At 53.2% G+C, this 230,686-nt stretch carries 195 protein-coding genes, 5 tRNA genes, 3 rRNA genes and 7 pseudogenes (2 of these 210 only partly in view); 110 read left to right on the forward strand and 100 right to left on the reverse strand.

Annotated elements, in window-relative coordinates:
• From JM656_RS19010 to JM656_RS19020, 3 genes are all read right to left on the reverse strand, one after another.
• Positions 1-2,589, reverse strand: the 5' portion of a protein-coding gene (locus JM656_RS19010; protein WP_203359108.1) for a type I restriction endonuclease subunit R. The gene continues 693 nt to the left of window position 1, outside the view; 2,589 of the gene's 3,282 nt are visible here — the first part of the coding sequence; it begins with the start codon at positions 2,587-2,589; the stop codon falls past the left edge of the window.
• 89 nt (positions 2,590-2,678) lie between these two features.
• Entirely contained in the window at positions 2,679-4,037 is a 1,359-nt protein-coding gene (locus tag JM656_RS19015) for a restriction endonuclease subunit S (protein ID WP_203359109.1), read from the reverse strand.
• Complete coding sequence (locus tag JM656_RS19020; protein ID WP_203359110.1) at positions 4,027-5,631, reverse strand: class I SAM-dependent DNA methyltransferase; 1,605 nt, start codon at positions 5,629-5,631, stop codon at positions 4,027-4,029. Before JM656_RS19020 ends, JM656_RS19015 begins: the two co-directional genes overlap by 11 nt.
• 631 nt (positions 5,632-6,262) lie before the next feature.
• Between JM656_RS19020 and JM656_RS19025 the strand changes: the two genes are divergently transcribed.
• Both JM656_RS19025 and JM656_RS19030 read left to right on the forward strand, forming a co-directional pair.
• Positions 6,263-8,764, forward strand: coding sequence for a hypothetical protein (locus JM656_RS19025; RefSeq protein WP_203359111.1), 2,502 nt, complete (start codon positions 6,263-6,265; stop codon positions 8,762-8,764).
• A gap of 150 nt (positions 8,765-8,914) precedes the next feature.
• Entirely contained in the window at positions 8,915-11,035 is a 2,121-nt protein-coding gene (locus JM656_RS19030; RefSeq protein ID WP_203359112.1) for a hypothetical protein, read from the forward strand.
• A gap of 279 nt (positions 11,036-11,314) precedes the next feature.
• Here the strand turns inward: JM656_RS19030 and JM656_RS19035 are convergent, their stop codons facing one another.
• Together JM656_RS19035 and JM656_RS19040 are read right to left on the reverse strand one after the other, a co-directional pair.
• Positions 11,315-12,577, reverse strand: a complete 1,263-nt coding sequence (locus tag JM656_RS19035; protein ID WP_203359113.1) for an integrase arm-type DNA-binding domain-containing protein — start codon at positions 12,575-12,577, stop codon at positions 11,315-11,317.
• A gap of 199 nt (positions 12,578-12,776) precedes the next feature.
• Positions 12,777-12,861, reverse strand: a tRNA-Leu gene (locus JM656_RS19040).
• Between the two features lie 230 nt (positions 12,862-13,091).
• Here JM656_RS19040 and JM656_RS19045 point away from each other — a divergent pair.
• Together JM656_RS19045 and JM656_RS19050 are read left to right on the forward strand one after the other, a co-directional pair.
• Entirely contained in the window at positions 13,092-14,111 is a 1,020-nt protein-coding gene (locus JM656_RS19045) for an NAD(P)-dependent alcohol dehydrogenase (protein WP_203359114.1), read from the forward strand.
• 135 nt (positions 14,112-14,246) lie between these two features.
• On the forward strand, positions 14,247-15,749 hold the full coding sequence (locus tag JM656_RS19050) for a helicase HerA-like C-terminal domain-containing protein (protein ID WP_203359115.1): 1,503 nt from the start codon (positions 14,247-14,249) through the stop codon (positions 15,747-15,749).
• Between the two features lie 42 nt (positions 15,750-15,791).
• On the opposite strand, the gene lptG is transcribed toward JM656_RS19050, so the two are convergent.
• From lptG to JM656_RS22370, 3 genes are all read right to left on the reverse strand, one after another.
• A complete protein-coding gene (gene lptG / locus JM656_RS19055) occupies positions 15,792-16,874 on the reverse strand; it encodes an LPS export ABC transporter permease LptG (protein ID WP_203359116.1) in 1,083 nt (360 codons plus the stop codon).
• Positions 16,874-17,974 carry an LPS export ABC transporter permease LptF gene (lptF, locus tag JM656_RS19060; protein WP_203359117.1) on the reverse strand — a complete coding sequence of 367 codons (1,101 nt, stop codon included), beginning with the start codon at positions 17,972-17,974 and terminating at the stop codon, positions 16,874-16,876. Before lptF ends, lptG begins: the two co-directional genes overlap by 1 nt.
• 62 nt (positions 17,975-18,036) lie before the next feature.
• A complete protein-coding gene (locus JM656_RS22370) occupies positions 18,037-18,087 on the reverse strand; it encodes a hypothetical protein (RefSeq protein ID WP_223307023.1) in 51 nt (16 codons plus the stop codon).
• Positions 18,088-18,241: 154 nt separating this feature from the next.
• On the opposite strand from JM656_RS22370, the gene pepA reads away from it, so the two are divergent.
• The 4 genes from pepA to JM656_RS19080 all read left to right on the forward strand — a co-directional run bounded on the left by pepA (position 18,242) and on the right by JM656_RS19080 (position 23,849).
• Complete coding sequence (pepA, locus tag JM656_RS19065) at positions 18,242-19,753, forward strand: leucyl aminopeptidase (RefSeq protein ID WP_203359118.1); 1,512 nt, start codon at positions 18,242-18,244, stop codon at positions 19,751-19,753.
• 118 nt (positions 19,754-19,871) lie between these two features.
• The gene (holC, locus tag JM656_RS19070; protein ID WP_203359119.1) at positions 19,872-20,315 is read left to right on the forward strand and encodes a DNA polymerase III subunit chi; all 444 of its coding nucleotides are present in this window, start codon (positions 19,872-19,874) and stop codon (positions 20,313-20,315) included.
• A complete protein-coding gene (locus JM656_RS19075) occupies positions 20,315-23,170 on the forward strand; it encodes a valine--tRNA ligase (protein WP_203359120.1) in 2,856 nt (951 codons plus the stop codon). Before holC ends, JM656_RS19075 begins: the two co-directional genes overlap by 1 nt.
• A gap of 175 nt (positions 23,171-23,345) precedes the next feature.
• Complete coding sequence (locus JM656_RS19080; protein WP_203359121.1) at positions 23,346-23,849, forward strand: GNAT family N-acetyltransferase; 504 nt, start codon at positions 23,346-23,348, stop codon at positions 23,847-23,849.
• Positions 23,850-23,884: 35 nt separating this feature from the next.
• Here JM656_RS19080 and miaE read toward each other — a convergent pair whose 3' ends face one another.
• Positions 23,885-24,643 (reverse strand): tRNA isopentenyl-2-thiomethyl-A-37 hydroxylase MiaE, encoded by a 759-nt coding sequence (gene miaE / locus JM656_RS19085; RefSeq protein WP_203359122.1) that lies wholly within the window; start codon positions 24,641-24,643, stop codon positions 23,885-23,887.
• A 59-nt stretch (positions 24,644-24,702) separates the two neighbouring features.
• Positions 24,703-25,119, reverse strand: coding sequence for a ribonuclease E inhibitor RraB (gene rraB, locus JM656_RS19090; protein ID WP_192610893.1), 417 nt, complete (start codon positions 25,117-25,119; stop codon positions 24,703-24,705).
• A gap of 163 nt (positions 25,120-25,282) precedes the next feature.
• Here rraB and argF point away from each other — a divergent pair, with 163 nt between their 5' ends.
• Together argF and JM656_RS19100 are read left to right on the forward strand one after the other, a co-directional pair.
• Positions 25,283-26,287 carry an ornithine carbamoyltransferase gene (gene argF, locus JM656_RS19095; RefSeq protein ID WP_203359123.1) on the forward strand — a complete coding sequence of 335 codons (1,005 nt, stop codon included), beginning with the start codon at positions 25,283-25,285 and terminating at the stop codon, positions 26,285-26,287.
• A 109-nt stretch (positions 26,288-26,396) separates the two neighbouring features.
• Positions 26,397-27,158, forward strand: a complete 762-nt coding sequence (locus tag JM656_RS19100) for an IclR family transcriptional regulator (RefSeq protein ID WP_203359124.1) — start codon at positions 26,397-26,399, stop codon at positions 27,156-27,158.
• A 12-nt stretch (positions 27,159-27,170) separates the two neighbouring features.
• On the opposite strand, the gene JM656_RS19105 is transcribed toward JM656_RS19100, so the two are convergent.
• The 6 genes and pseudogenes from JM656_RS19105 to JM656_RS22375 form a co-directional block, all read right to left on the reverse strand.
• The gene (locus JM656_RS19105; protein WP_203359125.1) at positions 27,171-28,787 is read right to left on the reverse strand and encodes a glycoside hydrolase family 43 protein; all 1,617 of its coding nucleotides are present in this window, start codon (positions 28,785-28,787) and stop codon (positions 27,171-27,173) included.
• Between the two features lie 10 nt (positions 28,788-28,797).
• Positions 28,798-30,177: a glycoside-pentoside-hexuronide (GPH):cation symporter gene (locus JM656_RS19110; protein WP_203359126.1), complete on the reverse strand. Its 1,380-nt coding sequence runs from the start codon at positions 30,175-30,177 to the stop codon at positions 28,798-28,800.
• A 318-nt stretch (positions 30,178-30,495) separates the two neighbouring features.
• Complete coding sequence (locus JM656_RS19115; protein WP_203359127.1) at positions 30,496-32,463, reverse strand: YjhG/YagF family D-xylonate dehydratase; 1,968 nt, start codon at positions 32,461-32,463, stop codon at positions 30,496-30,498.
• 17 nt (positions 32,464-32,480) lie between these two features.
• Positions 32,481-33,389, reverse strand: coding sequence for a dihydrodipicolinate synthase family protein (locus JM656_RS19120; protein ID WP_203359128.1), 909 nt, complete (start codon positions 33,387-33,389; stop codon positions 32,481-32,483).
• Between the two features lie 234 nt (positions 33,390-33,623).
• Positions 33,624-34,076, reverse strand: a complete 453-nt coding sequence (locus tag JM656_RS19125) for a YhcH/YjgK/YiaL family protein (protein ID WP_203359129.1) — start codon at positions 34,074-34,076, stop codon at positions 33,624-33,626.
• 193 nt (positions 34,077-34,269) lie between these two features.
• Positions 34,270-34,356 (reverse strand): annotated as a pseudogene (locus JM656_RS22375) (hypothetical protein); the annotation flags it as partial.
• Between JM656_RS22375 and pyrL the strand changes: the two are divergent.
• From pyrL to ridA, 4 genes are all read left to right on the forward strand, one after another.
• The gene (pyrL, locus tag JM656_RS19130; protein WP_192610890.1) at positions 34,336-34,437 is read left to right on the forward strand and encodes a pyr operon leader peptide; all 102 of its coding nucleotides are present in this window, start codon (positions 34,336-34,338) and stop codon (positions 34,435-34,437) included. The pseudogene JM656_RS22375 and the gene pyrL overlap by 21 nt on opposite strands.
• A 36-nt stretch (positions 34,438-34,473) precedes the next feature.
• Positions 34,474-35,409, forward strand: a complete 936-nt coding sequence (pyrB, locus tag JM656_RS19135) for an aspartate carbamoyltransferase (RefSeq protein ID WP_192610889.1) — start codon at positions 34,474-34,476, stop codon at positions 35,407-35,409.
• Positions 35,410-35,420: 11 nt separating this feature from the next.
• On the forward strand, positions 35,421-35,882 hold the full coding sequence (gene pyrI, locus JM656_RS19140; protein ID WP_192610888.1) for an aspartate carbamoyltransferase regulatory subunit: 462 nt from the start codon (positions 35,421-35,423) through the stop codon (positions 35,880-35,882).
• Between the two features lie 108 nt (positions 35,883-35,990).
• Positions 35,991-36,377 carry a 2-iminobutanoate/2-iminopropanoate deaminase gene (ridA, locus tag JM656_RS19145; protein WP_000047540.1) on the forward strand — a complete coding sequence of 129 codons (387 nt, stop codon included), beginning with the start codon at positions 35,991-35,993 and terminating at the stop codon, positions 36,375-36,377.
• A gap of 69 nt (positions 36,378-36,446) precedes the next feature.
• Here ridA and mgtA read toward each other — a convergent pair whose 3' ends face one another.
• Positions 36,447-39,155 (reverse strand): magnesium-translocating P-type ATPase, encoded by a 2,709-nt coding sequence (gene mgtA / locus JM656_RS19150; protein WP_203359130.1) that lies wholly within the window; start codon positions 39,153-39,155, stop codon positions 36,447-36,449.
• Between the two features lie 143 nt (positions 39,156-39,298).
• Entirely contained in the window at positions 39,299-39,352 is a 54-nt protein-coding gene (mgtL, locus tag JM656_RS22535) for a mgtA regulatory leader peptide MgtL (RefSeq protein ID WP_370552338.1), read from the reverse strand.
• Positions 39,353-39,529: 177 nt separating this feature from the next.
• Between mgtL and treR the strand changes: the two genes are divergently transcribed.
• The 3 genes from treR (at position 39,530) to treC (ending at position 43,745) form a co-directional block, all read left to right on the forward strand.
• Complete coding sequence (gene treR / locus JM656_RS19155; protein WP_203359131.1) at positions 39,530-40,477, forward strand: trehalose operon repressor TreR; 948 nt, start codon at positions 39,530-39,532, stop codon at positions 40,475-40,477.
• Positions 40,478-40,619: 142 nt separating this feature from the next.
• Positions 40,620-42,038, forward strand: a complete 1,419-nt coding sequence (gene treB / locus JM656_RS19160; protein WP_203361332.1) for a PTS trehalose transporter subunit IIBC — start codon at positions 40,620-40,622, stop codon at positions 42,036-42,038.
• A gap of 51 nt (positions 42,039-42,089) precedes the next feature.
• Entirely contained in the window at positions 42,090-43,745 is a 1,656-nt protein-coding gene (treC, locus tag JM656_RS19165) for an alpha,alpha-phosphotrehalase (RefSeq protein WP_203359132.1), read from the forward strand.
• 463 nt (positions 43,746-44,208) lie between these two features.
• Here treC and JM656_RS19170 read toward each other — a convergent pair whose 3' ends face one another.
• From JM656_RS19170 to JM656_RS19190, 5 genes are read right to left on the reverse strand one after another with little or no spacing between them, the layout of a single operon-like run.
• Positions 44,209-44,634 (reverse strand): ion channel, encoded by a 426-nt coding sequence (locus JM656_RS19170; protein ID WP_203359133.1) that lies wholly within the window; start codon positions 44,632-44,634, stop codon positions 44,209-44,211.
• A 1-nt stretch (position 44,635) separates the two neighbouring features.
• Positions 44,636-45,658: a DUF2955 domain-containing protein gene (locus JM656_RS19175; RefSeq protein ID WP_203359134.1), complete on the reverse strand. Its 1,023-nt coding sequence runs from the start codon at positions 45,656-45,658 to the stop codon at positions 44,636-44,638.
• Between the two features lie 11 nt (positions 45,659-45,669).
• On the reverse strand, positions 45,670-46,764 hold the full coding sequence (locus tag JM656_RS19180) for an HlyD family secretion protein (protein WP_203359135.1): 1,095 nt from the start codon (positions 46,762-46,764) through the stop codon (positions 45,670-45,672).
• Positions 46,761-48,284 carry an efflux transporter outer membrane subunit gene (locus tag JM656_RS19185; protein ID WP_203359136.1) on the reverse strand — a complete coding sequence of 508 codons (1,524 nt, stop codon included), beginning with the start codon at positions 48,282-48,284 and terminating at the stop codon, positions 46,761-46,763. The genes JM656_RS19180 and JM656_RS19185 overlap by 4 nt, the downstream gene beginning before the upstream one ends.
• Positions 48,274-49,389, reverse strand: a complete 1,116-nt coding sequence (locus tag JM656_RS19190; protein ID WP_203361333.1) for an AI-2E family transporter — start codon at positions 49,387-49,389, stop codon at positions 48,274-48,276. The genes JM656_RS19185 and JM656_RS19190 overlap by 11 nt, the downstream gene beginning before the upstream one ends.
• Positions 49,390-50,462: 1,073 nt before the next feature.
• Between JM656_RS19190 and nrdD the strand changes: the two genes are divergently transcribed.
• Together nrdD and nrdG are read left to right on the forward strand one after the other, a co-directional pair.
• Positions 50,463-52,601 carry an anaerobic ribonucleoside-triphosphate reductase gene (gene nrdD / locus JM656_RS19195; RefSeq protein WP_203359137.1) on the forward strand — a complete coding sequence of 713 codons (2,139 nt, stop codon included), beginning with the start codon at positions 50,463-50,465 and terminating at the stop codon, positions 52,599-52,601.
• A 220-nt stretch (positions 52,602-52,821) separates the two neighbouring features.
• Positions 52,822-53,286, forward strand: a complete 465-nt coding sequence (gene nrdG, locus JM656_RS19200) for an anaerobic ribonucleoside-triphosphate reductase-activating protein (protein WP_203359138.1) — start codon at positions 52,822-52,824, stop codon at positions 53,284-53,286.
• 144 nt (positions 53,287-53,430) lie between these two features.
• On the opposite strand, the gene cybC is transcribed toward nrdG, so the two are convergent.
• Positions 53,431-53,820: a cytochrome b562 gene (gene cybC, locus JM656_RS19205; protein WP_203359139.1), complete on the reverse strand. Its 390-nt coding sequence runs from the start codon at positions 53,818-53,820 to the stop codon at positions 53,431-53,433.
• Positions 53,821-53,877: 57 nt separating this feature from the next.
• Complete coding sequence (gene pmbA, locus JM656_RS19210) at positions 53,878-55,230, reverse strand: metalloprotease PmbA (protein WP_203359140.1); 1,353 nt, start codon at positions 55,228-55,230, stop codon at positions 53,878-53,880.
• Between the two features lie 96 nt (positions 55,231-55,326).
• Here pmbA and yjgA point away from each other — a divergent pair, with 96 nt between their 5' ends.
• Entirely contained in the window at positions 55,327-55,878 is a 552-nt protein-coding gene (gene yjgA / locus JM656_RS19215) for a ribosome biogenesis factor YjgA (protein ID WP_203359141.1), read from the forward strand.
• A gap of 40 nt (positions 55,879-55,918) precedes the next feature.
• Here the strand turns inward: yjgA and JM656_RS19220 are convergent, their stop codons facing one another.
• From JM656_RS19220 to mpl, 4 genes are all read right to left on the reverse strand, one after another.
• Positions 55,919-56,443, reverse strand: coding sequence for a GNAT family N-acetyltransferase (locus JM656_RS19220; RefSeq protein ID WP_203361334.1), 525 nt, complete (start codon positions 56,441-56,443; stop codon positions 55,919-55,921).
• 57 nt (positions 56,444-56,500) lie between these two features.
• Positions 56,501-57,844: an APC family permease gene (locus JM656_RS19225; protein WP_203359142.1), complete on the reverse strand. Its 1,344-nt coding sequence runs from the start codon at positions 57,842-57,844 to the stop codon at positions 56,501-56,503.
• A 282-nt stretch (positions 57,845-58,126) separates the two neighbouring features.
• Entirely contained in the window at positions 58,127-59,857 is a 1,731-nt protein-coding gene (locus tag JM656_RS19230; protein WP_203359143.1) for an amidohydrolase, read from the reverse strand.
• Between the two features lie 123 nt (positions 59,858-59,980).
• Positions 59,981-61,348 (reverse strand): UDP-N-acetylmuramate:L-alanyl-gamma-D-glutamyl-meso-diaminopimelate ligase, encoded by a 1,368-nt coding sequence (mpl, locus tag JM656_RS19235; RefSeq protein ID WP_203359144.1) that lies wholly within the window; start codon positions 61,346-61,348, stop codon positions 59,981-59,983.
• 175 nt (positions 61,349-61,523) lie between these two features.
• Here mpl and fbp point away from each other — a divergent pair, with 175 nt between their 5' ends.
• Positions 61,524-62,522: a class 1 fructose-bisphosphatase gene (gene fbp / locus JM656_RS19240; RefSeq protein ID WP_192610863.1), complete on the forward strand. Its 999-nt coding sequence runs from the start codon at positions 61,524-61,526 to the stop codon at positions 62,520-62,522.
• Between the two features lie 96 nt (positions 62,523-62,618).
• Here the strand turns inward: fbp and yjfF are convergent, their stop codons facing one another.
• The 4 genes from yjfF to ytfQ form a co-directional block, all read right to left on the reverse strand.
• Positions 62,619-63,611, reverse strand: coding sequence for a galactofuranose ABC transporter, permease protein YjfF (gene yjfF / locus JM656_RS19245; RefSeq protein WP_203359145.1), 993 nt, complete (start codon positions 63,609-63,611; stop codon positions 62,619-62,621).
• Positions 63,598-64,620 (reverse strand): galactofuranose ABC transporter, ATP-binding protein YtfT, encoded by a 1,023-nt coding sequence (ytfT, locus tag JM656_RS19250; protein WP_203361335.1) that lies wholly within the window; start codon positions 64,618-64,620, stop codon positions 63,598-63,600. Before ytfT ends, yjfF begins: the two co-directional genes overlap by 14 nt.
• Before the next feature lie 13 nt (positions 64,621-64,633).
• Positions 64,634-66,136 (reverse strand): galactofuranose ABC transporter, ATP-binding protein YtfR, encoded by a 1,503-nt coding sequence (gene ytfR / locus JM656_RS19255; RefSeq protein WP_203359146.1) that lies wholly within the window; start codon positions 66,134-66,136, stop codon positions 64,634-64,636.
• A 105-nt stretch (positions 66,137-66,241) separates the two neighbouring features.
• A complete protein-coding gene (gene ytfQ, locus JM656_RS19260; protein ID WP_203359147.1) occupies positions 66,242-67,198 on the reverse strand; it encodes a galactofuranose ABC transporter substrate-binding protein YtfQ in 957 nt (318 codons plus the stop codon).
• 308 nt (positions 67,199-67,506) lie between these two features.
• On the opposite strand from ytfQ, the gene ppa reads away from it, so the two are divergent.
• Positions 67,507-68,037, forward strand: a complete 531-nt coding sequence (ppa, locus tag JM656_RS19265; RefSeq protein ID WP_203359148.1) for an inorganic diphosphatase — start codon at positions 67,507-67,509, stop codon at positions 68,035-68,037.
• Positions 68,038-68,139: 102 nt separating this feature from the next.
• Here ppa and JM656_RS19270 read toward each other — a convergent pair whose 3' ends face one another.
• The 3 genes from JM656_RS19270 to tamA are packed head-to-tail and all read right to left on the reverse strand — an operon-like array spanning position 68,140 to position 73,996.
• A complete protein-coding gene (locus JM656_RS19270; RefSeq protein WP_203359149.1) occupies positions 68,140-68,484 on the reverse strand; it encodes a gamma-glutamylcyclotransferase in 345 nt (114 codons plus the stop codon).
• Between the two features lie 2 nt (positions 68,485-68,486).
• A complete protein-coding gene (tamB, locus tag JM656_RS19275; protein WP_203359150.1) occupies positions 68,487-72,266 on the reverse strand; it encodes an autotransporter assembly complex protein TamB in 3,780 nt (1,259 codons plus the stop codon).
• Complete coding sequence (gene tamA / locus JM656_RS19280) at positions 72,263-73,996, reverse strand: autotransporter assembly complex protein TamA (RefSeq protein WP_203359151.1); 1,734 nt, start codon at positions 73,994-73,996, stop codon at positions 72,263-72,265. Before tamA ends, tamB begins: the two co-directional genes overlap by 4 nt.
• A 215-nt stretch (positions 73,997-74,211) precedes the next feature.
• Here tamA and msrA point away from each other — a divergent pair, with 215 nt between their 5' ends.
• Both msrA and JM656_RS19290 read left to right on the forward strand, forming a co-directional pair.
• Positions 74,212-74,850, forward strand: coding sequence for a peptide-methionine (S)-S-oxide reductase MsrA (gene msrA / locus JM656_RS19285; protein ID WP_203359152.1), 639 nt, complete (start codon positions 74,212-74,214; stop codon positions 74,848-74,850).
• A gap of 231 nt (positions 74,851-75,081) precedes the next feature.
• Complete coding sequence (locus JM656_RS19290; RefSeq protein WP_192610852.1) at positions 75,082-76,419, forward strand: hemolysin family protein; 1,338 nt, start codon at positions 75,082-75,084, stop codon at positions 76,417-76,419.
• An 82-nt stretch (positions 76,420-76,501) separates the two neighbouring features.
• Here JM656_RS19290 and JM656_RS19295 read toward each other — a convergent pair whose 3' ends face one another.
• Positions 76,502-76,708 (reverse strand): DUF1107 domain-containing protein, encoded by a 207-nt coding sequence (locus JM656_RS19295; protein ID WP_192610851.1) that lies wholly within the window; start codon positions 76,706-76,708, stop codon positions 76,502-76,504.
• A 321-nt stretch (positions 76,709-77,029) separates the two neighbouring features.
• On the opposite strand from JM656_RS19295, the gene JM656_RS19300 reads away from it, so the two are divergent.
• Complete coding sequence (locus tag JM656_RS19300; protein WP_203359153.1) at positions 77,030-77,587, forward strand: YtfJ family protein; 558 nt, start codon at positions 77,030-77,032, stop codon at positions 77,585-77,587.
• Here the strand turns inward: JM656_RS19300 and cysQ are convergent.
• On the reverse strand, positions 77,577-78,317 hold the full coding sequence (cysQ, locus tag JM656_RS19305; protein ID WP_192610849.1) for a 3'(2'),5'-bisphosphate nucleotidase CysQ: 741 nt from the start codon (positions 78,315-78,317) through the stop codon (positions 77,577-77,579). The two genes, JM656_RS19300 and cysQ, sit on opposite strands and share 11 nt — an antisense overlap.
• A gap of 188 nt (positions 78,318-78,505) precedes the next feature.
• On the opposite strand from cysQ, the gene JM656_RS19310 reads away from it, so the two are divergent.
• Positions 78,506-80,449, forward strand: coding sequence for a bifunctional 2',3'-cyclic-nucleotide 2'-phosphodiesterase/3'-nucleotidase (locus tag JM656_RS19310; protein WP_203359154.1), 1,944 nt, complete (start codon positions 78,506-78,508; stop codon positions 80,447-80,449).
• 103 nt (positions 80,450-80,552) lie between these two features.
• Here JM656_RS19310 and JM656_RS19315 read toward each other — a convergent pair whose 3' ends face one another.
• Positions 80,553-80,933, reverse strand: coding sequence for a helix-turn-helix domain-containing protein (locus tag JM656_RS19315; protein ID WP_192610847.1), 381 nt, complete (start codon positions 80,931-80,933; stop codon positions 80,553-80,555).
• Between the two features lie 89 nt (positions 80,934-81,022).
• Between JM656_RS19315 and JM656_RS19320 the strand changes: the two genes are divergently transcribed.
• The 3 genes from JM656_RS19320 to JM656_RS19330 all read left to right on the forward strand — a co-directional run bounded on the left by JM656_RS19320 (position 81,023) and on the right by JM656_RS19330 (position 83,818).
• Positions 81,023-81,871 carry an SDR family oxidoreductase gene (locus JM656_RS19320; protein WP_203359155.1) on the forward strand — a complete coding sequence of 283 codons (849 nt, stop codon included), beginning with the start codon at positions 81,023-81,025 and terminating at the stop codon, positions 81,869-81,871.
• An 81-nt stretch (positions 81,872-81,952) separates the two neighbouring features.
• On the forward strand, positions 81,953-82,777 hold the full coding sequence (locus tag JM656_RS19325; RefSeq protein WP_203359156.1) for an AraC family transcriptional regulator: 825 nt from the start codon (positions 81,953-81,955) through the stop codon (positions 82,775-82,777).
• A gap of 75 nt (positions 82,778-82,852) precedes the next feature.
• Positions 82,853-83,818 carry a DMT family transporter gene (locus JM656_RS19330; RefSeq protein ID WP_203359157.1) on the forward strand — a complete coding sequence of 322 codons (966 nt, stop codon included), beginning with the start codon at positions 82,853-82,855 and terminating at the stop codon, positions 83,816-83,818.
• A 67-nt stretch (positions 83,819-83,885) separates the two neighbouring features.
• Here JM656_RS19330 and JM656_RS19335 read toward each other — a convergent pair whose 3' ends face one another.
• A complete protein-coding gene (locus JM656_RS19335) occupies positions 83,886-85,457 on the reverse strand; it encodes a methyl-accepting chemotaxis protein (protein WP_203359158.1) in 1,572 nt (523 codons plus the stop codon).
• Between the two features lie 245 nt (positions 85,458-85,702).
• Between JM656_RS19335 and ytfE the strand changes: the two genes are divergently transcribed.
• Positions 85,703-86,365 carry an iron-sulfur cluster repair protein YtfE gene (gene ytfE, locus JM656_RS19340; protein ID WP_203359159.1) on the forward strand — a complete coding sequence of 221 codons (663 nt, stop codon included), beginning with the start codon at positions 85,703-85,705 and terminating at the stop codon, positions 86,363-86,365.
• A gap of 89 nt (positions 86,366-86,454) precedes the next feature.
• Here the strand turns inward: ytfE and cycA are convergent, their stop codons facing one another.
• Both cycA and fklB read right to left on the reverse strand, forming a co-directional pair.
• On the reverse strand, positions 86,455-87,864 hold the full coding sequence (gene cycA / locus JM656_RS19345; RefSeq protein WP_203359160.1) for a D-serine/D-alanine/glycine transporter: 1,410 nt from the start codon (positions 87,862-87,864) through the stop codon (positions 86,455-86,457).
• Between the two features lie 319 nt (positions 87,865-88,183).
• Positions 88,184-88,804, reverse strand: a complete 621-nt coding sequence (gene fklB, locus JM656_RS19350; RefSeq protein ID WP_203359161.1) for an FKBP-type peptidyl-prolyl cis-trans isomerase — start codon at positions 88,802-88,804, stop codon at positions 88,184-88,186.
• Between the two features lie 219 nt (positions 88,805-89,023).
• On the opposite strand from fklB, the gene JM656_RS19355 reads away from it, so the two are divergent.
• The gene (locus JM656_RS19355; protein WP_192610840.1) at positions 89,024-89,677 is read left to right on the forward strand and encodes an OapA family protein; all 654 of its coding nucleotides are present in this window, start codon (positions 89,024-89,026) and stop codon (positions 89,675-89,677) included.
• A 42-nt stretch (positions 89,678-89,719) separates the two neighbouring features.
• On the opposite strand, the gene JM656_RS19360 is transcribed toward JM656_RS19355, so the two are convergent.
• The 6 genes from JM656_RS19360 to JM656_RS19385 form a co-directional block, all read right to left on the reverse strand.
• Complete coding sequence (locus JM656_RS19360) at positions 89,720-90,652, reverse strand: DMT family transporter (protein ID WP_203359162.1); 933 nt, start codon at positions 90,650-90,652, stop codon at positions 89,720-89,722.
• Between the two features lie 141 nt (positions 90,653-90,793).
• Complete coding sequence (gene rplI / locus JM656_RS19365; protein WP_192610838.1) at positions 90,794-91,243, reverse strand: 50S ribosomal protein L9; 450 nt, start codon at positions 91,241-91,243, stop codon at positions 90,794-90,796.
• A 39-nt stretch (positions 91,244-91,282) separates the two neighbouring features.
• A complete protein-coding gene (rpsR, locus tag JM656_RS19370; RefSeq protein WP_002210155.1) occupies positions 91,283-91,510 on the reverse strand; it encodes a 30S ribosomal protein S18 in 228 nt (75 codons plus the stop codon).
• A gap of 4 nt (positions 91,511-91,514) precedes the next feature.
• On the reverse strand, positions 91,515-91,829 hold the full coding sequence (priB, locus tag JM656_RS19375; protein WP_042321531.1) for a primosomal replication protein N: 315 nt from the start codon (positions 91,827-91,829) through the stop codon (positions 91,515-91,517).
• Between the two features lie 6 nt (positions 91,830-91,835).
• Positions 91,836-92,231, reverse strand: a complete 396-nt coding sequence (rpsF, locus tag JM656_RS19380) for a 30S ribosomal protein S6 (protein WP_096758559.1) — start codon at positions 92,229-92,231, stop codon at positions 91,836-91,838.
• A gap of 169 nt (positions 92,232-92,400) precedes the next feature.
• Complete coding sequence (locus JM656_RS19385) at positions 92,401-93,165, reverse strand: TSUP family transporter (RefSeq protein WP_203359163.1); 765 nt, start codon at positions 93,163-93,165, stop codon at positions 92,401-92,403.
• Between the two features lie 303 nt (positions 93,166-93,468).
• Here JM656_RS19385 and yjfY point away from each other — a divergent pair, with 303 nt between their 5' ends.
• Both yjfY and JM656_RS22385 read left to right on the forward strand, forming a co-directional pair.
• Positions 93,469-93,744 (forward strand): DUF1471 family protein YjfY, encoded by a 276-nt coding sequence (yjfY, locus tag JM656_RS19390; RefSeq protein ID WP_192610836.1) that lies wholly within the window; start codon positions 93,469-93,471, stop codon positions 93,742-93,744.
• Between the two features lie 101 nt (positions 93,745-93,845).
• Positions 93,846-93,987, forward strand: a pseudogene (locus JM656_RS22385) (HTH-type transcriptional regulator UlaR); the annotation flags it as partial.
• On the opposite strand, the gene yjfP reads toward JM656_RS22385, so the two are convergent.
• Complete coding sequence (gene yjfP / locus JM656_RS19395) at positions 93,984-94,733, reverse strand: esterase (protein ID WP_203359164.1); 750 nt, start codon at positions 94,731-94,733, stop codon at positions 93,984-93,986. The pseudogene JM656_RS22385 and the gene yjfP sit on opposite strands and share 4 nt — an antisense overlap.
• Before the next feature lie 183 nt (positions 94,734-94,916).
• Between yjfP and bsmA the strand changes: the two genes are divergently transcribed.
• Both bsmA and yjfN read left to right on the forward strand, forming a co-directional pair.
• Complete coding sequence (bsmA, locus tag JM656_RS19400; RefSeq protein ID WP_192610834.1) at positions 94,917-95,246, forward strand: biofilm peroxide resistance protein BsmA; 330 nt, start codon at positions 94,917-94,919, stop codon at positions 95,244-95,246.
• 146 nt (positions 95,247-95,392) lie between these two features.
• Positions 95,393-95,668: a DUF1471 family protease activator YjfN gene (yjfN, locus tag JM656_RS19405; protein ID WP_203359165.1), complete on the forward strand. Its 276-nt coding sequence runs from the start codon at positions 95,393-95,395 to the stop codon at positions 95,666-95,668.
• A 58-nt stretch (positions 95,669-95,726) separates the two neighbouring features.
• Here the strand turns inward: yjfN and JM656_RS19410 are convergent, their stop codons facing one another.
• The 18 genes from JM656_RS19410 to nnr form a co-directional block, all read right to left on the reverse strand.
• Positions 95,727-97,349, reverse strand: coding sequence for an isovaleryl-CoA dehydrogenase (locus tag JM656_RS19410; protein WP_203359166.1), 1,623 nt, complete (start codon positions 97,347-97,349; stop codon positions 95,727-95,729).
• Positions 97,350-97,433: 84 nt separating this feature from the next.
• The gene (locus JM656_RS19415; RefSeq protein ID WP_203359167.1) at positions 97,434-98,600 is read right to left on the reverse strand and encodes a glutathionylspermidine synthase family protein; all 1,167 of its coding nucleotides are present in this window, start codon (positions 98,598-98,600) and stop codon (positions 97,434-97,436) included.
• A 2-nt stretch (positions 98,601-98,602) separates the two neighbouring features.
• Positions 98,603-99,247 (reverse strand): DUF1190 domain-containing protein, encoded by a 645-nt coding sequence (locus JM656_RS19420; protein ID WP_203359168.1) that lies wholly within the window; start codon positions 99,245-99,247, stop codon positions 98,603-98,605.
• A gap of 9 nt (positions 99,248-99,256) precedes the next feature.
• Positions 99,257-99,655, reverse strand: a complete 399-nt coding sequence (locus JM656_RS19425; protein ID WP_203359169.1) for a DUF350 domain-containing protein — start codon at positions 99,653-99,655, stop codon at positions 99,257-99,259.
• A 359-nt stretch (positions 99,656-100,014) separates the two neighbouring features.
• Positions 100,015-100,746: a 23S rRNA (guanosine(2251)-2'-O)-methyltransferase RlmB gene (gene rlmB, locus JM656_RS19430; RefSeq protein WP_203359170.1), complete on the reverse strand. Its 732-nt coding sequence runs from the start codon at positions 100,744-100,746 to the stop codon at positions 100,015-100,017.
• Positions 100,747-100,833: 87 nt separating this feature from the next.
• On the reverse strand, positions 100,834-103,284 hold the full coding sequence (rnr, locus tag JM656_RS19435; protein WP_203359171.1) for a ribonuclease R: 2,451 nt from the start codon (positions 103,282-103,284) through the stop codon (positions 100,834-100,836).
• 38 nt (positions 103,285-103,322) lie between these two features.
• The gene (gene nsrR, locus JM656_RS19440) at positions 103,323-103,748 is read right to left on the reverse strand and encodes a nitric oxide-sensing transcriptional repressor NsrR (protein ID WP_203359172.1); all 426 of its coding nucleotides are present in this window, start codon (positions 103,746-103,748) and stop codon (positions 103,323-103,325) included.
• Between the two features lie 227 nt (positions 103,749-103,975).
• Positions 103,976-105,274 carry an adenylosuccinate synthase gene (gene purA, locus JM656_RS19445; RefSeq protein WP_162383032.1) on the reverse strand — a complete coding sequence of 433 codons (1,299 nt, stop codon included), beginning with the start codon at positions 105,272-105,274 and terminating at the stop codon, positions 103,976-103,978.
• A gap of 102 nt (positions 105,275-105,376) precedes the next feature.
• The gene (locus tag JM656_RS19450) at positions 105,377-105,574 is read right to left on the reverse strand and encodes a DUF2065 domain-containing protein (protein ID WP_192610825.1); all 198 of its coding nucleotides are present in this window, start codon (positions 105,572-105,574) and stop codon (positions 105,377-105,379) included.
• Positions 105,575-105,652: 78 nt separating this feature from the next.
• The gene (gene hflC, locus JM656_RS19455) at positions 105,653-106,657 is read right to left on the reverse strand and encodes a protease modulator HflC (RefSeq protein ID WP_192610824.1); all 1,005 of its coding nucleotides are present in this window, start codon (positions 106,655-106,657) and stop codon (positions 105,653-105,655) included.
• 2 nt (positions 106,658-106,659) lie between these two features.
• Entirely contained in the window at positions 106,660-107,922 is a 1,263-nt protein-coding gene (gene hflK / locus JM656_RS19460; RefSeq protein ID WP_203359173.1) for an FtsH protease activity modulator HflK, read from the reverse strand.
• A gap of 125 nt (positions 107,923-108,047) precedes the next feature.
• Positions 108,048-109,328, reverse strand: a complete 1,281-nt coding sequence (gene hflX / locus JM656_RS19465; protein WP_203359174.1) for a ribosome rescue GTPase HflX — start codon at positions 109,326-109,328, stop codon at positions 108,048-108,050.
• 73 nt (positions 109,329-109,401) lie between these two features.
• Positions 109,402-109,710, reverse strand: coding sequence for an RNA chaperone Hfq (gene hfq, locus JM656_RS19470; protein WP_162383027.1), 309 nt, complete (start codon positions 109,708-109,710; stop codon positions 109,402-109,404).
• 83 nt (positions 109,711-109,793) lie between these two features.
• Entirely contained in the window at positions 109,794-110,744 is a 951-nt protein-coding gene (gene miaA / locus JM656_RS19475) for a tRNA (adenosine(37)-N6)-dimethylallyltransferase MiaA (protein WP_203359175.1), read from the reverse strand.
• A complete protein-coding gene (gene mutL / locus JM656_RS19480; RefSeq protein WP_203359176.1) occupies positions 110,737-112,596 on the reverse strand; it encodes a DNA mismatch repair endonuclease MutL in 1,860 nt (619 codons plus the stop codon). The genes miaA and mutL overlap by 8 nt, the downstream gene beginning before the upstream one ends.
• 9 nt (positions 112,597-112,605) lie before the next feature.
• Positions 112,606-113,934, reverse strand: coding sequence for an N-acetylmuramoyl-L-alanine amidase AmiB (gene amiB, locus JM656_RS19485; protein WP_203359177.1), 1,329 nt, complete (start codon positions 113,932-113,934; stop codon positions 112,606-112,608).
• A 16-nt stretch (positions 113,935-113,950) separates the two neighbouring features.
• Positions 113,951-114,412, reverse strand: a complete 462-nt coding sequence (gene tsaE, locus JM656_RS19490; RefSeq protein ID WP_203359178.1) for a tRNA (adenosine(37)-N6)-threonylcarbamoyltransferase complex ATPase subunit type 1 TsaE — start codon at positions 114,410-114,412, stop codon at positions 113,951-113,953.
• The gene (gene nnr, locus JM656_RS19495; protein WP_203359179.1) at positions 114,384-115,931 is read right to left on the reverse strand and encodes a bifunctional ADP-dependent NAD(P)H-hydrate dehydratase/NAD(P)H-hydrate epimerase; all 1,548 of its coding nucleotides are present in this window, start codon (positions 115,929-115,931) and stop codon (positions 114,384-114,386) included. The genes tsaE and nnr overlap by 29 nt, the downstream gene beginning before the upstream one ends.
• Between nnr and queG the strand changes: the two genes are divergently transcribed.
• Positions 115,930-117,069 (forward strand): tRNA epoxyqueuosine(34) reductase QueG, encoded by a 1,140-nt coding sequence (gene queG / locus JM656_RS19500; protein ID WP_203359180.1) that lies wholly within the window; start codon positions 115,930-115,932, stop codon positions 117,067-117,069. The genes nnr and queG overlap by 2 nt on opposite strands.
• Before the next feature lie 269 nt (positions 117,070-117,338).
• On the opposite strand, the gene JM656_RS19505 is transcribed toward queG, so the two are convergent.
• From JM656_RS19505 to orn, 4 genes are all read right to left on the reverse strand, one after another.
• Positions 117,339-117,414 (reverse strand) — tRNA-Gly (locus tag JM656_RS19505).
• 35 nt (positions 117,415-117,449) lie between these two features.
• Positions 117,450-117,525: transfer RNA gene (locus JM656_RS19510), tRNA-Gly, on the reverse strand.
• A gap of 35 nt (positions 117,526-117,560) precedes the next feature.
• Positions 117,561-117,636, reverse strand: a tRNA-Gly gene (locus JM656_RS19515).
• A gap of 207 nt (positions 117,637-117,843) precedes the next feature.
• A complete protein-coding gene (orn, locus tag JM656_RS19520) occupies positions 117,844-118,389 on the reverse strand; it encodes an oligoribonuclease (RefSeq protein WP_192610815.1) in 546 nt (181 codons plus the stop codon).
• 106 nt (positions 118,390-118,495) lie between these two features.
• Between orn and rsgA the strand changes: the two genes are divergently transcribed.
• The 3 genes from rsgA to mscM all read left to right on the forward strand — a co-directional run bounded on the left by rsgA (position 118,496) and on the right by mscM (position 123,957).
• Positions 118,496-119,548, forward strand: coding sequence for a small ribosomal subunit biogenesis GTPase RsgA (gene rsgA, locus JM656_RS19525; RefSeq protein WP_192610814.1), 1,053 nt, complete (start codon positions 118,496-118,498; stop codon positions 119,546-119,548).
• Positions 119,549-119,643: 95 nt separating this feature from the next.
• Positions 119,644-120,612, forward strand: a complete 969-nt coding sequence (asd, locus tag JM656_RS19530) for an archaetidylserine decarboxylase (protein ID WP_203359181.1) — start codon at positions 119,644-119,646, stop codon at positions 120,610-120,612.
• Between the two features lie 18 nt (positions 120,613-120,630).
• Positions 120,631-123,957 (forward strand): miniconductance mechanosensitive channel MscM, encoded by a 3,327-nt coding sequence (gene mscM / locus JM656_RS19535; protein ID WP_203359182.1) that lies wholly within the window; start codon positions 120,631-120,633, stop codon positions 123,955-123,957.
• Between the two features lie 45 nt (positions 123,958-124,002).
• On the opposite strand, the gene yjeM is transcribed toward mscM, so the two are convergent.
• Complete coding sequence (gene yjeM / locus JM656_RS19540) at positions 124,003-125,505, reverse strand: glutamate/gamma-aminobutyrate family transporter YjeM (RefSeq protein ID WP_203359183.1); 1,503 nt, start codon at positions 125,503-125,505, stop codon at positions 124,003-124,005.
• A gap of 206 nt (positions 125,506-125,711) precedes the next feature.
• Positions 125,712-126,689 carry an elongation factor P--(R)-beta-lysine ligase gene (epmA, locus tag JM656_RS19545; protein ID WP_203359184.1) on the reverse strand — a complete coding sequence of 326 codons (978 nt, stop codon included), beginning with the start codon at positions 126,687-126,689 and terminating at the stop codon, positions 125,712-125,714.
• A gap of 322 nt (positions 126,690-127,011) precedes the next feature.
• Here epmA and frdA point away from each other — a divergent pair, with 322 nt between their 5' ends.
• The 6 genes from frdA to JM656_RS19575 all read left to right on the forward strand — a co-directional run bounded on the left by frdA (position 127,012) and on the right by JM656_RS19575 (position 132,190).
• Entirely contained in the window at positions 127,012-128,802 is a 1,791-nt protein-coding gene (frdA, locus tag JM656_RS19550; protein WP_203359185.1) for a fumarate reductase (quinol) flavoprotein subunit, read from the forward strand.
• Positions 128,795-129,529 (forward strand): fumarate reductase iron-sulfur protein, encoded by a 735-nt coding sequence (gene frdB, locus JM656_RS19555; RefSeq protein ID WP_203359186.1) that lies wholly within the window; start codon positions 128,795-128,797, stop codon positions 129,527-129,529. The genes frdA and frdB overlap by 8 nt, the downstream gene beginning before the upstream one ends.
• A 10-nt stretch (positions 129,530-129,539) precedes the next feature.
• Positions 129,540-129,935 (forward strand): fumarate reductase subunit FrdC, encoded by a 396-nt coding sequence (gene frdC / locus JM656_RS19560; RefSeq protein WP_203359187.1) that lies wholly within the window; start codon positions 129,540-129,542, stop codon positions 129,933-129,935.
• 10 nt (positions 129,936-129,945) lie between these two features.
• Positions 129,946-130,305 carry a fumarate reductase subunit FrdD gene (gene frdD, locus JM656_RS19565; protein ID WP_203359188.1) on the forward strand — a complete coding sequence of 120 codons (360 nt, stop codon included), beginning with the start codon at positions 129,946-129,948 and terminating at the stop codon, positions 130,303-130,305.
• A 143-nt stretch (positions 130,306-130,448) separates the two neighbouring features.
• A complete protein-coding gene (ampC, locus tag JM656_RS19570; protein WP_203359189.1) occupies positions 130,449-131,594 on the forward strand; it encodes a CMY2/MIR/ACT/EC family class C beta-lactamase in 1,146 nt (381 codons plus the stop codon).
• Positions 131,595-131,659: 65 nt separating this feature from the next.
• A complete protein-coding gene (locus JM656_RS19575; RefSeq protein WP_203359190.1) occupies positions 131,660-132,190 on the forward strand; it encodes a lipocalin family protein in 531 nt (176 codons plus the stop codon).
• Here JM656_RS19575 and sugE read toward each other — a convergent pair.
• Positions 132,187-132,504, reverse strand: a complete 318-nt coding sequence (gene sugE, locus JM656_RS19580) for a quaternary ammonium compound efflux SMR transporter SugE (RefSeq protein WP_203359191.1) — start codon at positions 132,502-132,504, stop codon at positions 132,187-132,189. The two genes, JM656_RS19575 and sugE, sit on opposite strands and share 4 nt — an antisense overlap.
• 255 nt (positions 132,505-132,759) lie before the next feature.
• On the opposite strand from sugE, the gene JM656_RS19585 reads away from it, so the two are divergent.
• Positions 132,760-133,353, forward strand: a complete 594-nt coding sequence (locus JM656_RS19585) for a LuxR C-terminal-related transcriptional regulator (RefSeq protein ID WP_203359192.1) — start codon at positions 132,760-132,762, stop codon at positions 133,351-133,353.
• 41 nt (positions 133,354-133,394) lie between these two features.
• On the opposite strand, the gene ecnB is transcribed toward JM656_RS19585, so the two are convergent.
• The 3 genes from ecnB to efp all read right to left on the reverse strand — a co-directional run bounded on the left by ecnB (position 133,395) and on the right by efp (position 134,408).
• A complete protein-coding gene (gene ecnB / locus JM656_RS19590; protein ID WP_192610802.1) occupies positions 133,395-133,541 on the reverse strand; it encodes a lipoprotein toxin entericidin B in 147 nt (48 codons plus the stop codon).
• A gap of 104 nt (positions 133,542-133,645) precedes the next feature.
• Entirely contained in the window at positions 133,646-133,780 is a 135-nt protein-coding gene (gene ecnA / locus JM656_RS19595) for a lipoprotein antitoxin entericidin A (RefSeq protein WP_192610801.1), read from the reverse strand.
• A 61-nt stretch (positions 133,781-133,841) separates the two neighbouring features.
• Entirely contained in the window at positions 133,842-134,408 is a 567-nt protein-coding gene (gene efp, locus JM656_RS19600; RefSeq protein ID WP_203359193.1) for an elongation factor P, read from the reverse strand.
• A gap of 40 nt (positions 134,409-134,448) precedes the next feature.
• On the opposite strand from efp, the gene epmB reads away from it, so the two are divergent.
• Complete coding sequence (gene epmB, locus JM656_RS19605) at positions 134,449-135,477, forward strand: EF-P beta-lysylation protein EpmB (RefSeq protein ID WP_203359194.1); 1,029 nt, start codon at positions 134,449-134,451, stop codon at positions 135,475-135,477.
• A gap of 136 nt (positions 135,478-135,613) precedes the next feature.
• Positions 135,614-136,471: a YjeJ family protein gene (gene yjeJ / locus JM656_RS19610; RefSeq protein WP_203359195.1), complete on the forward strand. Its 858-nt coding sequence runs from the start codon at positions 135,614-135,616 to the stop codon at positions 136,469-136,471.
• 46 nt (positions 136,472-136,517) lie between these two features.
• Here yjeJ and JM656_RS19615 read toward each other — a convergent pair whose 3' ends face one another.
• The 3 genes from JM656_RS19615 to JM656_RS19625 form a co-directional block, all read right to left on the reverse strand.
• Positions 136,518-136,871, reverse strand: coding sequence for a DUF4156 domain-containing protein (locus tag JM656_RS19615; RefSeq protein WP_203359196.1), 354 nt, complete (start codon positions 136,869-136,871; stop codon positions 136,518-136,520).
• Positions 136,872-137,008: 137 nt separating this feature from the next.
• Positions 137,009-138,655, reverse strand: coding sequence for a chaperonin GroEL (gene groL / locus JM656_RS19620; RefSeq protein ID WP_203359197.1), 1,647 nt, complete (start codon positions 138,653-138,655; stop codon positions 137,009-137,011).
• 43 nt (positions 138,656-138,698) lie between these two features.
• Positions 138,699-138,992 carry a co-chaperone GroES gene (locus JM656_RS19625; protein ID WP_203359198.1) on the reverse strand — a complete coding sequence of 98 codons (294 nt, stop codon included), beginning with the start codon at positions 138,990-138,992 and terminating at the stop codon, positions 138,699-138,701.
• A gap of 276 nt (positions 138,993-139,268) precedes the next feature.
• Here JM656_RS19625 and yjeH point away from each other — a divergent pair, with 276 nt between their 5' ends.
• Complete coding sequence (yjeH, locus tag JM656_RS19630) at positions 139,269-140,519, forward strand: L-methionine/branched-chain amino acid transporter (protein WP_203359199.1); 1,251 nt, start codon at positions 139,269-139,271, stop codon at positions 140,517-140,519.
• Positions 140,520-140,589: 70 nt separating this feature from the next.
• Here the strand turns inward: yjeH and JM656_RS19635 are convergent, their stop codons facing one another.
• On the reverse strand, positions 140,590-141,066 hold the full coding sequence (locus JM656_RS19635) for an FxsA family protein (RefSeq protein WP_203359200.1): 477 nt from the start codon (positions 141,064-141,066) through the stop codon (positions 140,590-140,592).
• Positions 141,067-141,404: 338 nt separating this feature from the next.
• Between JM656_RS19635 and aspA the strand changes: the two genes are divergently transcribed.
• From aspA to JM656_RS19670, 7 genes and pseudogenes are all read left to right on the forward strand, one after another.
• Positions 141,405-142,841 carry an aspartate ammonia-lyase gene (aspA, locus tag JM656_RS19640; RefSeq protein ID WP_203359201.1) on the forward strand — a complete coding sequence of 479 codons (1,437 nt, stop codon included), beginning with the start codon at positions 141,405-141,407 and terminating at the stop codon, positions 142,839-142,841.
• A 114-nt stretch (positions 142,842-142,955) separates the two neighbouring features.
• Positions 142,956-144,257: an anaerobic C4-dicarboxylate transporter DcuA gene (gene dcuA / locus JM656_RS19645; protein ID WP_203359202.1), complete on the forward strand. Its 1,302-nt coding sequence runs from the start codon at positions 142,956-142,958 to the stop codon at positions 144,255-144,257.
• Between the two features lie 121 nt (positions 144,258-144,378).
• Positions 144,379-144,726: a divalent cation tolerance protein CutA gene (cutA, locus tag JM656_RS19650; protein WP_203359203.1), complete on the forward strand. Its 348-nt coding sequence runs from the start codon at positions 144,379-144,381 to the stop codon at positions 144,724-144,726.
• The gene (locus JM656_RS19655) at positions 144,702-146,411 is read left to right on the forward strand and encodes a protein-disulfide reductase DsbD (RefSeq protein WP_203359204.1); all 1,710 of its coding nucleotides are present in this window, start codon (positions 144,702-144,704) and stop codon (positions 146,409-146,411) included. Before cutA ends, JM656_RS19655 begins: the two co-directional genes overlap by 25 nt.
• 36 nt (positions 146,412-146,447) lie before the next feature.
• Positions 146,448-147,023: a transcriptional regulator gene (locus JM656_RS19660; RefSeq protein ID WP_203359205.1), complete on the forward strand. Its 576-nt coding sequence runs from the start codon at positions 146,448-146,450 to the stop codon at positions 147,021-147,023.
• A 66-nt stretch (positions 147,024-147,089) separates the two neighbouring features.
• Positions 147,090-148,130: pseudogene (locus tag JM656_RS19665) on the forward strand (DUF1176 domain-containing protein); the annotation flags it as partial.
• A gap of 121 nt (positions 148,131-148,251) precedes the next feature.
• Positions 148,252-148,327 (forward strand) — tRNA-Phe (locus JM656_RS19670).
• Between the two features lie 544 nt (positions 148,328-148,871).
• Here JM656_RS19670 and JM656_RS19675 read toward each other — a convergent pair.
• Both JM656_RS19675 and lpxA read right to left on the reverse strand, forming a co-directional pair.
• A pseudogene (locus JM656_RS19675) lies at positions 148,872-149,037 on the reverse strand (IS1 family transposase); the annotation flags it as partial.
• A gap of 72 nt (positions 149,038-149,109) precedes the next feature.
• Complete coding sequence (gene lpxA / locus JM656_RS19680; RefSeq protein WP_203359207.1) at positions 149,110-149,901, reverse strand: acyl-ACP--UDP-N-acetylglucosamine O-acyltransferase; 792 nt, start codon at positions 149,899-149,901, stop codon at positions 149,110-149,112.
• A gap of 354 nt (positions 149,902-150,255) precedes the next feature.
• On the opposite strand from lpxA, the pseudogene JM656_RS19685 reads away from it, so the two are divergent.
• Positions 150,256-150,589 (forward strand): annotated as a pseudogene (locus JM656_RS19685) (transposase); the annotation flags it as partial.
• Positions 150,590-150,678: 89 nt separating this feature from the next.
• Positions 150,679-150,827: pseudogene (locus tag JM656_RS22390) on the forward strand (IS4 family transposase); the annotation flags it as partial.
• Between the two features lie 1,301 nt (positions 150,828-152,128).
• Here the strand turns inward: JM656_RS22390 and JM656_RS19695 are convergent.
• On the reverse strand, positions 152,129-153,754 hold the full coding sequence (locus tag JM656_RS19695; RefSeq protein WP_203359209.1) for a lytic transglycosylase F: 1,626 nt from the start codon (positions 153,752-153,754) through the stop codon (positions 152,129-152,131).
• A 334-nt stretch (positions 153,755-154,088) separates the two neighbouring features.
• Between JM656_RS19695 and JM656_RS19700 the strand changes: the two genes are divergently transcribed.
• The 5 genes from JM656_RS19700 to JM656_RS19720 all read left to right on the forward strand — a co-directional run bounded on the left by JM656_RS19700 (position 154,089) and on the right by JM656_RS19720 (position 159,829).
• On the forward strand, positions 154,089-155,576 hold the full coding sequence (locus JM656_RS19700; RefSeq protein ID WP_203359210.1) for a sugar ABC transporter ATP-binding protein: 1,488 nt from the start codon (positions 154,089-154,091) through the stop codon (positions 155,574-155,576).
• On the forward strand, positions 155,557-156,540 hold the full coding sequence (locus tag JM656_RS19705; RefSeq protein WP_203359211.1) for an ABC transporter permease: 984 nt from the start codon (positions 155,557-155,559) through the stop codon (positions 156,538-156,540). The genes JM656_RS19700 and JM656_RS19705 overlap by 20 nt, the downstream gene beginning before the upstream one ends.
• Positions 156,541-156,606: 66 nt before the next feature.
• Positions 156,607-157,560 (forward strand): substrate-binding domain-containing protein, encoded by a 954-nt coding sequence (locus JM656_RS19710; protein WP_203359212.1) that lies wholly within the window; start codon positions 156,607-156,609, stop codon positions 157,558-157,560.
• 71 nt (positions 157,561-157,631) lie between these two features.
• Positions 157,632-158,696: a sugar phosphate isomerase/epimerase gene (locus JM656_RS19715; RefSeq protein WP_203359213.1), complete on the forward strand. Its 1,065-nt coding sequence runs from the start codon at positions 157,632-157,634 to the stop codon at positions 158,694-158,696.
• Positions 158,693-159,829 (forward strand): Gfo/Idh/MocA family protein, encoded by a 1,137-nt coding sequence (locus JM656_RS19720; RefSeq protein ID WP_203359214.1) that lies wholly within the window; start codon positions 158,693-158,695, stop codon positions 159,827-159,829. Before JM656_RS19715 ends, JM656_RS19720 begins: the two co-directional genes overlap by 4 nt.
• A 218-nt stretch (positions 159,830-160,047) precedes the next feature.
• On the opposite strand, the gene rrf is transcribed toward JM656_RS19720, so the two are convergent.
• The 4 genes from rrf to yahO form a co-directional block, all read right to left on the reverse strand.
• Positions 160,048-160,163: ribosomal RNA gene (gene rrf / locus JM656_RS19725) — 5S ribosomal RNA — on the reverse strand.
• 98 nt (positions 160,164-160,261) lie between these two features.
• Positions 160,262-163,171, reverse strand: a 23S ribosomal RNA gene (locus tag JM656_RS19730).
• Positions 163,172-163,403: 232 nt separating this feature from the next.
• Positions 163,404-164,945, reverse strand: a 16S ribosomal RNA gene (locus JM656_RS19735).
• The 16S, 23S and 5S rRNA genes sit together here, the layout of an rRNA operon.
• Positions 164,946-165,938: 993 nt before the next feature.
• Entirely contained in the window at positions 165,939-166,208 is a 270-nt protein-coding gene (gene yahO / locus JM656_RS19740; protein WP_192613689.1) for a DUF1471 family periplasmic protein YahO, read from the reverse strand.
• A 644-nt stretch (positions 166,209-166,852) separates the two neighbouring features.
• On the opposite strand from yahO, the gene JM656_RS19745 reads away from it, so the two are divergent.
• From JM656_RS19745 to JM656_RS19760, 4 genes are all read left to right on the forward strand, one after another.
• Positions 166,853-167,227, forward strand: coding sequence for a helix-turn-helix transcriptional regulator (locus JM656_RS19745; protein ID WP_203359215.1), 375 nt, complete (start codon positions 166,853-166,855; stop codon positions 167,225-167,227).
• 629 nt (positions 167,228-167,856) lie between these two features.
• Positions 167,857-168,201, forward strand: a complete 345-nt coding sequence (locus JM656_RS19750; RefSeq protein ID WP_203359216.1) for a DUF3302 domain-containing protein — start codon at positions 167,857-167,859, stop codon at positions 168,199-168,201.
• A gap of 2 nt (positions 168,202-168,203) precedes the next feature.
• Positions 168,204-169,340, forward strand: a complete 1,137-nt coding sequence (locus JM656_RS19755; protein WP_203359217.1) for an HlyD family secretion protein — start codon at positions 168,204-168,206, stop codon at positions 169,338-169,340.
• Positions 169,341-169,434: 94 nt separating this feature from the next.
• On the forward strand, positions 169,435-170,358 hold the full coding sequence (locus JM656_RS19760) for a LysR family transcriptional regulator (RefSeq protein WP_203359218.1): 924 nt from the start codon (positions 169,435-169,437) through the stop codon (positions 170,356-170,358).
• 66 nt (positions 170,359-170,424) lie between these two features.
• Here the strand turns inward: JM656_RS19760 and JM656_RS19765 are convergent, their stop codons facing one another.
• Positions 170,425-170,733 carry a LysR family transcriptional regulator gene (locus tag JM656_RS19765; protein ID WP_203359219.1) on the reverse strand — a complete coding sequence of 103 codons (309 nt, stop codon included), beginning with the start codon at positions 170,731-170,733 and terminating at the stop codon, positions 170,425-170,427.
• A 666-nt stretch (positions 170,734-171,399) separates the two neighbouring features.
• On the opposite strand from JM656_RS19765, the gene hemP reads away from it, so the two are divergent.
• The 17 genes from hemP to pmrB all read left to right on the forward strand — a co-directional run bounded on the left by hemP (position 171,400) and on the right by pmrB (position 193,011).
• Positions 171,400-171,582, forward strand: coding sequence for a hemin uptake protein HemP (gene hemP, locus JM656_RS19770; protein ID WP_238929175.1), 183 nt, complete (start codon positions 171,400-171,402; stop codon positions 171,580-171,582).
• Positions 171,583-171,656: 74 nt separating this feature from the next.
• Positions 171,657-173,642: a TonB-dependent hemoglobin/transferrin/lactoferrin family receptor gene (locus JM656_RS19775; protein ID WP_203359221.1), complete on the forward strand. Its 1,986-nt coding sequence runs from the start codon at positions 171,657-171,659 to the stop codon at positions 173,640-173,642.
• A 47-nt stretch (positions 173,643-173,689) separates the two neighbouring features.
• Positions 173,690-174,718 carry a hemin-degrading factor gene (gene chuS / locus JM656_RS19780; RefSeq protein ID WP_203359222.1) on the forward strand — a complete coding sequence of 343 codons (1,029 nt, stop codon included), beginning with the start codon at positions 173,690-173,692 and terminating at the stop codon, positions 174,716-174,718.
• Positions 174,715-175,536: a hemin ABC transporter substrate-binding protein gene (locus JM656_RS19785; protein WP_203359223.1), complete on the forward strand. Its 822-nt coding sequence runs from the start codon at positions 174,715-174,717 to the stop codon at positions 175,534-175,536. Before chuS ends, JM656_RS19785 begins: the two co-directional genes overlap by 4 nt.
• Positions 175,536-176,528, forward strand: a complete 993-nt coding sequence (locus JM656_RS19790; RefSeq protein ID WP_203359224.1) for an iron ABC transporter permease — start codon at positions 175,536-175,538, stop codon at positions 176,526-176,528. Before JM656_RS19785 ends, JM656_RS19790 begins: the two co-directional genes overlap by 1 nt.
• Positions 176,521-177,300, forward strand: coding sequence for a heme ABC transporter ATP-binding protein (locus JM656_RS19795; RefSeq protein WP_203359225.1), 780 nt, complete (start codon positions 176,521-176,523; stop codon positions 177,298-177,300). The genes JM656_RS19790 and JM656_RS19795 overlap by 8 nt, the downstream gene beginning before the upstream one ends.
• Positions 177,301-177,452: 152 nt before the next feature.
• A complete protein-coding gene (locus JM656_RS19800; protein ID WP_203359226.1) occupies positions 177,453-179,084 on the forward strand; it encodes a sensor histidine kinase in 1,632 nt (543 codons plus the stop codon).
• Positions 179,081-179,800 (forward strand): two-component system response regulator DcuR, encoded by a 720-nt coding sequence (gene dcuR / locus JM656_RS19805; RefSeq protein ID WP_203359227.1) that lies wholly within the window; start codon positions 179,081-179,083, stop codon positions 179,798-179,800. Before JM656_RS19800 ends, dcuR begins: the two co-directional genes overlap by 4 nt.
• Before the next feature lie 745 nt (positions 179,801-180,545).
• Complete coding sequence (gene dcuB / locus JM656_RS19810) at positions 180,546-181,886, forward strand: anaerobic C4-dicarboxylate transporter DcuB (RefSeq protein ID WP_203359228.1); 1,341 nt, start codon at positions 180,546-180,548, stop codon at positions 181,884-181,886.
• Positions 181,887-181,981: 95 nt separating this feature from the next.
• Positions 181,982-183,628 (forward strand): class I fumarate hydratase FumA, encoded by a 1,647-nt coding sequence (gene fumA / locus JM656_RS19815; protein WP_203359229.1) that lies wholly within the window; start codon positions 181,982-181,984, stop codon positions 183,626-183,628.
• Between the two features lie 110 nt (positions 183,629-183,738).
• Positions 183,739-184,371, forward strand: a complete 633-nt coding sequence (locus tag JM656_RS19820) for a DUF2238 domain-containing protein (RefSeq protein ID WP_203359230.1) — start codon at positions 183,739-183,741, stop codon at positions 184,369-184,371.
• Positions 184,372-184,669: 298 nt separating this feature from the next.
• Entirely contained in the window at positions 184,670-186,937 is a 2,268-nt protein-coding gene (gene adiA, locus JM656_RS19825; RefSeq protein WP_203361336.1) for an arginine decarboxylase, read from the forward strand.
• A 313-nt stretch (positions 186,938-187,250) separates the two neighbouring features.
• Positions 187,251-188,012, forward strand: coding sequence for an AraC family transcriptional regulator (locus tag JM656_RS19830; RefSeq protein ID WP_203361337.1), 762 nt, complete (start codon positions 187,251-187,253; stop codon positions 188,010-188,012).
• Between the two features lie 136 nt (positions 188,013-188,148).
• Positions 188,149-189,486: an arginine/agmatine antiporter gene (gene adiC / locus JM656_RS19835; RefSeq protein ID WP_203359231.1), complete on the forward strand. Its 1,338-nt coding sequence runs from the start codon at positions 188,149-188,151 to the stop codon at positions 189,484-189,486.
• Positions 189,487-189,619: 133 nt separating this feature from the next.
• A complete protein-coding gene (eptA, locus tag JM656_RS19840; RefSeq protein ID WP_203359232.1) occupies positions 189,620-191,260 on the forward strand; it encodes a phosphoethanolamine transferase EptA in 1,641 nt (546 codons plus the stop codon).
• Positions 191,260-191,928 carry a two-component system response regulator PmrA gene (gene pmrA / locus JM656_RS19845; RefSeq protein ID WP_203359233.1) on the forward strand — a complete coding sequence of 223 codons (669 nt, stop codon included), beginning with the start codon at positions 191,260-191,262 and terminating at the stop codon, positions 191,926-191,928. Before eptA ends, pmrA begins: the two co-directional genes overlap by 1 nt.
• A 30-nt stretch (positions 191,929-191,958) precedes the next feature.
• Positions 191,959-193,011: a two-component system sensor histidine kinase PmrB gene (gene pmrB / locus JM656_RS19850; protein ID WP_203361338.1), complete on the forward strand. Its 1,053-nt coding sequence runs from the start codon at positions 191,959-191,961 to the stop codon at positions 193,009-193,011.
• On the opposite strand, the gene pmrR is transcribed toward pmrB, so the two are convergent.
• Both pmrR and proP read right to left on the reverse strand, forming a co-directional pair.
• A complete protein-coding gene (gene pmrR, locus JM656_RS19855) occupies positions 193,005-193,094 on the reverse strand; it encodes an LpxT activity modulator PmrR (protein ID WP_203359234.1) in 90 nt (29 codons plus the stop codon). The two genes, pmrB and pmrR, sit on opposite strands and share 7 nt — an antisense overlap.
• 71 nt (positions 193,095-193,165) lie before the next feature.
• Positions 193,166-194,668, reverse strand: coding sequence for a glycine betaine/L-proline transporter ProP (gene proP, locus JM656_RS19860; RefSeq protein ID WP_203359235.1), 1,503 nt, complete (start codon positions 194,666-194,668; stop codon positions 193,166-193,168).
• A gap of 690 nt (positions 194,669-195,358) precedes the next feature.
• On the opposite strand from proP, the gene kdgT reads away from it, so the two are divergent.
• The gene (gene kdgT, locus JM656_RS19865; protein WP_203359236.1) at positions 195,359-196,354 is read left to right on the forward strand and encodes a 2-keto-3-deoxygluconate transporter; all 996 of its coding nucleotides are present in this window, start codon (positions 195,359-195,361) and stop codon (positions 196,352-196,354) included.
• On the opposite strand, the gene JM656_RS19870 is transcribed toward kdgT, so the two are convergent.
• Both JM656_RS19870 and crfC read right to left on the reverse strand, forming a co-directional pair.
• Positions 196,351-197,262 (reverse strand): diguanylate cyclase regulator RdcB family protein, encoded by a 912-nt coding sequence (locus tag JM656_RS19870; protein WP_203359237.1) that lies wholly within the window; start codon positions 197,260-197,262, stop codon positions 196,351-196,353. The genes kdgT and JM656_RS19870 overlap by 4 nt on opposite strands.
• The gene (gene crfC / locus JM656_RS19875; protein ID WP_203359238.1) at positions 197,259-199,607 is read right to left on the reverse strand and encodes a clamp-binding protein CrfC; all 2,349 of its coding nucleotides are present in this window, start codon (positions 199,605-199,607) and stop codon (positions 197,259-197,261) included. The genes JM656_RS19870 and crfC overlap by 4 nt, the downstream gene beginning before the upstream one ends.
• A 562-nt stretch (positions 199,608-200,169) precedes the next feature.
• Between crfC and JM656_RS19880 the strand changes: the two genes are divergently transcribed.
• The 17 genes from JM656_RS19880 (at position 200,170) to JM656_RS19960 (ending at position 212,640) form a co-directional block, all read left to right on the forward strand.
• On the forward strand, positions 200,170-200,505 hold the full coding sequence (locus JM656_RS19880) for a zinc ribbon domain-containing protein YjdM (protein ID WP_096758651.1): 336 nt from the start codon (positions 200,170-200,172) through the stop codon (positions 200,503-200,505).
• A gap of 120 nt (positions 200,506-200,625) precedes the next feature.
• Entirely contained in the window at positions 200,626-201,072 is a 447-nt protein-coding gene (gene yjdN, locus JM656_RS19885; RefSeq protein ID WP_203359239.1) for a VOC family metalloprotein YjdN, read from the forward strand.
• A gap of 132 nt (positions 201,073-201,204) precedes the next feature.
• Positions 201,205-201,993 (forward strand): phosphonate ABC transporter ATP-binding protein, encoded by a 789-nt coding sequence (phnC, locus tag JM656_RS19890; protein WP_203359240.1) that lies wholly within the window; start codon positions 201,205-201,207, stop codon positions 201,991-201,993.
• Positions 201,994-202,017: 24 nt separating this feature from the next.
• The gene (gene phnD, locus JM656_RS19895; protein ID WP_203359241.1) at positions 202,018-203,034 is read left to right on the forward strand and encodes a phosphonate ABC transporter substrate-binding protein; all 1,017 of its coding nucleotides are present in this window, start codon (positions 202,018-202,020) and stop codon (positions 203,032-203,034) included.
• Between the two features lie 95 nt (positions 203,035-203,129).
• Positions 203,130-203,909 carry a phosphonate ABC transporter, permease protein PhnE gene (phnE, locus tag JM656_RS19900; protein WP_003841119.1) on the forward strand — a complete coding sequence of 260 codons (780 nt, stop codon included), beginning with the start codon at positions 203,130-203,132 and terminating at the stop codon, positions 203,907-203,909.
• Positions 203,910-203,929: 20 nt separating this feature from the next.
• Entirely contained in the window at positions 203,930-204,655 is a 726-nt protein-coding gene (gene phnF / locus JM656_RS19905) for a phosphonate metabolism transcriptional regulator PhnF (RefSeq protein WP_203359242.1), read from the forward strand.
• Positions 204,656-205,108 carry a phosphonate C-P lyase system protein PhnG gene (gene phnG, locus JM656_RS19910; RefSeq protein WP_203359243.1) on the forward strand — a complete coding sequence of 151 codons (453 nt, stop codon included), beginning with the start codon at positions 204,656-204,658 and terminating at the stop codon, positions 205,106-205,108.
• Positions 205,105-205,701, forward strand: coding sequence for a phosphonate C-P lyase system protein PhnH (gene phnH, locus JM656_RS19915; RefSeq protein WP_203359244.1), 597 nt, complete (start codon positions 205,105-205,107; stop codon positions 205,699-205,701). The genes phnG and phnH overlap by 4 nt, the downstream gene beginning before the upstream one ends.
• Positions 205,701-206,768 carry a carbon-phosphorus lyase complex subunit PhnI gene (locus tag JM656_RS19920; RefSeq protein WP_203359245.1) on the forward strand — a complete coding sequence of 356 codons (1,068 nt, stop codon included), beginning with the start codon at positions 205,701-205,703 and terminating at the stop codon, positions 206,766-206,768. The genes phnH and JM656_RS19920 overlap by 1 nt, the downstream gene beginning before the upstream one ends.
• Before the next feature lie 46 nt (positions 206,769-206,814).
• A complete protein-coding gene (phnJ, locus tag JM656_RS19925; RefSeq protein WP_238929259.1) occupies positions 206,815-207,606 on the forward strand; it encodes an alpha-D-ribose 1-methylphosphonate 5-phosphate C-P-lyase PhnJ in 792 nt (263 codons plus the stop codon).
• A complete protein-coding gene (gene phnK / locus JM656_RS19930; RefSeq protein ID WP_203359247.1) occupies positions 207,603-208,361 on the forward strand; it encodes a phosphonate C-P lyase system protein PhnK in 759 nt (252 codons plus the stop codon). Before phnJ ends, phnK begins: the two co-directional genes overlap by 4 nt.
• A 124-nt stretch (positions 208,362-208,485) precedes the next feature.
• Positions 208,486-209,166, forward strand: coding sequence for a phosphonate C-P lyase system protein PhnL (gene phnL, locus JM656_RS19935; protein ID WP_203359248.1), 681 nt, complete (start codon positions 208,486-208,488; stop codon positions 209,164-209,166).
• Positions 209,163-210,299, forward strand: a complete 1,137-nt coding sequence (gene phnM / locus JM656_RS19940; RefSeq protein ID WP_203359249.1) for an alpha-D-ribose 1-methylphosphonate 5-triphosphate diphosphatase — start codon at positions 209,163-209,165, stop codon at positions 210,297-210,299. Before phnL ends, phnM begins: the two co-directional genes overlap by 4 nt.
• Positions 210,300-210,301: 2 nt before the next feature.
• The gene (gene phnN, locus JM656_RS19945; protein WP_203359250.1) at positions 210,302-210,850 is read left to right on the forward strand and encodes a ribose 1,5-bisphosphokinase; all 549 of its coding nucleotides are present in this window, start codon (positions 210,302-210,304) and stop codon (positions 210,848-210,850) included.
• Positions 210,843-211,277: an aminoalkylphosphonate N-acetyltransferase gene (phnO, locus tag JM656_RS19950; RefSeq protein WP_203359251.1), complete on the forward strand. Its 435-nt coding sequence runs from the start codon at positions 210,843-210,845 to the stop codon at positions 211,275-211,277. Before phnN ends, phnO begins: the two co-directional genes overlap by 8 nt.
• Before the next feature lie 63 nt (positions 211,278-211,340).
• Entirely contained in the window at positions 211,341-212,099 is a 759-nt protein-coding gene (phnP, locus tag JM656_RS19955) for a phosphonate metabolism protein PhnP (protein ID WP_203359252.1), read from the forward strand.
• A 70-nt stretch (positions 212,100-212,169) separates the two neighbouring features.
• Positions 212,170-212,640 (forward strand): hypothetical protein, encoded by a 471-nt coding sequence (locus JM656_RS19960; RefSeq protein ID WP_203359253.1) that lies wholly within the window; start codon positions 212,170-212,172, stop codon positions 212,638-212,640.
• A gap of 64 nt (positions 212,641-212,704) precedes the next feature.
• On the opposite strand, the gene yjdP is transcribed toward JM656_RS19960, so the two are convergent.
• The 3 genes from yjdP to JM656_RS19975 all read right to left on the reverse strand — a co-directional run bounded on the left by yjdP (position 212,705) and on the right by JM656_RS19975 (position 216,228).
• The gene (gene yjdP, locus JM656_RS19965; RefSeq protein WP_203359254.1) at positions 212,705-213,037 is read right to left on the reverse strand and encodes a DDRRRQL repeat protein YjdP; all 333 of its coding nucleotides are present in this window, start codon (positions 213,035-213,037) and stop codon (positions 212,705-212,707) included.
• A 69-nt stretch (positions 213,038-213,106) separates the two neighbouring features.
• On the reverse strand, positions 213,107-213,739 hold the full coding sequence (locus JM656_RS19970; RefSeq protein ID WP_203361339.1) for a GNAT family N-acetyltransferase: 633 nt from the start codon (positions 213,737-213,739) through the stop codon (positions 213,107-213,109).
• A gap of 176 nt (positions 213,740-213,915) precedes the next feature.
• Entirely contained in the window at positions 213,916-216,228 is a 2,313-nt protein-coding gene (locus tag JM656_RS19975) for a hybrid sensor histidine kinase/response regulator (RefSeq protein ID WP_203359255.1), read from the reverse strand.
• A gap of 114 nt (positions 216,229-216,342) precedes the next feature.
• Between JM656_RS19975 and JM656_RS19980 the strand changes: the two genes are divergently transcribed.
• The 6 genes from JM656_RS19980 to JM656_RS20005 all read left to right on the forward strand — a co-directional run bounded on the left by JM656_RS19980 (position 216,343) and on the right by JM656_RS20005 (position 222,539).
• A complete protein-coding gene (locus tag JM656_RS19980; RefSeq protein WP_203359256.1) occupies positions 216,343-217,863 on the forward strand; it encodes a sugar ABC transporter ATP-binding protein in 1,521 nt (506 codons plus the stop codon).
• Positions 217,860-218,855: a ribose ABC transporter permease gene (locus JM656_RS19985; RefSeq protein WP_203359257.1), complete on the forward strand. Its 996-nt coding sequence runs from the start codon at positions 217,860-217,862 to the stop codon at positions 218,853-218,855. Before JM656_RS19980 ends, JM656_RS19985 begins: the two co-directional genes overlap by 4 nt.
• A 100-nt stretch (positions 218,856-218,955) precedes the next feature.
• On the forward strand, positions 218,956-219,897 hold the full coding sequence (locus tag JM656_RS19990) for an ABC transporter substrate-binding protein (RefSeq protein ID WP_203359258.1): 942 nt from the start codon (positions 218,956-218,958) through the stop codon (positions 219,895-219,897).
• 82 nt (positions 219,898-219,979) lie between these two features.
• Complete coding sequence (locus JM656_RS19995) at positions 219,980-220,663, forward strand: D-lyxose/D-mannose family sugar isomerase (protein ID WP_203359259.1); 684 nt, start codon at positions 219,980-219,982, stop codon at positions 220,661-220,663.
• A 14-nt stretch (positions 220,664-220,677) separates the two neighbouring features.
• Positions 220,678-221,538: a ketose 1,6-bisphosphate aldolase gene (locus JM656_RS20000; protein ID WP_203359260.1), complete on the forward strand. Its 861-nt coding sequence runs from the start codon at positions 220,678-220,680 to the stop codon at positions 221,536-221,538.
• A complete protein-coding gene (locus JM656_RS20005) occupies positions 221,535-222,539 on the forward strand; it encodes a carbohydrate kinase family protein (RefSeq protein ID WP_203359261.1) in 1,005 nt (334 codons plus the stop codon). Before JM656_RS20000 ends, JM656_RS20005 begins: the two co-directional genes overlap by 4 nt.
• Before the next feature lie 27 nt (positions 222,540-222,566).
• Here JM656_RS20005 and JM656_RS20010 read toward each other — a convergent pair whose 3' ends face one another.
• Entirely contained in the window at positions 222,567-223,298 is a 732-nt protein-coding gene (locus JM656_RS20010; protein ID WP_203361340.1) for a response regulator transcription factor, read from the reverse strand.
• Between the two features lie 287 nt (positions 223,299-223,585).
• Here JM656_RS20010 and fdhF point away from each other — a divergent pair, with 287 nt between their 5' ends.
• Entirely contained in the window at positions 223,586-225,733 is a 2,148-nt protein-coding gene (gene fdhF / locus JM656_RS20015) for a formate dehydrogenase subunit alpha (RefSeq protein ID WP_203359262.1), read from the forward strand.
• 116 nt (positions 225,734-225,849) lie between these two features.
• The gene (gene yjcO / locus JM656_RS20020) at positions 225,850-226,539 is read left to right on the forward strand and encodes a Sel1 family TPR-like repeat protein YjcO (protein ID WP_203359263.1); all 690 of its coding nucleotides are present in this window, start codon (positions 225,850-225,852) and stop codon (positions 226,537-226,539) included.
• A gap of 101 nt (positions 226,540-226,640) precedes the next feature.
• Here the strand turns inward: yjcO and gltP are convergent, their stop codons facing one another.
• The 3 genes and pseudogenes from gltP to nrfF all read right to left on the reverse strand — a co-directional run.
• On the reverse strand, positions 226,641-227,954 hold the full coding sequence (gene gltP / locus JM656_RS20025) for a glutamate/aspartate:proton symporter GltP (RefSeq protein ID WP_192613741.1): 1,314 nt from the start codon (positions 227,952-227,954) through the stop codon (positions 226,641-226,643).
• Positions 227,955-228,299: 345 nt separating this feature from the next.
• Positions 228,300-228,902, reverse strand: coding sequence for a heme lyase NrfEFG subunit NrfG (gene nrfG / locus JM656_RS20030; RefSeq protein WP_203361341.1), 603 nt, complete (start codon positions 228,900-228,902; stop codon positions 228,300-228,302).
• 125 nt (positions 228,903-229,027) lie between these two features.
• Positions 229,028-230,686, reverse strand: a pseudogene (nrfF, locus tag JM656_RS20040) (heme lyase NrfEFG subunit NrfF); it runs 718 nt beyond the window's last position.

The following is a 230,686-nucleotide window of genomic DNA, read 5'->3' on the forward strand; positions in this document are numbered from 1 at the left end:
ATCGCCCTTAGTTAGCTTGTAGACAATAGAACGCACGGCCAGATAGAAATGAATTCGCTCACGCTCATCCTGAGTGATCTCTTCACTGCCAACGCAAACGTCATAGGCGGCTTTCAGGCGTTTCACCAATCCCATAAAGCGCAGCTCAATCTTCTTGGTCTGCAGCGCAAACTCGGCGGCCCGGTTGAGACATTCCAGCTGTAGTGTAGGTGCGCCAGAGAAGTAATCGCGACTGTCGAAATTATGAAACACCTGAGCAAGCAGATGCAGGTGATTACGCACCTCGATAAGTGACTGCTGTATATCTTCAAAGTTGGATTTATCAGCCTTCGAGTACATAGCCAATGCCATGTTCATCCGGCTTTTGATGCCGATGTAATCGACTACCAGCCCCTTCTCCTTGCCCTCAAAACGGCGGTTCACCCGGGAGATGGTCTGGATCAGGTTGTGCTTTTGCAGCGGCTTGTCGATGTAGATGGTATCGAGCTCGGGCACGTCAAAACCGGTCAGCCACATGTCCACCACAATGGCAATTTTGAAGTTGGACTTAGGGTTCTTGAACTGTTTGTCCAGCTCACGGCGGTACTCCTTAGTACCGAGCAAGTTATACATGGCCTCTTCATCATCCTGGCCCCGGGTCATTACCATGTTGACCAGAGGAAGACTCATCAATTCTTTTTTCTCTTGCTCGGTAAGAGTGGCACCATCGATAGCCTGTTTCGCCTCGAACCAAGCGGGGCGCTGTAGCTTCAGACTCTTATAGAAATCGTAGGCAATCTCGCGGCTGGCACAGACAAACATTGCCTTGCCTTTGATAGTCGAACCTTCTGTCACCCGTTTTTCATAATGCAGGGCGAAATCCTTGGCCAATGCCTCGATGCGATCCGGATCGCCTAGGATGGAGTTCATATTGGCCGTGGTTTTCTTGCTCTCTTCAATCTGATGCTCACTGGCACCTAATTTTTCGCATTCCTGGTAGTACTGCTCGATTTCTTCCAGCTTACTGTTATCAAGCACCACTTTGGCAGCTCGTCCTTCATAGACAATCCGCACCGTAATTTCATCGTTGACCGACTCGGTCATAGTGTAGCTATCGATGGTGGGGCCAAACACATCCAGGGTGGCGTCGATAGGGGTGCCAGTAAAACCGACATAGGTAGCATTAGGCAGCGAGTCGTGTAGATATTTAGCAAAGCCGTAGGTCTTTTTCACCGTTCCGCTTTCAGCATCGATGCTGATCTTCAGGTCGAGGTTGATCTGGCTTCGGTGGGCTTCATCAGAAATACAGATGATGTTGCTGCGATTGGAGAGCAGTTGAATATCTTCAGTAAACTTGTGAATGGTTGTGAGGAATACTCCTCCGCTAGCGCATCCGGCCAGCTTGTCCCGCAGATCCTGACGGCTGATAACCGGTTCAATCACTGCATCGCCAATAAAAGCGGTGGCATTGCAGAATTGCTTCGCGAGCTGTTCATCAAGATCGGTGCGGTCGGTAATGAGAACAATGGTCGGACTGGCAAAATCGACGCTCTTCATCAACAACCGGGCAAGGAACTGCATGGTATAGCTCTTGCCGCAGCCAGTAGCACCAAAGTAGGTTCCCCCTTTACCGGTGCCACCGATATTCTCGCCGTTAGCCGTTATCTGCTTGCGCTCTTTTTTAATGTTGTAGTAAAGCTTGCGGGCGGCGTAATACTGCGGGTAGCGACAGCAGATCTTCACTTCCTGTTTGCTGGTGTCTGGGAAGAAAACGAAGTTCTTCAACACATCCAACAAACGGACTGGATGAAATAGCCCTTGGATCAGGGTATAGAGGCCATTGATGCCATCCTGCTCAGTGGATTCGTTACCGTTCACCTTGCGCCAGGCGTAGTAGAACTCGTAAGGGGCAAACAGGTTTCCCAGCTTATTATTCACCCCGTCGCTGAGAATACACAGCGCGTTATAGACAAACAGCTTAGGAATATCACGCTTGTAACGCACACAAAGTTGGCGCCAGGCGTCATAGGTGGTGGCCTCTTCTTCACGTACCGCCGATTTAAACTCGAAGACTACCAGCGGCAGGCCGTTCACATACAAGATGCCATCGGGGATACGCAGTTGCAGCCCACCGTCACGGGTCTGGCCTTCTATCTCCAGTTGATTAACTAACCGGTAGATATTATTGCCCACCTCAACCATCTCTTCGCCATGCCCTGTAAATAAGCTGGCTAACTGCTCTGACAAGGTGCTGGTATCCATCAGCTCGATATAGAGGTCTTTCTTATTACGGTCTTCACGCTTAAGTAAAAAGCCGTTGCTGAGCCAGTGGCAGAAGGTTTTATTGCTCTGATAGAGATCGCTGGCAGGAAGCGTCTGCAACTGATGGAGGATATGAGAAATCTCCCCTTCCGTGATCCCCTCAGCCTGATACTGGTTGGCCAGATACTGGCGCAGGTCATCCGTAATCAGCACCTCACTTTTCTCTTTGCGCGGCACATTGCTACCGACAAAATGAGGGTAACAGGGTTGGCCTTCCGCATTCGAGTGCTGTCCCAGTAGGGAGATAATGGCCTGTTCCAGCTTCGCTTCCGTGAAAATATGGCTCATGGCAATGGCTTCTTGTTTTGTTGTTGTCAGTGTGACCGAGTAGGTAATAACCGCCTCACCAAAAATAAACCATGTGGCGGTAGGACGGCTTAGGCCAATACTTCGTCTGCAGTGTCGACCTCACTATCGCTAAGACGCAGCTCACCGGAGATTAGTTTGGGGAGTAGAGTGTCGCGGAGATTGGTCAGTGTCATATTTTCCCTATCACATAGTTCTATGCGATGACGATAACTACCTAATACTTTTGATAGTTCTTCCAAAACTGTATTGCTGGGCGCTACACAAAGAAGACGATATGCGTTATTCCTATTTAATCCAGGTACTGCAGCATCCGTATTCATTTCTTCTAGACCAAGAGTTTTGAGCAGCTCATAACAATAAAATAATGTAAAGCCAGCTTTTGGTTTCACATAAAAGACAGTATCAATAGGATGGAAATTTTTAGACTCCCAGTAAATAGAACCAACAGTTCCTTTACGCCCAACAACGATCCCCGGGCCATCAACCAAACTGCTTATATGTGTACCATCTATACCACCGGAACCATATACGGGATAATCCCCATTAATGCGTTCGGATTTTTTCAATGCCTTGCCATATGCAAGTTCTAATATTTCATCAAGGCGCTTAACGTCCCACCCCTCCGGCACCCAGCCACCAAGGCCAAGTGAAGCCTCAGAACTTTCCTCAAAAGCTGCAGGGAATAGCTGGCGGATATCCTCCGGCAAGGGTTTGAAGTCGGCAATTTCCCGCACCGCTTTGCGGGCCTCAGCGCGGCGCAGCAACTCATCAGAGAATTCTAAATCCTGCTCGAAAAAGCCTACATCCAACGCGTTATCAATCACGGGATCAAAATCCACAAACCATGATTTAAACAGCGCTTGTGCCATTTGCTCTAGGGTTTGGTTGATTTGGCGGTTGAGGGTGATTTTGTTATCTAGCGGCGTAAGATTAGCAACAATTTCTTTTTGTATTTCAATTGAAGGTATTGGGATCGGTAAAGCTTTAATAGTTGCAATGTTGGTATAGCCCTGAACTGAACCACCTTTAAATTTCTCTAAGATGCTTTTGAATGAGACACTTGATATATAGTAATACAGATACTCTGGTAGCAATTTGCTTTGTTCAGGACGTAGTATTGCAATGGAACTTGAAATCCCAAAATAATCTGTTTCCTTATAGAGATAACAATTACCTAAAGTCCCAATAATACCCATCAATACATCACCAACTTGCAACTTTCTCTGTGCTTTTTTTGTATTAGTGAATAATTTTGAAAAGCATGACTCAGAGATGTGATCAAAACTATCAAGTTTTAATTTTCCGTCACTAATATTTTTTGATGTTAAATACATTACACCTGATACTTGCCGCTCAACTTTTGCATGAGCACCATCAGTGATGTAACAAACATCTCCAAGAGTCATTAATGTTGTTTCATTTCCCATACCCCAGCGCCTCCATATTGGTACGTATCGCCTGATCCAGCGTTGCCGCTTCATCCAACTGTCGATAAAGAGTTTGGGCCAGCTCCTGCATCTTGGTTTCAAAAGCAATCCCATCATCCTCAATATCAGCAGCCCCGACATAGCGGCCCGGAGTCAGCACAAAGTCGTTGGCCTTTATCTCGTCAAGAGTGGCAACCTTACAGAAACCGGCCTGATCCTGATATTGCTCGACACCGATCTCCTTGGCCTCAATGCGACGCTTGAGTTCGCTCTCGCTACTGCGCCAGGCGTGGAAGATATCAGCGATGGTGGCGATATCCTCTTTAGTCAGCTCTTTTTGGGTACGGCTCACCATAGTGCCAATATTGCGGGCATCAATAAATAAGGTCTCGCCGCGACGATCGCGGTAACCATATTGAGGATTGGCTTGTTTACTTTTGCTGATAAACCACAGACAAACCGGGATCTGGGTGGTGAAGAACAGCTGCCCCGGCAAGGCAATCATGCATTCGATACGGTCATCTTCAATCAGCTTTTGGCGGATCTCTCCTTCGCCGCTGGTATTCGAGCTCATGGAGCCATTGGCCAGCACAAAGCCCGCAGTGCCGTCTTCGCTTAACTTGGAGAGCATATGCAAAATCCAGGCATAGTTAGCGTTGCCGGTAGGAGGCGTGCGAAAACCCGCAAAGCGCGGATCGTTGGTAAGCTCCGCCTCATTGCGCCAATCCTTCAGGTTAAAAGGTGGATTGGCCATGATGAAATCAGCCTTAAGATCCGGATGCTGATCGGCAAAAAAAGTATCAGCCGGACGCTCTCCCAGATTGCCGGAAAGCCCACGCACCGCCAAGTTCATCTTGGCCAGCTTATAAGTGGTACTGGTCAGCTCCTGGCCGTAAATAGCGATGTCTTTACTCTTACCTTGATGGCTTTCAACAAATTTGAGGGACTGCACAAACATACCGCCTGAGCCGCAGCAGGGGTCGTAGATCTTGCCCTGATAAGGTTCAAGCATTTCAGCCAGCAGGGTCACTACTGCTTTGGGGGTGTAGAACTCGCCACCACCTTTGCCTTCGCTTGCTGCAAACTTGCCAAGGAAATATTCGTAGACGCGGCCTACTAGGTCCTCTTCGGTCAGATCGCATTCGTTGGCGAGAGTGTCGATGTTCTCAATACTATCGATGAGAGAAGCGAGCCTTTTCACCTCTAATCCCTGACGGGAGAAGTAGTTATCCGGCAGGGCGCCGGTCAGCGATGCATTACATTTCTCTATAGTAGAAAGGGCCGTGTCGATAATCACCGCGATGTCATCTTGCTTCGCGCGGGCTTTGACATAAGACCAGCGGGCTTCTGGTGGCAGGAAGAAGACGTTGTCCTGCTGATAGAAGACATCCATATCGACAAAGGCTTCCTGGCCGTTGTCAATTAACTGCTTACGCTTGGCTTCGAACTTGTCGCTGATAAATTTCAGGAATACCAGGCTCAACACTACGTGCTTGTATTCGGAGGATTCCACGCTGCCACGCAGCTGGTTGGCAGTATCCCAAAGGGTCTCTTCGAAGCCTTTACCAGCTTTCTTATTTGGTGATTTAGCCATGTAAATATGTTCTCTTTTTCTTATGAAAAATAGCCGGAATTCCACGTTTTAAAGGTGAAGGTTTGACGAGTGGAAACCCCGTCATGGGTTAATCTCTAAGCGGGCATCCGACAATGTATGCAAAGTGATATTGACCGGGATTATCTCATAAAATCAGCCTGACTTAATTGCTCCTAGCCAAAATGGATGCAAGTTTGATGTCATCACCGATTAGCAGGCAACCGATCGCTCGCAACCAGCACCTATAAACAGGGGAATTGATGGCTTGCACAAAACTAGTTGTAAAACAGCTTGTCGCAGTGTTGGTGTACCAGGTTGTAACTGGCCGAATTCAAGATTAGATATAACCGTCGATAAGTAATGTCGGTATGTTGGTTCTGGCTACGAATATGATCCAATCATATCCCTTGTGCAGGCAGCTTTGTGCAAGAAGCAGGCACCATTGGCTAAGAGATGTATCTGATCATGAGGGCAGATAATACCCCCAATTATTCATACAACATCATTCGTAGACAGTTTTCAAACGGTAGATAAATCAAAGTAGAATGTTGGTAAACGTTCAATTGCGCGGTGCCTGACAAATGGTTATGCGACTTCAAGGTGATCGCCCTACACTCCTACAGGAAGAATTATGGACCACATCAGCGCCATTGTAACGCTACGACCAATTCGATTCGCATTCCTAGTAAAACCCAGCGACAATCAGCGATTACTGGAAATCTTCCAAATAAACACCTGCCTGTGGGGCGGCAAATTTAACCCTATCATTCCCATTTTTGGCCATGTCCCCAAATGGTGGAATAGGGATGACTACAAACCAGAGAGCGCCTTGCAGATCGTAAATGGCTATCTTGATGCTTTCGAACCTGATTTCCTCGTAGAAGCTGAGTCTGGGCTGGCTACAGGGCTAGACTATGATCCAGACCGAGTACTTCAACTGTCTGACATGCTTAGACGAGCCGAAGAACCGCGGGGCGGAGCGGGTCTTGATGTCTTCGATTTATACAAAGATCTGTACAAGAAACAATTTCAATTCGTACGTAGACATTCTCACAATATTGTAGATGTCATACCTCAGACGAAAGCATTTACGTCGTTCTGTGCTTGCCTTTTCGGGAGTTTTCCTGAGGCCGATGATCTTGAATATTTTGGTCAAGGTTTCCGCGATGCTTTTGATCCCAAACAGGTCGAACTTACCGCAGAAGCACTAACTGAACTGTACAAAGATGGATTTAATTCAGCATTACAGATTGGTCACTCGAATATTGATATTAATTATCATGACCATGCGAACCCAACGATCTTCGTCATGGATGCACAAGACTCACGCGATCTCATCGACTTCTGGAATCTTCGTGCAGTAAGGAGGAATGTACGCCCCATTCCAGTTCAATGGCTCGACGTACTTTCCGAGTGCTGTAGAGAATACATTGAGCATTGCCATCGACCACTTCCAGGAAATTTACACGGCGCAATGACCAATGCTACCGTGTTGTTTGCAAGGTCGATCCCTTCTGCAGACATCGAACAACTATACGCAGACCATTTGCAGGTAAATCGTGCTGGAGCAAATGTCCGACAAGATTGGTACCCACCAATTTGGCGTCCGACACCACGTTTTATGGTTCCTAGTACACGACCCACTCTCTCTGCAGCAGAAAAAACATTCGACACGCAAGCTAATGGTGATCGAACCGAACTTCGCTTCGACAATCTCCATCCAGATTTCGCTGAGAGATATGGCATCAGCGACGTTCGTTGGGCAAACATCGTGAAACTTAATAACTGGTCAAATACAGGGCGAGTCGCAACCGTCTTTCCCAATGATTACCGGTCACCTAAGTTCCCTCGCTTCCAGTCGATACAGGAAAAAATCTTGCCTACGACAGAAGGTTTTGTTGTTTTTTGCCGTTACAAAAATACGTCCGACCTCTGGCGTCTAAGCGATGGAACAACTTCTATCAGTGAGTGGCTAAAAACCAATGGAATCGACAGCCAGGTCTCCGATGCAGGACAAGCCACACAGCAAATTGTTAACACACTCGGCGGTTTCTGGGGCGTTAGCAGCTTTGCACATGAAGAGATCGTGAAGCTTCTAAATAAAATTTCGCGGAGACCAATCTCACCCTCGATTCAACACCAAGAATTTCAGAATAAGATTAAAAACGCGGTGAAGGGTGACATTTGGCGAAATAAAAACGCAGAAACTTTAGTTGAAGGTGGTGCTGTTGAACTTGGCCTGGAGTTGAAGTGTTCAAAATGCTCTACGTGGGGATGGCACGCGCTTCGCGAACTGGATCATGAAATAGCATGCAGTCTTTGTCTAAATAAGTTCCACTTTCCAAAGATCGACCCAACTTCGAGCCAGTTGTCCCGATGGGCCTACAGGCTGATAGGTCCGTTTGCACTTCCTGATTACGCTCGTGGGGGATATGCCGCATCACTCACGTTAAGATTTTTTGCTAACACATTTGGAAATCATAATACCAGTGTGACATGGTCAACCGGTCAAATACTGACGTTGGCTCCAAAACAACGCGTTGAAGCTGATCTCATACTTTGGTATCAACGCAAAATCCGCAATGGATTGGATCACCACGCAGAACTCGTATTTGGAGAGGCCAAAAGCTTCAGAGGCGAGAATTCTGAAGAGAAAAATGCAGTAGCTGATGCATTTGAAGTAGAAGATGTAGAAAGAATGAAACAACTTGCTATCCGCTTTCCCGGTGCTATTCTCGTTTTTGCAACTATGAAGCAGGCCGGAGACCTTTCCCCAGCAGAGATTAAGCGGATTGCAAAACTTGCTGCCTGGGGGCGTGAATACATTCACGATCGCCAGCAAACAAGGGCTCCCGTGATACTATTAACTGGTCTAGAGCTGTTTGCACCATATTCGCTTTCTGAAGCGTGGAGTAGTGCAGGTGGTCGCCAGGCCGAAATGCGAAATGAGCACCGCGGATATACAGATGACCTCCGTATTCTAGCCGATATGACCCAGCAGCTGTACCTTAACATGCCGTCACATAGCGAGTGGTTGCAAGCAAAGTGGGAAAAGCGAAATCTGCGTCGTCAGCAAGCTGCACGTGGTGCCAAACAGTATGAGGAAGGTGATCATTCTAGCGAGGTTAGTTGAGTACATAGAGTTAATTCGACATTTTCTCTATTTTTACTTGCGGCCGCGATGTGTTGTCACGAAGACCTAACGAAGTATTGGTAGTGAATTTACTGACAATTGTTGCTAATCTGACCACGTACATAATTTCTCTGAAAGAGTTAGGAAAAAATGAGAAACCCAAACGCAAACCTCCTAGGTATGCTTAGGCTTATACCAGCCTCAAAGAACACGCTAGCTCCAGTTTTTGAGGCAATAACTAACTCTTTAGAGTCTATCCTCGAAAAAAAAAGCACTAAAAAACAATACATCAGTGTGAATTTTCATTTCAACGATATTGACGAAGAAAAGAAGCACCTCGATCGTATAGTTATTTCTGATACTGGTGTTGGATTTAACAGCGTTTCTTTTGAAAGATTTGGCGCAATACTAGATAATTCTAAAGGCTATCATAATAGAGGTACTGGGCGTTTACAGTTCTTACACCGTTTCTCTCAACTTAGTATAGTTAGTCAATATGTAGAAAAGAATGAGAGCTATATTCGAACTTTCAAAAGCAGTAATGAGAATTTCATCTTTGATGAGCGGCTGGTGCCGTCGAATTCTGAGGAATCTCTGACAACAATAACTTTGCAAGGGTTTAAGTCACAGAAAAAAGATGATGAATATTTCAGTTCGTTGACACTGAAAAAATTTGAGTCTCTTATTAAATCTCAATATGCTTTGCGTGTGTATTTGGAAAAGCAGAAAGATATCACATTCCCTGATTTAAAGCTTCAATTTGAATATTCTGTGTCTTCAGAATCAGAAACAGTTTGCTTGACTCCCGATCTCTTCCCTGAACCTTGTCAATCCGGACTGTTTACAGTTCCTTACTCCTACCCACGACAAAATGACAAGGCAAAAAATGGTGTTGACTGGATTTGCGATTCAGGTAAAGAACCAGAAATGTTTAAGTGGCTGGTATTTGAGTTTGACGCTGAATCAATAGAAAGTCACGGGGCATTTCTTTGCAGTAAAGATATCCCAGTCGAACACATTAAGAATCCTATTGTAAATAATGCCAATGGGTTGAATGGTAAGAAAAAAATTGCAGCATTTTATGGTGATTACTTAGATCGCCCAGAAAATGTAAATGACGCTGTAGATTCTTTTATAATCAAATCTAAATCAGAGGTTAATCAGATTTCTTCTTCTTTATTTTATGATGATTCATATGTGTATATGGATGATATTAAAAAAGAGGTTGGGATTCAGCTAGATAGCATTTATGAGGAACTTGTAGACGCAAAGGAAGCAACCAGCAAAAGAGTGATGATGCTCGCTCGAGAACTCGGTGTATCAGCAAAGGTTGCTGACATTGTCAAAGGCCGAGTAAAGCTGAATGCACCAGATGAAGTGATAATTAAATCTCTACATGTTGAATTGGCCAATATTATCGCAGATAAGAGTAATAAAACTAGAACTATCATTAAACAACTAGATAAACTAAATCCTGCAGCTGATAATTATCAAGCACAAATCGAGTCAAAATCAAAAGAAATTTCTCTACTTGTTGATGAGCAAAATAAGGAAGAACTTTCTAAGTACGTTGTTCGCAGAGAGATTATTACAACGCTGCTGGACAAAATATTATCAAACAAGCTTGACATTCAAAATGAAGAACTACCTTCAGGGAAAAGAAAAGATAGAGAGGGGATTATTCATGACTTATTTTTTAAAAGAAAAACTAATAGTGAGATTAATGACCTTTGGGTTCTTGATGAAGAATTTCTTTATTATCAAGGGTTTTCTGAAATAGAGTTGAGTAAAATAACTTTACCTGATGGGACTCCTCTTCTTCGACGAGAAGCGTATGAAGTTATGGCAAAAGAAGGGTTTAAGCCCAATCAGAGACCTGATGTTTACCTTTATGCTGGAGAAGGTAAGTGTATTTTGCTTGAATTTAAGGCTCAAGACGTTGACCTTTCTGATTACCTGCAACAAATGCCTAAATATTGCAATCTATTGGCAAATTACGCAAATGTTAAGCTGGAAAAGTTCTATTGTTATTTGATTGGTGAAAAAATATCGCCAATTTCATCTTTGAACGATTATGAGCAATCAGTCACAGGAAGTTGGTACAGGGATTCTATTCCAGTGAGAAGTGCCGACTTAACTAACAGGCAAACTATTGCAAATATTCGAATGGAAATATTAAAGTTGTCTGATATTTCAAAGAGAGCCAGATTGAGAAATGTTAGCTTTGCCCAAAAACTGGGGCTCCAAAAAATACTTTCAAGCTCTGATTGATTTGGAGTCTTTATAAGAGATGTCGCTCATAACTGTCAGAGAGTAGTGCTGGGGTTGATTTGTGCCAATTAATGATTGGCTCACATAATAGTGAGCCAATCATTAGGCGTGTAAACATACCTCTTTTAGTCCTACACACTTTTTGAAATCCCTGACTGATTGATCCCTTACAAATATCGATGCCAAGTTAAATCAGAGCTCTTCTTTTTTCGGCCGGTATTGGAAGTGATTCGGGGCATTGTGGATATATGCTGTTTTGTTGATAAATAGATAACCCAGTTATTTTTTCAAAAAATGTTTCCCAAAATCAAACGGACTAACCCCCTTATCCCGATTCGCATCCAGATAATCCGCCCACCACTGCACCATTAGCCTGCGCTCCCCAAGATGCTCGGCCTTATGAATATAAGCCGCACGCACAGAGTTACGTTCCTGGTGACTCATCTGCCGTTCTACTGCATCCTTCGACCACAATCCTGATTCAATCAACGAACTGCATGCCATAGTTCTGAAACCATGCCCGCAAACCTCAGACTTCGTATCGTAGCCCATCACACGCAGAGCCTTGTTAACCGTGTTCTCACTCATCGGCTTACGCGGATCGTGATCACCAACGAAGATCAGCTCTCGGTTTCCACTCATGCTTTTGATTTTTTCAAGAATGATCAGAGCCTGGTGGGATAAAGGAACAAGATGAGGGGTCCGCATTTTCGATCCTCGATGTGAATGCTTCACACCTTCCAATGGCTCGCGTTCTCCCGGAATCGTCCACATTGCAGTGTCAAAATCGACTTCTGACCAGCGTGCAAAACGCAGTTCACTAGATCGAATAAAGACCAACAAAGTCAGCTCCACAGCTAAGCGTGTTAGTGGTCTGCCAGTATATGTGTCGATACGATGAAGTAGTTCAGGAATACGATTAAGTTCTAGCGCAGCGCGATGTTGCCGTTTTGCTGTAGCAACCGCTCCAGCGATCTCTTGTGCGGGGTTGTAATCGATTAAACCACTTTGCACGGCAAATCGCATAATTGCTGTAGTTCGTTGCTGTAAACGCGCAGCCACCTCAAGACGTCCAGACATCTCTACGGCTTTGATGGGAATAAGTAAATCTCTGGTTTTTAGTTCGGCGATATTTCGCTTACCAATCGCATCGAACAGATTATCTTCCAGACTTTTAAGAACACGGCCACTATGCGACTCAGACCACTTTTGATTGCTGGCGTGCCAGTCTCTGGCAACAGATTCAAATGTGATGACCTCTTTAGCCTGTTCTTCTTTTACTGCACGCTTATGCTCACGAGGATCGACACCGGCAGCAACAAGCCTCCTGGCCTCTTCCCTCTTTTGACGAGCATCCGCCAGGGATGTTTCAGGATAAACCCCAAAAGCCATCAGGTGTTGCTTACCACCGAAGCGGAAACGGAAGCGCCAGTATTTGGAGCCGTTAGGGTGTATCAGCAAAAACATGCCATCGCCATCTACAAGCGAGTATTCCTTTGCTTCAGGTTTTGCCGAACGCACCTTGGTATCAGTCAGGGCCATGATGGTATTCCTTCCATATGCTGCCGTGAGTATATAAGCATTATCGAACCAGCATATATACTCGGTTCTATACTCACAAGCATGTTGATGTGGGGTAACTCAGATTGATGTCGGTTGACTGAAAAGCGGGGCAAAGCCTTGCGGGGACTGGATTTTAGACATAAAAAAAGACCTCAGTTGAGGTCTATTTACATACTGTTGGTGCCGAAGGCCGGACTCGAACCGGCACGTATTTCTACGGTTGATTTTGAATCAACTGCGTCTACCGATTTCGCCACTTCGGCACTGAAGAGGTATGCGGAAAACGTTGTGGATTATACCTGTCGCACGCCACCATGCAAGCGGCAGCGTGTGCCTCACTCGCTAAGTGTTGAAATTTTCAGCATTACGCACTTTAAAAGTAGTATTCATCACATTTCGCCCTCTCCTCTAGCGCCTTAAGCCCTCCCTCTGCGAAGCACCTCTGCCGACCATGCTCTACACTTCTTGTTCAACGCCCACCGAGGGAAACACGATGTCCATTATAAAAAGCTATGCCGCAAAAGAGGCGGGTAGCGAACTCGAACTTTATGAATATGATGCCGGTGAACTCAGGCCGGAAGATGTTGAGGTGCAGGTCGACTACTGCGGTATCTGCCATTCCGATCTTTCCATGATCGACAACGAATGGGGATTCTCTCAGTATCCGCTGGTTGCCGGGCATGAAGTGATTGGCCGCGTGGCGGCGCTCGGCAGTGCGGCGCAGGAAAAAGGGTTGAAAGTTGGTCAGCGCGTGGGCGTTGGCTGGACGGCGCGCAGCTGTGGGCATTGCGATGCATGTATCAGCGGTAATCAGATTAACTGCCTGGAAGGAGCCGTACCCACCATTCTCAACCGTGGCGGTTTTTCCGAGAAACTGCGGGCAGACTGGCAGTGGGTGATCCCGCTTCCGGAGAGCATTGATATTGAGTCCGCTGGTCCTCTGTTATGCGGCGGTATTACGGTCTTTAAACCTCTGCTGATGCACCACATCACCGCGACCAGTCGCGTGGGGGTGATCGGCATCGGTGGTCTTGGGCACATAGCTATTAAGCTACTGCACGCGATGGGCTGTGAAGTGACCGCATTCAGCTCGAATCCGTCAAAAGAGCAGGAAGTGCTGGCTATGGGGGCTGATAAAGTAGTGAACAGCCGCGATCCAGACGCGTTAAATGCGCTGGCTGGCCAGTTTGATCTCATTATCAACACCGTTAATGTCGATCTCGACTGGCAGCCCTACTTTGAAGCGCTGGCCTATGGCGGCCATTTCCACACCGTCGGCGCAGTGATGAAACCGCTGCCGGTTCCGGCGTTTACATTGATTGCTGGCGATCGCAGCATCTCCGGTTCGGCGACCGGTACGCCCTATGAGCTGCGCAAGCTGATGAAATTTGCCGGACGCAGCAAGGTCTCGCCGACGACAGAGTTGTTCCCAATGTCGCAAATCAACGAAGCCATCCAGCACGTTCGCGACGGCAAAGCGCGTTACCGCGTGGTACTGAAAGCCGACTTCTGATCCCCTCTTCCGGGTGGCGTTTGCCGCCCGTTTATCCCTGCCTCTTCGGAATCCGCTTCGCAAAGTCAGGAATTTCGCGATGTGGAACGCCCGGTGGTTGCCTATACTCCAGGCAGGATAAATGGAGGAAATCTCATGAGCGCACCCTTATTAATTGCCCGCACGCCAGAAACCGAGCTGTTCTTACTGCCAGGCATGGCGAACCGTCACGGGCTGATTACCGGCGCGACGGGGACGGGTAAAACTGTCACGTTGCAAAAGCTGGCCGAGTCGCTGTCGGAAATCGGCATTCCGGTGTTTATGGCGGATGTGAAAGGCGATCTGACGGGCGTGGCTAAAGAGGGCGTAGCCTCGGAAAAACTGCTTACCCGGCTAAAAAACATCGGTATCGCCGACTGGCAGCCCCACGCCAATCCAGTGGTGGTGTGGGATATTTTCGGCGAAAAAGGCCATCCGGTGCGGGCGACCATCTCCGATCTCGGGCCGCTACTGCTCGCGCGCCTGCTGAACCTGAACGAGGTCCAGTCCGGCGTCCTTGATATTATCTTTCGTATTGCCGATGACCAGGGATTGTTGCTGCTGGATTTCAAAGACCTGCGGGCCATTACCCAATACATTGGCGATAACGCCAAATCCTTCCAGAATCAGTACGGCAATATCAGTAGCGCCTCGGTGGGGGCGATACAACGTGGCCTGCTGACCCTCGAGCAACAGGGCGCGACCCACTTCTTTGGCGAGCCCATGCTGGAGATCACCGACTGGATGCGCGTCGACGCAAACGGCAAAGGGATTATCAATATCCTCAGCGCAGAAAAACTTTACCAGATGCCAAAACTGTATGCAGCCAGCCTGCTGTGGATGCTCTCCGAACTTTACGAGCAACTGCCGGAAGCGGGCGATCTGGAGAAGCCGAAGCTGGTGTTCTTCTTCGACGAGGCGCATCTGTTGTTCAACGACGCGCCACAGGTGCTGTTGGATAAAATCGAACAGGTTATCCGCCTGATCCGTTCAAAAGGCGTTGGCGTCTGGTTCGTCTCGCAGAACCCGTCCGACATACCCGACAACGTGCTCGGGCAGTTGGGTAACCGTGTGCAGCATGCTCTGCGCGCCTTCACGCCGAAAGATCAGAAAGCGGTGAAAACCGCAGCGCAGACGATGCGGGCAAACCCGGCATTTGATACCGAAAAAGCCATTCAGGAGCTGGGTACTGGCGAAGCGCTAATCTCGTTTCTTGATGCTAAAGGCAGTCCGTCGGTGGTGGAACGCGCAATGGTCATTGCGCCCTGCTCGCGAATGGGGCCACTCACCGACGATGAACGCAATGGGTTAATTAATCACTCAGCCCTGTACGGTAAGTATGAGGAAGAGGTGGATAGCGAATCCGCTTACGAGAGGCTGCAAAAAGGTGTACAGGCCAGCACAGAACAGCAGAACAACCCAACGGTGAAAGGCAAAGAGGTCGCGGTTGACGAGGGTATTCTCGGTGGGTTGAAAGACATTCTGTTTGGCAGTACCGGGCCACGCGGCGGTAAACGTGATGGTGTCGTACAGAGTGTTGCCAAAAGCGCAGCCCGTCAGGTAACCAATCAAATTATACGCGGGATGTTGGGCAGCTTACTGGGCGGGAGAAAACGCTAAGGTGAGACAAGTGCCCTCCCGTGTCACGGGAGGGCAACAGGATTACGATCTCCGCAGCATCAACCAGAGGCTGATCAGGAAGAACGATGCGCTCGGCAACAGCGCGCCAATAATCGGCGGAATGCCATAAACCAGCGTCAGTGGACCAAAGATCTGGTCAAGCACGTAGAAGACAAAACCAAAGCTGATACCGGTGACAACACGCGCTCCCATCGGAACGCTACGCAGCGGGCCGAAAATGAACGACAGCGCCATCAGCATCATGACGGCCACAGAGAGCGGCTGGAACACTTTACTCCACATATTGAGCTGGTAGCGTCCGGCGTCCTGACCACTCGACTTCAGATACTTCACGTAGCTGTGCAGACCGCTAATAGACAGCGCATCTGGATCTAACGCCACCACGCCGAGTTTGTCCGGCGTCAGGTTGGTTTTCCAGGTACCGCTCACCGTCTGCGAACCGGTGATTTGCTTCGGATTGGTCAGGTTGGACTCATCGACCTGCGACAGACGCCATACTTTGTGCTCAGCATCGAATTTCGCAGAAGCGGCGTAACGCACCGACTGCAAACGGCGCTGCTCGTTGAAACCGTAGATACTGATCCCGCCCAGCTCCGTATCGCCTTTAACCCGTTCGATATACACAAAGTTGTTGCCGTCTTTTGCCCACAACCCTTGCTGGGTAGAGAGCAACGAGCCGCCATACATTTGCTGAGCACGATAGTTACGCGCCATCTGCTCGCCCTGCGGCGCAACCCACTCGCCAATTGCCATCGTCAACAGCACCAATGGAATGGCCGTTTTCATGACCGACAGCGCCACCTGCATGCGGGTGAAACCAGAAGCCTGCATCACCACCAGTTCGCTGCGCTGCGCCAACATCCCCAGCCCCAGTAACGCGCCCAACAAAGCCGCCATCGGGAAGAAGATCTGCACATCTTTTGGCGCGCTGAGCAGGGTATACATCCCTGCGCCCAGCGCATCGTAGCTCCCCTGCCCGGCTTTTTTCAGCTGGTCGACGAACTTGATGATGCCGGAGAGCGACACCAGCATGAACAGCGTCATCATGATGGTGGTGAAAATGGTTTTACCGATATAGCGGTCAAGTACACCAAATGGCTGCATTACACCGCTCCTCTACGCAGAAAACGGGCACGCAGACGGCGTACCGGCACCGTATCCCACAAGTTCAGGCCAATCGCCAACGCCAGATATGCCAGGTTCACCGCCCACATCCAGAGAGCCGGGTCCAGTTTGCCTTTGCCGCCATTGGATTTCAGGGAGGTCTGCACAAGGAAGAACAGCAGATACAGCAACATCGCCGGGAGCATTGACAGGATGCGCCCCTGACGTGGGTTCACCACGCTCAGTGGTACGACCATCAGCGCCATCATGAATACGGTAAACACCAGCGTCAGGCGCCAGTGTAGTTCCGCCCGGGCACGATCGGTTTTGGCCGACAACAGCGAGCGCATATCCATCTGCTCGGAATCATTGGGATCCAGCGCAACCGCCTGATGCCCGATAATCGCCTGATAGTTCTGGAAATCGGTAATGCGGAAATCACGTAACAGCGCGGTCCCTTCGAAGCGTGTCCCCTGATTCAGGGTGACCACCTGAGAGCCGTCGCGAAGCTGCGTCAAATGCCCGGAATCAGCCACCACCACGGAAGGACGGGCGTTGCCTTTCGGGCGGATTTGCGCGAGAAACACGTCTTTGAAGTCGCTGCCATCGACACTTTCGATAAACAGGACCGAGCTGCCATTGGTTGCCTGCTGGAATTGCCCCTGCGCAAGCGCAGCCATACCGGGGTTGGCTTTCGCCTCCGCCAGCACTTCATCCTGATGTTTAGATGATAAAGGTCCCGCCCACATGACGTTGACCGCAGCGACAATACCAGTAAACAACGCCAGTACCATGGCGGCTTTTACCAGGACGGCTTTGCTCAACCCGCAGGCGTGCATGACCGTAATTTCACTTTCAGTATACAGTTTGCCCAGCGTCATCAGCAGCCCAAGGAACAGGCTGAGAGGCAGAATGAGCTGCGCCATTTCAGGCACACCCAGCCCCAGCAGAGAGAACACCAGATTTGCCGGAATATCACCGTCAACCGCCGCACCGAGGATCCTCACTAACTTTTGACAAAAGAAGATCAAAAGCAAGATGAAAAGGATCGCAAGTTGGCTTTTGAGCGTCTCCCGTACCAGATATCTTATGATTATCACTTTAAATACGCCCGTAAAAACTCGTCTTTTGCAGGATTTTAGCTTGTTTCATGGCTTAAACGTCATTTATTCTCTTGAGTCGTCGAAATCGTCGCTAAGACTATTATACTCAACGGATTCACCTCTCAGAAAATTGTTCTGACGTGCCAATACCGTAATAACGTTAAGATTAACACGAAGTCACCGCAACAGCGGACATGAGTTACGAAAGCTTGCAATTCTATCCGTAGCCACCGCCGTTGTCTTTAAGAATCAGGAGTGTAGTGCATGGAGTTCAGTGTAAAAAGCGGTAGCCCGGAGAAACAGCGGAGTGCCTGCATCGTCGTGGGCGTCTTTGAACCGCGTCGCCTCTCTCCGATTGCAGAACAGCTCGATAAGATCAGCGACGGGTACATTAGCGCACTGCTGCGCCGTGGAGAACTGGAAGGAAAACCGGGGCAGACGCTATTGTTGCACCATGTGCCGAGCGTTTTGTCCGAGCGAATTCTCCTTATTGGTTGTGGCAAAGAGCGCGAACTTGATGAGCGTCAGTACAAGCAGGTCATTCAGAAAACCATCAATACACTGAATGATACTGGCTCAATGGAAGCCGTTTGCTTCCTGACCGAACTGCACGTCAAAGGCCGTAATAACTACTGGAAAGTGCGCCAGGCGGTCGAGACAGCCAAAGAGACGCTGTACAGTTTTGATCAACTGAAAACCAACAAAAGCGAACCGCGTCGTCCGCTGCGTAAAATGGTCTTCAACGTGCCAACCCGCCGTGAACTGACCAGCGGTGAACGTGCGATCCAGCATGGTCTGGCGATTGCCGCTGGTATCAAGGCAGCAAAAGATCTTGGCAATATGCCGCCGAACATCTGCAACGCCGGTTATCTGGCTTCGCAGGCGCGTCAGCTGGCCGATTCCTACAGCAAAAACGTCATCACCCGCGTCATCGGCGAACAGCAGATGAAAGAGCTGGGCATGCACTCCTATCTTGCAGTGGGCAACGGTTCGCAAAACGAATCGCTGATGTCGGTTATCGAATACAAAGGCAATCCGTCCGAAGACGTACGACCGATCGTACTGGTCGGTAAAGGGCTGACCTTTGACTCCGGCGGTATCTCCATCAAGCCTGCCGAAGGTATGGACGAGATGAAGTACGACATGTGCGGCGCGGCGGCAGTGTACGGCGTGATGCGCATGGTGGCGGAACTGCAGTTACCGATTAACGTCATCGGTGTGCTGGCGGGCTGTGAAAACATGCCGGGCGGGCGAGCTTATCGTCCTGGCGACGTGTTGACCACCATGTCCGGTCAGACCGTTGAAGTGCTGAACACCGATGCCGAAGGCCGTCTGGTGCTGTGCGACGTATTAACCTACGTTGAACGTTTTGAGCCAGAAGCGGTGATTGACGTGGCGACCCTGACCGGGGCTTGCGTGATTGCGCTGGGCCATCACATCACCGGTTTGATGTCGAACCATAATCCGCTGGCGCACGAGCTTATTAGCGCGTCCGAGCAGGCGGGTGACCGCGCATGGCGTCTGCCGCTGGGCGATGAGTTCCAGGAGCAACTGGAGTCCAACTTTGCGGATATGGCTAACATCGGCGGGCGTCCTGGCGGGGCAATCACCGCAGGCTGCTTCCTGTCGCGCTTTACCCGTAAATACAACTGGGCGCACCTGGACATCGCCGGTACCGCATGGCGTTCCGGCAAAGCGAAAGGCGCAACCGGTCGTCCGGTCGCGTTGCTGTCACAGTTCCTGCTCAACCGCGCCGGGTTTAACGGCGAAGAGTGATGTTAAATGCCGGGTGGCGGCTTCGCCTTACCCGGCCTACAACGTCACGATACCGTAGGCCCGGTAAGCGCAGCGCCACCGGGCAATACGTTTAAATCCACAACAAGAAACCCCATATATGAAGAATGCAACGTTCTACCTTCTGGACAACGACACCACCGTCGATGGCTTAAGCGCTGTCGAACAACTGGTGTGCGACGTTGCCGCAGAACGTTGGCGCAGTGGCAAGCGCGTGCTGATTGCCTGTGAAGATGAGCAGCAGGCCATTCGTCTGGATGAAGCGCTGTGGGCAAGACCGACTGACAGTTTTGTTCCACATAATCTGGCGGGTGAAGGCCCAAGAGGCGGCGCGCCGGTTGAAATTGCCTGGCCGCAAAAACGCAACAGCAGCCCGCGGGATATCTTGATTAGCCTGCGAACAAACTTTGCAGATTTTGCCACCGCTTTCACAGAAGTGATAGACTTCGTTCCTTACGAAGATTCTCTGAAACAACTGGCGCGTGAACGCTACAAAGCCTACCGCGTGGCTGGTTTTAACCTGAATACGGCAACCTGGAAATAATGGAAAAGACATACAACCCACAAGATATCGAACAGCCGCTTTACGAGCACTGGGAACAGCAGGGCTACTTCAAGCCAAACGGTGATGAAAGTAAAGAATCCTTCTGCATCATGATCCCGCCGCCGAACGTCACCGGCAGTTTGCATATGGGTCACGCCTTCCAGCAAACCATCATGGATACCATGATCCGCTACCAGCGCATGCAGGGTAAAAACACCCTCTGGCAGGCGGGGACCGACCATGCCGGTATCGCCACCCAGATGGTGGTTGAGCGCAAGATTGCCGCTGAAGAAGGTAAAACCCGTCACGATTACGGACGCGACGCGTTCATCGACAAAATCTGGCAGTGGAAAGCGGAATCCGGCGGCACCATTACCCGTCAGATGCGCCGTCTCGGTAACTCCGTGGACTGGGAGCGCGAGCGCTTCACCATGGACGAAGGTCTTTCCAATGCCGTGAAAGAAGTCTTCGTACGCCTCTACAAAGAAGACCTGATTTACCGTGGCAAACGCCTGGTCAACTGGGATCCGAAACTACGCACCGCCATCTCTGATCTGGAAGTGGAAAACCGCGAGTCTAAAGGCTCGATGTGGCACATCCGCTATCCGCTGGCCGACGGCGCGAAAACCGCAGATGGTAAAGATTACCTGGTGGTTGCCACCACGCGTCCGGAAACCCTGCTGGGCGATACCGGCGTGGCCGTGAACCCGGAAGATCCGCGTTATAAAGATCTGATTGGCAAATTCGTGGTGCTGCCGCTGGTAAACCGCCGCATTCCGATTGTGGGCGATGACCACGCCGATATGGAAAAAGGCACCGGCTGCGTGAAAATCACCCCGGCGCACGACTTTAACGACTATGAAGTCGGTAAACGTCACGCCCTGCCAATGATCAACATCCTGACCTTTGACGGTGACATCCGTGAAAGCGCCCAGGTCTTTGATACCAAAGGTGAAGAATCTGACGTCTACGCCAGCGACATCCCGGCGGAGTTCCAGAAGCTGGAACGCTTTGCCGCCCGTAAAGCGGTGGTTGCTGCCGTTGACGCGCTCGGCCTGCTGGAAGAGATCAAACCGCACGACCTGACCGTGCCGTACGGCGACCGTGGCGGCGTGGTTATCGAACCGATGCTGACCGACCAGTGGTACGTGCGTGCCGACGTGCTGGCGAAACCGGCGGTTGAAGCGGTTGAGAATGGCGACATTCAGTTCGTGCCGAAGCAGTACGAAAACATGTACTTCTCCTGGATGCGTGATATTCAGGACTGGTGTATCTCCCGTCAGCTGTGGTGGGGTCACCGTATCCCTGCATGGTACGACAACGAAGGCAACGTCTACGTGGGTCGCACTGAAGACGAAGTCCGTCAGGAAAACAACCTGAGCGCAGACGTTGCGCTTCGTCAGGACGAAGACGTTCTCGACACCTGGTTCTCCTCCGCGCTGTGGACCTTCTCCACTCTCGGTTGGCCGGAAAACACCGACGCCCTGCGTCAGTTCCACCCATCCAGCGTGATGGTCTCCGGCTTCGACATCATCTTCTTCTGGATTGCCCGCATGATCATGATGACCATGCACTTCATCAAAGATGAAAACGGCAAGCCGCAGGTTCCGTTCCATACCGTCTACATGACCGGTCTGATTCGTGACGACGAAGGCCAGAAGATGTCCAAATCCAAGGGCAACGTGATTGACCCGCTGGATATGGTCGACGGCATTTCCCTGGCAGACCTGCTGGAGAAACGTACCGGCAACATGATGCAGCCGCAGCTGGCGGAGAAAATCCGTAAGCGCACCGAGAAGCAATTCCCGGATGGCATCGAGCCGCACGGCACCGACGCCCTGCGCTTCACCCTGGCGGCACTCGCCTCTACCGGTCGCGATATCAACTGGGATATGAAGCGCCTGGAAGGTTACCGTAACTTCTGTAACAAACTGTGGAACGCCAGCCGCTTTGTGCTGATGAACACCGAAGAGCAGGATTGCGGCTTCAACGGCGGCGAAATGACCCTGTCGCTGGCGGACCGCTGGATTCTGGCGGAGTTTAACCAGACCATCAAAGCGTACCGCGAAGCGCTGGATAACTACCGCTTCGATATCGCTGCAGGCATCCTGTACGAGTTCACCTGGAACCAGTTCTGCGACTGGTATCTGGAGTTGACCAAGCCGGTGATGAACGGTGGTTCTGAGTCTGAACTGCGCGGCACTCGCCATACTCTGGTTACCGTGCTGGAAGGTCTGCTGCGCCTCGCGCACCCGATCATCCCGTTCATCACGGAAACCATCTGGCAGCGCGTGAAAGTGATTTGCGGCATCACCGCCGACACCATCATGCTGCAGCCGTTCCCGCAGTACGATGCGTCTCAGGTCGATGAAGCAGCGGCTTCTGACACCGAGTGGCTGAAACAGGCCATCATTGCGGTACGTAACATCCGTGCGGAAATGAACATCGCCCCGGGTAAACCGTTGGAGCTTCTGCTGCGCGGTTGCAGCAAGGACGCGGAGCGTCGTGTGAACGACAACCGTGGCTTCCTGCTGAACCTCGCGCGTCTGGAGAGCATCACCGTGCTGCCAGCCGATGACAAAGGTCCGGTATCCGTGACCAAAATCATCGACGGCGCTGAGCTGCTGATCCCGATGGCTGGCCTCATCAACAAAGAAGATGAGCTGGCGCGTCTGGCGAAAGAAGTGGCGAAAATCGAAGGTGAAATCAGCCGCATCGAAAACAAACTGTCTAACGAAGGCTTTGTGGCGCGCGCACCGGAAGCGGTGATCGCCAAAGAGCGTGAGAAGCTGGACGGTTACGCGGAAGCGAAAGCGAAACTGGTTGAGCAGCAGGCGGTTATCGCCGAGCTGTAATCAAATGCCGGGTGGCGCTACGCTTACCCGGCCTACAGTCCGTTCCAATATCAATGTATTGTGCGCTTTATCAGGCGCACAATACATTCGTTCCTGAATTATCCTCTCTTGCACTCCCCTGCCCTGCGGTGTTATTAACTGCGTATATCTGTCACTATTTATTTCGAGTTTCGCTATGAGTGTTATATCTCCGGTCGCAGCGACCCTGCGCCTGATCACCGCTGACGATAATCCCGCGGTGGCCAGCGTCATCCGTCAGGTCTCTGCCGAATACGGCCTGACCGCCGACAAAGGCTATACCGTTGCCGATCCCAATCTGGATGAGCTGTACCAGCTTTACAGCCAGCCTGGCCACGCGTATTGGGTGGTGGAGCAAAATGGTCGCGTGGTGGGCGGCGGCGGTATTGCGCCACTCTCCTGTAGCGAGCCGGATATTTGTGAATTGCAGAAGATGTATTTTCTGTCGACTGTACGCGGTCAGGGTCTGGCGAAGAAACTGGCGCTGATGGCGCTCGATCACGCCCGCGAACAGGGCTTCAAACGCTGCTATCTGGAAACCACCGCGTTTCTGCGTGAAGCCATCGGCCTGTATGAACATTTAGGCTTTGAGCACATCAGCGAACCGCTGGGCTGCACCGGACATGTGGATTGCGAAGTGCGGATGCTGAAAGGTCTGTAAGTTTGCCCGACGCAGTACGCGTATCGGGCAGACAATCACATCGGCACACCGCTGTGAAAACGAAACTCATCGTCCGGCGAGGTGATTAACGTTGCCTCCACTTCACCAAAGAAGCGAACGCGCGGCGTGATATCCACTTTCGACACCTGCTGCGCCAGCGCCAGGTAATCCTGATAGTGACGCGCTTCTGAACGCAGCAACGAGAGATAAAACTTCTGCAACGGCTCATCAAGATACGGTGCCAGCGCGGCAAAACGCTCGCAGGAACGCGCCTCGATATACGCCCCGCAAATCAGCTTATCAATCAGCGTCAGCGGCTCGTGGGTTCGCACCTCTTTCAGCATCCCTTTGGCATAGCGGCTGGCGGTGATCTTCACGTACGGGATCTGGCGCGCGGTCATGGCCTCGCGCACCTGCCAGAAGTGATGCAGCTCCTCTTTGATCAGCAGCACCATGCTGTCGATCAACGCCTGCCCCCACGGGTCGTCCGTCTGCGGCATCGCGCTTTTGCCGATCTGCTTATGCAGGGCGACGAAATCAGGCTCCGGCCCTTCACGGAAGGCAAACGCTTCGTAGGGTTGTAACCAGGCAAGCAACGCATCAGCCCCCTGTTTATCCGCAACATATTTACGCACAAGCAGCATCGCCGTTTGCGCAGCTTTCAGCTCGCATACCAGGTGGTCGGTTAACAGCAGCGGGAGATTTGCCGGATCGCGGGCTTTATCGAGCCACGCCTTTGGCGTTGGGCATTGCAGAAAAGAGAGAACCGGAGAGAGTATTTGCGGGTAATCCATTGGCAACCTGTCATTAAGGTACGACAGCAGGCGCTGTCGTACCGTATAGCATCTGGAACTTAGTGGCGCACACCGTCGTCGTCTTCGTCGACGAAATCTTCATCGTCGCCGTCTTCGCCGTTAGGGTCTTCAAAGTAGGTTCCCCAGCCGTCGTATTCCACTTCAAACTTCTCTGCCAGATTCATCAGTTGCTCTACCTGAGCGTCGATGATCTCGGCGTTCAGCGCGCATTCACTGAGGATGTCGCAGCAAATGACCGTGTCGCCCTCTTCCACTTCCAGCTCTTCCGGCTCGGTCACTTCATAGCCGAGTTTGAACGCTTCTACTGCAGCTTTCTCCAGCGTTTCGAAGTCATCTGCGGAAAGGTGATGCTCAATGGTGTACAGCGCGTCGGGATCGCTGCCATCCTCGAGTAATTCTTCAATAATCAAGCGCGTCTCTTCACGCTGCTCTTCCAGTAGTTCCGGGTTTGCCATGGCTGATTCCTCATAATGTCCTGCCGATACTCTTATTGTCACATACCGCTGACATTGCCTCCACCTTTCCAGCAAAGATTTGTTAAACAGGGTTGCAAATGAATAATCATCCATATAAATTGAATTTTAATTCAACAAGTGGTCTTAACCATGTGAGGGAACCATGTCTGCGTTTTATCAGAAGCATTTCTTGAAATTGCTTGATTTCACCTCTGCTGAACTTACCACTCTGCTGCAACTCGCCGCGCAGCTGAAAGCCGATAAAAAAAACGGTAACGAAACACCAAAACTGACCGGTAAAAATATCGCGCTCATCTTCGAAAAAGACTCGACCCGTACCCGATGCTCTTTCGAAGTTGCCGCATACGATCAAGGCGCCCGCGTGACATACCTCGGCCCCAGCGGCAGCCAGATTGGCCATAAAGAATCTATCAAAGATACCGCGCGCGTGCTGGGCCGCATCTACGACGGCATACAGTATCGCGGCTACGGCCAGGAGATTGTCGAAACGCTGGCGGCGTATGCCGGTGTGCCGGTGTGGAACGGCCTGACCAATGAATTTCACCCGACGCAATTACTGGCTGATCTGCTGACCATGCAGGAGCATCTGCCGGGCAAAGCGTTCAATGAAATGACGCTGGTGTATGCAGGCGATGCGCGTAACAACATGGGCAATTCGATGCTGGAAGCGGCGGCATTAACGGGGCTGAATTTACGTCTGGTTGCGCCCGTATCCTGCTGGCCGGACGCGTCCCTTGTGGCGGAATGCAAAGCGATGGCGCAGAAAAACGGCGGTAATATCACACTGACCGAAGAGATTGCGGCAGGCGTGAAAGGCGCTGACTTTATCTATACCGATGTGTGGGTGTCGATGGGGGAAGCCAAAGAGAAGTGGGCGGAACGTATCGCGCTGCTACGTGAATATCAGGTGAATAGCGCGATGATGGCGCTGACCGGTAACCCGCAGGTGAAATTCCTCCACTGTCTGCCTGCGTTCCACGATGACCAGACCACCCTCGGTAAGAAAATGGCAGAAGAGTATGGCTTGCATGGCGGTATGGAAGTCACCGATGAGGTATTTGAGTCTGCGGCAAGCATTGTCTTTGATCAGGCAGAAAACCGTATGCACACCATCAAAGCGGTAATGGTGGCGACGTTAAGCCAGTAAGTTGAGTTACCGGATGGCGCAGTGTTTAAGGCCGCCATTCGGCATTGCTTTTCCCCCCCGAAAATAGTACGGTCACACGAGGAGAACCCTTCGTGGACGGTAATAAATTATGCCAATAATTCAGTCTGTTGAACGTGCTTTGCAGATCCTCGACTTGTTTAATGAGCAGTCAACGGAACTCAAAATCACCGAAATCAGTAAACAGATGGGATTGAGCAAAAGCACCCTCCATTCTCTTCTCAAAACCCTGCAACTCCACGGCTATATCGATCAGAACCCGGAAAACGGTAAATACTGCCTCGGGATGAAACTGGTCGAACGCGGGCATTTTGTGGTTAGCACGATGGATATTCGTCAGAAGGCGAAAAGTTGGCTGACGGTACTGTCGCAGGAGACCGGGCAAACCACCCATCTGGGTATTCTGGACGGTAACGAAGGTATCTACATCGAGAAAATCGAAGGCAAACAGGCCGCGATTGCCTATTCACGAATTGGCCGCCGCCTGCCCGTACATGCCACCGCTATCGGCAAAGTATTACTGGCCTGGCTGGACAACGAAGAACTCTCCGCGTTGCTGGAAGGGTACCCATTCACACGCTTTACACCCTCCACCATCACTGACCGCGCCGCAATGCTGGCGGCGCTGGCGCAAACCCGCCAAAACCTCTACGCAAGTGATAACGAGGAAAACGAACAAGGTGTGCGTTGCATAGCGGTACCGGTATGGAATCATGAATCGCGCGTCATTGCCGCACTCAGCCTTTCCACCCTCACCTCACGCGTAAGCGATAGCGAGCTGGCGAGCTATCGCCAGATGTTGATGGACGCCGGGCTGGGGCTATCAAAAACGCTGGGCTATCGCGCGCGATAACCCAGCTCGCCGTTATGCTTCAGGCTGATACGAGAACGAAGCAAAATCAGCGTAGCAACCGTCGCCGCTGATATCTTCACAGTGCAGGCCAACAAACGCGCCGGTAAAGAAACCTCTTCCACCGATATAGTCATCAGAGAGTTTCCAGGCTTCAAACGTGAGCGGGATCGTCTGCCAGTGTTGCCCATCGAATGAATAACTGTAGCGATATTCAAGCGTATCAACATCCACGCGCAGCCAAACATTCTCCGCCGCTTCCGGTACCAAAATGGGGTTATCGTAAAGATGCCAGTGCGCTACGTTATGGTCGAGCTGAATAATTTTCAGCGTTCGTCCGCGCCCCTCTTCCCAATCCATAAAACAGTACGTCCAGTTTTTGCTGTTGTAATAACAGGTTAACCCGGCGCTCTGTTGAAAGTGGCGAGGCGAGAAGGCCATCTGCGTCTCAGCACGGAAGCGGAAATGCTGCCAGCGGCGGGCGACAGTCGATTGGGTAAAGGTGGAATTCAACGAGTCATTACCAAACAGACGCAAAAAGCCGGGTCGGGCAGTTAGCGACCCAAGCTGTTCATCAAAGGGAATACGCAGAGTTTGCAGTTCCGGGTCGAGACGCGCGCTGTCGAAATTCGCATGCCACACTCCCGCACTAACGGCAGATTGCTCCCTCATACGCGGCCCCGGCACCGACAACGCGGCATGTTTTCCACCTTCGACATACGGCCAGCTATCGCGCCACTCAATACGCGTAATGCCTGTCTCGCGTCCTAATGGGCAATATCCTCGCCCCCCGGCCGCCAGACGCGGGATACCCGGCAAATGCAGCGGGCGACTTGTCAGGTAAGCCATATACCACTCGCCGGTGTGCGTCTCCAGCAGCGAACCGTGGCCGCTCTTTTGCAGCGGATTTTCCGGCAGATGCCAGCTAGTCATCATGGTCACGTCCGGGTGCAGCTCGTACGGCCCATCAATATTTGTTGAGCGCAACACCACCACAGCATGTTCGTAGCTGGTTCCCCCCTCCGCCACCAGCAGATAGTAATAGCCCTCGCGGCGATAAATATGCGCCCCTTCGGTGTAACCCAACGGCGTGCCAGTAAACAGGGTTTTACGCAGCGGCGAGAGAGTTTGCGTATCGGCGAAGAATTCCTGCATCACGATGGTGTTATGCGGGTTACTGTGGTGACGCGGCCCCCAAGGGCGATAAATATAATATTTGCGGCCATCCGTATCATGGAACAGTGAAGGGTCAAAGCCCCCGTTACCCATCGGCACGGGTGCACTCCACGGCCCTTCAATTGATGGCGCAGTCACCAGAAAGTTGCGGCCATTTTTCCAAGGCGAATCAACAATTTTGACATCGGTGTACAGCAGCCAGAAGCGCCCGTCGGCATAGCTCAGGCAAGGAGCCCAGATACCACCGGAATCCGGGTTACCTTTCATATCCAGCAGAGTAACGCTGTCCAGCGGCGTACTGACCAGCGACCAGTTTTTCAGATCGCGGGAGTGATAAATACGCACACCGGGGAACCACTCGAAGGTGGAGGTGGCGATGTAGTAATCCTCCCCCACGCGGCACAGGGAGGGGTCTGGGTTAAAACCGGTCAGGATAGGGTTTTCAATCTGATACATTATTCTCTCCTCAGTTCACCGCAGCGGCGGCATCAGCGGGTTGCGTTTCAGGCTGCGCGGTGCGCTGGCGTTGCAGTTGCTGGCTAATCTCTTCGACGCGCTGGCTGGTCAGTTTGTAGAACGACAGCAGCGTAAACATGCCGACATAGAGCACAACCGGCACTATGCAGAACAGGACTTTTATCATGGTCAGCACGTTATCCGACTGTACCGCGCTTCCCGCCGAGTAACTGGAGAATGCGAGGAGCCACCCCACCAGTGCCCCACCAATCGCCAGTCCGATTTTCAGGCTGAAGAGATAGGTCGAGAAGACCAGGCCATCAAGACGACGCCCGCTGCGGCTCTCTTCGTAGTCCACCACATCAGACGCCATCAACCATTGCAGCGGCGTGGTGGTATTAAAGACAAACAGGAACAGGATATTAAGCGCAAAGATAAGGGCGATATTGTTGGCCGGGACAAGGAAAATACTCAGGCTAATCAGCGAGTAGATCACGATGATCCACTTAAACGAGGTAACACGATCAAAACGCCCCAACAGGCGTGAGGAACAGAGCGAGCCGAACATGGTTGCGAGGCTGCCATAGAGCAGAAATTGCGTCGCCAGCTCCGGGTGATCCATGACGTATTTCACGAAATAGAGCGTCGCCCCACCGCGTACTACGTTTGAGCCCGTTGCCATCATCTTAAAGGCGCACATAATTCGCCACTGGCTATTACCCATTAATAACTTAAGGTCTTTCTTAACTGAAGCGCTTGGTTGAATATCAAAAGTGTAACGCTCTTTCGTCAGCGAGAAACAGATAAACAGCAGCACGACACCACAAACACCAAGCACGCACATCGCACCAAAATAACCCGCCTGTTCATTTCCTTTGCCAATGATATTCACCAATGGAAGCGCAATACCGCTAATGGCTAATGAACCCGCCGCCGCAAGGAAAAAACGCCACGACTGCAATGCATGACGTTCTTTAGGGTCTGCGGTAATCACCCCCGGCATCGCGCAATAAGGCACATTCACGAAGGTATAAACCAGGGTCAGCAAAATATAGGTGACGCTCGCGTAGATAATTTTCCCGTTGGCGGAAAAATCGGGCGTATAGAACGTTAATACACAAACAATACCAAATGGGATCGCCCCCCATAACAGGTAAGGACGGAACTGCCCGTAACGCGTGCGGGTACGATCCACCACCAGGCCCATCAAGGGATCGGTCACGGCATCCAGTACTCGGGACACCAGGAACAGTGTTCCCATAACGCCCGCAGAAAGTCCAAAAACATCGGTATAAAAATAGGCCAGTAAAAACATCGTGGCTTGCCAGACAAAACCACAAGCAGTGTCTCCCAGTCCGTAACCGATTTTATCTTTCATGGTTAAATGCATGTCTACCTCCAGGTCATAAGAGAGGAATACATTCCGAATGGTCGGGACCTACAAAATAAAATGCATAACGCGCACTTTGTAAGGAATACACCCTTTATTCGTATGTTTATTAGATGATTCTTGCAGAGTGCCATTGTAGAAATTTATTTTTAGCATCAGCAATTATCATTTTTGATTTAGTGATTATGTATTTTAACTTCTGTGATAACGGTTCACTTTATTCAACAAAAAGAATTTGTGAGATATTAATTTTATATCAGACGTGATTAACCACCGGATATATTTACCCGGTGGTTAATTAAAAAATATTAATATTATTTAAATACCAAGTGCTTTTTTACCGGCATTAATAACCTCAATAATTTTATCCGTATCGTAGATGCATCCTTTCCAGGTGCCGCCGCTGACCGCCTGCAGCGCGGCCCACAGGCGCGTGTCATCAGGCAGATAGTCGTGAGCCTTCAGACCTGGATGCAGCTCGCGTGCTGCCAGCACCGCTTCACCTTCCTCCGGCGTCAATTGTGCCTCCGCGCTACCAATGAAGTTCACACTGCCTTTCAGCGACAAGCGATCAACCACGATCTCAATGTGATCACCATTGCGCAATTTACCGATCGGCCCACCCGCCAGCGCTTCCGGCGCAACATGCCCCAGACACGCCCCGGTCGACACGCCCGAGAAGCGTGCATCGGTAATCAGCGAAACAGTTTTCCCCCAAGAGATATGTTTCAGTGCCGAAGTCAGCTGGTAGGTCTCCTCCATTCCTGTACCGGAAGGGCCGCCGCCGATAATCACCATAATATCGCCCTGGCGTATCTGCCCCTGCTTGATGGCTTTGATCGCCGCCTCTTCCGAGACAAAGACCCGCGCCTCACCCGTGTGGCGATAAATACCGTCGTCATCCACGACAGAAGGATCAATTGCCGTCGCTTTAATAACAGAACCCTCCGGCGCGATGTTGCCTACCGGGAATGCAACCGTTGAGGTCATCCCTTTGGCCTTCGCCCCTTCCGGCGACAGAATCACCTCATCCGGTTCAACACCGTCCTGCTCGCGCAGGCAGTGGCGGAATCTTTCGCGCCGCTCCGAGTGTTCCCACCAGTCAAGGTTTTCACCAAGCGTCTGCCCAGTCACCGTCATCACATCTTCATGCAGCAGCCCCAGTCGGCGCAAATGCAGCATCACCTCCGGTACGCCCCCCGCAAGGAACGCCCGCACCGTCGGGTGATAATCCGGCCCGTTGGGCAGCACACTCACCAACCGTGGCACCTTGCGATTGATGGTACTCCACTGCGCCACATCCGGCAGGCGACATTTCGCTGCATGAGCGATGGCCGGGATATGCAACAACAGGTTGGTCGAGCCGCCAAAGGCCGCATGCACCACCATCGCATTCTCGATCGCTTTGTCGGTCAGAATGTCGCGCGCAGTAATGCCTTTTTCATCGAGCGCCATCACAGCACGTGCCGACTGGCGGGCGATCTCCAGCCAGACATCCTGGCCCGATGGTGCCAACGCCGAGTGCGGCAGCGCCAGCCCTAATGCCTCCGCGACCACCTGAGACGTCCCCGCCGTACCCAGGAACTGACAGCCGCCGCCGGGCGATGCGCAGGCGCGACAACCCAGCTCGGAGGCCTCTTTCAGGCTGATTTCATCATTCGCGTAGCGCGCGCCGATGGTCTGAATTTTCCCGGCATCTTCACCAAAGGTTGGCGGCAGCGTCGCTCCGCCCGGTACAAGGATCACCGGCAGATCGTGCATTGATGCCAGCGCAATCATGGTTGCTGGCAGCCCTTTATCGCAGGTGGCGACGCCGATCACCGCCCGTCGCGTCGGTAATGAGCGAATCAGGCGACGAAAGACAATTGCCGCATCATTGCGATAAGGCAGTGAATCGAACATACCGTGGGTGCCCTGCGATCGCCCGTCACACGGGTCGCTGACAAACGCGGCAAACGGGATACCGTTCAGACGCGTAATCTCTTTCGCCGCGGCTGACATTTGCAGGCCAATCTCCCAATGCCCGGTGTGGTAACCCAGCGCGATAGGGCGACCGTCAGAGTGGCGAATGCCGCCCTGTGTGCCAATCAACAGCACTTCTCTGCCGGTGAGTTTATTGGCATCCCAACCCATCCCGGCGTTTTGTGTCATGCCAAAAAGATTGCCGCTGGGTGACTCCAGCAGCATTTGCGGCGTCAGCGGCAGCGCGCCCTGTGGCCCCGCTGCGTGCGTTTTTACCGCATAGAACGGTTCGTCCTGCGGCGTGAAAATAGCGTTAATACTCATGATTCGCGCGCTCCCGGTCAGCAGAGTTCAAGGCGTTTAAGCAGCGCTTTTAGCTGCTCACGACGCCCGTCATCCAGCACGCCAGCAGGCGGCATCGTCCAGGTCGACATCTCACGCCCGCACAGCACCATCGCTTCTTTGATCACATTCACGAACGGTGTATCGAGTTGATAAATTTGCGGTACCTGCACCAACTTCTGATGAATTTTCGCCGCCGTGCCGAGGTCGCCGCCAAGGAAAGCGCGATGCAGGTTTACCGACAAGTGCGGCGCAAAATTCACGCTGGCTGAAATCGCGCCATCGCCGCCCATCAATAAGGTATTAAAGAGATGGTCGTCGTAGCCGCACAGTACGCAGAAGTGGGGATAGTCGGCCTTAACGGTGTTGATCATGCTGCGGATATGGGCGACAGAATCAATAGTGTCTTTAATGCCGACGATATTGTTGCGCGACGCCACCAGGCGCTTGACGATGGCAGGAGTGAGATCCTGCCCGGTCAATGCCGGGAAGTTATAGAGAATGATCGGCAGCGCGATGCTGTCTGCCACCTGCTGGTAGTAGTGGATCACATTCTCTTCCGAGACTTTCCAGTAATACGGGTTAATCACCACCACGCCGTCCGCGCCACAACGTTCTGCATGCTGGCTCAGGGCGATGGTCTCGCGTGCGTTGGTGCCACCGGTGCCAATCAGCACAGGCACGCGTTTGTTCACATGCTCCGTAACAAACTCAGCGATGGCTTTACGTTCATCAACCGAGAGCTGGGAGAATTCGCCCCCGCTACCCAGGAAGAAAAGGCCATCCACGCCCGCCGTGATGAGGTCGTCAATCAGTACGCCGGTGCGTTGAGGGTCGAATTGCCCTTCAGGCGTAAAGAGCGTCGAAACCGGGGGAATAATGCCTGAGAACTGCACTGCTGGTTGCATGGGAACTCCTTATCAAGGATCTGTTCTATATTATAGAACAGCGTTCATTAAATTAACTTCACTGTAATCCAGGCGGTGCGTAGAGGTAAATCAGAGGAATGGGGTGTCTGTGCGTTTTTTAGACTTGATCACAAAATGGGAAGCAACGGGATGTAACGGGGGAAGGTATGGTCTGGGGTCCTCACCCTATCCCCAATGGGGAGAGGGTGAGTGGAAAAGCTTACTCAGATGCCTCTACTGCACCAGCATCTTCACGACAGCCTTACGCACTGTCGCCGGTACGCCCACCGCGCACAGCGGCTTATGCACTTCACCTGGATAAAACACCACGAAATCGCCTTCGCTCAGTACGACGGTTTTTTCCTCAATGCCTTCAGGCAAAAACGCGATGTCTTTGTCCGCCAGCCAGTCCGTCTCCGGCGCACCCGCAGGTTGCGTACTGAACGTCATCCCTTCCTGACCTTTTAAGACAATCTGAATATCGAGGTAGCGGGCGTGGAATTCGGCACGGCGCTTCTCAAACGGTTCCGTCATATCTTCTGAGATCAGATAGAACAGGCGGTTACCGTCGATATCATGCTTACCCTTTTCGGTCGCATCCGTCACGTTTGCTTTGATATATTCAATTGCCTGGCGCAGCTCTTCCGGCAGCCAGAATTGCAGATTGTGGATATTGCCTGTGATCATCCTTCACCCCTTAATTAAAACGTCGTTTCATTTTAAAGGTTATACGAAAAAAACGGCGGCCATACCATCGCTATTTCATCATGTTTTGCGACAGCGCATGTTTTTCGCCACGTTTGGCAGGCGCTCTGACAGCGAATAAAAATGCAGTAAAAACGCCACTCCACCCACCTCAATCGTTTTCCTTATGGAATTTGTGCATTAATCGCTTGATCCCATAACGGAGCTGAGTATAATCGCGGACAATTTGCCGGGAGGAAGTATGGTCCAGTGTGTTCGACATTCTGTCTTGCCGCGTCTGAAAACAGACGCCGGACTGCCATTTTTCTTTCCGTTGATCACCTATTCCCAGCCCCTCAATTGAGGGGCTTTTTTTTTGCCCAGGCGTCAGGAGATAAACATGGCTAACCCGCTATATCAAAAACACATCATTTCCATAAACGACCTTAGTCGCGATGACCTCAATCTGGTCCTGGCGACCGCGGCGAAATTAAAAACCAACCCGCAGCCGGAACTGCTGAAGCACAAAGTGATCGCCAGCTGCTTCTTTGAGGCGTCAACCCGTACCCGCTTATCATTCGAAACCTCAATGCACCGTCTGGGCGCCAGCGTGGTCGGATTCTCCGACAGCAGCAACACCTCTCTGGGTAAAAAGGGCGAGACGCTGGCGGACACCATTTCCGTCATCAGTACCTATGTTGACGCTATCGTCATGCGCCACCCACAGGAAGGCGCGGCGCGTCTGGCCACCGAGTTTTCCGGCACCGTACCGGTCTTGAATGCGGGTGACGGCTCTAACCAGCATCCGACTCAAACGCTGCTGGATTTGTTCACCATTCAGGAGACACAAGGCCGCCTGGATAACCTGAACATCGCGATGGTCGGCGACCTGAAATATGGTCGTACCGTACACTCTCTGACGCAGGCGCTGGCAAAGTTCGAAGGCAATCGCTTCTACTTCATCGCCCCGGATGCGCTGGCCATGCCGCAGTACATTCTCGATATGCTCGATGAGAAAGGCATTGCCTGGAGTCTGCACGGCAACTTCGAAGAGGTGATGGCTGAGGTGGATATTCTGTATATGACCCGCGTGCAGAAAGAGCGCCTGGACCCCTCTGAATACGCCAACGTCAAAGCGCAGTTTGTCCTGCGCGCCAGCGACCTGAACGGCGCGCGTGAAAACATGAAGGTTCTGCACCCGCTGCCGCGTATTGATGAGATCACCACCGACGTCGACAAAACACCGCACGCCTGGTACTTCCAGCAAGCTGGAAACGGTATTTTCGCTCGCCAGGCGTTACTGGCACTGGTTCTGAATCGCGATCTGGCACTGTAAGGGGAAAAGAGATGACACACGATAACAAACTTCAGGTTGAAGCAATCAAACGCGGCACCGTGATTGACCACATTCCCGCTCAGGTCGGTTTTAAGCTACTGACCCTGTTCAAGCTGACCGAAACAGACCAGCGCATCACCATCGGTCTTAATCTGCCGTCGGGCGAAATGGGCCGCAAAGACCTTATCAAAATTGAGAACACGTTTCTGACCGATGAGCAGGTAAACCAGCTCTCTCTGTACGCACCGCAAGCCACCGTGAATCGCATTGATGATTACGACGTTGTGGGCAAATCCCGCCCCAGCCTGCCGGAGCGTATCGAAAGCGTGCTGGTCTGCCCGAACAGCAACTGTATCAGCCATGCAGAACCGGTTTCTTCCAGTTTTTCAGTGAAAAAACGCGTAGACGACATTGCACTCAAATGCAAATACTGTGAAAAAGAGTTTTCTCATTATGTGGTGCTCGCCAACTAATTGGGGTTGGTTATGGATTCCCGGCTCCCTATAATGACCGGGACATGAGGCTGCATCCCTCAAGTGGATTGATGCAGCCTCAATTACCGCTGTAATTCAGGAGATATCATGAGCAAAACTATCGCGACGGAAAATGCACCAGCAGCAATCGGCCCATATGTTCAGGGCGTAGACCTGGGCAGCATGATCATCACTTCCGGTCAGATCCCGGTTGATCCAAAAACCGGCAGCGTACCGGAAGACGTGTCCGCTCAGGCGCGTCAGTCGCTGGATAACGTAAAAGCTATCGTCGAAGCCGCAGGCCTGAAAGTAGGCGACATCGTTAAAACCACCGTGTTCGTCAAAGATCTGAACGACTTTGCCACCGTGAACGCCACTTACGAAGCTTTCTTCACTGAGCACAATGCCACCTTCCCTGCGCGTTCTTGCGTCGAAGTGGCACGTCTGCCGAAAGACGTGAAAATTGAAATCGAAGCGATTGCCGTTCGTCGCTAAGCGATAAAATCCGGGCGCTAATGCCCGGATTACGATTGCCGGATGGCGCTAACAGTCCGGCAAAACAGATCACTGCCAACCGTAACGCCGACTATAAAACCCCTTCACCCACTGCGTCAGCGTCATATACCCCACCAGAATAGCCACCAGCCATGGGAAATAGCTCAGCGGTAACGCCTGCAATTGCAGATAACTTGCCAGCGGTGAGAACGGCAACGCAATTCCCACGACCATCACCAGCAATGTCATCAGCATTAATGGCCATGCGGCGCGGCTCTGAATAAACGGCACGCGGCGAGTACGGATCATATGCACAATCAATGTTTGCGACAGCAACCCCACCACAAACCAGCCTGACTGGAACAAGGTTTGCGCTTCCGGCACATTGGCGTGAAATACCCACCACATTAAACAAAACGTCAGAATGTCAAAGATCGAACTGATCGGCCCAAAGAACAGCATAAAGCGCCCAAGATCGGCGGGATTCCAGCGCTGTGGCTTTTGGATCTGCTCCTCATCAACGTTATCAAACGGGATCGCCACCTGGGATACATCGTACAGCAGGTTTTGAATCAGTAAGTGTAGCGGCAACATGGGCAGGAACGGCAGGAAGGCGCTCGCCACCAGCACGCTGAAGACATTACCGAAGTTAGAGCTGGCGGTCATCTTGATGTACTTCAGCATATTAGAGAAGGTACGCCGCCCCTCTATTACCCCTTCTTCCAGTACCATCAGGCTTTTTTCCAGCAGAATGATATCAGCGGCTTCACGGGCAATGTCCACCGCACCATCAACGGAAATACCAATGTCGGCAGCACGCAATGCGGGCGCGTCATTGATACCGTCGCCCATAAACCCGACCACATGCCCTTCGCGTTTCAGCAACGTGACGATGCGCTCTTTGTGCATCGGCGTCAGGCGCGCAAACAGCGTGGTGCGCAGCGCCAGATTCGCCAGTTCATCATCGCTGAGTCGTTCGATATCGCTACCAACAACCACCTCTCCCACATCCAGCCCGACGTCGTGGCAGACTTTTGCCGCCACCAGCTCACTGTCTCCGGTGAGGATTTTTACGCCTATCCCGCTGGCTTTCAACGCGTTCAGCGCCGGTGCAGTGCTCTCTTTCGGGGGATCAAGAAACGCGATATAGCCCTCAAGGATCAGATCAGACTCATCAATACGCTGATAGTCCCCTTCCCGCGCGGGCAGGTATTTCGTCGCCACCGCCACCACGCGCAGTCCCTGTCGATTCAGGGTGTCAGTCACACGCTTAACCCGCCGCAGCATATTGTCATCCAGCGGCACAATGTCGCCGTTGTGCCGCACCTGGGTGCAGACACTGAGGATCTCCTGCAACGCCCCTTTGCACACCAGTTGATGCACACTGGCGTCTTCTGCCACCACTACCGACATCCGGCGGCGTTCAAAATCAAACGGGATCTCGTCAATTTTCTGCCAGCGACCGGAAAGCTGGCGCGCAGACGCTTCATCGACCCCTTCCAGCACGGCGGTATCGAGTAAATTCTTTAGCCCGGTCTGGTAATGGCTATTCAGCCAGGCGGAATGCAACACGCGTTCGCTGGGTTTTCCTGAGATATCGGTGTGATTCTCCAGCACAATTTTATCCTGCGTCAGCGTGCCGGTTTTATCGGTGCAGAGAATGTCCATCGCACCAAAGTTCTGGATGGCGTCGAGATGTTTGACAATCACCTTCTGCTTTGAAAGTTTCACCGCCCCACGCGCCAGCGTGGAGGTGACAATCATCGGCAGCATCTCCGGCGTTAAGCCAACGGCCACCGACAGCGCAAAGAGCGCCGCCTCCCACCAGTCGCCTTTGGTATAACCGTTAATGATCAGCACCACAGGCGCCATCACCAACATGAAGCGAATCAGCAGCATACTGACGCGGCTAATGCCCTTTTGAAAAGCGTTCTGCTCGCTTTCCTGTTCGGTGACGCTTCCCGCCAGTTGACCAAACCAGGTATTGGCACCCGTCGCCATGACCATCGCCTGCGCCGTGCCGCTCACCACATTGGTGCCCATAAAACACAGCGTGTCGCACTCAAGCGGATTGCTTTGCTGCGGGTCACGCGTCATCGCCACTTTCTCGACAGGCAGCGACTCGCCCGTCAGAGAGGCCTGTGCAACAAACAGATCACGTGCCTGAAAGACGCGCAGGTCGGCCGGGATCATATCGCCCGCCGCCAGTTTGATGATATCGCCCGGCACCAGTTGGTCGATGGGCAACTCAATCCAGCCGTTCTCTCCGGTGTCGTTTATCACGCGCAGCACCGTCGCCGTATTACTGACCATCGCCTTCAGCGCATCCGCCGCTTTCGTCGAGCGCGCTTCCTGCACAAAATTCAACAGCGTGGAAATGACGACCATCAGGGCAATTACGCCAGCAGCGAACAGATCTTCGGTGGCATAGGAGATCCCGCCCAGAATGGTGAGCAAAATATTGAACGGGTTGCGATAGCAGATCCATAAATGCCGCCACCACGGCGCGGGCTGCTGAGCCGGAAGCTGGTTCTCGCCATATTTTTCACGGGCGCGCTCAACCTCAGCATGGTTCAGCCCTTCCGGGTGCGCGTCAAACGTCTGCCAGAGCGCCTCTTCTTCCATCACGGCGACCTTCAGACAGCGATCGCTTAATGAAGGAGGAACGGGCGCACTGGCTACGGTCTGCGCGTTGGGCAACGGATCACGCTGCACCAGACGATAAGGTAAATGGCGGCTCAGCCGGACAAAAAGTAAACGGGTGATATTTTTAAACATGGGCAGTCCCTCCGCGCCCAATAACACAGGCGCAGAAAATCCGTCAGGCGCGGCAATGCCTTACCTGAGGGTAATGTAATGTGCTAACAGGGACGTCAGAACGTCACTGTCTTACGTCGCCGGTAAGACAGTGAAAAGCAGGCTTACCGGAAAGGAATATTTCGCCTTCGCGAGAGAGGGGTGGGATCGGGATCCATACAGCCTCCGGTAAGTGAATGATGCGCAATGCGCAGAAAACCATAAGGTTTGTGTCTATTATGGCGGTATGATAACTGAAGGTGACTAAACCAGACGTAAACCAGACTTTGCCCATTGCCGCTCACTTGAGTAAAGTGATTCCTTTTCAAAGACCAGACGTACCACGGGAAAACAGGATGCAAAATCGGCTGACCATTAAAGACATCGCCCGCTTAAGCGGCGTCGGGAAATCGACCGTTTCCCGCGTGCTCAACAACGAAAGCGGCGTCAGCGAACGGACCCGCGAACGTGTCGAAGCGGTGATGAATCAGCACGGATTTTCCCCTTCTCGTTCTGCGCGCGCCATGCGTGGACAGAGCGACAAAGTGGTCGCCATTATCGTCACGCGTCTGGACTCGTTGTCTGAAAACCTCGCGGTACAAACCATGCTCCCCGCCTTTTATGAACAAGGCTACGACCCCATTATGATGGAGAGCCAGTTTTCACCGGCGTTGGTAGAAGAACATCTGGGCATGCTCCGGCGGCGGAACATTGATGGCGTCGTGCTGTTTGGTTTTACCGGTATTAATGAAGAGACGCTCCACCCCTGGCAGCCTTCGCTGGTACTGTTGGCTCGTGATGCCAAAGGGTTTGCCTCCGTCTGTTATGACGATGACGGAGCCATCAAAACCCTGATGCAGCGCCTGTACGATCAGGGTCACCGGCATATCAGTTTTCTGGGGGTCCCACATAGCGACATCACCACCGGTAAACGTCGCCATGACGCCTATCTGGCCTTCTGTAAAAAACATCAACTGCATCCCGTTGCAGCGCTACCAGGTCTTGCCATGAAGCAAGGCTACGATCACGCGGTGGATGTCATTACCCCGGACACCACTGCGCTGGTGTGCGCGACGGATACGCTGGCGTTGGGCGCCAGTAAATATTTGCAGGAACAACGCATTGAGGCGCTGCAACTGGCCAGCGTCGGCAATACGCCGCTGATGAAATTTCTCCACCCGGAGATCGTCACCGTCGATCCAGGCTATGCCGAAGCGGGACGACAAGCGGCATTGCAGCTGATCGAGCAGATCAACGGACGCAGCGATCCCCGTCAGATCGTGATCCCTTCCGCCCTCTCCTGAAGACAACACGAGCACTTTTTGCACGGTAATTTGTGATCTTCGCTGCGTTTCGGGAACGTTCCCATTTTAGAAAATATAACGAAGATATACTCTTGCGGCAGGTTACGACACAACATCACTTCATCTGCCACGGGGCTAAATGATGAGTAAAGTTAAACAAGCTGATATCGACCAGCTGATAGCGCTGGTGGGCGGGCGCGATAACATCGCCACGGTAAGCCACTGCATTACCCGCCTGCGCTTTGTCCTCAATCAGCCAGCAAATGCTAAACCAAAAGAAATTGAACAATTACCGATGGTTAAGGGCTGCTTCACCAACGCAGGTCAGTTCCAGGTGGTGATTGGCACCGATGTCGGCGACTACTACAAAGTCCTGCTGGCGACCACCGGGCAGGCCAGCGCCGACAAAGAGCAGGCGAAAAAAGCCGCGCGCCAGAACATGAAATGGCACGAGCAGCTGATCTCCCACTTCGCCGAGATCTTCTTCCCTCTGCTGCCTGCATTAATCAGCGGTGGTTTGATCCTCGGTTTTCGTAACGTGATTGGCGATCTGCCGATGAGCAACGGTCAGACGCTGGCGCAGATGCATCCGTCGCTGAAAACCCTTTACGACTTCTTGTGGCTTATTGGCGAAGCGATCTTCTTCTATCTGCCGGTGGGGATCTGCTGGTCTGCGGTGAAGAAAATGGGCGGAACGCCAATCCTCGGGATCGTCCTCGGTGTGACGCTGGTTTCTCCCCAACTGATGAATGCCTATCTGCTGGGACAACAGGTTCCGGAGGTATGGGACTTTGGCATGTTCAGCATTGCGAAAGTGGGTTATCAGGCGCAGGTGATCCCGGCGTTACTGGCAGGTCTGGCGCTCGGATTGATTGAAACACGCCTGAAGCGCATCGTACCGGACTACCTTTATCTGGTGGTGGTGCCTGTGTGTTCGCTGATTCTGGCAGTCTTCCTCGCGCACGCCTTGATCGGTCCGTTTGGCCGCATGATTGGCGACGGCGTTGCGTTCGCAGTGCGCCACCTGATGACCGGCAGTTTTGCACCGATTGGCGCGGCGCTGTTCGGCTTCCTTTATGCTCCGCTGGTGATAACGGGCGTCCATCAAACCACGCTGGCTATCGACATGCAGATGATCCAGAGCATGGGCGGTACGCCCGTCTGGCCGCTGATTGCGCTGTCGAATATCGCTCAGGCATCCGCCGTAGTCGGCATCATTATTTCCAGCCGTAAACACAACGAACGTGAGATCTCCGTTCCTGCCGCGATCTCTGCCTATCTTGGGGTAACCGAACCGGCAATGTACGGCATTAACCTGAAATACCGTTTCCCGATGCTGTGCGCAATGATCGGTTCCGGTCTCGCCGGATTGCTGTGTGGCCTGAATGGCGTCATGGCGAACGGTATCGGCGTCGGCGGCTTGCCGGGAATCCTCTCCATTCAACCGAGCTACTGGCAGGTGTTTGGCATGGCGATGGTGGTCGCGATCGTCATTCCGATGGTGCTGACCTCTGTCGTCTATCAGCGCAAGTACCGTCAGGGCACGTTGCAAGTCGTCTAATTTTTTGTGGGGCGCCGTTGCGCCCCAGTGCATTTGTTCCAGGAAAAAATAATGAACACCCTTCCCCACTGGTGGCAAAACGGCGTTATTTACCAGATCTATCCCAGGAGTTTTCAGGACACCACTGGAAGCGGCACGGGCGATTTACGTGGCGTCACGCAGCGCCTCGACTATCTGCAAAAACTGGGCGTAGACGCCATCTGGCTGACGCCGTTTTACGTATCTCCGCAGATTGATAACGGCTACGACGTGGCCGACTATATGGCGATTGATCCCGCCTACGGCACGCTGGATGACTTTGATGAGCTGGTCGCGCAGGCAAAAATACGCGGCATCCGCATTATTCTGGATATGGTGTTTAACCATACGTCGACGCAGCACGCCTGGTTTCGCGAAGCGCTCAATAAAGAGAGTCCGTATCGCCAGTTCTACATCTGGCGCGATGGAACGCCGGATGAGCGGCCCAATAACTGGCGCTCAAAGTTTGGCGGTTACGCCTGGGACTGGCACGCCGACAGTGAGCAATACTATCTGCACCTCTTTGCGCCAGAGCAGGCTGACCTAAACTGGGAAAATCCTGCGGTTCGCGCCGAATTGAAAAAAGTCTGCGAATTCTGGGCAGATCGCGGCGTCGATGGCCTGCGCCTGGACGTGGTGAACCTGATTTCAAAAAATCAGGATTTCCCGCACGATCCCGACGGCGATGGCCGCCGTTTTTATACCGATGGCCCGCGTGCGCATGAATTCTTGCACGAGATGAATCGCGATGTGTTTACCCCGCGTGGATTAATGACCGTTGGCGAAATGTCTTCCACCACCCTGGAACACTGCCAACGCTATGCCGCGCTGGAGGGCAGCGAACTGTCGATGACCTTTAATTTTCACCATTTGAAGGTCGATTACCCCGGCGGCGAAAAATGGACGCTGGCGAAACCCGATTATGTGGCATTAAAAGCGCTGTTCCGCCACTGGCAGCAGGGGATGCACAACATCGCCTGGAATGCGCTGTTCTGGTGTAATCACGACCAGCCGCGCATCGTCTCGCGATTTGGCGATGAAAACGAATACCGGGTTCCGGCCGCGAAAATGCTGGCCATGGTGCTACACGGCATGCAGGGCACGCCCTACATTTACCAGGGCGAAGAGATTGGGATGACCAATCCGCATTTCACCCGCATCACCGACTACCGTGACGTAGAAAGCCACAACATGTTTGCCGAGCGACTCGCCCAGCATCAGGATGCTGATGAACTGCTGGCCATACTCGCCAGTAAATCGCGCGACAATAGCCGCACGCCAATGCAGTGGGATAGCAGTGAAAATGCCGGTTTCACGCACGGCACGCCGTGGATAAACCTGTGCGACAACGCTGCGAAGATTAACGTCGCGGCGGCGCTGGCGGATAAAGACTCCGTCTTTTACACCTACCAACAGCTGATCGCGCTGCGCAAAAAAGAGCCGATTCTGACCTGGGGCGATTACCAGGATCTGTTACCGAACAGCCCACATTTGTGGTGTTATCGTCGTGAATGGCAGGGACAACAACTGCTGGTTATTGCCAATCTGAGCCATGAATGTCAGGACTGGCAACCAGCGGAGCTCAGCGGAAACTGGCAGGTTTTGCTGCATAACTACGATGAAGTCGCCCACCTTCCAGGCCCCATGACGCTACGACCGTTTGAAGCGGTCTGGTGGTTGTTGCAATAAAAATAGGGGATGCAGATACGATGATGCTGGTCAGCTCAGAAATCAGGGAGAACCTGTCACTCTGGTGAAGGGTGACGTTCACCTTATGTCCACAGCCTCTCTGAAACCACCCTACCTGTGAACGTGCAAGGGAGGCTCCCGCCGCCTCCCTTGCAACCCTGGCTCCCGGCGGGAAAATCGTCGCTTCGCGATACATTCGCCTTATGCCGTCTGCCTTTCGGGTCGGGGTCGAGCCTGCATCCCTGCAGGCCGTCCCCTCCGCCCGCGTCCCTGCGGGCGGACCCGGTCAGCCGTCAACGTCTCATCGATTTTCAGCCGGACCGTGGCGTCGCTTTCGCATTCTGACTTCCAGTGATTTCCGTTTGGCTGTTTAACCAAAAACTCAGGTGGTCAGGTGTGGGGAGAGTCCGGCCGAAAATTGCCGACGTGTTTCCGTAAGGCCGGAGGAACCCGCCTAAGTGCGCTATTTAGTTTGCCCGAGCAGTTTGCGAATATGATGCTGTAAGACCGCCAGCATACTGGCGCCAGACAGACCAATCATCATTGCCCCATTCACGGCCTCGAGTACGCCAAACAACTTCCACTTTGCACTCATCACGATATCGCCATAACCGAGAGTGGCAAAGTTAACGCCTGAATGGTAAACAGCCTCTTTGAGCGTTGAAAACTCTCCCAGCCACAGGAATAAAATCCCCCACAGCAGGATTTGCAGCAGATTGCCCATCAGCACGATGGTAATGATGCCAAACAGCGCCAGCACCCCGGCCATCATCCCTTCGCGATGGTGAAAACGTTTGATGTAAAAACGGATACAGCCAATCGAAACCCACGACTGTAATAACATATTCAGCAGGATGACGGGCATCCCTGTGACTAAAACCAGCAACATATTAATCTCCTGAAGTGGCTTCTGACGCAGGCCGGCCACTCGGGCGCCAGCGCTCAAGAATCACAACACATGCCCAACCATAGAGGGCAACGGCAACATACAAAGCGCAACGCATCGCAGACGCCAACCAGACATCCTTGCCGGCAGCGCTATCCTGAATAGCCGGGCCAAACAAGATGAGGCAGGTGACCCAGGCGTTGCTCCAAAAGGAGGGGGTAAACCGGTTGGCCACCAGTCTCACCATGCGTCGTGCCACCCAAAGGCTGACCAGCGCAAGCCACAGCACCAGCATCAAAAGCGAGGGCCAAAGACTTAAGCCAAACCACAACACCACGGCTAACAGCGTGCCCATCAGGGTCGACAACACCAGCTCACGACCCACCTGTTTTGCCGCCAGCGTGTTGGTTTGTTGTGCAAGCATCACTGTTTTCATCACCGCCGGAATATAGAAAGCGGGATTACTCAACGCCAACAGCCAGACTGGCAGCACAATCAGCACCGCGCGCTGGGCCAGGTGATGGGGCGATTGCGGTGCAACATAGGCTTTTCCCACCGGGGCGGGTGTTGCCTGCGGTGGAAAGACGACCAACGCAATCCGGTTAACCACCGTGCCAATGATGATGCCAAGTCCCATCATCTGGGCGATGCCGACGGCAAGGGATTGCTCAATCAGCCCGGCGATAGGAATGATGGTGACCGCAGTGGTAAGCAACATCGCCTGAGTGCCCTTCCCTGCAAGCCACATCAGCATCAACAGGTAAAGCAACAACGCGGTCAGCAGGAGTGCGGGCAACGGATAGTGCGTTAACAAAGGCACTATCAATACCCCACCCATCATGGTTGCCATCAGCCCAAGGCCCGCCACTATCCCTTTCTTGAGGGGTAACGGCTTGCCCTGACAGAGTACAATCCAGGCCATGATGCACCCCAGATGGGGCATAGGCAGTGCGAGGCTATAACAGGCCAGCGCGGCAATCGCGGTTCCGCAGCTGATCCTCAGTACCGCACGATCTCCGTTATGCATAGCGCAGCACCTTAGTAGATATACGAGAACACGCTCATCAACCGTATGTAGACGCTACCTAAAATGCTCATCAAGCCACTGCCATTCGCGTACACCAGCACATCTGCTTGTCCGCCCGCCCGTAAACTGTCGACCGGGGGAAAATCATCTTTAGAGAACGCCACCTTGACCGGGAAACGCTGAGCCTGACGTAACCAGTCACGGTTATTGTCGATAGTCGGCAATACCCCCGCTGGCTGGCTTTGCGTTGCACTGACGCCATAGCCGATGCTGCGCACCTGCCCTTTGTAAACGTGCCCCGGTTGGCTATCGAGCAGAATGGCGACTTCATCGCCAGGGTTCACATTGCCGAGGTTGTTCTCTGTCATGTCCGCACTGATCCAGACATCGTTGATGGCAACCAGGGTCATTACCGGTGCTCCCGCGCCAAGAAACTGGCCCACATCGGTGCGCAAATCAGTCACCAGACCACGGTTGGTCGCCACAATCACGGTATTTTTCCGGTCAAGTTCGGCTTTACGAACCGCCGAACGCGCGCTGAGCAGTTGTGAATTATTGTCGCCCTCTTCCCCCGCCATTTCGGTTACACGCCGTACATCAGCCGCCGCAGCCGCCATCTGGCTACGCGCGGTTTCACGCGTGGCTTGCGCCACTTCAAGACGGCGGACTGAAATGGTGCCGGGATCTTCTCGGTACAAACGCTCCTGGCGTTCCGCGTCTTTCGCGGCATTCTGGTAAGCGGCGGTCGCGGCCTGCAGACCTGCTTTGGCAGCGGCAATGGCTTCATTGTTTGCCTTGACCGAACTTAATACCGTTTCATAATCTGAACGCGCGCGTGACAAAGCGATGTCGTAAGGCTCGGGATCAAGTTCAAACAACCGATCCCCTGGCGCCACTTGCTGATTGTCGCGCACATAGACTTTTTGAATCTGCCCGGCGACCTCAGAAGAGATAGGAATAACAAACGCCTGAATTCTGGCCTGCGAGGTATAGGGTGTGAGTCGGTCAGCCGCTAAATACCAGCACAGCAGCACCACGATCACGGCGAGGAGACTTATCACGCCACGACGACTCGCTTGTCCCGCCGGGGATGAGGGTTCGGTCATTGCTTTTTACCTTCTTTGAGATCAGTTGCTGCTGGCATAGGCGCGTCTAACAGAGGGATCCAGTCCTCCCGCTGACGTAAATGCGCATCGGTTTGTGGATCGACCAACGGACGTTGCCGCCCGCTTTCCCAACCGCCGCCCAGCGCTTTGTACAGCGTTATCAGGTCACGCATCAGCGCACCACGGCTGTTCACCAGGCGCTCCTGTTGATTGAACAAGGCGCGTTGCGAATCCAGTACCCGCTGGAAATCGGCCATCCCTTCCCGGTATTGCGTATTCGCAATCTCCAGTGAACGGGTAGCCGCCTCTCCCGTTTGGGTCAGGAGCTCAATCTCGTCTTTGCCATTGGCGTAGGCGATCGCGGCATCATCGACTTCACGTGCGGCCTGAAACACGACGTCACGATAGCGTTCATGCAGTTGCAAGAAGCGGGAATCCTGCACCAGAACCTGGTTGCCAAGCCGCCCTTGATCGAGCAAATTCCAGCTAAACGTCGGGCCAGCCACCCAGGACAGTGTGCTGCTCGTCCCACTACGCGCACTGATTCCCACACTGCCAATCAGTGAAATAGAAGGATAGAGCTCACTTTCTGCCACCCCGATAAGGGCCGACTGGGCAGCCAGTTGCCGTTCCGCAACCCGCACATCAGGTCGACGGCGCAACAGATCGGCAGGCAACTCAGACACCAACGCCAGATTGCCCTGTGGAAGCACGCCGGTATTGCTCGCCATTTCAGGCAATGGGCCGGGTTTACGCGCAAGCAGCACACTGAGCGCGTTTTGACTCTGACGCAGGCTGGTTTCCAGTTGCGGGATACTGGAAAGTGTTGAGAGGTATTGGGTTTTCGCTTGCTGCACGTCGAGCTCAGCACTGTTGCCGCTAAGGAACAGACGCTCGGTGATTTGCAGACTGCGTTGCTGAATTTCGGCGTTGCTGCGGGTAATTTGCAGTCGCGCTTCTAAGGTGCGGATATTCACATACAGTTGCGCCACTTGCGCAGCCATCAGCACCTGAATATCGTCATACTGCGCAAGGGTGGCGAAGTAACTCGCATCGGCAGATTCCACGCCGCGCTGGAACTTACCCCAAAAATCGATCTCCCAACCCAGATTAAAATCGGCGCTATAGCTGGTGGTGTCATTGTAGCGGCCATCACGACGCGTGCCGCCCGTTATCACCTCACCCGTACCCACAGTCGCCTGCGGCCCCAGCAGACTTTCGGCAATGCCTAATTGTGCGCGTGACTCAAGCAAGCGCAGACCGGCAATCTTAACGTCCGGGTTTTTGCGCAGCGCTTCATTGATAAGTGCGGTTAGCGTGGGGTCATTGAGTTGCGTCCACCACTGGTCATAATTTTGTGTGGAAGCGTTGGCGGCCGTACTTTTGGTCTTCGCCTGCCACTGGTCCAGCTCCGGGACTTGCGGCGATTTAAAGTCTGGCCCCAGGGTGGTACACGCGCTCAACAGCAGGCAGGCGCCTCCTGTCAACAGGAGGCGCCCAACGCGACGATCATTGAACATCTTTTCCACTCGCCGCTACACCATCTGGCCCCTGGTTAACCCAGGCCATGAAGATGCGATAGCCGATGGAAAGCAACGTCGCCCCAACGAACATGCCGAGAATACCATTGGCCGCCATACCCCCCAGCGCCCCCAACAGCACCACAGGCATAGGCGCATCAACACCACGTCCCAGCAACAAGGGTTTAAGCACGTTATCCGCCATACCCGCAACCAGCAGCAGCACGGTGTAGACAATATTGAGAACCGTACCGTGATCGCCTGACATCCACATGATGGCAATCGCGGGGGCTGTCACCAGGATAACGGGCACCTGAGCAATCCCCAGAATCAACGCCAGGACGAAGAAGATGCCAACCGCAGGAATGCCTGCAATCGCCATGACAATACCGGCTAGCAGAGCCTGAATGAAGGCAACCCCGATAACGCCCATCGCTACGGCACGAATGGTGCTGGTACACAGTTTGGTCAGCGCAAGGCCGCGTTGTGTGTCGGTGATACGGATGGCGATACTCTTGGCGCTGCGCGCACCGGGTGCCCCCCAGGCCATCATGATACCCGCAACGATGAAGGAGAAGACGAAGCCAATTAATCCGCCGCCCATGCTCGCCAGGACTCCCACAACCTGCTTAGCAATATCTCCCAACTGCGGGCGATAGCTGCTGATAAGGCTGGGTAAATCCGTCGACGCCTTGAGCCACAAGGCGTGCACTTTTTCACCGACAAGAGGAATAGACGCGATCTTCTCAGACGGAGGTGAGATAACCAGGCTATCGCTGCCCACATTTTCCACAAGTCGGCTTACGCTATCACCCAGAGAACTGAGCATGGCAACGGTCGGCGCGACGATCAACAGCACCCCCAGTAACACCATGACAGTCGACGCCCTGCCCTGTTTATTTCCCATTCGGGCAGCAAAACGCTGATGCAATGGATACAGTGTGACCGCCAAAATAAGCGCCCACAGCAGCATATTCATGAAAGGGGACATGACAGTAAAGCAGAAGGAGCCCAGTGCCAGGATCAGCCCAAGCTTGATGAACATATCCAGAAATCTGGCAACAAGTCTTTTTTCAATGACTGTGGATAGTTCGTTATTTTCCATGATGGCGTTATTCCAATTGATTGTAACCACGCAGTTATCCCGACCTTGCAAAATTAAAAGCAGGCCAACAGATAGCGGGTATTACATTTAAAGAGATGAAAGATAATTCAATGATAAGAATAAATTTATTTTTACGTTTAATTTACCAAACTATTTTCATGATAGAACAAACAGTCATTCTTGCAAATAATGCAATGTTGAGTATTAATAAATAGTTTAACGAACAAAACAAATGGAAAACCAAGATAAAGGCAATTTAATATATTTGTATTTTGTTTTTTCAGTAGAATATTAATCAAGTCAGACACTAAAACTTAGAATTAAATTCTGCAACTGCCCATTTTGTTTTTAGTCGGTATTATGTAAGCAGTTGTAATGTTTTAAACCCACTTAAAATATCGCGCAGCGTTATCGAAATGGCACTGACTGCCTGACAATCAACAATGCCATCTGCCACACAAAACTTAATTACTTTGGGTTATGCCCCTGAGTACCAGAACCATTTTCCCCCTCGCTGAAAATGAATCTGCGGGCGATGAAGTGACAGATGAAACGTAATTTCACTGGAACGTAAAGCCGCCACACTGACAACATCACGGTCTCCTTACAACATGGCTGTAGCGGCAGTGGCAAGAGGGAAGGAATATCCGACACTCCCTCTGTAACGGGAATAATCCGGCTAACGCTGTGGGGGAGCCTTTCCGGGCAGCGCTGCGTTTGCCTGGATTTACCCTACTGTTTTTGTTGAATAATTAATCAGAATTTTCTGGAAATAATTTACAAAGGCTGTAGTGCCCGTCATCTGTACGCTCTGATTTTTACTTTGTCCTACGTCAATAAAACCGTAAACATCCTTGATGCAAATCACTACATATAGAACTTAAAATGCACGCCGACCCAATATGTTGTATTTATCGTCTACAATTGCAACAACCACAACTGACCGTATAGCGCAGCTGTTGTGGATAAAATGGGTCAGGATTGCGGGAAGTCTTTGGATAGAGAGATGAATAAACCAAGGAATGCTTCCCCAGCCTCTGTGGATAACCTGTTCTTATAAATATGGAGTGATCATGACACCGCATGTGATGAAACGTGATGGCTGTAAAGTGCCGTTTAAATCAGAGCGCATCAAAGAAGCCATTCTGCGTGCAGCTAAAGCAGCGGGAGTCGATGACGCAGATTACTGCGCCACCGTCGCAGAAGTCGTTAGCAACCAGATGAATGAGCGCAGTCAGGTCGATATCAACGACATCCAGACCGCAGTTGAAAACCAACTGATGTCGGGTCCGTACAAGCAACTCGCCCGCGCCTATATCGAGTATCGCCACGATCGCGATATTCAGCGCGAGAAGCGTGGTCGCCTGAACCAGGAGATCCGAGGTCTGGTCGAGCAAACCAACTCCGCACTGCTCAACGAAAACGCCAACAAAGACAGTAAAGTGATCCCGACCCAGCGCGATCTGCTGGCCGGTATCGTGGCTAAGCACTATGCGCGTCAGCATCTGCTGCCACGTGATGTGGTGCAGGCACATGAGCGTGGTGATATTCACTATCACGATCTCGACTACTCCCCGTTCTTCCCGATGTTCAACTGTATGCTGATCGATCTGAAAGGCATGCTGACGCAGGGCTTTAAGATGGGTAACGCGGAGATCGAACCGCCAAAATCCATCTCCACCGCCACAGCGGTCACCGCGCAGATCATCGCCCAGGTTGCCAGCCATATTTACGGCGGCACCACCATTAACCGTATTGATGAAGTACTGGCCCCATTTGTCACCGCCAGCTTCAATAAGCACCGCAAAACCGCTGAAGAGTGGCAAATCCCGGATGCTGACGGCTATGCGCATTCCCGTACCGAGAAAGAGTGCTATGACGCATTCCAGTCCCTGGAATACGAAGTGAACACGCTGCACACCGCCAATGGACAGACGCCGTTCGTGACCTTTGGTTTTGGCCTTGGCACCAGCTGGGAATCTCGTCTGATTCAGCAGTCCATTCTGCGCAACCGTATTGCGGGTCTGGGTAAAAACCGTAAAACCGCTGTATTCCCGAAACTGGTGTTCGCGATTCGCGATGGCCTGAACCACAAATTTGGCGATCCTAATTACGACATCAAACAGCTGGCACTAGAGTGCGCAAGCAAGCGCATGTATCCGGACATCCTGAACTACGATCAGGTGGTGAAAGTCACCGGCTCGTTCAAAACTCCGATGGGTTGCCGCAGTTTCCTCGGCGTCTGGGAAAACGAAAACGGCGAGCAGATCCACGATGGTCGTAACAATCTGGGCGTCATTAGCCTGAACCTGCCGCGTATCGCGCTGGAAGCCCACGGTGATGAAGCAACATTCTGGAAACTGCTGGAGAGCCGTCTGGCGCTGGCGCGTAAAGCGCTGATGACCCGCATCGCCCGTCTTGAAGGGGTTAAAGCACGTGTTGCGCCAATCCTCTATATGGAAGGTGCCTGCGGTGTGCGCCTGAAAGCGGACGATGACGTTTCTGAAATCTTTAAAAATGGCCGTGCGTCCATTTCACTGGGCTATATCGGTATCCATGAAACCATCAATGCCCTGTTTGGTAACGAGCACCTGTACGACAGCGAAGCACTGCGTGCCAAAGGCATCGCCATCGTGGAACGCCTGCGTCAGGCTGTCGATCAGTGGAAAGAAGAAACAGGTTACGGCTTCAGTCTGTACAGCACACCGAGTGAAAACCTGTGTGACCGCTTCTGCCGTCTGGATACCGCCGAGTTTGGCGTGATTGCTGGCGTGACGGACAAAGGCTACTACACCAACAGTTTCCACCTCGACGTCGAGAAAAAGGTCAACCCGTACGACAAGATCGATTTTGAAGCGCCGTACCCGCCGCTGGCGAACGGTGGTTTCATTTGCTATGGCGAATACCCGAACATTCAGCACAACCTGAAAGCGCTGGAAGACGTCTGGGATTACAGCTATCAGCACGTGCCGTATTACGGAACCAACACGCCGATCGACGAATGCTATGAGTGCGGCTTTACCGGTGAGTTTGAGTGCACCAGCAAAGGCTTTACCTGCCCGAAATGCGGCAACCACGATGCCGCGCGCGTCTCGGTTACGCGTCGCGTATGCGGATATTTAGGTAGCCCGGATGCACGTCCGTTTAACGCCGGTAAGCAGGAAGAAGTTAAACGCCGCATTAAACATTTGGGTAACGGGCAGATCGGTTAATCCTCCGTTTGCAATACGTAGATGCCGGATGGCGGTGCAAGCACCTTATCCGGCCTACAACGACCCGGCTTAACGCTTTCACATATTAATACGTTTTTCGCAAAGCAATTGGCGCCAGGACAAGGCGGCAAACGAATGAATCCCGGGAGCTTACATTAAGTAAGTGACCCGGGTGAGTGAGAGCAGCCACCGCAGTAATGGCGTCAATTGAGAAGCGAAAATGCATTATCACCAATATTATCCTGTAGATATCGTTAACGGTCCTGGAACCCGCTGCACTCTGTTTGTTTCAGGCTGCGTCCATGAGTGCCCCGGTTGCTACAACAAAAGCACCTGGCGCGTGAACTCAGGGATGCCGTTCACCGCAGAAATGGCCGACCGGATTATCGCCGACCTTAATGACACGCGCGTCAAACGACAGGGCATTTCGCTCTCCGGCGGTGACCCGTTGCATCCACAAAACGTACCGGAAATTCTCAAGCTGGTAAAACGTATCCACGCGGAGTGCCCGGGTAAAGATATCTGGGTGTGGACTGGCTATAAGCTCGATGAACTCGACGCCGCACAAAGGGAGGTTGTAGACCTTATCAACGTGTTGGTTGACGGTAAGTTTGTGCAGGATTTAAAAGACCCGGCGCTTATCTGGCGCGGTAGCAGTAATCAGGTTGTGCATCACCTGCGTTAATCCTGAAAGCCGTTTATCCACATCGTGGTAAACGGCGGTTCTTTCTCTTACCCATTGCGACTATCCGTACCGTTATTTGAGAAGGAAGGTAACGGAATAATCGTTCAGCGGGAGAACAGATTTCCCCCGCCCGAGATAAAGCGATTAACGAAACTTCTTATGGTTCTCGTTGCGCGTGGTTTTCAACGCTTCTGCCGCCGCTTTCGCCTCTGTAACTTTGCCTTCATTCGCCAGCTTAAGCGCACCGTCGATCTGACCGACCAGCGTCTCTAAGCCTTGACGGAAATCTTTCATTTCCGGGCTGTCAGGGGATTTGTTTTCCAGTTTCGGTGGAGTGGCCTTTTGGGCGTCCACTGCGGCGGCACGCATTTTAGTTAACGCATCTTTCAATTCCGTTGCGTTATCCGTTTTCTCGACCACTTTCAAATTATCGTTGAGGATCCCCATATCATCTTCAAGATCGGCCGCAAACACATTGGCCGAGCTCAGCACGAGAGATGACACAGCCAGCATCGCTAACAGGTTTTTACGCATTGCTCACTTCCTTTTTATTATTGAAGTTTATGGCGCGGCAGGTCGCGCCATTTGAGACTACTGCCCGGCGATTTTCATCTCCGGTAACAGCACTGAACCACACTGTATATTGCTACGCATTTCAATATCATCACCGACGGTCACAATATTGCGCCACATCTCTTTTAAGTTACCGGCAATGGTTATCTCGCTCACCGGGTACTGAATTTCACCGTTTTCGACCCAGAAGCCCGCCGCACCGCGGGAATAGTCGCCGGTAATGCCGCTCACGCCTTGTCCCATCAGCTCAGTAACCACCAGACCCGTTCCCATCTGTTTAAGCATCTGCTCAAAACTCAGGCCCTGTCCGGCAATACGCCAGTTGTGAATGCCGCCCGCATGCCCGGTGCTTTTCAGCCCTAATTTACGCGCAGAATAGTTGGTCAGCAGCCACTGGGTCAGTACGCCATCTTTAACGATATCGCGACGCTCCGTACGCACGCCTTCACCGTCGAACGGTGAAGAGGCCAGCCCTTTCAGCAGATGCGGATGCTCTTCGATGGTCAACCACTCTGGCAGGATCTGTTTGCCCAGCGAGTCGAGCAGGAAAGTGGACTTGCGATACACCGAGCCACCCGCAATGGCGCCAACCAGATGGCCAAACAGCCCGGTCGCTACTTCATTAGCAAAAATCACTGGCGCTTTCATGGTGGACAGTTTGCGCGGCGACAGGCGAGACAGGGTGCGGCGAGCACAGTCTGCACCGACCCATTCCGGCGTTTGCAGATCGCTCATCGCGCGGCCAATGGTGTAGGCATAATCGCGCTCCATTTCGCCATTCTCTTCCGCGATAACACAGCTTGAAAGCGAATGACGGGTGGAGCAATAGCCCTGCAACATACCGTGGCTGTTGCCGAACACTTTAATGCCGTAGTGGCTGTTAAAGCTGCCGCCTTCGGTATTGGTGATGCGTTTATCCGCCTGCAGGGAAGCCTGTTCGGCGCGCGCCGCCAGCTCAATGGCTTCATCCGGGGAGACGTCAGCGGGATGGAACAGATCGAGGTCCGGCGCGTCAAAGGCCAGCAGTTCTTTGTCTGCCACGCCTGCACACGGATCCGGCGACGTATAGCGGGCAATATCCAGCGCCGCCTGAACGGTACGCGCAATTGCCTGCGGGCTTAAATCGGTGGATGACGCGCTGCCTTTACGGTTCTGGTGATACACGGTGATGCCCAGAGCGCCATCACTATTGAATTCTACGTTCTCCACTTCACCATAACGGGTGCTCACACTGATACCGGTAGTCTTACTGACGGCGACTTCCGCACCATCCGATTTGCCTGACGCTAACTCCAGCGCTGTCGATACCGCTTCTTCCAGAATCTTACGCTGCGCTTCAACTTGTGAGATTACTTTCATCGCAAATGCCATAATGTAGAGAGAGTTTCTCTGAAGTCTAACAGAGAACCGTTTTTCAGTGCGCATCTTAACTGGTAACATTAGCCTCTTTTTTTAAAGGAGCCTGACATGACTAAGCAGCCCGAAGACTGGCTCGACGACGTTCCCGGTGATGACATCGAAGACGAAGACGATGAAATTATCTGGGTCAGTAAAAGTGAAATTAAACGTGACGCCGAGGAGTTAAAACGCCTGGGTGTGGAACTGGTGGAATTAGGGAAAAACGCGCTGGATAAAATCCCGCTCGATGCGGACCTGCGTGCAGCCATTGAACTGGCCCAGCGTATTAAAATGGAAGGCCGCCGCCGTCAGTTGCAGTTGATTGGTAAAATGTTGCGTCAGCGCGACGTGGATCCGATCCGCCAGGCACTGGATAAGCTGAAGAATCGCCACAACCAACAGGTCGTGCTGTTTCACAAGCTTGAGCAACTGCGCGATCGTCTGATCGTTGAAGGGGATGAGGCAGTAGCGGAAGTGCTGAACCTGTGGCCAAACGCCGACCGTCAGCAACTTCGCTCTCTGGTTCGCAACGCCCAAAAAGAGAAAGAAGGCAACAAGCCGCCGAAGTCGGCCCGTTTGATCTTCCAGTATCTGCGTGAACTGGCGGAAAACGAAGCGTAATTCCGTCCTGGATGCCTCAGCAACGCTGGGGCATTATTTCTTAGAGCGCCATGACGCGCTGGCATAAATCCGCATTGAAGCGTTCATAGTGCACTGCATCTATCGGCTTCGGATAACTCAGCACAATTAACGCATGCGCGGCCACGCCTGGATGATACGCCGGATGCGTGTGCGGCCATGGATTCGCAAAAAATCCCATCGATTCGTAAAACCGCAACCGTTTTTCGGCGATGTCCGTCGTCAGGGGATCAATCTCCAGAATCGTCATTGGCGAGCGCGCAAGAATGTGCCCGAGTATGATTTTGCCATACCCCTGCGAGCGCAATGCTCCGTCAATCGCCAGATGTTCAACGTAAACGTAGTCGTCAAAGGTCCAGCATCCGCTCAGGCCAACAAACAACTCCTCTTCAAACCACCCTTCCAGGGCGTAATGCGGACTGGCAATCGCCTGTTGCTTCGCGTGCATCTCCCGCTGTTCGTGCCAGGGGAAAGCCGTAGCGTACAGCGCGTCCAGACTCTGAAAGAGCGTCGATTCTGTTGATGTTACTTTTTTACAGGTCAGCATATCAGGTGATAAAAAAGTGAATGACAACCCGCGCACCGGCGTGCGCGGGAGAGAGAATTACTCAATCAGGTGAGCGATTTCATCATAATCGACTGACGGCGGCGACTGGCGCAAACCACGCGTCATGTACAGCAGCCAGGCAAACCCGACCGCCAGCCACACAAGGCCCACTTTTAACGCATCCGGTGCCAGGTTCGTCCACAGCCACACCGACATCCCTACGCCCAGTAACGGCAGCAGACCATAGTGAAACAGCGCGGCGACGCCACGGCGTTGTTCGTTGATCAGGAAGTGTTTGATGACGCTGAGATTCACAAAGGTAAACGCGACGAGCGCCCCGAAACTGATCATCGAGACGACAAGATCCAGGCTCAACTCCAGCGCCGTCAGGGATACCAGCGCCACAAAAATAATCGCCCGATACGGCGTATGGAAACGCTTATGCAGATGGAAAAAGATTTTTCTCGGCAAAACGCCTTCACGTCCCATGGCATAGAAGATACGCGATACGCCGGTCTGCGCCGTCATCGCAGAGGCATAAACGCCGGTCAGGTAAGCCGCCATAAAGAAGTTGTACATCCATTTGCCACCCACTTTTTCCGACACCACCAGGCTTGCGGTATCCTGAACCGGGATCAGCGATTGCCAGTCCGGGTAGATCAAATGCGCGGCATACGACACGGCAATAAAGATGACGCCCGCCAGGAGGACGGTAATGATAATGGCGCGAGGTAACGTCCGTTTCGCATCATCGGCCTCTTCCGCCATTGTTGCGATAGCGTCAAACCCCAAAAATGCCAGGCAAAGCACCGCTGCACCGGCCAGTAATCCGCCCAGATGCCCGCTGTCGACTAACAGAGGACGCAACAGCGCATCAGGACTCAAATCGGCCTGGCTAAAAGAAAGCGCGATAAACAGTACGATAAAAATTAACTGTGCCGCGATTAATGTGAAATTAACGGATGTCATCAGTCGTACGCCAAGAATATTCAGCAGACTGACCGATATAATAGATGCCAGAACAAAGACAGGAGCCGGGATCGCCGGGAATGCTTCGTGCAGGAAGATGCCTAAAACAAGATAATTCAGAATTGGCAGGAATAAATAATCCAGAATCTGCGCCCATCCCACTAAGAATCCCATTCTGCCGCCAAAACTGCGCTGAACATAGGAATAAGCAGAACCTGCCAGCGGCAGCGCGCTGGTCATACGACAGTAACTCAACGCAGTAAACAGAATCGTCGCAATGGTCACGAGATAGGCGACGGGCAAATGCCCTTCACTGAGGACAGTCACCTGTCCGTAGGTGGTAAATACTCCCAGCGGAACCATATACGCCAGACCAAATGCGACCAGGGCCGGTGTTTTAAGCACTCTTCGTAGCTGATGTTTTTGTGGCATTCCCGTATCATCTCCTGGCGCTGTTAAAAGGCACCGTTGAAAGGTTTATTTATAATAAAAAAAAGACCGCGAATTTTTACATATGGGTAGGATTTTGAAAAGCATAATAAGCGTTCTATTCATATAAAATTATTTACATTAATTTTATTAATTTATTTCATATGTAAAGCTGTAGAACGCCGAAAACAAAATGGATTCGACGGTATTTATTCTGTTTAAATACAATTCTATAAATAGATAAGCCTGTTTCCGTAACAGAAACAGGCTGTTTATTTCACACTATCAGGCGTCCTGCCAAACCACGTTGCCACCGACGACCGTACGCAGTACGCGCGTTTTAAATAAGGTTTCGGGAGGATTGCTGAAGATATCGTCTTTCAGGACAATCAGATCGGCCAGCTTGCCCGGTTCGAGAGAGCCGACCTCATCGTCACGGGCAATCATGTAGGCCGCATCGATCGTGGCGGAGCGCAACACTTCGGTCAGGGTTAAATTGCGGTCATTATCAAGACGTGGCCCCGCAGGGTTCCCTTCGGCATCCCACGCCCGGCGCGTCATAGCGATTTGCAGGTTATACCACTCATCAAGGCGGTCGATTGGCCAGTCACTGCCATACGCCAGACGCGCGCCAGCATCAAGGAATCGCCCTTGCGGTTCAAGATGCGGGAATCGCTCTTCACCCAGCATGGCGCGCTCTTCATCAATCAACACCGCCGGTAATCCCGCCCACTGATAGGAGAGTACCGCCGTGACATCCAGTTCAGCAAAACGGGCATACTGATGCGCCGCCGCAAGTTCATTGTGCGCAAGACCCGGACGGACATCTTTTTGCGGCCAGGCCTGACGCATCTCCTGCAACGCATCAAGCGCCATCTCTATCGCCCCTTCCGCCACCGTATGCATATGCGGGTGAACACCGGTACGTCCGCACTCTTTAACCAGCGCATTAAATACCTCGGGGGTGAAGTAGAGATCGCCATAGTCTTCTGTCGGCTGCCAGTCAGGGTGTGCGTGCGTCCCTCTGTTTTTACGGTAGGGCTGAAGCAGCGATGCAGTCATGGTCGGGGGCTGGAGCACGCCATCGACAAAGAACTTCACATGGCTGACGCCAAAACCAGGCGCGGGCTGCCACACCGGATCATTCCAGCGTTGGTTAAAGGCGACCAGTTCATCCAGCGCGCGGGCGGCATCCTGCGGACCGGCAACGCTGTCCGGCGTAATTTCACGTGCGCCGCACATCCGAAGGGTCAACTCGCCGCTATCACGCAACACGGCGAACGCCTTCAGCTGCTCTTCGTAAACCCGGGTATCCATGACCGTGGTCACGCCCTGCTGATTCAGTACCCTTTGAACGTGCCGGGCAATCAGAACGCACTGTTCCGGCGTACCGGTTGGAATGCTGTCGAAAGCGCGCATGGCTGGCGCATCTTCCAGAATACCGTTTAAACGCCCTTCTTCATCCCGGCCGATTTTGCCATCCGCCGGAACCGGGGTCTCTTCGGTGATGCCCAGCATCTCCAGCGCACGACTGTTGGCTGCCAGCGTATGGCAGTCATTGGAAAATAGCACCACCGGGCGGCGCGTGTTCAGCGTATCCAGCGATTGACGACACATGTCGGCACCCGCCGGGATCATCGCCTGACGCTGCCACGCACGCACGGATAGCCAGTCGTCTTCTTCCTTCAGCGGATCCTCATCCAGGTGCTGCTGGAGAAGGGCCAGCGTCTCTTCTACAGTCAACGCCGCATAATTCAGGTTACAGCCGCGAAGCTGCTTGCCCCCCCAGAATGGATGCATATGACTATCGATAAGTCCTGGCAGCACGACCCTTTTTTCAAGGTCGATCACTTCCGTTTGTGCACCCGCCAGCGCCAGCAGTTTATGACTGCTGCCGACAGCGGTGATATAGCCTTGTTTGATGGCGATAGCTTCACAAAATCGATCGGACTTATCTGCCGTATAAATTTTACCGTTATGGTAAATCACATCGGGATTCAGGGAGTCAGGCATCATGAAGGGTGTTCCGGGATCCGTTATTCATCGTAAAACGAGTAAAAAAAGCCTTCGCAGCCAGGGCGAAGGAATAAAAAAGGCCAGCAGGATTACGCTGGCCATTATGACATTACATTCGGTCGATCACTGCTGCGCTTTCGCCGCGAGTTTGTCTAACAGTTTTTGATGGATCCCACCGAATCCACCGTTGCTCATCACCAGAATATGGTCGCCTGGCTGGGCGGTTTTCACCACCATATCCGCTAATGTCTCCACATCGGCATGCCAGTGCGCAGGCTGTACACACGCTTCTGCGACTTCCGCGACCTGCCACGGAATATGTTGCGGTTGCAGCAAGAACACTTCATCCGCGCGTCCTAACGCCGGTGCCAGATCGTCTTTGCAGACCCCCATCTTCATGGTGTTCGAGCGAGGTTCCAGTACGGCGATGATCCGCGCAGTGCCGCCCACTTTACCGCGCAGAGCAGCAAGGGTCGCGAGAATGGCCGTTGGATGATGCGCAAAATCATCATATACCGTCACGCCATTGGCCTGTCCGCGCAGTTCCAGACGGCGGCGCGCATTGACAAACGATCCCAGCGCGTTAGCAGCGTCAACCGGCAGCACGCCCACGTGACGTGCGGCGGCAATCGCCATCAGTCCGTTATGCATGTTGTGTTCGCCAACCAGCGCCCACTTCACTTCACCCACTTTCTCACCGTCCAGCCACACTTCCCACTCAGACGCTTCGGTGTTCAGTTTTTTCGCCTGCCAGTGGCCCTGCTCGCCGACCAGTTCCTGTTCACTCCAGCATCCCATCGCCATCGTCTGCTTCAGGTTGATGTCGTTTTCAGGCCAGATGATCTTCCCTTGTCCCGGGACGATACGGACCAGATGGTGGAACTGTTTCTGGATCGCTTTCAGGTCGTCAAAGATATCCGCGTGATCAAACTCAAGGTTATTAAGGATCAGCGTACGCGGGCAGTAGTGAACGAACTTGGAGCGTTTGTCGAAGAACGCGCAGTCGTACTCGTCAGCCTCGATGACGAAGAATTCGCTCTCGCCGAGGCGAGCGGAGACGTCAAAGTTGCCCGGCACACCGCCAATCACAAACCCCGGTTTGTAACCGCAGACTTCCAGAATCCAGGTCGCCATCCCCGCCGTGGTGGTTTTGCCGTGCGTCCCCGCAACTGCCAGCACCCAGCGATCGCGCAGAACAAAGTCATGCAGCCACTGTGGGCCAGACATGAAGGGAATGTTTTTTTCCAGCACCGCTTCAACGCATGGATTACCACGGGTCATCGCATTGCCGATAATGACCAGATCCGGCTGTGAGTCGAGCTGGCTGGCATCATATCCCTGAATCAGAGAGATGCCCTGATTCTCAAGTAAGGTACTCATCGGCGGATACACATTGGCGTCCGAACCCGTTACTTCATGACCGAGCGAGCGCGCCAGCATCGCCAGACCGCCCATGAAAGTGCCACAAATTCCCAAAATATGAATGCGCATACGTCACTGTCCTTTTTTAATCTGGGGGCCATTTTACGCACATGTTATGCGACTGAGAAATGTATTTCAGGCGATTCCGTAGTTTGCTGGCGCGATTCACCTAAGCGCGGCACCACGAATATTTGTTAAGATTGCCTCGGTCGCTTTACTCCACATTGATTGCAGGGAAAGTGTTATGAAAACGTTAGGTGAATTTATTGTCGAAAAGCAGCACGAGTTTTCTCATGCTACGGGTGAACTCACTGCTTTGCTGTCGGCGATAAAACTGGGCGCCAAGATCATCCACCGCGATATCAACAAGGCCGGACTGGTCGATATCCTGGGTGCCAGCGGTGCTGAGAACGTACAGGGCGAAGTTCAACAAAAACTCGACCTGTTTGCGAACGAAAAACTGAAAGCTGCACTGAAGGCGCGTGATATTGTTGCTGGTATCGCCTCTGAAGAAGAAGATGAGATTGTCGTCTTTGAAGGGTGTGAACACGCGAAGTATGTTGTCCTGATGGATCCCCTGGATGGCTCTTCCAACATCGATGTGAACGTCTCTGTCGGCACAATTTTCTCCATTTACCGCCGTGTTACGCCTGTTGGCACCCCGGTTACCGAAGAAGATTTCCTGCAACCCGGCAACAAGCAGGTGGCTGCGGGTTACGTCGTTTACGGTTCCTCAACCATGCTGGTCTACACCACCGGTTGCGGCGTACATGCCTTCACCTACGATCCTTCTCTCGGCGTTTTCTGCCTCAGCCAGGAGCGTATGCGCTTCCCGGCAAAAGGAAGCACCTATTCCATTAACGAAGGCAACTACATTCGTTTCCCGATGGGCGTGAAGAAATACATCAAGTTCTGCCAGGAAGAAGACAAGCCAACACAGCGCCCGTACACCTCGCGCTACATTGGTTCTCTGGTGGCGGATTTCCATCGTAACCTGCTCAAAGGCGGGATCTACCTCTACCCAAGCACCGCCAGCCACCCGGACGGGAAACTGCGCCTGCTGTACGAATGCAATCCAATGGCGTTCCTGGCTGAACAAGCTGGCGGCAAAGCCAGTGACGGCAAAGAGCGCATTCTGGATATCACCCCGGAAAGCCTGCACCAGCGTCGTTCGTTCTTCGTGGGTAACAACCATATGGTGGAAGACGTCGAACGCTTTATCCGCGAGTACCCGGACGCGTAATCCCTGTCGTTGAAAAGGCCCGATAGCGCTTCGCTTATCGGGCCTGTCTCTGATGTCGTACGGTAGGTCGGGTAAGCGTTAGCGCCACCCGACACGTTATGGCTTCGTCGCTACGCGCGTCACCACCGCATTCTGCCGATTCTCCCACAACACCGTCAGCGCTCGTTGTAACGCAATAAAAATAAACAACAAAATGCCGATGGCGATTTTCGTCCACCAGGAACTGAGCGTACCGTCAAAGTTAATGTAGGTCTGAATCAGCCCCTGGATTGCCACACCAAAGAGTGTGCCTAACACCGTCCCCACTCCGCCACTCAACAGCGTGCCGCCTATCACCACCGAAGCGATGGCATCCAGCTCGACGCCAACACCCGCCAGCGCGTAACCGGCCTGGGTATAGAGAGAGAACACAATACCGGCGAGCGTCGCCAGCCCGGTCGAGAGCATATAGATGCGAATGGTCGTGCTGCGCGTTGAAATGCCCATCAGGTTCGCCGAAATCGCACTCCCGCCAATGGCGTAAACCTGATTGCCAAACCGCGTACGATGAGCCAGAAAAATCCCCATCACCACCACTGCCAGCATCAGCAGCCCCATCGCGCTCAGACGACCGCCCCCGGGGATTTTCCACGCCAGGCTCGAGAGCGTGTCATACACGGGATGGTTGATCGGAATCGACTCTTCAGAAACCAGATAGCTGACGCCGCGCAGGAAGAACATCCCCGCGAGGGTAATGATAAACGCCGGGATCTTCAGCGCATCAATCAACAGTCCCATGAATGCCCCAAACCCACAGCCCATCGCCAGCACCAGCGGAAACGCCAACAGCGGCGAAATTCCCCAGTCACCGATCGCTTTCGCCAGGAACACACCGGTGAAGGCGATCACCGACCCGACGGAGAGATCGATCCCGCCGGAGAGGATCACAAAGGTCATCCCGACGGCGATAATCCCTAAGAACGCGTTATCGGTCAGGATGTTGCAGATAACTCGCGTGGAGGCGAAACCGGGAAACTGCGTCAGGCACCAGAGATAACCCAGCACAAAGACCCCGAGGGTGATCATTAACGGCAAATTACGTTTTATCATGACCACGCACTCCTTTTATTACGCTGATAAAGCGCTGAGACTGCACAATCAGCACACACAGTACGACGACGGCTTTAACGACCTGATTCATCTCTGGCGGAAAACCGGACAGTAAAATTCCGGTATTCATCCCCTGGATAATCAACGCGCCTATCACCGAAAGCAGCAGATTAAACCGCCCTCCCATCAGCGACCCGCCGCCAATCACCACCGCCAGAATGGCGTCCAGCTCCAGCCATAATCCGGCGTTATTGGCGTCTGCTCCGCGAATGTCTGCGGTGACAATGATCCCGGCGATGGCGGCGCACACGCCGCTCAGAACATAGGTGAGCATGACGATGACTCGCGTGTTTACCCCGGCATTTTTGGCTGCCCGGATGTTGATCCCTACGGCTTCAATAAACATCCCCAGCGCCGTTTTGCGGGTCAACAGCCAGAACAGCACCAGCGTACACACGGCGATAATGACTGGCGTCGGTAACAGCAACAGCGAGCCGCTGCCAAACCACGAGAGATTCGGCGCGTTGAAGGTCACGATCTGTCCGGAGGTAATCAATTGCGCGACTCCGCGCCCGGCGACCATCAGGATCAGCGTCGCGACAAACGGCTGAATTTTCAGGATCGCCACCAGAATGCCGTTCCACAACCCTGCGAGAACCCCCGTTCCCAGCGCAGCAAGCAGAACGACAGGTAAACCGTGCCCGGCGACCGTCATGGCGGCAGTGGTCGCCCCAGCTATCGCCATCACTGCCCCGACAGAAAGATCGATCCCCCCGGTGGCAATCACCAGCGTCATACCGATCGCGAGCAGCGCCACAGGCGCGGCGCGGTTCAGAATATCAATCGGGCTACCGAAGAGACGCCCATCCTGCAATATCACCTGCCAGAAGTGCGGCGCCACAACACTATCCACCAGCAGCACCAACGCTAACGCCACCAGTTGCGGCATCCCCGTCGACCAGCGAAAGCGCTTTTTCGGCGGGGTAGACTGAGGGAGAGATTGAGGCATCACGATTACCTCCTTAGGCCGCAATGGCGTTCATGATCGCCGGTACGGACAGTTCCGCCAGCGGGATCTCCGCCACGTGTTTGCGATCGCGCATGATAATCACGCGATCCGCATATCCCACTAGCTCTTCCAGTTCGGACGAAATCACCAACAACGCCAGACCGTCTGCGCACAGCGTTTCGATCAGGCGGATGATCTCCGCATGGGCGCCAACGTCGATACCGCGCGTGGGTTCATCGAGGATCAGGAACTGCGGTTTGGTCAGTAGCCAGCGTGACAACAGCACTTTTTGCTGATTGCCACCGGAAAGAAATTCAATCGGTTGATCGGCGCTCGGGGTACGAATACCCAACTGGCGAATAAAGCGTTCGGCAATGTCATTTTGCTCTTTGCGGGGAATCGGTCGTAACCAGCCACGCTGCGCCTGCAACGCCAGAACAATATTTTCCCGTACGCTGGCGGCAGCAATAATGCCATCCGTTTTCCTGTCCTCCGGGCAGAAGCCGATTCCCAGACACGATGCCTGGTGCGGCGAGCGTAGCGTTTGCAGTTTGCCTTTGAACATCGCGCTGCCGCTGTCTGCGGGTTTGATCCCGAAGATCACCTCTGCGGTTTCCGTACGCCCTGATCCTAAAAGCCCCGCCAGGCCGACGATCTCTCCCGGGCGAACTTCCAGATCAAAGGGTGAGATGGTCCCTTTTTTGCCATAGTTTTTGAATGCCGCCACCGGTTTGTCACTTAACAGGGTTCTGCCTGCGCGCTGCAAGGCATGGGTATCTAACTCACGCCCCAGCATCATTTTCACCAGTTCGATCTGCGGGAGTTCGCGCGTTTCACGGCAGCCGACAAAGCTGCCATTGCGCAGTACGGTGATCCGATCGCTGACCTGATACACCTGATCGAGAAAATGCGTCACAAAAATCAGGCTGACGCCGCGATCGCGCAGATGGCGCATTAGCCCAAACAGCATGTCGACTTCCTGGGTATCCAGACTGGCGGTCGGTTCGTCGAGGATCAGCACCTTCGCGGAAAGATCAATGGCCCGACAAATCGCCACGATTTGCTGCATCGCCACTGAAAAGCGGTTGAGCGGCTCGCGCACATCAAGGGAAAATCCGTAAGAGGCCATTAGTTCGGTGGCGCGCCTCTCCATCTCTTTGCGCCGCAACAGGCCAAAACGGCGAGGCTCACGTCCGATAAACAGGTTGTCCGCCACCGACATGTTCGGCAACAGATTCACTTCCTGATAGACCGTACCGATACCCAGCTGTTGAGCATGGGCCGTATTTTTAGGCGAGATAGTCTGACCTTCCAGCCAGATAGTGCCACGTTCCGCATGGTACACACCGGTCAACGCCTTGATCAGCGTCGATTTCCCCGCGCCGTTTTCGCCCAGAAGCGCCATAATTTCGCCGCGACGCAGACTAAAATCGACATTATCCAGCGCTTTGACGCCGGGAAAAAATTTGCTTAATCCCTCTGTACGGAGGATTTCCTGATGTTGTTCGATAGTCATGGTTCCTCCTACATTAAGCCGGATGGCGCTGCGCTTATCCGGCCTACAAAGAGCTTCAGTAGGCCGGATAAGCGCAGCGCCACCCGGCATTAACCCTTTGCAGGATCAGTAACCCATCTTTTTCTTCTTCTCTAACTCTTCTTTGGCGGTATCCGGCAGGTAGAGGACCGATTTGGTCAGGGTCAGCTTCTCAGGCATGGTGCCGTCTTTCTTATATTTCTCCAGCGCGTCAAAAGCGGGCCCCGCCATGTTCGGCGTCAGCTCCACGCTGGCGTTCGCTTCTCCGTCCATCATCGCTTTAAAGATATCCGGAACCCCGTCGATAGAGCCGGTAAGGATATCTTTGCCTGGCTTCAGACCGGCTTCTTTAATCGCCTGAATCGCGCCGATCACCATGTCATCGTTATGGGCGTAGACCATGCAGATGTTCTTGCCGTTGTTTTCCGCCTTGATAAAGCTTTCCATCACCTCTTTACCTTTACTGCGGGTAAAGTCGCCAGACTGCGAGCGAATGATTTTGATGTTTGGCGCTTTGGCGATGGCTTCCGCAAACCCTTTCTTACGATCTATCGCCACGCTGGCACCGACCGTCCCCTGCAGCTCCACCACGTTACATGGCTTACCATTCACCTCTTTAATCAGCCAGTCGCCAATCAGTTGCCCTTCCAGCACGTTGTTGGCGGTCACGGTGGTCATATAGAGAGATTTGTCTTTGACATCAATGGAACGATCGAGCAAGAACACGGGGATCCCGGCATCTTTGACTTCTTTCAACACCGGTTCCCAACCCGTTGCCACCACCGGCGCGATGAAAATAGCATCCGCGCCCTGGGCCACAAATGAGCGCACCGCTTTAATTTGGTTTTCCTGTTTTTGCTGACCGTCGGCGATTTTTAACGTAACGCCGCGTTTCTGAGCTTCACTTTTCGCCACGTTTGTTTCAGCGGCGCGCCAGCCAGACTCAGAGCCGACCTGCGAAAATCCTACGGTTAAAGGGGCTGCCATCGCCATAGACGACATAGCTGCCGAAACTGCGGTAACTAAAAGTAAGCGCTTCCACATAAGTGCGTCCTCGTCGGGTGAGTTATCGTTGATTAACAAACAGTCGCGGAAAAACTATAGACAATGGAACATGTAACGAATTGCGTTACATCACACTTCAAAAAAGTAAATAAAACGTTAATCACAAGTTTGTAATCGCTTCCATTCGCTTATGAAAAATGCAGCTGTTGTTATGGATTTTTCTGTCATGTAAACGCGCTAAAAACAGCGGGGGATCATGGATGGAAACGAAAACAAGCGAAGACTTTCGCCACGAGTTGGCTATAATACTTGCCACTTGTTTGCCATACATTTTAAAGGAAACAGACATGAGCTTACTCAACGTCCCAGCGGGTAAAGACCTGCCTGAAGATATCTACGTTGTTATCGAGATCCCGGCAAATGCCGATCCGATCAAATACGAAATTGACAAAGAGAGCGGCGCACTGTTCGTTGACCGTTTCATGTCTACCGCGATGTTCTATCCGTGCAACTACGGTTACATCAACCACACCCTGTCCCTGGACGGTGATCCGGTAGACGTTCTGGTCCCGACTCCGTACCCGCTGCAGCCGGGTTCTGTCATTCGTTGCCGTCCAGTTGGCGTTCTGAAAATGACCGACGAAGCCGGTGAAGATGCGAAACTGGTTGCAGTGCCGCACACCAAGCTGAGCAAAGAATACGATCACATCAAAGATGTGAACGATCTGCCGGAACTGCTGAAAGCCCAAATCACTCACTTCTTCGAGCACTACAAAGACCTCGAAAAAGGCAAGTGGGTTAAAGTTGACGGTTGGGACAACGCAGAAGCAGCGAAAGCTGAAATCGTGGCCTCCTTCGAGCGCGCTGCGAAGAAGTAATTCTTACCGCGAATTAAAAAACACTGCTTCGGCGGTGTTTTTTTATGCTTGCAGAAGCAGTACGCGAAAAAAACAACGCCACCCGAAGGTGGCGTGTTCATCTTAGTACTGGTCTTTATCTAACCAGTTGCCGCTTTCAATCAACGTTAAACCGTCAACCGAACGTTGGTACACATACATCCATGCACTCCCGTACGGCGTCTGGATCAACTGGCGTGCGTATTCACCGCCCCTGGTGCGCAAGGCATCAAGCTCGGCCAGCGTAGCATTATCAATACGATAAACTTCACCGTGTACCGTCCCGTTTCCCGGAACTGCGCCTGGATAGTGGCCCAGACTGTACAACTGGTAGTTATCGATACTGTAGTTGCCCAGCAACTGGGCGTTGGTCATCCAGTGGCTGTTGCCCTGTTTGCGTCGTAAACTGCCGTAGACAAATATTCGCATTGCTAAAACTCGAACTGATAGAGCAAATCCAGTGCCTGATCTACGCCAGACACCGCTTCCAGATATAGCTTGGGCATCAGACGATAACGTAGCGTGAGTGTCGCTAAAGAGTCAAATATACCCACACCATATTTCACCTGTAGACCTGGCAGTACATACCCGCTGACCACCACCTGGGATGAGTCGCCTACCCCTTGCGTGTCCAGTGCCAGATTGCTTACGCCAAACGTCTCCCCGATTTTACCCACAACCTGACCACTTTGTGCAACCCCCAGACCAATAAGCATCGATGTCATCGCCGCACTGTCGCTTTGATCGCTGTCCAGCCCCTGGCCGCGCAACAGATAAGAGAGCGCTTGCTGTTGGGACATCGCCGGGTCAGAGAAGATCTCCGCCTTCGGTTCATCAGCCGTTCCGGTAACACGTACACCGGCGATCACATCGTTTTCGGTGGCCTCCGGATTACGGATGGCTTCGATGTTGAGCAGCGGCTGATCTGGAGGACCCGAGAACAACAGCTCGCCTTTACGCACAATCAAATCCTGACCATAGGCATGGAAGCGGCCTTCCGGAATGTTGATCTGCCCGTTCAGCCCCAGACCTTGCTTGTCCTGCGCGACTTTCAGATCGCCAGTCAGACGCGCTTTCAGCCCAAACGCACTCATACGAACGTTATTACCGACATGGATAGTCAGGTTGCTGTTGATCGGAATTGCGGTGCTCTGCGGCTTCTCGGGCTGCAGGTTATTGTTAAGCATCACCTCATCGCTGGAGACGCCCACCGCACTTTCCGGTAGATCATGCACGACAATACGCGCCCACGGCACATCCACCCGACCATCGAGGGTGAACAGACTCGGCGTCGCCTCAAACACCACATCCGGCGAGACATCGAGGCGCACCATCGGCGGTACGGTGATCCGCACCCGACTGCCTTTCGCCGCGACACGCGCACGCCAGTTGTCGATCTGGCTCCAGTCCGCATCGCCGCTCAGGTTAATTTGCCCCTGATGGGTACTCACCACCCCGGCGAGCGTGGAACGTGTGCCGTTGAAGTTCATCGAAAGCTGGCTCGGCTGCATATCAAACGGCATAAAGTTGCCATCGACATCCAGACCACTGAGCTGCAATCGACCAAACATCTGCGGGCTTTGCACATCGCCGCCTAACCGCAGGTTGGCATTCAACATTCCCGCCGCTTTCTCACCCCGCGAGAAAATGGGGTTCACCATCGCCAGGTTGAAATTGCGGATATTGACGTTGCCGCCAAGATTGCGTCGGCCTTGTGGGTCAGTCACCTGCAGTTGCCCATCTAACTGACCGTTGTTGGTCAGTCGAATCAACCAGCCCAGTTCCGCGCGATTGTTGTGGAGATCGGCAGTCAGGTTCAGCGTTTCAAAAGCCACCGGCAGCGGCGCATCGTTGACGGTTTGCGTCACCTTCACATTACGGCCGTTGAGCGTAATCTGCCCCTGAGGTAACCCTTCTTTGGTGGTGTCCCAGGCCACGTCGGCCTTGCCGCTAAATACGCCGCTGGCCTGCGTGGCATCCGGCATAAACGGTTTCAGCATCGCGAGGTCAAAACGGTTAAGGTTGACCACTGCCCGCCCTTCTGCGCCTGCATCAATGGTTTGCGGTACGCACAGTTCAGCATTCGGGTTCGTCCAGCAGTGTGGCCCAATACTGATCTTTTGTTCCTGATTGCGGTAATCCAGCGCGATGGCGCGGTTCAGAGACCACGGGCCAACCGGCGTCTGAAAACGAGTATTGCTGAGAGCGCCTTTCCAGCGTTCTTCCTTGCGGTCGAAGCTTCCCGCCAGATCAAGCTGCCCGGAAACCGGCTCACCCTGAATCCGCAGTTGCAGTTCATGTTGCTTTTCACTGCCTTTGGCATTCAGCGTCACAAGATTGATATTGACGTCAGGCTGCACGATTCGCTCAACGCGAACATTGAGGTTTCCGGCAATCTGGTCGGTGGATTTGACGTCGCCTTCCACACGAACCTGCGCCACCGAAAGCTCCTGCCAGCGCAGACCGCGTGCTGTGATATCCGCCAGCAGTTGCGGCGCGTCAACCGTACCGCGTATTTTCACTAGCCCTTTTGCCGTCCCACCCAGCCCCGGCAGCGCATTGTCGAGCCCTGGTGCGTCGATGGCGGCGTCAAGATTGAGATCTTTTACCCCCAGCTCGCCTTTCACATCCGCACTGTTTGGTCCCAGTTCCAGATGCAGCCCCGGAATAATCCACTGCAGGTAGCTGTTGCCCTTCAGTGAACCATTCACGTTAAGTTTGTTCTGCTTCACGTTGCCGGTCAGTTTGAGCTCCGGCACTTCCATCTGCCAGGTTCCGCCGTACAAGCTCCCCCGGGTTTTAATCAACCCATTGATCGTCGAAGGCCAGTCGGGGATCTCTTTTGCCGTATTGATGCCATCCAGCGTCAGTTCACCGCGCCAGCTGATCGCCTTCTGCCAGTCTAGCAGCGCCTTCAGTTCGGTTTTGCCTTCCAGCGCCGCAACGGTAAGTTTATCGAGATTGATCTGCTGCTCGTTGCCTTTCGCATCCAGGGTAATGGTGGCCGGAGGAAGATCCTGCCCCTTCACCGCCGTACGCATCGACAGCGTATAGTCGGTCATCTTGCCGGTGAGCTTGAGTTTAAGATCGTCTGCCTGAAACTGCTTGTCGCCGGTAAATGGCCAGGAGAGTTGCTGGCTAACGATCTCCAGATTCAGCGGTAATCCCGCTTCCCCCAGACGCGTCTGGCCACGCAGAACCATATCGACCGGACCAGAAAGATTAACGCCAAGCTCGAGTTGCTCGCGCAGCGCGCCGCCCACTTTCAGCTTCACCTTTTCGCCTTTGAGCGGGTCGATATTCAGCGTGCTGTTAAGGGTGAAGTCTACCGGCCAGGTGTCGCTCAGTTGCGCGCTGCCGGTGGCATTGACGCTCCCCTGGCTGGAGTCGATATCCAGCGCATCCAGCTTCATGTTGCCATCGATACTGCTCACCTTCAGCAGCAGAGTGTGTACCGTCAGATCGGTATCACCGGTAATACGCAGCTGCTCGCCGCGAAATTCTTCGATGTTAAGATTGAGCGGCAAATGCACATCGGTCATTTCCGGCAGCACAGGTCTGGAGAAGAGATCTTTTAGCGTCTCGCCCAGCGGTTTTTCATTTGGCTGCGGGTTTTGGATCTTCGGCTCAACCACCTCTTCCTTCGCGACTTCCACCACCTTTGGCAAGGCGATGAGCAGTCCCTGGAGCGATGTCGGCTTCAGGGTCAGGGTTTTCTCCTGCCAGTTCAGGCCGGAGGTGAAATCCAGTACCGAGACCGTCGTGTCATCAATTTTGAGATTGATGTTATTGAGCGCCACGTGTGAAAGCGTGATCGGATAAGGCGTGGAAAGGTTCAGCGGGCCGCTGTCCTCTTCTTCTACCGCCGCTTCAGACGGCGGCATTTTTTTACTGTCGATGGCAACGCGAATGTCTTTCAGCGACAGATCGTTAACGCACAGGCTGCTGTTCCACAGACAGTCGAGTTTGACGGCCAGATGCACCTCGCCAGCATTGACCGCCACGCCGGGTTGATCATAGCGCAGGTTCTTCAGCGACAAATCACGCCAGCCTCCCGTGACCTGACCGATCTCCAGCCCTGGCACCCAACGATTCGCCGCATTGAAGATCAGATGCAGCCCCGTTGTGGTCCCCACCAGAAACGCCACTGTTCCCAACAGCAGCAGAATAAAAATCAGTACGCCGAGGCTTATTTTCTTCCATAGACTCATAATTCTGGCCCCAGACCGATGTAAAACTGCATACCATTTTCTTCTTTATCGCCGACGGGAGCGGCGATATCGAGCTTGATTGGCCCGACAGGAGATTGCCAGCGTACGCCCACGCCAGCGCCCGTTTTGAAGTCGCTTTTGCGAATATCGCTGACCGCTTCGCCGCTATCCACGAACACCGCCCCCCACCATTTTCCGGTAACGTTGTACTGGTACTCCAGCGAGCCGGTCACCAGCTTCGAGGCCCCTTTCAGATCGCCGTTGCTGTATTCTGGCGAGATAGATTTGTATTTATAGCCGCGAATACTGCGGTCGCCCCCGGCGAAGAAACGCAGATCCGGCGGCACTTTGTCAAAGTCGCCGGTTTCGATCCAACCGAAATTACCACGCGTCACAAAACGATGGCGATCGTACAGGGTGCGTATCCAGACGTTTTGCGCCTGAAAGACCGAGAAATCGACGTCGGAGCCCCAGGCCGTATTCGAATAATCAATAGAATAGCGCTGCGAATCCCCCCACGTCGGCATCAGACCGCCGCGTGAGCGCGTCCGGCTTATCATCACCCCAGGATAAAGCAGCATGGTGGTGTCAGTGACTTCCCCTTGGGTAAAGTGGTCAAGACTCCAGCGCAGATTGATGGCACGCTGCCAGCCGCTGGAAAGATCCCAATAGCGGGAGACGGCGAGCGTGGTGGAGTCTGATTCGGTATCGTTGAGATCCGTGCGCTTAAAGCCGCCCTGAACCAGATAATATTGCTCCAGCGGGTTCTTCAGCAGCGGCATTTTATAACTGAAATCAAGCACCTGTTCCGGCGCCGAAATACTGGTACTGGTCGTCAGGCTGTGGCCGTAAGAGTTCATCCACGGTTTTTTCCACGTGGCTTTCACGCGCGGTCCAACGTCGGTCGAATAGCCCACACCGGTTTCGATGGTGTTTTCTACGCGCGGTGACACAACGCCTTTCAGCGGCAGGACTTTCGTTTTGCGGGCCTTATCGAACTCAGGGGCGACAACCACGGAGTTAAACCATCCGGTGGCTGAGAGGCGGCGGTTCAGCTCCGCCAGATCTTTCGACTGGTACTCATCGCCCTCTTTGAACGGCACCAGATGTTGCAGATATTCGTCACGAATCTGCGAACCTTCAAACGTGACATGCCCGAAGCGGTAACGTTCACCGCTATCATAGTCGATGTCCCAGAATGCCTGATGGCGATCCAGCGCAATGCCCAACTGGCTCTTTTTAAATTCGCTGTCAAAATACCCTTTACGCAGCGCAACGCTGGTTAACGACTTTTTGAAGTTGTCATAGTCACTGTGATCCAGCACGGTTCCCAGTGCCGGCCGCGTTTTCAGCAAGGCCAGATAATCTTTATCAGTCCGTGCACCACCGCGTAAAATGACCTCAGTACCGCCAATCAACACCGGCTGACCCGGCGTGACTTTGGCAATCAATACCTGACGCCCTTTCGCCGGAGGTGGACGTAAATCAAATTCAATGGTCGGCTCGTAATAGCCCAGCGCTTTTAACCCTTCGCGGATAGCATCATCAACGCGCGCGCGAAAACGCCGGTCTGGCGTGACTTCATCACCCTGAATCGTCGACAGTTGAGCACGGACGTTTTTTTCCAGCGCTCCCGACAAACCTTCAACCTGTAGACGGACATTCGCGGCGGCGGCAGAGCCACTCAAGCATAGCAAACCGACCCAGCATAACTGACGGATATGTGGCACATTTTCTCCTGAATATCCTTTTTTTCCTGACCCTGGAAAAAGAACACTACACCATCCAATGGTTTAACAAAAATTCAACAATCGAGGTTGAAAAACAGACGACAACCCAAATATTTCTTATGTTTACTTTAGACACATTCACAGTAGTTATTGTGTGCAAAGAAGCGTCTTGTTACAACCTTAAACCAAATGACAGTTTTTGGGAGGACCGCACCATGAGCATATTTGATAAAAAGCATCTGGTTACTCAAACAGATGCATTACCCGGACGCAATACCCCGATGCCGGTAGCCACTCTGCATGCGGTAAACGAACACTCCATGACAAATGTGCCCGAAGGGATGGAAATTGCCCTTTTTGCTATGGGCTGCTTTTGGGGCGTTGAGCGTTTATTCTGGCAATTGCCGGGGGTATATAGCACGGCGGCGGGGTATACCGGCGGCTATACGCCAAATCCCACCTACCGGGAAGTCTGCTCCGGGCAAACCGGTCACGCCGAAGCCGTTCGTGTGGTCTACGATCCCCAGGTTATCCGCTATGAGCAGTTGTTACAGGTGTTCTGGGAGAATCACGACCCGGCGCAGGGTATGCGTCAGGGCAACGATCAGGGGACACAGTACCGTTCCGCTATCTATCCGCTCACGCCGGAACAGGACGCCGCCGCCCACGCCAGTCTTGAACGCTTTCAGGCGGCGATGGCCGCAGCAAATGACAATCGCCACATCACTACCGAGATTAGCCACGCCACCCCGTTCTACTACGCCGAGGATGACCACCAGCAGTATCTGCACAAGAATCCGTACGGCTACTGCGGCATTGGCGGAATTGGCGTATGTCTGCCGCCTGATGCGTGATGTTGTGAGCAGACAGGCGTTTTGACAGCCCCTTGCCACGCCTGATGCCGCGACGCGTATCTGGCCTCCGGGAGTGTCGAAATCGGACCCTCTGGCGGCATTACAGTACCTTACGCTATACTAGCGACTGAAATTACCGGCTCACTTCCTTCGGGCCGGTTTTCAATGTGTATTTCACACGGATTTATCAACTTCTCCCTTCCGAGGATCTGGCGTAACGCCGGATAAGATATGTTAAACAGTATTTTAATCATACTCTGCTTGATCGCTGTGAGTGCGTTCTTCTCGATATCCGAGATCTCGCTTGCCGCCTCACGTAAAATTAAACTTAAGTTGTTAGCGGATGATGGCAATATCAACGCGCAGCGCGTGTTGAAAATGCAGGAAAACCCGGGGATGTTCTTTACCGTGGTGCAAATTGGCCTGAACGCGGTCGCCATTCTCGGCGGTATCGTGGGCGACGCCGCATTTTCTCCGGCATTTTATTCCCTGTTCTCTACCTACTTCTCAGCGGAGCTGTCCGAGCAACTGAGCTTTATTCTCTCTTTCTCGCTGGTCACCGGTCTGTTTATTTTGTTCGCGGATTTAACCCCGAAACGCATCGGTATGATTGCGCCAGAAGCTGTTGCTTTGCGTATCATCAACCCGATGCGCTTCTGCCTGTTTGTATTTCGCCCATTGGTGTGGTTCTTCAACGGTCTGGCAAACACCATCTTTCGCATCTTCAAACTGCCGATGGTGCGTAAAGACGACATTACGTCTGATGATATCTATGCGGTCGTTGAAGCCGGTGCGTTAGCAGGCGTACTGCGTAAACAGGAACACGAATTGATTGAAAACGTGTTCGAACTGGAATCTCGTACCGTGCCGTCTTCCATGACCTCACGTGAAAACGTGATCTGGTTTGATCTGCATGAAGATGAACAGAGCCTGAAAAACAAAGTGGCGGAGCATCCGCACTCGAAATTCCTGGTCTGTAACGAAGACATCGACCACATCATTGGCTACGTTGACTCAAAAGACCTGCTCAACCGCGTACTGGCGAACCAGAGCATGGCGCTTAACAGCGGCGTCCAGATCCGCAATACGCTGATCGTTCCGGACACCTTAACCCTCTCTGAAGCGCTGGAAAGCTTCAAAACCGCGGGCGAAGATTTTGCCGTTATCATGAATGAGTACGCGTTGGTGGTGGGTATTATCACCCTCAATGATGTGATGACGACATTAATGGGCGACCTGGTGGGTCAGGGTCTGGAAGAGCAGATTGTCGCCCGTGATGAGAATTCATGGCTGATTGATGGCGGTACGCCTATCGACGACGTCATGCGCGTACTGGATATCGACGAGTTTCCGCAGTCGGGTAACTACGAAACTATCGGCGGCTTTATGATGTTTATGCTGCGAAAAATCCCGAAACGTACCGACTCGGTGAAGTTTTCCGGCTACAAGTTTGAAGTGGTGGATATCGATAACTACCGTATCGATCAGTTACTGGTCACGCGACTCGGCACGAAACCCACGACACTGGTGCCGAAGCTGCCCGATGCCAAAGAAGAGAACGCGGCATAAGTTACGCGCCTTAGAAACATCAACGGCTCCTGTTTAAGGAGCCGTTTTTTTATACTGCTTTAACTATCGCATAGCACTTCGGTTAAGCCATCTCAGTTTGCAGACGCAAAACCTGACGGTTAACTTCGGACATCACAGAAAAATGCTGTTTGTCCTTCACTTTTGGGACAAGAATCTTACCCTTATCAAACTCAAAAGCGCCGACGTCCTTGATATATAACCGTCCACGAAACAGGATCTTCACGTACTTCGCCACCTGCAGCGGGTTGTACCGTTGGAAAATTTTCATTGTTGTCTCCTGCTGAGCATTACGCCTTTGCGGTGCCACAATCAGCCCAACTGTTCTAAGGCGCAAATTTTAATGCCATATGACTATAGACTATCGCGACGATGTTTCCAGCGTGTATAAGTTTATTTACCTTTCCATTACACTTATTCAGAATTATCTCTTCACTGATGCGCTGGATTCAGTATAAGCCTTCATTTTTCGCAGGATTTGTGCGCCCGTCCGCAAACTGGCATCGCGCTTGCGGGAAAAAGCATTATTCGCACATATGATTAAATCTCAGACCCAAGTGGTCGGATCACCTGCAAATAATAAGGAAACACCATGACCTTACGTAAGCTTCTGGCGCTCTCATGCCTGCTACTGCCGATGATGGCCTCCGCACATAACTTCGAAACGCACCAGCGCGTGTCACCAGTGGGGATTGCCGATCGCGGTGAATTGATTCTTGATAGTGATAAGTTTAGCTACAAAAGCTGGAATAGCGCGCAGTTGCCTGGGAAAGTACGCATTCTGCAACACATCGCCGGACGCACTTCTGCCAAAGAGAAAAACGCGACGTTGATCGAGGCCATCAAAGCGGCAAAACTGCCGCACGACAAATACCAGACCACCACTATCGTCAACACGGATGACGCCATTCCCGGCTCCGGTATGTTCGTGCGCAGTAGCCTTGAAAGTAATAAGAAGCTCTATCCCTGGTCGCAGTTTATTGTCGACAGCGACGGCATTGCGCGTAAAACCTGGCAACTGGATGAAGAGAGTTCAGCTATCGCCGTACTCGACAAAGATGGCCGTGTTCAGTGGGCAAAAGATGGCGCATTAACGCAGGAAGAGGTGCAGCAGGTGATCGCCCTGCTGCATAAATTACTCAGTAAATAGAGACCCGGAAGCCGGGGTTAAGGAATGATTCGCGCGGCGTGTAATCCAGTGGTTTACCCTGCCAGTCGTGAATATGCGCCCCGGCGGCAGCGGCAACAGCGTGGCCCGCAGCGGTATCCCAGACGTTAGTAGGACCAAAGCGTGGATACAGCTGAGCCTGCCCTTCTGCCACCAGGCAGAACTTGAGGGAAGATCCAATCGAGGTTGTCTGGTGCTCGCCCAACTGCTGCAAATACTCTTTCATTTCGTTGTCTGCATGCGAGCGGCTAATCACCACCAGCGGCGGGCGGGCGTCGCGTACCTGAATTTGTTTGCGCGTACCGCACTCTTCTTTCCAGGCTTTACCTTCTGCCGCGCTGTACATCACCTTCATGACGGGAGCGTAAACCACGCCCAATACCGCCTTGCCCTTGTCGATCAGCGCAATATTGACGGTGAATTCCCCGTTACGTTTAATGAACTCTTTCGTGCCATCCAGTGGATCTACCAGCCAGTAACGCTGCCAGTGCTGACGCACGTCCCAACCCTGCGGGTCTTCTTCCGAAAGAACCGGAATATCTGGCGTCAGTGCCTGTAATCCTTCGAGTATCACGGCATGCGCGGCAAGATCCGCCGCAGTGACCGGAGAATCATCCTGCTTGCTGGTGATCTCCATCGGTTTGACTCCATCGTAAATTTGCATAATGGCATCACCCGCATTCCGTGCAAGCTGGCATACATGTTCTAACATTCTCCACCTCGTTTGTGGCCGTGGCGTTAACTCGTTGTTTTACTTATACCCGATCGTCAGGGGATCCGCCAACTGTGATAATGACTGCGGTTTTGGCAGGTAAATTCATGGCATGATTCACGATTCTGTAAGCAAGAAGATATAGATACATTTTCTTTTGTGGCTTAGATCTTAAAAGGATGCCCCTGATGATTAAGTTTAGCGCAACGCTCCTGGCCACGCTGATCGCGGCCAGCGTGAATGCGGCGACCGTCGATCTGCGAATCATGGAAACCACTGATTTGCATAGCAACATGATGGATTTTGATTATTACAAAGATACCGCGACGGAAAAATTCGGCCTGGTACGCACGGCAAGTTTGATTAATGCCGCCAGAAATGAAGTGAAAAACAGCGTGCTGGTCGATAACGGCGATCTGATTCAGGGGAGTCCGCTGGGCGATTACATGGCAGACAAAGGGCTGCAAAAAGGCGATATTCATCCTGTCTACAAAGCACTGAATACGCTTGATTATGCCGTCGGCAACCTTGGCAACCATGAATTCAACTATGGTCTGGATTATCTCCACGCAGCGCTGTCTGGCGCAAAATTCCCTTACGTTAACGCCAATATCATCGACGTTAAAACCCAAAAGCCGCTGTTTACCCCTTATCTGATCAAAGAGACTGACGTCATCGATAAGGACGGTCATAAGCAAACGCTCAAAATCGGCTATATCGGTTTTGTGCCGCCCCAAATCATGACCTGGGATAAAGCCAATCTCAGCGGCAAAGTGACGGTGAATGACATCACCGAAACCGCCCGCAAGTATGTCCCTGAAATGCGCGCCAACGGCGCCGATGTGGTGGTGGTCATTGCGCACTCCGGTCTTTCAGCCGATCCCTACCAGAGCATGGCGGAAAACTCGGTTTACTATCTCAGCGAAGTCCCGGGCGTGGATGCCATTATGTTTGGTCACGCGCATGCCGTCTTCCCGGGCAAAGATTTCGCCAGCATTAAAGGCGCGGATATCACCAAAGGTACCCTTAACGGTGTACCGGCCGTCATGCCGGGCATGTGGGGCGATCATCTGGGCGTGGTGGATCTGGTGCTCAACAACGACAGCGGGAAATGGCAGGTGACACAGGCAAAAGCCGAGGCGCGCCCGATTTATGACGCGGCGGCGAAAAAATCGCTGGCAGCGGAAGACCGTAAGCTGGTCGATATCCTGAAAGCCGATCATGACGCCACGCGCAAATTTGTCGGTAAGCCGATTGGTCAATCCGCAGATAACATGTACAGCTATCTGGCGCTGGTACAAGATGATCCGACCGTTCAGGTCGTGAATATGGCGCAAAAAGCCTACGTTGAACACTTTATTCAGGGCGATCCGGATCTGGCAAAACTGCCTGTGCTTTCCGCCGCCGCACCGTTTAAAGTCGGTGGTCGTAAAAACGATCCCGCCAGCTTTGTTGAGGTAGAAAAAGGGCAACTCACCTTCCGTAACGCCGCCGACCTCTATCTTTACCCCAATACCCTGGTGGTCGTCAAAGCCAGCGGCAAAGAGGTGAAAGAGTGGCTGGAATGTTCGGCAGGACAGTTCAACCAAATTGATATCCACAGCAGCAAGCCGCAGTCGCTGATTAACTGGGATGGGTTCCGCACCTATAACTTCGATGTGATTGATGGGGTGAATTACCAGGTGGATGTTTCGCAGCCCGCCCGCTATGACGGCGAATGTCAGACCGTCAACCCCAACGCAGAACGTATCAAGAATCTGACCTTCAACAGCAAACCGATTGACCCTAACGCAACATTCCTGGTCGCCACCAATAACTATCGCGCTTACGGTGGCAAGTTTGCGGGCACCGGCGAAAACCATATCGCGTTTGCTTCACCGGATGAGAACCGTTCAGTGCTGGCCGCCTGGATAGGCGCAGAAACGAAGCGTGCAGGCGCAATCCATCCGGCGGCGGACAATAACTGGCGTCTGGCGCCCATCAGCAGTAAGACGACGCTGGATATCCGCTTTGAGACATCCCCGACCGATAAGGCCGCCGCGTTTATCAAAGAGAAAGGACAGTATCCGCTGAAGAAAGTCGCCACCGATGATATCGGTTTTGCGATTTATCAGGTGGATTTGCGTCAATAACGCTCCCTTCATTGCCGGATGGCGACGCCAGAGCGTCTTATCCGGCCTACGGGTCAATGCTATCTGTAGGCCGGAAAGGCGTCAGCCGCCATCCGGCAAATACTCACGCCGCACGCTCATCCCGTACCGCCAGGACCTGCGGCAGATTAAGTTCTATCCAGTCCGCCAGCGCGGCCACTTTATCGCTGACCTGCTCACCCAGCGGCGTCAGGCTGTACTCTACGTGCGGAGGAACCACCGGATACGACACCCGATTAACAAAACCGTCCAGCTCCAGCGCCTGTAACGATTGCGCCAGCATCTTTTCGCTCACGCCGCCCATCTTGCGGCGTAAATCGCTGAAGCGATGCGTTCCGTCACGCAGCGCCACCAGAATCAATACCCCCCAGCGGCTGGTCACGTGCTTTAACACATCTCGCGACGGACACTGTTCGGCAAACAAATTCCCCTCGCGCAATTGCTGAGAAAGCGTTGAGTTTGTCATTTTTATACTTACCTTTTTGTGCGTACTTACTAAAAGTAAGTTTAGGTGTTAGCGTAATTAAACACAAGACAAAGACGAGGAGTCATCCCATGATCGCAATTACCGGCGCCACTGGCCAACTGGGTCAACACGTTATCGAATCCTTACTGAAAACCGTTTCTGCCAGTCAGATTGTCGCTATCGTCCGTAACGCGGCGAAAGCCACGGCCCTGCGTCAGCAAGGCATTACCGTGCGTGAGGCGGATTACAACAACGAAGCGGCATTCACCACCGCGCTACAGGGTATTGATAAACTGCTGCTGATCTCGTCAAGCGAAGTCGGGCAACGTAGCGCGCAGCATCGTAATGTGATTAATGCTGCGATGGCAGCTGATGTAAAATTTATCGCGTACACCAGCCTTCTTCATGCCGACCGCTCCCCGCTGGGGCTGCATGTGGAGCACGTTGAAACCGAAAAAATGCTGGCAGACTCAGGCATTCCCCACACCTTGCTACGTAACGGCTGGTATACCGAAAACTACCTGGCAAGTGCGCCCGCAGCGCTAGAACACGGCGTGTTTATCGGTGCCGCAGGTGAAGGCAAAATCGCCTCCGCCACCCGTGCTGATTATGCCGCTGCCGCCGCACGCGTGATTAGCGAAGAGGGCCATGCCGGTCAGGTTTACGAACTGGCGGGGGATGAAGCCTGGACGCTCAGCCAACTGGCCGCCGAACTGGCAAAACAGAGCGGAAAAAACGTGGTGTATCAGAATCTGAGCGAAGCGGATTTTGCCGCGGCGCTGAAAGGTGTGGGGCTGCCTGCGGGACTGGCGGATATGCTGGCGGATTCCGATGTTGGCGCCTCAAACGGCGGCCTGTTTGACGACAGCAAGACATTGAGCACACTGATTGGCCGTTCGACCACCCTACTGGCAGAGAGCGTCAAAAACATCCTGTAAGTGCTAAAAATTCGCGAATTGCAGTGGCGTCCCCGGGAACCCTCTTTAATAATAAAAAGCGGGTTCATGGGGAGAGACAACGTGCAAGGCGTACCAGAACAGTTTATTGATGAGAAAGACAGCGCCCGTTTTCGCCATCTGGCGCAGGTTCCCGGCGTTGAACTTTATCATGCCCACATTTCGCGTTACGCCTTTGAACCCCATACCCATGAAGCGTTCGGTATCGGTGCGATAGAAGCCGGAGCCGAACGCTTTCGCTATCGCGGTACGCAATATGTTGCCCCCGCCCAGTCCGTCGTCACGATGAATCCCGATGAGCTGCATACTGGCGAGGCCGACACGGCCGACGGCTGGCGTTACCGAATGATCTACCTCGAACCCGATCTGCTGGAAGAGGTGACCGGGATCCGCCACTGGTGGTTTCAGGACGTTACGCGCCACGATCCGTCACGATCGCGCCAGATTTGTACGCTTATCCAGGGACTCTGGCATGCGGACGATCCGCTGGCGCAAAAAGGTCTGCTGCTCTCTCTTATCGACACGTTCCAGCCATTGGCGCGTCATGCGCCGACGCCGCGCGAAGGCGCACACCGTTTTGATCGCGTACGCGAGTATCTGCATGATAACTATATGCATTCTGTCACGCTGGAGGAACTGGCGAACGTCGCGTCGCTAAGCCCCTGGCACTTTCAGCGCCAGTTCAAAGCCCATTTCCACGTGACGCCGCATCAGATGCTGATGGCAATTCGACTGTGGCGGGCAAAGACGTTTCTCACCCACGGTATGCCCGCAGCAGAGGTGGCGGCGGCCACCGGGTTGACCGATCAATCCCATCTCACCCGTACCTTTACCCATCGCTACGGCATCACCCCGGTACGCTACCAAAAGCAGGTGTTTTCCGGTTAATCAGCAACCTCATACAATACGGGCGTGGATTCCCTGCCTACACTTCTCACTACGTTCAATAATGTGGATGTAAAAATGATTAGCGGTGTGTTGTACGCCCTGCTGGCGGGGCTGATGTGGGGACTGATTTTTGTCGGACCGTTGATCGTGCCGGAATACCCGGCGGTATTGCAGGCAATGGGGCGTTATCTGGCCCTGGGGTTGATCGCATTACCCATCGCCTGGCTTGGCCGCGTGCGGCTTCGCCAGTTAACACGTAAAGACTGGCTGACCGCGCTGGCGCTGACGATGATGGGCAATCTGATTTATTACTTCTGCCTGGCGAGTGCGATTCAGCGCACCGGCGCCCCCGTCTCAACGATGATCATCGGAACGCTGCCGGTGGTGATCCCGGTATTTGCCAACCTGCTTTATAGCCAGCGTGACGGCAAACTATCCTGGCTACGCTTAACGCCCGCACTGGTACTTATCGGCATTGGGCTGCTCTGCGTGAATGTTGCGGAACTGGATCAGGGAATGCCCGATTTTAACGGCTGGCGCTATGGTTCAGGTATCGCACTGGCGCTGATCTCCGTGGTGTGCTGGGCATGGTATGCGCTGCGTAACGCCCGCTGGTTACGCGAAAATCCGGATAAACATCCGATGATGTGGGCAACGGCGCAGGCGCTGGTCACACTGCCAGTTTCTTTGCTGGGGTATGTCGCGGCCTGCCTCTGGCTGAGGGGGCAAACGCCCCTGTTTGATCTGCCCTTTGGGCCGCGCCCGGCGGTGTTTCTCTGCCTGATGGTGGCCATTGCGATCCTCTGTTCATGGGTAGGCGCGTTATGCTGGAACGTGGCCAGCCAGCGTTTGCCAACGGTTATCCTCGGCCCCTTGATTGTCTTCGAGACGTTAGCAGGTCTGCTTTACACCTTTATTCTGCGTGAAGAAATGCCCCCACTGCTGACGTTGAGCGGGATTGCACTGCTGGTGGTTGGGGTGGTGATTGCAGTGCGAGCGAAACCAGAGAAGCCGAGCGTCGTCGCGGTTCCAGAGTCGTGATGTTGCCGGAGAGGGTGCGGCGCTTATGCGGCCTACGACGTCATCGCGCGTAGGCCGCATAAGGTGTTTACGCCGCCGTCCGGCGCGAGACGTTAAACACCGCCACCGTCTGGTTCAGACGCGCAGCCTGCTCTTCCAACGCTGCGGCAGCGGAGGCCGATTCTTCCACCAGCGAGGCGTTCTGTTGCGTCACGCGATCCATTTCTGCAACCGCCTGACCGACTTGATCAATACCCCGACTTTGCTCATCGGAAGCAGAAGCGATTTCGCCCATGATGTCGGTGACACGGGTGACCGCACTCACAATCTCCGCCATGGTTTCACCGGCTTCATTCACCAGCGCCGCGCCAGCAGTCACCCGATTGCCCGAGTCATCAATTAACGCCTTAATCTCTTTTGCCGCCTGCGCGCTACGCTGCGCCAGGGTACGCACTTCGCCTGCAACCACGGCAAAGCCACGCCCCTGCTCCCCCGCCCTTGCTGCTTCTACTGCCGCATTCAACGCCAGAATATTGGTCTGGAATGCAATGCCGTCAATCACGCTGGTGATCTGGGCAATTTTGCTGGAACTGGTGGCAATTTCATCCATGGTACGTACCACGCCATCCACCACCTTACCGCCTTTCTGCGCCGTCTCGGAGGCATTACGCGCCAGATTGGTCGCCTGGCGCGCATTGTCCGCATTTTGCTTCACGGTCGCGGTAAGCTGCTCCATACTGGCTGCCGTTTCTTCCAGTGATGCCGCCTGCTGTTCTGTCCGTGAAGAGAGATCGTTGCTGCCCGCTGATATTTCCCCAGCGCCGGTGTAGATGGTATCCGCCCCGTCGCGTACCACGCTGACGGTGGTCGCCAGCGCCTGCTGCATTTCGTGCAGATTGTGCGCCAGCAGCGCCATTTCGTTGCTGCCGTCCGTGTGAATGCTGTGGGTCAGATCGCCTGCTGCAATATGGCGAATATGCGCCATCACATCGTGCAGCGGTTTTAGTAATACACGCTGCATGGCAATCCAGCTGATAACGATCACCGCCACGACCGCCAACATAATCAGGGTCAGGATCCACATGATACGCTGATAGTCGTTTTCGTTATCCCGCATCCCCGCATTTGCCAGTTCAGCCTGCGCGGTACGCCACTCATGGTAAACTGCCTGCATAGCGGTCTGTTTTTTCTCGGCGTTCTGCCTGAACATCTCTTCCAGCTTACCTTCAGCCAGTAGTACGTTCATTTTCTCCAGGGTTGCCGAGTAGAGGCCATATTGCTCTTCCAGCCTGTCGGCCAGTTGTTCATCCAGACCCGGCGTTTCCGGCAATGCGTAGTAATTGTCGTAATGGCGCTTTGCCTCTGCCAGCATGCGGTTCGCGGCGTTCACCAGTTCATTCAACTGCCCGCCATTGATCTGATTTGCCATGTTACCTTGCAGTCGCAGCATACCCCGGTTGAGCGTCACGCGCGCCTGGTTCAGGCTGATCCACGCATCGGTAAATTCAGCCACATTATGGCTGGAAAGCTGTGACACGGTGAAGTTTTGTTTGTCGTGGTTGAGCGCGCCGATAAAAACGCCTGCGGAAATGATCTGCATCGCGCCCAGGGTGAGTAGCACGATTATCAGTAAGGTGATGACTTTGATCCGTTTGAACATCTGTTGCCTTTTCTTATGCAAGTATTGCCTGAGGTCTAACTATCGGCAGTGCCGCCAGCTTATTTAATCCAGCCCCAGGCAACTCATGCGGATTTTCAGTTCTTTTTAATAAGATTCAGGACCTTAAGAGAATAAGAAAATTTCGTGACAATCATCACATTTCGTTCTGACTCGAAAGAGGTATATCTTCGCCTTAAAGATGTATTTAATATACATCTTATATTACTGAGAATGAGGTAACAGCTATGTCTTATCGCGATCAACCTTTAGGTGAACTGGCGCTCTCGATCCCTCGCGCTTCGGCGCTGTTTCGTAAGTACGATATGGATTACTGCTGCGGCGGTAAGCAGACGCTGGCGCGCGCGGCCGCGCGTAAAGAGCTGGATGTCGACGCTATCGAAGCGCAACTGGCTACACTTGCTGAACAACCGATTGAGAAAGACTGGCGTACCGCAAAACTCCCCGAAATCATCGATCACATCATCGTGCGTTATCACGATCGCCACCGTGAGCAACTGCCGGAACTTATTCTGCAGGCGAGCAAAGTCGAACGCGTACACGCAGATAAACCCAGCGTACCAAAAGGCCTGGCGAAATATCTGACCATGCTGCATCAGGAACTGTCCAGCCACATGATGAAAGAAGAGCAGATCCTGTTCCCGATGATCAAACAGGGAATGGGAAGTCAGGCGATGGGCCCGATAAGCGTCATGGAAAGCGAGCACGATGACGCGGGTGAACTGCTGGAAGTGATCAAACACACGACCAACAACGTGACGCCGCCGCCGGAAGCCTGCACGACATGGAAAGCGATGTATAACGGTATTAACGAACTGATTGACGATCTGATGGAACACATCAGTCTGGAAAACAACGTACTGTTCCCGCGCGCGCTGGCCGGGGAATAAAAAAAAGCCCGGTGGCGGCTTCGCCTTACCGGGCCTACACTTCGTGCCTCTGTAGGCCGGATAAGCGATAGCGCCATCCGGCAACAGACTTAACGCACGCCTGCCATACGTTTCTTACCGATAAACAGCCAACCTAACCCCAGCGCGATGAACCACAGCGGAGTGACGATCAGCGCCTGACGGGTATCTTCTTCCAGCGTCAGCAGCACCAGTACAAACACGAAGAACGCCATGCACACCCAGCACATCACCTTGCCCCACGGCATCTTGTAAATCGATTTCTCATGCAGATGCGGGCGCTGTTTACGGTACACCAGGTACGAGCACAGAATGATGGTCCAGACGAACATAAACAGAATGGCCGACACGGTGGTGATCATGGTGAATGCACCAATCACGCTTGGGTTAACGTACAGCATCACTACACCGCCCAGCAGGCAGATACAGGAGAAGGTCAGCCCTTTTGCCGGAACAGCACGTTTAGACAGCTTCGCAAACGCACTCGGTGCAACCCCTTCCTGCGCCAGGCCGAATAACATACGGCTGGTGGAGAACACGCCGCTGTTCGCGGAAGATGCGGCAGACGTCAGCACTACAAAGTTAATCAGACTAGCAGCAGCAGGCAAACCGACCAGCACAAACAGCTCCACAAACGGGCTCTTGGTCGGTACGACTGAGCTCCACGGCGTTACGGACATAATCACGATCAGCGCGAAAACGTAGAACATGATGATACGGATTGGAATCGAGTTAATGGCGCGCGGCAGAGATTTCTCCGGATCTTTGGTTTCCGCAGCCGTCGTCCCCACCAGCTCAATACCCACGAAGGCAAAGACGGCAATCTGGAAACCGGCAAAGAAGCCGCTTAAGCCTTTCGGGAACCAACCGCCGTCATTCCACAGGTGGGTGAATGAGGCTTCAACGCCCGTCGGCGATTGAAAGTGCATCATAATCATCACCAGTCCGACCACAATCAGCCCGACGATGGCAACGATTTTGATCATCGCAAACCAGAACTCCATCTCGCCGAACATTTTTACGGTGGCGAGGTTGAGGCTCAGCAGCAGGACAATCACCGCCAGTGAGGCCACCCAGTCTGATAGCCCAGGGAACCAGAATTGCGCATAAGCGGTTATGGCGACGACGTCGGCCATCCCGGTAACCACCCAGCAGAACCAGTAGGTCCAGCCGGTAAAATATCCCGCCCACGGTCCGAGCAAATCGGAGGCGAAATCACTAAATGATTTGTACTCGAGATTCGAGAGCAGCAATTCTCCCATTGCGCGCATCACGAAAAAGAGCATAAAACCGATGATCATATACACGAAAATGATCGACGGTCCTGCAAGGCTGATGGTTTTACCGGACCCCATGAACAAACCAGTGCCAATAGCGCCGCCGATGGCGATAAGCTGAATATGGCGGTTTGTAAGATTGCGCCGTAGCGACTGTTCAGACGATGCCTCTTCGTCGGCAACGACTTTTACCTGATCTACCATGTTTTTTTCTTCCTGTACCTGTCTGTGTTGTTAGGCTCTACGGCCTTTAATGCGTCTGTCGTACATCTATGCTACGACGAACCCGTTATCGGGACTCATCGATATTAGGTAAGAATTGGCGGGATGAATACTTAGATTTAAATAAAATGTTAATTTTATGTTTAAAGTGAGTGTCATATCACTCTGACAACGAGAATCAGTTCACAAAAATACACGCAGCGAGCATATTTGCAAAATAAAATATCGACATCTCGCTAACTGTAGGTTTTTCACTCTTTTTTCTGTCCCCCTCAATGAAGAGGGGAACAGAAGTCGCTGCTTACAGGATTTCCAGCAGTTCCACTTCGAACACCAGCGTGCTGAACGGAGGGATGGATGCGCCAGCGCCACGCTCGCCGTACGCCAGTTCCTGAGGAATAGTCAGTTCCCATTTAGAGCCGACCGGCATCAGCGTCAGCGCTTCGATCCAGCCTGGGATCACGCCATTTACCGGGAATTCAGCCGGTTCGCCACGCGCAACAGAACTGTCAAACACGGTACCGTCAATCAGTTTGCCGGTGTAATGCACACGTACACGATCGGTACGCGCCGGGATAGCGCCTTCACCCTGGTTGAGCACGCGGAATTGCAGACCGGACTCGGTGCTGTTCACGCCGTCTTTCTCACGGTTTTCTTCCAGGAATTTCACACCATCAGCGGCCATGGCCTGGAAACGTTCGCGACGTACCGCATCAGCACGTTCGTGGATCTCGCGCAGCGCGCGGTGAACCACATCAACAGGCACTGCCGGGTGTTTGCCTTCCAGCGCGTCAGCAATACCTGCAACCAGCGCTTCAGGCAACAGCCCTTCCAGACCAGATTCGCTCAGTTGCTGGCCTACCTGCAAACCAATGCCGTAGCTTGCTTGCGCTTCGATAGTGTCAAAAGTCGGGGTTGCCATCATATTTCCTTTCATCGGATATCAAGAAGCGGGAAGCATATCAGCCACGCTGCATCCGGTAAAACTTTGTCTCGGGAAGAGATGACAAATCGCAGGGAAACATAAACAATAGGTGTATCCCGCGCCGAGGTCACGAAAGCGGGCATTATGACGAACATCATAGCGTTAGCCATCTATACTCTATGATCGAGGAACGATAAGCGGAGCAGGAGGAAAGCCATGCCCGGGCGCTTTGAACTAAAACCAACCCTGGCGAAAATCTGGCATGCACCGGACAATTTTCGCATCATGGATCCACTGCCACCCATGCACCGTCGTGGCATTATCGCCGCGGCCATTGTACTGGTGATTGGCTTCCTGCTTCCTTCAAATGACACCCGCGAGACGCCAGTCGTCACGCGAAACGCCCAGTTGGATCTCCAGTCGCAGTCACAACCGCCCACGGAAGCTCAGCTTCAGGCGCAGCTGGTTGCCCCGCAAAATGACCCAGGGCAAGTAGCTCCCGTCGCCCCTGAACCTATTCAGGACGAGCAGCCAGAGGAACAAACGGCGCCGCAGACACAAGCGCCGACGCAATCCCAACCTTTCCAGCAGGATAGTGGGATTGACCAGCAGTGGCGTTCTTATCGCGTGGATTCAGGTAAAACCCTGGCGCAAGTGTTTCGCGACCATGGCTTACCGCCAACGGATGTATATGCCATGGCGCAGGCAGAGGGCGCGGGTAAACCACTCAGCAACCTTAAAGATGGTCAGATGGTACAGATCCGCCAGAACGCTAACGGCGTGGTCACAGGCTTAACCATTGATACCGGTAATAACCAGCAGGTTCTGTTTACCCGTCAGCCAAATGGAAGTTTTATTCGCGTACGGTAAATGCATGCCCGGTGGCGCTAACGCTTACCGGGCCTATAACGTTCAGGCCTTACGAATCTTATTCACCCACCAAATCCCCGAGCACACCAGCACCAGCGCCAGTGCGTATTTCCACTCCAGGATATTTTCGCCGAGGAAGGTCGCCGACAGAACCGCGCCGGAGACGGGGATCAGAAAATTAAACGGGGCAATCATCCCTACGCGGTTGTATTTGAGCAAAATGCTCCACAGCGCAAACGCCACCGATGAGAGCAGCGTCAGATAGCCCAGAATTGCCACAGAAGAGAGTCCGTGTACGGTCAGTGAGCCACCGCAAGCATAACCACCAATGACCAGCGCCAGGCCGCCTATCCCTAACTGATAGCCCGTCATGACCGTTGGGTCTACCGTCTGAGAAATACGTTTACCGTAAAGCGTCGCGGCGGAAAGAATAAAGGCCGCCATCACCACCGAGCCATCCCCTAACAAACTAAAGTTAAAGTCCATCAGGCCGTTGTTGAAGTTGACCACCATCACGCCAGCAAAACCCAGAATACAGCCCAGCGTTTTGTTGTAGCTCAGCTTGTCATTCTGATAGATAAAGTGAGCCAGCAGCACGCTAAAAAAGGTGCCCGTCGCATTCATGATCGACCCTTTTACGCCCGTCGTGAAGGCGAGGCCAATATAGAAAAAAATGTATTGCAGCGACGTTTGCGTCAGCCCCAGCAGGGTTAACTGACCAAACTGTCGCGGGCTTAAGCGGGCGATGGGTTTTCGCTGCATCATCGCCAGCAACAGCAGTAACACGCCCGCAAATAAAAATCGGTAACCAGCAAAAACAATTTTTGAGGGGATATCATCCGCTGCAATCTGGAAGATCTCATACCCGCTCTTTATCGCCGGGTACGCGCTTCCCCATAGCAAACAACAAAAGGCGGCACTCAGGTAAACCACATTTTTTCGGGCAAAAAGAGGCTGTTGATGGGTAATGTCCATTCCAGTATCACTTTGAAATTATGTTTTATTTTTTAATTATCCCGAAAAGGATAGAGAATAGCCAGAGAGAAACAGAGGGGGTTTCTGAAAAGCAAAACGCCGGCACAGGGCCGGCGATTTGTCGTGGTGATGAGTAATTAATTACTCAGCAACAACGTTTACAACCAGTTTAGCGAAGACTTCGCTGTGAACCTGGAAGTCAACTTCGTGCTCACCAGTGGTACGCAGAACGCCGTTCGGCAGACGAACTTCGCTCTTAGCAACGGCAACGCCAGCTGCAGTAACAGCGTCAGCGATGTCGCGAGTACCGATGGAACCGAACAGTTTACCTTCGTCGCCAGCTTTAGACGCGATGGTTACGGTTTCCAGTGCGTTGATTGCTTCAGCACGTGCGTTAGCAGCGGTCAGAACGTCAGCCAGTTTAGCTTCCAGTTCAGCGCGGCGCGCTTCGAAGAATTCAACGTTTTTCTTGGTAGCAGGAACAGCTTTACCCTGTGGTACCAGGAAGTTACGAGCGTAGCCCGCTTTAACGTTAACCTGATCACCCAGGCTACCCAGGTTTGCTACTTTATCAAGCAGAATAACTTGCATTACCTTATCCTCTTAAAGTCGTTAATAGACAGCGGCCGATTACTGATGACGATCGGTATACGGCAGCAGGGACAGGTAGCGAGCGCGCTTGATGCAGCGAGCCAGCTGACGCTGGTATTTTGCACGAGTACCGGTGATACGGCTCGGGACAATTTTACCGCTTTCGGTAATGTAGTTTTTCAACGTTGCGATGTCTTTGTAATCAATCTCAACAACGCCTTCCGCGGTGAAACGGCAGAACTTGCGACGACGGAAATAACGTGCCATATGGCTAGTCTCCAGAATCTATCAATTCAATCTGCTCGGCATGCAGAACCATTTTGCTCAGGCCGTTCTTTGCCTTATGGCAAGAGATGAACCCCTGAACGGTCACTGCGCTACCGACCGTTATACTGTGAGTAATGGCCTGGTTTTCGTGTCCGCTAACAATAACGGGCATTTGACACCACGCCTGCCGGTGAAAACCGGCTTCCTCCTGCACAGAACGATGCTCAAGCACGAACTGGCAATGAGGAATTCCTGATGGGCTGACCTTGCGAAGCGGCGTCCTGCACACTGTGCCAGACAACACCAAACGGTTGGTCATCAGAAATTACTCTTCAGAATCCCCAGCTTCAGCATCATCTGCGGTTTCGTTTGCGAAATCATCGCGACGTTCACGACGCTCGTCTTTCGCTTTAACCATCGGAGATGCTTCGGTAACAGCGTGCTTAGTACGCATTACCATGCTACGGATAACGGCATCGTTGAAGCGGAAGTTTGTTTCCAGCTCATCGATCACTTCCTGCGGTGCTTCAACGTTCAGCAGAACGTAGTGAGCTTTGTGCAGTTTGTTGATCGGGTAAGCCAGCTGACGGCGGCCCCAGTCTTCCAGACGGTGGATCGTGCCTTCTGCTGCAGTGATTGCACCAGTGTAGCGTTCGATCATACCCGGAACCTGTTCGCTCTGGTCAGGATGGACCATAAAAACGATTTCGTAATGACGCATCGAATTGCTCCTTACGGATTATTCAGCCTCCTGTCTGGGTCAGCCGAGGCCCATGGAGGCAAGGAACGTGTTAAAGGTCGGCTGAAAAATGACGCGTCATAATACTGGCGGTGGCCGGTAAACTCAAGGTGATTGTACGATTATTTATCAGCGCGTCATGGCTGCGCCATCAGTACATGTCCAGCAGCATCTTGACGCTGATACAGATGGAGACAATCACAATCATCGGCCTGATGACTTTCTTACCGCGCGTCAGCACAACCGTCGCGCCCAGGCGAGCGCCGAGAGACTGCCCGACAAACATCACCAACCCGAGTGACCAAATCATTTTCCCTCCGGCGATGAAGAACAAAATAGAGGCAATGTTAGACGCAAGATTGATGAAATTAGAGTGGATCTGCGCCTTATCAATGCTGTATCCCCACATCAGGATGTAGCACAGCGTGTAAAACGAACCGGCTCCCGGCCCGAGAAACCCATCATAAAATCCGACACCGACACCGCAAACCAACGAAAAGAGAAACAGCGATACCTGCTGCCGCTTTTTCGGCTCGCTCAGGTTGGGGGCAAAAATGAAATAAATGGCAACGGCGATAATTAACACCGGCAACAGCTTTTTCAGTAACTCTGGCTCGATAAATTGGATCAGCGTGGTCCCCACTGCTGAACCGGCAAAAGCGGATAAAAACACATATTTATGTTGTTGAACATTAATATGACCCTGACGCAAAAAGTAAATACCAGAGGTGAGTGAGCTGCCCAGTGCCTGAAGTTTATTCGTTGCTAATGCATTGGCGGGCGGCAAACCGGAAATCAGCAGCGCACCGATGGAGAGAAAACCACCGCCGCCCGAAACCACATTGATAAAACCTGCTATTAGCGCAACCATAAACATGATCGTGAAATAGCTGAAATCCATGAATGAAGTATCCATTAGTTTTTGCCTTAATATCATAAAGTTATCTTTATGTTAGCGATCACTATAAGGGGCGAATTTCGGCATTAAAATTGATTATTGCGTAAGAGTTCATTCTTAAAAGACAGGTATTTTTTTGAGCGCAACGGCATACGCAAGTGACTTATAAATGAAGATGAAGTGGGTAATGCGGTAATTTTTTGAACAACTGCATCAGAAATGGTCGCTATCCCCTTCTCAAGTAGCGATTAGAATTAAATCAGAAGTAATCCATTCACAGGAGATATCGCCGACCAGACACAGCAGTCGAGGAGGTACAGTATGCGAGCCCGTGTTTTGACCTTTCTGGCTGCACTTTTGCTCAGTGCAAATGCGACGGCAGCCATTAAAATCGATAACCAACAAGCCAGGAATATGGATGATGTGCAGAGCTTAGGCGTGATTTACATTAATCATAACTTCGCCACTGAAAGTGAAGCAGATCAAGCTCTGAACGAAGAAACAGATGCGCAAGGTGCAACGTACTACCACGTCATCCTGATCCGGGAGCCAGGTAGCAACGGTAACATGCATGCCAGCGCAGACATTTATCGCTAGCCATTCAGAAACAACCAACGAGAACATTGCCATAGTTTGATTTGCCCCCTCTTCAGGGGGCTTTTTTTGGGCGCTGTCACCCCGGAATCAGGCCCGAACGGGTCGACAGCAGTAAAGTGGGTGTACGAGTGGGTAGGTTGTTCAGCCGCACCGATCAAATCGATAGGCTGATTACGGGTAAACGACTCCCCCAGGATCCTGCAACAACCTGGAGCGCAAGGGGTTAGCGTTCTGCGTATTTAAAGATGCTGGCGAAAAAAGGAGGCCGTGGCCGCCAGGGCTTCTGGCGTAATACGGTGACGTACTCCCGCTTGCCATGAACAGGCCAGATTCTTATCCAGCCCCTGCTGGATCAACGCCTGCTGCAAGCGTAATGATTCTGTGGCAGGAACCACATCATCTTCCTGCCCATGCCACAGCAGCAGTGGTCGATTTGCCACATGGGTCAGTTGATCCGTTACTTCCCACTCGGCCAGCGGGGCAAGTATCTTGTCGAATTCGGCCTGCTGCGAAGGTGTTTCCAGTGAGGACGGGGGAAAGAGCGTCTGTGCCAGTTGGGTGAAATACCCTGATCCCATCAGACTGGCGACGCATTTCACCTCTGGATGACGCGTCATAATACCCAACGCAGTCATGCCGCCCATCGACGCCCCTCCTACTGCCAGGCGTTCGTTCAGAATCCAGTTTTCCGCCTGCGCTGCCGCACGTAACGCAGCGAATTCCTGCATATTTTGCTGCAGAATTTGCCAGAATTGCCAGGTTCGCCACTGTGCATCACCGGTAAATCGCACACCGTGTTCCGGTGCATCAGGCATAATAACTCTATATCCGGCCTGCGCCAGTGCAACAGCGAAGTAGCTATACACGAGGCTGGAAGAGGTGAACCCATGATAAAAAATGAGACAAGGCAGCGGTGCCTCACGTTTTCCCTGCGGAAACGCATGAAGAACGGGATTATCTGCCAGATACCGTGTTTCAATCTCTATCATTTTTACACCTCTTTTATTCTGGTATGCCACGGCAAAATTCATAGCGCAAGTTTATGTGTTCGACAATGATTCACAATGTTGAGAACTGGGTTACGCTTTCGCAACATTTTCATTCGAAAATCGCGTGAGAGATAACAATTCGGGAACATTCCCCCTAAAGGGAAATTAATAAGGCACTACACTATGGCTATCAGGAAACGAGATAGAGTTATGCGCCGGTTTGCCTCTTTGATGCTGGTTTTATTCTTAAGCGGGTGCAGTGTACTTCAGGGTACGCCGCAACCTGCACCACCCGTCACTGACCAACCTCAGGAAATTCGCCGCGACCAGTCACATGGGTTGCAACGAATGGGGGCGGTGAGCGCCCTGGTTCGGGGTTCCCCGGATGATGCCGTGGCGGAAATCAGAGCAAAGGCCATCGCCGCCAAAGCAGATTATTACGTTATTGTATTGGTCGATGAAACCATCGTGACAGGTCAGTGGTATTCACAGGCCATTTTATATCGTAAATAACAGTAGATTGATTTTTAGTCAGTTTTACATTGCTTTGCGTGCCTATGCGTTTACCTGTGCACAATGAACCGAGAGCAGGGTGCTGGAGGTTTATTACCGCGACGGAATGCCCTACCCAGGTGGGGAAACGTAAAATGGAGCTGACGATGAAACAATCTATTGCCTTATCCTCACTGCTGGTTCCTGCCGGACTGGTGAGTACCACGGCACAGTCTGCCGAATTCGCCAGTGCTGACTGCGTCACAGGCCTGAACGAAATTGGCCAGATTTCCGTCAGCAATATTGCAGGGAACCCGCAGGATGTGGAACGTATCGTGGCGTTAAAAGCCGATGAGCAAGGCGCCTCCTGGTACCGCATTATTCAGATGTACGAAGATCAGCAGCCAGATAACTGGCGCGTACAAGCCATCCTGTATGCCTGATTCTTCGCGTATGCCGGGTGGCAGCGTTTTCGCCTAACCCGGCCTGCGAGCCTGGCCTCTAACGTAATCCCCCTGTCGCTCTCAGCAGCAAATCGTTCTGTACCTGAGCAGACAAACGCGCCACGCCGCGCGTGTCCAGCATCATCTGACACCAGGCCTGCGCCACCGGCGGAGATGCATACCGCAGCATTTGCGCCCCACAACCGAGCAGGAAAAGTTGCTGCGCTACCTCCCGCCCTTGTTCCTCTGAAGGTTTGCGCAATCGCTGCTGGAGTTGACGCACTGCGCGATCGTAATAACGATCCTGGCCTTTGACTTCGGCAAAGGCGTCGGCCAGCAACTCGTAAACACCGCTTTGTTTACTCAACACCCGAAGCACGTCCAGGCACATGATGTTGCCAGAACCCTCCCAAATACTGTTCACCGGCATTTCCCGGTACAAACGTGGCAACTCGCTCTCTTCGCAATAACCTATTCCACCGAGCACCTCCATCGCCTCGGCGACAAACGAAATACCGCTTTTGCACACCGCGAACTTCGCGGCAGGCGTGAATAAACGCGCCCAGAGCGCTTCTTTCTCATCGCGACGACGATCCCACGCGCGTGCCAGGCGAAACAACAGCGCCGTCTGGCCTTCAAGTTGTAACGCCATACGGCTCAGCACCTGACGCATCATGGGCTGTTCGACCAGCGGTTTGCCAAATACCTGCCGTTGATGGGCGTGATAGATAGCGACAGAAAATGCCCGGCGCATCATCCCATGACTGCCCAGCGCGCAATCAAAACGTGTCATCCCGCCCATCTTCAGGATATGCCTGATCCCCTCGCCTTCTTCGCCTAACAGCCAGCCAATTGCATCCTGAAACTCCACTTCGCAACTGGCGTTAGAACGGTTGCCCAGCTTGTCTTTCAGCCGTTCAAAACGGATGGCATTTCGCTGCCCATCAGGCAAAAAGCGCGGTACAAAGAAGCAAGAGAGTCCGCCATTTGCCTGAGCCAAAACAAGATGCGCATCGCTTTGCGGAACGGAGAAGAACCATTTGTGCCCCACCAGCCGGTATGCGCCATCGTCAAGGCGTTCCGCGGAAGTGGTATTGCTCAGAACATCAGACCCGCCCTGCTTTTCCGTCATTCCCATGCCAATCAGCAGGCCACGCTTTTGCGCGCCGGGGAGAAGATGAGAGTCGTAACGATCGCTACCAAGAGGCGTTAGCCAGTTTTGAAAGGGAGCGGGCAACATCTGTCGCAACAGCGGCGTCGCCGCAAAGGTCATCGTGATGGGGCAAAGCGTTCCCGCTTCCACCTGAGCATGCAGCATAAAGCGCGCCGCACGGGCAACAAACGAACCCGCGCGGGCATCGTCTTCCCAGGCCAGATTATGTACACGGTTCGCGCACAACCCCTGCATCAGCAGGTGCCAGGCAGGATGAAAACGCACATCATCCAGGCGCTGTCCCTGTGGGTCGTAGCGCAATAATTCAGGGGGATACATGTTGGCCAGACGCCCCAATTCCAGCGATTCTGCGGTGCCTAACTGCTGACCAATGCTGGCGAGCAGATCGCTATCCCAGCCAGCGCCGTCCCGGGCGACGGCTTCGCACAACGCGCCATCCGACAGAAATAAATTGCTGTTATTGAGTGGAACGGGTTGATTAAAAACGGTATGCGTTTGCCAGTGCATGATGTCTCCCTCCTCCAATGGCAGTGACTGTAAGTATGGTCAGTACCGCGCCGCCGACTGCGGAGGGAGATCACAAAAGCGGGATCACCCCGAGATATAATGGGGGACGAAACGCGAAGTATCTTTCGTAATCAAGGTATTATCTTCTCTGATTCCCATGCCTGACGCCTCATCATCAACAATCCAACTGCCGATCAGCGTGTAGCTCTCGCCAAAACGTGGCAACGGCTGAAACGCCTGGTAGATCATCGGTTCATCCGCGTAATCCCCCTCAGCGTGTTCAACAACCTTGTTCTTGCCATCAAAGATAGTGACGTTACCGCCTTCACGGGAATAGACAGGTTTACGCACATAGCTTTCACCGGGCTGAATACACGGCTTTTCACCGTCGAACCAGGCCGGTAACAGGTTGGGATGATTGGGGAAAAAGCGCCACAGCAGCGGCATCAACCCTTTATTACTGAGAACACTCTTCCACAGCGGTTCAATCCACTGCTCGCGGCGTTTTCGTAACAAGGGACCGTAATCATCACGCATCATCCACTCCAGCGGGTAGAGCTTAAAAGCACGTTTAATCACGTTGTCGTCAAGGTCGGTCAGCACGCCGCCGACGCCAAGGCCAAGATCCTCAATATAGATAAACCGAGTTTCTTGTCCGGCCTGCTGCGCGCAATCCTGCAGATACAGCACCGTGGAGCGATCTTCATCGCTGTCCTGGCAACAGCAGAAGTAGAACGGCTCCCGACTGTAAAGCTCGCCAAAGCGGGAGATCAGGCGTTCCTGAATCGCGTTGTACTGATCGACATCGCGCGGGATCATGCCGTTGCGCCGGGCATCTTCCAGCCACAGCCACTGGAAATAGGCAGACTCATACAGCGAGGTGGGCGTATCTGCGTTGTACTCCAGCAGTTTGACCGGGGCGTTGTTACCGCACCAGACGAAATCCATCCGCCCGTACAGCGAAGGATCGCGGCTGCGCCAGCTTTCGGCGATAACATCCCAGTACAGCGGCGGGATCGCCAGTTGCTGCATAATGTGTTCGTCATGAACTGCCCGCTCAACCACCTCCAGACACATCTGATGGAGCTCAGCGGTCGGTTTTTCGATCTGCTCTTCAATCTGTCGCAGCGTAAACCGGTATGCCCGGCTCTCATCCCAGTAAATTTCGTTGTCGATAATATGAAAATCGAAACCGTGATCGCAGGCGATCTTGTCCAGATCTCTGCGCACAGGGACAGCATGTCGCAGCATGGTTAACCTCCCCTGGAACCATGTGAGCTAAAGAAGCGGCCAAATCCCCCACGAGATTCCGTCGGGACCCTCGGCGCTATGGCATGGTGGGAGGTATCACGATAGGTGGTGGCATTTCTTTTACCGCTCCAGACATAATTACCCGAGGCAACCCGCCATGCTGGGCGAGAGACATACGAGGAACCGCCGCTGCTGTAAACGTACTGTTCATCGCGTTCATTACGAATCGAACGGCTGAGCAGAAAACCGGAGATCACGGGGATCCAGCTATGATCAACGCTGTCAAAATAGCAGTTTAAATAGAGTGACTGACAGCGTTCCTGGCTCATGTTCGCGGGCACATTCGCGTAAAAGTTGGCCTTTGCGTTATTCCAGCCATCTGCACACACGGTGGCGCTATTCCCGTCATCAATGCAATCGCTCACCGTAGAGTAATAAACGCCGTCGCCATCGTTATCCGCACTCCCCTCATCACCACAGCTTTTGAGGCCGAAAAATGCGGCACCGCCCATGATCGCCAGCGTCAGAAATTTGCCCCCATAGCGATTCTGTTGTGGCAGAGAAGCGCTAACCGGATTGCCGCTTTGCAGAGTATCAATACGCCCCGCTGCCGTTTTTTTCTGCCTGGATTTACGTTTTTTCGCCATGATCGTCCATTACCATGTCATGCAGGCGGCGTTGAAAATGCCCCCTGCCAGCGCGGCAGTGCCCATGAACATTCCCGCCGCAGTATTGTGATTAATAATTTTTTCGCTCAGTGTCGGCATATACAAACGCACGCCGCCGTAAACCATCAGTTGGATCACCAGCGCAATTCCCCCCCAGGCAAAATAGTCCGGTATGCTGACCGAATTGATTGCCGCACTGGATAATGGAATGACGTAGCCGAGCAGCGTACCGCTAAACGCCAGCGCAGCTGCCGTATTATTGTTTTTAATCAGTTGCCATTCATTGTGAGGTGTAATTTTTGAATAGATAAAAAGGAAAAGTATCACCATGGCTGCGCCGATAAAAAAATACGCGCAAAAAGCCACTAATGAATCCACTATATGCATTATATTCTTCCTGAAATTAATCAATAATATGCTTTAATATCAATAAGATAAAAACAGCAGACAGACAGGTTTCACACCTGATTTTCCACTATCTTTATGGGGCGTTAACTACGCAAGGCGGTTGCCGCAATGACGTATTTTAATAAGTAAAGCATGCTCATTATTTACTGTAACCATATTCTCAGAAGGGGAATTCAGTAGCGCCTCGATTCGCGCCGGTGCTGTCCATGCCATACATTCTTCCATAAATTGACTATTAAATGATGAATACAGTAAAGCTCGAATTTACGGCTCATATTATCCGTTTCGGATAAAAAAAAACCATCCCTAATTTGGATGGTTTTTCTGCAAAAATAGCCTTAACTGCGTTGGCGTACGGCCTCAAACAGGCAGATCCCCGTCGCAACGGAAACGTTAAGCGACGAAACGCTACCCGCCATTGGGATGCTGATCAGCTCATCACAGTGCTCACGGGTCAGGCGACGCATGCCTTCACCTTCCGCGCCCATCACCAGCGCCAGACGGCCGGTCATTTTGCTCTGGTACAGCGTATGGTCAGCTTCACCGGCCGTACCCACGATCCAGATGTTCTCTTCCTGTAACATGCGCATGGTGCGCGCCAGGTTGGTCACACGGATCAGCGGCACGTTCTCAGCAGCGCCACAGGCGACTTTTTTGGCCGTCGCATTCAACAGCGCGGAGCGATCCTTCGGCACAATCACCGCATGGACGCCAGCCGCATCAGCGCTACGCAGACACGCACCCAGGTTGTGCGGGTCGGTCACGCCGTCAAGAATTAACAGAAACGGTTGATCGAGTGAGGCAATCAAATCCGGCAGATCGTTTTCCTGATACTGGCGGCCAGGCTTCACACGCGCAATAATTCCCTGATGTACCGCACCCTCACTTTTCTCATCCAGGAACTGGCGGTTCGCCAACTGGATGACAACACCCTGCGCTTCCAGAGCATGGATCAGCGGCAGCAGGCGCTTGTCTTCACGGCCTTTCAAAATAAAGACATCCTGAAAACGCTCAGGAGCACGCTCCAGCAGGGCCTGCACCGCGTGGATGCCGTAAATCATTTCACTCATGAATGTACTCGTTAATGGTTAATGTTGCCGTCATCGGCATGTAACGCCGGGCGGCGATGCACGCGCCCGGCCTACAGTGTCATATCGTTATTCAGCGACTTTCTTCTTTGCCGCGCGTTTTGCCTTGGTGGCAGAAGCGATTTTAAGCGTTTTTGCCGACGGCTTTTTCGCTTTTTTATCGCCTTTTTTCTCAGCTTTCGGTTTAGCCGGTTTGCCTTTCTTCTCACCACGGAAGGCGCTGTCCGGCTCGAAATTCACCTTTTTGCCAGCCTGACGGCGTTTGCCCGCGGGTTTTCCGTTATCGCCTTTTTTCGTTTTCTCACGCGCCGTTTTCCCGACGTTGCGCGGTGCGCGCTCGCTGGAGATCAGGCTAAAGTCGATTTTACGCTCATCCATATTGACCGCTTCGACCTTAACTTCCACGCGATCGCCCAGACGATACATCTGACCACTGGATTCGCCGGTCAGACGTTGCCCAACCTGATCGAAGCGATAATAGTCGTTATCCAGCGATGATACGTGCACCAGACCATCAATAAACAGTTCGTCAAGACGGACAAAGAACCCAAAGCCTGTCACGCTGGCAATCACGCCCTTAAAGACGTTACCAACCTGATCCAGCATAAAGTCGCACTTCAGCCAGTCAGAAACGTCACGCGTGGCTTCATCAGCACGGCGTTCGGTCATGGAACAGTGCTGGCCCAGTTGCAGCATCTCTTCCATCGAGTAGTGGTAGCCACCCGTCTCGGTGCTGTTACCTTTATGGCCCTGCTCTTTCGCCAGCAAATACTTGATTGCACGGTGCAATGAGAGGTCCGGATAACGGCGGATAGGCGACGTAAAGTGCGCATATTGTTGCAGTGCCAGACCAAAGTGCCCGCGGTTTTCTGGATCGTAAATCGCCTGCTTCATTGAGCGCAGCAGCATGGTTTGCAGCATTTCTGCGTCGGGTCTGCCTTCGACCGATTCCAGCAGCTCCGCGTAGTCACGCGGTTCTGGTTTGTTACCGCCCGGCAGTTCCAGCCCTAGTTCCGCCAGTACCGAGCGGAAAGAGGTGATCGCTTCCGTCGTCGGCTTGTCGTGGATACGGAACAGCGCAGGTTCTTTGGCTTTCTCAACAAAGCGTGCCGCTGAGATATTTGCCAGAATCATGCACTCTTCAATCAGCTTGTGCGCGTCGTTGCGCTGCGTCTGCTCAATGCGTTCGATACGGCGTTCGGCGTTGAAGATAAACTTCGCTTCTTCGCTCTCAAAAGAGATACCGCCGCGTTCTTCACGCGCGTTGTCCAGCACCTTGTAAAGGTTGTGCAGCTCTTCGATGTGTTTTACCAGCGGCGCATACTGCTCACGCAGATCCTGATCGCCCTGCAGCATGTGCCAAACCTTGGTATAGGTCAGTCGCGCATGAGAGCTCATCACCGCTTCATAGAATTTATAGCCGGTCAGACGCCCTTTGGTAGACACGGTCATTTCGCAGACCATACACAGGCGATCAACCTGCGGGTTCAGCGAACACAAACCGTTCGAGAGCACTTCCGGCAGCATTGGCACGACCTGCGACGGGAAGTAAACCGACGTCCCGCGATTGCGCGCTTCCTGATCCAGCGGTGTTGGCGGACGCACGTAATAGCTAACGTCAGCAATCGCGACCCACAAACGCCAGCCGCCGCCGCGTTTTTTCTCGCAATAGACGGCATCGTCAAAGTCACGCGCATCTTCACCATCGATAGTTACCAACGGTAAGTCACGCAGATCGACACGGCCCGCTTTCGCCTCTTCCGGCACTTCTTCTTTCAGCCCGGCAACCTGTTTTTCAACCGCTGCAGGCCAAATGTAAGGGATTTCATGGGTACGCAGCGCCATATCGACAGCCATGCCGGTGCCCATATTGTCACCCAGAACCTCGACAATTTTACCCACGGCTTTGGTGCGACGGGTCGGGCGTTGGGTGAGTTCCACCACCACCACAAAGCCCATGCGCGCACCCATCACCTCTTCAGGTGGGATCAGAATGTCAAAGCTCAGGCGGCTGTCGTCCGGCACCACAAATCCCACGCCAGCATCGGTGAAGTAACGACCAACAATCTGGCTGGTTTTCGGCACCAGTACGCGCACGATACGCGCCTCACGACGACCTTTACGGTCAGCGCCCAACGGCTGCGCCAGCACCTGATCGCCATGGATGCAGGTTTTCATCTGCTCGCTGGAAAGGTACAAGTCATCTTTACGACCTTCGACGCGTAAAAAACCGTAGCCATCGCGATGGCCAATAACGGTGCCTTTCAGTAAGTCGAGACGTTCCGGCAGCGCATAACACTGGCGGCGAGTGAAGACCAGTTGCCCGTCACGCTCCATGGCGCGCAGACGGCGGCGCAGGGCTTCCTGCTGCTCTTCACCTTCAATATTCAGTTCAACGGCCAGTTCATCACGGTTGGCCGGTTTTTCGCGTTTAGTTAAATGTTCGAGGATATATTCCCGGCTCGGGATAGGGTTCGCGTATTTTTCAGCTTCGCGTTCCTGGAAAGGATCATGTGACATCTCGGTTCCTCCGTAGTCAGCTCCAGTGGAGTTTTACGTCACTCCACCAGCAATAATTTAAAAAGTGGCTGATTCTCTTCAACCAAATCGGCAAGCGTATAGTTGTCCAGTTCCGTGAGAAAACTGTGCACTGCCTTAGAAAGTGCCTGTTTGAGTCTACAGGCTGGGGTTATGTGGCAAAATTCGCTGCTGCAGTTCACCAGCGACAGGGGCTCCAGCTCGCGCACCACATCACCAATACGAATTTTATCAGCGGGTTTGCCCAGACGTATACCGCCATTTTTTCCTCGAATAGCAGTCACATAGCCCGCCCGGCTAAGTTGATTAATTATTTTGACCATATGATTACGGGACACGCCGTAGACTTCTGTCACCTCAGAAATACTGGTCATACGTCCATCCGGTAGCGACGCCATATAGATTAGCGCGCGTAATCCGTAATCGGTGAAACTCGTTAACTGCACATCAACCTCAGGAAAAGGGGAAAACGGGATATACCTGGTAGTATTAATTATATTGATGATAAACCAGCCAACAGCCAGGTCGCTAATTTATTTCAGTGCGGGAAGGAAAAAAACGAGGATCTTGCGAATGATTAAGCCGGATGGCAGCGCTTTGCGCCTTATCCGGCCTGGAATAACGGACAAACCGTAGGCCCGGTCAGCGCAGCGCTACCGGGCATTACCATAGATTACGCGTCGAACGGGTCGCGCAGAATCATGGTCTCAGTACGATCCGGGCCGGTAGAAATAATATCAATCGGCACACCGGTCAGTTCTTCGATACGCTTGATGTAGTTCAGCGCTGCCTGCGGCAGACCGCTGCGCTCCTTCACGCCAAACGTGGTTTCAGACCAGCCAGGCATGGTTTCGTAGATCGGCTCAATGCCTTTCCAGTCATCAGCTGCCAGCGGAGTGGTCGTTACTTCACGGCCATCCGGCATACGGTAAGCCACACAGATTTTCACCTCTTTCAAACCGTCCAGTACGTCCAGTTTAGTCAGGCAGAAGCCAGACAGGGAGTTGATCTGTACAGCGCGACGCACCGCAACGGAATCCAGCCAGCCAGTACGACGACGACGACCGGTGGTCGCACCGTATTCGTTACCCTGCTTGCACAGGAACTCGCCAGTTTCATCAAACAGTTCTGTCGGGAACGGACCCGCGCCCACACGTGTGGAGTAAGCTTTGATGATACCCAGAACGTAATCCACAAAACGCGGACCCAGGCCGGAACCGGTCGCGACGCCACCCGCGGTGGTGTTAGAGGAGGTTACGTACGGATAAGTACCGTGGTCGATATCCAGCAGAGTACCCTGCGCACCTTCGAACATGACGAAATCGCCACGTTTGCGCGCCTGGTCCAGCAGGTCGGAAACATCAACAACCATCGAGGTCAGGATGTCGGCAATCGCCATGACATCATCCAGCACTTTCTGGTAGTCAACTGCTTCAACTTTGTAGAAATTCACCAACTGGAAGTTGTGATATTCCATCACTTCTTTCAGTTTTTCAGCGAAGGTGGCTTTGTCGAACAGGTCGCCAACGCGCAGACCGCGACGAGCAACTTTATCTTCATACGCCGGCCCAATACCGCGACCTGTAGTACCAATCGCTTTCTCACCACGAGCTTTCTCACGCGCGTTATCCAGCGCAACGTGATAATCCAGGATCAGCGGACAGGCTTCAGACAGCAGCAGGCGCTCACGAACAGGAATGCCACGGTCTTCCAGTCCTTTCATCTCTTTCATCAACGCGCTTGGAGACAGCACAACACCGTTACCGATGATGCTGGTAACATTTTCGCGAAGAATACCTGATGGAATAAGATGGAGGACGGTTTTTTCACCGTTGATTACGAGAGTATGGCCTGCGTTGTGACCACCCTGGTAGCGCACAACATATTTAGCCCGTTCAGTCAGAAGATCGACGATCTTTCCTTTACCTTCGTCACCCCATTGGGTGCCCAGTACGACGACGTTGTTACCCATTTTTCAAAATCACCGTTTGCTTAAAAATGGATTCTACCATCGCTTTTTCAGATATACAGCACTTTTTGCGGGCTAAAAACGGGTAATCAGCCCACTTTTTGATCAGCCAATCGTTTTCCTCAACATGTAGTAGACAACAATGCCCGCAACCACAAGACCTCCACCAAAACGGCGTAAAATATTTTCAGGCAATTGCGTCATGGCAGAGATCATTTTCTTCCAGGCCCTGGGATAAAGCATCGGCCCCAGGCCTTCAAACACCAAAACCAGGGCAAGCGCCAGCCAAATTGTTGAGTTCATCCGTTATCCTTAAAAAAAGAAAACCACCGCATCCCTGGAGATGCCGGTGGTTTTGCTCATCTATAACCTGACGTTATTTTAACGTGCCGTGGTGCTCGGTGTCTTCATGTAGCGGAAGAAATCGCTGTCCGGACTCATCACCATGACGTCCTGATTTCCTTCAAAGCTCGTCTCGTAAGCACGCAGGCTACGGATGAACGCATAGAAATCGGGATCCTGGCTAAAGGCGTCCGCAAACAGTTTCGCCGCTTCGGCATCGCCTTCACCGCGCATAATGCGGCCCTGGCGCTCGGCTTCCGCCAGCGTTTTCGTTACTTCATAATCCGCTGTCGCGCGCAGTTTTTCCGCTTCTTCCTGGCCCTGTGAACGATGACGACGCGCTACCGCTTCACGCTCGGCGCGCATACGGTTGTAAATCGCCTCAGACACTTCAGCAGGCAGGTTGATCTGCTTGATACGCACATCGACCACTTCGATACCCAACGCCGCCATACTGTTCGGGTTGATGACCGGCACTTTACCGTTAGTTTCCGCGGTTACGCGCTCAGCGGCCTCGGCAATCGCGTTATCCGCGGCTGGCGTCGCTACTTCATCATCGGTGCCTGCTGTACCGGAGTTCAGCGCATCACGCACTTCCAGGGTCAGACGACCACGAGAATCGGTGACGATATCTTTCACGTCCAGACGACCAATCTCAGAACGCAGACGGTCAGAGAATTTACGTTTCAGCAGCACTTCGGCCTGAGAAACATCACCACCGCCTGTTGCCAGGAAGTAGCGGCTGAAATCACTGATACGCCACTTAATATAAGAGTCGACGATCAGGTCTTTCTTCTCTTTGGTGACAAAACGGTCGGCCTGGTTGTCCATGGTCTGGATACGCGCGTCGAGCATTTTAACCGACTGAATGAACGGAACCTTGAAGTGCAGGCCCGGCTCATAAATCAGCGGTTTCTTGTCGCTGTCGCGCACAACGCTGCTGAACTGGAACTTGATCCCGCGCTCGCCTTCTTTGACAACAAAGAGAGACGTGTACAGCACTACCAGCACGATGATGATAATCGCAATAACTGACTTACGCATCGTTATTCCCCCTGACGCTGGTAGTCGTTACGCTGCGCGTTAGCGCGGCGTTGGTCCATAATATCGCCCTGGCTGGGGGACGAGGTGTTGCTTGCTCCGCTGTTGCTGGAGGAAGACGCCGGCGGCAGACGCAGCAGGTTGTTCGCCCCGCTGTTATCGCTCTTTGCCCCGGAGGTGTTTCCACCTTTCAGCATCTGATCCAATGGCAGAACCATCAGATTACCGCCTTTGTCATTGACCAGAACTTTGCGGGTATGGCTCAACACTTTTTCCATCGTTTCGATATACAGACGCTCGCGAGTAATTTGCGGTGCGGCTTTATATTCCGGCAGAAGCTTGGCAAAGCGAGCCACTTCACCCTGCGCTTCCAGGATGGTTTGGGTCTTGTAAGCACGCGCTTCTTCAAGAATACGCTGCGCCTGACCGTTTGCACGCGGCTGAACTTCGTTGATGTACGCTTCTGCTTCACGGATGTATTGCTGCTCGTTTTCACGTGCGGCGATAGCATCGTCAAACGCGGCTTTCACCTCTTCCGGCGGACGTGCAGCCTGGAAGTTGACGTCCAGCAGAGTGATACCCATGTTGTAAGGACGAATCGTCTCTTCCAGTTCACGTTGGGTATCGCTACGAATCACGGTACGGCCTTCGGTCAGAATGCGGTCCATGGTGTACTTACCGATAACCCCACGCAGGGCGCTGTCGGTTGCCTGACGCAAACTGTCATCGGCGCTGGTCACGCTAAACAGGTAACGCTGCGGATCGGTCACGCGGTACTGCACGTTCATCTCAACGCGTACGACGTTTTCGTCAGACGTCAGCATCACGCCGGACGCAGCAAGTTCACGCACCGCTTCAACGTTCACCGGGGTGACGACATCGACAAATGTCGGTTTCCAGTTCAGACCCGGCTCAACCAAATGACTGAATTTACCGAAGCGTGTCACCACGCCGCGTTCCGCTTCTTTAATGGTATAGAAACCGCTGGCCGCCCAAATAATGACGATAGCTGCCGCTGCGATGGATACGACACGACCACCCAACTGCGGGCGTGGGCCTTGCGATGAGCTGCCGCCGCCAGAGCCAGTACCTTTACCGCCACCCAGACCACCGAGTTTTTTACTCAGTTTGCGGAAGATATCATCCAGATCAGGAGGCCCCTGATCGCGGCCACCTTTGTTTCCATTTCCCTCAGGGTTGCCGCCAGGTTTGCTGCTCCCCCACGGGTCGCGGTCTTGTCCGTTATTACCGGGCTGATTCCACGCCATGTTTGTGCTCCATATTTGTTATGCGGTGAGATACCCCGTTTTTTGCACTACAGGGGCGTTGCCGCCGTCCTGCACCCCAAAATCCGATAAGTATTGGGCAAAAATCCTCAGGACTTTCTTCCTGGTCAGACTACGTAATCCACCAGGGTCGGTTCTTGTTTACAGAGGCGACGCCAGTCAACGATCGGCATGCGAACTTGCAAACCTACGCTGCCGTCCTCCTCCATCCACTCTTTTTCTATTGCCTGAAGTTGATAAAACCGGCTTCTCAGACGACCTTCCTGCGGTGGCAAACGCAACGTGTGCTGCGCCACCTCACCGGAAAGCCGTTCAGTCAAAGCCTGAAAAAGCTGTGGTATGCCAACACCGGTCTGCGCGGAAAGCCAGACACGGATTGGTTTATTCTCTTCATCTCTGTCGATACGCGGCGCAAAGTCGTCCAGCATGTCGATCTTGTTCATCACCATCAGAGTCGGGATCTCGTGAGCATCGATCTCTTCGAGCACCGTATCCACCGCCTCGATGTTTTCCTGTACGCGTACGTCAGCAGCATCCACTACGTGTAACAACAGCGTGGCCTGACGTGTCTCCTGCAAAGTCGCCTTAAAGGCTGCCACCAGGTCATGCGGTAAATGACGGATAAAACCAACGGTATCCGCCAGCACAGTTTCACCGACATCCGCCACATCAATGCGGCGCAGCGTCGGGTCCAGGGTCGCAAACAGTTGATCTGCTGCGAATACCCGGGCCTCGGTTATCTGGTTGAACAGGGTGGATTTTCCGGCGTTGGTATATCCCACCAGAGATACGGTTGGGACATCCGCTTTCTTGCGCGACTGCCGCCCCTGCTCACGTTGCTTCTCAACTTTCTCCAGGCGCGACTGTATCTGCAAAATGCGGTTACGCAGCAAACGACGGTCGGTTTCGAGCTGGGTTTCACCCGGACCACGCAAACCAATCCCGCCTTTTTGCCTTTCAAGGTGGGTCCAGCCACGGACCAGGCGTGTGGCCATATGACGCAACTGCGCCAGCTCAACCTGCAACTTACCCTCATGGGTACGCGCACGTTGGGCAAAAATATCTAAAATAAGACCGGTCCTGTCGATAACAAGACACTGGCACAACTGTTCCAGGTTACGTTCCTGGGCAGGACTTAAAGCATGATCAAAAATCACCACTGCAGCGCCAGTCGCTTTCACGGCTTCCGCAATTTCGATTGCCTTACCTTCACCAACAAAATACTTCGGGTGCGGTGCTTTACGGCTACCGGTAATCACCTGCATTGCTTCGACACCGGCGGAAGAGACAAGAGATTCAAACTCCTGTAGGTCTTCCATATCTTTGTCTTGCGAAAAATAGATGTGTACCAGTACCGCCTGCTCACCGGCATCATAACGGTCAAACAAGCGTAAACCCTCATAAATAACCAGCGGGGGCCGCTATTATGGCGCCCCCGACATGGATAAACAGCGACAAACCTTATTCGGTTTCTTCGCTGTCCTGTTGCGCAGAAGAACCCTGCGCGCTGCTACCGTGATGATAGTTACTGCTGGTGCCGCCGGTGGCATTGTTGCTGTGATGAGAAACCGGGCGAGACGGGACAACAGTAGAAATCGCGTGCTTGTAAACCATCTGGCTGACCGTGTTTTTCAACAGGATCACGAACTGATCAAAAGACTCGATTTGACCTTGCAGCTTAATACCATTCACCAAATAAATAGAAACCGGAACACGTTCCCGACGCAATGCGTTCAGGAACGGATCTTGTAAAGATTGCCCCTTAGCCATTCTCTCTTTTCCTTATATGCTTATTTGTACTTTGAACCTTTCGATTCTGAAAATTGCGCACGATACGTCTCAATTGTACACATTCAGTCTGCGATAGCACCAACAACCTGTAATACTTCGTTTCGCGCCTGGTCCGGCTTTTCACTGTCAAGCCAGTGCACACCGTCCCAGCCTCGTAACCAGGTCATCTGACGCTTCGCCAACTGCCTCGTGGCGCAAACACCTCTATAAACCATTTCATCGAATGATATTTCGCCTTCAATGTATGACCACATCTGGCGGTATCCCACGCAACGAATGGAAGGCAAATCCGTATGCAAATCTCCACGGGCAAAAAGCGCCCGCACTTCTGCTTCAAAACCTGAAGCCAACATCTGATGAAAACGCTGCTCAATTCGCTGATGGAGCAGTTCACGGCTCGCCGGGGCGATGGCGAACTGATGCACCTGGTACGGTAGAGCGTCTCCTGACGTTTGCGTCAGTTCCGTTAAAGTTTTACCCGAAATGAAAAAAACTTCCAGTGCCCGGGAAAGTCTTTGCGGATCATTTGGATGAATTCGCGCGGCCGCAACAGGATCGATCTCCTGAAGTTGTCGGTGCAACGCGTCCCATCCCTGCTCTGCCGCCTGCTGCTCAATTCTGGCTCTGACAGCTGGATCCGCCGACGGTAATGGCGACAATCCCTCAAGCAACGCCTTGAAATACAACATCGTACCGCCCACTAACAGCGGAATACGTCCCGCCGCAGTGATGTCAGCCATCTCCGCCAGGGCATCACGACGAAAATCCGCCGCGGAATACGCCTGCAAAGGATCGCGAATATCCAGCAGTCGGTGCGGAGCGGCCTTTAACTCTTCAGCGTCAGGCTTGGCCGTACCGATATCCATCCCTTGATAAATAAGGGCGGAATCAACGCTTATCAACTCTACTGGCAAAACTTTACGCAATTCAATTGCTAATGCAGTCTTGCCGGAGGCCGTCGGCCCCATCAAAAAAATCGCCTTTGGCAGGCTCGCCTTACTAATATCACTCATGTTTCAGGGCGTTCATCGCCGAATGTAAATCAACAGGTTGTAACAGACCACCCGGCGGTGCCTTCACAAGTTGCGGACATAACCGCTCGACATCAGCCAACAGGGTAATGGCCTGCGCCATAGTCCACTGCGGATGTTCACTCATCAGATTACGCGCAATCCACTGGGCAATATTGTCTGCCTCGAAGCCAGATTGCTGCGCCAGGTAGCCTATCAGTTCAGGAATCAAGATTTGTAAATTTTGTTGGCGTAAGGGTAAAGGCACAGCTCGAATGGTCACATGCTGCGCATCCAGCTGAAATTCAATCCCTAACTCCGCCAAACAGGGGAGCGCGTTTTGTAGCGCCGTCTTTTCGTCAACCGCCACTTTTAAGCGCAGCGGAATCAGCAACGGCTGGGCACAGACCGGCGCTTTTCCGGGCGTCAGTTGTGCCTGTCGCAGCCAGCGTTCAGCCACCGGCAGCGACAGTAACTGGATGCGGCCATCGCTTTCGAGTAACGCACAATCGGCGCCAATAATGGTGAGTACGCGACCAAAACTCTGGCTGTGTCCGGCCAGCGCAGGCTCGACAGCATCAGGACGTTGTTTTTTTTGCACCGGGGCCGGCGTCTGTAGCAATTGACGATAAACCTCCCCCTCCTGCTTTTGATAGCCCGCTTGAGCCTGTGGCCACTGTGCGCTTGCCTGACGGCCAGCGTGGCTTACCGGGGAAGAAGAAGAATAACGCGGTGTCGCAGGTTCACGCGCGACCGCAGGTTCAGCAAAGTGATTGCGTCCGGCCGCCACACGGTTTTCCGGGATAGATCTTGGCGTCGGCTCATCGTCTTCTGCCAACGGCAGCGGTGTCTCAAGCTGCTGTTGCAGCACACTGAGAACCCCCTGATAGATAAAATCATGTACCAGGCGCGACTGGTGAAACCGCACTTCGTGTTTGGCGGGATGCACGTTGACATCAACCTGATGAGGGTCGATTTCCAGATACAACACAAACGCAGGTTGCTGATCGGCGCCGAGTTTGTTTTCACAGGCCTGGCGAATAGCATGATTGATCAACCGATCGCGCATCATACGTCCGTTCACATAGCAGTACTGAATTTCCGCCAGTGCTGCCGTCGTATGATGAGGGTCAGCCACCCATCCGTGCAGCAGCAAATCGCCATGTTGCCACTCAATCGCCAGCGCCTGCTCCAGAAATGGAGTGCCGCAAATTGCGCCCAGCCGACGCTCTTTCTGCCCATCCTGCGCCACCGCGCGATACTGACGCACCATTTTGCCGTTGTGCGACAAATTGATCGTGACGTCAAAACGCGCCAGCGCAATGCGCCGGATAATCTCATCAATATGGTTAAATTCGGTTTTCTCGGTGCGCATGAACTTGCGTCGCGCCGGGGTATTGTAGAACAGATCCAGCACTTCCAGCGTCGTGCCCACCGGATGCGCGGCGGGTTTAACCGTCACGTCCATGTCACGCCCTTCAGCATACGCCTGCCAGGCTTCGGGCTGTTCTGCGGTGCGGGAGGTGAGCGTTAACCGCGACACCGAACTGATACTCGCCAGCGCTTCACCGCGAAACCCGAGGCTGATAATCGCCTCAAGATCGTCAAGCGTAGCTATCTTACTGGTCGCGTGACGCGCTAACGCCAGTGCCAGTTCGTCCTTTTTAATGCCACTGCCGTTATCGCGAATGCGGATAAGCTTTGCGCCGCCGCGTTCAATATCGATATCAATTCGCGTCGCGCCAGCATCAAGGCTGTTTTCTACCAGCTCTTTGACCACCGACGCAGGTCGTTCCACCACTTCACCTGCGGCAATTTGGTTCGCCAGTTGCGGCGGAAGAACCTGAATCGGCATGGCTATTCCTTAGTTTGTTAGCGTCTCGCCCGGCGCAGTCGCGCTGGCCGTTTGCGCAGGCGTCCCCTGCGGTCCGGATTGCACCGGATGCGCCAGGAAGTAGTTGCGCAGTCCCTTATAGATGGCATCAGCCAGCTGCTGCTGATAATCATCGCTTGCCAGCAAACGCTCTTCGCTGTGATTGCTGATAAAGCCCGTTTCAACCAGCACCGAGGGGATGTCTGGCGAGCGCAATACACCGAGGCTGGCGTGTTCAGGACGACGCTTATGCATCGAACCAATACGCTGTAACTGACTGATCATGTTGGTCGCCACATCATACCCTACGCGTTGTGAATGACCGAACTGCAAATCCAGCACCGCCTGACTCAGGTAAGGGTCAGACTGGCTGTTTGCCAGTACATCGCCCGCGCCGCCTAACAGTTCGGACTGCTTCTCATGCTGCTCCAGCCAGCCGGCCATTTCTGTGTTGGCGCGTCGGTTTGACAATACCCACACCGAAGCCCCTGTCGCATCGCGATTCGGCGCGGCATCCGCATGGATCGATACCAGGAAATTGGCATTTTGCTTACGCGCGACGTCCGACCGCCCCATCACCGAGATGAAGTAGTCTCCGTCACGCGTTAAGACGCCTTTGAACATCGGATCATCGTTGAGCAGCGTACGCAGTTTGCGGGCGACGGCGATAGTGACATTCTTCTCACGGACACCACCGGGACCAATAGCCCCTGGGTCCTGCCCACCATGACCGGCATCAATGGCAATGACCACTTTGTCGCCATTACTCACCGGAGTCCGTGCCGCAGGGCGCGTCGCCGTGTTGCTGCTAACCACTGCCGTCGTGCGATCGTTACTGGATTTAAACGGATTACGTGCAGGCTCGCTCGGGCGCGGCGCGATCTCCGGCGTCTCAACGCGTTTCACAACCACTGGCGGCGGTGGTGGTGGTGGGGCATCGGCGTTAATCGTAAAGACGACGGTATAATTACCGCCGTTTTGCCGCTTCACGGCGTCGGTTTTCCCGTTCTCGGTTAAATCCACGACCAACCGCAGTGACTGAGCATCCTTCGGCGTTCCCGAGCGGATCGCCTTCACCAGGTTATTTCCGCTAAACAGCAACGGCAATCCCTGAATCACGCCGCTCTGTTTGATGTCCAGCGCAACGGTACGTTTACTGTCCTGCGAAAAGGTATAATCCGGATCGCCAATAAAACTCAGCGTAATCCGTGCCTGTTGTTCACCGTTGGAAACTTGAATATCGGAGAGGCTGGCAGCCCCGACCTGCGCGCACAGCAGGACCAGTGTAGCCACCCACCAATTTCTGATGCGAAAAATCATCCCGCCACCCTTAAGGTTAACCGGCTAAACGCGCCAGCAACAAATTACCTGATGAGGAGACCGCGCTAATGCGCGCCTCACGACCTTGCGCCTGGTAATCTATGTGTATTTCGACATCCGGGTCAGGCAGTACACCTTTACCTTGTTGCGGCCATTCCACCAGGCAGATGGCATCATTGGCAAAATAATCACGGATCCCCATAAATTCCAGCTCCTCAGGGTCCGCAAGACGGTATAAATCAAAGTGATATACCATTAAGTTATCGAGTGAATAAGGTTCCACCAGCGTGTAGGTTGGACTTTTCACGTTGCCTTTATGGCCTAACGCCTGCAGGAACCCACGGCTAAAGGTGGTTTTACCCGCACCTAAATCACCGTACAAATAGATTACAGTCGAACCCGTACAGGCTTTAGCTACCCGCAGTCCCATGTCTAATGTTGCCTGCTCATCAGGTAGCGGAATTACTCGATTCATCATGGTTTACGTCAATCACATCAGGGTTAACAATACGCTGGAGCGTGGAAAAGAGATCGGACGCCAGCATGCCGCGAGTGCCGAAACGCGCAGCAAGCACATCCGCTGCCGCGCCGTGGGCAACACATCCCGCACACGCTGCATCATACGGGGTAAGCTTCTGTCCGAGCAATGCGCCAATAATCCCGGAGAGCACATCGCCCATACCGCCGCTGGCCATTCCCGCATTACCGGCATCAATAATAGCTGGCACATCTGACTCTGCGTCGACAACCGTTCCCGCGCCTTTTAGCACCACAACACCACCGTACCGTTTTACCAGACGGCGTGCTGAAAGTAAGCGATCACTTTCTATTTCTGCAACAGAACAGCCCAGCAGCCGGGCAGCTTCCCCCGGATGCGGGGTGATCACGCGATTGTGACGTTTATCGGGATTGATTGCCAGCAGGTTGAGCGCATCCGCATCCCAGAGCATTGGTTTGCGAAAATTCTCAACTTTCTGCAGCGCCTTTTTACCCCACTCCTGCTGTCCAAGCCCAGGGCCAATCACCACCACATCTGCCCATGCCAGGCTTTCCTCAACAGATTGCGGGGTCAGTTCATGAACCATCAGCTCTGGCCGGGCAGTCAGCAGCGGCGCGATGTTTTCACCGCGCGTTAGCACCCGGACTAACCCGGCGCCGCTTCGTAGCGCTGCCTCGCCCGCCAGACGAATCGCCCCGGCAGTACCATAATCCCCGCCAATAATCACCAGCCGACCGTGATCGCCTTTGTGCGACGTAGGACGACGCGCCGTCAACCAGCCCCTGAGTTGCGAAGCATCAAGGCGTTGAATTTGCCTCTCCTGCCTCGCCAGCCAGTTCTCCAGACCCAGCGCATCAAAATGCAAATGCCCGGTGACATCCCGCGCTTTTCCCGTCAGCAAACCGGGTTTCAGCGCAATAAACGTGACCGTATGCGCGGCGTTAATCACCGCGCCGGGCGTCGCGCCCGTCTGCGCCAGCAGTCCGGAAGGAATATCCACCGCCACCACTGGAGCGGGATGCGCATTAGCACGTTCAATCAATGTGGCAAGAGACTGGCGCGGGACCTGCTTAAGGCCAGTACCTGACAGCGCATCAATAATGACGTCAATTCCCACAGGCCAGACGATATCTGGCGCATGGGTAACGCCTCCCGCATTCAGCCAGGACTCGCGAGCCTGCGCGGCCTCTTCGGGGAGCGGTTTATCGCTTTCTTGCGCCAACAGCGTGACATTCATGCCAGCGGCTTTCGCAAGCCTTGCCAATACATAGCCATCACCGCCGTTATTGCCGTGCCCACAGAGCACCAGCCAGTGGCGGGACTCGGGGTACGCACTGCGGGTGACCTGAAACGCCGCCTCGCCCGCACGCAACATCAGTTCGTACAGCGTCAATCCAAAAGCGTCTGCCGCTTCGCGCTCCACTCTCTTGATGTCATCGGCGGGCCAAATGGAGTGTGGTATACTTGTGGGGTATTTCTTCATTGTATGGTCCGTCATGTCAGAGCCCCTCGATCTCAATCAGTTAGCGCAAAATATCAAACAGTGGGGGCTGGAACTGGGCTTTCAGCAGGTTGGTATTACCGATACCGACCTCAGCGAAGCCGAACCCAAACTGCAGGCATGGCTGGACAAACAATACCACGGCGAGATGGACTGGATGGCCCGCCACGGCATGATGCGCGCCAGGCCACACGAATTATTGCCCGGTACTCTGCGCGTGATCAGCGTACGCATGAACTATCTGCCCGCTAACGCCGCGTTTGCCAGCACGCTGAAAAATCCCCGGTTGGGCTACGTCAGCCGTTATGCTTTGGGCCGCGATTACCACAAACTCTTACGTAACCGCCTCAAAAAACTGGGCGAGATGATTCAGCAACATTGTGGCTCGCTGAATTTTAGACCGTTTGTCGACTCTGCGCCCATTCTTGAACGCCCGCTGGCTGAAAAAGCCGGTCTCGGCTGGACAGGTAAGCACTCACTTACTCTTAATCGCGAGGCAGGTTCGTTCTTTTTCCTTGGCGAGTTGCTGATCGATTTGCCCCTGCCCATCGACGCCCCTCAGGAAGAGGGATGTGGAAAATGCGTGGCCTGCATGACAATCTGTCCGACCGGTGCGATTGTGGAACCTTACACTGTCGATGCCCGCCGCTGTATTTCGTATCTCACTATCGAGCTGGAAGGCGCGATCCCTGAAGAACTTCGCCCGCTGATAGGAAACCGCATCTATGGTTGTGATGACTGTCAGCTTATCTGCCCGTGGAATCGCTATTCGCAGCTAACCACCGAGGATGATTTCAGTCCGCGCAAACCGCTACACGCCCCGGAACTGATTGAACTGTTCAACTGGAGCGAAGCAAGATTCCTGAAAGTTACAGAGGGTTCAGCAATCCGGCGTATTGGTCACTTACGCTGGCTGCGAAATATTGCTGTCGCACTCGGAAATGCGCCGTGGGATGACGTGGTGATTCAGGCGCTGGAAAGTCGCCGAGGTGAGCACCCACTTCTTGATGAGCACATAGAATGGGCGGTCGCCCAGCAAATTGAGAGGCGCAATGCCTGTGTGGTAGAGGTGCAATTACCGAAGAAACAGCGACTGATCAGAGTGGTTGAAAAAGGTCTGCCACGCGACGCCTGAATCATCCACAGCTTGTGTATAAAAATAAAAATGCATTGTGATTCAAGAGGGAAAAAATCGTCAAGTGATCGCACTAACAATTCAAAATGATAATTAATCCAATATTTTCAACAGATTGCAAAGTTACTATTCACCCGGCGAAGTTTTTCGCATTCCAGGAATAATACCCTGACCTGTGGATAAGTCTGTTTACAAGAGTGTGTCAGAAGCAAAAGAAATCGTCCCCAACGTGATAACGCGTTGTGGATAATTTTATTGAGATAAGAATTTGGAGCGGGAAACGAGACTCGAACTCGCGACCCCGACCTTGGCAAGGTCGTGCTCTACCAACTGAGCTATTCCCGCTTGGGTGGTGCGTATCTTGCGATACTTTCAAATTTTGGAGCGGGAAACGAGACTCGAACTCGCGACCCCGACCTTGGCAAGGTCGTGCTCTACCAACTGAGCTATTCCCGCTTGGGTGGTGCATATCTTGCGATACTTTCAAATTTTGGAGCGGGAAACGAGACTCGAACTCGCGACCCCGACCTTGGCAAGGTCGTGCTCTACCAACTGAGCTATTCCCGCAAATTTGTTGCTGTCGTAATTTGCATTTCTGCGTCGTTACGGGAGGCGCATTATACGAGAAATCCTTCCAGCTGCAACCCCCCTAAAAGCGATTTTTTTATTTTTTTGTTCAAGTGCCGAATTATTCGCCAAAGCGCACAATTTAGCGGCAAAACAGCCATGACGCAAGTTCGTTGGCCGGATATCTGCGTTATCCGGCCCACACAATTACAGCTTAATAAAATGCTCGCGGTAATACGCCAGTTCCGCCACCGACTCACGGATATCATCCATCGCCTGGTGTGTACCCTGCTTGGTAAAGCCATCCAGAATTTCCGGCTTCCAGCGACGCGCCAGCTCTTTCAACGTACTCACATCCAGATAGCGGTAGTGGAAGTACGCCTCCAGTTCCGGCATGTATTTAAACAGGAAGCGACGATCCTGTCCGATACTGTTACCGCAAATAGGCGATTTTCCGGCAGGTACCCACTCTTTCAAAAATTCAATCGTCGCCAGTTCGGCTTCACGGTCGCCCACGGTACTTGCCTTCACACGATCCACCAGACCACTTCCGGTATGGGTACGCACGTTCCAGTCATCCATCAGCGCCAGTTGTTCATCGGACTGATGCACTGCAATCGTCGGCCCTTCTGCCAGGATGTTCAGGTTGGCATCGGTCACCAGTGTCGCGATCTCAATGATGCGATCGCGCTCGGGATCCAGCCCCGTCATTTCAAGATCTATCCAAATGAGGTTGTTTTCATTGGCACTCATGCTATTTTCCACCCTTCAGAGGTCACGTTCAGTGTGACTATAATCATCTAAAATAGCGTGTATCATAGATGTTTTGCCCACAATGGGCGACCAGGAGCCAGTACGATTGAGTAAAAATAAACTCTCCAAAGGCCAACAGCGCCGCGTGAACGCCAATCACCAGCGTCGTCTTAAAACGTCCACGGAGAAGGCCGATTACGATGACAATCTGTTTGGCGAAACCGCTGAAGGCATTGTCATCAGCCGTTTTGGTATGCATGCCGACGTCGAATCCGCCAACGGTGAAGTACACCGTTGTAATATTCGTCGAACCATCCGTTCGCTGGTCACTGGCGATCGCGTAGTCTGGCGTCCAGGAAAAGCGGCGGCGGAAGGCGTAAACGTCAAAGGCATTGTCGAAGCCGTGCATGAACGTACCTCGGTGCTAACGCGCCCTGACTTTTATGACGGCGTAAAACCCATTGCCGCCAACATCGACCAAATCGTCATTGTCTCCGCCATTTTGCCGGAGCTGTCGCTTAATATTATCGACCGGTATCTGGTGGCTTGCGAAACGTTACAGGTTGAACCGATTATCGTGCTCAACAAGATCGATCTGCTGGACGATGAAGGCATGGCCTTCGTTAACGAACAGATGGATATCTATCGCAACATTGGCTATCGCGTATTGATGGTATCAAGCCATACAAACAATGGCCTGAAACCGCTTGAAGAGGCATTGACCGATCGTATTAGCATTTTTGCTGGTCAGTCGGGCGTAGGCAAATCCAGTCTGCTCAATAACCTGCTCGGCTTACAGGAAGAGATCCTGACCAACGATGTCTCCGACAACTCCGGTCTTGGACAGCACACGACCACCGCTTCTCGCCTGTACCACTTCCCGCACGGCGGCGATGTCATCGATTCCCCCGGCGTTCGTGAGTTTGGGCTGTGGCATCTTGAACCGGAACAAATCACCCACGGCTTTGTCGAATTTCATGACTATTTAGGGCATTGCAAATACCGCGACTGCAAACATGACGCGGATCCAGGCTGTGCTATCCGTGAGGCCGTAGAGAAAGGGACGATCGCCGAGACCCGCTTCGAAAATTATCATCGGATTCTGGAAAGCATGGCGCAGGTAAAAACGCGTAAAAACTTTTCTGATTCGGATAACTGACAACTAAGCTAAGCGTCGCTAGAATCGTCCCCCTTTTTCAGGATCCGGCGCGTATGCCGGATCAGGAACGACAAAACAATGGCCTGGAGGCTACCTTGTTAAACTCATTTAAACTTTCGCTACAGTACATTCTGCCGAAACTATGGCTCACTCGCCTGGCGGGTTGGGGCGCAAGCAAACGGGCGGGATGGCTGACCAAATTGGTTATCGACCTGTTCGTGAAGTACTACAAGGTCGATATGAATGAAGCACAGAAGCCGGACACCGCCAGCTATCGCACGTTTAACGACTTCTTTGTACGTCCGCTGCGTGACGATGTACGCCCGGTAGATACTGACCCGAACATTCTGGTGATGCCGGCAGACGGCGTGATCAGCCAGTTAGGTCGCATCGAAGAAGACAAAATTCTGCAGGCCAAAGGACATAACTACAGCCTCGAGGCGCTGCTGGCCGGTAACTATCTGATGGCAGACCTGTTCCGTAACGGTTCGTTTGTCACCACTTACCTCTCCCCGCGCGACTATCACCGCGTACACATGCCGTGTAACGGTATTCTGCGTGAAATGATTTACGTGCCGGGCGATCTGTTCTCCGTCAACCATCTGACCGCGCAAAACGTCCCGAACCTGTTTGCCCGTAACGAGCGTGTCATTTGTCTGTTTGATACCGAATTTGGCCCGATGGCGCAGATCCTGGTCGGCGCAACCATCGTCGGTAGCATTGAAACCGTATGGGCCGGAACCATCACGCCGCCACGTGAAGGCGTAATCAAACGCTGGACCTGGCCTGCGGGCGAAAGCGAAGGTTCTGTTGCGTTGTTGAAAGGCCAGGAAATGGGTCGCTTTAAGCTGGGCTCCACCGTCATCAACTTGTTTGCGCCAGGTAAAGTGAATCTGGTAGAGCAACTGCAAAGTCTGTCTGCGACCAAAATTGGTCAACCGCTGGCCACATCTACCGAGATGTTCACGCCGTCAGACGTGGTAACTGCGCCGGTTGCACAAACGGAGATCGCCGCAGAACACGACGCCAACCCGCCAGTTGACGACAAAACAGAACAAAGCTAACAACAAAGGTAGACTGACGTGCGCCTGATTATCACTTTTCTGATGGCCTGGTGCCTCAGCCAGGGGGCGTACGCCGCGACGGCCCCCGACGCCAAACAAATCACCCAGGAACTGGAGCAGGCAAAAGCGGCGAAACCCGCCCAGCCAGAGGCCGTCGAGGCACTCCAGTCTGCGCTGAACGCGCTTGAGGAACGTAAAGGCTCCCTCGAGCGCGCCCAGCAATACCAGCAAGTCATCGACAATTTCCCAAAGCTGTCTGCGACATTACGCGCCCAGCTTAATAACCTGCGCGACGAACCACGCAACGTCCCACCGGGGATGTCCACCGAGGCGCTGAACCAGGAGATCCTCCAGGTCAGCAGTCAATTGCTGGATAAAAGCCGCCAGGCTCAGCAGGAGCAGGAACGCGCCCGGGAAATTGCCGACTCGCTGAACCAGCTTCCGCAGCAACAAACCGATGCCCGTCGCCAGTTGAACGATATTGAACGACGACTCGGCACCGTTAGCGGCAACACCCCGCTGAATCAGGCGCAAAATTTTGGCATGCAGGCCGAATCCGCCAAACTGAAAGCCCTGGTGGATGAACTCGAGCTGGCGCAGCTTTCAGCAAATAATCGTCAGGAACTGGCGCGTATGCGCTCTGAACTGGCGGAAAAGCAGAGCCAACAGCTTGACGCTTATCTGCAAGCCTTACGCAATCAATTAAACAGCCAGCGCCAACGCGAAGCCGAACGCGCGCTGGAGAGTACCGAACTGCTGGCGGAAAACAGCGATGGTCTGCCCACAGGTATCGTCGATCAGTTCAAAGTAAACCGGGAACTGTCGCAGGCGCTCAACCAGCAAGCGCAGCGCATGGATCTGGTGGCCTCACAGCAGCGTCAGGCCACCAGTCAGACCCTGCAGGTACGCCAGGCGCTCAATACACTGCGGGAACAGGCACAATGGCTGGGCGTCTCCAATATGCTTGGCGAAGCGCTACGCGCCCAGGTTTCACGCCTGCCGGAAATGCCCAAACCACAGCAGTTAGATACGGAAATGGCGCAGCTACGTGTGCACCGTATGCGCTATGAAGACCTGCTCAATAAGCAGCCTCAGCTGCGTCAGATTCATCAGGCTGACGGCAAGCCGCTCACCGCTGAACAAAACCGGATTCTGGACGCGCAGCTGCGCACCCAGCGCGAGTTGTTGAATTCCCTGCTACAGGGGGGAGACACGCTGATCCTTGAGTTGACCAAGCTGAAAGTCTCCAACAGCCAACTGGAAGATGCGCTCAAAGAGGTCAACGAAGCGACGCACCGCTACCTGTTCTGGACTTCCGATGTGAGTCCGATGTCGCTCTCCTGGCCAATTGAGCTTGTTCAGGATCTACGTCGGCTGATTTCACTGGATACCTTTAACCAACTTGGCAAGGCCAGCATCATGATGCTGACCAGTAAAGAGACGCTGCTGCCGTTGTTTGGCGCGCTGATCCTGGTCGGTTTTAGTCTTTACTCGCGTAAGCACTTCACCCGCTTTCTGGAACGTTCATCCGCCCGGGTTGGAAAAGTCACCCAGGATCACTTCTGGCTAACATTACGCACCGTATTCTGGTCAATATTAGTCGCTTCACCGCTTCCGGTGCTGTGGGCCACATTAGGGTTTGGACTGCGGGAAGCGTGGCCTTACCCGCTGGCTGTTGCGATAGGCGATGGCGTCACCGCCACCGTCCCCCTGCTGTGGGTGGTGATGATTTGCGCCGCCTTCGCGCGTCCAAACGGGTTGTTTGTGGCGCACTTTGGCTGGCCACGTCACCGCGTGGCGCGCGCAATGCGCTATTACCTGATGAGTATCGGGTTCATCGTGCCGCTCATTATGGCGTTGATTATGTTTGATAATCTTAATGACCGGGAGTTCTCCGCCTCATTGGGACGCCTGTGCTTCATGTTAATTTGCGGAGCGCTGGCGATAGTGACCCTCAGCCTGAAACGTGCCGGTATCCCGCTGTATCTCGATAAAGAGGGCAGCGGCGAAAACATGGTCAACAGAATGCTGTGGAACCTGCTGATGGGCGCGCCGCTGGTCGCGATTTTTGCTGCCGTCGTGGGCTATCTGGCGACCGCGCAAGCATTGCTGGCACGACTGGAAACGTCGGTCGCCATCTGGTTCTTGCTGCTGGTGATTTATCACGTCATCCGCCGCTGGATGCTGATTCAGCGCCGCCGGTTAGCGTTTGATCGCGCAAAACACCGCCGCGCCGAAATGCTGGCGCAGCGCGCGCGGGGTGAAGAAGAACAAGCACATTCGACCAGCCTTGAGGGAACCGTGGAGGTCGATGAAAGCGAAGTGGATCTCGACACCATCAGCGCCCAGTCACTGCGCCTGGTGCGTTCTATTCTGATGCTCATCGCGCTGTTATCGGTCATCGTGCTGTGGTCGGAAATCCATTCCGCCTTTGGCTTCCTTGAGAACATCTCGCTGTGGGATGTCACGTCCACGGTGCAGGGCGTAGAGAGCCTGGAGCCGATCACACTGGGCGCCGTATTAATTTCGATTCTGGTGTTCATTATCACCACCCAGCTGGTCCGTAATTTGCCTGCGCTGCTGGAACTGGCGCTGCTCCAGCATCTGGATTTAACGCCAGGTACAGGCTATGCCATCACCACCATTACCAAATATCTGCTGATGCTGATTGGCGGACTGGTCGGTTTCTCAATGATTGGGATTGAGTGGTCAAAATTGCAGTGGCTGGTTGCGGCACTCGGTGTTGGTCTGGGTTTTGGTTTGCAGGAAATCTTCGCCAACTTTATCTCAGGCCTGATCATTTTGTTCGAAAAGCCGATTCGTATTGGCGATACGGTAACCATTCGCGACCTGACAGGCAGCGTGACGAAAATCAATACCCGCGCGACCACTATCAGCGACTGGGACCGTAAAGAGATCATCGTGCCTAACAAGGCGTTTATCACCGAACAGTTTATTAACTGGTCGCTATCTGACTCTGTAACGCGCGTGGTGCTGACCATTCCGGCGCCTTCCAGCGCGAACAGCGAAGAGGTCACGCAAATTCTGCTGACGGCGGCGCAGCGCTGCTCGTTGGTTATCGACAACCCGGCGCCGGAAGTGTTCCTGGTCGATCTCCAGCAAGGGATTCAGATCTTCGAGTTGCGTATTTATGCCGCAGAGATGGGGCACCGTATGCCGCTGCGTCATGAAATCCACCAGCTCATTCTGGCGGGCTTCCATGAACACGGTATTGATATGCCATTCCCACCGTTCCAGATGCGCCTGGAAAGTTTGAACGGTACGAGGACAGGTAAAACGCTGACGTCTGCGGGTAAAAAGGGTCGTCCGGCGGGGAGTTTGTAAGCGTTAAAAATGCCGGGCGACACTAGTGCTGGCCCGGCATCCCTATTACTCCGTCACCCACTGCGGCAGTTTTTCCATCCGACGGGTGTAGTTCTGGTAAATCATCATCGCCAGTAACGAGAAGAACACCGGACCGCCTGTCATCCATAAGGCGCTATTCCAGTCCCCTGCTTCAATCACTGGCTGAATGATGGTGAACACATTGGCAAACGCCACCACCAGCACAACCGTCCCGGTTGCCAGTAGTGTAGAAACCTTCGTTTTGAAGATCACAAACGGTCGTTCCAGCCCCTCACGAAACTTGAAGAAGGGAAACGCCAGCGCGAGGAACAGATACGGCAGCGTCATCGATACGTTGGCCATCAGCGTCAGTTTGTTATAAAACGCCGATGCGGTATCACCGCCAAAAGAGACCAGCAGAATAAACAGGCTGACCAACAGACACTGCGCCCACATCGCATTGGCGGGCATCCCTGTCGAATTCAATTTCGTGACGGACGCAGGCCACAGCGCTTTCGGCGTCCCCTGAATAATCGCTTTCAGCGGTGAATAGCTCAATGTGAAGAAGGCGCCGGTATAGGCAAGAAACATCGAGAGCCCGGTAATGCGGGCAAACCAGACGCCCAGGGTCATTGCCGCCTCCGGTGAGAGATGCAGCGCATTGCCCAGCGTCATCCCCAGGCTTTCCATCAGAATGTAAGTGATATTGCCGAGGTTCACCGAACCATTACTTAATACCTGCTGCCAGTTCGTACTGGCACCCCACAAAAATATCGCCAGAGAATAGCCGATTGAAATCACAATGGCCGCAAAGATAATTCCTTTGGCAAAATTTTTTTCCGGTTTTTCTGTTTTATCGACCAGACCACCAACGGCTTCAATACCGCCGTAAGCGAAAATAGCGAAAACAACAAACGACAACATTGCCAGACCGGACTGATATCCAGGATTCGGTGAGGCGACAAAATTAATATCTTGCGCAAAATGCCCACCATTTAATAACAAAATAGCGACACTCACCAACAGAAAAACTAAATTAAGGCACATCACGGCAATACCGCCTACTGCGGTAATACGCGCAATTTTGTTAATCCCTCTGGCGGCAATGCCCGTCACCAGAATCATCCATCCTACGGCGAGCAGCCCAACAACCTGGGTAGGCTCAAGCCCGGCAAACTGCCAGTGCTGCGTCATGTCTGCGCCAAACAAGAATGTCGAGAAAGGAACCCAAATTTTAGCTGCGGTACTCACCATCCAGATAATATAGGAGGAGAACCACATAAAGGTACCGATAAATGCGTAGCGTGGCCCAACGCTATTATTCATCCACGAGTATATTCCACCCTCTTCTTTTCGATAAGCGGAACCCATCTCGGCCATCATTAATGCAAAAGGAATAAAGAATAAAAGTGCAGAAAAAATATACCACGGGATGGCGCTATACCCCATTAAATAAAAAGCGGAGGGGCTATTTGCGAAACCAAAAACTGACGTAAATATCATCAGAATGAGGCCAATCAGGCTCATTTTTTTTATTGTTTGGGGCATTAAAATCTTCCTCACCGGGGAGAACGTTTTTCAAACGCCGCTCACCCATTTGCGCTGCCCCCTGTAGAGGTCAGCAATACGTAAATCAAAACAGGATTAAGGCCGGAACGATAGCAGATATCCAGAACCAAATTGTGGCTATTAGAGGTAAAATGAACGTATAGGCTGCAAAGCGGCGATTTAACCGCCGCCTTGCAGAAGGGCCGTTATGCGCGGTCGACGGTGAAAGCAATCACGTCTGCAAGGCTTTCAGCCCCTAATGCCAGCATCACCAGACGATCCACACCCAACGCCACACCGGAGCAATCCGGCATACCCACTTTTAAGGCTTCGAGCAAATTCGTGTCGATCGGCTGCTGCGGCAGGCCGCGCGCCGCACGCTTACGGTTGTCTTGTTCAAAGCGTTGCTGCTGTTCGCGAGCGTCCGTCAACTCATGGAAACCATTCGCCAGCTCAATACCTTTGAAATACACCTCAAAACGTTCAGCCACGCGATGATCTTCAGTGCTGATTTGCGCCAGAGATGCCTGACTTGCCGGGAAATGGTACACAAACGTGGGCTTATCTTTACCAATATGCGGCTCGACGCCCATGGCAAACAGCAGTTGCAGCAACGTGTCCCTGTCTTCTTCTGTATCCGCGATATTGCTTAAATCCAGTTTGGCCGCGACTTCACGCAACTGGGTTTTATCTGCTGACAGCGGGTCAATTTCGAGATGGCGTTGAAACGCCTGCTGGTAAGAGAGGCTTTCTGCGGGCTGGCAATCGAGCACCTGTTGCAGCAGGTCATCCACTTCATTCATCAGGCGGTACATATCGTAGTGAGGACGATACCACTCAAGCATGGTGAATTCCGGGTTATGGTGCCGCCCCATCTCTTCATTACGAAAACTACGGCATAGCTGAAAGACCGGACCGCATCCCGCCACCAGCAGGCGTTTCATGTGGTATTCCGGGCTGGTCATCAGGTAGAGGTTCATCCCCTGCGAATGACCAGGTCCAACGAAACGCGTCTCAAACGGGAACAAATGAATGTCTGTTACCGTCGCCTGACTCATGCAAGGCGTCTCAACCTCAAGCACTCCGCGATCGGCAAAGAAACGACGAATTTCCGTCATAATTGCCGCACGTTTCAACAGATTGGGGATGGACGCGCTCGGCTGCCAGGTGGCCGTTTCGCTCATGGTTCTTTCTCCGATATATGACAAGGGCACGAAGTCTACTCGTAACCTGTCAGGGAGACAAATTTAGTGCGGGAGCGCCTTATGTGGAATCGAGGGTTAAAAAACTGAAGATGGGTGCTTTAGTAATTAAATTAATCAGAATCAATGATAATTAGCGCCACTGATACGCTAAAAAAATCGAACACGTCAAATTTCCCTTCTATACCTGCGACTATACTACTGTACCTATAAAGGAGCAGTGGAATCGCATTCGCCATCCGCATATATCAGAGACTAAACTGACTGCGTGGTGGGCGAAATAACAACAATCTGGAGGAATGTCGTGCAAACCTTTCAAGCCGATCTTGCCATTATAGGCGCCGGTGGCGCGGGATTACGTGCTGCAATTGCTGCCGCACAAGCAAATCCCAACGCTAAAATCGCACTGATCTCAAAAGTGTACCCAATGCGCAGCCATACCGTTGCTGCCGAAGGTGGCTCTGCTGCTGTCGCGCAGGATCATGACAGCTTTGACTACCATTTTCACGATACGGTAGCGGGCGGAGACTGGCTGTGTGAGCAGGATGTCGTGGACTACTTTGTTCACCACTGCCCAACTGAAATGACGCAACTGGAGCAATGGGGTTGCCCGTGGAGTCGTCGTGAAGACGGAAGCGTCAACGTACGTCGCTTCGGCGGGATGAAAATTGAGCGTACCTGGTTCGCCGCGGATAAAACCGGCTTCCATATGCTCCACACCCTGTTCCAGACTTCCCTGCAGTTCCCACAAATTCAGCGTTTTGACGAACACTTCGTTCTGGACATCCTGGTAGACGACGGCCATGCCCGTGGTCTGGTCGCGATGAACATGATGGAAGGCACGCTGATGCAAATCCGTGCTAACGCGGTGGTGATGGCAACGGGCGGCGCTGGCCGTGTATACCGTTACAACACCAACGGCGGCATCGTAACCGGTGACGGTATGGGCATGGCGCTGAGCCACGGCGTTCCGCTGCGTGATATGGAGTTCGTTCAGTATCACCCGACCGGTCTGCCAGGCTCTGGTATCCTGATGACAGAAGGTTGCCGTGGTGAAGGCGGTATTCTGGTCAACAAAAACGGCTACCGTTATCTGCAAGACTACGGCATGGGTCCGGAAACCCCGCTGGGTGAGCCGAAGAACAAATACATGGAACTGGGTCCGCGCGACAAAGTTTCTCAGGCGTTCTGGCACGAATGGCGTAAAGGCAACACCATCTCCACTCCGCGTGGCGATGTGGTTCACCTCGACCTGCGTCACCTCGGCGAGAAAAAACTGCTCGAACGTTTACCGTTCATCTGCGAACTGGCAAAAGCCTATGTTGGCGTCGATCCGGTTAAAGAGCCAATTCCGGTTCGTCCGACCGCGCACTACACCATGGGTGGTATCGAAACCGATCAAAACTGCGAAAGCCGCATCAAAGGTCTGTTTGCCGTTGGCGAATGTTCCTCTGTGGGTCTGCATGGCGCCAACCGTCTGGGCTCTAACTCTCTGGCTGAACTGGTGGTCTTTGGCCGTCTGGCTGGTGAGCAAGCGATGGAACGTGCTTCTACGGCAGGTACCGCCAACAGCGCCGCGCTTGATGCGCAGGTTGCAGGCGTTGAACAGCGTCTGAAAGCTCTGGTGAACCAGGAAGGTAACGAAAACTGGTCGAAGATCCGTGATGAAATGGGTCTGTCCATGGAAGAAGGTTGCGGTATCTACCGTACGCCAGAACTCATGCAGAAAACGGTTGATAAGTTGGCTGAACTGCAGGAACGCTTCAAGCGCGTGCGTATTACCGACACCTCCAGCGTCTTCAATACCGACCTGCTGTATACCATCGAACTGGGCCACGGTCTGAATGTTGCTGAATGTATGGCGCACTCCGCTCTGGCGCGTAAAGAATCGCGCGGCGCGCATCAGCGTCTGGACGAAGGTTGCACCGAGCGTGACGACGTCAACTTCCTCAAACACACCCTCGCCTTCCGCGATGCTGATGGCACCACTCGCCTGGACTACAGCGACGTGAAAATCACCACTCTGCCGCCAGCGAAACGTGTCTATGGTGGCGAAGCGGAAGCAGCCGATAAGAAGGAGAAGGCGAATGGCTGAGATGAAAAATCTGAAAGTTGAGGTGGTGCGCTATAACCCGGAAGTGGATACCGCGCCGCACAGTGCTTTCTATGATGTACCTTATGATGAAACAACGTCGCTGCTGGATGCGCTGGGCTACATCAAAGATAACCTGGCACCAGACCTGAGCTACCGCTGGTCTTGCCGTATGGCGATCTGTGGCTCTTGCGGCATGATGGTCAACAACGTACCAAAACTGGCGTGCAAAACCTTCCTGCGTGAATACACCAACGGCATGAAGGTTGAAGCGCTGGGCAACTTCCCGATTGAGCGCGATCTGGTCGTCGACATGACGCACTTTATCGAAAGCCTGGAAGCCATCAAACCGTACATCATCGGTAACCCGCGCACACCGGATCAGGGTCCTAATACCCAGACTCCGGCGCAAATGGCGAAGTATCACCAGTTCTCCGGTTGCATCAACTGTGGTCTGTGTTACGCCGCGTGCCCGCAGTTCGGCCTGAACCCTGAGTTCATCGGTCCGGCGGCGATTACGCTGGCGCATCGTTACAACGAAGATAGCCGTGACCACGGTAAGAAGGAGCGTATGGCTCAGTTGAATAGCCCGAACGGCGTTTGGTCCTGTACTTTCGTGGGCTACTGCTCCGAAGTCTGTCCGAAACACGTCGATCCGGCTGCGGCCATCCAGCAGGGTAAAGTAGAAAGTTCGAAAGACTTTCTTATCGCGACCCTGAAACCACGCTAAGGAGTGCAACATGACGACTAAACGCAAAGCCTATGTGCGGCCAATGACGTCCACCTGGTGGAAAAAGCTGCCGTTTTATCGCTTTTACATGCTGCGCGAAGGCACAGCAGTGCCGGCAGTCTGGTTCAGCATTGAACTGATTTTCGGCCTGTTTGCCCTCAAACACGGCGCAGAATCCTGGATGGGATTCGTTGGTTTTCTGCAAAATCCAGTGGTGGTGATCCTCAACCTGATCGCCCTGGCTGCAGCCTTGCTGCATACCAAGACCTGGTTTGAGCTGGCGCCTAAAGCTGCCAATATCATCGTAAAAGACGAAAAAATGGGGCCAGAGCCGATCATCAAAGGTCTCTGGGCGGTTACTGCAGTTGCGACTGTAGTTATTCTGTATGTTGCCCTGTACTGGTAAGGAGTCCGGGATGATTAATCCAAATCCAAAACGCTCTGACGAACCCGTATTCTGGGGACTGTTTGGTGCAGGTGGTATGTGGGGCGCGATCATTGCGCCGGTCGTGGTTCTGCTGGTCGGCATTATGCTGCCACTGGGACTCTTCCCGGGCGATGCCCTGAGCTACGAACGTGTACTGGCCTTTGCACAAAGCTTTATTGGCCGCGCGTTCATGTTCCTGATGATCGTTCTGCCGCTGTGGTGTGGTTTACACCGTATGCACCACGCAATGCATGACCTGAAAATCCACGTGCCGGCTGGCAAGTGGGTGTTCTACGGTCTGGCTGCTATTCTGACCGTTGTGACGCTGATTGCTATCGTCACGCTCTAATTAGCACCATCGTTATTCCGGCCCGCCACTGGCGGGCCGTTTTATTTCTACCGTCTCTTACCCCTGTCATCATCGCAAATAGTGTAATCTACTGCCGTACTCTTCCCGGACATCCCCAGGGTCCTCTGTTACGGAAATACGCCATGATGAACAAAATCCTCTGCAGTGTGTTACTCCTTACTGCCTCCAGTTCAGTGCTTGCCACACCGCACACTGAGCAACACATCGCTGATGTTGTAAACCGCACCATTGCTCCATTAATGAAAGAGCAGGCGATTCCGGGCATGGCGGTTGCGGTGATTTACCAGGGCAAGCCGAGGTACTTTACCTGGGGTAATGCCGACATCGCCAAAAACCAGCCCGTCACCCCACAAACCCTGTTTGAACTCGGCTCCGTGAGTAAAACCTTCACTGGCGTGCTGGCGGGCGATGCTGTCGCTCGCGGTGAAATCAAACTCAGCGATCCGGCAACAAAATATTGGCCTGCGCTGAACGGTAAACAGTGGCAAGGCATCAGCCTGCTACATCTGGCGACCTATACTGCAGGAGGCTTACCGCTTCAGGTGCCGGATAGCGTGACGGATGAAGCCTCGCTGCTTCACTACTATCAAACCTGGCAGCCGGAGTGGGCGCCGGGCAGCAAACGTCTGTATGCCAATGCCAGCATCGGCTTGTTTGGCGCGCTGGCGGTTAAACCTTCCGGAATGAGTTACGAAGAAGCGATAACCACGCGCGTCTTCAAACCGCTAAAACTCGCACATACCTGGATTACCGTCCCCACGTCAGAACAGAAAGATTACGCCTGGGGTTATCGCGAGGGTAAGCCAGTCCATGTTTCACCCGGTCCGCTGGATGCAGAGGCGTATGGTGTTAAATCCAGCATTGAAGATATGGCAAGCTGGGTGCAGGCCAACATGGACGCCTCCCATATTCAGGACAAAACGCTGCAGCAAGGCGTGGCGTTAGCCCAGTCGCGCTATTGGCGTATTGGCGAGATGTATCAGGGGTTAGGCTGGGAAATGCTGAACTGGCCGGTAGAGGGCGAAACGGTCATCAAGGGTAGCGATAATAAGATCGCGCTGGCGGCGCTGACAGCCGTGGAAATTAACCCGCCCGCACCTGCAGTCAAATCCTCCTGGGTACATAAGACGGGATCTACCGGCGGCTTTGGCAGTTACGTTGCTTTTATTCCAGAGAAAAACCTCGGTATCGTGATGCTGGCGAATAAAAGCTATCCAAATCCTACGCGTGTCGCGGCCGCCTACCGGATTCTGGAGTCTCTGCAGTAACTGTTGCTGCCCACCCTTTCCTTGCTGTCATCTACACTTAACAGAAAACCAGCAAGGAAACTCCCATGCGTATCCTGCCTGTTATCACCGCGGTGACAGCCGCGTTTTTAGTGGTTGCTTGCAGCTCACCCACGCCGCCGAAGGGTGTTACAGTCGTCAATAACTTTGATGTGAAACGCTACCTCGGCACCTGGTATGAAATTGCACGCTTTGATCATCGCTTCGAAAGAGGACTGGAAAAAGTCACCGCCACTTACAGCCTACGCGATGACGGCGGCCTTAATGTGACCAACAAGGGCTACAATCCGGATCGGGAAATGTGGCAAAAAACGGAAGGAAAGGCCTGGTTTACCGGCGATCCCAGTCGGGCCGCGCTGAAAGTTTCGTTTTTTGGCCCGTTCTATGGCGGTTACAACGTCATCGCGCTTGACAGAGAATATCACCACGCACTGGTGTGCGGCCCGGATCGCGACTATTTGTGGATACTCGCGCGCACGCCGACCATTTCTGACGAAATGAAGCAGCAAATACTCGCCGTCGCGACCCGGGAAGGGTTTGATGTCAGTAAGTTAATCTGGGTGAAACAACCCCATTAATGGGCGCTGAGCTTCAGACCAATAATTCCCGCAACGATCAGCGTCAGGCTGGCCAGACGCATCGGGCTGGCGGATTCACCCAGTAAGATAATCCCGGTGATGGCCGCACCAACGGCGCCGATACCGGTCCAGATAGCATACGCAGTCCCAACTGGCAGGGTTTTCATTGCCCAGGAGAGCATCGCAATACTGACGACCATGGCGACGATGGTAATGACGCTCGGCGTCAGGCGGGTAAATCCGTGGGTATATTTGAGGCCAATCGCCCAGACAACTTCGAGCAGGCCAGCAATGAATAAAACAATCCAGGACATTTTAGGCTCCAGAGAGATGGGGCCGTCCCCGGTGAAAGATACGTTTGCAGGTCGTCCCACAAGCCGATGAATGAAAGGGTATTTTTGCCCGACAAAAAGTGAATTTCAATCTTTTTATTTCAGATCGCCTAAAAGCCTGAATTGGGTGCAATAAGCAACGCAGTTCCGGCATTTAGTACTCATCGGACGTCTCTATGATGAAACGCTTTCTGAAGTCAGGAAGCCTTTGGCCTCATTTTTGAATGCGATAATTTTATGTTGAAAATATTAGTGATTGACCGATGCCACTTTACCCGCACGGGGATAGAGGCCTGGCTTAATCATTCTGGTTTGTTTAATGGTTCGTTCCTGGTGTCAGGGTTAAATAATCTCCTGTTGGCAAAAGAACATATTCTGCAGTGGAAGCCTCATTTGATAATCGCTGATTTATATAGCTTTCTTAACGATTCCCATCCATTTCAGTCGATTGACCCCTTCTTTATGGCCTGCGGGATGGCGCCGCTGATCTTGCTGCAATCAGGCGGCGAATACCGTGCTTCAGCGTTCAGCTCACGATATTCTGTCCATACCGTATTATCAAAAAAAGCCACGCTGTATGCGCTCTCAAAAACGATTCACGCCGCGTTACGCGTGAGGCCGCTTTTAGAGACGCCCAAAACGGCGACATCACTGCTGACGCCACAGGAAGAGAAAGTGTTGACGATGTGGATGGAAGGCGCGGGAAATAACGCGATTGCCAGTGCGCTCGGGATTCATGGCAAAACGGTTTACACCTACAAACGCAACATTCGCATGAAACTGCACATGGATAATCGCTATTCGCCGTTTTTATCATTGCCAGAACGGTAAGATTAACGGCACGACACGCACAGCGGTCGTACCGTTCATGATTAATCCTGAGCTTTTGCCGCAGCGCCCGAGATAGCCTGGCCACCCTCGGAAATATCCTGACCAACGCCGCGCGTCGTATTACAGGCGGTTAATACAGAGGAAAGTACCAGAACAGAAAAGATTGCTGCAATTGTCTTCTTAACCATAGCGTCTTCCTTTTTAGCCAATGTTGTGCGTATAGCTACTTAATAATAGACAACATCCCGTAACTTGACGGGAAACAGACTGTTTTTCAGACGAAGCGAAAAGACTAGCTGGCAGCGTGGGAGATGGAATTGCCGAGATGTTTGATATCTTCGCCAAAGCCACGTGCGGTATTGCACCCTGTCAACAGGGTTGCGGTCAGTAAGACGAGTGTTACAAGACTGAGAAGACGTTTCATCATTCCTGCCCTGGAAAAATGTATGGCGCAGCAAACGCTGCACCATGAGATCAAGTAAGGCGTATTACTTCACGCGGGATACGTATTCACCAGAACGGGTATCCACTTTGATCACTTCGCCGATCTGAACGAACAGCGGAACTTTAACCACTGCGCCAGTAGACAGCGTTGCCGGTTTGCCGCCAGTACCTGCGGTATCACCTTTCAGACCTGGGTCAGTTTCAATGATCTCCAGTTCAACAAAGTTCGGCGGGGTAACAGAAATAGGCTGACCGTTCCACAGGGTCACGATGCACTCAGCCTGATCCAGCAGCCACTTGGCGCTGTCGCCTACCGCTTTCTCGTCAGCAGCCAGCTGTTCGAAAGTGGAGTTATTCATGAAATGGTAGAACTCACCGTCGTTGTACAGGTAAGTCAGGTTCATATCGACAACGTCTGCGCCTTCTGCAGAGTCGGTTGATTTGAAGGTTTTCTCTACGCGAGTACCGGTCAGCAGACGACGCAGCTTAACGCGCGCAAAAGCCTGGCCTTTGCCCGGTTTTACGAATTCACTGGCTTCAACCGCATAAGGTTCGCCGTCCATCATGATTTTAAGACCGGCACGAAAATCGTTGCTATAGTAAGTCGCCATAAGGCCCTCTGAAATTGTTAATTGGTAGCTTAGCCACAAAATGGCGCATATTGTAACCCTAAACACCCCATCCAGAGAAGATTGGTTAGTGCAACTTGCAGATGTTATAACCGATCCGGATGAACTGTTGCGTCTTTTAAATGTAGACGCTGATGAAAACTTGCTTGCAGGTCGCGAGGCAAAGCGTCTTTTTGCCTTGCGGGTTCCCCGTGCTTTTGTGGCGCGGATGGAAAAGGGCAATCCTGATGACCCGCTTTTACGCCAGGTACTCACCTCGCGCGACGAGTTTGTCGCAGCGCCGGGGTTTTCAACCGATCCGCTGGAAGAACAGCACAGCGTGGTGCCAGGATTACTGCACAAATACCGTAACCGGGCGCTGTTGCTGGTGAAAGGCGGCTGCGCGGTAAATTGTCGCTACTGTTTTCGCCGTCACTTCCCGTATGCGGAAAACCAGGGCAATAAGCGAAACTGGCAGGTGGCTCTCGATTACATCGCTGCGCATTCGGAGCTGGATGAAATCATCTTCTCCGGCGGCGATCCGCTGATGGCCAAAGACCACGAGCTGGACTGGCTACTCACGCAACTGGAAGCGATACCGCACATTAAGCGTCTGCGTATTCATAGCCGTTTGCCTATCGTGATCCCCGCACGGATTACAGAAGCCCTCGTCGCCCGCTTTGCACAATCCACCCTGCAAATTTTGCTGGTGAACCATATCAACCATGCGCAGGAGATTGGCGACGATTTCAGCCAGGCGATGCGTAAGCTAAAAATAGCAGGCGTCACGCTGCTGAATCAGAGTGTGCTGCTGCGCGATATCAACGATAACGCGCAAACGCTGGCAAATCTCAGCAACGCATTGTTTGATGCAGGCGTGATGCCCTACTACCTGCACGTGCTGGACAAGGTTCAGGGCGCGGCCCATTTTCTGGTCAGCGACGATGAAGCCCGCGCCATTATGCGTGAGCTGCTGACGCTGGTTTCCGGTTATATGGTGCCGAAACTGGCGCGGGAAATTGGCGGCGAACCGAGTAAAACGCCACTGGATTTGCAGTTAAGGCAGCGATAACCCCTCTCTTTTGACCCTGCGCGGAGTGCTTCGCGCAGGTTTCAAGTCCGGATACCGACTCTCACGAAACAAAGCCGGGTGTTATTTTAGCCCCCAATTATTTCGGGCAGAACAAACCTATCCAGAGAGAACCATCATGGCCTTAACACTCACCGGCATTAACACCGGCGTCATTCGAAACGGCAATCAGTTCCAGGCGCTGGCGCTTAACCTCAAGCATGAGCAGAACGAAACCTCGCTGATTTTTATTCCGGCGCTACAACTGCGCGATCTTTATATCTGCTTCGAGCATCGTCTGCATTTGCAAAGCCTGCGGAATGCCAAAGAGAAAACGGCGTTCAAAAAAAGCCAGGATACCGCCACGCAAGCGATGCTCAACAATATTCCGCCACTGACCCAAAAACAGCTGCTGGAAGCCGATATCCGCCTGCGGGTCGAGAAACTAGAGCCCCGCGCCAGCCACGCAGAAGGATTTCAGTTGGCGTTTTCACTGCAGGGCGGTCATTCACTGCTCCTCCAGCTTGAAGACGCGCAGATTGCGCTCGTCATCAGCGCCATTTCTCACGCCATTAATAACGCCGGCATGCATAAGTTATCGCTAAGGATCTCCTCACTGCTGGATTTTCTACCCATGTACGATGCCGATATTAAAAGCAACGGTGAAATGGAGTATGACAACTACCCCCATCCGGCGTGGAAATTAGCGCTGTTCACACATTATCTGGCTCTGGTTTACCACTATACCGACAGCAATGGACAAGATTGCGCATGCGGCACCATCGTGAAATCCCGCATTCGGGGGGAAATGAAAGAGACTGCGGCAATAGCCCGGCGTTTACTGGCGTTCAGCCCGCGGCTGAAAAAGCTGGAAGGAAAACCTTGCCGTATCACCGTGGCGACTATCGCATCCGGTCCGGGTCACTTTCCGCGAGAACGTTGCCTGAAAGCACTGCACCAGCTTTATCAGTCAACATTGGCCGCAACGGCAGAATAACAAAACGCCCTCAGGTTTCCGGAGGGCGCTTTCAATACTGAATAAATCAGTTCGGGCACTTATAAACCTGACCGTTCATTTCGCTGGCGGTCGGAACAAAGCTGGATAACATGCCCTGAGATGGGCTGCTCACGCCATAAATCACGTTGCCACCCATTGCTGCCGCCTGATTACGCAGGTCGTTCGCGGCGCCACGCATCGAGCCGCCCTCTTCGCCATGCTGACCAGAAAGCCAGTTACTTTGCTTACCGGTCGCCGTGCCAACCAACTGGCACTCAGCACCAGGCTTGTCTTCTACGAAGCGTACGCTTTGGCCGGCAGCGCTCAGTTCGTTGCTGGAGCTACAACCCGCCATCAGTAGCGCGGCACCGACGATCCCTGCTAAATATTTCACGTGCATGTTATTCCCCGTAATCAATGAGCTGGACGTAGATCGTCCGTGTGAGAATCTTATACTAAAAAGATGACGAAAAGAAAAACCCCCGGGCATTTCTGCCCAGGGGTTTCTCTATTTCTGCGAGGTGCAGAACAACATGATTACATCATGCCGCCCATGCCACCCATGCCGCCCATACCACCAGCAGCACCTAAGTCAGCCCCATCGCCTTTCGGCAGATCGGTGACCATGCACTCGGTGGTGATCATCAGGCCAGCAACAGAAGCTGCGTACTGCAGAGCAGAACGGGTCACTTTGGTTGGATCCAGGATACCCATGTCGATCATGTTGCCGTATTCTTCAGTTGCAGCGTTGTAACCGTAGTTACCGTCGCCCGCTTTCACGGTGTTAGCCACAACAGACGGTTCTTCACCGCAGTTCAGCACGATCTGACGCAGCGGGGATTCCATTGCGCGCAGCGCAACTTTGATACCCACGTTCTGGTCTTCGTTCTGACCACGCAGATCGCCCAGTTTGGAGGCTACGCGAATCAGCGCAACACCACCACCAGCAACCACGCCTTCTTCTACTGCAGCACGGGTCGCGTGCAGAGCATCTTCAACGCGTGCTTTCTTCTCTTTCATTTCAACTTCGGTAGCTGCACCGACTTTGATAACTGCAACGCCGCCTGCCAGTTTCGCTACGCGCTCCTGCAGTTTTTCACGATCGTAGTCAGACGTTGCTTCTTCGATCTGCTGGCGAATCTGAGTCACACGACCCTGGATTGCGTCTTCGTCACCCACGCCATCAATGATGGTGGTGGTGTCTTTGTTGATCACAACGCGTTTTGCCTGACCCAGATCTTCCAGGGTCGCTTTTTCCAGTTCCATACCGATCTCTTCAGAGATTACGGTACCACCGGTCAGAGTAGCGATATCCTGCAGCATTGCTTTACGACGGTCGCCGAAGCCAGGTGCTTTAACAGCAGCCACTTTCACGATGCCGCGCATGGTGTTAACGACCAGCGTTGCCAGTGCTTCGCCTTCAACATCTTCAGCGATGATCAGCAGCGGTTTGCCTGCTTTAGCAACGGCTTCCAGAACCGGCAGCATTTCGCGGATGTTGGAGATTTTCTTGTCAGCCAGCAGGATGAACGGGCTTTCCAGTTCTACTGCGCCAGTTTCCGGCTTGTTGATGAAGTAAGGAGACAGGTAGCCGCGGTCAAACTGCATACCTTCAACCACGTCCAGTTCGTCCTGCAGACCGGTACCGTCTTCAACGGTGATCACGCCTTCTTTACCGACTTTGTCCATCGCTTCTGCGATCAGTTTACCTACGGTTTCGTCGGAGTTAGCGGAGATAGTACCAACCTGAGCGATAGCTTTAGAGTCAGAGCACGGTACAGACAGTGCTTTCAGCTCTTCAACCGCAGCAGCGACAGCTTTGTCGATACCACGTTTCAGATCCATCGGGTTCATGCCCGCAGCAACAGCTTTCAGGCCTTCAGTGATGATGGACTGAGCCAGTACGGTCGCGGTGGTGGTACCGTCGCCTGCAGCGTCGTTCGCTTTAGAGGCAACTTCTTTCACCATCTGCGCGCCCATGTTTTCGAACTTGTCTTCCAGTTCGATTTCACGTGCTACGGAAACACCATCTTTAGTGATGGTCGGTGCACCGAAAGATTTATCCAGAACCACGTTACGGCCTTTCGGACCGAGGGTAACTTTCACTGCATCTGCCAGTACGTTTACGCCGCGCAGCATTTTCACACGAGCGTCGTTACCGAATTTTACGTCTTTAGCTGCCATTATCTCTTTTCCTTAAATTCGTATGTTCAGTGTCGTTCGCGGATTACGCTTCAACAATTGCCAGAATGTCGCTTTCGGACATGATCAGCACTTCTTGGTTGTCGATCTTCTCGGACTTCACGCCGTAGCCATCGTTGAAAATAACGATATCGCCGACTTTCACGTCCAGCGGCTGCACACTACCGTTTTCCAGGATGCGGCCCTTACCGACAGCGATGATTTCGCCACGAGTTGATTTACCTGCTGCAGAACCGGTCAGAACGATGCCGCCAGCTGATTTGGATTCAACTTCTTTACGTTTGACGATCACACGATCATGTAACGGACGAATACTCATTGATAGCTCTCCTTTGAGAAAGTCTTTATCAGTTATGGGTGACGCCGGCCCGTAAACGGATTTCCCGGCTAGTGACCAGAGAGATGGGGATGGGGTTATACCCCTTCAAGGGGGAAACTAAAAAAAAATTCTTATCAGGAGAAAATCCGGTCAAAACACCAACCCACCTCACATTTCGCACCAATTTCAGGGCCGCCGTCATCAGCAAATCTGATTGTGATACCATCGAAAATCTGCGCAGTTGCCTGAATTTTAGGCGTAACCGGATAACGTTTCATGAGCGGACTAAAACAAGAGCTGGGACTGGCTCAGGGGATTGGCCTGTTATCGACATCATTATTAGGCACCGGTGTCTTTGCCGTTCCTGCACTGGCCGCACTTGTCGCGGGGAATAACAGCCTGTGGGCGTGGCCGATACTCATCGTGTTAGTTTTTCCGGTGGCCATCGTGTTTGCGATACTTGGCCGCCATTACCCCAGCGCCGGAGGCGTGGCGCATTTTGTTGGTATGGCGTTTGGGAATCATATGGAACGGGTGACCGGCTGGCTGTTTTTGTCGGTCATTCCCGTCGGTTTACCCGCTGCGCTCCATATTGCCGCAGGTTTCGGCCAGGCGATGTTTGGCTGGCACGGCGGGCAGTTGCTGCTGGCGGAACTGGGAACGCTTATCCTGGTGTGGTACATCGGTTCTCGCGGTGCCAGCTCAAGCGCTAACCTGCAAACCCTCATCGCGGGTCTGATTGTGGCGCTGATTGTCGCCATCTGGTGGGCTGGAGAACTGAAACCCGCTGAAATCCCCTTCCCGGCGCCAGGTGATATCGACATGTCTGGACTGTTCTCTGCGCTGTCGGTGATGTTCTGGTGTTTCGTCGGCCTTGAAGCCTTTGCGCATCTGGCATCCGAATTCAAAAATCCTGAGCGAGATTTTCCGCGCGCCCTGATGATTGGCCTGGTGCTGGCGGGTTCCGTTTACTGGGCATGTACGGTGGTGGTGCTGCATTTTGGCGCCTACGGCGAGCAGATGGCGGCGGCGGCTTCGCTGCCTGAAATTGTCGTGCAGTTGTTTGGCGTCCAGGCGTTGTGGGTCGCCTGCGTTATTGGCTATCTGGCCTGTTTTGCCAGTCTGAATATTTATATTCAAAGTTTTGCCCGCCTGGTCTGGTCGCAAGCGCGAGACAAACCTGACCACTATCTGGCGCGTCTCTCCTCCCGCCAGATCCCGCATAATGCGCTGAATGCCGTCCTGGTATGTTGCGTTATCAGTACGTTGTGTATTTATGCGCTCGACATCAACCTTGATGCGCTGATTGTCTACGCTAATGGCATCTTTATTATGATCTATCTGCTGTGCATGCTGGCAGGGTGTCGTTTACTGAAGGGACGCTATCGCGCGCTGGCGGTCGTTGGCGGTTTGCTGTGCCTACTTTTACTCGCGATGGTTGGCTGGAAAAGCCTGTACGCCATTATTATGCTGGCGGTGCTATGGCTATTTTTACCCAGGCGAAAACAGCCTGAAAGCCATTTATAGGTCGGATAAGCGCTGCGCCATCCGGCCTGGATGCCCGGTGGCGCTATACTTACCGGAACTACTACACTATTTAATCGCGGCGATCGTCTTTATGATCGATGCGGTCGCGCTCCTCGTCCTTGCGCTGAAACTCGCCGTCAAACGTATCTCCACCGCCGGTTCCGGCGCTAAAACCGCCGCCTGGCATCCGGGAGAAACGCAGGTGCGGCAGCAGTTTCATCGTCAGATGTTTCTGTACCGGCGGTAATAAAAGAAGAAGGCCGAGGAAATCGGTGAAGAAACCCGGCAGGACCAGCAACAGACCGGCAATGATCAGCGACACGCTCTTGATCATCTCCGCAGCCGGGCTTTCTCCCGCTGCCATTTTCTGCTGCATCAGCAAAAAGTTTTTAAATCCTTGATTGCGCACCAGCGACATACCGACGATCGAAGAGAAGATCACCAGAATCAACGTCATCAGTACGCCCAGAACCTGGGAGACCTGGATAAAAATAGAAATCTCAATGTAAACATAGAGAAAGATGGCAATAAGTGGTATCCAGCGCAAAGGGTTCTCCTGTAGGTAACCGCTGTTTCAGCACGTCTGTTTGAATGATTGTGCAATTTGCATCCAACTTATATTGAGGTGCTTAGCAAAATTTCAAGCCATTTTTGGATATATTTATGGGAGTAATCCAAAAGGGGTGATCTATCTCACAAAATAATAAATAAGGAGTAATTAGCCACACTTAAAGTGATCCAGATTACGGTAGAAATCCTGAAGCAGCATATCATCTCGGACATCAGACCGATGTAGGGGATAATCGTCGGTCAGGAAACATTCGAAACCACATATATCCTGTGTGTTTAATGTAATTTTTTGGCAGCTTGAAAAAGAAGGTTCACATGTTAAACAACATTCGTATCGAAGAAGATTTGTTGGGTACCAGGGAAGTTCCAGCGGAAGCCTACTACGGTGTTCACACTCTGAGAGCGATTGAAAACTTCTACATTAGCAATAACAAAATCAGTGATATTCCTGAATTTGTTCGCGGTATGGTAATGGTGAAAAAGGCAGCGGCCCTGGCCAACAAAGAGCTGCAAACTATTCCTAAGAGTGTGGCAAATGCCATCATTGCCGCCTGTGATGAAGTTCTGAACAACGGCAAATGCATGGACCAGTTCCCGGTAGACGTTTACCAGGGCGGTGCAGGCACCTCCGTAAACATGAATACCAACGAAGTGCTGGCCAATATTGGGCTGGAACTGATGGGTCACCAGAAAGGTGAGTATCAGTACCTGAACCCGAACGACCACGTTAACAAATGTCAGTCCACCAACGACGCTTACCCGACCGGTTTCCGTATCGCGGTATACGCATCCCTCGTTAAACTGATTGATGCTATCAACCAGCTGCGCGAAGGCTTTGAGCGTAAAGCAGAAGAATTCCAGGGTATCCTGAAAATGGGTCGTACCCAGCTGCAAGATGCTGTGCCGATGACTCTGGGTCAGGAATTCCGTGCTTTCAGCGTACTGCTGAAAGAAGAAGTGAAAAACATTGGACATACCGCAGAACTGTTGCTGGAAGTTAACCTCGGCGCAACGGCAATCGGTACAGGTCTGAATACTCCTAAAGAGTACTCTCCATTAGCGGTACAGAAACTGGCTGAAGTCACTGGCTTTGCCTGTGTACCAGCAGAAGACCTGATTGAAGCGACCTCTGACTGCGGCGCTTATGTTATGGTACACAGCGCACTGAAACGTCTGGCTGTGAAGATGTCCAAAATCTGTAACGACCTGCGTTTGCTCTCTTCTGGCCCACGTGCCGGTCTGAACGAGATCAACCTGCCGGAACTGCAGGCGGGTTCTTCTATCATGCCAGCTAAAGTGAACCCGGTTATTCCAGAAGTCGTTAACCAGGTATGCTTTAAAGTTATTGGTAACGACATCACCGTGACCATGGCGTCTGAAGCAGGTCAGCTGCAGCTGAACGTAATGGAGCCGGTTATTGGTCAGGCAATGTTTGAATCTATCCATATCCTGAGCAACGCCTGCTACAACCTGCTGGAAAAATGCATTGACGGTATCACTGCTAATAAAGAAGTCTGTGAAGCATTCGTTTACAACTCAATCGGTATCGTCACTTACCTCAACCCGTTCATCGGCCACCACAACGGCGACATCGTTGGTAAAATCTGTGCTGAAACCGGTAAGAGTGTACGTGAAGTCGTACTGGAGCGCGGTCTGTTGACTGAAGCTGAGCTGGACGATATTTTCTCTGCACAGAACCTGATGCACCCTGCTTACAAAGCAAAACGCTATACTGATGAAAGCGAACAGTAATTGTACAGGGTAGTACCACAAGAGGCACGTCTGATGACGTGCCTTTTTTCTTATTAGAAGTTACTTAAAAACAACAATTTAATATCAACTTGTTAAACAACAAGGAAGGCTAATATGATAGTTGTAGAACTTATCATCGTTTTGCTGGCAATCTTTTTGGGCGCCAGACTTGGGGGCATTGGTATAGGATTTGCAGGTGGGCTTGGCGTTTTGGTTCTTGCAGCCATAGGCGTTAAGCCCGGTAATATCCCGTTCGATGTTATTTCCATCATCATGGCGGTAATCGCTGCCATCTCTGCCATGCAGGTCGCAGGCGGTCTGGACTATCTGGTTCACCAGACAGAAAAACTGCTGCGTAAAAACCCGAAATACATCACGATCCTCGCTCCGATTGTGACTTATTTCCTGACTATCTTTGCAGGTACAGGCAACATCTCTCTGGCAACTCTGCCAGTTATCGCTGAAGTGGCGAAGGAACAAGGGATCAAACCTTGCCGTCCGCTCTCCACTGCGGTGGTTTCTGCACAGATCGCCATTACCGCGTCGCCAATCTCTGCGGCGGTGGTCTACATGTCTTCCGTCATGGAAGGTCATGGCATCAGCTACATTCACCTGCTGTCCGTGGTCATTCCATCCACCCTGCTGGCGGTGCTGGTGATGTCCTTCCTGGTCACCATGCTGTTTAACTCTAAACTTTCTGACGATCCGGTATACCGTAAACGTCTGGAAGAAGGTTTGGTTGAGCTGCGCGGCGAGCGTCAGGTTGAGATCAAGTCCGGTGCGAAATCATCCGTTTGGTTGTTCCTGCTGGGCGTAGTCTGTGTTGTGGCTTATGCCATCATCAACAGCCCGAGCCTTGGCCTGGTCGCTAAACCGCTGATGAACACCACCAACGCAATTCTGATCATCATGCTGAGCGTCGCGACGCTGACCACCATTATCTGCCGCGTTGAGACTGATTCCATCCTGAACTCCAGCACCTTCAAAGCAGGGATGAGCGCCTGTATTTGTATTCTGGGTGTGGCATGGCTGGGCGACACCTTCGTTTCTGCCAACATCGACTGGATCAAAGAGACTGCTGGTAGCGTGATTCAGGGTCATCCGTGGTTGCTGGCGGTGATCTTCTTCTTTGCTTCTGCACTGCTGTACTCTCAGGCTGCAACGGCTAAGGCACTGATGCCGATGGCGCTGGCGCTGAACGTTTCTCCGCTGACTGCTGTGGCTTCTTTCGCAGCTGTTTCCGGTCTGTTCATTCTGCCGACCTACCCGACGCTGGTTGCGGCGGTTCAGATGGATGACACCGGTACAACCCGTATCGGTAAGTTAGTCTTTAACCATCCGTTCTTCATCCCAGGTACGCTGGGCGTTGTGCTTGCTGTTTGCTTCGGCTTCCTGCTGGGCAGCTTCATGCTGTAAGTGTTACCCGCGGGGCGTTCATACGCCCCGCACTCCTTTCCCCGCTTTGACTAACATCCTTCCCTCGTCCGTTGTATAGTGACCACTCTCTTGCTGGTCATTCTGTCCTTTCGAGGTGTTTATGCTTGATGTTAACAGTCAGGATATGCCCATCCCCGATGCCGTTGTGGTGCTCTGTACTGCGCCGGATGAGGCAACAGCCCAGGACCTGGCAGCCAAAGTGCTGGCAGAAAAACTGGCGGCATGCGCCACGCTTATCCCCGGAGCCACTTCCCTCTATTACTGGGAAGGGAAACTGGAACAGGAATACGAAGTGCAGATGATCTTCAAATCCTCGGTTTTGCACCAGCAAGCGCTTCTTGACTGCCTGAAGTCTCACCACCCCTATCAAACACCCGAACTTCTGGTTTTACCCGTTACTCACGGAGACAATGATTACCTCTCATGGCTCAACGCATCCTTACGCTGATCCTGCTGCTGTGCAGCACATCCGTCTTCGCCGGATTATTTGACGCGCCTGGTCGCTCGCAATTTGTGCCTGCCGACCAGGCATTTAGCTTTGATTTTCAGCAGAATCAGCATGACCTTAATCTCTCCTGGCAGGTGAAAGAAGGTTATTACCTTTATCGCAAGCAAATCACTATCACGCCGTCTCAGGCAGAGATTGCCGCGGTACAGCTTCCGGCTGGCGTCTGGCACGAAGACGAATTTTATGGCAAAAGCGAAATCTACCGCCAGCGGTTGACGATTCCGGTGACTGTCAACCAGGCAGCGTCTGGCGCGACATTAACTGTCGTCTATCAGGGATGCGCTGACGCCGGTTTCTGCTACCCGCCAGAGACCAAAACCGTGCCGCTGAGCCAGGTGCTTGCCAGTGCAGATGTGCAACCGGCGACGCCCCCTTCAGCAACGCAAGCAGAAAACGCACCGCAACTAGACAGCCAATTGCCCTTTTCCGCATTGTGGGCATTGCTGATAGGGATTGGCATTGCGTTTACGCCATGCGTTCTGCCGATGTACCCGCTCATTTCCGGTATCGTGCTGGGCGGCAAACAGCGCCTCTCAACCGGACGCGCCCTGCTGCTGACCTTTATCTACGTGCAGGGGATGGCGCTGACCTACACCGCGCTGGGCCTGGTTGTCGCGGCTGCCGGATTACAGTTTCAGGCCGCGTTGCAGCATCCTTACGTCTTAATCGGCCTGGCGGTGATGTTTACCCTGCTGGCGCTGTCGATGTTTGGTCTGTTCACACTACAGCTCCCCTCTTCGCTGCAAACGCGCCTCACGCTGATGAGTAATCGTCAGCAGGGTGGATCGCCTGGCGGTGTGTTTGCGATGGGGGCGATTGCCGGGCTGATCTGCTCGCCGTGCACCACCGCGCCGTTAAGCGCTATTTTGCTGTATATCGCCCAGAGCGGAGACATGTGGTTCGGTGGCGGTACGCTCTATCTCTACGCGCTGGGAATGGGGTTACCACTGATTCTGGTCACCGTCTTCGGCAACCGCCTGCTGCCGAAAAGCGGCCCGTGGATGGAACATGTCAAAACGGCCTTTGGGTTTGTTATCCTTGCGCTACCCGTCTTTTTGCTCGAGCGTATCATTGGCGACGCATGGGGCCTGCGTCTGTGGGCGCTACTGGGCGTTGCCTTCTTTGGCTGGGCATTTATCACCAGTCTGCAGGCAAAACGGCGCTGGATGCGCATGGTACAGATTGTCCTGCTGGCTGCAGCGCTGGTCAGCGTGCGTCCGTTGCAGGACTGGGCGTTCGGGAACGCAACGGCGCAAACGCAGGCACATCTGAACTTTACACCTGTCGCCTCGGTCGATGACTTAACGCAGGCGCTGGCGCGCGCCAAAGGCAAACCCGTGATGCTGGATCTGTATGCCGACTGGTGCGTCGCCTGTAAAGAGTTTGAGAAATATACCTTCAGCGATCCGCAGGTACAGCAGGCATTAGGCGATACGGTGCTGTTACAGGCCAATGTCACCGCCAACAACGCGCAGGATGTGGCCTTACTGAAGCACCTCCATGTGCTGGGATTGCCCACAATTTTGTTCTTTGACGCGCAGGGGAATGAACACCCACCAGCGCGGGTAACGGGCTTTATGGATGCGGCGACCTTTAGTGCACATTTGCGCGATCGGCAACCGTGAGCGACACTTGCAAAAGGAAAAACAGAGGAAATTACCGTGCAACGTGAAGATGTCCTGGGAGAAGCCCTAAAATTACTTGAGACTCAAGGGATAGCAACGACCACGCTGGAGATGGTCGCCGAAAGCGTTGATTATCCGCTCGACGAACTGCAACGTTTTTGGCCGGATAAAGAGGCGATTCTCTATGATGCGTTACGTCATCTGAGTCATCAGATAGAGACCTGGCGCCGTCAGCTTATACTGGATGAAACACTGAGTGCAGAGCAAAAGCTCCTGGCACGCTACAGCGCCTTGTCAGAATGTATGATTAATCACCGCTATCCCGGCTGCCTGTTTATCGCCGCCTGCACGTTTTATCCTGATCCCTCCCATCCCATTCACCAACTGGCGGATCAACAAAAACGGGCGGCGCACGATTTTACCCACGAGTTGCTGACCACGCTGGAAATTGACGACCCGGCCATGGTTGCCCGGCAGATGGAGCTGGTGCTGGAGGGGTGTCTCAGCCGTATGCTGGTGAACCGCAGCCAGGCCGATGTCGATACTGCGCATCGCCTGGCGGAAGATATCCTGCGGTTTGCTCAGTGCCGTAAGTCGGGCGCACTGACCTGATCCACCTATCGCTCCCCTTCTGATGCGCATATAATTTCAGCAATACTGATACGTAAAGGGAATTATATGCGCTGTCTCCCCCTCATTGCGGCAGCAGGATTGTTTTCAATCCCGCTCTTTGCCGCACCGTTAACGGGTTTTTCGTTTGACCACAAAGACTGGGAACTCTCCTGCGACAATACCGGCACCTGCCGTGCCGCAGGTTACGGCGTCAATACCGGAGAAATCAGTGTCTTACTGACCCGTCAAGCAGGCCCTGGGCAGCAGGTCACCGGACTGACGACCTTTGCACAAACCCAAAGCGATATCCCTGCCGATGCCAGCGTGAGTATGTTCATTGATGGACAATCACAGGGAACACTCACGTCCAAAGACAGAGAGCATTTTCGTTTCAACAACTCGCAAATCACCGCCCTACTTCAGGCGCTGATTCAGGACAAAAAAATTGAGATTGCGCTAAATGGGCAGCGCAAAACGCTCTCCAGCGCAGGCGCCAATGCCGTGTTGCTGAAAATGGATGAATACCAGAAACGCATAGGAACCCAGAGTGCTCTGCTGCGTAAAGGCAAGGCCAGCGACGAAAACGTACTGGCGGCGGTTCCGGCACCTGTCATTATTGCCTCGCCCGTAACACCTTCAGCACCCGCAACGCCATTAACTGCGGATCAACGCACGTTATTAGAGACAAAACTCACCAATGACTGTGACGACTGGGATAACGAGAATATCCCGGCCAAAGACCGCCAGTTAACGCTCACCGCCATTGATAAATCGCATACCCTGATCCAGGGACTCTGCTGGCGCGCCGCGTATAACGAAGGCTATGCCATGTGGGTGGTGGACAACGCACTGACCAGCGACCCGCAGCTCATCACGACCGATGCCACCAGCTATGCCGATGGCGTGATTACATTCTTCAATAAAGGTCGCGGTATCGCCGACTGCGTCAGCGGAGAAGAGTGGGTGTGGGACGGCAAAACATTTGTGCGTAGCCTGAAATACACCACTGGCGACTGCCGGGAAATAGTCCTCGGCGGCACCTGGATGTTACCGACCTTTGTGAGTCAGGTTGAGGCGGCGAAAAAAGTCAGTGAGCATGACAATGCGCGGTGATTTTAAGCAAAATAACCCAATCCGCTACAGAATCGCCGCAAAGATAAGCAATCAGACAACAAAACGAGAAATCTGGTTGACGGGGGATACAGATTACGGTTTAATGCGCCCCGTTGCCCGGATAGCTCAGTCGGTAGAGCAGGGGATTGAAAATCCCCGTGTCCTTGGTTCGATTCCGAGTCCGGGCACCACTATTCTAAAGAACCCGCCCAAAAGGCGGGTTTTTGCTTTCTGGGGTTTCGGTAGATTTCTGTTCAGCGATGCCACCTGAAGCCAGTTCACTGACACCGACAAACGGTTTTAACATTCCCCCTCAGCATTCCACCTTCCTCCCTGGTCACCATGCCCCGGTTTGTTGGTCTGTAAGTTACCTCAAAGCACTATTCCCAACCTGTATACCTATCTGGTGGATTCATCACCACAAGGCAACCTCCGGTCATTGTCCGGTCTGGAGAAGGGAAGCATTCGCATTTCCCTTCTGATCTGGCAAAGCATTAGCGCAACAGATTCATATCCAGATTTTCGTGAATTGTCAGAATCACTTCACGCATGGTTGCAAAAATACTGTCTTCACCACGATCATAGAGTTTTGATCCTACTCACGTAACATCGATACTGAATGTCATTACAAATCATGAACCTATCACCGGGAAAAAACCGTTCTCGGATAAAAAGCTCACTAAAACATTTATTTCAGCACTTAAAAACAACCTGGTGCAGACTGAGAGTCAGGCACAAAGGAAGCAAGGTTACACATCGTGGCGAGAGTTTTGTAGCGTGCGAACACGGCATTGTTCATCGCAAGGTCTACAATTTGCGCTTTCATGCCATGCTGGCAGGCACGATAAGCATATCCAGGCTGGAAGGTTCGGTTGCGCATTTGGCACCAATAACACTGATGTTTGGCTTCATACGTGAGGATTAAATCGCACCTTCCCTAGACTCGTCGCTTTACGCGGCGAGTCTTTTTAACTCATCTCACTATCCCTCGCGCCGAGTGCTCCCAAAACCTCTCAAATACAGTAGCGATGGCATAATCACTGAACAATGCCTTAACTGCTACCTTCACCTCATCAATCGATAAAGACTGCTGGTAAAGCATACTGTAAAGAGAAAGTACAAAATCCTGCTGTTCGAAGTCTAATGCCAGAAAGGCGAGTGCATTAACATTTATTCCTGCAGGTTTCGCATGATTCCCCCCCGCCATCACAAACGGTGGCACGTCTTGCACCACACCAGATTGGTCGACAATCTTTGCATGAGCACCCAGTACACAGAACTGGTGAATGGCACACATAAAACCAACCTGTGCCCCATCATCAAGCCTTACGTGCCCGGCAAGACCGCTGTGCCCCCCCACCAATGTACCGTTACCCACCACACAATCATGCCCAATATGGACGTTATTCAAAAGGCGGTTATCGTTACCAATCGTCGTGCAACTCAATCCCTGTATCGTCCCTCGATGTATCGTCACATTTTTGCCGAAGTGATTTCTGTCACCAATCACCACACAGGTGGATTCATTCTCGTATTTAAGATCCTGATTAATCTCACCTATAGAAGAAGATTGCCCAATCGTATTGTCGCGGCCAATGATCGTGCGACCATTAATGACAGAATACGCCCCAACTACAGTTCCTTCACCAATAACCACACCGGTGGAAATAATACAAAATGGACCAATGTTCACATGGGCACCAAGCACCACACCTGGCTCAACCACGCTATTACGGGCCACCCTAGCTTGCGGGGACATTAACATCAATATTTCCTGATGAAGACACAAGATGTACCGCATCATCATCGGTTAATTGTTAATCCAATCAGTGGATTAACAAACAGGGGACGTGAATGGAAAGAAAGCTTCGCCATTCGGAACATCGTTAAGGAGGGTAGATCCAGTGAAGGGCTTATCGACAGCGTTAGCATAATGAAATGTTATTCACATTACGCCATTTATTTTTTATTAATTTGAATGAACTTTATGAGTTTCGCGAGTGGGTAATGACTCTTCTTTAGGCGTTATTGAAAAAATTGAACTTTTGCCGGGTTGCAGGCTCAGATCACTCATCATCCTGATAAAACCGGCTATCCCGTGGCATAGCAAACGTTCAGAATGGCCAACTGGAAGAACGACAACAAGACCCTCATCAACCGTGGCACTCACTTTCTGGTTGGACGAACCGGTCATTCAGGCTTGGTACGAAAGCGGCACGCCGTCATCACGGGGCCGCCCGCAGCACTACTCTGACCTTGTCATCTCCACCGTACTGATGATCACTTGTTCAGACCTGTCATTAAACAATGTCACTGATGCAGAGGCGTTCCCTGGACTCATCCGCCAGACATACCGAAAAATCAACGCGGTTGCCGCCGATGGTGCTTACGATACGCGGCGTTGTCACGATGACCTTCGCCAGAAGAAAATCAGGGCACCTATCCCTCCCCGTGCCAGAGGAATGCCGATTAGTTAAGGATCGATTGACCGATCCAGTGGCTGTGTAAAAATTCGGAAATCGTCCTTGTTTCTGAATTTTATATGCGTATCGCTCAGGTTCTTGAACTTGCCTCCCGTGATGACTCATACCATAACCACATGACTTCTTTGTGGATTATCTCGACCCTGAACTTATCTCACGTTGCCAGGAAGAAACTGGGGCAGTCACGCTGCCTCAACGCCGCTTCCCGACTGGTGTGGACTGACGCTGCCTGGTGTATTCTGGCGCACCCCGGATATCGCCCCGTAATTCATGACGTTCTTCTCCCGGCTAATCAGCATGCGGCATAAAAAGTTCATCATGCCCTGGGGCGTGAAGCAAACACAGTGCCTGCAGCAGAAATGGCTTAGAAGTGTCTGATTATCTCTGGTAATTCATTATGGGTATGGCAGAGACCCTTTTACCGTTATGTTCTTTTTTTTTCGTAAGCGTACGCCGTGCCGCCTCACTGATACCATGACACCATAGTGGAGGCGTTTGCTGAATTAATTCCGACACCGAATGCTTGACCAATAATTTTCAGTCGTAAAAATGAGAAAGCCCCAGCAATAAAACACCGGGGCTTTTAAGATACTTTCAAATTAATATTTAACATTCATCAACTTAATTATTTAATACTACTGCTATAGATGTACATGTTTTTACAGGATATATCGGTACTTCAGATGCTGCTATCCTCCTAAAATCCTATTAGATAAATTTCTATCCTGTTTATTTCATTGAGAATTATCCTGACGACTTTTCTCAATAAGTACATCGCCCGCGCGATATATACTCTTTGATGCGTTGCCTTACTATCTTCGCCGTCTTTTCGATGCCGTATCTGCTAGCTATCTAACCGCGAAATAACCATCAACAACAAGGCCTTACATCATCGCGCCATCATCCACATTATGCGATTGTAGAGATATACTACGTGACCTTAAAACCTCTTCACACGGGGCAGAAACTTTCTGCTCAATATTGAAGAACCCAAACAAAAAACACTTCGTGGCCTTTATCGCATCTAACTTACTTAGCCTGGTAAGTCGTACCGCTTAATAACACTTTAACTTAATTCCACATCAGCTATAAGGTCAATCTACTCGTTATTAATCGCCTGTCAACACTGTATTTTAATACAGTGTTTATAAGATAATTCGTACCCGCATCACACGAAATAATCAAGACTCACTGACCTTTGGTTTGATGCACCCACAGCAAGACTGATACGGGAATTACGGGTGCAGATAGCGGTATTAATTCTAGTCAAATCAAGCACGCGTTTTGAAAATCCCCATGTCCTTGGTTCGATTCCGAGTCCGGCACCACTATTCTAAAGAACCCGCCCAAAAGGCGGGTTTTTGCTTTTTAGCGATCCGCCAGATTTCTGGTCGTGCTGTCCACAGATTCCACCGCTTCCCTCTGTACTATATCCGAGTACTTTCCCTTAGTATCACGCCTCTCCTTTGGTCACAGTTCCCCATTCTGCTGATTTTCAGACAGGGAGCATCACGGTTTGTCCGAGGTTTCTTTTTTTGCCTTCTCCGTGGCCTTGTTGGTATGTTTCGGGGCGACGTCACTGAGTGAGTCCTCTGCGTCTTTCTCTTTACGCGCGACTTCGTCCATGATGAGTCGATAGGCGATGTAGTACTTGTAGATGTTACTCACATAGGTGACTGTCTCAGCACCTATCTGCTCAGCAGCCAGATATTCCACGTTGCCAAACCAGACATCAGGATCAAAGCCGCGCGTCTTTGTTTCGGCGCGTAGCCGGGCAATGCGGGCCGCCCCCGCGTTGTAAGAGGCGAACGAGAAGAGCGCCTTATCAAGCTGGGTCATCGGCTCATCACCGTAGTAATTGTCTATCATCCAGCGCATGTACTTCACCCCGGCATGAATGTTGGGATCCAGCTTCCGGATGTCGCCCACTTTCATTTCTTTGCCCGTACGCGGCATCACCTGCATCACGCCAATGGCCCCCACATGGCTTCGGGCTGACTGGTTGAGCCGCGACTCCTGATAACCCTGAGCGGCCATCAGCAGCCAGTCCACGTCATAGCGATCGCCGTACTTTCTGAACAAAGCCACCATATTCAGCAGTTTGCGACGCTCCTTCTCCGCTGCGGCACTTTTGACATACTTTGCGCTCTTCAGATAGCGAAACAAAAGGATGTTACCCAGTTTGCTGCCCTGGCCATTTTCCTTAACGAAGTCATTCAGTAACGCGAGAAGTTCAGGGCTATTTTTGCGTACAGCCCACGCGATATTGGCATCGTCGCGCAACACGATATCTTCGTGTATCTGAATTTTTGGAAACACCTGTTTCCAAAACTCTGCTTTATGCCGATCGACGACGATCAGCGGGATAAGACCGGCATTCAGCATCTCGATAAGATCTTCATCCTCAAGTGATTCAGGGGCTTCCTCGAGAAAAACGGGGGGACGTGAGGCTTTAGCAAAGCGTGCATTAAGCGCCTTCAGGCTCTCGTAATAGCTTGATGATGGACGCACAAACACCGTCTTGCCCGAGAGTTGCTCCAGGGTCTCTACCTTAGGAGAGTTGGGACCCGAGAGCAGCAGTTCTTTGACATTGAGATACAGGGGAATGGTGAAATCCACGAGTTTCTGACGATCCGGGGTAATCGTCAGATTCGCAGCGGCGATATCTCCCCGCCCCTCGTTAAGGGCCATAAACAGCTGATCACGCGCCACCGGCACGAAGATAATGCGGACTTTGAGGTGGCGTTGTTTTAGCTTGTCCTCCTTCAGTAACCTGGCGTTGAGTTCGCGTTCAAACGCCATAAACACGTCATGGGTGGCTCCGCGCTGGGTTCCCTTGTTGATGAAGAAGAACGTCTTACTGTAAGTCGTCAGTACCCGGATCACCCGGCGATCGAGCATCCCTGGCAGATCCCCCACCCAGGGTTGCAGCAATTCATCCATGTTGACTTCGAGCACCTCTCGCTCCTCCGACTGAGGCTGATCACCTTCAGCAGAATCAGCAGGAGACTGGCCTTGCTCAGCAGTTACAGCAGGCGGCTGATTTTGCTCAGCAGAAGCAGCATACACGGGGGCGACGAGCAGCAGTGCGGTAATAAGGGCGATGAAAAAACGGTGAAACGAGAGGGCATTCATGGCGAGAGACTCCGCATGGCGCATCCTTTCATTTTAGCCAACGCCGGAACTCTCTGACGTATATCTGGTGCACTTCGACAGTTTCCAGAAACTGCGTTACGCCAGTGATGACGCGTTTAAAAACCCAAATCTTGCGCCGCTCGGCAGAAATCATTGTCCTGACTTGCATTTTTATACCTTGTGCACTGCACTCAAATTCAGGAGACAATCGACAACGCCGGGTGAGAATGATGGGGATCAGCGACGTAGCGTGGGAGGGAACGTATCGGGTTCCGGGAGTCATAAACCCTACCCGCTGTAATGGCATATACCTGAATAAACAAGGAATGTCCTTGTGAGCCTCGCCATTGAATTTGTCGGTATCTGCAAAGCATTTGGCCCAGTGCGCGTGTTGCATGGGGTGAGTTTTACGCTGGCGCCGGGAAAAATATATGGCCTGTTGGGGGAAAACGGCGCCGGTAAATCAACCCTGATGAAAATTCTCGCCGGTTACGAACAGGCCAGCGAGGGAGAAGTGCGTATTGACGGTACGGCCCGTCATTTCCGTTCTTCGCGTGACGCCGAACAAGCCGGAGTGGTATTGATCCATCAGGAATTCAATCTTGCCGAGCACCTCACGATTGCCCAAAATATTTTCCTCGGCCATGAATACAAACGGGGCTGGCTGCTGGATGAGCGCGCCATGGAACAGGCGAGCGCGCGCTGTCTTGCCGACGTCGGTCTCAGGATCTCCCCGAATACGCTGGTACGGCGGCTGATCGTCGCAGAGAAGCAGTTGGTCGAGATAGCCAAAGCATTATCACGCCAGGCGCGTTTGTTAATCATGGACGAACCCACCGCCACGCTGACCCCAGCGGAAACAGAACGATTATTCGCCCTGATAGGCAAGCTTAAGGAAGATGGGGTCACCATCATCTATATTTCTCACAAACTGGATGAGGTCAAATACCTCACCGATGAGGTCGTCGTGATGCGCGATGGCCGCTTCGTTACCCGCGCCGCCACCGCCGATCTCACGCGCCAGCAGATGGCAAACCTGATGGTTGGGCGTGACATGTCCGACATGTTTCCCCCGAAGCGTTCACCTGCCAGAGAGGCGCCCATTGCCCTGGCCGTCGAAGGACTGTCAGTACCCGGCTGGATCGACGAGCTCAGCTTTAACGTTCGCGCGGGCGAGATCCTCGGCTTCGCCGGTCTGGTCGGCGCCGGACGCACTGAGGCTTTTGAAGCCATCGTGGGGCTGCGGCCACGCAGTGCCGGTACGCTGACGCTGGGGGGAAAAAAAGTTCGTCCCGGCAACCCACGCGACGCCATGCGTCATGGCCTCACGTATATGCCGGAAGATCGCAAAGGTAAGGGCTTGCATATCAATTTGGGGTTGAGCGAAAACCTGACGCTGATGACGCTGGAACGCTACGCCACGCCTTTACTCAATCAGCGCGCTGAACGGGAAGCGCTTGAGCAGGCGGTAACGGTTTTTGGGCTCAAAGTGGGTGATCTTAGCGCCAGGGCGCGCATGCTCTCCGGGGGAAATCAACAAAAACTGGTGCTGGCCAAATACCTGCACCCGGACCCACGCGTTATCGTGCTCGATGAGCCCACCCGTGGCGTCGATGTGGGGGCAAAAAGAGACATCTATTTTTTGATCCAACGACTTGCCACAGAAGGACGCGCCGTGATTGTCATCTCCAGCGAGTTGATAGAACTGATCGGTTTGTGCCATCGCGTACTGGTGTTACGTGCGGGGCGGTTGCAGGCAGAGCTTAGCGCTGAGAATCTGAACGAAGAGGAGCTGATCACCTATGCAACCGGCACCCGCTGATCTTTTCGTTGTCTTCCGTCGCACCTGGTCGCACCTTTCAGGATTTGGCCCACTGATTGGGTTGATTCTGTTGTGTATCACCGGCACCCTGCTTAACCCGGATTTTGCCACCCTCGACAACCTGATGAATGTGCTGACCCGCACTGCGTTTATTGGCATCATCGCGGTGGGCATGACCTTTGTCATTATGTCCGGCGGTATCGATCTTTCGGTGGGCTCCATGGCCGCACTGATCGCAGGCTGTGTGATCCTGTTTATGAATCACTTCACCGGTAATCCCCTGGCTGGCGTAGTGTTGGGAGCCCTATTTGCTCTGGTGCTGGGCGCACTGTTTGGTTCCTTGCATGGCTTGCTGATTACCAAAGGGCAGATCGAAGCCTTTGTCGTCACCCTGGGCACCCTGGGTATCTTTCGGGCTTGCCTCACCTGGCTGGCGGATGGGGGCGCACTCACGCTCGCTGACACTCAGGCGGATATCTACAGCCCTGTCTATTATGGCAGTTTGCTCGGCGTGCCCATCCCGGTGTGGGTATTTGCCATCGTGGCACTGGCGGGCGGGCTGTTACTCAACCGTACCGCTTTTGGCCGCTATGCGCAGGCCATCGGATCGAACGAGCAGGTCGCGCGCTATGCCGCGATCCGCGTCGATCGCATCAAGATCCTGACCTATGCGCTGCTCGGTTTCTGTGTGGGAATCGCCACCTTGCTGTATGTTCCACGGCTGGGCTCCGCTACTCCGAGTACCGGCCTGTTGTGGGAGCTGGAAGCCATCGCTGCCGTAGTGGTGGGCGGGACGACCCTCAAGGGAGGGGAAGGACGCATTGTCGGTACGGTGATCGGCGCCATCCTGCTTTCCGTGATCAGTAACATTCTTAATCTCACCAGCATCATCAGCGTTTATCTCAACGCCGCCGTCCAGGGGGTGGTCATTATCATCGTCGCTTTTCTGCAACGCGGGCGCTGAAGGAGTGGTAACAGAAGAAATCCGCGGGCACGCGGGCAAACCGTTTGATTTACTGGAGATAACTCGATGAATAAAGCGCTTCGCATTATTGGTGCCAGTGTCCTTGCCTGCTCGCTCAACACCAGCTGGGCGGCAGAGAGTGTAACGCTGGGTGTCTCTATTCCCACGGCCACCCACAGTTTTACCTCCGGCATCGTCTGGTGGGCCAACAAGGCCAAAGCAGATTTAGAGAAAGAACATCCCGATCTCAAGGTCATCGTGAAAACGGCCGCCAACGCCCCCGAACAGGCTAATCAATTGCAGGATCTGTTAACGGTTAACAAAATGAACACCCTGGTGATTTTCCCCTTTGAATCCGCAACGCTGACCAAGCCAGTGGCGCAGGTGAAGGATAAAGGCGTGTACGTTACGGTCGTTGACAGAGGGTTGACCGACACCAAAGCCCAGGATGCTTACGTTGCCGGTGACAATACCGCATTTGGCAAACTGCCTGCCGAATATCTGGCGAAGGTGATGGGCGGAAAAGGTGAACTGGTCGCCTTGCGCGGCATTCCAACCACGCTGGATAACGAGCGCTTTGACGCTTTCACTGCCGTTATCAAACAACACCCTGAAATGAAAATTCTTGATGCCAAATACGGCAACTGGAACCGGGATGATGCCTTCAAAGTGATGCAAGACTTCCTCACGCGCTATAAGCATATTGATGCCGTCTGGGCTGCCGATGATGATATGGCGGTGGGCGTGCTCAAGGCCATTGACCAGGCTAAACGTGATGACATCAAAATCGTCTTTGGTGGCGCCGGTGCCAAAGGGGCGATCAAAACGTTGATGGAGGGAAGCGATCCGCGCATCCAGGCTAACGTCTCCTATTCACCCAAGTTTATCTACGATGCGATCAAACTGACCGCAGAGGCGCGCCTGCAGGGCAAGGAACTGCCTGCCAAAACCATTATTCCTTCGGTGTTGATCACCAAAGAGAATGCCAAAGATTTCTACTTCCCTGATTCACCGTTCTGAGTTTATGTATAAGCGGGGTGTGTAGATCACCCCGCAACACCCACTTTCACCGCATGATGAAGGAGTTGCGCATGAAAACCCTCAAAGGACCGGCTGTCTTTCTTGCACAATTTATCGGTGACCGCCCTCCCTTCGATACGTTGCAGGGGCTGGCTGGCTGGGCCGCAGGTCTGGGGTTCAAGGGAGTGCAGCTCCCCACTAATCATCCCCATCTGTTCGATTTGAACCTGGCGGCACACAGTCAAACCTATTGTGACGAGGTCGCCGGACAGCTTGCAGAGCATGGGCTCGTCATCACAGAGCTTTCTACTCACCTCCAGGGACAACTGGTGGCGGTACATCCGGCCTATGATTCCCTGTTTGACCAGTTCGCTGCGCCAGAGATGCGGGGGAAACCGGCCGCACGCACTGAGTGGGCGGTTAATCAACTGATGGCGGCGGCGAAGGCCTCCCAGCGTCTGGGGTTAACGGCACATGCGACCTTTAGCGGCGCCCTCGCCTGGCCTTATCTTTATCCCTGGCCCCAGCGACCGGCAGGCCTTATCGATGAAGCCTTTGCCGAGCTGGCACGTCGTTGGCGTCCTGTCCTGGATGCGTTTGATGAGCAGGGTGTTGACGTTTGCTATGAGCTACACCCCGGTGAAGATTTGCACGATGGGGTGACGTTCGAGCGTTTTCTGGCGGCACTGGATGCGCATCCGCGCGCCAATATCCTCTATGACCCCAGCCACTTCTTATTGCAACAACTTGATTATCTGGCGTTTATCGACATATACCATCAGCGGATCAAGGCGTTTCACGTGAAAGATGCCGAGTTTCGCCCCTCCGGACGTCAGGGTGTGTATGGGGGGTATCAGGATTGGCTGGATCGTGCAGGACGTTTTCGCTCGCTCGGCGACGGTCAGATAGACTTTACGGCGATTTTCTCGAAGCTGACCCAGTATGACTATTCAGGCTGGGCCGTTCTGGAGTGGGAGTGTGCCCTCAAACACCCAGAGAGCGGTGCTGCTGAAGGGGCGCAGTTTATCCGCCAGCACATCATTCGGGTGGCGGAGCATGCCTTCGACGACTTTGCCGACAGCCGTCTCGATCCGGCTCAGTTGTCCACCTTGCTGGGACTGGGAGCGAAAACATGAATCGCCGTCTGCGTCTTGGCATGGTGGGCGGTGGACAAGGCGCCTTTATCGGTGCCGTACACCGAATGGCCGCCCGGCTGGATGATCACTACGAACTGGTGGCGGCGGCCCTCTCAGGTGATCCCGAGCGCGCGGCGGCCAGTGCGGCTGAACTGAAACTCCCGCGCAGTTACAGCGATTTTCGCGAAATGGCGCGGCTAGAGTCGGCTCGTCCGGACGGCATAGAAGTCGTCGCTATCGTGACACCAAATCATCTGCATGCCCCTGTGGCAACCGCTTTTCTTGACGCCGGTATCCATGTGATCTGCGATAAACCGCTGGCGCTGACGCTCGGGGAAGGAGAAGCACTGGCCGCACTGGCAAAACGGCAGCAGCTACTGTTTGCCGTGACGCATACCTACAGCGGATACCCGATGGTGCGCCATGCCCGCGCCCTGGTGGCCGCGGGTGAACTTGGCGAACTGCGTTATGTGCAGGTGGAATATCTTCAGGACTGGCTGGCAGAACCCCTGGAGGCCAGCGGCCATCGGCAGGCGGCCTGGCGCACCGACCCCGCACGGGCCGGTCAGGCTGGTTGCCTGGGTGACATCGGCACACATGCCTGGCATCTCGCCGCCTTTGTCAGTGGTCAGTTGCCGGAGGCGCTCAGCGCCGAGCTTCACACCTTTGTCCCCGGCAGGCGGGTTGACGATCATGTTCAGGTCTGGATGCGTTATCCCAATGGCGGCCGGGGTTCACTGATTGCAAGTCAGGTCGCCAGCGGCGAGGAAAACCGACTAGTGCTGCGTCTCTACGGATCCCGAGCCAGTTTAGTCTTCAGTCAGGAGGAGCCGAACCAGCTTTGGTTTACCCCACTTGCGGGTCAGGCACAGCGGCTGACACGGGGACGCAGCGTGAGTCCGGCGGCAACACATGCCACTCGCGTACCAGCGGGTCATCCGGAGGGTTATCTGGAAGCTTTCGCTCAGCTGTATACCGATGCAGCACTGCGCATTCATGCCATGCAGGCTGGAGTTGCTCCCCCGCCTGAGACAGACGATCTTCCCTGTGTGGAAGAGGGGGTGAACGGCATGCGTTTTATTGATGCGGCGCTAGACAGTCACCGTGCAGGTGGTGCCTGGATACCGTTCTAAATCCAAAATCGCCCATACCTCACGGAAATGAGAGCTTCTGGACAGAAGGTTTTCAACCGTAGTGTGCATGAGTTATGGAAGAGTGGTTTTGTATCGTGCCAGATGGCGCTGCACTTATCAGGCCTACAAATCGGATAAACACCGCCATCCGGCATTTCCCCCGGACCACAGACGCAAAAAAGCCCATCCGTCAGGATGGGCTTCTTCACTTGTTTGATGCCTGGCAGTTCCCTACTCTCGCATGGGGAGACCCCACACTACCATCGGCGCTACGGCGTTTCACTTCTGAGTTCGGCATGGGGTCAGGTGGGACCACCGCGCTACAGCCGCCAGGCAAATTCTGTTTATCAACATGTCCTTTGAACATGTTAATTTAATCTGTATCAAGCTGATATTGATGTCTTTCTTCCACCAAAACACCTTTGGCGTTGTAAGGTTAAGCCTCACGGTTCATTAGTATCGGTTAGCTCAATGTATCGCTACACTTACACACCCGACCTATCAACGTCGTAGTCTTCAACGTTCCTTCAGGAGACTTATAGTCTCAGGGAGAACTCATCTCGGGGCAAGTTTCGTGCTTAGATGCTTTCAGCACTTATCTCTTCCGCATTTAGCTACCGGGCAATGCCATTGGCATGACAACCCGAACACCAGTGATGCGTCCACTCCGGTCCTCTCGTACTAGGAGCAGCCCCCCTCAATTCTCCAGCGCCCACGGCAGATAGGGACCGAACTGTCTCACGACGTTCTAAACCCAGCTCGCGTACCACTTTAAATGGCGAACAGCCATACCCTTGGGACCTACTTCAGCCCCAGGATGTGATGAGCCGACATCGAGGTGCCAAACACCGCCGTCGATATGAACTCTTGGGCGGTATCAGCCTGTTATCCCCGGAGTACCTTTTATCCGTTGAGCGATGGCCCTTCCATTCAGAACCACCGGATCACTAAGACCTGCTTTCGCACCTGCTCGAGCCGTCACTCTCGCAGTCAAGCTAGCTTATGCCTTTGCACTAACCTCCTGATGTCCGACCAGGATTAGCTAACCTTCGTGCTCCTCCGTTACTCTTTAGGAGGAGACCGCCCCAGTCAAACTACCCACCAGACACTGTCCGCAACCCGGATCACGGGTCTACGTTAGAACACCAGCCATTAAAGGGTGGTATTTCAAGGTTGGCTCCATGCAGACTGGCGTCCACACTTCAAAGCCTCCCACCTATCCTACACATCAAGGACCAGTGTTCAGTGTCAAGCTATAGTAAAGGTTCACGGGGTCTTTCCGTCTTGCCGCGGGTACACTGCATCTTCACAGCGAGTTCAATTTCACTGAGTCTCGGGTGGAGACAGCCTGGCCATCATTACGCCATTCGTGCAGGTCGGAACTTACCCGACAAGGAATTTCGCTACCTTAGGACCGTTATAGTTACGGCCGCCGTTTACCGGGGCTTCGATCAAGAGCTTCTCCTTACGGATAACCCCATCAATTAACCTTCCGGCACCGGGCAGGCGTCACACCGTATACGTCCACTTTCGTGTTTGCACAGTGCTGTGTTTTTAATAAACAGTTGCAGCCAGCTGGTATCTTCGACTGATTTCAGCTCCACGAGCAAGTCGCTTCACCTACATATCAGCGTGCCTTCTCCCGAAGTTACGGCACCATTTTGCCTAGTTCCTTCACCCGAGTTCTCTCAAGCGCCTTGGTATTCTCTACCTGACCACCTGTGTCGGTTTGGGGTACGATTTTGTGTTACCTGATGCTTAGAGGCTTTTCCTGGAAGCAGGGCATTTGTTACTTCAGCACCGTAGTGCCTCGTCATCACACCTCAGCGTTAATAAGGAACCGGATTTACCTGGAACCTCCGCCTACATGCTTAAACCGGGACAACCGTCGCCCGGCCAACATAGCCTTCTCCGTCCCCCCTTCGCAGTAACACCAAGTACAGGAATATTAACCTGTTTCCCATCGACTACGCCTTTCGGCCTCGCCTTAGGGGTCGACTCACCCTGCCCCGATTAACGTTGGACAGGAACCCTTGGTCTTCCGGCGAGCGGGCTTTTCACCCGCTTTATCGTTACTTATGTCAGCATTCGCACTTCTGATACCTCCAGCAACCCTCACAGGCCACCTTCAACGGCTTACAGAACGCTCCCCTACCCAACAACACATAGTGTCGCTGCCGCAGCTTCGGTGCATGGTTTAGCCCCGTTACATCTTCCGCGCAGGCCGACTCGACCAGTGAGCTATTACGCTTTCTTTAAATGATGGCTGCTTCTAAGCCAACATCCTGGCTGTCTGTGCCTTCCCACATCGTTTCCCACTTAACCATGACTTTGGGACCTTAGCTGGCGGTCTGGGTTGTTTCCCTCTTCACGACGGACGTTAGCACCCGCCGTGTGTCTCCCGTGATAACATTCTTCGGTATTCGCAGTTTGCATCGGGTTGGTAAGTCGGGATGACCCCCTAGCCGAAACAGTGCTCTACCCCCGAAGATGAGTTCACGAGGCGCTACCTAAATAGCTTTCGGGGAGAACCAGCTATCTCCCGGTTTGATTGGCCTTTCACCCCCAGCCACAAGTCATCCGCTAATTTTTCAACATTAGTCGGTTCGGTCCTCCAGTTAGTGTTACCCAACCTTCAACCTGCCCATGGCTAGATCACCGGGTTTCGGGTCTATACCCTGCAACTTAACGCCCAGTTAAGACTCGGTTTCCCTTCGGCTCCCCTATTCGGTTAACCTTGCTACAGAATATAAGTCGCTGACCCATTATACAAAAGGTACGCAGTCACCCTGATAAATCAAGGCTCCCACTGCTTGTACGTACACGGTTTCAGGTTCTTTTTCACTCCCCTCGCCGGGGTTCTTTTCGCCTTTCCCTCACGGTACTGGTTCACTATCGGTCAGTCAGGAGTATTTAGCCTTGGAGGATGGTCCCCCCATATTCAGACAGGATACCACGTGTCCCGCCCTACTCTTCGAGTTCACAACACATGCGATTTTGTGTACGGGGCTATCACCCTGTATCGCCGGACTTTCCAGACCGTTCCACTACCACACATGCTGATTCAGACTCTGGGCTGCTCCCCGTTCGCTCGCCGCTACTGGGGGAATCTCGGTTGATTTCTTTTCCTCGGGGTACTTAGATGTTTCAGTTCCCCCGGTTCGCTTCATTACGCTATGTATTCACGTAATGATAGTGTGACGAATCACACTGGGTTTCCCCATTCGGAAATCGCCGGTTATAACGGTTCATATCACCTTACCGACGCTTATCGCAGATTAGCACGTCCTTCATCGCCTCTGACTGCCAGGGCATCCACCGTGTACGCTTAGTCGCTTAACCTCACAACCCGAAGGTGTTTCGTAAAACACATCGTGTTGTGAAAATTTGAGAGACTCGAACACACCGCTTATCTGTTCTTATTACGGAGAACAGACACAGTGTGTCGTTTCAATTTTCAGCTTGATCCAGATTTTTAAAGAGCAAAACTTCTTAATGCACTCGAAAGTACATTCAGAAGTTCATCATTCATCAGACAATCTGTGTGAGCACTACAAAGGCAGGTTCTTTAAGGTAAGGAGGTGATCCAACCGCAGGTTCCCCTACGGTTACCTTGTTACGACTTCACCCCAGTCATGAATCACAAAGTGGTAAGCGCCCTCCCGAAGGTTAAGCTACCTACTTCTTTTGCAACCCACTCCCATGGTGTGACGGGCGGTGTGTACAAGGCCCGGGAACGTATTCACCGTGGCATTCTGATCCACGATTACTAGCGATTCCGACTTCACGGAGTCGAGTTGCAGACTCCGATCCGGACTACGACATACTTTATGAGGTCCGCTTGCTCTCGCGAGGTCGCTTCTCTTTGTATATGCCATTGTAGCACGTGTGTAGCCCTACTCGTAAGGGCCATGATGACTTGACGTCATCCCCACCTTCCTCCAGTTTATCACTGGCAGTCTCCTTTGAGTTCCCGGCCGAACCGCTGGCAACAAAGGATAAGGGTTGCGCTCGTTGCGGGACTTAACCCAACATTTCACAACACGAGCTGACGACAGCCATGCAGCACCTGTCTCACGGTTCCCGAAGGCACTAAAGCATCTCTGCTAAATTCCGTGGATGTCAAGAGTAGGTAAGGTTCTTCGCGTTGCATCGAATTAAACCACATGCTCCACCGCTTGTGCGGGCCCCCGTCAATTCATTTGAGTTTTAACCTTGCGGCCGTACTCCCCAGGCGGTCGACTTAACGCGTTAGCTCCGGAAGCCACGCCTCAAGGGCACAACCTCCAAGTCGACATCGTTTACGGCGTGGACTACCAGGGTATCTAATCCTGTTTGCTCCCCACGCTTTCGCACCTGAGCGTCAGTCTTTGTCCAGGGGGCCGCCTTCGCCACCGGTATTCCTCCAGATCTCTACGCATTTCACCGCTACACCTGGAATTCTACCCCCCTCTACAAGACTCTAGCCTGCCAGTTTCGGATGCAGTTCCCAGGTTGAGCCCGGGGATTTCACATCCGACTTGACAGACCGCCTGCGTGCGCTTTACGCCCAGTAATTCCGATTAACGCTTGCACCCTCCGTATTACCGCGGCTGCTGGCACGGAGTTAGCCGGTGCTTCTTCTGCGGGTAACGTCAATCGACACGGTTATTAACCGTATCGCCTTCCTCCCCGCTGAAAGTACTTTACAACCCGAAGGCCTTCTTCATACACGCGGCATGGCTGCATCAGGCTTGCGCCCATTGTGCAATATTCCCCACTGCTGCCTCCCGTAGGAGTCTGGACCGTGTCTCAGTTCCAGTGTGGCTGGTCATCCTCTCAGACCAGCTAGGGATCGTCGCCTAGGTGAGCCGTTACCCCACCTACTAGCTAATCCCATCTGGGCACATCCGATGGCAAGAGGCCCGAAGGTCCCCCTCTTTGGTCTTGCGACGTTATGCGGTATTAGCTACCGTTTCCAGTAGTTATCCCCCTCCATCGGGCAGTTTCCCAGACATTACTCACCCGTCCGCCACTCGTCACCCAAGGAGCAAGCTCCTCTGTGCTACCGTTCGACTTGCATGTGTTAGGCCTGCCGCCAGCGTTCAATCTGAGCCATGATCAAACTCTTCAATTTAAGTTTGATGCTCGTGAATTAAACTTCGTAATGAATTACGTATGTTCACTCTTGAGACTTGGTATTCATTTTTCGTCTTGCGACGTTAAGAATCCGTATCTTCGAGTGCCCACACAGATTGTCTGATAAATTGTTAAAGAGCAGTTGCGACGCGCTTTAGCGCTCTGTCGCGAGGTGGCGTATATTACGCTTTCCTCTTTCAGAGTCAACCCTGATTTTCAGGATTTTTCTCTTCAACCGAACCGGCTGTTTGTGTGAAGTGATTCACATCCGCCGTGTCGATGGAGGCGCATTATAGGGAGTTCTCTGCCGCCCGCAACCCTTAAATGACAGAAAAATGACTGACTGCTGCATTCCACAGCAAAACCCCGCCTTATACCCATTTACGCACAGAGTTATCCACAATGATGCCGATATTTTCAGCCGCAACGACTCACAGTGTGTGTATCTATGCCGCGGGGACATGTCATTTATCTATACCTGACACAAACTCTGCCTTCCCTGCATCCCTACATCTATATAGATGTTCATCACCGCAGCCCCTTGGGAACAATCAGCTGTTCAACGACAGCAGCGTTAGCGCATCTCCAACACGACGACTCTCTTGAGTCCCTTAATAAGGCCGGTTCTTGCTTTTGGTGCAAACGACCAATGATCTATTCCCATCACCAACCGTCCCCCTGATTTTACCGACGCGGCGGAAGGGCGCAGTGAGTGGCAAAGGGTGGCAAGGGGTGTGGTGAGAGACAGGTATCGATTTGCGCTTGTCGCCCCAGGGTGTGTCTCTTGATCACAATGAAAACCAACACATCTATATATATAGAAGAGCCTGGTGCGCTATAAATGCAAAGAACCCACCTACAGGGCGGGTTCTTTGCATTTATAGGTATAGGTTCAGGTCGGCTTCAGGCCTCTCCCTCCCACTTATTCTGTCCCTGTCGCTGCCGGACATCGCCGGATGCGGTTTTCCCTCTGGTATGGGGCAGTTCAGGCTCACCTTTTCCGATAAACGTTGGCTGTTCCGTGGATCTTGTTATTGGTGTTACCCGAGGTCATCACGAAAATGTCTCCCCCTTTTTCATCTGCTTTTTTAGAAAGCTCAGCTTTCGCCTCAGCCGTACTGGTCGTACCTGACGTGGCGATCTCACCGACGTTGACATACTGATCGGCGACTTTCTCGAAGTCTTTTTGCAGCATCATTTCCGCAGCCTGCGCACTAAAAGAAAAAGCAGCGACTAGCGCTCCAGCAATTATCTTTTTCATATATCCCTCGTCATCACTGGCTATCACACTTAAGCACTTGTGTTTATTTTGAAGAATCAATCAGATGGTCACTCAAAATATGTATGTCTGTTCTCTGTCATAAGTGGAAAGTCATTTGCATTACCTGTACCCCAAAAGACCTGCATCACTCACCACACGCCAGACATCATAACTATATGAACAATTACCGTAATACTGTCAACAATAATAAAATCGCCACATCTGAAATGGATATAACGACTATGCAACTCCTGGGGATGAAAACAGAATAAACGACAACCACATTAATTATCGTTAATATAAAATCCTGCCTCATTGAGAAGAAAAAATTCTGATAAAAAGCAAAAAAGACGTCAGTACATAACGCAGAATCTCTTTCATTGCACATTTCGCCTTATATAACCCTGCACACTTTACTTAAAATAATATTAAGAATAACCCAGTCACACAAAAATATTGAATAGTTTAAGATATTTAAACACTTAACATTTCATCAAAACAGGGATGGTGAAAATATGCGAAATCCATCACAAAAAAAAGGCTGTGCCAATCTAGCTTTTCGGAAAATAAACGTTGTTATTGATATCGCATTATATGATTATTGAATACATCGACAGTGTACAGTCAGTAGGAACAGAGAATAGATGGCATGTTCAAAAAACAATTCATTTACAAAAGAAGTGTCCAACCAACTGATCGCATTGATTAATGAAAGACCAGAAGACAAGTTACAGATTGATGATCTCGTTACTATCTCTGGATTTTCAAAGTTTTATCTGCAATCTTTTTTTAAAGCACACACGGGAATATCGCTTGGACGCTTTATAAAAGATATCTACCTTAATCATTCTGCACTTGAATTAATGAATTCACAGAATACTATTCTAAATATTGCCTTAAATGCAGGATACAGTTCACAACAGTCATTCTGTCGGGCATTCCGCAAAAAATATAAAATAACCCCAGGCGAACTCAGAAAGTCAGGAGTTAAAGCAGAAGATTTTATAACTGAAAACTAAACAGCATCATTGACTACTTTTCCAGTAAGATACGCTTGTACTCTGGCCCCATCCGTTCCAATATTCTCCGCAATAATTCATGGATCCCCTACTCCTTGCGCAGAGAAATACCTCAAAATAATACATAAAAAAAGACCGCACGGGCGGCGGTCAAATGATGTGTTAAGAATAGTAATTGTTTATTTCTCTTTCAGGCACATTTACTCACATTTCATAAACATCATCAACTCAGAAAAAAGAATCCTTTCTCTTACTTGAAGCGCCTTATGAAACATTTACAAAATAGCGTTTAAAAACTCACCATGCAATTCAATTATAATTATTATATTCCATATAGTTAAATCGTTCCGTAATTCTAAACGATTAACTCTAGCGAGACATATTGAATAAGGTATCCTGCTTTCATTACCATTAAGCAAGACATTATCTAAACAAGTAAAATTAACAGAATATTCACGAAAACCGTACTGACTCAAAACAATATATCGGGATTTATCATCCCGTGAGACATAACCACGCTGTCCCCCTTAGTACTATTCCCCCTAAACCATAACTTAGGGGTGATACGTCAGCGAAAGAAGATGGGTCGAGCTTAGTTTTACCAACCCGACGGAGGGAGGAGGAATAGTATGTTCCTTAATTATTTTGCACTTGGCGTTTTAATCCTGGTGTTCCTGATAATTTTTTACGGTGTCATCATCATTCATGACATTCCTTACGAAATTGCCAAAAAACGTAACCACCCGCATGCCGATGCCATACATGTTGCCGGATGGGTAAGCCTGTTCACGTTACATGTCTTGTGGCCGTTCCTTTGGATTTGGGCCACGTTGTATCGCCCCGACCGTGGATGGGGAATGCAGACTGCACAGCAACCGCAGTATGAAAACCTGCAATTGCGTATTGCTGAGCTTGAACGGCTGGTGAAAAAGCAACAACAACACGCTGACTCTGATAACACTCAAGGCAATTAATTGTGGATTTATTAATTATTCTGACTTACGTGGCTCTGGCCTGGCTGGTCTTTAAAATATTCAAGATTCCTGTCAATAAATGGAGTATCCCAACAGCAGCTCTGGGTGGAATCTTTCTGGTTGGTGCCCTGATTCTATTAATGAACTATAACCACCCTTATACCTTTAAGGCGCAAAAAGCGGTGATATCCGTTCCGATTACGCCACAGGTGACGGGTATTGTGCGTAAGGTCACGGATAAGCCAAACGAACTTATCAAAAAAGGCGAAGTCCTTTTTGAACTGGATCCGACACGCTTCCAGGCCCGCGTTGCGAGACTGGAAGCCGATATTGTCACCGCAATCCATAATGCTGATTCGCTACAGGCGCAGATGGATGAAGCCGTCGCGAATACCGCGACAGCAGCTGCGCAACGCGATCGCTTGTACAAAGATTACCAACGCTATTTGCAAGGCAGTAAGGCGAAGGTGAATCCGTTTTCAGAAAGCGATATTGATCATGCCCGGCAAAGCTACCTCGCTCAGGATGCGGCAGTAAAGTCATCCGTTGCAGAGCAAGCGCAAATCAAAAGCCAGCTTGATAGCCTTCTCAACGGCGAGCAATCGCAAGTTGCCAGCCTGCGCGCCCAGCTTGCTGAAGCAAAGTTTGATTTAGAGCAGACCGTTGTCCGTGCGCCGAGCGATGGCTACGCTACTCAAGTGTTGATCCGCCCAGGTACTTTTGCTGCGGCGTTACCACTGCGTCCGGTAATGGTGTTTATTCCCAAACAAAAACGGCAGATCGTGGCGCAATTCCGCCAGAACTCATTGTTGCGTTTAAAAGCCGGTGATGAAGCCGAGATCGTGTTCAACTCTTTACCAGGCCAGGTATTCACAGGAAAACTGGCAGGCGTGCTTCCGGCGATTCCAGGCGGCTCGTATCAGGCTCAAGGGACATTGCAATCATTGACGGCCACGCCGGGTACTGAAGGTGTTCTCGCCCTCATTGATCTGAACCCAGATGAGAGTATTGATGCCTTACCGGATGGCATATACGCGCAAGTTGCCGTCTATTCAGATCATTTTTCTCATGTGGCCATTATGCGTAAAGTATTACTGCGTATGACCAGTTGGATGCATTACCTCTATCTGGACCATTAAGCAGTTCATTGTGCCTTGTTGATGTCGGGTAATTATTTCAGGTCGTAGATCATCTACACTGGAAACAAGGCACAATGTTTACAGAACAGACATAATGAAACAATTAAAAATCAGAGATTTAAAAATACTGCTGGATCTTGTTGAAACGAAAAGTTTCAGTCTGTCTGCGAAAAATGCGGGTCTGACCCAGGCCAGCATCAGTAAAAGCATTGCGGCAGTGGAAGAAACGTTAGGCATTAAAATAATTGATCGGGAGAGTCGCCCTGTCAGGCTAACCGCCTTCGGCGAAACGCTATTGCCTCGCATTAGAAAGCACATTATTGAAAATGATGAGCTCTTTGAACTGGTTGAGCATTACAAGAAAGCCCCTACAGGCGAAGTAAACATCTTTTCCCCTTCAGGCATGCAGGCTTATCTTGCAGAAAATATTCTGCCGCCCTTGTTTCAACGATTCCCTGATTTGAACGTAACAATAACAACATCCAATCACTATAAAGCCGACTACTTTAAAGGCGTAAGTTTTAATAATTCCTGCGATATGCTGATTTCCTATTCGCCACCGCATAATCAGAATCTGATCGCCAGAAAAGTAAAACGCATACGGATGGATGTGTTTGCAACCCCAGAATTTCGCGAACGCCATCCCTTCACTACGCCAGAAGAGTTATCCCGGCATCCTTTCATTTTATTAAGTTCAATGGCGAATAACAGTTATGAAAATATTTTTGAGTTTGCGAATGCAGAAACTGCAGAAGTAAAATCGGTCGCTGTTACAGGAAAACTAAAGTTCGACAATGTTTACACCGCCATCAATTGCTGTCGAAATGGGATGGGGTACATGGTCACGTCCGATTTACTTCTGAAAGATACCAGCGGAATACAGGCCGTCCTGCCTCCAGAATGGGGCATTTATATTGATTGCTATGTCATTTATAGAAGCCGGAAGAACCTGCCGTTCCGTGTACAATCATCGTTAGATTATATTATTGAGCTAATGGCTCAGGAAAATAAGCCGTAACAGCAGCAGGTCGTAATGTCATTAGACACAAGTCTGCTGTGATGAGTGAAGAGTACACTGTCATACTCATGCAAACGCCTTTGCTTTGCGGGAGTCGTCATTCACCGCCAGAGCAAATTTCAAAAAGGTTTCCCCGATCATTTTATCCAGCTCTACCGCGTATTTGGTTGGACGCAAACAACGCCCTTCTCTTTCAAAAAGCGGTACGGGAAAGTAGGAACAAAAGCGTTTGAGCATTATACTCACTGTGGGCGCTGAACAGTTCAACACCACACTGGCATTAAATATCGTCTTATAGCTCATCACCGCAGAAAAGTAGAGTGCAGAATTAAAGTCAATGTTTTTCAGATACTCAAAGTCATGTTTTTCAAGCATATCATTATTCTCAATGTTCACTCAATTAGCCTCTCATATAACAACATAAAATATAAGTATTTTAAATGATTGAACAAACAATCATTAGCGCTATGAAGTTATAAAACAAAACTATATACAACCAGATATAGTTAAGTAATGTGGCGATTTATTGCGGAGTCAACATCGATAATAATGAATAACTCCAACACCACAGGTTAATTAAACTATTTTGTAAATTAAAATAGTTAGCGCGTTATTAAATACTGATCTGGAAAATTAATACAAATTCAACTCAGGAGTTGTCCTGATGAATGTTTAAGAGAGTACCAAAACCACAAAAAAGATAAACAATTAAAAGATGCAAAACAGTGAATACTATTATTCCAAAATTGTCATAGAGCCATCGACTTCATCACTAAGTTCCCGTTCCCTGAACCAGAAACAGAAACAGAACACCAACAGCACCCCAGTGCACTCAAACGAGAGAAAACGTCATCGCCCTATGAAAAGGGGGCTTTTGATAACACGGCTCCTTCCCCCCACACCGGCTCCACTTCAGGGAGTCCAACGCTACTCCTCTGGCAAAATTGATCCAGACACATTTTTGCGAAATAACTCTTGATGCAAAACTTGATCTTTATGATAATCATTCTTGTTATCATTTTCATAACGGACGTGCCTGGTATGCTTAACACTACGGCAGCACAACACATTAAAGACACTACGCCGCTCTCCCCTTCTCGCGCCAAGCGCCAGATAGACAGCAAGATGCTGCTTGGCGAAGAGGGATGGGTGCTGATTGAACATAAAGGTCAACATTACCTGCTGCGCCAGACGCAATCCGGAAAACTGATCCTGACTAAATAAAACATTCTATTTCGCCAGCCACCCAGGTCATCCCAGGCAGCCAGCACTTTTCAATTTCCTCATGGAGAGTTGTTATGTTACGCCTGCAATCTGCCTCTTTGCGCCCATCGCTACTGGCAATCATCATCGCCAGCGCCTTGCCTGGGGCGGCTTACGCAACCACAGACGATATGACCGTCACCGCAACCGGTAACGCCCGCAGCGCTTTCGATGCGCCGATGATGGTCAGCGTTATCGATACATCCGATCCCGAAAACCAAACTGCCAGCTCCGCTGCTGACCTGCTGCGTAGTGTTCCCGGCATCACCCTGAACGGGACGGGGCGCACGAATGGTCAGGATGTTAACCTGCGTGGCTATGACCGCCGCGGTGTATTGATTCTGGTTGACGGTGTACGTCAGGGAACCGACACCGGGCATCTCAACAGTACGTTCCTTGACCCTGCCTTGATTAAACGTATTGAAGTCGTGCGCGGACCTTCAGCACTGCTGTACGGCAGCGGCGCGCTGGGTGGCGTCATCGCCTATGAGACGGCCGATGCCAAAGATCTACTCCAGGAAGGGCAAAACAGCGGATTCCGCGTCTTTGGCACGGGCGGCACCGGCGATCACAGTCTGGGAATGGGCGCCAGCGCCTTTGGCCGCACCGATAATCTGGACGGTCTGGTGGCATGGTCCAGCCGCGATCGCGGTGATTTGCGTCAGGGTGATGGTTCTACCGCGCCCAACGATGAGTCCATCAATAATATGCTGGCAAAAGGCGCCTGGCAGATTAACGAGGCGCAGTCGCTGAGCGGCTCACTGCGCTATTACAATAATGCTGCGCAGGAACCGAAAAACCCGCAGACCATTGAAGCCTCAAGCGGCAGTAATCCGATGGTGGACCGTTCGACGATCCAGCGTGATATGCAGATGTCTTATAAACTCGCCCCGCAAGGCAATGACTGGCTGAACGCCGATGTCAGCGCGTACTGGTCTGAAGCCCGCATTAACACGCAGAATATCGACAGCACGGGTGAATTCCGCAAACAGACGACCAAAGGCGGCAAAGTCGAAAACCGCAGCCGTGTTTTCAGCGACTCTTTTGCCTCTCATCTGCTGACGTACGGCGGGGAATATTATCGTCAGGAACAACATCCCGGCGGTGCCACGACCGGATTCCCGGAAGCGAAAATCGACTTCAGCTCTGGCTGGTTACAGGATGAAATCACCCTGCGCGACCTGCCCGTTACGCTGTTAGGCGGTACGCGTTATGACAACTACCGTGGCAGCAGCGACGGTTATGATGATGTCGATGCAGACAAGTGGTCGTCGCGTGCCGGGATGACCGTCAGCCCCACCGACTGGCTGATGCTGTTTGGTTCTTACGCTCAGGCATTTCGCGCGCCGACAATGGGCGAAATGTATAACGACTCCAAACACTTCTCTATCGGCAACTTCTACACTAACTACTGGATACCGAATCCGAATCTGCGCCCGGAAACGAACGAAACACAGGAATATGGTTTTGGACTGCGCTTTAACGACCTGATGCTGTCCAACGATGCTCTGGAGTTTAAGGCCAGCTACTTTGATACCAACGCGAAGGATTATATCTCCACGTCCGTCGACTTCGCCGCAGCCACCACCATGTCTTATAACGTCCCGAACGCCAAAATCTGGGGCTGGGACGTGATGACAAAATACGCAACAGACCTGTTCAGCCTCGATGTCGCGTACAACCGCACGCGTGGCAAAGATACGGACACCGGCGAATATATCTCCAGCATTAACCCGGACACCGTCACCAGCAAGCTCAACGTACCGGTGGCACAAAGCGGTTTCTCCGTCGGCTGGGTCGGCACCTTTGCCGATCGCTCAACGCACATCAGCAGCGAATACAGTAAACAGCCGGGTTATGCCGTGAACGATTTTTACGTCAGCTACCAGGGACAACAAGCGCTGAAAGGCATGACCACCACTCTCGTACTGGGCAACGCCTTCGATAAAGAGTACTGGTCGCCGCAGGGTATTCCGCAGGACGGTCGTAACGGCAAGATTTTCGTGAGCTATCAATGGTAATCATCGCACCCCGGTTCGCCGGGGCTATTATCTGGAAGGAAGAGACAATGAATCACTACACTCGCTGGCTTGAGCTAAAAGAACAGAACCCGGAGAAATATGCGCGTGATATCGCGGGTCTGATGAATATCAGCGAAGCTGAACTGACGTTTGCCCGCGTCGGCCATGACGCCCGAAGACTGCACGGCGACATCCGCGAACTCCTCGCCGCGCTGGAAGCCGTTGGCGAAACAAAATGTATTTGCCGCAACGAGTACGCAGTGCATGAACAGGTTGGCGCCTTCACCCACCAGCATCTGAGCGGTCACGCCGGACTAGTGCTTAACCCGCGCGCGCTCGATCTGCGCCTGTTCCTGAATCAGTGGGCCTGGGTGTTCCATGTCAAGGAAACAAGCGCCCGCGGCGAGCGTCAAAGCATTCAATTCTTTGACTATCAGGGGGATGCCGTACTGAAAGTGTACGCGACCGACAACACGGAAACCCCGGCCTGGAATGACGTTCTGCAGCGTTTTATCACCGAAGAGAACCCGCCGCTGGCGTTGAAAACGACCGACGCCCCCGCCAGCGCGCCACAGACAGAGGCCGGCGCTATTGAAAAAGAGTGGCGCGCGATGACCGACGTTCACCAGTTCTTCACCCTGCTAAAACGCCATAACCTGACCCGTCAGCAGGCGTTTGAACAGGTTGCTGACGATCTGGCCTGTAAGGTGCCGAACAGCGCGCTGGCTGAGATCCTGAACGCTGCCCGCCAGGACGGCAACGAAATCATGGTCTTCGTCGGCAACAAAGGATGCGTGCAGATCTTCACTGGCGCCGTTGAAAAAGTGGTGCCAATGAAGGGGTGGCTGAACATATTTAATCCGACCTTTACGCTGCATCTGCTGGAAGAGAAGATTGCCGAAACCTGGGTAACGCGAAAACCGACCGCTGATGGCCACGTCACCAGCCTCGAGCTTTTTGCGCACGACGGCACGCAAATTGCCCAACTCTACGGTCAACGGAGTGAAGGCGAGCCGGAGCAATCGCAATGGCGCAAGCAGATCGATGCCCTTGCGCCTAAAGGACTGGCGGCATGAAAAAATGGCTCGCCCTGATTGTCGCACTGCCGCTGAGCGCGTTTGCTGCCACGGCAGATAAGATCGTCGCCCTCGGGGGGGATGTGACCGAGATCGTCTATGCACTCGGGGCGCAGTCTTCGCTTGTCGCCCGCGACAGCACCAGCCAGTGGCCTCTGGAGGCCACTGCCCTGCCGGATGTGGGCTATCTGCGCCAGCTTAATGCCGAGGGACTGCTCGCTATGCGCCCCACGCTTGTGCTGGCCAGTAGCCAGGCGCAGCCTTCGCTGGTGCTCAAACAGCTTGAGCAAAGCAAAGTACGGGTGATTACCCTTCCGGATCGCAACGATCTCAGCGTCATTGATGAGAAAGTCCAGATCATCGCGAAAGCCACCCACCGGGTTGCGCAAGGCGAGGCCCTGCGAAAAACGTTGCATCAGGAAATCACTGCCCTGCCAACGACACCGCTCAATAAACGTGTGCTGTTTATTCTGAATCACGGCGGGATGAGTGCGATGGCGGCCGGACAGCAAACGGGGGCTGACGCCGCCATTCGCGCGGCGGGATTACACAACGCCATGCAGGGATTCTCTCGCTACCAGCCGCTTTCTCAGGAAGGGGTTATCGCCAGTCAGCCTGATCTTGTGGTGATACCGAAGGAAGGTCTGGCGGCCCTGGGTGGTGAAGAAAACTTGTGGAAACTGCCCGGACTGGCGCAAACGCCTGCGGGTCGCCATAAGCAGGTGCTGGCAGTCGATGATATGGCGCTGCTCGGCTTTAGCGTGCGCACTCCGCAGGCTATCCAGCAGCTACGCAACAAAGCGGAGTCATTGCCCTGATGCCACGGCATATCACGTTCTCCCTGTATACGCTGGCGCTGATACTGGCGCTGGCGACGGTGCTGGCGAGCGGCTTTGGCGCGCTGCGTCTGCCGGTGAACCTGCTCTGGCGTGAAGGCGATGATGCCTTACGCCAGATTTGGTTGACCATCCGTTTACCCAGAGTGCTGCTGGCGCTGGTTATCGGCGGTTCGCTGGCGCTGGCAGGCTGCGTCATGCAGGGGCTTTTCCGCAATCCTCTTGCCGACCCCGGCCTGCTTGGGATCAGCAGCGGCGCGGCTCTCGCCGTTGCGCTGTGGGTGGTACTGCCGTTCACCTTATCTCCGCTGTTGATGCTTTACGCCCCGATGCTGGCGGCGTTCGTTGGGGCATTAGTGGCAACGATCGTTATTTTTCTGCTCAGCCGACAACATCATGGCTCGCTTTCGCGGCTCCTGCTCGTCGGCATCGCCATCAACGCCTTGTGCGGCGCGGCGGTAGGCGTTCTGTCATGGCTCAGTAACGATGCGCAACTCCGCCAGCTTTCGCTGTGGGGAATGGGGAGTCTCGGTCAGGCGCAGTGGTCAACGCTGCTGGCGGTGACCTCTCTGATGCTCCCCACGGTAGTGATCATCTGGCGCCTTGCGGCCACGCTTAATCTCCTGCAACTGGGCGAAGAAGAGGCCCATTATCTGGGGGTCGATGTCCGCACTGTTCAGCGTATTTTACTGGTTTGCAGCGCGTTGCTGGTCGCAGCGGCGGTCGCCATCAGCGGGGTCATTGGGTTTATCGGTCTGGTCGTTCCGCATGTGATTCGCATGGGGTTAAGCGCGGACCACCGGGCGGTGATCCCAGGGTCTGTGCTGGCCGGTGCGTTCTTGTTACTCGTTGCCGATACGCTCGCCCGCACGCTGGTTGCCCCGGCAGAAATGCCGGTCGGACTCCTGACCAGCATGTTAGGCGCGCCCTGGTTCCTGTGGCTTATTTTTCGTCGGGGAGGGCAACATGACTGAACGCCTCATTGCCGAAGAGATAAGCTACACAGTCGCCAACAGTTCCGTGATTCGTGACGTGTCTCTTAGCCTTGCGCAGGGGGAATTACTGGCGCTTATTGGCCCCAACGGCGCGGGAAAATCAACGCTGCTACGGCTGCTCACAGGCTATATTCCTCCCGCGCGCGGTTGCTGTTTGTTAGCGGACAAACCGCTGGCGCAATGGTCAGCGCAAACCCTTTCGCGCCACCGCGCCGTGATGCTCCAGCAAACACAGGTCGGTTTCGACTGGCCAGTCGAAACCGTGATTGGGATGGGGCGAATGCCCTGGACGCCACAGCCCGAACCGTCGGTGATTCATCAGGTGATGCAGTTGACCGAATGCCTGTCGCTGGCGGGAAGACGCTATGCCGCGCTGTCCGGCGGCGAGCAACAGCGCGTGCAGTTAGCGCGCGCGCTGGCGCAACTGTGGCGCGAAGGCTCACCACGCGGCTGGCTGTTTCTGGATGAACCGACCTCTGCGCTGGATCTGTTTCATCAGCAGCATTTGCTCCGGCTGCTTAAATCGCTCACCCAGCAGGGGCTGCTTCACGTTTGCGTGGTGTTGCACGATCTCAATCTGGCGGCACTGTGGGCCGATCGCATCCTGTTGCTGCATGACGGCCGGCTCGTCTCTGAAGGTACGCCCATCGACGTTCTGCAGCGCGAAACGTTATCCCGCTGGTACGGTGCCGATGTTCAGGTTGGCCCACATCCCGGTGCCCCAACGCCCCACGTCTTCCTTACCCCTTAACCGGCCCACCGGGTTCAGGCGGTCGGCCAGCAAATCCCGAGGTTTTACAGGCCGTTAATTATGTTACTCCGGCGCCAGAAAAAACCTGGCGCCTTTGAATTACGCAGCCCATCAGGGATAATACCCTTACGATTCGTGAATCCAGGACTGCGATGAGACACTCCCTGCAACGCCTCGCTGTGCGTAAACGGCCAATGAAACTCGGTACAACGGTGATACTGATGGTCAGCGCCGTACTGTTCTCCGTGCTATTGGTTGTCCATCTGATTTACTTCTCACAAATCAGTCAGATGACCCGCGACGCGCTGGCGAATAAAGCGCTGGCGGTGGCGCGGACGTTGGCGGATTCCCCGGAAGTTCGCCACGGCCTCGAGAAAAAACCCGAAGAAAGCGGTCTTCAGACGATTGCCGAAGCCGTCAGTAAGCGCAACGATTTGTTGTTTGTCGTGATCACCAATATGCAGAGCATCCGCTACTCGCACCCCGAAGCACAGCGCATCGGCAAACCGTTTAAAGGCGACGACATCCTTTTGGCCCTGCAGGGAAAAGAAAACGTTGCCATCAATCGCGGCTTTCTGGCGAAAGCGCTGCGGGTCTTCACGCCCATCTATGACGAAAACCATAAACAGATCGGCGTCGTCGCCATTGGCCTCGAACTCAGTCGGGTTACCGAGCAAATCAACAACAGTCGCTGGAGCATTATCTGGTCTGTTTTATTTGGCGCACTGGTCGGTCTGTTAGGTGCTTACGTGTTGGTCAGGGTGCTAAAACGCATTCTGTTTGGCCTGGAACCCTACGAAATCTCCACGCTTTTTGAACAGCGTCAGGCCATGCTGCAATCCATGAAAGAGGGGGTGATCGCCGTCGACGGCAATGGCGAAGTGACGCTGATTAACCATGCGGCGCAAGAACTGCTCGCTTACCGCAAATCCCAGGACGATGCGCAGCTCTCCACCCTCAGCCACGCCTGGTCGCAGGTCGTGGATCTCAGCGAAGTGCTTCGCGACGGTAAACCGCGCCGCGACGAAGAGATCACCATCAAAGACAGGTTGCTGTTAATCAACACCGTCCCGGTACGCAGCAATGGAAAAATCATCGGTGCCATCTCAACATTCAGGGATAAAACCGAAGTTCGCCAGCTCATGCAACGACTGGACGGTATGGTCAACTACGCGGATGCACTCCGTGAACGATCCCACGAATTTATGAACAAATTGCATGTGATTCTGGGATTATTGCATCTGAAGAGTTATAAGCAGCTGGAAGATTATATTCTTAAGACCGCGAATAACTATCAGGAAGAGATCGGCTCACTGCTGGGGAAAATAAAATCACCCGTCATCGCAGGTTTTTTACTCAGTAAGATGAATCGCACATCCGATTTAGGGCACAGTCTGGTGATCAGTAATGAAAGCCAGTTGCCGGAATGCAGCAATGAAGATCAAGTCACTGTGTTGATTACCGTTTTGGGTAATTTGATTGATAACGCGTTGGAGGCGTTCGATCAAACGCCCGGCGGCGAAATCAGCGTATCCTTACATTATCGGCATGGTTTTCTACACTGCGAAGTGAATGATGATGGCCCGGGCATCGAACCCGAGCGGATAGCACACATTTTTGAGAAAGGCGTCTCGTCAAAGGGAACCGAACGTGGTGTCGGTTTATCTTTAGTAAAACAACAGGTTGAAAGTATTGGCGGTCATATTTCCGTCGAGTCGGAACCTGGGATCTTTACACAATTTTATGTACAGTTACCCTGGGATGGGGAAAGGAACCGCGTATGATCAATGTCTTAATTGTCGATGACGACGCAATGGTAGCGGAGCTAAATCGTCGCTATGTTGCGCAAACCCCTGGCTTTCATTGTTGCGGAACCGCCTCTACGCTAGAGAAAGCAAAAGAGATCATCTTCGATGGTGAAGAGCCTATTGACCTGATTTTGCTTGATATTTACATGCAAAAGGAAAATGGATTGGATCTGTTGCCGATCCTGCACAGCGCGGGCTACAAATGCGATGTCATTGTTATCTCCTCAGCAGCCGATGCCACGACCATCAAAGACTCCCTCCATTACGGCGTGGTCGATTATCTGATCAAACCTTTTCAGGCTTCCCGCTTTGAAGAGGCGCTGACGGGCTGGCGGCAAAGAAAAGCGGCAATGGAAAAGCATCAATACTATGAACAGTCAGAACTCGACCAGCTCATCCACGGTAGCGCCTCCAGTGAGCAGGATAGCCGACGCCTGCCGAAAGGTCTGACGCCGCAAACCCTGCGCACGCTGTGCCAGTGGATAGACGCCCACCAGGAAATGGAATTTTCCACTGATGAACTGGCAAACGAGGTTAATATATCTCGTGTTTCCTGCCGAAAGTACCTTATTTGGCTGGTCAACTGCCATATTTTGTTTACCAGCATTCATTATGGTGTCACCGGCAGACCGGTTTACCGGTATCGAATTCAGGCTGAGCATTACTCGTTGCTTAAGCAATATTGCCAGTAAAAATAAAAATCAGGCCTGGGATTATTCGTTATATAATCGTAAAAATTATTACAATAATGAAAAATCACCAGGTCTCAGATTTAATTGTCACAATACAAAGCTTGTGCCAGATCAAACCGGGCTGTAATACAGCTTTTAATTCAATATCTTATAATTGATTAACGCCATGTTGTTTTTAATTTCATAAGCGCTAACAAAAGTTATTTAAGTATTATCTAACTTACAGAGTGTGTATTTTTATTAAAAAAGGATTTGCCTGAATTAGCTAAACACTTCAGGTAATTTAAAATAAGTAGCAATGGAGAACATGCTACATCTTATGAATACCGTATCGTTTTGTGAGCAGACGACTGATTCTACATTCCCGGATAATAACTCCATACCCCGGAGTGATTGCGATCACATAAATAAAATCCCTTTCTCTTTTAGCTGTGATTTACGTAATAGCGGAAGAGATAACGCGGATGATATGTTATTGAATAACTGGAATAACATACAAAAACGACAACACCAGTCACTGCTCGTCATTAAAAGCCCTGCGCCCCATCGCCAGAGAGTGCTCATCTCTGAAAAGAACTATAATAACTTAAACATTTTTAATAAGTTCCTAAAGGATCCGGCATTGCATTAATCGCAAATGCAGAGGTAACGAATATTTGTCAATTTTTGATATGTGTACAGGAAATCAAAAATTGTCAGTGAGCCATTTAACAAAATTGACTGGTTTTTTCGCGAGGGTAAATAAATGTTATTTAGTATACAACTTCTTATTATATTAGTGTGTCTGTTTTATGGCGCCAGAAAGGGCGGTATCGCGCTGGGTTTGTTAGGCGGTATCGGTCTTGTCATTCTGGTTTTTGTTTTCCATCTTCAGCCGGGTAAACCGCCGGTCGACGTAATGCTGGTTATCATCGCGGTGGTGGCGGCATCGGCGACCTTGCAGGCTTCCGGCGGTCTGGACGTCATGTTGCAGATTGCGGAGAAATTACTGCGCCGCAACCCGAAATATGTCTCCATTCTGGCACCCTTTGTAACCTGTACGCTGACCATTCTCTGCGGTACGGGCCACGTGGTGTACACCATTCTGCCAATCATTTACGACGTTGCGATTAAGAACAATATTCGCCCGGAACGTCCAATGGCCGCGAGTTCCATCGGTGCGCAGATGGGGATCATCGCCAGCCCGGTTTCCGTTGCGGTGGTATCACTGGTAGCGATGCTGGGTAATGTCACTTTTGAAGGCAAGCATCTGGAATTCCTTGACCTGCTCTCTATCACTATCCCTTCAACGCTGTTGGGTATACTGGCTATCGGTATCTTTAGCTGGTTCCGTGGTAAAGATCTGGATAAAGACGAAGATTTTCAGAAATTTATTTCCGTTCCGGAAAACCACCATTACGTGTACGGCGATACCGCAACGCTGTTAGACAAAAAACTGCCGAAGAGCAACTGGCTGGCGATGTGGATCTTCCTGGCCTCTATCGCAATCGTGGCTGTACTGGGTGCCTTCTCTGATCTGCGTCCGTCCTTTGGCGGCAAACCGCTGTCCATGGTTCTGGTCATTCAGATGTTTATGCTGCTGACCGGTGCGCTCATTATTATCCTGACCAAAACCAATCCTGCTTCTATCTCAAAAAACGAAGTGTTCCGTTCAGGTATGATCGCCATTGTGGCGGTGTACGGTATTGCCTGGATGGCGGAAACCATGTTCGGCGCGCATATGGATGAAATCCAGGGCGTACTGGGTGAGATGGTGAAAGAGTATCCATGGGCCTATGCGATTGTTCTGCTGCTGGTTTCCAAGTTTGTAAACTCTCAGGCGGCAGCGCTGGCGGCTATCGTTCCGGTGGCACTGGCAATCGGCGTCGATCCGGCGTATATCGTGGCGTCTGCTCCGGCGTGCTACGGCTACTACATTCTGCCGACCTACCCGAGCGATCTGGCGGCCATTCAGTTTGACCGTTCCGGCACCACCCGCATTGGTCGCTTCGTGATCAACCACAGCTTCATTTTACCTGGTTTGATCGGCGTGAGCGTCTCCTGCGTATTTGGCTGGGTCTTCGCTGCCATGTACGGGTTCCTGTAACCACACCTCGCGTGCCGCACCGTTAAGCGCGGCACGCACCTCGAAATAGACAGTGAATGTTACATTCCTGATAAAAACGAACAGGCTGGAAGCAAATGTCAAAAATTGAATTCACTTACCAGGCGCCTTTCCCGATGGGGAAAGACAAAACAGAGTACTATCTGCTGACCTCCGAGCACGTTAGCGTTAGCGACTTCGAAGGAGAGTCGATTCTGAAGGTCGAGCCGCAAGCCCTTACGCTGCTGGCCCAGCAAGCCTTCCATGACGCCTCCTTTATGCTCCGCCCAGCACACCAGCAGCAAGTCGCCTCCATTCTTCACGACCCCGAAGCCAGCGAAAACGATAAATACGTCGCGCTGCAATTCTTAAGAAACTCAGAAATCGCGGCGAAAGGCGTGTTGCCCACCTGCCAGGATACCGGCACCGCGATCATCATGGGTAAAAAAGGCCAGCGTGTCTGGACCGGCGGCGGTGACGAAGCCGCGCTGTCAAAAGGCGTGTATAACACCTATATCGAAGACAACCTGCGCTATTCGCAAAACGCCGCGTTAGATATGTACAAAGAGGTTAATACCGGCAGCAACCTGCCCGCGCAAATCGACCTCTACGCCGTTGACGGCGATGAATACAAATTTCTCTGCATCGCCAAAGGCGGTGGTTCCGCGAACAAAACGTACCTGTATCAAGAAACCAAAGCCCTGCTGACCCCGGGTAAACTGAAAAACTACCTCGTCGACAAAATGCGTACGCTGGGAACTGCGGCCTGCCCGCCATACCATATCGCGTTTGTCATTGGCGGCACCTCTGCGGAAAGCACGCTGAAGACGGTGAAACTCGCCAGCACGCACTACTACGACGAACTGCCGACCGAAGGCAATGCTCACGGCCAGGCGTTCCGCGACATTCAACTGGAGCAGGAACTGCTGGAAGAGGCGCAAAAACTCGGCCTCGGCGCCCAGTTTGGCGGTAAATACTTTGCTCACGATATCCGCGTGATCCGTCTGCCGCGTCATGGCGCATCCTGTCCGGTGGGGATGGGCGTCTCCTGTTCCGCAGACCGTAACATTAAAGCCAAAATTAACCGCGACGGTATCTGGATCGAAAAACTGGAACAGAATCCGGGCCAGTACATTCCGGAATCCCTGCGTCAGGCAGGTGAAGGTGAAGTGGTCAACGTTGACCTCAACCGCCCGATGAAAGAGATCCTTGCCCAGCTATCACAGTATCCGGTCTCCACTCGCCTTTCACTGACGGGCACCATCATCGTCGGGCGCGACATCGCCCACGCGAAGCTGAAAGAGCGTATTGACTCAGGAGAAGGTCTGCCGCAGTACATTAAAGATCACCCGATCTACTACGCAGGCCCGGCCAAAACACCGGCTGGCTACCCGTCGGGTTCCCTGGGCCCAACCACCGCTGGCCGTATGGACTCCTACGTCGATCTGCTGCAATCGCACGGCGGCAGCATGATCATGCTGGCGAAAGGCAACCGTAGCCAGCAGGTGACCGACGCCTGCCACAAACACGGCGGCTTCTATCTGGGCAGTATCGGTGGCCCGGCGGCAGTTCTGGCGCAACAGAGCATCAAGCATCTGGAATGCGTCGAATATCCGGAACTGGGTATGGAAGCAATCTGGAAAATCGAAGTAGAAGATTTCCCGGCCTTTATCCTCGTGGATGACAAAGGCAACGATTTCTTCCAGCAGATCGTCAGCAAACAGTGCGCTAACTGCGCGAAATAACCGTCCCGGCCCGGTTTCCCATCGGGCCGTTTTTTCCTGTGAAATACAGGCGTTGAATTTTTCCCCGCGGCGGTGAATAGTGACCTTTTCCTTTGAGTCACAAAATCATCATGACCCGCACGCTTAATCCCTTGATGTTACAAGCTGGCGCTCTCATTTTAGGGCTGATTCTCCTCTATACCGGCCTCTCTGCCGGGGAGAAACTCACCTGGTTGATGGAAGTCACGCCGGTCATTATTGTCGTCCCGTTGCTGCTGGCAACGGCGAAACGCTACCCACTGACGCCCCTGCTCTATACGCTCATTTTCTTACACGCCATCATTCTGATGGTTGGCGGCATGTACACCTATGCCAAAGTCCCCATTGGGTTCGACGTTCAGGAATGGCTGGGACTCCACCGCAATCCGTACGACAAATTAGGCCATTTCTTCCAGGGGTTAGTCCCTGCGCTAACGGCGCGCGAGATTTTGCTCCGTGGGCAAATTGTTCGTGGGCGTAAAATGCTGGCCTTTCTGGTGTGCTGCGTAGCGCTGGCTATCAGCGCGACCTATGAATTTATCGAATGGTGGGCGGCACTGGCCATGGGTCAGGGGGCAGATGATTTCCTCGGCACCCAGGGCGATCCGTGGGATACCCAGTCAGATATGTTCTGTGCCCTGCTCGGCGCATTAACCACGGTGATACTGCTGGCCGGTTTTCATTGTCGCCAGCTACGACGATACGCACTGCTGCCGGACTCCTGATCCCGGAATGACATCGTGCTTATCCGGCCTGTACACAGAGGCCGGATAACACGTTCGCACAGCCCTGTGCGCAATATCACTATCAGCCAAAAAAATAGTTCACCTGTCGATAAACCACGTAACAAAAACGTTATCATCTCAATTTAATACGTTGTTTATTAAAATAAAAAATTAAAAGTTGCGTGTTTTTCACTCACTTTACACCCTCTCTTTCACAGGATAATACTTGCCCGCGTCACATTCATACGGTGTGTCTGCAATCCGCAAATTGCATTACCTCCACAACGGGTAAGAGATGATGAAAGTATTAATTGTTGAAAGTGAGTTTCTGCACCAGGACACCTGGGTCGGTAGCGCCGTCGAACGTCTGGCGGACGCCTTAAGTCGGCAAAATGTCACCGTCATTAAGTCCACGTCTTTCGATGACGGTTACGCCATCCTGTCCGCCAATGAAGCCATTGACTGTCTGATGTTCAGCTACCAAATGGAACAGCAGGATGAACACCAGAATGTCAGGCAATTGATCGGCAAGCTTCACGAACGCCAGCAAAACGTCCCGGTTTTCCTGTTAGGTGACAGGGAAAAAGCGACGGCATCGCTGGATCGCGACCTGCTGGAGCTTGTCGATGAATTCGCCTGGATTCTGGAAGACACCGCAGACTTTATTGCCGGGCGCGCCATCGCCGCAATGACCCGTTATCGGCAGCAACTCCTGCCGCCGCTGTTCAACGCGCTGATGAAATACAGCGACATCCACGAATACTCTTGGGCAGCACCAGGCCACCAGGGCGGCGTCGGTTTTACCAAAACACCGGCAGGTCGTTTTTACCATGATTATTATGGCGAAAATCTGTTCCGTAGCGACATGGGGATCGAACGAACCACACTGGGCTCCTTACTCGACCATACTGGCGCCTTTGGCGAGAGTGAGAAAAATGCGGCCCGCGTCTTTGGCGCCGATCGTTCCTGGTCCGTGGTGGTGGGAACCTCCGGTTCTAACCGCACCATCATGCAGGCCTGCATGACCGCCAACGACGTGGTGGTGCTGGATCGTAACTGCCACAAATCCATCGAACAGGGGCTGATCCTGACGGGCGCAAAACCGGTCTATATGGTGCCGAGTCGCAACCGTTACGGCATTATCGGGCCTATCTACCCGCAAGAAATGCAGCCGGAAACCTTGCAGAAAAAAATCAGCGAAAGCCCGCTGACCAAAGACAAAGCGGGGCAAAAACCCTCCTACAGCGTGGTGACCAACTGCACCTATGACGGTGTGTGCTACAACGCCAAAGAGGCGCAGGAGCTACTGGCGCAAACCACTGACCGCCTGCACTTCGACGAAGCCTGGTACGGTTATGCCCGTTTCAACCCGATTTACGCCGACCACTACGCCATGCGTGGTCAACCGGGCGATCACAGCGGCCCGACCGTTTTCGCCACCCACTCCACCCACAAACTGCTGAATGCGCTCTCTCAGGCCTCTTATATCCACGTACGTGAAGGTCGTGGCGCGATAAACTTCTCCCGCTTTAACCAGGCGTACATGATGCACGCCACCACCTCGCCGCTGTATGCGATTTGCGCCTCCAACGATGTGGCGGTCTCCATGATGGATGGGAACAGCGGCCTGTCGCTGACCCAGGAGGTTCTCGAAGAAGCGATCGACTTCCGCCAGGCCATGGCGCGGTTGTACAACGAATTCGCCGCAGACGAGGAGTGGTTCTTTAAACCGTGGAACAAAGAGGTTGTTACCGACCCGGCAACCGGAAAAACCTACGACTTTGCTGATGCCCCGAGACAACTGTTGGCCACTGAACAGGACTGCTGGGTGATGCATCCTGGCGAATCCTGGCACGGCTTTAAGGATCTGCCGGATAACTGGAGCATGCTCGACCCGATAAAAGTCAGCATTCTGGCACCGGGAATGGGCGATGACGGCGAACTGGAAGAGACAGGGGTGCCTGCCGCGCTGGTGACCGCATGGCTTGGCCGTCATGGGATTGTGCCGACCCGAACCACCGGCTTCCAGATTATGTTCCTGTTCTCTATGGGGGTCACCCGTGGCAAATGGGGGACGCTTATCAACACGTTATGCTCTTTCAAACATCATTATGACGCCAACACGCCGCTGGCGCAGGTAATGCCGGAACTGGCACAGAACTATCCTGACACTTACGCGAACATGGGCATTCACGACCTCGGTGACACCATGTTTAGCTGGCTACGTGAAAATAATCCGGGCGCCCGACTCAACGCCGCTTACTCCGGTCTGCCGGCTGCTGAGATAACACCGCGCGATGCCTGGGACGCCATCGTCAACAACAACGTTGAAATGGTGGCCATTGAAAACCTGCCGGGTCGTATTGCGGCGAACGCCGTCATTCCTTACCCGCCGGGAATCCCGATGCTGCTGTCAGGGGAAAACTTTGGTGATGAAAACAGCCCGCAGGTGAGCTACTTACGCTCGCTGCAATCCTGGGACCATCACTTCCCTGGCTTTGAGCATGAAACCGAAGGAACGGAAATTATTGATGGTGTGTATCACGTCATGTGCGTGAAGGCGTAACGCCACGACACAACCGTCTGGTTTGAAGTTTGAGGATGACGTGTCTCTGTGGTTCCTGAGTAATGCTGCAAAACAATAACACTGTCATACCTTTTTGCGCGGGCCCACCCCGCGCTTTTTTTTGCGCGAAAATCGCCGGGCGCGATGCGTAAAAAATTATGTACACACTAATAATCACCCTGGGTATTGTAATTCTATTCAGGCACGCTATTTTATTGCAGCACTTGATTCATCATACAATTGAAATTACTCCCGGTATCTCTCTCCTTTGGCGAGATCCGGTATTTTATGTTCATATTCCAGGAGTTCGGGTATGAGAATTTGCAGCAACAAACCTTGCATAGTGGTATTAACTGAGAAAGATGTCTGGCTGAGAGTCAATGGCAAAGAGGCAGTGAATTTAAAGGCAAACCATATGGCGTTGCTTGCCTGCGAAAATAACATTATCGATATTTCTTCTCTCAATAATTCTCTGGTGGTGCACATCAGTCGTGACATCATTAAGGACTATCTGCGTTTTTTAAATAAAGATCTTTCACAGGTCCCGGTCTGGCAACGCTCCGCAACGCCTTTACTGACTGCCGTGTGCCTGACGCCGGATGTCTTCCGCGTCGCAGCCACACACAGTCTGGAGGAATCACAGAATGAGAGTGAAAAAGAACGCACTCGCTCGCTGCTGTTCACCGTGCTATCACGCTTTCTCGACAGAAAAAAATTTATTTCGCTATTGATGCATATGCTGCGCAGTCGCATCAGCGACAGTGTTTATCACCTCATTCAGAGCGATATCCATAAAGACTGGAACCTGAGCATGGTCGCCAGTTGTTTATGTTTAAGCCCGAGTTTGTTAAAGAAAAAGCTCAAAAATGAAAACACAAGTTATAGCCAAATTATCACAACCTGTCGTATGCGTTACGCTTTGAATCAATTACTCATGGACGGAAAAAATATCTCACAAGTTTCTCAACTGTGCGGATATAGCAGTACATCGTACTTTATTTCGGTGTTTAAAGAGTTCTATGGTATGACGCCGCTGCATTATGTCAGCCAGCACCGGGAGCGCCAGATTATTTAATCACCCCCTGATTTACGATGAGCCACAATAATATCAGCATTGGCGATAACCCCGCCCCATAATAAATACGCGGTCTCCTGAGGGCGTATCATACGTCGTACTTTAACGTAGCGATTCACCTTTCCAGGAGATAAACATGTCGACGGATGCTGATGCTCACAAAGTGGGCTTAATCCCCGTCACCCTTATGGTGTCGGGGAACATTATGGGTTCAGGCGTATTCCTGCTTCCCGCAAACCTTGCTTCAACCGGCGGGATTGCAATCTACGGATGGTTGGTCACGATTATCGGCGCACTGGCGCTGTCGATGGTCTACGCCAAAATGTCGTCCTTAGACTCCAGTCCCGGTGGTTCCTACGCTTACGCACGCCGCTGCTTCGGTCCTTTTTTGGGATATCAAACCAACGTTTTGTACTGGTTAGCCTGCTGGATCGGTAACATTGCCATGGTGGTTATCGGCGTTGGTTATCTGAGCTACTTCTTCCCGATCCTGAAAGTTCCGCTGGTACTGACGCTCACCTGCGTCGTGGTTCTGTGGATCTTCGTTCTGCTGAACATTGTCGGGCCAAAAATGATCACCCGCGTGCAGGCTGTTGCGACTGTCCTGGCGCTGGTGCCGATCGTAGGCATCGCGGTCTTTGGCTGGTTCTGGTTCCGGGGTGAAACCTATATGGCCGCCTGGAACGTCAGCGGCATGAACACCTTTGGCGCGATTCAAAGTACGTTGAGCGTCACGCTGTGGTCGTTTATTGGGGTAGAAAGCGCCTCCGTGGCGGCAGGCGTGGTGAAAAACCCAAAACGCAATGTCCCCATTGCCACCATTGGCGGGGTGCTGATTGCCGCCGTGTGTTACGTCCTCTCCACCACGGCCATTATGGGGATGATCCCCAACGCCGCCCTGCGTGTTTCAGCCTCACCTTTCGGTGACGCCGCTCGCATGGCGCTGGGGAATACCGCGGGCGCCATTGTCTCCTTCTGCGCGGCGGCGGGCTGTTTAGGTTCTCTGGGCGGCTGGACGCTGCTGGCGGGTCAGACGGCGAAAGCGGCCGCCGACGACGGGCTATTTCCGCCTATTTTCGCCCGCGTGAACAAAGCGGGGACCCCGGTCGCCGGGCTGATTATTGTCGGTATTCTGATGACGATTTTCCAGTTCAGCAGCATGTCCCCCAACGCGGCTAAAGAGTTTGGTCTGGTCTCTTCGGTGTCGGTCATCTTTACGCTGGTGCCGTACCTGTATACCTGTGCCGCCCTGCTGCTGCTGGGTCATGGCCACTTTGGTAAAGCGCGTCCGTTCTACCTGCTGGTGACGTTTGTGGCGTTTGTCTACTGCGTCTGGGCGGTGGTCGGCTCTGGCGCGAAAGAGGTGATGTGGTCGTTCGTGACGCTGATGATCATCACCGCGCTGTACGCGCTGAACTACAACCGGATCCACAAAAATCCGTATCCGCTGGATGCACCGGTTAGCCGTAATTAACCTTCGTCGTTCGTTGTTGCCCGATGAGGCGGTCATGCCTCATCGGGCTGGCAATCACCAACCTTAAATTCTTAAGGTTGGCTTAACTTTACTTTGCGAGGATCTGCGCCACTTAGTTGATGGAACTTCCCTAATGTTAAAGCGCCTTTTTAGAAGACCGACTCTCGGACAAATTTCCTGGCTCCTGCTGTTCTCATTCTATATTTCCATCTGCCTGAACATTGCCTTCTATAAGCAAGTATTGCAGGACTTACCGCTGGACTCCCTGCGCAACGTGCTGGTGTTTTTATCCATGCCGGTGGTTTCCTTCAGCGTGATGAATATTGTGCTGACGCTGGCCTCTTTCCTGTGGCTGAATCGCCCGTTGGCCTGCCTGTTCATTGTGGTCGGCGCGGCGGCGCAATACTTCATCATGACCTACGGCATCATCATCGACCGCTCGATGATTGCCAACATGATGGATACCACTCCGGCGGAAACATTCGCCCTGATCACGCCGCAAATAGTGCTCATGGTGGGCGTATGCGGTTTTCTGGCGGCGGTGATAGCCTGCTGGATCAAAATCAAACCAACCACGCCGGCATTGCGCGGTGCGGTGTATCGCGCCGTCAGCGTGTTGATTTCCGTGTTGCTGATTCTGCTGGTCGCCCTCTTTTTCTACAAAGACTACGCGTCGCTGTTTCGCAATAATAAGCAACTCATCAAAGCACTCAGCCCATCGAGCAGCATTGTCGCAACCTCATCCTGGTATTCACACCAGCGTCTTGCCAACCTGCCGCTGGTGCGTATTGGCGAGGATGCCCATCGCAACCCGCTCATGCTCAAACAACCGCGTAAAAACCTGACCATCCTGATCGTCGGTGAAACGTCGCGCGCCGATAACTTCTCGCTGTCGGGTTATTCGCGCCAGACCAATCCGCGTCTGGAAAAAGACAACGTGGTCTATTTCCCCCACACCACCTCCTGCGGTACTGCGACGGCGATTTCCGTACCGTGTATGTTCTCCGGCATGCCGCGAAAACACTATGACGAAGAGTTGGCGCATCATCAGGAAGGGTTGCTGGATATCCTCCAACGCGCGGGCATTAACGTGCAGTGGAACGACAACGACGGCGGCTGTAAGGGCGCGTGTGATCGTGTTCCACATCAGGATATGACGGTGCTGAATTTGCCGGGGCAGTGTATTGAGGGTGAATGCTATGACGAAGTCCTCTTCCACGGTCTGGAAGAATACATCGACAAACTCCAGGGGGATGGCGTCATTGTTCTGCATACCATTGGCAGCCACGGCCCGACCTATTACAACCGTTATCCGCCGCAGTTTCGGAAATTTACCCCCACCTGCGACACCAACGAAATTCAGACCTGTTCACAGCAACAGTTAGTGAACACCTACGATAATACTATCCTGTACATTGACTATATTGTTGATAAAGCGATCAATCTATTGAAATCACATCAGGATAATTTCACCACCAGTCTGGTTTATCTTTCCGACCACGGCGAGTCCCTGGGAGAAAACGGTGTTTATCTCCACGGTCTGCCTTACGCCATTGCCCCGGATACCCAAAAACATGTGCCGATGCTGTTCTGGCTTTCTGATGATTATCAAAAGCGTTATCAGGTTGACCAGACGTGTTTACAAAAACAGGCAAGCTCGCAAGATTTCTCGCAGGACAATCTTTTCTCGACCATGCTGGGATTAACGGGCGTGCAGACGAAGTATTACCAGGCTGCAGATGATATTCTGCACCCCTGCAGGAGGCTAACTTAATGAAAATTCTGATTGTTGAAGACGATACGTTGTTATTGCAGGGACTGATTCTTGCCGCGCAAACCGAAGGATACGCCTGCGACGGCGTCTCCACTGCGCGTGCCGCACAGCATTGTCTGGAGACCGGTCATTACAGTCTGGTGGTTCTGGATCTGGGGTTGCCTGATGAAGACGGACTGCATTTTCTGGCGCGCATCCGGCAGAAAAAATACACCCTCCCGGTGCTGATCCTCACCGCCCGCGACACGCTCAACGATCGTGTCTCCGGGCTGGATGTCGGTGCCGACGACTACCTGGTCAAACCGTTCGCGCTGGAAGAGCTGCACGCGCGCATTCGGGCGTTGCTGCGTCGCCACAACAATCAGGGTGAGAGTGAGCTGGTTGTCGGTAATCTGACGCTGAATTTAGGGCGTCGCCAGGTCTGGTTAAGCGGGCAAGAACTGATCTTGACGCCGAAAGAGTATGCGTTGCTGTCACGGTTGATGCTCAAAGCAGGCAGCCCGGTGCATCGCGAAATTTTGTACAACGACATTTACAACTGGGACAACGAGCCATCGACCAATACGCTGGAGGTGCATATCCACAACCTGCGCGACAAAGTGGGGAAATCGCGTATCCGCACCGTTCGGGGATTTGGTTACATGCTGGTTGTCGCTGAGGAAAACTAAGTGAACCTGACGCGTTTTCTGCACAGACCCATGACCCTTCGTCAGCGTCTGATGCTAACCATCGGCCTGATTCTGCTGGTATTTCAGTTGATCAGCACCTTCTGGCTCTGGCACGAAAGCATTGAGCAGATTCAGCTTTTCGAGCAGGCGCTACGCGAGAATCGAAACAATGACCGCCACATCTTGCATGAGATCCGTGAAGCGGTAGCCAGTCTGATTGTCCCCGCCGTGTTTATGGTCAGCCTGACGCTGCTCATCTGTTATCAGGCGGTTCGGCGCATTACCCGCCCACTTGCCGATCTGCAAAAAGAGCTGGAAACGCGTACGGCAGATAATCTGACCCCCATAGATATTCACAGCAGCACGATTGAGATAGACGCGGTGGTCACGGCGCTGAATCAACTGGTCACCCGCTTAACGACTACGCTTGAGAATGAACGCCTGTTCACCGCTGATGTCGCCCACGAATTACGAACCCCGCTTTCCGGAGTGCGTCTGCATCTGGAATTGCTCTCCAAAGCGCATAACGTGGATGTCGCGCCATTGGTGGCCCGTCTCGACCAAATGATGGATAGCGTGTCGCAATTGCTGCAACTCGCCCGTGTCGGCCAGTCATTCTCATCGGGAAATTATCAGCATGTGAAGCTGCTGGATGACGTGATCCTGCCCTCTTATGACGAGCTGAGCACCATGCTGGACCAACGCCAGCAAACGCTGCTGCTGCCAGACAGCGCAGAGGATGTCACGGTACGCGGCGACGCCACGCTGCTGAGTATGTTGCTGCGCAATCTGGTCGAAAACGCACACCGTTACAGCCCGAAAGGGACAACCATTACGATCAGTCTCAACACCGATAACGATGCGATTATAGCCGTTGAAGACGAAGGTCCGGGGATTGATGAAAGTAAATGCGGGAAGCTCAGCGAAGCCTTTGTTCGCATGGACAGCCGATACGGCGGGATTGGGCTGGGGCTCAGTATTGTCAGTCGCATTACGCAACTGCATCGCGGGCAGTTCTTCTTACACAACCGTGAAGGCACATCAGGTACGCGCGCCTGGGTCATACTGAATAAAAATCAGTAAGTGGTCACCCAGATGTAGACAAAACTGCTGACGATCATGACGCTGAACACGGTGGTTAAACTTTCGTAAACACGCTTTTTCATCACACTCTCCTCCGGGACGCTGGAGGAGAGTGTGCACAATAGAGATTAAGTGAACCTTAAGTGTTTACCTGTCACTCATCAATACGCGGATGCTGCTGTACCAGACGCGAGCGTTTCGCCTGCAACTCAGCAATTTCCTGATCGATATCTTCGATTTTGTGTTCGATATTATCGTGATGCTCGCGCAAAATTTCTTTCGCTTCCTGAATGTCCGACGCCGCTGGCGTCGCACCTTTCAGCGGAAGATTGGCGGTCTCTTTCATGGTGATGCCGGTCGCAAAGCCAACCAGCGCAATCACCATCAGGTAATAGGCAGGCATCATCAGATTCTGCGAACTTTCTACCAGCCATGCCGCCAGCGTTGGCGTCAGACCGGCAATCAGTACCGAAATATTAAACGCCGCCGCCAGCGCACTGTAACGAATGTGCGTCGGGAACATCGCCGGTAACGTCGCGGCCATCACCCCAATGAAACAGTTGAGGATCACCGCCAGCATCAGCAAACCGGCAAAAATCAGACCGATAACATTACTGTTGATCAGCATAAAGGCCGGGATCGCCAGGGCAAACAGCGCAACGCTCCCCAGGATGATAAACGGACGGCGGCCATAACGGTCACTCAGCAGCCCCATAATCGGCTGGACAAACAGCATCCCGACCATAATGGCGATGATAATCAGCACGCCGTGATCTTCGGAATAGTGCAGGTTATGCGAGAGATAGCTCGGCATGTACGTCAGCAGCATGTAGTAAGTGACGTTGGTTGCAATCACCAGACCAATACAGGTCAGCAGGCTGCGCCAGTGCTTGGTGGCAATCTCTTTAAACGACACTTTCGGGCCGTCCTGCAATCCTTCGCGGTCGCCCTGCTCCAGCTTTTCAACGTGCTGCTGAAACGCCGGGGTCTCTTCCAGCGCATGACGCAAATAGAGACCAATAATCCCTAACGGCAGCGCAATAAAGAACGGAATACGCCAGCCCCAGTCGAGGAAGTTTTCCTCGCCGACCACGGTCGAAATCAGAACGACGACTCCCGCGCCAAGCACAAATCCCGCAATGGAACCAAAATCCAGCCAACTGCCCATAAACCCGCGTTTACGGTCGGGCGAATACTCGGCGACAAAAATCGACGCGCCGGTATATTCCCCCCCTACCGAGAACCCCTGCGCCATCTTACACAACAACAGCAGGATGGGTGCCCAGATGCCAATAGAGGCATACGAGGGAATCAACCCGATACAGAAGGTACTGATCGACATAATCACAATGGTGATAGCGAGGATCTTCTGGCGACCGTATTTATCGCCCAACATACCGAAGAACAATCCGCCAAGCGGTCGAATCAGGAAGGGAACAGAGAAGGTGGCAAGCGCGGCAATCATCTGCACGCTGGGGTCAGCCCCTGGAAAGAATACTTTACCTAACGCATAGGCAACAAAGCCATAAACACCAAAATCAAACCATTCCATCGCGTTACCCAGCGACGCTGCGGTTATCGCTTTACGCAATTTACCGTCATCAATGATGGTTACGTCGCGAAGTGTGATCGGTTTTATTTTTTTCCTTTTCAGCATAGCTGTCCTCGTAGACTAAGCCCGTCTCGCTACATATCGAATTCATTGGCGCAATGCGCTAACGTCACCGTCGAGCGTGGGGTCTGCAGGGATGCAGACGTTGTAACAAGCGTAGCAGGTTTACTTCCACTGACCGTTTGAGGCCTGTACAACCGAACCTGTTGACGCCTGATTGGGCGGTTAATGACTTCTTTACCCTACCAGCGTTTAAATGTGTGATCAACTTCACACATATATATTCCCTTCGTCATCAACTGTAAATAAGGTCATTCTCAGTCGATTTTTTGCTTACGGAAAATAGCGTTTATTGACACTCGAACGCGTCGATCATTTACCTATGAAAATGAAATATCACTGCCGTCATTATTAAGCTGCCAGGTAAAAACCAATCCTCCCTTTTTACAAAGCATTTACAGCATTTTTAATATTCCATGGCATCCGGAAATGTTTCCATAAAATATGTGATACAGGTAACTAAAACGTCGTTTTATTTTGATTGAATCGTAATTCCAGAGAATGCAAGATGACAGCAGACACAACATCTCTGGGGATCGCGACACACAGTTAAAAACCGCATCCGATTTGTGCACGCAAAGAGAAAGAGGCGATCCTTCGCTTCCTTATCAATATAAGCTTTTGAAATTAATATAATTTACTGACTTGTCCGCGCGACAAGTTGTGAGGACGCTTATGAAAATTAAAGCCGCGATTGAACGTATCCCTGGCGGGATGATGCTGGTTCCTCTGGTACTGGGTGCCATCCTGAATACTCTGGCACCCAATACTGGTGCTTATTTCGGTGGTTTTACCAAAGGGATGATTACCGGTACCGTGCCGATTCTGGCGGTATGGTTCTTCTGTATTGGCGCCTCTATTAACTTGCGTGCCACGGGTACCGTGTTACGTAAATCCGGGACGCTGGTGATCACCAAAATCGCCGTAGCCTGGGCTGTGGCAATGGTCTGCGCCATGTTTATTCCGGAAAACGGTATTCAAACCGGTTTCTTCGCCGGTCTGTCCGTTCTGGCGATTGTCTCTGCGATGGACATGACCAACGGCGGTCTGTATGCCAGCCTGATGAACCAGTACGGCACCAAAGAAGAGTCTGGCGCCTTCGTTCTGATGTCTCTGGAATCCGGTCCGTTGATGACCATGCTTATCCTGGGTTCTGCGGGTCTGGCATCATTTGAACCCCACCATTTTGTGGGCGCTATCCTGCCATTCCTGATCGGTTTTGCGCTGGGTAACCTTGATAAAGACTTCCGTGATTTCTTCAGCAAAGCCACGCCAGTACTGATTCCGTTCTTCGGCTTCGCGCTCGGTAACACCATCAACCTGAGTGTGATTATGGACACCGGTCTGCTGGGTATCGTGCTGGGTGTGGCGGTGATTATCATCACCGGTATTCCGCTGATTATCGCTGACCGTGTTATCGGTGGTGGGAACGGTACAGCAGGCGTCGCGGCCTCTTCCGCAGCCGGCGCCGCCGTCGCTAACCCGGTGATCATCGCGCAAATTAACCCGGCATTTGAACCGGTTGCCGCATCGGCCACCGCCCTGGTCGCCGCCAGCGTGATTGTGACCGCGATTCTGGTGCCGATTATCACTGCCCTGTACGCCAAACGCTTCGGTAACGTCCCGGCACAAAGCGTTGCAGAGCAACCGGCTGACTCCTTAAATCACTAAAACCTTCCCGTCCCCTCTGGGCTTACCAGAGGGGACGGCGCAAATATCTCCTCCACCATCGCATGCGCCAGCCGCTGCGCCGAACAGAGTCTCGGCATCCCTAACGCCACATTTTTCCAGCGCTGCGTCACGGACCAGCACACCGGATGTTTATCAGCGTCACACCAGTCTCCAAGCCAGTTCAACAGATCATTATTGTCGTTTGTTCCCTGGGTATTGGGCGTATTGAGCCACTGCGAATAGTAGTGGCGGGTTGTCGGCGCGGCGTGAATGCTGTGCGCCAGTGCGTGGCTGGCCATCGCGCGCAAATTATCTTTCAGCATCGATACGACGTCGGCATTAGCCAAACGGCAGGCATCGCCGAAAGCCCCCCACCGTAGCTCCTCAAGCGCGACAAAACAGCGCCCCGGTAACGACCAGCCGTCGTACACTCCGGCTCGCCAGCGGGTAAAAACCTGCTCGCTATGCTCTCCTGCCTGTACCGTCAGCCCGCGTTGGGTCAGCGCTTTTTCTTTGTACGCGCAGCGTCGGGTAAACTCGTCGGACAACGCGTCGAGTTGCTGTCGGATGCCAGGAGTCGCGTATACACGGGGAAGTTCGCTGTGTCGCATCTGCATCAGATGCTGAGCAATACGGGTCAGCGCCAGATGGCCGTGATCAAGCATCCCCGCCAGTTTTTCCACCAGCGTGAAGCGCATCATCAAGTGCTCGCTGCCTCTCCCCGCCATCGCCCACGTACGAAGCTGTGCGTAGGTCAACATCTCTTTCAACAGGCGCTCGCGAAACGACTGCTCTTGCAGCGTGCCGCCAGACCGTTTGAGTTCTTCTCCCTGAACCAGAGAGACCATAAACTTCGGGTGAATGCATTCCAGCATCTGCCCCGGGCCTTCCCGTAACGTATTTGTCATGTCTGCTCAGTCGCAAAAAGGGTTTGGATATCGTCACGCAACAGACGGGAGTCCTCATATATCCACGCCACGGTAGAAAGACTGTGCTGCAATTGCAGGCTCTGCGCCGTCACCGCAGATTCATTCTGTTGTCGCATCGCCAGGCTTTCCCGCAAGCTCTCCTGCAGCCCCGACAGACACTGTGAAAAATCAGCAAAGAACGTTGTCATACCTGCCGTGACAGAAGCATCAACCTGAGCCGCCAACACTTTACGGATTTGCTGGCTAAAGTGGCGGACATACTCCTCAAGACTGGAATGCAATGTCGTAAAATGAATGAGGTAACGCACTTTTGTTTCCACATAATCTCTCCCCCCCCAGTTAGGCTGGTTCAGCCAACGTGAGAAGGTTTCGCGTACGCTTGCGCAAGGCGGATTCTGCGCGTCTTGCAGGTTCTCCTGGCTCATCGCCTCCCTGAACAAAGGTTGGGTATTGAAATTAAGCAGCGCAGCATGAAATGCCGGGAAGCTGATCCGCGCCCGAAAACCGGTATGACTCAGCGCCTCTTTAACCCGCGCTTCAATCGGGCGCATCGCATCCGTAAACACCCGCGCCAGCGTCGATTCGAGTTGCTCAAAGCGTAACGCCAGTTCGCGGCTGACATTCTCCTGCGCCCTTAATAACACGACCTCACAGGACGCCCGGATTTTGCTTAAAACGACCTGCGCCTGACTTTCGTCGTATAACACCAGCGTTTCGCCGACGATTTCGGCTTCGGGTATCGGTGAAAGCGTGTCGCGTTTTGACATCGCCACGATGTTTTCTTCACTGAATAAACGGCTGATGTCGCGTAAAATGACGGCATCCTGCTGGTTCAGCAATGCGTTAGCCGCATCCATCGCCAATGCGACTTCGTGGCGCACTTCATCGCCTACAGACGCCTCGCTCGCCCGTAACTGCTGTAAATCCGCTTCGACCAGGGCGATATTCACCTGCAGCTTTTCCTGCGCAACCGTCAGACCGTTAAAGCGAAAATCGAGATAATCGCGTGTGCTCTGAGCATAATTTAATAACTTATGCGACGCCGAGCGCAGGGCATACAACGAGGCATTGGCATACGCCGCCTGCATCAGCGTTTGCATGGGAAGTGCAAACAGCGAATCCTCCCACAGCAAATCCGCCGCATGGCGAATGTGTTCAGTATCGTCAAGATCGGCCAGCCGCCAGCGCCGACCGAGCGCGGCTTGCGCAAAATCCTGAACCCAGCGTTGTTCCTGAGGATCAGGCAACCGACCGTGTACCGACAGTTCGTGACGCGCCCGATTCGCCAGATATCCCCACATTGAAGAAACCGGATAAATGTGCCCCGGCGTAATACAGCCCTTCATCAACGTGCCGGAAATCATCGCCCGGACTTGTTCTGCATCGTCACTGTTGCGGTCTTTTTGATCGAACTTGTTCACCAGCGCATACAGCGGGACGGATTTGCCCACCGCGGCGATCGCCTGGCGCACCTCTTCATCGGAGATAGACTTCAGTTGGGTGTAGTCCATCACCGCCAGCACCGCAGAAGCGCGAGTCAACAGGTCGTTGAGCATCGTTTGCAGGTGCGGTTGTCCGGCTTCGTTTGGCCCTGGCGTATCCAGCAAAGTCAGTTGTCCTGGCGCATTCTCCAGCCCCGCCAGATGCACAAACTCAACGTCAATTACCGGAATATTTTCAATGGCAGCGTAGGCGGAAAACGGAAAATCAACCTCCAGCGCTTTCGACAAACGCACCAGATCGTTCAGGCTCTTCAGACAGTGGAAAATAGGCTGCGCGCCCAGGTAATGACGCTCGAACGCCTCGCCTTGTTCAATGCGCTGGATGAGGTCATCCATGTCTTTGTCGATTTCCAGCGCCAGTGTCAGATGCTGGCGATCACACGCTTGCAGTCGTTGTTGCAACGTGTGCATCAGGGTATCAATCGGGGCGACATGGGAAAAAAGTAGCACCGGTTCCTGCTGACCCGGGGTGTGACGGATCAACGTCGGCAGTGCAGTCATCGGGCGATTGCGGTTGGGCAACACTTCCGTTCCGACAATCGCGTTAATGGTCGTCGATTTTCCCGCTTTCATGGTGCCAACGATAGCCAGAACCATTTCCAGCCGCGTAATTTTACGCAACTCATTGTTCAGCATAGCGTGTTGGGCAGCAATGCCACGGGCGCTAAAATGTGGGGGAAGAATACTCTCCCCACTTTTGTCGTTTCCCTCACTCTCCAGCATCGTCGGCGAAAATGCGGCTATTTGACTCAGATGCGAGAGCGCGAGTAATAACAAACGCTCGGCTTCCTGACTTAATTCATAGATTGTCTGTGTGTGCATGAAAAAATCTTTCCTTAACGCAAATTTATATTACTTTTATTTAGCCGTGATTTTTATTATGAATTTTCGGCATATTTAATTACGTATAGAAAATATTAAAAAAATAAACCCCTGAGGGTTATAAGGAATGTATCAACACTTGCTGACCGCTTCTTGCTGACCGTTAACCATAAGAAAGATAAAGAAAGGCGTTCAGTACATGTCACTTAAATTATGATGAACATATAAATTTTCAGACTCAATAGCGTCATTTTTACCTACCTGAATTAGGGGGTAAGATTGCGCTCACTAACAAAAACCGAGGATGTGTTAGTGCCGCTGGATCATTATTATAAGAAGGTTTGCCTCACCTTATCTTAAATAGCAAAACGTAGCAATTTCCCTTAAAAAATCGTCATGACATTTTTTGGCCCTCACCGCGACCTTCAGTCGCGGGGTGGCATATTCTTAAGTTGGGAATAGTCCCGACAACGTTAAGGATTTTATGTATAATTGCGGCCTTTTTCGGCAATCTGCCATTTTTGGGCGCTTTTGCCCCTGCTGACCTTTTGAGGAAATCCACATGTCATTACCCCATTGCCCACAATGCAACTCCGAATACACCTACGAAGATAACGGCATGTTCATCTGCCCGGAATGTGCTCACGAATGGAACGATGCCGAACCGGCTCACGACAGCGATGAGCTGATCGTGAAAGATGCCAACGGCAATCTGCTGGCAGACGGCGACAGCGTCACCGTGGTTAAAGATCTGAAAGTGAAAGGCAGTTCTTCAATGCTGAAGATCGGTACCAAAGTGAAGAACATCCGCCTGGTCGAAGGCGACCATAACATCGATTGCAAAATTGACGGTTTTGGCCCCATGAAGCTGAAATCCGAGTTCGTGAAAAAGAACTGATTTTTGTAAGCCGGATTAGGCGTTTACGCCGCCATCCGGCATTTATTGCCCGGTGGCGCTTCGCTTACCGGGCCTACGATAACTACACTTAACTGGCTTCTTTTACCTGAGGTAAACATTATGCCGTTAAGTCCCTACATCTCTTTTGCCGGCAATTGTGCCGACGCCATCGCGTACTACCAACAGACACTGGGCGCGGAACTGCTCTACAAAATCAGCTTCGGTGAAATGCCCAAATCGGCGCAGGACAGCGAGGACGGTTGCCCGTCCGGAATGGAATTCCCCGATAACGCCATTGCCCACGCCAACGTGCGCATTGCGGGTAGCGATATCATGATGAGTGATGCCGTTGCACCAGGCAAAGCACACTACTCCGGCTTCACGCTGGTGCTTGATACGCAAAATGTCGAAGAAGGGAAGCGCTGGTTTGACAACCTTGCCGCCAAAGGTCAAATCGAAATGGACTGGCAAGAAACCTTCTGGGCACACGGATTCGGTAAAGTCACCGATCAATACGGCGTGCCGTGGATGATTAACGTTGTGAAACAGCAGCAACCGACCGAGTAACCTGACGGGAGGCTCGCCCTCCCGTTCTGTCATCAATCTCTCCTCAACTCTTCATCATCAAGTCACCAACGCTTAACAAAATCGTCACATTAATCCGCCACGATGGGGCCACTTTTTTAGTGAGGCCGCACCATGCAAACGATGATTCGTGTCGAGAAACTCTCCAAAACGTTCAATCAGCAGCAGGCGCTACACGCCGTTGATATGGACATCGCTTCCGGTGAGATGGTGGCTCTGCTTGGCCCGTCCGGTTCCGGCAAATCCACCCTTTTACGTCACTTAAGCGGGTTGATTACCGGCGATAAATCGCCAGGCAGTCATGTGGAGCTAATGGGGCGTACCGTCCAGCGCGAAGGCCGTCTGGCACGCGACATCCGCAAAAGCCGCGCCCACACGGGCTACATCTTCCAGCAGTTCAATCTGGTGAACCGTCTGACCGTGCTCGAGAACGTGCTAATAGGCGCACTCGGCAGCACGCCGTTCTGGCGTACCTGTTTTAACTGGTTCAGCCTGGAGCAGAAACAGCGCGCATTGCAGGCGCTGACCCGCGTCGGGATGGCGCAGTTTGCGTATCAGCGCGTTTCAACACTCTCTGGCGGCCAGCAGCAGCGCGTGGCTATCGCCCGCGCTCTGATGCAGCAGGCGAAGGTCATTCTGGCCGATGAGCCGATCGCCTCGCTGGACCCGGAATCGGCGCGCATCGTGATGGACACCCTGCGCGATATCAATCAGACCGACGGCATCACCGTGGTCGTCACGCTGCATCAGGTGGATTACGCCCTGCGCTACTGCGAACGCATTGTCGCACTGCGCCAGGGACACGTGTTCTTTGATGGCAGTAGCCAGCACTTTGATAACGATAGATTTGACCATCTCTACCGCAGCATGAACCGCGTCGAACAGAGCGCGCAGGCTGCTTAATTTAGTCCGAACCGAGGATAAAAAATGAATTATAAAGCCGTTGCCGCGCTGGCCTTCACCAGCATGTTCAGCATCAGCACCTTGTTAAGCCCGGCTCATGCCGAAGAACAAGAAAAAGCACTGAACTTTGGCATTATTTCGACCGAATCACAGCAAAACCTGAAGCCGCAGTGGGAACCGTTCCTGAAGAACATGGAAAAGTCGCTGGGCATAAAAGTGAACGCTTTCTTCGCCCCGGACTACGCCGGGATCATCCAGGGGATGCGCTTTAACAAAGTCGATATCGCCTGGTACGGCAACCTTTCGGCGATGGAAGCGGTGGATCGCGCCAATGGTCAGGTCTTTGCCCAGACGGTCGCGGCCGATGGATCACCCGGCTACTGGAGCGTGTTGATCGTCAACAAAGACAGCCCGATCAACAACCTGAACGATCTGATCGCCAAACGTAAGGATCTGACCTTCGGTAACGGCGATCCCAATTCCACGTCAGGCTTCCTCGTCCCCGGTTACTACGTCTTCGCCAAAAACAACATCGCCGCCAGCGACTTCAAACGCACCGTCAACGCCGGACACGAAACCAACGCGCTGGCCGTCGCCAACAAGCAGGTGGATGTCGCCACCAACAACACCGAAAACCTCGACAAGCTGAAAACCTCCGCGCCGGAAAAGCTGAAAGCGCTGAAGGTTATCTGGAAGTCGCCGCTGATCCCCGGCGATCCGATCGTCTGGCGTAAGAATCTCTCCGAAACCACCAAGGACAAGGTGTACGACTTCTTCATGAATTACGGCAAAACGCCGGAAGAGAAAACCACCCTGGAACGTCTGGGCTGGGCACCGTTCCGTGCCTCCAGCGATCTGCAACTGGTGCCGATTCGCCAGCTGGCGCTGTTTAAAGAGATGCAGGGCGTGAAGGACAACAACGGGCTGAACGAGGAAGAGAAAACCAGCAAAACCTCGGCGCTGAAGGCGCAGCTGGATGACCTCGACCGTCTGACCGCCGCGCTGGGTGCGATGACCAGCGTGAATAAAGTGGTGCAGTAACGGATTGCCCGGTGGCGCGATGCTTACCGGGCCTACACACGTAGGCCGGATAAGGCGGAGCCGCCATCCGGCAAAACAGAACAACGGAGCCAAATATGCAAACCATCACCGTCGCCCCGCCGAAACGTAGCTGGTTCTCGCTGCTGAGCTGGGCCATCCTGCTCGCCGTGCTGGTTGTCTCGTGGAAGGGCGCTGAAATGGCCCCGCTCACGTTGATCGAAGATTCCGGCAATATGGCGACCTTCGCCGCCGACTTCTTCCCGCCGGACTTCAGCCAGTGGCAGGACTATCTCGGCGAAATGGCCGTCACCCTGCAAATCGCCGTCTGGGGAACCGCCCTCGCCGTCGTTCTCTCAATTCCTTTCGGCCTGATGTGCGCCGACAACCTCGTGCCCTGGTGGATTTACCAGCCGATGCGCCGCCTGATGGACGCCTGTCGCGCCATCAACGAAATGGTCTTCGCCATGCTGTTCGTGGTCGCCGTCGGTCTTGGTCCTTTTGCGGGCGTCATGGCGCTGTTTATCCACACCACCGGGGTGCTCTCCAAGCTGCTTTCCGAAGCGGTAGAAGCCATTGAGCCTGGCCCGGTTGAAGGCATTCGCGCCACCGGTGCCAACAAGATTGAAGAGATCCTCTACGGCGTTCTGCCCCAGGTGATGCCGCTCCTCATCTCCTATTCGCTGTACCGCTTTGAGTCCAACGTCCGCTCGGCAACCGTGGTCGGAATGGTCGGCGCAGGTGGTATCGGCGTCACGCTGTGGGAGGCGATTCGCGGCTTTCAGTTTCAGCAAACCTGCGCCCTGATGGTGTTGATCATCGTCACCGTCAGCCTGCTGGATTTCCTCTCCCAGCGTTTGCGTAAGCACTTCATCTGATCAGCGAGGCATTGATTGCTATGCACTTGTCTACACATCCGACCAGCTATCCAACGCGTTATCAGGAAATTGCCGCCAGACTTGAGCAGGAGCTTCGTCAACATTACCGCTGCGGCGACTACCTTCCGGCGGAGCATCAGCTTGCCGCCCGCTTTGAGGTGAACCGCCACACCCTGCGCCGCGCCATCGACCAGCTGGTGGAGAAAGGCTGGGTACAGCGTCGTCAGGGCGTCGGCGTGCTGGTGCTGATGCGCCCGTTCGATTACCCACTCAACGCCCAGGCACGCTTCAGCCAGAATCTGCTGGATCAGGGCAGCCATCCCACCAGCGAAAAGCTGTTGGCGGTGCTGCGACCAGCCTCCAGCCCGATTGCCGACGCACTGAGCGTCAACGAGGGCGACAACGTCATCCACCTGCGCACCCTGCGTCGGGTGAACGGCATCGCCCTGTGTCTGATTGACCATTACTTTTCCGACCTCACGCTCTGGCCGCTATTGCAGGATTTTAGCAGCGGTTCGCTGCACGACTATCTGCGCGAGCACGCGGGTCTGGCGCTGCAACGCACGCAAACGCGCATCAGCGCCCGCCGCGCGCAGGCCAAAGAGAGCCGGTGGCTTGAAATCCCCAATATGGCGCCGCTGCTGTGCGTGCGCACCCTGAACCACCGTGAAGGCGAAGCACAGGCAACGGAATACTCCGTCAGCCTGACCCGCGCCGACATGATCGAATTCATCATGGAGCACTGAATGCACTTTGATACTCCTACCCGCCAGCGCTGGATGCGTGCGCTGGCTTACAGCCACGCCGAGGCACTGAACGCGCGCATCAAGGCGCTGGGGCTGACACCGGAATATGAACTGATTCGCGCCCCGGAAACCGGACTGATGCAGATTCAGGCGCGGATGGGCGGCACCGGCAACCGCTTCTTCGCTGGGGATACCACCCTTACCCGCGCGGTGGTGCGTCTTGCCAGCGGCACGCTGGGCTACAGCTATCTGCTGGGACGCAACAAACGCCACGCCGAGCAGTGCGCCGTCATCGACGCGCTGCTCCAGGAACAGACGCATTTCCAGAACCTAATGGAAACCTTAATTGCCCCACTGGAAGCGGAACGCGACGCACAGAGAAACGCTCGCCGTGCCGACGTCAACGCCAGCCGGGTCGACTTCTTCACGCTGGTACGCGGAGATAACGCATGACACGATCGACAGCACTACTGACCGCCTTTCACTCACCGGTTCAGGACGCCCAGCAGAGCTTTCGCCGCCTGCTGAAAGCAATGAGTGAACCCGGCGTCATTGTTGCCTTACATCAACTGAAACACGGCTGGCAGCCGCTGAATCTCGCCACCACCAGCGTGCTGCTAACACTGGTTGACGGCGATACGCCGGTCTGGCTTTCGCCCGCCGTGAACAACGACATCGCCAGTCAGAATCTGCGCTTTCACACCAGCGCAACCCTGGTGGAACAACCGCAACAGGCGACCTTTGCCGTAGCCGACGAGCGCATCAGCAGCGAGCAGCTTAACGCCCTCTCCGCCGGTTCTGCCGTGGCGCCGGAAACCAGCGCCACCCTCATCGTACAGGTCGCCAGCTTGAGCGGCGGACGCATGCTGCGCCTCACCGGCGCGGGCATCGCGGAAGAGCGCATGATCGCGCCACAGCTGCCGGACTGCCTGATCCACGAGCTTACTGAGCGCCCGCATCCTTTCCCGCTGGGGGTCGATCTGCTCCTCACCTGCGGAGACCGGCTGTTGGCTATTCCACGAACCACCCATGTGGAGGTGTGCTGATGTACGTCGCCGTTAAAGGGGGCGAAAAGGCGATAGCCAACGCCCACGCGCTGCAGGAGAACCGACGCCGGGGCGACAGCACGATTGCCGAACTGAGCGTGGCGCAAATCGAACAGCAGATGAATCTCGCCGTCGACAGGGTGATGACCGAAGGCGGTATCGCTGACCGCGAACTGGCGGCGCTGGCGCTGAAACAGGCCAGCGGCGATAACGTCGAAGCGATCTTCCTGCTGCGTGCTTACCGCACCACCCTGGCGAAGCTGGCGGTTAGCGAACCGCTGGATACCGCCGGAATGCGCCTGGAACGCCGTATCTCCGCCGTTTACAAGGACATTCCCGGCGGGCAGTTGCTGGGGCCAACCTACGACTACACCCATCGCCTGCTTGATTTTACGCTGCTGGCCAATGGCGAGACGCCGCCGCTGCGTCCCGCAGAAAGTACGCAGGAACTGGCCCCGCACGTCTTTTCACTGCTGGCCAGGCAGGGACTGGCGAAGCGCGAAGAAGATAATGGCGCTCAACCAGACGATATCACCCGCACGCCGCCGGTTTACCCCTGCTCACGTTCCTCGCGCCTGCAACAGCTGATGCGCGGCGACGAAGGCTACCTGCTGGCGCTGGCCTACTCCACCCAGCGCGGTTACGGGCGCAACCACCCGTTTGCCGCCGAGATCCGCAGCGGTTTTGTCGGGATTGACATCGTGCCAGAAGAGCTGGGATTTGCGGTGAACGTCGGCGAACTGCTAATGACCGAGTGCGAAATGGTTAACGGCTTTGTCGCGCCGGAAAATGAAGCCCCGCATTTTACCCGTGGTTACGGACTGGTGTTCGGCATGAGCGAACGCAAAGCGATGGCAATGGCGCTGGTGGACCGCGCCCTACAGGCACCCGACTACGATGAAACGGTCACCGGACCGGCGCAGGACGAGGAGTTCGTGCTGGCGCATGCGGATAACGTCGAGGCGGCGGGGTTTGTTTCGCACCTCAAACTGCCCCATTACGTCGATTTTCAGGCCGAGCTGGAACTGCTCAAACGCCTGCAACAGGAGGCCGCCCGTGACCACTAACCTCTCCGGCTACAACTTTGCTTATCTGGATGAGCAGACCAAACGGATGATCCGCCGCGCCATTTTGAAAGCGGTGGCGATTCCAGGCTTCCAGGTGCCGTTTGGCGGCCGTGAAATGCCGATGCCTTACGGTTGGGGCACCGGCGGTATCCAGTTGACCGCCAGCGTGATTGGCGAACCGGACGTGCTGAAAGTGATTGATCAGGGTGCGGATGACACCACCAACGCGGTGTCGATCCGCAACTTCTTCAGGCGCGTCACCGGAGTGAACACCACCGAGCGTACCGAAGACGCTACGCTGATCCAGACCCGTCACCGGATCCCGGAAACGCCGCTGACTGAAGATCAGATCATTATCTTTCAGGTGCCGATCCCGGAACCGCTGCGCTTTATCGAACCGCGCGAAACGGAAACCCGCACCATGCACGCGCTGGAAGAGTACGGCATCATGCAGGTGAAGCTGTATGAAGATATCGCCCGCTTCGGCCACATCGCCACCACTTATGCCTACCCGGTGAAGGTCAACGGGCGCTACGTGATGGACCCGTCGCCAATTCCAAAATTCGATAACCCGAAGATGGACAGGATGCCCGCCCTGCAACTGTTTGGCGCAGGCCGCGAAAAACGCATTTACGCCGTGCCGCCGTACACCCGCGTGGAAAGCCTCGATTTCGACGATCACCCGTTTACCGTTCAGACCTGGGATGAGCCGTGCGCCATCTGCGGTTCGACCCACAGTTATCTCGATGAAGTGGTGCTCGATGACACCGGCAAACGGATGTTTGTCTGTTCCGACACCGACTACTGCCGCCAACAGAGCGAGGCCCTCAACCAATGACGCAACCGCTGCTTTCGGTTAACAACCTGACCCATCTCTACGCGCCGGGCAAAGGCTTCAGCGATGTCTCTTTTGACCTGTGGCCTGGCGAAGTGCTGGGCATTGTCGGGGAGTCCGGTTCCGGCAAAACCACCCTGCTGAAATCGATCTCTTCGCGCCTGACGCCGCAGTCGGGCGAGATTCAGTACCAGAACCGTTCGTTGTACGGCATGCACGAAGCTGACCGTCGCCGCCTGCTGCGCACCGAATGGGGCGTGGTGCATCAGCACCCGCTGGACGGTCTGCGCCGTCAGGTGTCGGCGGGCGGCAATATCGGCGAACGCCTGATGGCCACCGGCGCGCGTCACTACGGCGAGATCCGCGCCACCGCGAAGCGCTGGCTGGAGGAGGTGGAGATCCCCGCCTCACGTATCGACGATCTGCCAACCACCTTTTCCGGCGGCATGCAGCAGCGTCTGCAGATCGCCCGTAACCTCGTCACTCACCCGAAGCTGGTGTTTATGGACGAACCCACCGGTGGGCTGGACGTTTCCGTGCAGGCCAAACTGCTGGACCTGCTGCGCGGGCTGGTGGTGGAACTGGATCTGGCAGTGGTGATTGTCACCCATGATTTGGGCGTCGCGCGCCTGTTGGCGGACCGCCTGCTGGTGATGAAGCAGGGCCAGGTGGTGGAAAGTGGGTTAACCGACCGTGTGCTCGACGATCCGCATCACCCTTATACCCAGTTGCTGGTGTCGTCGGTTTTACAGAATTGACCGTTGATTGTGTCGGGTGGCGCTGCGCTTACCCGACCTACGAAAAACATGCATTTGTAGGCCGGATAAGGCAACGCCGCCATCCGGCGATCGGACATCCGGCAAAAAGAACCAAGAGGCCAACATGATCCGCGTAGAAAACGTCAGTAAAACCTTTGTGCTCCACCAGCAAAACGGCGTGCGCCTGCCGGTGCTGCAAAACGCCTCTCTGGAGGTAAAAAAGGGCGAATGCGTAGTGCTGCACGGCCACTCGGGCAGCGGCAAATCCACGCTGTTACGCTCCCTGTACGCTAACTATTTGCCTGATGAAGGACACATCCACATTCGCCACGGCGGCGAATGGGTGGATCTGGTACAGGCTCCCGCCCGTAAGGTGCTGGAAGTCCGTCGTTCAACGATTGGCTGGGTCAGCCAGTTCCTGCGGGTGATCCCGCGCGTCTGCGCGCTGGATGTGGTGATGCAGCCGCTGTTGGATCTGGGCGTATCACGCGAGGCGTGCGCCGCCAAAGCCGCGAACCTGCTGACCCGTTTGAACGTGCCGGAACGGCTGTGGCATCTCGCCCCTTCCACCTTTTCCGGTGGCGAACAGCAGCGCGTGAACATCGCCCGTGGGTTTATTGTCGATTACCCCATTTTGCTACTTGATGAACCCACCGCCTCACTGGACGCCAAAAACAGCGCGGCGGTAGTGGCGCTGATTGAAGAGGCAAAAGCACGCGGCGCGGCGATTGTCGGCATTTTTCACGATAGCGCCGTGCGCGAGCGCGTGGCGGACCGTTTGCACCTGATGGGAACAACAGCATGATTATCAACAATGTAAAGCTGGTGCTGGAAGATGAAGTCGTGCACGGATCGCTGGAAATGCAGGATGGCGAGATTCGCGCCTTTGCGCAAAGTCAGAGCCGTCTTCCCGAGGCGCTGGACGGCGAAGGCGGCTGGCTACTGCCGGGACTGATAGAGCTGCATACCGACAATCTCGACAAATTCTTTACCCCGCGTCCGAAGGTGGACTGGCCCGCCCATTCGGCAATGAGCAGTCACGACGCGCTGATGGTCGCCAGCGGCATCACCACCGTGCTGGACGCGGTGGCGATTGGCGATGTGCGCGACGGCGGCGACCGTCTGGAAAACCTGGAGAAGATGATCAACGCGGTGGAAGAGACGCAGAAGCGCGGGGTCAACCGCGCCGAGCACCGTCTGCATCTTCGCTGTGAGCTGCCGCATCACTCCACCCTGCCGCTGTTTGAAAAGCTGGTGGGTCGTGAACCGGTGACGCTGGTGTCACTGATGGATCACTCGCCGGGGCAGCGCCAGTTCGCCAGCCGCGAAAAATACCGCGAATATTATCAGGGCAAATATTCTCTCACCGATGAGCAGATGGCCCGCTATGAAGAGGAACAGCTTCAGCTTGCGGCGCGCTGGTCGCAGCCGAACCGTACCGCCATTGCACAGTTGTGTCGCGAGCGGCATATCGCTCTGGCGAGCCATGATGACGCCACCCACGATCATGTACGGGAGTCACATCAACTTGGCAGCGTAATCGCCGAATTTCCTACCACGTTCGACGCCGCACTTGCTTCTCGCCAGCATGGAATGAACGTGCTGATGGGCGCACCCAACATCGTGCGCGGCGGTTCGCACTCCGGCAACGTGGCGGCGCATACGCTGGCGGAAATGGGGCTGCTGGATATCCTCTCGTCGGATTACTATCCCGCCAGCCTGCTGGATGCGGCGTTTCGCGTCGCAGATGACGAAGCCAACCGCTTTACGCTGCCGCAGGCAATTCGGCTAGTCACCCGCAACCCGGCACGGGCGCTGAACCTTGACGATCGCGGCGTGATAGCCGAAGGCAAACGCGCCGACCTGGTGCTGGCGCACCGCAAAGGCGATCATATTCATATCGACCATGTCTGGCGGCAGGGAAAAAGGGTGTTCTGACGATGGGAAAACTGATCTGGCTGATGGGGCCATCCGGCTCCGGGAAGGACAGCCTGTTGGCGGAACTTCGCCAACAGGAACCTGCGCAGTTGCTGGTGGCGCATCGTTATATCACCCGGTCGGCCAACGCCGGGCATGAAAACCATATCGCCCTCAGTGAACACGAGTTTTTTACCCGCGCCGGGCAGAATTTGCTGGCGCTAAGCTGGCACGCCAACGGCTTTTATTACGGCATAGGGGTAGAGATTGACCTTTGGCTACACGCCGGTTTCGACGTGGTGGTCAACGGTTCACGCGCGCATCTGGCGCAAGCGCAGGCACGCTACGGTATATCGCTGCTTCCTGTCTGTTTAGAGGTTTCTTCTGCTATCCTGCGCCAGCGCTTACAGGCTCGCGGGAGAGAAAATGAAACGGAGATCGCCGCTCGCCTCGAACGCGCCGCCCGTTACGCGCCATTTAACTGTCATAAGCTGAATAACGACGGAAGTTTATTGCAGTCCGTCGATGCGTTACTCACGCTGATGGGTCGCAAGGAGAAAATTGATGTTTGACTGTGAACTACGCCATGCCACCCCAGCAGATAGCGACGATGTTTACGCGCTGATCTGCGAGCTAAAGCAGGCCGAATTTAACCGCCAGGCCTTTAGCGCCGGGTTTGCCGCTAATTTGCAGGATAGCAATTTGCGCTACCAACTGGCGCTGCTCGACGGCCAGGTCGTTGGCATGATTGGCCTGCATTTGCAGTTTCATCTGCATCACGCCAACTGGATTGGCGAAATTCAGGAACTGGTGGTGATGCCGCATGCGCGCGGGGGAAAAGTCGGCAGTCGGCTGCTGGCATGGGCAGAAGAGGAAGCACGCCAGGCGGGGGCAGAAATGACCGAGCTCTCCACCAGCGTGACGCGTCACAACGCGCACCGTTTTTACCTGCGCGAAGGGTATGAACGGAGCCATTTCCGTTTCACCAAAACGTTGTGAGGTACGTAGGCCGGATAAGACGCTCGCGTCGCCATCCGGCACGATACGACAAGGGGAGACACGATGAGTTTGACCATCACGTTAACCGGCACCGGCGGCGCACAGCAGGTGCCCGCTTTTGGTTGCGACTGCGCCGCCTGTCGTCGCGCGCGTTTGCAGGCGCACTATCGCCGCCGCCCCTGTAGTGGATCACTCAAATTCAACGACGCGGTAACGCTGCTGGACGCTGGTCTGCACGATCTTATGGATCGCTGGCCTGCCGGATCTTTCCATCAGTTTCTGCTCACGCACTACCACATGGATCATGTCCAGGGACTGTTTCCACTTCGCTGGGGCGTGGGTGCGACGATCCCGGTATACGGCCCGCCTGACGAGCAGGGCTGTGACGATCTGTTTAAGCATCCTGGTATTCTGGATTTCAGCCACACGGTGAAGCCGTTTGTGGTGTTTGATTTGCAGGGATTACAGGTCACGCCGCTGCCGTTGAATCACTCAAAGCTGACGTTTGGCTATCTGCTGGAAACCGCGTACAGCCGCGTGGCGTGGCTTTCTGACACCGCCGGATTGCCAGACAAAACGCTGAAATTTCTGCTGAACAATCAGCCGCAGGCGATCATTATCGACTGTAGCCACGCACCGCGCGCGGAGCCTGCGCGTAACCACTGTGATTTAAATACCGTCGTGGCACTCAATAACGTCCTCCGCTGCCCACGGGTGATCCTCACCCACATCAGCCATCAGTTCGACCTGTGGCTGATGGAAAACCCGCTGCCGGAAGGCATTGAAGCGGGCTTTGACGGAATGGAGATTGTGCTGGATTAACGCCACTTCATCGTCTCTTCACTTACGCAGACTACTTTCCCTGCAGAGAAAACACGCTGAGGGGGAACCTGTGAACATAAAAACACACCGTATTATCCATCATGCCTGCTGGTTTACTGTGTTGGGGCCGTTTACCGGCGTTCCCCTCACCGCCGCCATCACGGCGCTCTATTTTAGAGATTCTCCGTGGGAATTGCTGTTCGATATCAGCAGAGTGTTACCACAGTTTCTGGTATTAACGTGGCTAATCGGCGCGATCCCGGCGCTGGCGACAGGGGTACTTAGCGCCTGCCTGCCGGACAGAATTTACGACTCACGTTACTGGCGCAGCCTCGCCTGCGCGGCCATCGGCGGCGCGATCTCGTTGGTTTACGAACTCATTCCCCATGCGCTTAGCGCCAGGGCATTATTCACTCATGAGTTTGTGTGGATAGTCTTTTGTACTGGCCTGTTCGCAGGGGGCGCGTTGGGCTTTTTAGTCCCTCGCCTCGCCGGGCATGGCAATCGCCTCAGCGCGGTTCAGCCCGAAACCAAAGGGTAAACGCGCACTTTGTATTATCACGAACGCTGACAGAGTGTGTGCCGAAACCGCGAAGGATTAACGGCTACCGGTAGTAGTCCTCTTCCATCCTTCGCTCGTCATCTTCTAGCTGACGACGCTCCTGATCGAGCTGGCGCTGGCGCTCGTCTAACTGGCGACGCCGGTCTTCAAACTGACGACGCCTGTCGTCGTACTGTCTGCGGCGATCGTCACTCATCTGCCGTTGCCCGTTGTCATACCGAGAGTCATCGTCATAGCGGCGGTCACTATCGGGTTTATAGGCATCGCTGATCGCCTGCTGAATGTTGCCGATGGCGTCATCGATAATGTCGGCATAGGCCAGTGGACTGCCTAAAGTGCACAGACTCAGTAACAGAGCGATAGAGTAACGTTTCATAAGACCAGTCTCGCAGGTGAGCTGGCTCTACGTTAATAAAAGGTAAACGCGGGGAGTAGCGGAGGAATCTCAATTTCGCCAGGACGCCGTCGCTGCCATTAACTGGCTAGCGCGCCGTTTGTCCTCTGCAACCAATACGACCCCCTGGCATTTTTGATCCGGAGAAATACTCCAGATACGCTCCTCAGGAATACAGCCGCCATCATAAATGACCTTACTGCCATCATAGGGCCAGAATGCCCCTTGTTCCGTATCTAACACAAAAACGGAAATCTGATCGGACTCACGCGCGATCTTTTGCCAGAGCATTTTCCCACCATCGTACTGCTCAAAATCACTGATAAGCGTGATACCGCATCGCAGAATCAGAGCCTCATACAAACGTGTCGCCAACCCTTTATCGCGTTCAACCGGTTCAACACAGATACCTTCCACCTGAAGCACGTTGGTCTCTTCCCAACAGCGTTCAACGGCAACGATATCCTTCCCTAAGGCGTCTTTTCGCTGTAAATCGAGAGCCGCAATGACACGATGGCGGGGAACGCCTTCAAACATTTCAACGTCCGCTTCGATAATGGCCGCTCTTGGCGTCTGAGGGTCATAAATGACGTGCAAAACCCGTCCTGAAAGTTCAAATTCTTCCACGACGTTAAAAGAGCGGGCGACAGTCATTGGGCTGTACGTTGTGGGCATCACAATCATCTGTGAGTCACCTTTTGTCAGTACCGGCATAATTCCTTTTATATCCCAATCAGACAGTATTTGCTCAGATTAACATCACCTGTTTTGCTTCCACGCCTTAAGAATGCCTAAACTCGCCGAAATTTTTGATTCTCTGAATCACGCGCGCAAACCCAATGTAAGCACCTTCTGAATTCTCAATTCGTCTGCTGTTCTGTTGCCACATTCGCTGGCGCACTGTCGCTTTTTATCACTGCCTGATGCAGCGCCTGCACAAGCTGTACCCGGGTAAACGGTTTACGCAACAGCGCCACATCCGGCAGTGCAGGATTGTCTGCCGGGCGTAAATCCTGACCGCTGATCAGCAGCAGCGTCAGATGGGGATAGTGTTTCAGCGCATGATTCACCACATCCGCGCCGCTTAACCCGCCGGGTAGCATTAAGTCACTGATAAAAATGTCGATCTCTGAGGAGGCGGCGAGCATCTGCATCGCCTGCTCGCCGTTGACGGCTTCCAGCGTCAGGTAGCCCAACAAATGCAGCTGCTCGCACAGCGTCTGGCGTACATCGGCCTCATCTTCGAGAACCAGAACCAGTTTATCCGTGCGGGCCACATCCTCCTCTGCCAACGGTTCCGCAGCGGTCGCAACAGGTACAATCGCGCGGGGCAGTTGCAGTCTGACTATCGTTCCCTGCCCCGGCGCACTCTCGATTTCCACCCGTCCGCCGGACTGGCGCACAAATCCGTACACCATAGACAGCCCCAGGCCACTGCCGCTGCCGGTCTGTTTGGTGGTGAAGAACGGCTCAAAAACCTGCGCTTTGATCTCCTGCGACATCCCGCAGCCGTGATCCGCTATCTCCAGAATCACCATATCCTCTTTGCGCCCGCTGGTGCGGGTGACTCGCTGGTTCCAGGTACGAATTTTGATGGTACCCATCTGCCCCTCCATCGCATCGCGGGCGTTCATCACCAGATTGATGAGGGCATTCTCCAGTTGGCTAACGTCAATCCACGCGGGCCAGGCGGGCGACTGGGCTTCAATGTCCAGCGTCAGGGTCGCGGGCAACGAGTGACGCATCAGTTCGCCAAGATTCTCCAGCAACGTTCTCAACTCCACCGCATGGGGATGCAGGGACTGTTTGCGGGAAAAGGCCAGTAACCGCTGGGTCAGCAACGCCCCACGTTCCGCCGCTTTCAACGCCCGCGAAATACGCGCCGCATCCGGCGAGTCGGGATTAACCAGCTCCAGACTGCCAATGATCACCGCCAGCAGATTGTTAAAGTCATGCGCCAGCCCTCCCGTCAGTTGCCCTACCGCTTTCATTTTCTGGCTGTGCAGCAGCGCTTCCTCCAGCCCTTTGCGTTCGATTCGGTCGAGTTCCAGTTGCGTGCTTTTTTCCTTCAATAGGCGCGAGGTGTGCTCCAGCGAGGCGGTATTACGGGCAAAAACGTTGAACGCACGCGCCAGCTCTCCCAGTTCGTCGCGCCGCTGTAAGGCAGGGACGCTGACGTCCGACTCGCCGTGTGCCAGGCGGGTCATTGCCCGCGAGATAGCCGTCAGGTTGGAGCCGAGATTGCGATAAATATACCAGCCCGCAAAACCGGTAATGACAATCGCCAGCAGGGCAAATGTCATGATAAACATGATGATAGACTGCAACTCCTGATGGCTTTGCGCCACACGCTGCTCTGAACTGGCCGCCACCTGCGCCACATATTGATTGATGTCGCTGTTGAGGATCGCCACCAGCGCTTTGATGTGGAACATATGCCAGATGATCGCCAGATCGCTTTGTTCCAGCGCCGCCGAGAGCGGTTCAAGCTGGAGTAATTCCTGATTGAAGTCACTGAGGATGCCATTGACCAGCGGGCGGGCGTTACGCGTTGGCAACAGAGGCATCACGCCATCCAGCTGCTTGACCACCGAGCGCGGCGTGGGCGTTTCGATGGCCGCCACAATCAGCCTGTCCATCTGAGCAAGCAACACCGCATCCTGCGCCGCATTGATCGTTTGCAAATGCCGCAGATAGCTCAAATTCTGATACAGCGAACTCAGTAGCGCGTTACGCTCCAGATGCCGTCGCTGCCCGCGCTGGAGCATGCCCGCCACGCTGGTTTGCAGTTCGTTGCTGCGCTGGATGATGCGGGCGACCAGGTCCGGCTCCTGCTGCGCCAGCGGGGCGGCGGCCAGTTGTTCCAACGACTGTTTCAGCGCACGCTGCGTCTCCTGTAAGCGTTCCGCCTCACTTTTATATTCCAGCGCGCCAACCACCTGTGACAGTCGCACTGCCGCCGTCGCCACGTTGGCGGTGTCGCGCGCCAGATTCATGCTGCCGGTCATATCATCAACCGTCTGCTGTTGTACCTGCTCCTGAATCTGGCTGGCGTGCCGAAAACCGAGCACCGCCACGCCGCTCACCATCAGCGTGACCGCCACCACCAGCAGGTTAAAGAACAGCAATCGCCCGCGCGCGCTGGCGAAAAAGTGACGCCCAGGCTGCGGCATATCACGCTCCATGAAGAAAAATATCACTATGACAAATATGAACGGCTTCTGACATTTTGCATTTACTTTCCTGTGATGGACTGCTGATATCGACAACCCCGCAGGAGATCCGCCATGAGCAGGGCACCGGTTCTGGAGATGCGCAATATTGCCAAAGCCTTTGGCAAATTTTACGCACTGAAAGGGGTCGATCTGACGGTATATCCCGGCGAAATCCACGCATTGATGGGTGAAAACGGTGCGGGAAAAAGCACCCTGATGAAGGTGCTTGCCGGGGCGTACAGCGCCACCAGCGGCGAGATCCTGATTGACGGTCAGCCTTTCCATATCAAAGGGCCAAAAGATGCCCTGAGTGCAGGCATTACCCTGATTTATCAGGAGATGCAGCTCGCCCCGAACCTGACGGTCGCTGAGAACATTTTCCTCGGCAGCGAACTGTCGCGCGGCGGACTGGTGCAACGCAAAGAGATGGTTCTTCAGGCGCAGCAGGTTATCGACCGCCTCGGCGCACAGTTTAAAGCCAGCGATAAAGTGATGCGGCTGACCATCGCCGAACAACAGCAGGTGGAAATCGCCCGCGCCCTGCACCGCAACAGCCGAATTCTGGTGATGGATGAACCCACCGCCGCCCTCTCCTCGCGTGAAACCCACCGCCTGTTTGAACTGATCATGCGCCTGCGTGATGAAGGGATGGCGATTATCTATATCAGCCACCGCATGGCGGAAGTGTACGAGCTTTCGGATCGGGTCAGCGTGCTGCGCGACGGGCAGTACGTCGGCAGCCTGACCCGCGACAAACTCAACGCCGCCGAACTGGTGCGCATGATGGTGGGTCGGCCACTGAGCGATCTGTTTAACAAAGAGCGCGATATTCCACTCGGAAATGTGCGCCTGAACGTGCATCACCTGACCGACGGCGGCAAAGTGCAGCCGTGCAGTTTACTGGTGCGTTCCGGGGAAATTGTCGGCCTGGCAGGACTGGTCGGCGCCGGGCGATCTGAACTGGCGCAACTGATTTTTGGCGTACGCAAAGCCACCGGCGGCATGATTGAAGTGGATGGCGAGCCGGTGGTGATCCACTCCCCACGCGAAGCCATCGACTATGGCATCGGTTATCTCACCGAGAACCGCAAAGAACAGGGGCTGTTTTTAGAGCTGGCAGCGGCGGAGAACATCACCATGGCGACGCTGGAGCGTGACGCCACCTGGGGCATGCTCAACCGTAAAAAAGCGCAGACGATCTCCGACGATGCCATTAAGTTACTCAACATCCGTGTGCCACATGCGCAGGTGCGGGCGGGCGGGCTTTCCGGCGGCAACCAGCAAAAGCTGTTGATTTCGCGCTGGGTGGCGATTGGTCCGCGCATTTTGATCCTTGATGAACCGACGCGCGGCGTGGATGTCGGCGCCAAAAGCGAGATCTATCGCATCATGAATGACATGGCGCGCCAGGGCGTGGCGATCCTGATGATCTCCAGCGAACTGCCAGAGGTCGTCGGCATGAGCGATCGGGTGTACGTCATGCACGAAGGCAGCATTGCCGGAGAGCTGGACGGAAAACACATTTCTCAGGAAAACATTATGACGCTGGCCACCGGCGCGAACGACTCCCACCCTCAGGCGAGGCACCCATGAATAATTCACCCACTCCCCAGCAGGTGGCGAAATCCGCCTCCGCCAAAAAAATGCTGATGGGCGATCTGATGCAAACCATCGGCATCCTGCCCATTCTTATCCTGATTGTTGCCGTGTTTGGCTTTATCGCGCCCAACTTTTTTACCGAGAGCAACCTGCTGAATATTACCCGCCAGGCATCGATCAACATCGTGTTAGCGGCGGGCATGACCTTCATCATTCTGACCGGCGGTATCGATCTTTCTGTCGGTTCGATTCTTGGCACCACGGCGGTGGCGGCGATGGTGGTTTCACTGATCCCTGAATTCGCCATGCTCTCTGTGCCCGTCGCGCTGATGCTCGGCATGCTGCTGGGCTTGTTTAACGGCGCGCTGGTGGCCTTTGCCGGACTGCCGCCGTTTATCGTCACTCTCGGCACCTACACGGCGTTGCGCGGGGCAGCCTACCTGCTGGCGGACGGCACCACGGTGATTAACTCCAATATCAGCTTCGAGTGGATCGGCAACAACTATCTCGGACCAATTCCGTGGCTGGTGGTGATTGCGCTGGCGGTCATTATGATGTGCTGGTTTATTTTGCGCCGCACCACGCTGGGCGTTCATATCTACGCAGTCGGCGGCAATATGCAGGCGGCGCGCTTAACCGGCATCAAAGTGTGGCTGGTGCTGCTGTTTGTATACGGCATGAGCGGCCTGCTCTCCGGGCTTGGCGGGGTGATGAGTGCCTCACGTCTGTACAGCGCCAACGGCAACCTGGGCATGGGTTACGAACTGGACGCCATTGCCGCGGTGATCCTCGGCGGCACCAGTTTTGTCGGCGGGATCGGCACGATCACCGGCACGCTGGTGGGGGCGTTGATCATTGCCACCCTCAACAACGGCATGACACTGATGGGCGTCTCCTACTTCTGGCAACTGGTGATCAAAGGGGCGGTGATCATCATTGCGGTGCTGATCGATAAATACCGTACCCGACATCATCAAAGTGCATAACACACCTGCCGGCCTTATCCGTCCTACAAGCCCGTAGGGCTGATAAGCGTAGCGCCATCAGGCAATGACAACAAAAAGTACCCTACGTGAGGAAAAGACTATGCGTTTGAAGCCATTAGTAACCGCGCTCTGTGCAGGCGCGCTGCTGACCGCAGCACCGTTTACGCAGGCCAAAGATCTCAAATCGATCGGCGTGACGGTGGGCGATCTTGCCAATCCGTTCTTCGTGCAGATAACCAAAGGCGCGGAGCTGGAAGCCCGCAAGCTGGCGGGTGACGGCGTGAAAGTGACGCTGGTTTCCAGCGGTTACGATCTGGGCCAGCAGGTGTCGCAGATAGACAACTTTATCGCCGCCAAAGTCGACATGATCATTCTTAATGCGGCGGATTCTAAAGGGATCGGCCCGGCGGTGAAGCGGGCAAAAGACGCGGGGATCGTGGTCGTCGCGGTTGACGTCGCGGCGGAAGGCGCTGATGCCACCATTACCTCCAATAACACCCAGGCGGGGGAAATGGCGTGTAAATACATCACCGATCGCCTGAAAGGTAAAGGCAATGTGGTGATCATCAACGGGCCGCCGGTATCTGCCGTACAGAACCGGGTGGAAGGCTGCCAGACCGAATTCAAAAAACATCCAGATATCAAGGTACTTTCCGATAACCAGAACGCCAAAGGCAGTCGTGAAGGCGGACTGGAAGTGATGACCGCCCTGCTGGCGGCGAATCCGAAGATCGACGGTGTGTTTGCGATTAACGATCCGACGGCGATCGGTGCCGATCTCGCGGCAAAACAGGCGCAACGTAACGAGTTCTTTATTGTCGGTGTCGATGGCAGCCCGGATGCAGAAGAGGCGCTGAAGCGTGAGAACTCGCTGTTTGTCGCCACGCCTGCGCAAGATCCACAGGTTATGGCGGCAAAAGCGGTAGAGATCGGCTATGACATTCTACAGGGGAAACCTGCGCCGAAAGAGCCTGTGCTGATCCCGGTGACGATGATCGATAAGAGCAACGTCAGCGGCTATAAGGGTTGGACGGTGAAATAGCGGAAAGCGGCCTCTGCCCAGGCCTGATAAGCGCAGCGCCATCAGGCCTGGAAGGCGACATCACACAAGGAGAATCCAGTCCATGAAACGCTCCGAAATAAACGAAATCCTCGGTCATACACGGCAGTTTTTTTCCATGCATGACGTCCATCTTCCGCCCTTCGCCAGTTTTGCGCCAACGCAATGGCGACAGCTGGATGCCGACGCCTGGCGTGAAGTGTTCGATCTCAAGCTCGGCTGGGATGTGACGGCTTTTGGCGGGGAAAACTTTGCCGCCTTAGGGTTAACGCTGTTTACCCTGCGCAACGGTTCACCCAACGCCTTCCCTTACGAAAAGTGCTACGCCGAAAAAATCATGCATGTGCGGGACGCGCAAATCACGCCGATGCATTTTCACTGGCGCAAGCATGAGGACATCATCAATCGCGGCGGCGGTAATCTGATCGTGGAGTTATGGAACGCCGACGCCCACGATCAAACAGATAACAGTGCTGTCACGGTGGTGATTGATGGCTGCCGACAAACTCATGCGGCGGGCAGCCAGTTGCGCCTGATGCCCGGAGAGAGCATCTGCCTGACGCCCGGTCTGTATCACAGCTTTTGGGCAGAGTCTGGCTTCGGCGATGTGCTGGTCGGCGAAGTCTCTTCCGTCAATGACGACGACCACGACAACTACTTCCTGCAGCCACTCGCCCGTTATAACGACATTGAAGAAGATGAACCGGCGCAACTGGTGCTGTGTAACGAGTATCGACTGTTCCGTTGAACAAGGAGGCTGTTATGCCACTGATTTCTCTTGCTGATGGGCTCGCCCACGCCCGTGAGCATCGCTACGCGTTAGGGGCGTTTAACGTGCTGGATTCCCACTTTTTGCGCGCGCTGTTTGCCGCTGCGAAACAGGAACGCTCGCCGTTTATCATCAATATTGCCGAAGTGCATTTTAAGTATGTCTCGCTGGATTCACTGGTCGAGACAATTAAATTCGAGGCTGCCCGCCACGACATTCCGGTGGTGCTTAATCTTGACCACGGTCTGCATTTTGAATCGGTGGTTCAGGCGCTACGTCTGGGCTTTAGTTCGGTGATGTTTGACGGCTCGACACTGGAGTATGAAGAGAACATTCGCCAGACCCGCGAAGTGGTGAAAATGTGCCACGCCGTGGGCGTATCCGTAGAGGCTGAACTGGGGGCCGTCGGCGGTGACGAAGGCGGCGCGCTGTATGGTCATGCCGACGAATCGCTGTTTACCGATCCGCTGCTGGCGCGGGACTTCGTCGACAGAACCGGGATTGACGCCCTCGCGGTCGCCATCGGCAACGCGCACGGTAAGTACAAAGGCGAGCCGAAACTCGACTTCCCACGCTTAGATGAGATCCGCCAGCAGGCCGCGATCCCCCTGGTGCTGCACGGCGGTTCCGGCATCAGCGACGCGGATTTTCGTCGCGCCATCGAACTGGGCATTCACAAAATCAACTTCTACACCGGAATGTCGCAGGCGGCGCTGGCCGCCATCGAATTGCGCATGACGAACCGCCAGCCGCTGTACGATGAATTTGCCGAGCTATTGCTGGGCATTGAGGCCGCAATTACCGATACCGTCTCTGAGCAAATGCGCATTTTTGGCAGCGCGGGGCAAGTGTGATGGAACGCAAAGGCATCATCGCTGCGGGCAATATGCTGGTCGATCACGTGCATCAAATTGTGCAGTGGCCGGAGCGCGGCTGGCTGGCGGAAATTAGTCACAGCGAGCGTTCCACGGGCGGCGCGCCGCTCAACGTCTTGTTGACGCTGGCAAAAATGCATACCGGTTTGCCTTTGCAGGCGGTGGGGCTTATCGGTCAGGACAGCGACGGCGACTACATTATGGCGATGCTGGAGCAGTATCATGTCAATCGCCAGCATGTGCAGCGCACCACCTTCGCGCCGACCTCAATGTCGCAAGTGATGACCGACCCCAGCGGCCAGCGCACCTTTTTTCACTCGCCTGGCGCGAACCGCCTGCTGGATCTGCCCGCCTTTGATCGGCTCGACAACACGATGAAAATCTTCCATCTCGGTTATCTGCTGCTGCTCGACAGTCTGGATATGCCGGATGGCCAGTACGGTACGCGCAGCGCGCGGCTGTTGGCGCAGATGCGCGAGAATGGGTTTGAAACGTCGCTGGACCTGGTCTCGCGCAAGGGCGACCCGCGTTATCAGCCGCTGGTGTTGCCCACGTTGCCTTATCTTGATTATCTGGTGATTAACGAGCTGGAAGCCGGGGAGTTCAGCGGTCTGGAGATTCGTTATCCGGACGGCGGGCCGCATATTCCGCACATCGCCAGCATCGCGCGGGAGTTGCTCAACGCGGGCGTTCGACAGCGCGTGGTGATCCACTGCCCGGAAGGGGCGTGGGGGGAAACGCCGGACCAGCCTGGCGTCTGGATACCGTCGCAGAAACTGGCGCAGGAGGAGATCGTCGGCAGCGTTGGCGCAGGCGACGCCTTTTGCGCGGGCTTCCTGTACGGCTGTCATGAGTCATGGTCACTGGCCGACAGCATTACGCTGGCGCATGCCTGCGCACGGGCTAGCCTGCTGTGTGCGAACGCCATTGACGGCGCCAAAACGCTGGCGGAGTTAAAAGCGGAAATGCCTGCTACTTGATGAATTGTGTAGGCCGGATCACCAACATTATGCCGCCTTGTCGTGATGCTGGACGTCGGCGGCAAACACATACCCCAGACCGCGTATCGTTTTTATGAGCGTCGGCTGGTGCGGATTGGCTTCGATTTTGCGGCGCAAACGCATGATTAACACATCAATGGTACGGTCAAACACCTCGATGCTGTCGCTGTGCGTGAGCGCCAGTAACTGCTCGCGGCTCAACACCCGACGGGCATTTTGCGCCAACGCCAATAGCAGACTGTACTCCCCTTGCGTCAGATCTATCGTTTGCTGCTGCGGATCACGCAACTGGCAACGCCCGGTATCCAGATGCCAGCCGTTAAAAGAAAGGCCGCAGATTTGCGTCACGCCGCCTTCGGCTACCGGTACGCCGCCCCGGCGCAACACGGCTTTGACGCGCGCCACCACCACCCGGGGATTAAACGGTTTGCAGATGTAATCATCCGCCCCCATTTCCAGCCCCACCACCACATCAGACTCGCTGCTTATCCCTGTCAACATCACCACGGGCAACGTCGGCCTGATTTTCTGGACCTGCTGCAACACCATCAATCCGTTGATGTCGGGCAGCATCATGTCCAGCAGTACCAGCGCAATCTCGGGGCGCTCTTCGACGCAACGTATCGCCTCCTGTCCGGTATGGCAGGTGGTGACCGCAAAAACATGCTCGCTCAACACATCCTGCAGCAGTGCGCAGATTGCGGTGTCATCATCCACGATCAAAACAGCAGGCTTCATCATCCTTCCCCTTTCGTCTCTCACTCAGATGAGTGTGAATGATTCTGCCCGGAGTAACAGAAATTGCGCAGGAGGAGATGCTGGAAACATAAGCACCGTCACATTGACTGGCTGTCACATATTTTGAATTCGTCACGTCAAAACTGACGACAGCCTGCTTTTCGTCAGCATTTTGCCCAAAATTTGCCCGTAATATCAGGGAATGCCCACAATAAAAAGATGGCATAAAAGATGCATACTGAAGGCGACAGCGCGTATGCGCGATTTGATTAACTGGAGCGAGACCGATGAAAAAAGTCGTCACGGTTTGCCCGTATTGCGCATCAGGTTGCAAAATCAACCTGGTGGTCGATAACGGCAAAATCGTTCGGGCGGAGGCGGCGCAGGGGAAAACCAATCAGGGTACCTTGTGTCTGAAGGGCTATTATGGCTGGGATTTTATCAATGATACCCAGATCCTGACCCCACGCCTGAAAACCCCTATGATCCGTCGCCAGCGTGGCGGCAAACTGGAATCCGTGTCCTGGGATGAAGCGCTGAATTACGTTGCTGACCGCCTGAGCGCCATCAAAGCGAAGTATGGCCCGGATGCCATTCAGACTACCGGCTCCTCCCGCGGTACCGGTAATGAAACCAACTATGTAATGCAAAAATTCGCGCGCGCCGTTATTGGTACCAATAACGTTGACTGCTGCGCTCGCGTCTGACACGGCCCATCGGTTGCAGGTCTGCACCAATCGGTCGGTAACGGCGCAATGAGTAATGCTATCAATGAAATTGATAACACAGATTTAGTGTTCATCTTCGGGTATAACCCGGCGGATTCCCACCCTATCGTGGCGAATCACGTGATCAACGCTAAACGTAACGGGGCGAAAATTATCGTCTGCGATCCGCGCAAAATCGAAACTGCGCGTATTGCCGATATGCACGTTGCATTGAAAAACGGCTCGAATATCGCGCTGCTGAATGCGATGGGCCACGTCATTATTGAAGAAAACCTGTACGACCAGGCGTTTGTCGCCTCCCGTACGGAAGGGTTTGAAGAGTATCGTAAGATTGTCGAAGGCTATACGCCGGAGTCCGTCGAAGACATTACTGGCGTTAGCGCACAGGAAATTCGTCAGGCTGCGCGTATGTACGCGACCGCGAAAAACGCGACAATCCTGTGGGGCATGGGTGTTACCCAGTTCTACCAGGGCGTCGAAACCGTGCGTTCACTGACCAGCCTCTCCATGCTGACCGGCAACCTCGGTAAACCAAGCGTGGGCGTTAACCCGGTGCGTGGCCAGAACAACGTTCAGGGCGCCTGCGACATGGGTGCGCTGCCGGATACTTATCCGGGCTACCAGTACGTGAAGTTCCCGGAAAACCGCGAGAAATTCGCCAAAGCCTGGGGCGTGGAAAGTCTGCCTGCACATACCGGCTATCGCATCAGCGAACTGCCGCACCGTGCGGCGCATGGCGAAGTTCGCGCCGCGTACATCATGGGTGAAGATCCATTACAGACCGATGCGGAACTCTCTGCTGTGCGCAAAGGGTTTGAGGATCTGGAACTGGTCATCGTGCAGGACATCTTCATGACCAAAACCGCCGCTGCCGCAGACGTTATTTTGCCGTCTACGTCATGGGGTGAGCATGAAGGCGTCTTCTCTGCCGCTGACCGTGGTTTCCAGCGCTTCTTCAAAGCGGTTGAGCCGAAGTGGGATCTGAAAACAGACTGGCAAATCATCAGTGAAATCGCGACCCGTATGGGCTATCCGATGCACTACAACAACACCCAGGAAATCTGGGATGAGTTGCGCAATCTGTGCCCAGAATTCTACGGTGCCACCTACGAGAAGATGGGCGAACTGGGCTACATCCAGTGGCCATGCCGCGATACGTCGGATGCCGATCAGGGGACCTCTTACCTCTTTAAAGAGAAGTTCGACACCCCGAACGGCCTGGCGCAGTTCTTCACCTGTGACTGGGTAGCGCCTATCGACAAGCTCACCGAAGAGTATCCGATGGTGCTCTCCACGGTGCGTGAAGTCGGCCACTACTCTTGCCGTTCGATGACCGGCAACTGTGCGGCGCTGGCAGCACTGGCGGATGAACCTGGCTATGCGCAAATCAATACCGACGACGCTGAGCGTCTGGGTATTAAAGATGAAGAGCTGGTGTGGGTTAACTCACGCAAGGGCAGAGTCATCACCCGTGCAGCCGTGAGCGATCGTCCGAACAAAGGCGCGATTTACATGACCTATCAGTGGTGGATTGGTGCATGTAATGAACTGGTGACCGAGAACTTAAGCCCGATTACCAAAACGCCAGAGTATAAATACTGTGCCGTCAACGTTGAACGCATCGCCGATCAGCGCACTGCCGAACAGTATGTGATTGACGAGTACACCAAGCTGAAAACCCGCCTGCGCGAAAGTGCGATGGGCTGATCGGTTTTACCGGTCAACGTTTGATATCCGCCTCAACAGCCTCCTTCTGGAGGCTGTTTTTTTATCCAAAAGATCGCTCTATACTGCCTATTCCGTACCCTAAACATAAAAATAAGATGAAACGACTTTTCGCATTGATGTTAATGATGACATGCGTTGCCCATGCCGAAGAGCCAGAGCCGGGCAGCCAGTATTTGAAGGCCGCTGAATCCGGAGACCGCCGTGCGCAATACTATCTCGCAGACAGTTGGTTTAGCTCAGGTAACCTGAGCAAGGCCGAATTCTGGGCGCAAAAATCAGCGGATAACGGTGATGCGGACGCCTGCGCATTACTGGCGCAAATCAAGATAACCAATCCGGTGAGTCTGGATTACCCCGAGGCCAGGACGCTCGCCGAAAAAGCCGTACAGGCGGGAAGTCTGCCGGGCGAAATTACGCTGGCGCGTATTTTAGTCAATACCCAGGCGGGTCACCCCGATTACCCAAAAGCGATTTCACTACTGCAAAACGCCTCTGAAAATCTGGAAAATGACTCTGCCGTCGATGCGCAAATGCTGCTCGGGTTGATTTACGCCAACGGTGTGGGGATCCCCGCAGACGATGATAAAGCCACCTGGTACTTCAAGCGTAGCTCCGCGATTTCCCGTACCGGATATTCCGAATACTGGGCCGGAATGATCTTCCTGAACGGTGAACAGGGTTTTATCGAGAAGAATAAACAGAAGGCGCTGCACTGGTTGAATCTGAGCTGTATGGAAGGATTTGATACCGGCTGTGAAGAATTTGAAAAGTTAACCAATGGGTGAATCAGATTGCCTGATGGCGACGCTCTCGCGTCTTATCAGGCCTACAAAGGAAGTGTAGGCCGGATAAGCGAAGCGCCATCCGGCAATCAACCCGCAATCAATTATTGATCGGCGGTTTTATCGAATTTGCCCAGCACTTCGCGCTCATACGCCAGCGCTTTTTTACGGTCAAATTTGTGTTCCCACTTGGCAATTACCAGCACCGCCAGCGCATTGCCCACCACGTTCAACGCCGTACGCGCCATGTCGAGGATACGGTCAACACCGGCAATAAACGCCAGACCTTCCAGCGGGATCCCCACGCTACCCAACGTTGCCAGCAGCACCACGAAAGAAACGCCCGGCACGCCGGCAATCCCTTTCGATGTCACCATTAACGTCAGCACCAGCACGATTTCCTGCCACAGCGACAGGTCGATGCCGTACAGTTGCGCGATAAAAATGGCCGCAATACTCTGGTACAACGTTGAGCCATCGAGGTTAAAGGAGTACCCGGTTGGCACCACGAAACTGGTGATCGACGCCGGTGCGCCGTAAGCTTCCATCTTCTCAATGATGCGCGGCAGCACGCTCTCCGAGCTGGCCGTCGAGTATGCCAGAATCAGTTCATCCTTCAGGATACGAATCAGGATCCAGATGCTCAGTCCGCATATCCGCGCCACAATTCCCAGCACCACCAGGGCAAAGAACAGAATCGCGAAGTGAACCAGCAGCACCAGTTTCGCCAGCGGCCACAGCGACGCAAAACCAAAGTTGGCGACGGTGACGGCGATCAATGCAAACACACCGACTGGCGCATAGCGCATCACCATGTGCGTCACTTTGAACATGGTTTCTGAAATGGAGCGGAACACTGCCACCAGCGGTTCGCGGTGCGTTGACGGCAACGATGACAGGCCGAGACCAAACAGTACCGAGAAGAAGATAATCGGCAGCATGTCACCTTTCGCCATCGACGCGATGATGTTGGTCGGCACCAGCGACAAGATGGTGCCCATCAAGCCATGCGCGTGGCTCTGCACCTCTGCCGTCGTGTTCTGATATTTCGAAATATCCGCCGTCGCCAGCTGCGACATATCGATCCCGGAACCGGGCTGGAACACGTTCGCCAGGGTAATCCCAAGGATAATGGCAACCGTCGTGATCACTTCGAAATAGATAATGGTTTTGGCGCCAATACGCCCCAGTTGCTTCGCGTCACCGACGCCTGCAATACCAACCACAAGGGTAGAGATCACAATCGGCACAACGATCATTTTGATCAGGTGGATAAAGATATCACCCGCCGGAGAGAGCAGGTTTACCACCAGCCATTCGCGGCTGTCACTGTGATAATGCAGATAACTGCCCAGCAGAATGCCCAGCACCATCGCCAGCAAAATTTGCCAGGCCAGGCTGATTTTCATGTTTTTCATAACGACAGACTTCCTCAATGAAGCGCCATTCTACGTGCGCTGACGTGAGAATGGTTACATACTGAAAGGGTATGAATTGTGTTGCGTACGTTTGTAGTGTTTTTTCACGGGCATAATCAGTACCATTTACACGGCATCTTGTGCAACCCTTTAAGAACGAGGCATTTCGCTAATTTAATGCATAATAATGCGAGTTTATCGCGATAATCATCAATAACCATTTGTTATGAAAAGATTTTTATAGCCATTGTTTTGAATAATACACTTTTGGAATCATTTTAATCTTTTTGTTCATTTGATTATTTTATAATCATCAAAAAAGACCAAAATCACAAAAAAGTGAAATCATTTCTGCTGATTCCGCAACAATTTCGCCATATTAATAGCGTCTATGAGTTGCACGCGGTTAACTCTCGGCGAGTTCAAATCCAGTAATTGTTGCCACAATGAAATGGCTTGTACGTAGTTAGCCTGCATAAACGCATCAGAGGCCAATAACATCAACGCCGTCACTTCCGTCGCATCCAGCGCCAGCGCTTTATCAATCATTTCCCGCGTCGCTGGCGTCATATGCTGCCCGGACTGGTAGTACAACACCGTTGCCAGCGCCGAATAGATCTCCGCGTTTTCGCCCTTCAGGCGCAGTGCCTGACGGTAGGCCAGCAGCGCATTCTGATACGCGTTGCGCCACAGATAATACTCGCCGAGCATCGCCCACTGCTCACTGTCCTGCGGATTTGCACGAATCTTCGCCTGCAACGCCAGCAGCTGCTTTTCAGGGGTCTGCTCATCAGCAAAAACGTGTAGCGGGTCCGCCAGCCGCTGCTGCTCCTGGCGCACCGCATGCCATTTCGGGCTAAGCAGATAACCGCCGACGCATAGCAGCAACACGCCCGCCGCAACGGCAGTCATCGCTTTCACCGGCAACGGACGTAAGGGTACGCCCATCACCACCGGTTCTGCCAGATCGTGATGTAGTTCACACTGCAAGGGTGTTGCGACCCCCTCAGACATCTGCTGACTCGCCTGGCGCTGGCTGTGACGCAGCAGCTGTACGCTCACCTGATGCAAACTCATTCGCCCTCCTTTTTGCTCTGGCTGACGCTCGCCTGCCATAACAGGAAGCCTGCCAGCAATAACAGAACGCAGGGCAACGCCCACAGCACGATCGTTTGGCCCGTCAACGGTGGGTTATAGAGGACAAATTCGCCGTAACGTTGCGTCATCCAGCGCGTGATCTCCTCTTCGCTTTTCCCTTCTGCCACCATGGTGAAAACCTGGTGGCGCATACTCACCGCAACAGGCGCATTGGATTCCAGCAAGTTTTGATTCTGGCACTGCGGACAACGCAACTGGCTGGCAATAAACAGGGACTTTTCCTGCTGTTGCGGGCTTTCAAAGGCCCAGGTGTCTACAACCTGGGCGTGGCTGGTAAAGGAGATGAAAAACAGCACCAAGGCTAAGAGTAAAAATGTGATGCCGGATGGCGGCGTAAACGCCTTATCCGGCCTACGGGGTGCGCCAATTCCAGGCCGGATAAGCGTAGTGCTATTCGGTAAAAATGGGGTCATCTTAGGCATCGCGTTTTCTCCCTCGCCATCCGCTGAGCAGCGCGCCAAGCACCATCAACAGCCCACCGCCCCATATCCAGCGTACGCCGGTCTGTACGTACAAACGCATGGCGTAACGGTCCTGCCCGGTTTTTTCGCCGATGACCGCATACCAGTCGTGGAGCAGATTCCAGCGAATTCCCGGTTCCATCATCTGCTGGCGACGCGCAGCATAGAAGCGACGTTCAGGCAGCAGACTGCCAATACGCGTCTTATCCTGCCACAGCGAAATCAGCGCTTTCTCGGTGGTGTAATTCCCCTTTGCTTCCAGGTCGAGGCGCTCATAACGGAAGGTGTAGCCCGCCAGCTCAACCTGCTGTCCCGGACTCAGATTAAGGCTGACCTCCTGTCGGCTCCCGCTGGAGAAGATGATCCCCGCCGCCACCATCAGTACCCCACTGTGCGCCAGCAGCGCCGGAAGCTGACGGCGCAACGCATCAGCAGGCTGAAACCAGAGCCTCAGCATCACTGCCGCCACCAGGCCGCACGCCAGCGCTTCTGCCGCACCGAGCGACCAGCACAGCGCTACTGCCAGCAACCCAATCGCAAAGGGCCATACCCGACGGCGCAGGGAGATGGGCGGCGAACGTTTCCAGAATCCGCCTGCCGAGAGCCCTATCACCACCAGCATCAGCAGACCAAAAGGCAATGTGGCGCGGTTAAAATAGGGGGCGCCAACAGAGAGTCGCCCCCACCCCAACAGGCCGTAGAGCATGGGGTAGAGCGTACCGATGAACACTATCAGCAGTATCGCGCTAAAAAACAGCAGTGCCGCCAGAATCATCATTTCGCGCGACCAGAGGGTGAATCGCGCAGCCTGCTGTGTGACCCGCGCCCGCCAGCCGTACAGTCCCAGTGAGGCCAGACTCAGGGCGCAGAAAAGTCCAAACAACGGTACGGCGCGCACGTTATCCAGCGCAAAGGCGTGTACGGAAACCAAAATGCCGGAGCGCACAATCAGCGTGCCCAACAGCGAAAGGATCAGGGTCAGAATGGCCAGCAGCAGCGACCAGTGGCGGAAGATGCCACGCTGACGTGAGACATACAGGCTGTGCAGCAACGCGCTGGCGGAAAGCCAGGGCAATAAGGAAGCGTTTTCCACCGGGTCCCAGAACCACCAGC

Source organism: Citrobacter sp. R56 (genome assembly GCF_016811995.1).
Taxonomy (GTDB): Bacteria; Pseudomonadota; Gammaproteobacteria; order Enterobacterales; family Enterobacteriaceae; genus Citrobacter_D; species Citrobacter_D enshiensis.

What these genes read in the sequence shown, in the direction of transcription:
- phnF (WP_203359242.1), top strand. Translation starts at nt 203,930, where the DNA reads ATGCACTTGTCTACACATCCGACCAGCTATCCAACGCGTTATCAGGAA.
- JM656_RS19180 (WP_203359135.1), bottom strand. Translation starts at nt 46,764, where the DNA reads ATGACCGAACCCTCATCCCCGGCGGGACAAGCGAGTCGTCGTGGCGTG.
- JM656_RS19310 (WP_203359154.1), top strand. Translation starts at nt 78,506, where the DNA reads ATGATTAAGTTTAGCGCAACGCTCCTGGCCACGCTGATCGCGGCCAGC.
- yjeH (WP_203359199.1), top strand. Translation starts at nt 139,269, where the DNA reads ATGAGCGGACTAAAACAAGAGCTGGGACTGGCTCAGGGGATTGGCCTG.
- JM656_RS19190 (WP_203361333.1), bottom strand. Translation starts at nt 49,389, where the DNA reads ATGGAAAATAACGAACTATCCACAGTCATTGAAAAAAGACTTGTTGCC.
- fbp (WP_192610863.1), top strand. Translation starts at nt 61,524, where the DNA reads ATGAAAACGTTAGGTGAATTTATTGTCGAAAAGCAGCACGAGTTTTCT.
- nnr (WP_203359179.1), bottom strand. Translation starts at nt 115,931, where the DNA reads ATGACGGACCATACAATGAAGAAATACCCCACAAGTATACCACACTCC.
- pmbA (WP_203359140.1), bottom strand. Translation starts at nt 55,230, where the DNA reads ATGGCATTTGCGATGAAAGTAATCTCACAAGTTGAAGCGCAGCGTAAG.
- epmB (WP_203359194.1), top strand. Translation starts at nt 134,449, where the DNA reads ATGGCGCATATTGTAACCCTAAACACCCCATCCAGAGAAGATTGGTTA.
- JM656_RS19270 (WP_203359149.1), bottom strand. Translation starts at nt 68,484, where the DNA reads ATGCGAATATTTGTCTACGGCAGTTTACGACGCAAACAGGGCAACAGC.
- JM656_RS19020 (WP_203359110.1), bottom strand. Translation starts at nt 5,631, where the DNA reads ATGGCTAAATCACCAAATAAGAAAGCTGGTAAAGGCTTCGAAGAGACC.
- mpl (WP_203359144.1), bottom strand. Translation starts at nt 61,348, where the DNA reads ATGCGCATTCATATTTTGGGAATTTGTGGCACTTTCATGGGCGGTCTG.
- phnL (WP_203359248.1), top strand. Translation starts at nt 208,486, where the DNA reads ATGATCCGCGTAGAAAACGTCAGTAAAACCTTTGTGCTCCACCAGCAA.
- mutL (WP_203359176.1), bottom strand. Translation starts at nt 112,596, where the DNA reads ATGCCGATTCAGGTTCTTCCGCCGCAACTGGCGAACCAAATTGCCGCA.
- frdD (WP_203359188.1), top strand. Translation starts at nt 129,946, where the DNA reads ATGATTAATCCAAATCCAAAACGCTCTGACGAACCCGTATTCTGGGGA.
- kdgT (WP_203359236.1), top strand. Translation starts at nt 195,359, where the DNA reads ATGAAAATTAAAGCCGCGATTGAACGTATCCCTGGCGGGATGATGCTG.
- ecnB (WP_192610802.1), bottom strand. Translation starts at nt 133,541, where the DNA reads ATGGTTAAGAAGACAATTGCAGCAATCTTTTCTGTTCTGGTACTTTCC.
- JM656_RS19100 (WP_203359124.1), top strand. Translation starts at nt 26,397, where the DNA reads ATGCCAATAATTCAGTCTGTTGAACGTGCTTTGCAGATCCTCGACTTG.
- fklB (WP_203359161.1), bottom strand. Translation starts at nt 88,804, where the DNA reads ATGGCAACCCCGACTTTTGACACTATCGAAGCGCAAGCAAGCTACGGC.
- JM656_RS19795 (WP_203359225.1), top strand. Translation starts at nt 176,521, where the DNA reads ATGACTGAACGCCTCATTGCCGAAGAGATAAGCTACACAGTCGCCAAC.
- dcuA (WP_203359202.1), top strand. Translation starts at nt 142,956, where the DNA reads ATGATAGTTGTAGAACTTATCATCGTTTTGCTGGCAATCTTTTTGGGC.
- epmA (WP_203359184.1), bottom strand. Translation starts at nt 126,689, where the DNA reads ATGAGCGAAACGGCCACCTGGCAGCCGAGCGCGTCCATCCCCAATCTG.
- yjfY (WP_192610836.1), top strand. Translation starts at nt 93,469, where the DNA reads ATGCGAGCCCGTGTTTTGACCTTTCTGGCTGCACTTTTGCTCAGTGCA.
- yjeM (WP_203359183.1), bottom strand. Translation starts at nt 125,505, where the DNA reads ATGCCCCAAACAATAAAAAAAATGAGCCTGATTGGCCTCATTCTGATG.
- JM656_RS19080 (WP_203359121.1), top strand. Translation starts at nt 23,346, where the DNA reads ATGAGTGTTATATCTCCGGTCGCAGCGACCCTGCGCCTGATCACCGCT.
- yahO (WP_192613689.1), bottom strand. Translation starts at nt 166,208, where the DNA reads ATGAAAAAGATAATTGCTGGAGCGCTAGTCGCTGCTTTTTCTTTTAGT.
- mgtA (WP_203359130.1), bottom strand. Translation starts at nt 39,155, where the DNA reads ATGTTTAAAAATATCACCCGTTTACTTTTTGTCCGGCTGAGCCGCCAT.
- JM656_RS19230 (WP_203359143.1), bottom strand. Translation starts at nt 59,857, where the DNA reads ATGATGCCTGACTCCCTGAATCCCGATGTGATTTACCATAACGGTAAA.
- hflC (WP_192610824.1), bottom strand. Translation starts at nt 106,657, where the DNA reads ATGCGTAAGTCAGTTATTGCGATTATCATCATCGTGCTGGTAGTGCTG.
- rpsR (WP_002210155.1), bottom strand. Translation starts at nt 91,510, where the DNA reads ATGGCACGTTATTTCCGTCGTCGCAAGTTCTGCCGTTTCACCGCGGAA.
- JM656_RS19120 (WP_203359128.1), bottom strand. Translation starts at nt 33,389, where the DNA reads ATGCAACCAGCAGTGCAGTTCTCAGGCATTATTCCCCCGGTTTCGACG.
- JM656_RS19710 (WP_203359212.1), top strand. Translation starts at nt 156,607, where the DNA reads ATGAATAAAGCGCTTCGCATTATTGGTGCCAGTGTCCTTGCCTGCTCG.
- JM656_RS19360 (WP_203359162.1), bottom strand. Translation starts at nt 90,652, where the DNA reads ATGGACATTACCCATCAACAGCCTCTTTTTGCCCGAAAAAATGTGGTT.
- JM656_RS19785 (WP_203359223.1), top strand. Translation starts at nt 174,715, where the DNA reads ATGAAAAAATGGCTCGCCCTGATTGTCGCACTGCCGCTGAGCGCGTTT.
- queG (WP_203359180.1), top strand. Translation starts at nt 115,930, where the DNA reads ATGTCAGAGCCCCTCGATCTCAATCAGTTAGCGCAAAATATCAAACAG.
- JM656_RS19775 (WP_203359221.1), top strand. Translation starts at nt 171,657, where the DNA reads ATGTTACGCCTGCAATCTGCCTCTTTGCGCCCATCGCTACTGGCAATC.
- JM656_RS19030 (WP_203359112.1), top strand. Translation starts at nt 8,915, where the DNA reads ATGAGAAACCCAAACGCAAACCTCCTAGGTATGCTTAGGCTTATACCA.
- bsmA (WP_192610834.1), top strand. Translation starts at nt 94,917, where the DNA reads ATGGCTATCAGGAAACGAGATAGAGTTATGCGCCGGTTTGCCTCTTTG.
- priB (WP_042321531.1), bottom strand. Translation starts at nt 91,829, where the DNA reads ATGACCAACCGTTTGGTGTTGTCTGGCACAGTGTGCAGGACGCCGCTT.
- ppa (WP_203359148.1), top strand. Translation starts at nt 67,507, where the DNA reads ATGAGCTTACTCAACGTCCCAGCGGGTAAAGACCTGCCTGAAGATATC.
- miaE (WP_203359122.1), bottom strand. Translation starts at nt 24,643, where the DNA reads ATGGATTACCCGCAAATACTCTCTCCGGTTCTCTCTTTTCTGCAATGC.
- yjgA (WP_203359141.1), top strand. Translation starts at nt 55,327, where the DNA reads ATGACTAAGCAGCCCGAAGACTGGCTCGACGACGTTCCCGGTGATGAC.
- crfC (WP_203359238.1), bottom strand. Translation starts at nt 199,607, where the DNA reads ATGCACACACAGACAATCTATGAATTAAGTCAGGAAGCCGAGCGTTTG.
- JM656_RS19920 (WP_203359245.1), top strand. Translation starts at nt 205,701, where the DNA reads ATGTACGTCGCCGTTAAAGGGGGCGAAAAGGCGATAGCCAACGCCCAC.
- JM656_RS19045 (WP_203359114.1), top strand. Translation starts at nt 13,092, where the DNA reads ATGTCCATTATAAAAAGCTATGCCGCAAAAGAGGCGGGTAGCGAACTC.
- JM656_RS19330 (WP_203359157.1), top strand. Translation starts at nt 82,853, where the DNA reads ATGATTAGCGGTGTGTTGTACGCCCTGCTGGCGGGGCTGATGTGGGGA.
- JM656_RS19705 (WP_203359211.1), top strand. Translation starts at nt 155,557, where the DNA reads ATGCAACCGGCACCCGCTGATCTTTTCGTTGTCTTCCGTCGCACCTGG.
- pepA (WP_203359118.1), top strand. Translation starts at nt 18,242, where the DNA reads ATGGAGTTCAGTGTAAAAAGCGGTAGCCCGGAGAAACAGCGGAGTGCC.
- JM656_RS19765 (WP_203359219.1), bottom strand. Translation starts at nt 170,733, where the DNA reads ATGCTTGAAAAACATGACTTTGAGTATCTGAAAAACATTGACTTTAAT.
- adiC (WP_203359231.1), top strand. Translation starts at nt 188,149, where the DNA reads ATGTCGACGGATGCTGATGCTCACAAAGTGGGCTTAATCCCCGTCACC.
- JM656_RS19830 (WP_203361337.1), top strand. Translation starts at nt 187,251, where the DNA reads ATGAGAATTTGCAGCAACAAACCTTGCATAGTGGTATTAACTGAGAAA.
- JM656_RS19125 (WP_203359129.1), bottom strand. Translation starts at nt 34,076, where the DNA reads ATGATCACAGGCAATATCCACAATCTGCAATTCTGGCTGCCGGAAGAG.
- treB (WP_203361332.1), top strand. Translation starts at nt 40,620, where the DNA reads ATGAGTAAAGTTAAACAAGCTGATATCGACCAGCTGATAGCGCTGGTG.
- dcuR (WP_203359227.1), top strand. Translation starts at nt 179,081, where the DNA reads ATGATCAATGTCTTAATTGTCGATGACGACGCAATGGTAGCGGAGCTA.
- JM656_RS19980 (WP_203359256.1), top strand. Translation starts at nt 216,343, where the DNA reads ATGAGCAGGGCACCGGTTCTGGAGATGCGCAATATTGCCAAAGCCTTT.
- cutA (WP_203359203.1), top strand. Translation starts at nt 144,379, where the DNA reads ATGCTTGATGTTAACAGTCAGGATATGCCCATCCCCGATGCCGTTGTG.
- amiB (WP_203359177.1), bottom strand. Translation starts at nt 113,934, where the DNA reads ATGATTTTTCGCATCAGAAATTGGTGGGTGGCTACACTGGTCCTGCTG.
- phnP (WP_203359252.1), top strand. Translation starts at nt 211,341, where the DNA reads ATGAGTTTGACCATCACGTTAACCGGCACCGGCGGCGCACAGCAGGTG.
- JM656_RS19300 (WP_203359153.1), top strand. Translation starts at nt 77,030, where the DNA reads ATGACCTTACGTAAGCTTCTGGCGCTCTCATGCCTGCTACTGCCGATG.
- orn (WP_192610815.1), bottom strand. Translation starts at nt 118,389, where the DNA reads ATGAGTGCCAATGAAAACAACCTCATTTGGATAGATCTTGAAATGACG.
- JM656_RS19385 (WP_203359163.1), bottom strand. Translation starts at nt 93,165, where the DNA reads ATGGATACTTCATTCATGGATTTCAGCTATTTCACGATCATGTTTATG.
- adiA (WP_203361336.1), top strand. Translation starts at nt 184,670, where the DNA reads ATGAAAGTATTAATTGTTGAAAGTGAGTTTCTGCACCAGGACACCTGG.
- fumA (WP_203359229.1), top strand. Translation starts at nt 181,982, where the DNA reads ATGTCAAAAATTGAATTCACTTACCAGGCGCCTTTCCCGATGGGGAAA.
- lpxA (WP_203359207.1), bottom strand. Translation starts at nt 149,901, where the DNA reads ATGTTAATGTCCCCGCAAGCTAGGGTGGCCCGTAATAGCGTGGTTGAG.
- JM656_RS19290 (WP_192610852.1), top strand. Translation starts at nt 75,082, where the DNA reads ATGTTAAACAGTATTTTAATCATACTCTGCTTGATCGCTGTGAGTGCG.
- JM656_RS19695 (WP_203359209.1), bottom strand. Translation starts at nt 153,754, where the DNA reads ATGAATGCCCTCTCGTTTCACCGTTTTTTCATCGCCCTTATTACCGCA.
- ampC (WP_203359189.1), top strand. Translation starts at nt 130,449, where the DNA reads ATGATGAACAAAATCCTCTGCAGTGTGTTACTCCTTACTGCCTCCAGT.
- JM656_RS19015 (WP_203359109.1), bottom strand. Translation starts at nt 4,037, where the DNA reads ATGGGAAATGAAACAACATTAATGACTCTTGGAGATGTTTGTTACATC.
- treR (WP_203359131.1), top strand. Translation starts at nt 39,530, where the DNA reads ATGCAAAATCGGCTGACCATTAAAGACATCGCCCGCTTAAGCGGCGTC.
- dcuB (WP_203359228.1), top strand. Translation starts at nt 180,546, where the DNA reads ATGTTATTTAGTATACAACTTCTTATTATATTAGTGTGTCTGTTTTAT.
- JM656_RS19870 (WP_203359237.1), bottom strand. Translation starts at nt 197,262, where the DNA reads ATGACAAATACGTTACGGGAAGGCCCGGGGCAGATGCTGGAATGCATT.
- rnr (WP_203359171.1), bottom strand. Translation starts at nt 103,284, where the DNA reads ATGTCACATGATCCTTTCCAGGAACGCGAAGCTGAAAAATACGCGAAC.
- phnG (WP_203359243.1), top strand. Translation starts at nt 204,656, where the DNA reads ATGCACTTTGATACTCCTACCCGCCAGCGCTGGATGCGTGCGCTGGCT.
- JM656_RS19985 (WP_203359257.1), top strand. Translation starts at nt 217,860, where the DNA reads ATGAATAATTCACCCACTCCCCAGCAGGTGGCGAAATCCGCCTCCGCC.
- JM656_RS19050 (WP_203359115.1), top strand. Translation starts at nt 14,247, where the DNA reads ATGAGCGCACCCTTATTAATTGCCCGCACGCCAGAAACCGAGCTGTTC.
- frdB (WP_203359186.1), top strand. Translation starts at nt 128,795, where the DNA reads ATGGCTGAGATGAAAAATCTGAAAGTTGAGGTGGTGCGCTATAACCCG.
- JM656_RS20000 (WP_203359260.1), top strand. Translation starts at nt 220,678, where the DNA reads ATGCCACTGATTTCTCTTGCTGATGGGCTCGCCCACGCCCGTGAGCAT.
- treC (WP_203359132.1), top strand. Translation starts at nt 42,090, where the DNA reads ATGAACACCCTTCCCCACTGGTGGCAAAACGGCGTTATTTACCAGATC.
- aspA (WP_203359201.1), top strand. Translation starts at nt 141,405, where the DNA reads ATGTTAAACAACATTCGTATCGAAGAAGATTTGTTGGGTACCAGGGAA.
- JM656_RS19075 (WP_203359120.1), top strand. Translation starts at nt 20,315, where the DNA reads ATGGAAAAGACATACAACCCACAAGATATCGAACAGCCGCTTTACGAG.
- JM656_RS19035 (WP_203359113.1), bottom strand. Translation starts at nt 12,577, where the DNA reads ATGGCCCTGACTGATACCAAGGTGCGTTCGGCAAAACCTGAAGCAAAG.
- eptA (WP_203359232.1), top strand. Translation starts at nt 189,620, where the DNA reads ATGTTAAAGCGCCTTTTTAGAAGACCGACTCTCGGACAAATTTCCTGG.
- efp (WP_203359193.1), bottom strand. Translation starts at nt 134,408, where the DNA reads ATGGCGACTTACTATAGCAACGATTTTCGTGCCGGTCTTAAAATCATG.
- rlmB (WP_203359170.1), bottom strand. Translation starts at nt 100,746, where the DNA reads ATGAGTGAAATGATTTACGGCATCCACGCGGTGCAGGCCCTGCTGGAG.
- JM656_RS19750 (WP_203359216.1), top strand. Translation starts at nt 167,857, where the DNA reads ATGTTCCTTAATTATTTTGCACTTGGCGTTTTAATCCTGGTGTTCCTG.
- JM656_RS19720 (WP_203359214.1), top strand. Translation starts at nt 158,693, where the DNA reads ATGAATCGCCGTCTGCGTCTTGGCATGGTGGGCGGTGGACAAGGCGCC.
- JM656_RS19415 (WP_203359167.1), bottom strand. Translation starts at nt 98,600, where the DNA reads ATGCTGCGACATGCTGTCCCTGTGCGCAGAGATCTGGACAAGATCGCC.
- JM656_RS19025 (WP_203359111.1), top strand. Translation starts at nt 6,263, where the DNA reads ATGGACCACATCAGCGCCATTGTAACGCTACGACCAATTCGATTCGCA.
- JM656_RS19420 (WP_203359168.1), bottom strand. Translation starts at nt 99,247, where the DNA reads ATGGCGAAAAAACGTAAATCCAGGCAGAAAAAAACGGCAGCGGGGCGT.
- JM656_RS19990 (WP_203359258.1), top strand. Translation starts at nt 218,956, where the DNA reads ATGCGTTTGAAGCCATTAGTAACCGCGCTCTGTGCAGGCGCGCTGCTG.
- hfq (WP_162383027.1), bottom strand. Translation starts at nt 109,710, where the DNA reads ATGGCTAAGGGGCAATCTTTACAAGATCCGTTCCTGAACGCATTGCGT.
- nrdG (WP_203359138.1), top strand. Translation starts at nt 52,822, where the DNA reads ATGCATTATCACCAATATTATCCTGTAGATATCGTTAACGGTCCTGGA.
- phnK (WP_203359247.1), top strand. Translation starts at nt 207,603, where the DNA reads ATGACGCAACCGCTGCTTTCGGTTAACAACCTGACCCATCTCTACGCG.
- JM656_RS19760 (WP_203359218.1), top strand. Translation starts at nt 169,435, where the DNA reads ATGAAACAATTAAAAATCAGAGATTTAAAAATACTGCTGGATCTTGTT.
- hflK (WP_203359173.1), bottom strand. Translation starts at nt 107,922, where the DNA reads ATGGCGTGGAATCAGCCCGGTAATAACGGACAAGACCGCGACCCGTGG.
- JM656_RS19450 (WP_192610825.1), bottom strand. Translation starts at nt 105,574, where the DNA reads ATGAACTCAACAATTTGGCTGGCGCTTGCCCTGGTTTTGGTGTTTGAA.
- nrdD (WP_203359137.1), top strand. Translation starts at nt 50,463, where the DNA reads ATGACACCGCATGTGATGAAACGTGATGGCTGTAAAGTGCCGTTTAAA.
- JM656_RS19335 (WP_203359158.1), bottom strand. Translation starts at nt 85,457, where the DNA reads ATGTTCAAACGGATCAAAGTCATCACCTTACTGATAATCGTGCTACTC.
- ytfT (WP_203361335.1), bottom strand. Translation starts at nt 64,620, where the DNA reads ATGCCTCAATCTCTCCCTCAGTCTACCCCGCCGAAAAAGCGCTTTCGC.
- JM656_RS19295 (WP_192610851.1), bottom strand. Translation starts at nt 76,708, where the DNA reads ATGAAAATTTTCCAACGGTACAACCCGCTGCAGGTGGCGAAGTACGTG.
- miaA (WP_203359175.1), bottom strand. Translation starts at nt 110,744, where the DNA reads ATGAGTGATATTAGTAAGGCGAGCCTGCCAAAGGCGATTTTTTTGATG.
- tamB (WP_203359150.1), bottom strand. Translation starts at nt 72,266, where the DNA reads ATGAGTCTATGGAAGAAAATAAGCCTCGGCGTACTGATTTTTATTCTG.
- argF (WP_203359123.1), top strand. Translation starts at nt 25,283, where the DNA reads ATGTCTGCGTTTTATCAGAAGCATTTCTTGAAATTGCTTGATTTCACC.
- phnD (WP_203359241.1), top strand. Translation starts at nt 202,018, where the DNA reads ATGAATTATAAAGCCGTTGCCGCGCTGGCCTTCACCAGCATGTTCAGC.
- JM656_RS19425 (WP_203359169.1), bottom strand. Translation starts at nt 99,655, where the DNA reads ATGCATATAGTGGATTCATTAGTGGCTTTTTGCGCGTATTTTTTTATC.
- pmrA (WP_203359233.1), top strand. Translation starts at nt 191,260, where the DNA reads ATGAAAATTCTGATTGTTGAAGACGATACGTTGTTATTGCAGGGACTG.
- yjfF (WP_203359145.1), bottom strand. Translation starts at nt 63,611, where the DNA reads ATGATAAAACGTAATTTGCCGTTAATGATCACCCTCGGGGTCTTTGTG.
- JM656_RS19970 (WP_203361339.1), bottom strand. Translation starts at nt 213,739, where the DNA reads ATGATTGTGATGCCCACAACGTACAGCCCAATGACTGTCGCCCGCTCT.
- JM656_RS19745 (WP_203359215.1), top strand. Translation starts at nt 166,853, where the DNA reads ATGGCATGTTCAAAAAACAATTCATTTACAAAAGAAGTGTCCAACCAA.
- JM656_RS19820 (WP_203359230.1), top strand. Translation starts at nt 183,739, where the DNA reads ATGACCCGCACGCTTAATCCCTTGATGTTACAAGCTGGCGCTCTCATT.
- JM656_RS19115 (WP_203359127.1), bottom strand. Translation starts at nt 32,463, where the DNA reads ATGAGTATTAACGCTATTTTCACGCCGCAGGACGAACCGTTCTATGCG.
- JM656_RS19585 (WP_203359192.1), top strand. Translation starts at nt 132,760, where the DNA reads ATGTTGAAAATATTAGTGATTGACCGATGCCACTTTACCCGCACGGGG.
- phnJ (WP_238929259.1), top strand. Translation starts at nt 206,815, where the DNA reads ATGATCCGCCGCGCCATTTTGAAAGCGGTGGCGATTCCAGGCTTCCAG.
- ytfR (WP_203359146.1), bottom strand. Translation starts at nt 66,136, where the DNA reads ATGACTATCGAACAACATCAGGAAATCCTCCGTACAGAGGGATTAAGC.
- yjfP (WP_203359164.1), bottom strand. Translation starts at nt 94,733, where the DNA reads ATGATAGAGATTGAAACACGGTATCTGGCAGATAATCCCGTTCTTCAT.
- yjdP (WP_203359254.1), bottom strand. Translation starts at nt 213,037, where the DNA reads ATGAAACGTTACTCTATCGCTCTGTTACTGAGTCTGTGCACTTTAGGC.
- cybC (WP_203359139.1), bottom strand. Translation starts at nt 53,820, where the DNA reads ATGCGTAAAAACCTGTTAGCGATGCTGGCTGTGTCATCTCTCGTGCTG.
- frdC (WP_203359187.1), top strand. Translation starts at nt 129,540, where the DNA reads ATGACGACTAAACGCAAAGCCTATGTGCGGCCAATGACGTCCACCTGG.
- msrA (WP_203359152.1), top strand. Translation starts at nt 74,212, where the DNA reads ATGAGCATATTTGATAAAAAGCATCTGGTTACTCAAACAGATGCATTA.
- sugE (WP_203359191.1), bottom strand. Translation starts at nt 132,504, where the DNA reads ATGTCCTGGATTGTTTTATTCATTGCTGGCCTGCTCGAAGTTGTCTGG.
- cycA (WP_203359160.1), bottom strand. Translation starts at nt 87,864, where the DNA reads ATGGTAGATCAGGTAAAAGTCGTTGCCGACGAAGAGGCATCGTCTGAA.
- JM656_RS19355 (WP_192610840.1), top strand. Translation starts at nt 89,024, where the DNA reads ATGCCCGGGCGCTTTGAACTAAAACCAACCCTGGCGAAAATCTGGCAT.
- JM656_RS19655 (WP_203359204.1), top strand. Translation starts at nt 144,702, where the DNA reads ATGGCTCAACGCATCCTTACGCTGATCCTGCTGCTGTGCAGCACATCC.
- nrfG (WP_203361341.1), bottom strand. Translation starts at nt 228,902, where the DNA reads ATGGGCGTACCCTTACGTCCGTTGCCGGTGAAAGCGATGACTGCCGTT.
- phnC (WP_203359240.1), top strand. Translation starts at nt 201,205, where the DNA reads ATGCAAACGATGATTCGTGTCGAGAAACTCTCCAAAACGTTCAATCAG.
- ytfE (WP_203359159.1), top strand. Translation starts at nt 85,703, where the DNA reads ATGTCTTATCGCGATCAACCTTTAGGTGAACTGGCGCTCTCGATCCCT.
- yjeJ (WP_203359195.1), top strand. Translation starts at nt 135,614, where the DNA reads ATGGCCTTAACACTCACCGGCATTAACACCGGCGTCATTCGAAACGGC.
- phnO (WP_203359251.1), top strand. Translation starts at nt 210,843, where the DNA reads ATGTTTGACTGTGAACTACGCCATGCCACCCCAGCAGATAGCGACGAT.
- JM656_RS19575 (WP_203359190.1), top strand. Translation starts at nt 131,660, where the DNA reads ATGCGTATCCTGCCTGTTATCACCGCGGTGACAGCCGCGTTTTTAGTG.
- pmrR (WP_203359234.1), bottom strand. Translation starts at nt 193,094, where the DNA reads ATGAAAAAGCGTGTTTACGAAAGTTTAACCACCGTGTTCAGCGTCATG.
- tsaE (WP_203359178.1), bottom strand. Translation starts at nt 114,412, where the DNA reads ATGATGAATCGAGTAATTCCGCTACCTGATGAGCAGGCAACATTAGAC.
- pyrB (WP_192610889.1), top strand. Translation starts at nt 34,474, where the DNA reads ATGGCTAACCCGCTATATCAAAAACACATCATTTCCATAAACGACCTT.
- ytfQ (WP_203359147.1), bottom strand. Translation starts at nt 67,198, where the DNA reads ATGTGGAAGCGCTTACTTTTAGTTACCGCAGTTTCGGCAGCTATGTCG.
- JM656_RS19615 (WP_203359196.1), bottom strand. Translation starts at nt 136,871, where the DNA reads ATGCACGTGAAATATTTAGCAGGGATCGTCGGTGCCGCGCTACTGATG.
- groL (WP_203359197.1), bottom strand. Translation starts at nt 138,655, where the DNA reads ATGGCAGCTAAAGACGTAAAATTCGGTAACGACGCTCGTGTGAAAATG.
- JM656_RS19105 (WP_203359125.1), bottom strand. Translation starts at nt 28,787, where the DNA reads ATGTATCAGATTGAAAACCCTATCCTGACCGGTTTTAACCCAGACCCC.
- pmrB (WP_203361338.1), top strand. Translation starts at nt 191,959, where the DNA reads ATGACCCTTCGTCAGCGTCTGATGCTAACCATCGGCCTGATTCTGCTG.
- holC (WP_203359119.1), top strand. Translation starts at nt 19,872, where the DNA reads ATGAAGAATGCAACGTTCTACCTTCTGGACAACGACACCACCGTCGAT.
- JM656_RS19185 (WP_203359136.1), bottom strand. Translation starts at nt 48,284, where the DNA reads ATGTTCAATGATCGTCGCGTTGGGCGCCTCCTGTTGACAGGAGGCGCC.
- JM656_RS19320 (WP_203359155.1), top strand. Translation starts at nt 81,023, where the DNA reads ATGATCGCAATTACCGGCGCCACTGGCCAACTGGGTCAACACGTTATC.
- JM656_RS19880 (WP_096758651.1), top strand. Translation starts at nt 200,170, where the DNA reads ATGTCATTACCCCATTGCCCACAATGCAACTCCGAATACACCTACGAA.
- pyrL (WP_192610890.1), top strand. Translation starts at nt 34,336, where the DNA reads ATGGTCCAGTGTGTTCGACATTCTGTCTTGCCGCGTCTGAAAACAGAC.
- JM656_RS19225 (WP_203359142.1), bottom strand. Translation starts at nt 57,844, where the DNA reads ATGCCACAAAAACATCAGCTACGAAGAGTGCTTAAAACACCGGCCCTG.
- JM656_RS19410 (WP_203359166.1), bottom strand. Translation starts at nt 97,349, where the DNA reads ATGCACTGGCAAACGCATACCGTTTTTAATCAACCCGTTCCACTCAAT.
- cysQ (WP_192610849.1), bottom strand. Translation starts at nt 78,317, where the DNA reads ATGTTAGAACATGTATGCCAGCTTGCACGGAATGCGGGTGATGCCATT.
- lptG (WP_203359116.1), bottom strand. Translation starts at nt 16,874, where the DNA reads ATGCAGCCATTTGGTGTACTTGACCGCTATATCGGTAAAACCATTTTC.
- JM656_RS20010 (WP_203361340.1), bottom strand. Translation starts at nt 223,298, where the DNA reads ATGAAGCCTGCTGTTTTGATCGTGGATGATGACACCGCAATCTGCGCA.
- gltP (WP_192613741.1), bottom strand. Translation starts at nt 227,954, where the DNA reads ATGAAAAACATGAAAATCAGCCTGGCCTGGCAAATTTTGCTGGCGATG.
- ridA (WP_000047540.1), top strand. Translation starts at nt 35,991, where the DNA reads ATGAGCAAAACTATCGCGACGGAAAATGCACCAGCAGCAATCGGCCCA.
- JM656_RS19220 (WP_203361334.1), bottom strand. Translation starts at nt 56,443, where the DNA reads ATGCTGACCTGTAAAAAAGTAACATCAACAGAATCGACGCTCTTTCAG.
- yjfN (WP_203359165.1), top strand. Translation starts at nt 95,393, where the DNA reads ATGAAACAATCTATTGCCTTATCCTCACTGCTGGTTCCTGCCGGACTG.
- JM656_RS19315 (WP_192610847.1), bottom strand. Translation starts at nt 80,933, where the DNA reads ATGACAAACTCAACGCTTTCTCAGCAATTGCGCGAGGGGAATTTGTTT.
- proP (WP_203359235.1), bottom strand. Translation starts at nt 194,668, where the DNA reads ATGCTGAAAAGGAAAAAAATAAAACCGATCACACTTCGCGACGTAACC.
- JM656_RS19790 (WP_203359224.1), top strand. Translation starts at nt 175,536, where the DNA reads ATGCCACGGCATATCACGTTCTCCCTGTATACGCTGGCGCTGATACTG.
- JM656_RS19715 (WP_203359213.1), top strand. Translation starts at nt 157,632, where the DNA reads ATGAAAACCCTCAAAGGACCGGCTGTCTTTCTTGCACAATTTATCGGT.
- JM656_RS19625 (WP_203359198.1), bottom strand. Translation starts at nt 138,992, where the DNA reads ATGAGTATTCGTCCGTTACATGATCGTGTGATCGTCAAACGTAAAGAA.
- yjcO (WP_203359263.1), top strand. Translation starts at nt 225,850, where the DNA reads ATGAAACGACTTTTCGCATTGATGTTAATGATGACATGCGTTGCCCAT.
- hemP (WP_238929175.1), top strand. Translation starts at nt 171,400, where the DNA reads ATGCTTAACACTACGGCAGCACAACACATTAAAGACACTACGCCGCTC.
- JM656_RS19800 (WP_203359226.1), top strand. Translation starts at nt 177,453, where the DNA reads ATGAGACACTCCCTGCAACGCCTCGCTGTGCGTAAACGGCCAATGAAA.
- pyrI (WP_192610888.1), top strand. Translation starts at nt 35,421, where the DNA reads ATGACACACGATAACAAACTTCAGGTTGAAGCAATCAAACGCGGCACC.
- JM656_RS19170 (WP_203359133.1), bottom strand. Translation starts at nt 44,634, where the DNA reads ATGTTGCTGGTTTTAGTCACAGGGATGCCCGTCATCCTGCTGAATATG.
- JM656_RS19110 (WP_203359126.1), bottom strand. Translation starts at nt 30,177, where the DNA reads ATGCATTTAACCATGAAAGATAAAATCGGTTACGGACTGGGAGACACT.
- purA (WP_162383032.1), bottom strand. Translation starts at nt 105,274, where the DNA reads ATGGGTAACAACGTCGTCGTACTGGGCACCCAATGGGGTGACGAAGGT.
- rplI (WP_192610838.1), bottom strand. Translation starts at nt 91,243, where the DNA reads ATGCAAGTTATTCTGCTTGATAAAGTAGCAAACCTGGGTAGCCTGGGT.
- ecnA (WP_192610801.1), bottom strand. Translation starts at nt 133,780, where the DNA reads ATGATGAAACGTCTTCTCAGTCTTGTAACACTCGTCTTACTGACCGCA.
- yjdN (WP_203359239.1), top strand. Translation starts at nt 200,626, where the DNA reads ATGCCGTTAAGTCCCTACATCTCTTTTGCCGGCAATTGTGCCGACGCC.
- chuS (WP_203359222.1), top strand. Translation starts at nt 173,690, where the DNA reads ATGAATCACTACACTCGCTGGCTTGAGCTAAAAGAACAGAACCCGGAG.
- JM656_RS19995 (WP_203359259.1), top strand. Translation starts at nt 219,980, where the DNA reads ATGAAACGCTCCGAAATAAACGAAATCCTCGGTCATACACGGCAGTTT.
- JM656_RS19975 (WP_203359255.1), bottom strand. Translation starts at nt 216,228, where the DNA reads ATGCCGCAGCCTGGGCGTCACTTTTTCGCCAGCGCGCGCGGGCGATTG.
- phnM (WP_203359249.1), top strand. Translation starts at nt 209,163, where the DNA reads ATGATTATCAACAATGTAAAGCTGGTGCTGGAAGATGAAGTCGTGCAC.
- rpsF (WP_096758559.1), bottom strand. Translation starts at nt 92,231, where the DNA reads ATGCGTCATTACGAAATCGTTTTTATGGTCCATCCTGACCAGAGCGAA.
- phnE (WP_003841119.1), top strand. Translation starts at nt 203,130, where the DNA reads ATGCAAACCATCACCGTCGCCCCGCCGAAACGTAGCTGGTTCTCGCTG.
- rraB (WP_192610893.1), bottom strand. Translation starts at nt 25,119, where the DNA reads ATGGCAAACCCGGAACTACTGGAAGAGCAGCGTGAAGAGACGCGCTTG.
- JM656_RS19175 (WP_203359134.1), bottom strand. Translation starts at nt 45,658, where the DNA reads ATGCATAACGGAGATCGTGCGGTACTGAGGATCAGCTGCGGAACCGCG.
- phnN (WP_203359250.1), top strand. Translation starts at nt 210,302, where the DNA reads ATGGGAAAACTGATCTGGCTGATGGGGCCATCCGGCTCCGGGAAGGAC.
- phnH (WP_203359244.1), top strand. Translation starts at nt 205,105, where the DNA reads ATGACACGATCGACAGCACTACTGACCGCCTTTCACTCACCGGTTCAG.